Source organism: Streptomyces sp. NPDC036764, from assembly GCF_055609385.1.
On record NZ_JBVJPT010000011.1, the window covers coordinates 1 to 228,118 of the forward strand.

Annotated in this window: 194 protein-coding genes, 1 tRNA gene and 4 pseudogenes (1 of these 199 cut by a window edge); 111 read left to right on the top strand and 88 right to left on the bottom strand. The window is 71.2% G+C overall.

The window, feature by feature from the left end:
• The coding region (locus ACZ69Q_RS31475; RefSeq protein WP_471048281.1) for a PLP-dependent aminotransferase family protein at positions 1–585 on the top strand (585 nt) is incomplete at its 5' end.
• A gap of 67 nt (positions 586–652) precedes the next feature.
• Positions 653–2,035, top strand: a complete 1,383-nt coding sequence (locus ACZ69Q_RS31480) for an L-serine ammonia-lyase (RefSeq protein WP_471048284.1) — start codon at positions 653–655, stop codon at positions 2,033–2,035.
• Between the two features lie 87 nt (positions 2,036–2,122).
• On the opposite strand, the gene ACZ69Q_RS31485 is transcribed toward ACZ69Q_RS31480, so the two are convergent.
• From ACZ69Q_RS31485 to ACZ69Q_RS31515, 7 genes are all read right to left on the bottom strand, one after another.
• Positions 2,123–2,470: an antibiotic biosynthesis monooxygenase family protein gene (locus ACZ69Q_RS31485; protein ID WP_471048286.1), complete on the bottom strand. Its 348-nt coding sequence runs from the start codon at positions 2,468–2,470 to the stop codon at positions 2,123–2,125.
• Positions 2,471–2,587: 117 nt separating this feature from the next.
• A complete protein-coding gene (locus tag ACZ69Q_RS31490; RefSeq protein ID WP_471048967.1) occupies positions 2,588–2,731 on the bottom strand; it encodes a hypothetical protein in 144 nt (47 codons plus the stop codon).
• 249 nt (positions 2,732–2,980) lie between these two features.
• Entirely contained in the window at positions 2,981–3,985 is a 1,005-nt protein-coding gene (locus tag ACZ69Q_RS31495) for an esterase/lipase family protein (RefSeq protein WP_471048289.1), read from the bottom strand.
• A 185-nt stretch (positions 3,986–4,170) separates the two neighbouring features.
• Positions 4,171–6,732 carry a beta-galactosidase gene (locus ACZ69Q_RS31500; RefSeq protein ID WP_471048291.1) on the bottom strand — a complete coding sequence of 854 codons (2,562 nt, stop codon included), beginning with the start codon at positions 6,730–6,732 and terminating at the stop codon, positions 4,171–4,173.
• A complete protein-coding gene (locus tag ACZ69Q_RS31505) occupies positions 6,729–7,631 on the bottom strand; it encodes a carbohydrate ABC transporter permease (protein ID WP_471048292.1) in 903 nt (300 codons plus the stop codon). Before ACZ69Q_RS31505 ends, ACZ69Q_RS31500 begins: the two co-directional genes overlap by 4 nt.
• Positions 7,631–8,605, bottom strand: a complete 975-nt coding sequence (locus tag ACZ69Q_RS31510; RefSeq protein WP_471048295.1) for a carbohydrate ABC transporter permease — start codon at positions 8,603–8,605, stop codon at positions 7,631–7,633. The genes ACZ69Q_RS31505 and ACZ69Q_RS31510 overlap by 1 nt, the downstream gene beginning before the upstream one ends.
• Before the next feature lie 6 nt (positions 8,606–8,611).
• Positions 8,612–9,901, bottom strand: coding sequence for an ABC transporter substrate-binding protein (locus tag ACZ69Q_RS31515; protein WP_471048297.1), 1,290 nt, complete (start codon positions 9,899–9,901; stop codon positions 8,612–8,614).
• 288 nt (positions 9,902–10,189) lie between these two features.
• On the opposite strand from ACZ69Q_RS31515, the gene ACZ69Q_RS31520 reads away from it, so the two are divergent.
• On the top strand, positions 10,190–10,927 hold the full coding sequence (locus tag ACZ69Q_RS31520; RefSeq protein ID WP_471048299.1) for a DUF1775 domain-containing protein: 738 nt from the start codon (positions 10,190–10,192) through the stop codon (positions 10,925–10,927).
• A 147-nt stretch (positions 10,928–11,074) separates the two neighbouring features.
• Here the strand turns inward: ACZ69Q_RS31520 and gdhA are convergent, their stop codons facing one another.
• Complete coding sequence (gdhA, locus tag ACZ69Q_RS31525; RefSeq protein ID WP_471048302.1) at positions 11,075–12,439, bottom strand: NADP-specific glutamate dehydrogenase; 1,365 nt, start codon at positions 12,437–12,439, stop codon at positions 11,075–11,077.
• A gap of 315 nt (positions 12,440–12,754) precedes the next feature.
• Between gdhA and ACZ69Q_RS31530 the strand changes: the two genes are divergently transcribed.
• From ACZ69Q_RS31530 to ACZ69Q_RS31540, 3 genes are all read left to right on the top strand, one after another.
• Positions 12,755–15,601 (top strand): carbohydrate-binding protein, encoded by a 2,847-nt coding sequence (locus tag ACZ69Q_RS31530; protein WP_471048304.1) that lies wholly within the window; start codon positions 12,755–12,757, stop codon positions 15,599–15,601.
• 14 nt (positions 15,602–15,615) lie between these two features.
• Complete coding sequence (locus ACZ69Q_RS31535; protein WP_471048928.1) at positions 15,616–17,001, top strand: ThuA domain-containing protein; 1,386 nt, start codon at positions 15,616–15,618, stop codon at positions 16,999–17,001.
• A 154-nt stretch (positions 17,002–17,155) separates the two neighbouring features.
• Positions 17,156–18,580, top strand: a complete 1,425-nt coding sequence (locus tag ACZ69Q_RS31540; protein ID WP_471048306.1) for a hypothetical protein — start codon at positions 17,156–17,158, stop codon at positions 18,578–18,580.
• Positions 18,581–18,599: 19 nt separating this feature from the next.
• Here the strand turns inward: ACZ69Q_RS31540 and ACZ69Q_RS31545 are convergent, their stop codons facing one another.
• From ACZ69Q_RS31545 to ACZ69Q_RS31555, 3 genes are read right to left on the bottom strand one after another with little or no spacing between them, the layout of a single operon-like run.
• The gene (locus tag ACZ69Q_RS31545) at positions 18,600–19,451 is read right to left on the bottom strand and encodes a PaaX family transcriptional regulator (protein ID WP_471048309.1); all 852 of its coding nucleotides are present in this window, start codon (positions 19,449–19,451) and stop codon (positions 18,600–18,602) included.
• Between the two features lie 52 nt (positions 19,452–19,503).
• Positions 19,504–20,883, bottom strand: a complete 1,380-nt coding sequence (locus ACZ69Q_RS31550; protein WP_471048311.1) for an alpha/beta hydrolase family protein — start codon at positions 20,881–20,883, stop codon at positions 19,504–19,506.
• The gene (locus tag ACZ69Q_RS31555; RefSeq protein WP_471048313.1) at positions 20,880–22,241 is read right to left on the bottom strand and encodes an MFS transporter; all 1,362 of its coding nucleotides are present in this window, start codon (positions 22,239–22,241) and stop codon (positions 20,880–20,882) included. The genes ACZ69Q_RS31550 and ACZ69Q_RS31555 overlap by 4 nt, the downstream gene beginning before the upstream one ends.
• Before the next feature lie 135 nt (positions 22,242–22,376).
• On the opposite strand from ACZ69Q_RS31555, the gene ACZ69Q_RS31560 reads away from it, so the two are divergent.
• Positions 22,377–22,784, top strand: coding sequence for an Lrp/AsnC family transcriptional regulator (locus tag ACZ69Q_RS31560; protein WP_471048930.1), 408 nt, complete (start codon positions 22,377–22,379; stop codon positions 22,782–22,784).
• A 139-nt stretch (positions 22,785–22,923) separates the two neighbouring features.
• Here ACZ69Q_RS31560 and ACZ69Q_RS31565 read toward each other — a convergent pair whose 3' ends face one another.
• Positions 22,924–23,793 carry a LysR family transcriptional regulator gene (locus tag ACZ69Q_RS31565; protein ID WP_471048316.1) on the bottom strand — a complete coding sequence of 290 codons (870 nt, stop codon included), beginning with the start codon at positions 23,791–23,793 and terminating at the stop codon, positions 22,924–22,926.
• A gap of 140 nt (positions 23,794–23,933) precedes the next feature.
• Here ACZ69Q_RS31565 and ACZ69Q_RS31570 point away from each other — a divergent pair, with 140 nt between their 5' ends.
• The gene (locus ACZ69Q_RS31570) at positions 23,934–25,175 is read left to right on the top strand and encodes an MFS transporter (RefSeq protein ID WP_471048317.1); all 1,242 of its coding nucleotides are present in this window, start codon (positions 23,934–23,936) and stop codon (positions 25,173–25,175) included.
• Positions 25,176–25,446: 271 nt separating this feature from the next.
• Positions 25,447–27,079 (top strand): annotated as a pseudogene (locus ACZ69Q_RS31575) (sigma-70 family RNA polymerase sigma factor).
• Positions 27,080–27,111: 32 nt separating this feature from the next.
• On the opposite strand, the gene ACZ69Q_RS31580 reads toward ACZ69Q_RS31575, so the two are convergent.
• The 7 genes from ACZ69Q_RS31580 to ACZ69Q_RS31610 all read right to left on the bottom strand — a co-directional run bounded on the left by ACZ69Q_RS31580 (position 27,112) and on the right by ACZ69Q_RS31610 (position 35,207).
• Positions 27,112–28,533, bottom strand: a complete 1,422-nt coding sequence (locus tag ACZ69Q_RS31580; protein ID WP_471048320.1) for an aminobutyraldehyde dehydrogenase — start codon at positions 28,531–28,533, stop codon at positions 27,112–27,114.
• Positions 28,526–29,845: a flavin monoamine oxidase family protein gene (locus ACZ69Q_RS31585; RefSeq protein WP_471048322.1), complete on the bottom strand. Its 1,320-nt coding sequence runs from the start codon at positions 29,843–29,845 to the stop codon at positions 28,526–28,528. Before ACZ69Q_RS31585 ends, ACZ69Q_RS31580 begins: the two co-directional genes overlap by 8 nt.
• Before the next feature lie 27 nt (positions 29,846–29,872).
• On the bottom strand, positions 29,873–30,943 hold the full coding sequence (locus ACZ69Q_RS31590) for an ABC transporter ATP-binding protein (protein WP_471048325.1): 1,071 nt from the start codon (positions 30,941–30,943) through the stop codon (positions 29,873–29,875).
• A gap of 5 nt (positions 30,944–30,948) precedes the next feature.
• Positions 30,949–31,827 (bottom strand): ABC transporter permease, encoded by an 879-nt coding sequence (locus ACZ69Q_RS31595; RefSeq protein ID WP_471048326.1) that lies wholly within the window; start codon positions 31,825–31,827, stop codon positions 30,949–30,951.
• A complete protein-coding gene (locus tag ACZ69Q_RS31600) occupies positions 31,824–32,711 on the bottom strand; it encodes an ABC transporter permease (protein ID WP_471048330.1) in 888 nt (295 codons plus the stop codon). Before ACZ69Q_RS31600 ends, ACZ69Q_RS31595 begins: the two co-directional genes overlap by 4 nt.
• A 3-nt stretch (positions 32,712–32,714) precedes the next feature.
• On the bottom strand, positions 32,715–33,839 hold the full coding sequence (locus ACZ69Q_RS31605; protein ID WP_471048333.1) for a polyamine ABC transporter substrate-binding protein: 1,125 nt from the start codon (positions 33,837–33,839) through the stop codon (positions 32,715–32,717).
• A 189-nt stretch (positions 33,840–34,028) separates the two neighbouring features.
• Entirely contained in the window at positions 34,029–35,207 is a 1,179-nt protein-coding gene (locus ACZ69Q_RS31610) for an aromatic ring-hydroxylating oxygenase subunit alpha (protein WP_471048336.1), read from the bottom strand.
• Positions 35,208–35,597: 390 nt separating this feature from the next.
• Here ACZ69Q_RS31610 and ACZ69Q_RS31615 point away from each other — a divergent pair, with 390 nt between their 5' ends.
• The 8 genes from ACZ69Q_RS31615 (at position 35,598) to ACZ69Q_RS31650 (ending at position 43,605) form a co-directional block, all read left to right on the top strand.
• Positions 35,598–36,023 (top strand): hypothetical protein, encoded by a 426-nt coding sequence (locus ACZ69Q_RS31615; RefSeq protein WP_471048340.1) that lies wholly within the window; start codon positions 35,598–35,600, stop codon positions 36,021–36,023.
• Entirely contained in the window at positions 36,020–37,267 is a 1,248-nt protein-coding gene (locus ACZ69Q_RS31620; RefSeq protein WP_471048344.1) for an NADH-ubiquinone oxidoreductase-F iron-sulfur binding region domain-containing protein, read from the top strand. Before ACZ69Q_RS31615 ends, ACZ69Q_RS31620 begins: the two co-directional genes overlap by 4 nt.
• Positions 37,268–37,343: 76 nt before the next feature.
• On the top strand, positions 37,344–37,535 hold the full coding sequence (locus ACZ69Q_RS31625; RefSeq protein WP_471048347.1) for a ferredoxin: 192 nt from the start codon (positions 37,344–37,346) through the stop codon (positions 37,533–37,535).
• Between the two features lies 1 nt (position 37,536).
• Positions 37,537–39,591 carry an acetate--CoA ligase family protein gene (locus ACZ69Q_RS31630; RefSeq protein ID WP_471048350.1) on the top strand — a complete coding sequence of 685 codons (2,055 nt, stop codon included), beginning with the start codon at positions 37,537–37,539 and terminating at the stop codon, positions 39,589–39,591.
• A 39-nt stretch (positions 39,592–39,630) separates the two neighbouring features.
• Positions 39,631–40,803 (top strand): acyl-CoA dehydrogenase family protein, encoded by a 1,173-nt coding sequence (locus ACZ69Q_RS31635; RefSeq protein ID WP_471048354.1) that lies wholly within the window; start codon positions 39,631–39,633, stop codon positions 40,801–40,803.
• A gap of 35 nt (positions 40,804–40,838) precedes the next feature.
• Complete coding sequence (locus ACZ69Q_RS31640; RefSeq protein WP_471048357.1) at positions 40,839–42,011, top strand: acyl-CoA dehydrogenase family protein; 1,173 nt, start codon at positions 40,839–40,841, stop codon at positions 42,009–42,011.
• 32 nt (positions 42,012–42,043) lie between these two features.
• Positions 42,044–42,946 carry a 3-hydroxybutyryl-CoA dehydrogenase gene (locus tag ACZ69Q_RS31645; RefSeq protein WP_471048362.1) on the top strand — a complete coding sequence of 301 codons (903 nt, stop codon included), beginning with the start codon at positions 42,044–42,046 and terminating at the stop codon, positions 42,944–42,946.
• 47 nt (positions 42,947–42,993) lie between these two features.
• Positions 42,994–43,605, top strand: a complete 612-nt coding sequence (locus tag ACZ69Q_RS31650; RefSeq protein WP_471048364.1) for a TetR/AcrR family transcriptional regulator — start codon at positions 42,994–42,996, stop codon at positions 43,603–43,605.
• A gap of 78 nt (positions 43,606–43,683) precedes the next feature.
• Here ACZ69Q_RS31650 and ACZ69Q_RS31655 read toward each other — a convergent pair whose 3' ends face one another.
• Together ACZ69Q_RS31655 and ACZ69Q_RS31660 are read right to left on the bottom strand one after the other, a co-directional pair.
• Complete coding sequence (locus tag ACZ69Q_RS31655; protein WP_471048367.1) at positions 43,684–46,131, bottom strand: SpoIIE family protein phosphatase; 2,448 nt, start codon at positions 46,129–46,131, stop codon at positions 43,684–43,686.
• A gap of 183 nt (positions 46,132–46,314) precedes the next feature.
• The gene (locus ACZ69Q_RS31660) at positions 46,315–48,390 is read right to left on the bottom strand and encodes a SpoIIE family protein phosphatase (protein WP_471048369.1); all 2,076 of its coding nucleotides are present in this window, start codon (positions 48,388–48,390) and stop codon (positions 46,315–46,317) included.
• Positions 48,391–48,584: 194 nt separating this feature from the next.
• On the opposite strand from ACZ69Q_RS31660, the gene ACZ69Q_RS31665 reads away from it, so the two are divergent.
• Positions 48,585–51,959, top strand: coding sequence for a pyruvate carboxylase (locus tag ACZ69Q_RS31665; RefSeq protein ID WP_471048370.1), 3,375 nt, complete (start codon positions 48,585–48,587; stop codon positions 51,957–51,959).
• A gap of 81 nt (positions 51,960–52,040) precedes the next feature.
• Here the strand turns inward: ACZ69Q_RS31665 and ACZ69Q_RS31670 are convergent, their stop codons facing one another.
• Positions 52,041–52,568 (bottom strand): hypothetical protein, encoded by a 528-nt coding sequence (locus ACZ69Q_RS31670; protein WP_471048374.1) that lies wholly within the window; start codon positions 52,566–52,568, stop codon positions 52,041–52,043.
• A gap of 316 nt (positions 52,569–52,884) precedes the next feature.
• Here ACZ69Q_RS31670 and ACZ69Q_RS31675 point away from each other — a divergent pair, with 316 nt between their 5' ends.
• Positions 52,885–53,676 (top strand): aminoglycoside adenylyltransferase domain-containing protein, encoded by a 792-nt coding sequence (locus ACZ69Q_RS31675; RefSeq protein ID WP_471048377.1) that lies wholly within the window; start codon positions 52,885–52,887, stop codon positions 53,674–53,676.
• Between the two features lie 21 nt (positions 53,677–53,697).
• Here the strand turns inward: ACZ69Q_RS31675 and ACZ69Q_RS31680 are convergent, their stop codons facing one another.
• The 4 genes from ACZ69Q_RS31680 to ACZ69Q_RS31695 all read right to left on the bottom strand — a co-directional run bounded on the left by ACZ69Q_RS31680 (position 53,698) and on the right by ACZ69Q_RS31695 (position 57,206).
• Positions 53,698–53,952, bottom strand: a complete 255-nt coding sequence (locus tag ACZ69Q_RS31680; RefSeq protein ID WP_471048382.1) for an EF-hand domain-containing protein — start codon at positions 53,950–53,952, stop codon at positions 53,698–53,700.
• Positions 53,953–54,024: 72 nt separating this feature from the next.
• On the bottom strand, positions 54,025–55,107 hold the full coding sequence (locus tag ACZ69Q_RS31685) for a FecCD family ABC transporter permease (RefSeq protein ID WP_471048386.1): 1,083 nt from the start codon (positions 55,105–55,107) through the stop codon (positions 54,025–54,027).
• Positions 55,104–56,108 carry a FecCD family ABC transporter permease gene (locus tag ACZ69Q_RS31690; protein WP_471048389.1) on the bottom strand — a complete coding sequence of 335 codons (1,005 nt, stop codon included), beginning with the start codon at positions 56,106–56,108 and terminating at the stop codon, positions 55,104–55,106. The genes ACZ69Q_RS31685 and ACZ69Q_RS31690 overlap by 4 nt, the downstream gene beginning before the upstream one ends.
• A 54-nt stretch (positions 56,109–56,162) precedes the next feature.
• The gene (locus ACZ69Q_RS31695) at positions 56,163–57,206 is read right to left on the bottom strand and encodes an ABC transporter substrate-binding protein (RefSeq protein WP_471048394.1); all 1,044 of its coding nucleotides are present in this window, start codon (positions 57,204–57,206) and stop codon (positions 56,163–56,165) included.
• A gap of 275 nt (positions 57,207–57,481) precedes the next feature.
• On the opposite strand from ACZ69Q_RS31695, the gene ACZ69Q_RS31700 reads away from it, so the two are divergent.
• Both ACZ69Q_RS31700 and ACZ69Q_RS31705 read left to right on the top strand, forming a co-directional pair.
• Positions 57,482–58,267 (top strand): cyclase family protein, encoded by a 786-nt coding sequence (locus ACZ69Q_RS31700; protein WP_471048397.1) that lies wholly within the window; start codon positions 57,482–57,484, stop codon positions 58,265–58,267.
• Positions 58,264–59,901 carry a thiamine pyrophosphate-binding protein gene (locus tag ACZ69Q_RS31705; protein ID WP_471048399.1) on the top strand — a complete coding sequence of 546 codons (1,638 nt, stop codon included), beginning with the start codon at positions 58,264–58,266 and terminating at the stop codon, positions 59,899–59,901. Before ACZ69Q_RS31700 ends, ACZ69Q_RS31705 begins: the two co-directional genes overlap by 4 nt.
• Positions 59,902–59,977: 76 nt before the next feature.
• Here ACZ69Q_RS31705 and ACZ69Q_RS31710 read toward each other — a convergent pair whose 3' ends face one another.
• The gene (locus tag ACZ69Q_RS31710; RefSeq protein WP_471048402.1) at positions 59,978–61,423 is read right to left on the bottom strand and encodes a glyceraldehyde-3-phosphate dehydrogenase; all 1,446 of its coding nucleotides are present in this window, start codon (positions 61,421–61,423) and stop codon (positions 59,978–59,980) included.
• A gap of 157 nt (positions 61,424–61,580) precedes the next feature.
• Here ACZ69Q_RS31710 and ACZ69Q_RS31715 point away from each other — a divergent pair, with 157 nt between their 5' ends.
• The 4 genes from ACZ69Q_RS31715 to ACZ69Q_RS31730 all read left to right on the top strand — a co-directional run bounded on the left by ACZ69Q_RS31715 (position 61,581) and on the right by ACZ69Q_RS31730 (position 67,743).
• Positions 61,581–62,540 (top strand): LysR family transcriptional regulator, encoded by a 960-nt coding sequence (locus tag ACZ69Q_RS31715; RefSeq protein WP_471048404.1) that lies wholly within the window; start codon positions 61,581–61,583, stop codon positions 62,538–62,540.
• A 150-nt stretch (positions 62,541–62,690) separates the two neighbouring features.
• Entirely contained in the window at positions 62,691–64,637 is a 1,947-nt protein-coding gene (locus ACZ69Q_RS31720) for a collagenase (RefSeq protein WP_471048407.1), read from the top strand.
• Between the two features lie 278 nt (positions 64,638–64,915).
• Entirely contained in the window at positions 64,916–67,258 is a 2,343-nt protein-coding gene (locus ACZ69Q_RS31725; protein WP_471048411.1) for a molybdopterin cofactor-binding domain-containing protein, read from the top strand.
• 8 nt (positions 67,259–67,266) lie between these two features.
• Entirely contained in the window at positions 67,267–67,743 is a 477-nt protein-coding gene (locus ACZ69Q_RS31730) for a (2Fe-2S)-binding protein (protein ID WP_147998151.1), read from the top strand.
• A 56-nt stretch (positions 67,744–67,799) separates the two neighbouring features.
• On the opposite strand, the gene ACZ69Q_RS31735 is transcribed toward ACZ69Q_RS31730, so the two are convergent.
• A complete protein-coding gene (locus tag ACZ69Q_RS31735) occupies positions 67,800–68,762 on the bottom strand; it encodes an esterase/lipase family protein (protein ID WP_471048417.1) in 963 nt (320 codons plus the stop codon).
• Positions 68,763–69,089: 327 nt separating this feature from the next.
• Between ACZ69Q_RS31735 and ACZ69Q_RS31740 the strand changes: the two genes are divergently transcribed.
• The gene (locus ACZ69Q_RS31740; protein WP_471048420.1) at positions 69,090–70,412 is read left to right on the top strand and encodes a PucR-like N-terminal domain-containing protein; all 1,323 of its coding nucleotides are present in this window, start codon (positions 69,090–69,092) and stop codon (positions 70,410–70,412) included.
• Here ACZ69Q_RS31740 and ACZ69Q_RS31745 read toward each other — a convergent pair.
• Positions 70,315–71,274 carry a LysR family transcriptional regulator gene (locus ACZ69Q_RS31745; protein WP_471048423.1) on the bottom strand — a complete coding sequence of 320 codons (960 nt, stop codon included), beginning with the start codon at positions 71,272–71,274 and terminating at the stop codon, positions 70,315–70,317. The two genes, ACZ69Q_RS31740 and ACZ69Q_RS31745, sit on opposite strands and share 98 nt — an antisense overlap.
• A 120-nt stretch (positions 71,275–71,394) precedes the next feature.
• On the opposite strand from ACZ69Q_RS31745, the gene ACZ69Q_RS31750 reads away from it, so the two are divergent.
• Complete coding sequence (locus ACZ69Q_RS31750) at positions 71,395–72,090, top strand: type 1 glutamine amidotransferase domain-containing protein (protein ID WP_471048427.1); 696 nt, start codon at positions 71,395–71,397, stop codon at positions 72,088–72,090.
• Between the two features lie 111 nt (positions 72,091–72,201).
• On the opposite strand, the gene ACZ69Q_RS31755 is transcribed toward ACZ69Q_RS31750, so the two are convergent.
• Positions 72,202–72,438, bottom strand: coding sequence for a hypothetical protein (locus tag ACZ69Q_RS31755; RefSeq protein WP_471048430.1), 237 nt, complete (start codon positions 72,436–72,438; stop codon positions 72,202–72,204).
• A gap of 164 nt (positions 72,439–72,602) precedes the next feature.
• Between ACZ69Q_RS31755 and ACZ69Q_RS31760 the strand changes: the two genes are divergently transcribed.
• Together ACZ69Q_RS31760 and ACZ69Q_RS31765 are read left to right on the top strand one after the other, a co-directional pair.
• Positions 72,603–74,117 (top strand): purine-cytosine permease family protein, encoded by a 1,515-nt coding sequence (locus ACZ69Q_RS31760; protein WP_471048433.1) that lies wholly within the window; start codon positions 72,603–72,605, stop codon positions 74,115–74,117.
• Positions 74,114–74,854, top strand: a complete 741-nt coding sequence (locus ACZ69Q_RS31765; protein WP_471048435.1) for a Type 1 glutamine amidotransferase-like domain-containing protein — start codon at positions 74,114–74,116, stop codon at positions 74,852–74,854. Before ACZ69Q_RS31760 ends, ACZ69Q_RS31765 begins: the two co-directional genes overlap by 4 nt.
• A gap of 18 nt (positions 74,855–74,872) precedes the next feature.
• Here the strand turns inward: ACZ69Q_RS31765 and ACZ69Q_RS31770 are convergent, their stop codons facing one another.
• Both ACZ69Q_RS31770 and ACZ69Q_RS31775 read right to left on the bottom strand, forming a co-directional pair.
• Positions 74,873–75,790: a peptidoglycan-binding domain-containing protein gene (locus ACZ69Q_RS31770; RefSeq protein WP_471048439.1), complete on the bottom strand. Its 918-nt coding sequence runs from the start codon at positions 75,788–75,790 to the stop codon at positions 74,873–74,875.
• Positions 75,791–75,942: 152 nt separating this feature from the next.
• Positions 75,943–77,283, bottom strand: coding sequence for a phosphoribosyltransferase family protein (locus ACZ69Q_RS31775; RefSeq protein ID WP_471048442.1), 1,341 nt, complete (start codon positions 77,281–77,283; stop codon positions 75,943–75,945).
• A 183-nt stretch (positions 77,284–77,466) separates the two neighbouring features.
• On the opposite strand from ACZ69Q_RS31775, the gene ACZ69Q_RS31780 reads away from it, so the two are divergent.
• The 3 genes from ACZ69Q_RS31780 (at position 77,467) to pqqB (ending at position 80,367) form a co-directional block, all read left to right on the top strand.
• A complete protein-coding gene (locus ACZ69Q_RS31780) occupies positions 77,467–78,708 on the top strand; it encodes an acyl-CoA dehydrogenase family protein (RefSeq protein ID WP_471048446.1) in 1,242 nt (413 codons plus the stop codon).
• A gap of 155 nt (positions 78,709–78,863) precedes the next feature.
• Positions 78,864–79,265 carry an SseB family protein gene (locus ACZ69Q_RS31785; RefSeq protein ID WP_471048449.1) on the top strand — a complete coding sequence of 134 codons (402 nt, stop codon included), beginning with the start codon at positions 78,864–78,866 and terminating at the stop codon, positions 79,263–79,265.
• 250 nt (positions 79,266–79,515) lie between these two features.
• Positions 79,516–80,367, top strand: coding sequence for a pyrroloquinoline quinone biosynthesis protein PqqB (pqqB, locus tag ACZ69Q_RS31790; RefSeq protein WP_471048454.1), 852 nt, complete (start codon positions 79,516–79,518; stop codon positions 80,365–80,367).
• A gap of 94 nt (positions 80,368–80,461) precedes the next feature.
• Here the strand turns inward: pqqB and ACZ69Q_RS31795 are convergent, their stop codons facing one another.
• From ACZ69Q_RS31795 to ACZ69Q_RS31820, 6 genes are all read right to left on the bottom strand, one after another.
• The gene (locus tag ACZ69Q_RS31795; RefSeq protein WP_471048456.1) at positions 80,462–80,851 is read right to left on the bottom strand and encodes a MarR family winged helix-turn-helix transcriptional regulator; all 390 of its coding nucleotides are present in this window, start codon (positions 80,849–80,851) and stop codon (positions 80,462–80,464) included.
• An 85-nt stretch (positions 80,852–80,936) separates the two neighbouring features.
• On the bottom strand, positions 80,937–81,287 hold the full coding sequence (locus ACZ69Q_RS31800) for a VOC family protein (protein WP_471048458.1): 351 nt from the start codon (positions 81,285–81,287) through the stop codon (positions 80,937–80,939).
• Positions 81,288–81,424: 137 nt separating this feature from the next.
• Positions 81,425–82,456, bottom strand: a complete 1,032-nt coding sequence (locus ACZ69Q_RS31805; RefSeq protein WP_471048461.1) for a LacI family DNA-binding transcriptional regulator — start codon at positions 82,454–82,456, stop codon at positions 81,425–81,427.
• Positions 82,453–83,361, bottom strand: coding sequence for a carbohydrate ABC transporter permease (locus ACZ69Q_RS31810; RefSeq protein WP_471048464.1), 909 nt, complete (start codon positions 83,359–83,361; stop codon positions 82,453–82,455). The genes ACZ69Q_RS31805 and ACZ69Q_RS31810 overlap by 4 nt, the downstream gene beginning before the upstream one ends.
• Positions 83,358–84,281 (bottom strand): carbohydrate ABC transporter permease, encoded by a 924-nt coding sequence (locus tag ACZ69Q_RS31815; protein ID WP_471048467.1) that lies wholly within the window; start codon positions 84,279–84,281, stop codon positions 83,358–83,360. The genes ACZ69Q_RS31810 and ACZ69Q_RS31815 overlap by 4 nt, the downstream gene beginning before the upstream one ends.
• Positions 84,278–85,603: an ABC transporter substrate-binding protein gene (locus ACZ69Q_RS31820; protein WP_471048470.1), complete on the bottom strand. Its 1,326-nt coding sequence runs from the start codon at positions 85,601–85,603 to the stop codon at positions 84,278–84,280. The genes ACZ69Q_RS31815 and ACZ69Q_RS31820 overlap by 4 nt, the downstream gene beginning before the upstream one ends.
• 184 nt (positions 85,604–85,787) lie before the next feature.
• Here ACZ69Q_RS31820 and ACZ69Q_RS31825 point away from each other — a divergent pair, with 184 nt between their 5' ends.
• The 3 genes from ACZ69Q_RS31825 to ACZ69Q_RS31835 all read left to right on the top strand — a co-directional run bounded on the left by ACZ69Q_RS31825 (position 85,788) and on the right by ACZ69Q_RS31835 (position 89,977).
• Positions 85,788–87,809, top strand: coding sequence for a beta-galactosidase (locus ACZ69Q_RS31825; protein WP_471048472.1), 2,022 nt, complete (start codon positions 85,788–85,790; stop codon positions 87,807–87,809).
• Between the two features lie 129 nt (positions 87,810–87,938).
• Positions 87,939–89,507, top strand: a complete 1,569-nt coding sequence (locus tag ACZ69Q_RS31830; protein ID WP_471048475.1) for a glycoside hydrolase family 53 protein — start codon at positions 87,939–87,941, stop codon at positions 89,505–89,507.
• A 182-nt stretch (positions 89,508–89,689) separates the two neighbouring features.
• Positions 89,690–89,977 (top strand): ArsR family transcriptional regulator, encoded by a 288-nt coding sequence (locus ACZ69Q_RS31835; protein WP_471048478.1) that lies wholly within the window; start codon positions 89,690–89,692, stop codon positions 89,975–89,977.
• Positions 89,978–90,113: 136 nt separating this feature from the next.
• Here the strand turns inward: ACZ69Q_RS31835 and ACZ69Q_RS31840 are convergent, their stop codons facing one another.
• On the bottom strand, positions 90,114–90,572 hold the full coding sequence (locus ACZ69Q_RS31840; protein WP_471048480.1) for an SRPBCC family protein: 459 nt from the start codon (positions 90,570–90,572) through the stop codon (positions 90,114–90,116).
• A 273-nt stretch (positions 90,573–90,845) separates the two neighbouring features.
• Between ACZ69Q_RS31840 and crcB (ACZ69Q_RS31845) the strand changes: the two genes are divergently transcribed.
• The 11 genes from crcB (ACZ69Q_RS31845) to ACZ69Q_RS31895 all read left to right on the top strand — a co-directional run bounded on the left by crcB (ACZ69Q_RS31845) (position 90,846) and on the right by ACZ69Q_RS31895 (position 101,829).
• Positions 90,846–91,307, top strand: a complete 462-nt coding sequence (gene crcB / locus ACZ69Q_RS31845; RefSeq protein ID WP_471048482.1) for a fluoride efflux transporter CrcB — start codon at positions 90,846–90,848, stop codon at positions 91,305–91,307.
• Complete coding sequence (locus ACZ69Q_RS31850; RefSeq protein WP_471048485.1) at positions 91,304–91,684, top strand: DUF190 domain-containing protein; 381 nt, start codon at positions 91,304–91,306, stop codon at positions 91,682–91,684. The genes crcB (ACZ69Q_RS31845) and ACZ69Q_RS31850 overlap by 4 nt, the downstream gene beginning before the upstream one ends.
• Positions 91,681–92,055, top strand: a complete 375-nt coding sequence (gene crcB / locus ACZ69Q_RS31855) for a fluoride efflux transporter CrcB (RefSeq protein ID WP_471048487.1) — start codon at positions 91,681–91,683, stop codon at positions 92,053–92,055. Before ACZ69Q_RS31850 ends, crcB (ACZ69Q_RS31855) begins: the two co-directional genes overlap by 4 nt.
• 93 nt (positions 92,056–92,148) lie before the next feature.
• A complete protein-coding gene (locus ACZ69Q_RS31860) occupies positions 92,149–92,985 on the top strand; it encodes an undecaprenyl-diphosphate phosphatase (RefSeq protein ID WP_471048489.1) in 837 nt (278 codons plus the stop codon).
• A 161-nt stretch (positions 92,986–93,146) separates the two neighbouring features.
• Complete coding sequence (locus ACZ69Q_RS31865; RefSeq protein ID WP_471048933.1) at positions 93,147–93,824, top strand: FadR/GntR family transcriptional regulator; 678 nt, start codon at positions 93,147–93,149, stop codon at positions 93,822–93,824.
• Positions 93,821–95,260 carry an amino acid permease gene (locus tag ACZ69Q_RS31870; protein WP_471048492.1) on the top strand — a complete coding sequence of 480 codons (1,440 nt, stop codon included), beginning with the start codon at positions 93,821–93,823 and terminating at the stop codon, positions 95,258–95,260. The genes ACZ69Q_RS31865 and ACZ69Q_RS31870 overlap by 4 nt, the downstream gene beginning before the upstream one ends.
• A 58-nt stretch (positions 95,261–95,318) precedes the next feature.
• Positions 95,319–96,335 carry an asparaginase gene (locus tag ACZ69Q_RS31875; protein WP_471048494.1) on the top strand — a complete coding sequence of 339 codons (1,017 nt, stop codon included), beginning with the start codon at positions 95,319–95,321 and terminating at the stop codon, positions 96,333–96,335.
• 118 nt (positions 96,336–96,453) lie between these two features.
• A complete protein-coding gene (gene aspA / locus ACZ69Q_RS31880) occupies positions 96,454–97,863 on the top strand; it encodes an aspartate ammonia-lyase (RefSeq protein WP_471048497.1) in 1,410 nt (469 codons plus the stop codon).
• Positions 97,864–97,914: 51 nt separating this feature from the next.
• A complete protein-coding gene (locus tag ACZ69Q_RS31885) occupies positions 97,915–98,856 on the top strand; it encodes a glutaminase (RefSeq protein WP_471048499.1) in 942 nt (313 codons plus the stop codon).
• 226 nt (positions 98,857–99,082) lie between these two features.
• On the top strand, positions 99,083–100,477 hold the full coding sequence (gene mptB, locus ACZ69Q_RS31890) for a polyprenol phosphomannose-dependent alpha 1,6 mannosyltransferase MptB (protein ID WP_471048501.1): 1,395 nt from the start codon (positions 99,083–99,085) through the stop codon (positions 100,475–100,477).
• Positions 100,474–101,829, top strand: coding sequence for a glycosyltransferase 87 family protein (locus ACZ69Q_RS31895; RefSeq protein ID WP_471048505.1), 1,356 nt, complete (start codon positions 100,474–100,476; stop codon positions 101,827–101,829). Before mptB ends, ACZ69Q_RS31895 begins: the two co-directional genes overlap by 4 nt.
• 38 nt (positions 101,830–101,867) lie before the next feature.
• Here ACZ69Q_RS31895 and ACZ69Q_RS31900 read toward each other — a convergent pair.
• From ACZ69Q_RS31900 to ACZ69Q_RS31915, 4 genes and pseudogenes are all read right to left on the bottom strand, one after another.
• A pseudogene (locus ACZ69Q_RS31900) lies at positions 101,868–102,752 on the bottom strand (D-alanyl-D-alanine carboxypeptidase family protein); the annotation flags it as partial.
• A gap of 90 nt (positions 102,753–102,842) precedes the next feature.
• Positions 102,843–103,979: a transcription termination factor Rho gene (rho, locus tag ACZ69Q_RS31905; protein ID WP_471048508.1), complete on the bottom strand. Its 1,137-nt coding sequence runs from the start codon at positions 103,977–103,979 to the stop codon at positions 102,843–102,845.
• Positions 103,980–104,224: 245 nt separating this feature from the next.
• Complete coding sequence (locus ACZ69Q_RS31910; RefSeq protein ID WP_471048511.1) at positions 104,225–105,052, bottom strand: class I SAM-dependent methyltransferase; 828 nt, start codon at positions 105,050–105,052, stop codon at positions 104,225–104,227.
• A 95-nt stretch (positions 105,053–105,147) separates the two neighbouring features.
• Positions 105,148–105,546 carry a nuclear transport factor 2 family protein gene (locus ACZ69Q_RS31915; RefSeq protein WP_471048514.1) on the bottom strand — a complete coding sequence of 133 codons (399 nt, stop codon included), beginning with the start codon at positions 105,544–105,546 and terminating at the stop codon, positions 105,148–105,150.
• Positions 105,547–105,616: 70 nt separating this feature from the next.
• Between ACZ69Q_RS31915 and ACZ69Q_RS31920 the strand changes: the two genes are divergently transcribed.
• Positions 105,617–106,174 (top strand): PadR family transcriptional regulator, encoded by a 558-nt coding sequence (locus tag ACZ69Q_RS31920; protein ID WP_471048515.1) that lies wholly within the window; start codon positions 105,617–105,619, stop codon positions 106,172–106,174.
• Between the two features lie 5 nt (positions 106,175–106,179).
• Positions 106,180–106,911: a class I SAM-dependent methyltransferase gene (locus ACZ69Q_RS31925; protein WP_471048516.1), complete on the top strand. Its 732-nt coding sequence runs from the start codon at positions 106,180–106,182 to the stop codon at positions 106,909–106,911.
• 32 nt (positions 106,912–106,943) lie between these two features.
• Here the strand turns inward: ACZ69Q_RS31925 and ACZ69Q_RS31930 are convergent, their stop codons facing one another.
• The 4 genes from ACZ69Q_RS31930 to ACZ69Q_RS31945 form a co-directional block, all read right to left on the bottom strand.
• Positions 106,944–107,687: a GntR family transcriptional regulator gene (locus tag ACZ69Q_RS31930; RefSeq protein ID WP_471048519.1), complete on the bottom strand. Its 744-nt coding sequence runs from the start codon at positions 107,685–107,687 to the stop codon at positions 106,944–106,946.
• Positions 107,688–107,817: 130 nt separating this feature from the next.
• Positions 107,818–108,984 carry a serine hydrolase domain-containing protein gene (locus tag ACZ69Q_RS31935; protein ID WP_471048522.1) on the bottom strand — a complete coding sequence of 389 codons (1,167 nt, stop codon included), beginning with the start codon at positions 108,982–108,984 and terminating at the stop codon, positions 107,818–107,820.
• 109 nt (positions 108,985–109,093) lie between these two features.
• The gene (locus ACZ69Q_RS31940; protein ID WP_471048524.1) at positions 109,094–109,498 is read right to left on the bottom strand and encodes a nuclear transport factor 2 family protein; all 405 of its coding nucleotides are present in this window, start codon (positions 109,496–109,498) and stop codon (positions 109,094–109,096) included.
• Positions 109,499–109,507: 9 nt separating this feature from the next.
• Positions 109,508–110,476, bottom strand: coding sequence for an acetylxylan esterase (locus ACZ69Q_RS31945; RefSeq protein ID WP_471048527.1), 969 nt, complete (start codon positions 110,474–110,476; stop codon positions 109,508–109,510).
• A 103-nt stretch (positions 110,477–110,579) separates the two neighbouring features.
• On the opposite strand from ACZ69Q_RS31945, the gene ACZ69Q_RS31950 reads away from it, so the two are divergent.
• On the top strand, positions 110,580–111,959 hold the full coding sequence (locus tag ACZ69Q_RS31950; protein ID WP_471048529.1) for an 8-oxoguanine deaminase: 1,380 nt from the start codon (positions 110,580–110,582) through the stop codon (positions 111,957–111,959).
• Positions 111,960–112,131: 172 nt separating this feature from the next.
• Here the strand turns inward: ACZ69Q_RS31950 and ACZ69Q_RS31955 are convergent, their stop codons facing one another.
• The 3 genes from ACZ69Q_RS31955 to ACZ69Q_RS31965 form a co-directional block, all read right to left on the bottom strand.
• Positions 112,132–112,716: an Rv1733c family protein gene (locus ACZ69Q_RS31955; protein WP_471048532.1), complete on the bottom strand. Its 585-nt coding sequence runs from the start codon at positions 112,714–112,716 to the stop codon at positions 112,132–112,134.
• Positions 112,717–112,796: 80 nt separating this feature from the next.
• Positions 112,797–113,561, bottom strand: coding sequence for a ferredoxin reductase (locus ACZ69Q_RS31960; RefSeq protein WP_471048535.1), 765 nt, complete (start codon positions 113,559–113,561; stop codon positions 112,797–112,799).
• Positions 113,554–114,159 (bottom strand): sulfite oxidase-like oxidoreductase, encoded by a 606-nt coding sequence (locus tag ACZ69Q_RS31965; RefSeq protein ID WP_471048537.1) that lies wholly within the window; start codon positions 114,157–114,159, stop codon positions 113,554–113,556. Before ACZ69Q_RS31965 ends, ACZ69Q_RS31960 begins: the two co-directional genes overlap by 8 nt.
• Before the next feature lie 303 nt (positions 114,160–114,462).
• Here ACZ69Q_RS31965 and ACZ69Q_RS31970 point away from each other — a divergent pair, with 303 nt between their 5' ends.
• The 3 genes from ACZ69Q_RS31970 (at position 114,463) to ACZ69Q_RS31980 (ending at position 118,329) form a co-directional block, all read left to right on the top strand.
• On the top strand, positions 114,463–115,287 hold the full coding sequence (locus ACZ69Q_RS31970) for a putative protein N(5)-glutamine methyltransferase (RefSeq protein ID WP_471048538.1): 825 nt from the start codon (positions 114,463–114,465) through the stop codon (positions 115,285–115,287).
• Positions 115,288–115,664: 377 nt separating this feature from the next.
• A complete protein-coding gene (locus ACZ69Q_RS31975; RefSeq protein ID WP_471048540.1) occupies positions 115,665–117,056 on the top strand; it encodes a family 2B encapsulin nanocompartment shell protein in 1,392 nt (463 codons plus the stop codon).
• Positions 117,043–118,329: a SufS family cysteine desulfurase gene (locus ACZ69Q_RS31980; RefSeq protein ID WP_471048543.1), complete on the top strand. Its 1,287-nt coding sequence runs from the start codon at positions 117,043–117,045 to the stop codon at positions 118,327–118,329. The genes ACZ69Q_RS31975 and ACZ69Q_RS31980 overlap by 14 nt, the downstream gene beginning before the upstream one ends.
• Positions 118,330–118,446: 117 nt before the next feature.
• Here ACZ69Q_RS31980 and ACZ69Q_RS31985 read toward each other — a convergent pair whose 3' ends face one another.
• Entirely contained in the window at positions 118,447–120,525 is a 2,079-nt protein-coding gene (locus ACZ69Q_RS31985; RefSeq protein ID WP_471048546.1) for a SpoIIE family protein phosphatase, read from the bottom strand.
• 268 nt (positions 120,526–120,793) lie between these two features.
• Between ACZ69Q_RS31985 and ACZ69Q_RS31990 the strand changes: the two genes are divergently transcribed.
• The gene (locus ACZ69Q_RS31990) at positions 120,794–121,666 is read left to right on the top strand and encodes a hypothetical protein (protein ID WP_471048549.1); all 873 of its coding nucleotides are present in this window, start codon (positions 120,794–120,796) and stop codon (positions 121,664–121,666) included.
• A gap of 276 nt (positions 121,667–121,942) precedes the next feature.
• Positions 121,943–122,323, top strand: a complete 381-nt coding sequence (locus ACZ69Q_RS31995; protein ID WP_471048551.1) for a hypothetical protein — start codon at positions 121,943–121,945, stop codon at positions 122,321–122,323.
• A 25-nt stretch (positions 122,324–122,348) separates the two neighbouring features.
• Here the strand turns inward: ACZ69Q_RS31995 and ACZ69Q_RS32000 are convergent, their stop codons facing one another.
• A complete protein-coding gene (locus tag ACZ69Q_RS32000; protein WP_471048554.1) occupies positions 122,349–123,509 on the bottom strand; it encodes a M20 family metallopeptidase in 1,161 nt (386 codons plus the stop codon).
• Between the two features lie 290 nt (positions 123,510–123,799).
• On the opposite strand from ACZ69Q_RS32000, the gene ACZ69Q_RS32005 reads away from it, so the two are divergent.
• Together ACZ69Q_RS32005 and ACZ69Q_RS32010 are read left to right on the top strand one after the other, a co-directional pair.
• Positions 123,800–125,815, top strand: a complete 2,016-nt coding sequence (locus ACZ69Q_RS32005; RefSeq protein ID WP_471048555.1) for an oxidoreductase — start codon at positions 123,800–123,802, stop codon at positions 125,813–125,815.
• A 52-nt stretch (positions 125,816–125,867) separates the two neighbouring features.
• Positions 125,868–126,419: a PadR family transcriptional regulator gene (locus ACZ69Q_RS32010; RefSeq protein ID WP_471048557.1), complete on the top strand. Its 552-nt coding sequence runs from the start codon at positions 125,868–125,870 to the stop codon at positions 126,417–126,419.
• Positions 126,420–126,460: 41 nt separating this feature from the next.
• Here ACZ69Q_RS32010 and ACZ69Q_RS32015 read toward each other — a convergent pair whose 3' ends face one another.
• Entirely contained in the window at positions 126,461–127,000 is a 540-nt protein-coding gene (locus ACZ69Q_RS32015; RefSeq protein WP_471048560.1) for a hypothetical protein, read from the bottom strand.
• 236 nt (positions 127,001–127,236) lie between these two features.
• Positions 127,237–128,220 (bottom strand): fibronectin type III domain-containing protein, encoded by a 984-nt coding sequence (locus ACZ69Q_RS32020; protein ID WP_471048562.1) that lies wholly within the window; start codon positions 128,218–128,220, stop codon positions 127,237–127,239.
• Positions 128,221–128,665: 445 nt separating this feature from the next.
• On the opposite strand from ACZ69Q_RS32020, the gene ACZ69Q_RS32025 reads away from it, so the two are divergent.
• A complete protein-coding gene (locus ACZ69Q_RS32025; protein ID WP_471048565.1) occupies positions 128,666–129,361 on the top strand; it encodes a glycoside hydrolase family 75 protein in 696 nt (231 codons plus the stop codon).
• A 103-nt stretch (positions 129,362–129,464) separates the two neighbouring features.
• Here the strand turns inward: ACZ69Q_RS32025 and ACZ69Q_RS32030 are convergent, their stop codons facing one another.
• On the bottom strand, positions 129,465–130,226 hold the full coding sequence (locus ACZ69Q_RS32030; RefSeq protein ID WP_471048568.1) for an SDR family NAD(P)-dependent oxidoreductase: 762 nt from the start codon (positions 130,224–130,226) through the stop codon (positions 129,465–129,467).
• 147 nt (positions 130,227–130,373) lie between these two features.
• Between ACZ69Q_RS32030 and ACZ69Q_RS32035 the strand changes: the two genes are divergently transcribed.
• Complete coding sequence (locus tag ACZ69Q_RS32035) at positions 130,374–131,036, top strand: TetR/AcrR family transcriptional regulator (RefSeq protein ID WP_471048571.1); 663 nt, start codon at positions 130,374–130,376, stop codon at positions 131,034–131,036.
• A 140-nt stretch (positions 131,037–131,176) separates the two neighbouring features.
• Here the strand turns inward: ACZ69Q_RS32035 and ACZ69Q_RS32040 are convergent, their stop codons facing one another.
• From ACZ69Q_RS32040 to ACZ69Q_RS32055, 4 genes are all read right to left on the bottom strand, one after another.
• Positions 131,177–131,596: a PTS-dependent dihydroxyacetone kinase phosphotransferase subunit DhaM gene (locus tag ACZ69Q_RS32040; protein ID WP_471048573.1), complete on the bottom strand. Its 420-nt coding sequence runs from the start codon at positions 131,594–131,596 to the stop codon at positions 131,177–131,179.
• Positions 131,589–132,188, bottom strand: coding sequence for a dihydroxyacetone kinase subunit DhaL (dhaL, locus tag ACZ69Q_RS32045; RefSeq protein ID WP_471048576.1), 600 nt, complete (start codon positions 132,186–132,188; stop codon positions 131,589–131,591). The genes ACZ69Q_RS32040 and dhaL overlap by 8 nt, the downstream gene beginning before the upstream one ends.
• Before the next feature lie 61 nt (positions 132,189–132,249).
• Positions 132,250–133,242, bottom strand: coding sequence for a dihydroxyacetone kinase subunit DhaK (gene dhaK / locus ACZ69Q_RS32050; protein WP_471048579.1), 993 nt, complete (start codon positions 133,240–133,242; stop codon positions 132,250–132,252).
• A 398-nt stretch (positions 133,243–133,640) separates the two neighbouring features.
• Positions 133,641–134,534 carry an EamA family transporter gene (locus ACZ69Q_RS32055; RefSeq protein ID WP_471048582.1) on the bottom strand — a complete coding sequence of 298 codons (894 nt, stop codon included), beginning with the start codon at positions 134,532–134,534 and terminating at the stop codon, positions 133,641–133,643.
• A 68-nt stretch (positions 134,535–134,602) separates the two neighbouring features.
• On the opposite strand from ACZ69Q_RS32055, the gene ACZ69Q_RS32060 reads away from it, so the two are divergent.
• From ACZ69Q_RS32060 to ACZ69Q_RS32075, 4 genes are all read left to right on the top strand, one after another.
• The gene (locus ACZ69Q_RS32060) at positions 134,603–135,457 is read left to right on the top strand and encodes a LysR family transcriptional regulator (RefSeq protein WP_471048585.1); all 855 of its coding nucleotides are present in this window, start codon (positions 134,603–134,605) and stop codon (positions 135,455–135,457) included.
• Between the two features lie 365 nt (positions 135,458–135,822).
• On the top strand, positions 135,823–136,617 hold the full coding sequence (locus ACZ69Q_RS32065) for an HAD family hydrolase (protein ID WP_471048588.1): 795 nt from the start codon (positions 135,823–135,825) through the stop codon (positions 136,615–136,617).
• A 50-nt stretch (positions 136,618–136,667) separates the two neighbouring features.
• Positions 136,668–139,037: a glycoside hydrolase family 65 protein gene (locus tag ACZ69Q_RS32070; protein WP_471048936.1), complete on the top strand. Its 2,370-nt coding sequence runs from the start codon at positions 136,668–136,670 to the stop codon at positions 139,035–139,037.
• 445 nt (positions 139,038–139,482) lie between these two features.
• A complete protein-coding gene (locus tag ACZ69Q_RS32075) occupies positions 139,483–140,367 on the top strand; it encodes a universal stress protein (RefSeq protein ID WP_471048591.1) in 885 nt (294 codons plus the stop codon).
• A 17-nt stretch (positions 140,368–140,384) separates the two neighbouring features.
• On the opposite strand, the gene ppk2 is transcribed toward ACZ69Q_RS32075, so the two are convergent.
• On the bottom strand, positions 140,385–141,188 hold the full coding sequence (ppk2, locus tag ACZ69Q_RS32080; RefSeq protein ID WP_471048593.1) for a polyphosphate kinase 2: 804 nt from the start codon (positions 141,186–141,188) through the stop codon (positions 140,385–140,387).
• A 136-nt stretch (positions 141,189–141,324) separates the two neighbouring features.
• Between ppk2 and ACZ69Q_RS32085 the strand changes: the two genes are divergently transcribed.
• The 6 genes from ACZ69Q_RS32085 (at position 141,325) to ACZ69Q_RS32110 (ending at position 148,142) form a co-directional block, all read left to right on the top strand.
• Positions 141,325–141,666 (top strand): hypothetical protein, encoded by a 342-nt coding sequence (locus ACZ69Q_RS32085; protein ID WP_471048595.1) that lies wholly within the window; start codon positions 141,325–141,327, stop codon positions 141,664–141,666.
• Positions 141,667–141,723: 57 nt separating this feature from the next.
• On the top strand, positions 141,724–142,095 hold the full coding sequence (locus tag ACZ69Q_RS32090; protein ID WP_471048596.1) for a four-helix bundle copper-binding protein: 372 nt from the start codon (positions 141,724–141,726) through the stop codon (positions 142,093–142,095).
• Positions 142,096–142,167: 72 nt separating this feature from the next.
• Positions 142,168–143,346 (top strand): acyl-CoA dehydrogenase family protein, encoded by a 1,179-nt coding sequence (locus tag ACZ69Q_RS32095; RefSeq protein ID WP_471048598.1) that lies wholly within the window; start codon positions 142,168–142,170, stop codon positions 143,344–143,346.
• Positions 143,347–143,355: 9 nt separating this feature from the next.
• Positions 143,356–144,198 (top strand): oxygenase MpaB family protein, encoded by an 843-nt coding sequence (locus ACZ69Q_RS32100; protein WP_471048600.1) that lies wholly within the window; start codon positions 143,356–143,358, stop codon positions 144,196–144,198.
• A gap of 62 nt (positions 144,199–144,260) precedes the next feature.
• Positions 144,261–146,501, top strand: coding sequence for a serine/threonine-protein kinase (locus tag ACZ69Q_RS32105; RefSeq protein ID WP_471048603.1), 2,241 nt, complete (start codon positions 144,261–144,263; stop codon positions 146,499–146,501).
• 54 nt (positions 146,502–146,555) lie between these two features.
• Positions 146,556–148,142 carry a phytoene desaturase family protein gene (locus ACZ69Q_RS32110; RefSeq protein ID WP_471048604.1) on the top strand — a complete coding sequence of 529 codons (1,587 nt, stop codon included), beginning with the start codon at positions 146,556–146,558 and terminating at the stop codon, positions 148,140–148,142.
• A 65-nt stretch (positions 148,143–148,207) separates the two neighbouring features.
• On the opposite strand, the gene ACZ69Q_RS32115 is transcribed toward ACZ69Q_RS32110, so the two are convergent.
• Positions 148,208–149,020, bottom strand: a complete 813-nt coding sequence (locus ACZ69Q_RS32115) for an SDR family NAD(P)-dependent oxidoreductase (RefSeq protein WP_471048940.1) — start codon at positions 149,018–149,020, stop codon at positions 148,208–148,210.
• A 117-nt stretch (positions 149,021–149,137) separates the two neighbouring features.
• Between ACZ69Q_RS32115 and ACZ69Q_RS32120 the strand changes: the two genes are divergently transcribed.
• Positions 149,138–149,989 (top strand): helix-turn-helix transcriptional regulator, encoded by an 852-nt coding sequence (locus ACZ69Q_RS32120; protein ID WP_471048607.1) that lies wholly within the window; start codon positions 149,138–149,140, stop codon positions 149,987–149,989.
• A gap of 4 nt (positions 149,990–149,993) precedes the next feature.
• Here the strand turns inward: ACZ69Q_RS32120 and ACZ69Q_RS32125 are convergent, their stop codons facing one another.
• On the bottom strand, positions 149,994–151,766 hold the full coding sequence (locus tag ACZ69Q_RS32125) for a serine hydrolase domain-containing protein (RefSeq protein ID WP_471048609.1): 1,773 nt from the start codon (positions 151,764–151,766) through the stop codon (positions 149,994–149,996).
• Positions 151,767–151,935: 169 nt separating this feature from the next.
• On the opposite strand from ACZ69Q_RS32125, the gene ACZ69Q_RS32130 reads away from it, so the two are divergent.
• Positions 151,936–153,045, top strand: a complete 1,110-nt coding sequence (locus ACZ69Q_RS32130; RefSeq protein ID WP_471048612.1) for an NAD(P)H-dependent flavin oxidoreductase — start codon at positions 151,936–151,938, stop codon at positions 153,043–153,045.
• Positions 153,042–154,619: an acyl-CoA synthetase gene (locus tag ACZ69Q_RS32135; RefSeq protein WP_471048614.1), complete on the top strand. Its 1,578-nt coding sequence runs from the start codon at positions 153,042–153,044 to the stop codon at positions 154,617–154,619. The genes ACZ69Q_RS32130 and ACZ69Q_RS32135 overlap by 4 nt, the downstream gene beginning before the upstream one ends.
• 24 nt (positions 154,620–154,643) lie before the next feature.
• On the opposite strand, the pseudogene ACZ69Q_RS32140 reads toward ACZ69Q_RS32135, so the two are convergent.
• From ACZ69Q_RS32140 to ACZ69Q_RS32155, 4 genes and pseudogenes are all read right to left on the bottom strand, one after another.
• Positions 154,644–157,552: pseudogene (locus tag ACZ69Q_RS32140) on the bottom strand (ATP-binding protein).
• A 205-nt stretch (positions 157,553–157,757) separates the two neighbouring features.
• Positions 157,758–158,765, bottom strand: a complete 1,008-nt coding sequence (locus ACZ69Q_RS32145; protein ID WP_471048616.1) for a (-)-alpha-amorphene synthase — start codon at positions 158,763–158,765, stop codon at positions 157,758–157,760.
• Positions 158,749–160,260 carry a cytochrome P450 gene (locus ACZ69Q_RS32150; protein ID WP_471048620.1) on the bottom strand — a complete coding sequence of 504 codons (1,512 nt, stop codon included), beginning with the start codon at positions 160,258–160,260 and terminating at the stop codon, positions 158,749–158,751. Before ACZ69Q_RS32150 ends, ACZ69Q_RS32145 begins: the two co-directional genes overlap by 17 nt.
• Positions 160,261–160,456: 196 nt before the next feature.
• Positions 160,457–162,871 (bottom strand): penicillin acylase family protein, encoded by a 2,415-nt coding sequence (locus ACZ69Q_RS32155; protein ID WP_471048622.1) that lies wholly within the window; start codon positions 162,869–162,871, stop codon positions 160,457–160,459.
• 112 nt (positions 162,872–162,983) lie between these two features.
• Here ACZ69Q_RS32155 and ACZ69Q_RS32160 point away from each other — a divergent pair, with 112 nt between their 5' ends.
• Positions 162,984–164,483 (top strand): acyl-CoA synthetase, encoded by a 1,500-nt coding sequence (locus tag ACZ69Q_RS32160; RefSeq protein WP_471048624.1) that lies wholly within the window; start codon positions 162,984–162,986, stop codon positions 164,481–164,483.
• On the opposite strand, the gene paaK is transcribed toward ACZ69Q_RS32160, so the two are convergent.
• Positions 164,480–165,775, bottom strand: coding sequence for a phenylacetate--CoA ligase PaaK (paaK, locus tag ACZ69Q_RS32165; protein WP_471048627.1), 1,296 nt, complete (start codon positions 165,773–165,775; stop codon positions 164,480–164,482). The genes ACZ69Q_RS32160 and paaK overlap by 4 nt on opposite strands.
• Positions 165,776–165,971: 196 nt before the next feature.
• On the opposite strand from paaK, the gene ACZ69Q_RS32170 reads away from it, so the two are divergent.
• The 3 genes from ACZ69Q_RS32170 to ACZ69Q_RS32180 all read left to right on the top strand — a co-directional run bounded on the left by ACZ69Q_RS32170 (position 165,972) and on the right by ACZ69Q_RS32180 (position 168,712).
• Positions 165,972–166,826: an alpha/beta fold hydrolase gene (locus tag ACZ69Q_RS32170; protein WP_471048629.1), complete on the top strand. Its 855-nt coding sequence runs from the start codon at positions 165,972–165,974 to the stop codon at positions 166,824–166,826.
• Between the two features lie 80 nt (positions 166,827–166,906).
• Positions 166,907–167,392, top strand: a complete 486-nt coding sequence (locus tag ACZ69Q_RS32175) for a cation:proton antiporter regulatory subunit (protein WP_471048631.1) — start codon at positions 166,907–166,909, stop codon at positions 167,390–167,392.
• A 6-nt stretch (positions 167,393–167,398) separates the two neighbouring features.
• Complete coding sequence (locus tag ACZ69Q_RS32180) at positions 167,399–168,712, top strand: cation:proton antiporter (protein WP_471048634.1); 1,314 nt, start codon at positions 167,399–167,401, stop codon at positions 168,710–168,712.
• A 127-nt stretch (positions 168,713–168,839) separates the two neighbouring features.
• On the opposite strand, the gene ACZ69Q_RS32185 is transcribed toward ACZ69Q_RS32180, so the two are convergent.
• The 5 genes from ACZ69Q_RS32185 to ACZ69Q_RS32205 all read right to left on the bottom strand — a co-directional run bounded on the left by ACZ69Q_RS32185 (position 168,840) and on the right by ACZ69Q_RS32205 (position 174,155).
• The gene (locus ACZ69Q_RS32185; RefSeq protein ID WP_471048637.1) at positions 168,840–169,154 is read right to left on the bottom strand and encodes a hypothetical protein; all 315 of its coding nucleotides are present in this window, start codon (positions 169,152–169,154) and stop codon (positions 168,840–168,842) included.
• Positions 169,151–169,507, bottom strand: coding sequence for an ArsR/SmtB family transcription factor (locus ACZ69Q_RS32190; protein ID WP_471048639.1), 357 nt, complete (start codon positions 169,505–169,507; stop codon positions 169,151–169,153). Before ACZ69Q_RS32190 ends, ACZ69Q_RS32185 begins: the two co-directional genes overlap by 4 nt.
• Positions 169,508–169,726: 219 nt before the next feature.
• On the bottom strand, positions 169,727–170,185 hold the full coding sequence (locus ACZ69Q_RS32195) for a hypothetical protein (RefSeq protein ID WP_471048641.1): 459 nt from the start codon (positions 170,183–170,185) through the stop codon (positions 169,727–169,729).
• 152 nt (positions 170,186–170,337) lie between these two features.
• Positions 170,338–172,410, bottom strand: a complete 2,073-nt coding sequence (locus ACZ69Q_RS32200; RefSeq protein WP_471048644.1) for an alkaline phosphatase family protein — start codon at positions 172,408–172,410, stop codon at positions 170,338–170,340.
• A gap of 116 nt (positions 172,411–172,526) precedes the next feature.
• On the bottom strand, positions 172,527–174,155 hold the full coding sequence (locus ACZ69Q_RS32205) for an acyl-CoA synthetase (protein ID WP_471048646.1): 1,629 nt from the start codon (positions 174,153–174,155) through the stop codon (positions 172,527–172,529).
• A gap of 166 nt (positions 174,156–174,321) precedes the next feature.
• Between ACZ69Q_RS32205 and ACZ69Q_RS32210 the strand changes: the two genes are divergently transcribed.
• The 7 genes from ACZ69Q_RS32210 (at position 174,322) to ACZ69Q_RS32240 (ending at position 181,978) form a co-directional block, all read left to right on the top strand.
• Positions 174,322–175,122, top strand: coding sequence for a crotonase/enoyl-CoA hydratase family protein (locus ACZ69Q_RS32210; protein ID WP_471048649.1), 801 nt, complete (start codon positions 174,322–174,324; stop codon positions 175,120–175,122).
• 13 nt (positions 175,123–175,135) lie between these two features.
• A complete protein-coding gene (locus ACZ69Q_RS32215; protein WP_471048652.1) occupies positions 175,136–176,095 on the top strand; it encodes a Zn-ribbon domain-containing OB-fold protein in 960 nt (319 codons plus the stop codon).
• Complete coding sequence (locus ACZ69Q_RS32220; protein WP_471048654.1) at positions 176,092–177,141, top strand: thiolase domain-containing protein; 1,050 nt, start codon at positions 176,092–176,094, stop codon at positions 177,139–177,141. Before ACZ69Q_RS32215 ends, ACZ69Q_RS32220 begins: the two co-directional genes overlap by 4 nt.
• Positions 177,138–178,304 (top strand): thiolase domain-containing protein, encoded by a 1,167-nt coding sequence (locus tag ACZ69Q_RS32225; RefSeq protein WP_471048657.1) that lies wholly within the window; start codon positions 177,138–177,140, stop codon positions 178,302–178,304. Before ACZ69Q_RS32220 ends, ACZ69Q_RS32225 begins: the two co-directional genes overlap by 4 nt.
• A 120-nt stretch (positions 178,305–178,424) precedes the next feature.
• A complete protein-coding gene (locus ACZ69Q_RS32230) occupies positions 178,425–178,670 on the top strand; it encodes a DUF397 domain-containing protein (protein ID WP_471048659.1) in 246 nt (81 codons plus the stop codon).
• A gap of 338 nt (positions 178,671–179,008) precedes the next feature.
• Positions 179,009–179,506, top strand: coding sequence for a hypothetical protein (locus ACZ69Q_RS32235; RefSeq protein ID WP_471048661.1), 498 nt, complete (start codon positions 179,009–179,011; stop codon positions 179,504–179,506).
• 237 nt (positions 179,507–179,743) lie between these two features.
• Positions 179,744–181,978 carry a glycoside hydrolase family 95 protein gene (locus tag ACZ69Q_RS32240; protein WP_471048942.1) on the top strand — a complete coding sequence of 745 codons (2,235 nt, stop codon included), beginning with the start codon at positions 179,744–179,746 and terminating at the stop codon, positions 181,976–181,978.
• A gap of 55 nt (positions 181,979–182,033) precedes the next feature.
• Here ACZ69Q_RS32240 and ACZ69Q_RS32245 read toward each other — a convergent pair whose 3' ends face one another.
• Together ACZ69Q_RS32245 and ACZ69Q_RS32250 are read right to left on the bottom strand one after the other, a co-directional pair.
• Positions 182,034–183,953 carry an N-acetylmuramoyl-L-alanine amidase gene (locus tag ACZ69Q_RS32245; RefSeq protein ID WP_471048662.1) on the bottom strand — a complete coding sequence of 640 codons (1,920 nt, stop codon included), beginning with the start codon at positions 183,951–183,953 and terminating at the stop codon, positions 182,034–182,036.
• A gap of 291 nt (positions 183,954–184,244) precedes the next feature.
• Complete coding sequence (locus ACZ69Q_RS32250) at positions 184,245–185,387, bottom strand: aminoglycoside phosphotransferase family protein (RefSeq protein WP_471048665.1); 1,143 nt, start codon at positions 185,385–185,387, stop codon at positions 184,245–184,247.
• Positions 185,388–185,631: 244 nt separating this feature from the next.
• Between ACZ69Q_RS32250 and ACZ69Q_RS32255 the strand changes: the two genes are divergently transcribed.
• A complete protein-coding gene (locus ACZ69Q_RS32255; protein ID WP_471048668.1) occupies positions 185,632–187,125 on the top strand; it encodes a DNA-binding protein NsdB in 1,494 nt (497 codons plus the stop codon).
• Between the two features lie 79 nt (positions 187,126–187,204).
• Here ACZ69Q_RS32255 and ACZ69Q_RS32260 read toward each other — a convergent pair whose 3' ends face one another.
• Positions 187,205–188,596, bottom strand: coding sequence for a PP2C family protein-serine/threonine phosphatase (locus ACZ69Q_RS32260; RefSeq protein ID WP_471048671.1), 1,392 nt, complete (start codon positions 188,594–188,596; stop codon positions 187,205–187,207).
• 429 nt (positions 188,597–189,025) lie between these two features.
• Between ACZ69Q_RS32260 and ACZ69Q_RS32265 the strand changes: the two genes are divergently transcribed.
• A complete protein-coding gene (locus ACZ69Q_RS32265; RefSeq protein ID WP_471048674.1) occupies positions 189,026–189,439 on the top strand; it encodes an SsgA family sporulation/cell division regulator in 414 nt (137 codons plus the stop codon).
• A gap of 66 nt (positions 189,440–189,505) precedes the next feature.
• Here the strand turns inward: ACZ69Q_RS32265 and ACZ69Q_RS32270 are convergent, their stop codons facing one another.
• Positions 189,506–190,603, bottom strand: coding sequence for a baeRF3 domain-containing protein (locus ACZ69Q_RS32270; protein WP_471048676.1), 1,098 nt, complete (start codon positions 190,601–190,603; stop codon positions 189,506–189,508).
• 65 nt (positions 190,604–190,668) lie between these two features.
• Positions 190,669–192,252 carry an alpha/beta hydrolase gene (locus tag ACZ69Q_RS32275; protein ID WP_471048944.1) on the bottom strand — a complete coding sequence of 528 codons (1,584 nt, stop codon included), beginning with the start codon at positions 192,250–192,252 and terminating at the stop codon, positions 190,669–190,671.
• A 270-nt stretch (positions 192,253–192,522) separates the two neighbouring features.
• Here ACZ69Q_RS32275 and ACZ69Q_RS32280 point away from each other — a divergent pair, with 270 nt between their 5' ends.
• Both ACZ69Q_RS32280 and ACZ69Q_RS32285 read left to right on the top strand, forming a co-directional pair.
• Positions 192,523–193,170, top strand: coding sequence for a chaplin (locus tag ACZ69Q_RS32280; RefSeq protein WP_471048679.1), 648 nt, complete (start codon positions 192,523–192,525; stop codon positions 193,168–193,170).
• 248 nt (positions 193,171–193,418) lie between these two features.
• Complete coding sequence (locus ACZ69Q_RS32285; RefSeq protein ID WP_471048681.1) at positions 193,419–194,273, top strand: GNAT family N-acetyltransferase; 855 nt, start codon at positions 193,419–193,421, stop codon at positions 194,271–194,273.
• A 53-nt stretch (positions 194,274–194,326) separates the two neighbouring features.
• Here the strand turns inward: ACZ69Q_RS32285 and ACZ69Q_RS32290 are convergent, their stop codons facing one another.
• Positions 194,327–194,812 (bottom strand): nucleoside deaminase, encoded by a 486-nt coding sequence (locus ACZ69Q_RS32290; RefSeq protein WP_471048684.1) that lies wholly within the window; start codon positions 194,810–194,812, stop codon positions 194,327–194,329.
• A gap of 140 nt (positions 194,813–194,952) precedes the next feature.
• Here ACZ69Q_RS32290 and ACZ69Q_RS32295 point away from each other — a divergent pair, with 140 nt between their 5' ends.
• A complete protein-coding gene (locus ACZ69Q_RS32295) occupies positions 194,953–195,729 on the top strand; it encodes a GNAT family N-acetyltransferase (protein ID WP_471048685.1) in 777 nt (258 codons plus the stop codon).
• A gap of 172 nt (positions 195,730–195,901) precedes the next feature.
• Here the strand turns inward: ACZ69Q_RS32295 and ACZ69Q_RS32300 are convergent, their stop codons facing one another.
• Entirely contained in the window at positions 195,902–196,609 is a 708-nt protein-coding gene (locus ACZ69Q_RS32300) for a TetR/AcrR family transcriptional regulator (RefSeq protein ID WP_471048687.1), read from the bottom strand.
• Positions 196,610–196,733: 124 nt separating this feature from the next.
• Here ACZ69Q_RS32300 and ACZ69Q_RS32305 point away from each other — a divergent pair, with 124 nt between their 5' ends.
• Positions 196,734–197,699 carry an NAD-dependent epimerase/dehydratase family protein gene (locus ACZ69Q_RS32305; RefSeq protein ID WP_471048689.1) on the top strand — a complete coding sequence of 322 codons (966 nt, stop codon included), beginning with the start codon at positions 196,734–196,736 and terminating at the stop codon, positions 197,697–197,699.
• 57 nt (positions 197,700–197,756) lie between these two features.
• A complete protein-coding gene (locus ACZ69Q_RS32310) occupies positions 197,757–198,701 on the top strand; it encodes an NAD-dependent epimerase/dehydratase family protein (RefSeq protein WP_471048691.1) in 945 nt (314 codons plus the stop codon).
• A gap of 115 nt (positions 198,702–198,816) precedes the next feature.
• Here ACZ69Q_RS32310 and ACZ69Q_RS32315 read toward each other — a convergent pair whose 3' ends face one another.
• Together ACZ69Q_RS32315 and ACZ69Q_RS32320 are read right to left on the bottom strand one after the other, a co-directional pair.
• Positions 198,817–199,080, bottom strand: a complete 264-nt coding sequence (locus ACZ69Q_RS32315; protein ID WP_471048692.1) for a GlsB/YeaQ/YmgE family stress response membrane protein — start codon at positions 199,078–199,080, stop codon at positions 198,817–198,819.
• A gap of 70 nt (positions 199,081–199,150) precedes the next feature.
• The gene (locus ACZ69Q_RS32320) at positions 199,151–199,726 is read right to left on the bottom strand and encodes a nucleoside/nucleotide kinase family protein (RefSeq protein ID WP_471048694.1); all 576 of its coding nucleotides are present in this window, start codon (positions 199,724–199,726) and stop codon (positions 199,151–199,153) included.
• A gap of 79 nt (positions 199,727–199,805) precedes the next feature.
• Here ACZ69Q_RS32320 and ACZ69Q_RS32325 point away from each other — a divergent pair, with 79 nt between their 5' ends.
• Entirely contained in the window at positions 199,806–200,546 is a 741-nt protein-coding gene (locus ACZ69Q_RS32325) for a phosphotransferase family protein (RefSeq protein WP_471048696.1), read from the top strand.
• A gap of 24 nt (positions 200,547–200,570) precedes the next feature.
• Here ACZ69Q_RS32325 and ACZ69Q_RS32330 read toward each other — a convergent pair whose 3' ends face one another.
• Positions 200,571–201,164 (bottom strand): hypothetical protein, encoded by a 594-nt coding sequence (locus ACZ69Q_RS32330; protein ID WP_471048699.1) that lies wholly within the window; start codon positions 201,162–201,164, stop codon positions 200,571–200,573.
• A gap of 196 nt (positions 201,165–201,360) precedes the next feature.
• On the opposite strand from ACZ69Q_RS32330, the gene ACZ69Q_RS32335 reads away from it, so the two are divergent.
• Positions 201,361–202,128 (top strand): ArsR/SmtB family transcription factor, encoded by a 768-nt coding sequence (locus ACZ69Q_RS32335; protein WP_471048947.1) that lies wholly within the window; start codon positions 201,361–201,363, stop codon positions 202,126–202,128.
• Positions 202,129–202,209: 81 nt separating this feature from the next.
• On the opposite strand, the gene ACZ69Q_RS32340 is transcribed toward ACZ69Q_RS32335, so the two are convergent.
• From ACZ69Q_RS32340 to ACZ69Q_RS32350, 3 genes are all read right to left on the bottom strand, one after another.
• Positions 202,210–202,650 (bottom strand): SPW repeat protein, encoded by a 441-nt coding sequence (locus tag ACZ69Q_RS32340; RefSeq protein WP_471048701.1) that lies wholly within the window; start codon positions 202,648–202,650, stop codon positions 202,210–202,212.
• A 163-nt stretch (positions 202,651–202,813) separates the two neighbouring features.
• Positions 202,814–204,184, bottom strand: a complete 1,371-nt coding sequence (locus ACZ69Q_RS32345) for a cryptochrome/photolyase family protein (RefSeq protein WP_471048704.1) — start codon at positions 204,182–204,184, stop codon at positions 202,814–202,816.
• 91 nt (positions 204,185–204,275) lie between these two features.
• Positions 204,276–205,802 carry an SDR family oxidoreductase gene (locus tag ACZ69Q_RS32350; protein ID WP_471048706.1) on the bottom strand — a complete coding sequence of 509 codons (1,527 nt, stop codon included), beginning with the start codon at positions 205,800–205,802 and terminating at the stop codon, positions 204,276–204,278.
• A 198-nt stretch (positions 205,803–206,000) separates the two neighbouring features.
• Here ACZ69Q_RS32350 and ACZ69Q_RS32355 point away from each other — a divergent pair, with 198 nt between their 5' ends.
• Positions 206,001–206,168 carry a hypothetical protein gene (locus ACZ69Q_RS32355; RefSeq protein WP_471048708.1) on the top strand — a complete coding sequence of 56 codons (168 nt, stop codon included), beginning with the start codon at positions 206,001–206,003 and terminating at the stop codon, positions 206,166–206,168.
• Between the two features lie 16 nt (positions 206,169–206,184).
• On the opposite strand, the gene ACZ69Q_RS32360 is transcribed toward ACZ69Q_RS32355, so the two are convergent.
• Complete coding sequence (locus tag ACZ69Q_RS32360; protein WP_471048710.1) at positions 206,185–207,225, bottom strand: acyl-CoA dehydrogenase family protein; 1,041 nt, start codon at positions 207,223–207,225, stop codon at positions 206,185–206,187.
• Between the two features lie 99 nt (positions 207,226–207,324).
• Here ACZ69Q_RS32360 and ACZ69Q_RS32365 point away from each other — a divergent pair, with 99 nt between their 5' ends.
• The 10 genes from ACZ69Q_RS32365 (at position 207,325) to ACZ69Q_RS32410 (ending at position 217,869) form a co-directional block, all read left to right on the top strand.
• A complete protein-coding gene (locus tag ACZ69Q_RS32365; protein ID WP_471048712.1) occupies positions 207,325–207,711 on the top strand; it encodes a YciI family protein in 387 nt (128 codons plus the stop codon).
• The gene (locus ACZ69Q_RS32370; RefSeq protein WP_471048714.1) at positions 207,711–208,904 is read left to right on the top strand and encodes an RNA polymerase sigma factor; all 1,194 of its coding nucleotides are present in this window, start codon (positions 207,711–207,713) and stop codon (positions 208,902–208,904) included. Before ACZ69Q_RS32365 ends, ACZ69Q_RS32370 begins: the two co-directional genes overlap by 1 nt.
• Before the next feature lie 131 nt (positions 208,905–209,035).
• A complete protein-coding gene (locus ACZ69Q_RS32375; protein WP_093744712.1) occupies positions 209,036–209,806 on the top strand; it encodes a GntR family transcriptional regulator in 771 nt (256 codons plus the stop codon).
• Between the two features lie 87 nt (positions 209,807–209,893).
• The gene (locus ACZ69Q_RS32380) at positions 209,894–210,121 is read left to right on the top strand and encodes a 4Fe-4S dicluster domain-containing protein (protein ID WP_381630816.1); all 228 of its coding nucleotides are present in this window, start codon (positions 209,894–209,896) and stop codon (positions 210,119–210,121) included.
• 13 nt (positions 210,122–210,134) lie between these two features.
• Positions 210,135–211,508: an ABC transporter substrate-binding protein gene (locus ACZ69Q_RS32385; RefSeq protein WP_471048718.1), complete on the top strand. Its 1,374-nt coding sequence runs from the start codon at positions 210,135–210,137 to the stop codon at positions 211,506–211,508.
• Complete coding sequence (locus tag ACZ69Q_RS32390; RefSeq protein WP_471048720.1) at positions 211,505–212,347, top strand: ABC transporter permease; 843 nt, start codon at positions 211,505–211,507, stop codon at positions 212,345–212,347. Before ACZ69Q_RS32385 ends, ACZ69Q_RS32390 begins: the two co-directional genes overlap by 4 nt.
• Entirely contained in the window at positions 212,344–213,138 is a 795-nt protein-coding gene (locus ACZ69Q_RS32395; protein WP_471048723.1) for an ABC transporter ATP-binding protein, read from the top strand. Before ACZ69Q_RS32390 ends, ACZ69Q_RS32395 begins: the two co-directional genes overlap by 4 nt.
• Before the next feature lie 73 nt (positions 213,139–213,211).
• The gene (locus ACZ69Q_RS32400) at positions 213,212–215,971 is read left to right on the top strand and encodes a fumarate reductase/succinate dehydrogenase flavoprotein subunit (RefSeq protein WP_471048726.1); all 2,760 of its coding nucleotides are present in this window, start codon (positions 213,212–213,214) and stop codon (positions 215,969–215,971) included.
• A 244-nt stretch (positions 215,972–216,215) separates the two neighbouring features.
• Positions 216,216–216,926: a chitinase gene (locus tag ACZ69Q_RS32405; RefSeq protein ID WP_471048729.1), complete on the top strand. Its 711-nt coding sequence runs from the start codon at positions 216,216–216,218 to the stop codon at positions 216,924–216,926.
• 37 nt (positions 216,927–216,963) lie between these two features.
• On the top strand, positions 216,964–217,869 hold the full coding sequence (locus tag ACZ69Q_RS32410) for an aldo/keto reductase (protein WP_471048732.1): 906 nt from the start codon (positions 216,964–216,966) through the stop codon (positions 217,867–217,869).
• 19 nt (positions 217,870–217,888) lie between these two features.
• Here ACZ69Q_RS32410 and sph read toward each other — a convergent pair.
• Positions 217,889–218,728: pseudogene (sph, locus tag ACZ69Q_RS32415) on the bottom strand (sphingomyelin phosphodiesterase); the annotation flags it as partial.
• Positions 218,729–218,763: 35 nt separating this feature from the next.
• Here sph and ACZ69Q_RS32420 point away from each other — a divergent pair.
• The 3 genes from ACZ69Q_RS32420 to ACZ69Q_RS32430 all read left to right on the top strand — a co-directional run bounded on the left by ACZ69Q_RS32420 (position 218,764) and on the right by ACZ69Q_RS32430 (position 222,776).
• The gene (locus ACZ69Q_RS32420; RefSeq protein WP_471048735.1) at positions 218,764–220,383 is read left to right on the top strand and encodes a recombinase family protein; all 1,620 of its coding nucleotides are present in this window, start codon (positions 218,764–218,766) and stop codon (positions 220,381–220,383) included.
• 1,899 nt (positions 220,384–222,282) lie between these two features.
• Positions 222,283–222,355 (top strand) — tRNA-Pro (locus ACZ69Q_RS32425).
• A 94-nt stretch (positions 222,356–222,449) separates the two neighbouring features.
• The gene (locus ACZ69Q_RS32430; RefSeq protein ID WP_471048738.1) at positions 222,450–222,776 is read left to right on the top strand and encodes a hypothetical protein; all 327 of its coding nucleotides are present in this window, start codon (positions 222,450–222,452) and stop codon (positions 222,774–222,776) included.
• Between the two features lie 578 nt (positions 222,777–223,354).
• Here ACZ69Q_RS32430 and ACZ69Q_RS32435 read toward each other — a convergent pair.
• Positions 223,355–223,795, bottom strand: a complete 441-nt coding sequence (locus ACZ69Q_RS32435) for a DUF4352 domain-containing protein (RefSeq protein WP_471048741.1) — start codon at positions 223,793–223,795, stop codon at positions 223,355–223,357.
• 273 nt (positions 223,796–224,068) lie between these two features.
• Between ACZ69Q_RS32435 and ACZ69Q_RS32440 the strand changes: the two genes are divergently transcribed.
• The 6 genes from ACZ69Q_RS32440 to ACZ69Q_RS32465 all read left to right on the top strand — a co-directional run.
• Complete coding sequence (locus tag ACZ69Q_RS32440) at positions 224,069–224,374, top strand: HNH endonuclease (protein WP_471048743.1); 306 nt, start codon at positions 224,069–224,071, stop codon at positions 224,372–224,374.
• Positions 224,375–224,377: 3 nt separating this feature from the next.
• The gene (locus ACZ69Q_RS32445) at positions 224,378–224,632 is read left to right on the top strand and encodes a hypothetical protein (protein WP_471048746.1); all 255 of its coding nucleotides are present in this window, start codon (positions 224,378–224,380) and stop codon (positions 224,630–224,632) included.
• A 273-nt stretch (positions 224,633–224,905) separates the two neighbouring features.
• Entirely contained in the window at positions 224,906–225,511 is a 606-nt protein-coding gene (locus ACZ69Q_RS32450) for a bifunctional DNA primase/polymerase (protein ID WP_471048748.1), read from the top strand.
• 466 nt (positions 225,512–225,977) lie between these two features.
• On the top strand, positions 225,978–226,427 hold the full coding sequence (locus ACZ69Q_RS32455) for a phage terminase small subunit (protein ID WP_471048750.1): 450 nt from the start codon (positions 225,978–225,980) through the stop codon (positions 226,425–226,427).
• A gap of 361 nt (positions 226,428–226,788) precedes the next feature.
• Positions 226,789–227,718, top strand: coding sequence for a phage portal protein (locus tag ACZ69Q_RS32460; RefSeq protein WP_471048751.1), 930 nt, complete (start codon positions 226,789–226,791; stop codon positions 227,716–227,718).
• Between the two features lie 40 nt (positions 227,719–227,758).
• Positions 227,759–228,118 carry the 5' portion of a hypothetical protein gene (locus tag ACZ69Q_RS32465; protein WP_471048752.1) on the top strand. 243 nt of this gene lie beyond the right edge of the window, so 360 of the gene's 603 nt are visible here — the first part of the coding sequence; it begins with the start codon at positions 227,759–227,761; the stop codon falls past the right edge of the window.

The window sequence follows — 228,118 nt, forward strand, 5'->3', positions numbered from 1 at the left end:
ACCACCCACAAGACCCTGGGCGGCCCGCGCGGCGGCATCATCCTGGCCCGCAGCAAGGAGTTCGCCAAGAAGCTGAACTCCTCGGTCTTCCCCGGTTTCCAGGGCGGCCCGCTGGAGCACGTGATCGCAGCCAAGGCGGTCTCGTTCAAGGTCGCGGCGTCCGAGGAGTTCAAGGAGCGCCAGCGCCGCACCATCGAGGGCGCCCGCATCCTGGCCGAGCGGCTGACCGCGCCGGACGCGCGGGAGGCCGGGGTGAACGTGCTGTCCGGGGGCACGGACGTGCATCTGATCCTGGTCGACCTGCGCGCCTCCGAGCTGGACGGGCAGCAGGCCGAGGACCGCCTCCACGAGGTCGGCATCACGGTCAACCGCAACGCCGTCCCGGACGACCCGCGCCCGCCGATGGTCACCTCCGGGCTGCGTATCGGCACCCCGGCCCTGGCCACGCGCGGCTTCACGGCCGAGGACTTCACCGAGGTCGCCGACGTGATCGCCGATTCGCTGAAGCCGGTCTACGACGTCGACGCGCTCAAGGCCCGGGTCAAGGCACTCGCCGACAAGCACCCGCTCTACCCCGGCCTGTGACGGACCACCTCCCGCAGGGGCGTGCCGTCACCGCTCGGCACGCCCCGCCCTTCCCACGGAGTACGGCGTGGCAATCAGCGTCTTCGACCTGTTCTCGATCGGCATCGGCCCCTCCAGTTCGCACACCGTGGGCCCGATGCGGGCCGCCGGGATGTTCGTCACCCGGCTGAAGCAGGACGGCATGCTCGCTCGGACCACCGCCGTACGGGCCGAGTTGTTCGGCTCCCTCGGCGCCACCGGCCATGGCCATGGCACCCCCAAGGCGGTCCTGCTCGGCCTGGAGGGCAACGAGCCGCACACCGTCGACGTCGCCCGTGCCGACCTCGATGTCGAGCGGATCCGGGCCACCGGGCGCATCCGCCTGCTCGGCGCCGAGATCGGCCCGGCCCACGAGATCGACTTCGACGTCTCGACCCAACTCGTCCTGCACCGCAGGCGTTCGTTGCCGTACCACGCCAACGGCATGGTCCTGTTCGCGTACGACGCCGACGGTGTGCCCCTGTCGGAGAGGACCTACTACTCCGTCGGCGGCGGCTTCGTGGTCGACGAGGACGCGGTCGGGGCGGACCGCGTCAAGCTCGACGAGACGGTGCTGCCCCACCCGTTCCGCACCGGCGACGAACTGCTGCGGCTCTCCCGGGAGTCCGGCCTGTCGATCTCCGCGCTGATGCTGGAGAACGAACGGGCCTGGCGCACCGAGAAGGAGATCCGCGAAGGCCTGTTGGAGATCTGGCGGGTCATGGAGGCTTGTGTGGCACGGGGTCTGGGCCGCGAGGGCATTCTCCCGGGCGGCCTGAAGGTCCGTCGGCGTGCGGCCGCGGCGGCACGGGCCCTGCGTAGTGAGGGCGATGTGACGGGCCGCGCGATGGAGTGGGTGACCCTCTACGCGATGGCCGTGAACGAGGAGAACGCCGCCGGCGGCCGCGTGGTCACCGCCCCCACGAACGGCGCGGCGGGCATCATCCCGGCGGTCCTGCGCTACTACATCAACTTCGTGCCGGGCGCCGACGAGGACGGAGTCGTCCGCTTCCTGCTCGCCGCGGGCGCGATCGGCATGCTCTTCAAGGAGAACGCCTCCATCTCCGGCGCCGAGGTCGGCTGCCAGGGCGAGGTCGGCGCCGCCTGCTCGATGGCGGCCGGCGGGCTCGCCGAAGTCCTGGGCGGCAGCCCCGCACAGGTCGAGAACGCCGCGGAGATCGGCATGGAACACAACCTCGGCCTCACCTGCGACCCGGTCGGCGGCCTCGTCCAGATCCCCTGCATCGAACGCAACGGCATGGCCGCGGTGAAGGCCGTCACCGCCGCCCGCATGGCCATGCGCGGCGACGGCCGGCACCACGTCTCCCTCGACAAGGTCATCAAGACCATGAAGGAGACAGGAGCCGACATGAAGGTCAAGTACAAGGAGACGGCGCGGGGCGGGTTGGCGGTCAACGTCATCGAGTGCTGAGGGGCGGGCACGTCGAGCGACGGACGGCCGACGCTCCGGGCGCCGAGCGGAGCGACGTCCACGTACAGGGCCGGACTCCGGACACGCCTACAGATCCGCCGGGCGGGTAAACCCGTATGCGCGCTCGACCTTGGCCACGTGGAGCGCGAACGAGGCATACCAGTGCTCGCGTCCGTGCTCACGGGCCAGGGCGTGCTCCGCGTGATCCCGCCAAGCGGCGATCGAGTCCTCGTCCCTCCAGTACGACACCGTGATCCCCAGGCCGTCCGCACCGCGAGCGGAATCGACACCGAGGAATCCCGGCTGGTCGGCAGCCAGTTTCATCATCCGCTCGTCTCTCTCCGCATAGCCGTTGTCGCCGGCGGTCCGCACGGCGGTGAACACCGCGGCGTAGTAGGGCGGGGCGGGCAGCGACGCGGGCGCGGGATCGGTCAAGGTGGTCCTCCTACGGACGGCACCGGCAGCATCGCCTCGAACGATCCCGCGCCCCCGCCTGAACCCACAACCCTGCCATCCGGTCACCGCCCCCTGACGGGTTCCAGGGGCCGGGCGTCAGTCGGTGAATCCGTCGCGCACGTTGTCGAAGACCGGGCGGTACTCGTCCCACTTGGCCTCCGGGGCCGACAGGTAGATGTCGTACTCCCGGCCGCCCGGGGAGCGACCCGCCGACCGAGGACCTCGTCCTCGGCCAGCCACACCGTGCCCATGCCGCCGCTGCCGACGTGCTCGACGAGTCGATATCGCCCGGCGACCAGCCGTCCCTCGTCCGCCACAGCCCCGTCCTCCGCCTGCTCTGCCCCCTTCGTGACACTTCGCCCTGCACAGTAGCCGACCTTTCTGGGAGAGACGGAGGCCCCTCCGGGTGTGCGTTACTGCACGTCAGGGGCTTAGTGTCATAGTTTGGTGCATGGCTCACGTATATCGCGTACGGTGCGGCGCCCCGAGTCAGCCTCCGAGCACGGGCAGGGCGAGACCGCAGCGCACGGGCTTCGCGCGAGCGGGGTCGAGGGCGTTGCTCACGAGTTGCGCGGCGTTGGAGTCGTACGCGAGTGACAGATGGTCGGAGCGGTCCTTCTGGCAGATCTCCTGGATCAGGACGTTCCGCACCCTCGCGCCGGGCCCCGCGGTCAGGAAGCTGTTGTGGTACGGGGTGGCGAACTCGTCGTACCGGGTCGCGATGACGGTGTAGTGGACGCCGGGCTGGGTGTCCCCGTCCTTGTCGAGCGTCCTGTTCATCTCGGAGCCGACCATCTGGTCCGACCAGGCCTGGCCCACGACGGCGGACACGGCCGGGTTGAGACCGAGCCGGGTCGTGAGGGTGCCGATGCCGGACACGTTCCCGCCGTGGTTGGACGGAGCCAGGGCGACGAGGTGGCGCACCTTGTTCCGCTTCGGATGCTCGGGGTTCGTGCCGCCCTCGAAACGCAGATACCAACGGGGCGTCGGACCGCCGCCCTGGGAGTGCCCGACGATGTCGACCTGGCGGGCACCGGTGGCCTTCAGGACGCGGTCGACATAGCGCGCGACCTGCCGGGCCGAATCCCGGATGGGGCCGGTGGCCTGGAACGGACTGCCGGGAGGCCCGCCGTAGTTGGGGGCGAAGACGCAGTAGCCCTCCCGCTTCAGCCAGGGCGACAGCATGCTCCAGTTGATGAAGGCGTTCGCCGCGGACCCGTGCAGCAGTACGACCGGACGCGGGTGCTTGCGTGTGGGACGGCAACCCCAGTCGTCGGCGCCGGCCGGAGGCGCCTCGGGATGGAGGAGGCCCCCGGCCACCGCCGCGGTGATGTCGAGAATCCGGCCCACCGGACCGGGCGGCGCCGGGGTGTCGGATGCCGCCGCCTCGCCCTGCGCACCGACGGTCAGCGACAGGGCGAGGCCCGCGCAGACCGCGGCCCATCTGGCGCGCCGCCGGTTCGACCGGCTCCGGGAAACCATCCGATGCGACATCGGGCCACTCCTCGTCTCGTAGCCGGCCGAGCGCCGACGCGAAGATGATCGAGGAGTGGATCCACCCGGTGCTCAACAGCCGCTCGCGGCACCTCATATGGAGCAGGCCGCTTTCATCCGTCCAGCCCACGGAAATATCGAGCGGATTTCGCACGCGCGCCGAGTGCCGGGCCGGCCCTCTCTGCTCAGCCGGCCGGTGCCCCCAGCCGCACCGCACGGATCTCCGGAGCGCCCCGCCCCTCGATACCCCGCGCGAGCAGGGTCAGGCCCGGCCAGCCCGGAGGCACCCAGAGCGCGTCGGGATCCCCGCCCGAGAATTCGGGCCGGTCGCCGATCCAGACGCGGCCCACGCACTCCCCGCCGGCCCACCCGGTCACCCGTACCTGTGTGGCCTCCAGCCGGACCAGGTAACCGTCCGGGGAGGGCGGAAGGTCGACGTCGAGCCACGCCTCCTCGCCCGGTTCCAGCGCCAGCGGGAGCCGTACCTCCTCCGTACGCCCGGACCGCGCGGCGAACGCCGTCAGCAGCTCGTCGTTCTGCGCCGCGCACGACCAGTCCCGTACGGCCTCCAGCGCGAGCAGTTCGGCGCGCAGACCGGGGCCGCTGGGGTGGTGCGGAAGCGTGACCGAGACCTGGTGGGCGCCCGCGGGCAGCAGTACCCAGGGGTTCTCGGTGTGGACGGTCTCCGGTTCGCCGCCGTCCACGCGCACCCGCAACGGTTCGACGACACCGCGCAGATGCAGCGCCGACGGGGTGGGGGAGTGGAGCCCGCGGGTGTAGGTGACCGGCTCCGCGACGCGCGTGCTGCTCCAGTTGCCGAGCACCCGGGTGGGCGCGGGGTTCCCGGCCCAGTGCCCGTGCACGGTCCACAGCGCCGACACGTCCGTCGTCCCCAGCACCTTCCACAGGGTCCCGAGGCCGCGCAGGGCGCCCATGCGCAGTGCGGGCAGTCGGGCGTCGTCGAAGTTGGCGTGGCCCCAGATCTCCACCACGGCCTCGATCGCGACGCTGCCCGTCACGTCACCGACGTCGATGCGCCGGGCCGCCCCGAACCCGGCTATCGGCGGGTGCGTCCGCCCCGCGACGGACAGGTCGACGATGTCCGCCGCACCGGTGAGCAGCAGCTCGCCCACGCCGGTCAGATCCGTGGTGGTGCGGTAGGCGCCCCGCCCCCGGTACACCCCGAGCGACTCCAGCGTCGGCGGCAGGGTGTGCAGCCCGGCCGGCTCCTCGGGCGGCGCGTCGCACCGCCGCCGCACCTCGCGCACCGCGGTCGGCGCGGACTCGGCGGGCCGGCGCGGGGCGTCGGTCACCGGCACCGTGCCGTCGGCGTCGACCGATCGGAGCCGCGCGGCCTGCGCGGACGGAAGGACGACGAGCGTCACGCCCGCCACGGTCCTGCGTTTGGACACCGGGATCTCGGTGCGCGTCCCGTCCAGCAGGACGGTGACCGGGACGTCGGAGGAGAACACCAGCACCCCGTCCGCCGCCGAGACGAGATCCGCCGAGGCGAGCGTCAGGGTCGCGTCGATGCCCCACGGCCGCAGCGGTACGTCGACCGCCATCAAGGGGCACGATCCCGGCGCGACCGCGACGGGCACGCCCCTGACGACCGCCGTGCCGGGGTCCGCCCCGAGATGCGGTACGGCCACCAGCCGGCCGCCCTCGGGAAAGTCGAGCGCGGCGGAAACCGAGCTCGTCGGGAAGTCGCACGTCGGTTGCTCATCCGCCAACCCCGGTTCGGCCAGGGCCAGTTGGGCACCCCAGGTGTCGACGACCCGTGCGAGCACCTGCGCCTCGGCATACTCCGGCCGCTCCGTACCGGTCGACGTGACGTAACCGCCGAAGTCGTAGCCGTGGCTCATGAAGTTGCCGGGCCGCCCCCAGTTGCCGGTGGACGGGGTGTAGCCGAAGTTCCAGCCGGACGACTGGAGATACGGCGCGATCAGCTTGGCGCCGCTCGCCAGGAGCCGCCGCAGCGTGCGGTGGCGCCTGTTCGTCTCGGTGATCAGCAGCGGCACCCCGCGCTCCGCGACCAGGCCGGAGTAGCGGCGTACCTCGGCCTCGATGTCGGGGGAGTCGTCGTCCGGGTAGAAGTTGCAGGCCGGTACGACCCCGTCCACGTCCCCGGTGGCGCCCGCGAGGTCGCCCTGGCCGGAGCAGGCGATCAACGGGACGGTGATGCCGTGCCCGAGCGCCGACTCCCGCAGGGCGCTCACATAGCCCGTCCGGTCCGCGCAGTCGAAGAAGTCGAGCTCGTTCTCCAACTGCACCATGACGACCGGGCCGTTCGCCGGGTACTGCCGCTCGGCCAGCAGAGGCAGCACCTGGTCGAACCAGGCGCCGACCCGCTCCAGATACCGGGGCTCGTTCTGACGGACCCTCAACTCCGGGTCGAGGCCCAGCCAGGCGGGAAGCGCGCCGCCGTCCCATTCGGAGCAGATGTACGGGCCCGGCCGTGCGATGACATACAGGCCCGCCTCCTGCGCGAGGTCCAGGAAGGCCGCCACGTCCCGCCTGCCCTCGAAGGAGAAGCGGCCGGGCGCCAACTCGTGGAAGTTCCACGGCAGATAGACGTCGACGCAGGTGTACCCCGACGCCCGTACCTGCCGCAGGCGGTCGCGCCACTGCTCCCGGGGCAGCCGGAAGTAGAACAGCGAGGCACACAACAGGGTGCGCGGGCGGCCGTCGATCCACACGCCCCGGCCGTCGAGGCGGACGGCTTCGATGGTCTCCGTACGGTTCACTTCACTCCCGCGCTTCCGCCGCTGATGTCCATTTCATAGAGGTACTTCTGGCCGAGGTAGTAGACGACGATCATCGGCACCGCGAGCAGGATCGAACCGACCATGACCAGGTTCCAGGGCGGCGCCTGCATCGCCTGCGAGGTGCTGGTGATGTACTGCACGCCCAGAGCCAGCGGCATCTTCGACTCGTCGTTCAGATAGATCAGGGGACCCATGAAGTCGCCCCAGGTGTGGGTGAGCGTGAAGATGCCGATGGCGATCAGCACCGGCCTGAGCATCGGGAACATGATCCGCCGGTAGATGCCGAAGAAGCCCAGGCCGTCCACCATCGCCGCCTCGTCGAGCTGGCTGGGCAGCCGGGAGACGAACTGGCGGACCAGGAAGATGTTGAAGGCGTTGGAGAAGAAGTTCGGCACGATCAGCGGCAGGAAGGTGTTCACCCAGCCCAGGTCCCGGAACAGGATGAACTGGGGGATCATCGTGATCTGCGTCGGGATCATCATCGTCGCGAGCACGACGAGGAACATCGTGCTCTTGCCCGGAGCCCGCAGCCGGGCGAACGCGTAGCCGACGAGGCCGCTGGAGAGCACCTGCCCGGCGACCGAGAACAGCGAGATGATCACCGAGTTGATCAGGAAGGTGCCCATCGGCAGCTCGGTGGAAAACACCCGGGAGAAGTTCTCCCAGTGGAACTCGCGCGGGATGATCGTGAACGTGTTGGCGTTCACGGTGGCGTCGCTGGACAGCGCGATCGACCCGACGAACACCAGCGGCGTCGACAGGATCGCCGCCACGATGATCAGCGTTCCGTAGGTGAACGGGGTCGCGCGGAACGCCCGTACGGCAGAGGTCTCCCGCCGCTTTCGGCGCTCGCGCACCGGTGTCGCCAGGGTGGCCATCACTTCACCTCGGTTTCGTAGAACACCCAGCGCCGGGTGGTGCGGAAGGCGATCACCGTGAACACGAGGATCACGGCGAACAGCAGCCATGAGATCGCCGACGCGTACCCCATGTGGTAGAAGCCGAAGGCCTGGTCGAACAGGAGCGGCACCATCGTCTGGGCCGAGTCGTACGCTCCGCGGTTGCTCTTCGGGGTCAGGATGTACACCTGCGCGAACACCTGGAACGCGTTGATCAGCCCCATGATCAGGTTGAAGAAGATGATCGGCGTCAGATGCGGCAGCGTGATGCTCCAGAACTGCCGTACCGAGCCGGCCCCGTCGACCTCGGCGGCCTCGTACAGCTCGCGCGGGATGCCCTTCATCGCGGCGAGCAGCAGCACCGTCGCCGCGCCCGCACCCCACGCCGACATCAGGATCAGTGCGGGCTTCACCCAGGGGCCGTCGATCAGCCACGCCGGGCCCGAGACGCCGAAGACGCCGAGGAAGTCGTTGACCGGGCCGGACGGCGCGAGCACCATCTTGAAGATCATCGCCGTGGCGACCAGCGGGACCAGCGTCGGCAGATAGATCAGGGTGCGGAACAGCTTGCGGGCCCGCACCTGCTTGTTGAGCAGGTTCGCCAGCCACAGACCGAGCACCAGACCGAGCGGGACCGAGATCGCGGCGTAGTAGAAGGTGTTCGACAGTGCCTTCCAGAACGCGGGATCGTCGGTCAGGAGCGTGACGTAGTTCTGGAAGCCGACCCACTTGGGCGGGGTGAAGGAGTCCCAGTCGGTGAGCGAGTAGTAGATGGAAGCGATCATCGGGCCGAGCAGGAAGACCAGGAAGCCGATCACCCACGGCGAGACGAACAGATAGAAGGAGAGCGCCTCACGGCGTCGCCGCTTGGAAAGCTTCGGCCTCTTCGCAGACGCGGCCTTCTTCGCGACCGTCGGTGCGGTCGGCGGGGTCGGGGCCGTCGTGGTCGCCATCGCCCGTCATCCCGCGGACTTGATGAGGGACTCCAGGTTCTTCTGGAGCGCGGTGAGCACCTTCTTGGCGCTGCGCTCCTTGCCGAGCCAGAAGTCGGCGAGCCCGCTCTCGATGGCCGCCTGCATCTCGTTCCACTCGGGTATGAACGGCGCCCGGAAGACGAACTCGCTCGACTCGGCGAACACACCCATGTCCACCTGGGTCTTCATCCACGAGGGCTTGAGGAACGCGTCGCTCTTCTGCACCTCCAGGTTGGCCGGTACGTCCTCGCCGGAGGAGATGATCACCTGCTGCGCCTCGGGCGAGGTGAGGAAGTCGATCGCCTTGAACGCGTTGTCGGCCTGCTTGGAGCTGCGCGAGACGGCCAGGCCGCTGCCGAACGCCGACACCGCCTGCTTCTTTCCCCGCCACAGCGGCGCGATGTCCCAGGCGAACTTCGTCTCCGTCAGGCCCGCGATCGCCCAGAACCCGGTGGCGTTGACGGCGACCTTCTGGTTGGCGAACGCCTGGTCGCCGCCGATGTCGGCGCCCATGTCGGCGTAGTCCTTCGCGCTGGGCACGACCTTGTGCTTGAAGACCAGGTCGCCGGCCCACTGGAGGGCCTCGATCGCCTCGTCGCTGTCCACCGCCGGCCTGCCGCTGTCGTCGATGATGGCGCCGCCGTTCTGGTACACGAAGCTCCACCACTGCGGCCACCAGCCGGCGCCGCCGTATCCCCACTGCTTGCCCGGGACGGTGAGCTCCTTGAACGCGTCCAGCGCGTCGTCCCAGGTCCACTCGGCGCTGGGCGCCTTGATGCCCTTCTGCTCGAACAGCTCCTTGTTGTAGTAGACGATCATCGCGCCGGAGCGGTCCGGGATCGCGTAGAGCTCGTCCTCGTAGGTGTAGATGGAGCCGACCGAGCCGAACCGCTGCCCGGCGTCGAGCCCGGCCTTCTTCGCGAGGTCGTCCAGGGGCAGCAACTGGTTCTTGCTGGAGTACGTGTTGACGCTCTCGGCGACCTGCATGATGTCCGGCCCGTTGCCGCCGGCGATCATCGTCTGGACCTTCTGCGGGTACGAGTCGCTAGGGATGAGCTGGAGCTTGACCTTCAGCTCCGGGTACTTCTTCACCAGCAGGTCGATGCGGGCCTGGTACGCCTTGCGGTCGGCGTCACCGCCCCACACCGTCATCACGAGCGGGCCGGCGGCGGAACCGCTGCTGGAGGAACCGCATGCGGTGAGGGTCACGACACCGGCCGCGATCCCGAGACCGAGGAAACCGCGGCGGGACACCTGAAGCCTGTCAACTGGCATGGCACTACCCCTCGTTGAACTGCGCGAACGTGCAGGGATCAGTTCTCGGCAACCCGGGCCCGGCTTCGAGTGACGGTTAAAATAACCCTCGTTAAATCGAGCTACAAGCCCTTGTTTCGTATCGGTTTCAACCTGCACGACTCGCGCACGCCCCAAGAGCCGGGCCCGCAGGGAGATTTCCTGGGCGAAGCCGGGAACTCACCGGGGTCCGCGACCGACTTCTGTGGAGAAGCGGCTCTGCCCGCGCTCGTCCGCAGTCACCATGTCGTCGGTACAAGGGAGTCGTACGTGTCCCGCTCCACTCTGATCCGCAGTCTGCGCCGCACCGGCGTGCTCACCTCGGTCGCCCTCGCGCTGGCCGTCGCCACCGCCGGGCCGGCTGCGGCCCACACGGAAGTGGAGGCCGAGGGCGCGCGTGCCCTCGACCAGAACGTCGAGCTGACCTTCGCCGCCGAGTCGGAGTCGGGCTCGGCCGGGATCAGCAAGCTGGAGGTGATCCTGCCGGACGGGATCGTCCCGCAGGACATCACCTACGAAAAGGGCCCCAAGGGCTGGAAGCTGGCCCCCACCGGCCGGGGTTACACGGTGTCCGGGCCGAAGCTGGCCGTCGGCGAGAACCTCGAGTACGTGGTGACCGTAAGGCAGTTGCCGGACGCGAAGGAGGTCCTCTTCAAGACCCTCCAGACCTACAGCGACGGCAAGGTCGACCGCTGGATCGAGCTGGAGGAGGAGACCGAGGGGGACGGCCACGGTCACCCCGCGCCCCGGCTCGCGCTGAAGGCGGCGGCGCCCGGCGCCAAGCCGGTGAGCCCCACCCCAACTCAGGAACCGACGACCGCGGCCCCGTCGTCGGCCGCGGCTTCGGACAAGCCCGCCGCCCAGGGCTCGTCGGCGAAGCCGGCGGCGGACGACGCGAAGGACGACGACGGCATGTCCGTCGCCGTGCCCGTGGGCATCGCCGCGGCTCTCGTGCTGCTCGGCGGCGGCGCGTGGTGGCTGCGCAGGCGCCGGGGCGGGGCCGCCTGACGACGCCGCCGGTCCGGGCGTGTCGTTGACGGGCGATCAGCGACAAGCCCGGCATCCGGGGACGGCGGACGTCAGTGCGCGATCGTCTCCACGCACACCGGCTCGCCGCTGCCCGGTGCGACCACGCCCCGCTCCTCCTGCGCCACCTCAGATCACCCCCAGGTCGAGCATGGTGTCCGCCACCTTCACGAACCCCGCGATGTTGGCGCCGACGACGTAGTTGCCCGGCGCCCCGTACTCCTCGGCCGTCTCGCGGCAGGTGGTGTGGATGCCGGCCATGATGGCCGCGAGCCGTCGGTCGGTGTCCTCGAACGTCCACGCGTCGCGGCTCGCGTTCTGCCGCATCTCCAGCGCCGAGGTGGCGACCCCTCCGGCGTTGGCCGCCTTGCCGGGGCCGAAGGCGACGCCCGCCTCCTGGAGCAGCCGTACCGCCTTCGGGGTGGTGGGCATGTTGGCGCCCTCGGCCACGGCCGTCACCCCCGCGGCCAGCAGGGTCCGTGCCGCGTTCTCGTCCAGTTCGTTCTGGGTGGCGCACGGCAGCGCGACCGAGCACGGTACGTCCCAGACGGAACCGCCCTCGACGTACCGGGCCCGGCTCATCGTCCGGGCGTACTCCTTGATCCGGCCGCGCCGCACCTCCTTGATCTCCTTGACCAGTTCGACCTCGATGCCGGCCTCGTCGACCACATAGCCGGCGGAGTCCGACAGCGCGACGACCTTCGCGCCGAGCTGGTGCGCCTTCTGGGCGGCGTACATGGCGACGTTGCCCGACCCGGATATGACGATCCGCCGGCCGTCGAGGTCCTGACCGCGTTCGGCGAGCATCTCGGAGACGAAATAGACGGTGCCGTATCCGGTGGCCTCGGTCCGTACGTGGGAGCCGCCCCAGTTCAGGCCCTTGCCGGTGAGAACTCCGGACTCGTACCGGTTGGTGATGCGCTTGTACTGGCCGAAGAGGAAGCCGATCTCGCGGGCCCCGACGCCGATGTCGCCCGCCGGGACGTCCGTGTGCTCGCCGAGATGGCGGTGGAGCTCGGTCATGAACGACTGGCAGAACCGCATGATCTCGCCGTCCGAGCGGCCCTTGGGGTCGAAGTCGGCGCCTCCCTTGCCGCCGCCGATCGGCAGACCGGTCAGCGCGTTCTTGAAGATCTGCTCGAAACCGAGGAACTTGACGATGCCGAGGTTCACGGACGGATGGAAACGCAGCCCGCCCTTGTACGGCCCGAGCGCGGAGTTGAACTCCACGCGAAAGCCCCGGTTGACCCTGACCTTGCCGCCGTCGTCGACCCACGGCACGCGGAACAGCAACTGCCGCTCCGGCTCGCACAGCCGCTCCAGGATGTGGTGCCCTGCGTACCCGGGGTGGCGGGCGAGCACGGGCTCCAGGGACTCCAGCACCTCGCGCGCGGCCTGGTGGAACTCGGACTGTGCGGGGTCCCTGGCCTGGACGGCTGCGTAGACCTCGGCGGTCAGGCGCAGGTCAGCGGGCGGGGTGTACAGGACGGTCATGGACGTACCTCCGTTGTACGGCGTGGCACGGGGAGGTACGGAAGATCGCGGGGCGGGTACTCAGCGGACCGCCGTCCTGGGACGGCAGCCTCTGATTTTGGCAGGCTCTTGACAAACTTGGCGGTGCCCCACAGCATGCAAGAGATCTGCGGAAGCCTGCAATTCACTTTGTTCAAGGCGTAATTTTTCCGCACTGCGCATCGAAGGCCACAGGGCTCGGCGGTTCCTTCGCCGTGCCCCGCACGGATACACCCGGCAAGCGCGGCCGGCGCGCGCCTTGCCTGACACCCGCATCGTCAGGAAGGACAACCCCCCATGCTTTCGCGCCCTCGCGCGGGGCTGAGAACGCTCACCGCGCTCGCGCTCCTCCTGTCCGCCGCCGTCACCGCGGCCCCCGCGGCCGGCCCGGCCTCCGCCGCCCCGGCGGACCTTCCCCCCGCCGACTATCAACAGGTCCAACTGGCCACCGGCACTGCCGAGTTGGGCGAGCCGATGTCCCTGGCCGTACTGCCCGACCGCTCGGTCCTGCACACCGCCCGCGACGGCACGATCCGCCTCACCGACGCCGTCGGCAACACCAAACAGGCCGGCAAACTCGACGTCTACACACACGACGAAGAGGGCCTCCAGGGCATCGCCGTCGACCCCGCCTTCACCGCCAACCGGTACGTCTACGTCTACTACTCCCCGAAGCTGAACACCCCGGCCGGCGACGCGCCCGTCACCGGCAGCGCCGCCGACTTCGAGCGCTGGAAAGGGCACCTCAACCTGTCGCGGTTCACGCTGCGCAGCGACGGCACCCTGGACCCGGCGAGCGAGAAGGTCGTCCTGGAGGTGCCCAACGACCGCGGCCAGTGCTGCCACGTGGGCGGCGACATGGACTTCGACGCGGCCGGGAACCTGTATCTGACCACCGGTGACGACACCAACCCGTTCGACTCCTCCGGCTACGCGCCGATCGACGAACGCACCGACCGCAACCCGCAGTTCGACGCCCAGCGCAGCTCCGGCAACACCAACGACCTGCGCGGCAAGGTCCTGCGGATCAAGCCGACCGCGGCCGGCGGGTACACCGTCCCCTCGGGCAACCTCTTCGCACCGGGCACAGCGGGCACCCGGCCCGAGATCTACGCGATGGGCTTCCGCAACCCGTTCCGGATGTCCGTGGACCGCCCCACCGGCACGGTCTATCTCGGCGACTACGGCCCCGACGCCGGTGGCACCGACGCGAACCGCGGACCGGGCGGCCAGGTCGAGTTCGACCGCATCACCGCGCCCGGCAACTACGGCTGGCCGTACTGCACCGGCACCAACACCACGAGTGAGACGTACAACGAGTTCACCTTCCCCAGCGGCCCCTCCGGAGCGAAGTACGACTGCGCCGGCGGCCCCGCCAACAACTCCTTCCGCAACACCGGGCAGGCCAAGCTGCCGCCCGCGAAGCCGAGTTGGATCAAGTACGGCCTCGACGGCTCACCGCCCGAGTTCGGCGGCGGCTCGGAGTCGCCGATGGGCGGCGAGGTCTACCGCTACGATCCCGACTCGACGTCCACGGTGAAGTTCCCGCAGTCCCTCGACGGCCGCTACTTCGCCGCCGAGTACGGACGCCGCTGGATCAAGGCCGTCGAGGTCAGGAGCGACGGCTCCTACGGCACGATCGAGGCCGTCCCCTGGAGCGGCACCCAGGTGATGGACACCGACTTCGGACCCGACGGCGCGCTGTACGTCCTTGACTACGGCACCGGCAGCAACAACCAGGCCCTGTACCGCATCGAGTACATCGCGGGCAGCAACCGCAACCCCGTCGCCCGGGCGTCCGCCGACCGCACCTCCGGAGCTCTGCCGCTCACCGTGCGGTTCTCCTCCCAGGGCAGCTCCGACCCCGAGGGCGGGGCACTGACCTACTCCTGGAACTTCGGCGACGGCACCACGTCGACCGAGGCCAACCCCAGCCACACGTACACCACGGCCGGCACTTACCGGCCCACCCTCACGGTCCGCGACCCGCAGGGCCTGACCGGCACCGCGAGCCTGGTGGTCACCGCGGGCAACACCGCGCCGACGGTGACCCTGCAACAGCCCCCGGACGGGCAGCCGTTCGCCTTCGGCGACACCGTGCCGTTCAGGGTGCAGGTCAGCGACCCCGAGGACGGCACCGTCGACTGCTCCCAGGTGAAGGTCACCTATCTCCTCGGCCATGACAGCCACACCCACGCCATCACCTCCACCAACGGCTGCGAGGGCAACCTCACCGTGCCCGCCGACGGCGAACACGACAGCGCCGCCAACCTCTACGGAGTCTTCGACGCCGAGTACACCGACGCCGGCGGCCTGACCACGCACTCCGTGCGCACCCTGCAACCACGGCACCGGCAGGGCGAGCACTTCGGCGCCCAGTCCGGCATCCAGATCGCGAACCACGCCACCGCCGAGGGCGGCAGAACGGTCGGCTTCACGGACGACGGCGACTGGATCTCGTTCAAGCCCTATGTCCTCGCGGGCGCCACGAAACTCACCGCCCGGGTGGCATCCGGCGGAGCGGGCGGCACCCTCCAGGTGCGTGCCGGTTCCGCCACGGGCACGCTGCTCGGTACCGCGACCGTGCCGGTGACCGGCGGCTGGGACACCTTCACCGATGTCACCGCGGGCCTCTCCGGCGCGCCCGCCGGCACCACCGAGCTGTTCCTGGTGTTCCGCGGCCCGACCGGGCAGGGCAACCTCTTCGACCTCGACGCCTTCACCCTCGGCTCCGGCTCGGCCACGACCACGCCGTGGGAGGCGGAGTCGTACAGCTCCGCCTCGGGCGTCCAGTCCGCGGCGCACGGCTCCGCGAGCGGCGGGCTGACGCTGGGCTACATCGACAATGGCGACTGGGCGGGCTACGCCTCCGTCTCCACCGCGGGCGCGACCTCCGTGTCCGCCCGCGTCTCCTCCGCAGGGGCCGGCGGCACGCTCCAGTTCCGCTCCGGCTCGCAGACCGGGCCGCTGCTCGGCTCGGTGACCGTGCCGGTGACCGGAAGCTGGGACACCTTCACCACCGTCAGCACCACGCTCAACGGCGCCGGAACGGGCCCGCTCTTCCTCACTTTCACCGGCGGCACCGGAAGCCTCTTCGACGTCGACACCTTCACGCTCGCCTCCTCGGCACGAAAGGGGCGATGACCATGACCACCCTGATGCGGCGACTGCGCCGCGGCACGACGGCCCTGGCCCTGGCCGTGCTCGGCGCCCTGCTCACCCCGGCCGGGACGGCGCACGCGGCCTCCTTCGAGGTCCTCGTCTTCTCCAAGACGGCTGGGTTCCGGCACGACGCGATCCCGGCCGGCATCGACGCCCTGCGCACCCTCGGCGCACAGAACGACTTCTCCGTCACCGCCACCGAGGACGCCGGCGCCTTCACGGCCGCGGGCCTCGCCGGTTACGAGGCCGTTGTGTTCCTCAACACCACGGGCGACGTCCTCAACGCCGCCCAGCAGAGCGCCCTTCAGTCCTACGTCGACTCCGGCGGCGGCTACCTGGGCGTGCACGCCGCCGCCGACACCGAGTACGACTGGCCGTACTACGGGCAGTTGGTCGGCGCGTGGTTCCAGAGCCATCCCGCGATCCAGCAGGCCACGATCCGCACCGAGGACCGCACCCACCCGGCCACCACCCACCTCGGCGCGACCTGGACCCGCACCGACGAGTGGTACAACTACCGCGCCAACCCCCGTCCCCGCGTCCACGTCCTCCAGACCCTGGACGAAAGCACCTACAGCGGCGGCTCGATGGGCGCCGACCACCCCATCACCTGGTGCCACGGCCAAGGGCAGGGCCGCTCCTTCTACACCGGGCTGGGCCACACCGTCGAGTCCTACGCCGACCCGGCCTTCCGCTCCCTGCTGCTCGGCGGCGTGCGCTACGCGGCCGGGCAGGCGGCGGCCAATTGCTCCGCCCCGGCCGGCACCGGCCAGGTCGAGGCCGAGGCGTACACCTCCGGCTCCGGCGTGCAGGTCGCCGCGCACGCCCCGGCCAGCGGCGGACAGACCCTGGGCTACATCGACAACGGTGACTGGGCGGGCTACGCCTCCGTCTCCACCTCGGGAGCCAGGACGTTCACGGCGAAGGTGTCCTCGGCGGGAACGGGCGGCACCATCGAGATCCGCTCCGGCTCGGCCACCGGCACCCTGCTCGGCACCGTGGCGGGGCCGGTGACCGGCGGCTGGGAGACGTTCACGACCGTCACGACGTCCCTGACCGGCTCCGCCTCCGGGCCGCTGTTCCTGAGGTTCACCGGCGGCGGGGGAGCCCTGTTCGACATCGACACCTTCAGCCTCGGCTCCGCACCCACGGCCGACGCCCTGTCCGACGACGTGCACCTCTTCTACTACCCCTGGTACGGCAGCACGGCCGTCAACGGTGGCTGGCGGCACTGGCAGCAGGCCGGCCGCACCCCACCCGCCGGCCACGGCTACCGGACCTACGACGGCGCCTACGGGCAGACGGGGGAGGCGGCTCGGACGGCGTACCTGGACCGCACCGCGTACTGGGTGAACCGATTCCAGGAGGCATCGAGAGACTGAGACCCGGCGTCACCAGCTATCCCCGAGGAGGTGCCCGGCCGGAGCCGTCCGGCCGGGCACCTGCTCTCCCCGGATTGCGAGGCGGGCGCGGATACGGCCGACACCGGTGCGTGCCCGCGCACGGCAACCGCGCCCGCGGGGAATGATGACCCTCATGTCGAGCATCGTCGTACTGGGCGCCGCGCTCGGTGGCCTTCAGACAGCCCTGCTGCTGGCCGCGGACGGGCATCGGGTGACCGTGCTGGAGCGCGACGCGCATCCGGCGCCGCCGGATCCGGACGAGGCGTGGTCGCGCTGGCACCGCCCCGGCATCCCGCAGCTCCGCCTCACCCATCTCCCGCTGGCCGGCTGGCTCAGATCGGCCGAAGCGCATCTGCCGGGCCTGGTCGAGCGGATGACGGCGGCCGGGGCCGTCCGGTTGAACGTTCTGGCCCCCGAACCCGGGCTGCGCGGTGACGTGCGGCCCGCGGACGCGCGCTTCGACACGCTGGCCGCACGCAGAAGTCTGCTCGAACACGTCGCCACGCGCGCCGCTGAGGCGGTGGGCGTGCGCATCGTACGGGGCGTCGTCTGCCGGGGGTTGCGCGCCGGCGACCCGGACGACGGGGGCGCCCGCGGCCGGCGCGTACCGCACGTCACAGGAGTGGAGACCAGCACCGGCACCTTGCCGGCCGACCTGGTCGTCGACTGCACCGGCCGCCGCTCGGCGCTTGCCACCTGGCTGCGGGACATCGGCGTGCCGGGTCCGGTGGAGGAGGCGGGCAGGCGTGGCTTCACGTACTACTGCCGCTACTTCCGGTCGGCCGACGGCGCCGTCCCGGCCAGTACGTTCCCGCTGATCGCCGAGCACGGATCCCTCGGCCTCCTGCGCATCCCGGCCGACCACGGCACCTACTCGCTCGGCCTCATCAGCCGCAGCGACGACCACGAACTGCGCCGACTGCTGCGCCACGAAGGCCCGTGGTGCGCCGCCGTGCGCCTCTTCCCGGGCGCGGACGTCTGGCTCGGCGGCCGGCCCATCACCGACGGCGTACAGATCATGGCCGGTCTGACGGACCGCAAGCGGACCCTGTACGACGACGAACGCCCCCGGGTCACCGGGGTGGTCGCCGTCGGCGACGCGTGGGCGCTCACCGTGCCGACCATCGGACGGGGACTGGCGATGAGTCTGGAGCACAGCTTGACGTTGCGTGACGTCCTGCGGCAGACGGGCACCACCGAACGCCTCGATCCGGTCGCCGAGTTCGGCCGGGCCACGCGGGAAGGACTCGGCGGCGTATACCTGCGAAGCACGTCCTACACCCGGCACCGCCTGGCCGAGATGGACGCGCACGCGGCCGGTCGCCGCTACCGGCACCCCGACTGGGACCGGGCGAGGGCGCTGGCGCTGCTGACACAACGCGAGCCGGACGCGCTGCGCGCGGAGCGGGCCGCCGCCCACCTCCTGCCCGGCGCCGCAGCCGAACTGCGCGCTCCCGCCCTGGTCGAGGCGGTGGACCGGCTCATGCCCGAGCTCGAGCACCGCATGCCACCGGGCCCCACACGGACCCACCTGCTCGAAGCCGTCGCCGCCGGGTGAACCGGCCCCTCGCCCCCGCTCAGCGCAGCGGGGTGGTCTCCAGCAGCTCGCGTGCCCGCTCCCGTGCGGGCCGGGCGGTGTGGTCGGCGACGCGCCGGAACGTCTCCTGCGCGGGGCCGGCCGGCCACTGAGGGGGCAGGTGCCGGGCCGGCAGCCTGGGGTCCGTGCGGATCGTCCAGAGCCACTCGCTGACCAGTCGCAGCCGGGTGCCGATCGGGTCGTCGCCGGCTCCGGCGTCGAGATGGGCGGTCCAGCGCTTGTCGAAGAGGACGTAACGGGCGGCGATCCTCTCCAGGTCCCAGGTGTCGCGGATCATCAGCTCGATGTCGGTGGCCCCGTCCGCCTGCGCGTGGAAGATCTTGACGTGGGCGGCCAGGCCGAGGTCTTCGACGACGTCGGAGACATCGATGTTCCCGGGCGCGATCCACAGCCCGCTGTACAGCGCGCCGAATCCGGACCAGGTGAGCCGGGAACGCAGGTCGTGGCGCTGGCGCTTCCAGGAGTCCGGCAGGGAGAAGCCGAGCAGGGTCCAGGAGCCGTCCCAGTCGTCGTTGACCGCGCCCTGCTGCCAGATGCGGGTACGGCCGTCCTCCAAGACGCGCGTCGCCTGCGGGGTCAGCCCGAAGAACATCTTGCGGCCCTCGCGCCGCCGTTGCAGCAGGCCCCGGTTGACCATCCGGGTCAGGGTGGAGCGCACGGCCTGCTCGCCGACGCCGACCCGGCCGAGCACGTCGATGATGCTGCCGGAGTAGACGCCCACGTCGCCCTCCTCCAGGACGTGGTTGCCGAAGAAGGCGAGCATGAGCGACTGCGGGCGCGGCTGCGGGCCCTCCGAGATGTCCTGACCGTCCAGGATGTCGTCGTCCTCCACGCTGGCAAGGGTACGGCCGCCCGCCGAGGGCGCGACGGGCGGCCGTACGGCTTCATCGGCCGTCGTCCGGGTGGGCGAGGTCGTACGGGCGCAGGTACGGGGTGGGCCGGTACGGCACATAGCGGGTGGGTGTGGTCGGGTCGGCCTGCGTGGCACGGGAGTTGAGGGAGGCCGCGTCGGTGCCCTCCCACCTGCCCCGGGTGAGGCGGTCCTCCAGGGCGTGCAGGGCGGCGAGCTGCTCGGCGGGGCTGAAGGTGCAGTGGCCGGCGTTGTCGGTGTACGCCTGCCGCAGTCGGGACGTCGAGCCGGCCGCGGTGACGGCCCGCTTCAGGGCGCTCTCCGTCTGCACGGGGACGAGGGCGTCGCCGACGGTGTGGACGGACAGCTCCGGCTTGGCCAGCTCGCCCGTGAAGGAGCTCGTGCGGGACATCCAGGCGACGGCCTTCGGATCGGCGCCGATGCGCGGGGCGCGGTTCAGGGTGGCGAGGTCGGCCCTGAGGGACAGCCCGGCTTTCTCGTACAGCTCGGCGACCTCCTTGCGCACGGAGGACGCGCCGAGGAGCTTCGCGTAGTCGACGCCGGTGTTCCAGGACATGTTGCCGCCCGCGCGGGCCTCGGACTCCTGGCGCCAGTTGAAGGCGGCGATCTTCACCAGGCCCTTGACGGCCTCGTACTGGTTGGCCTGCTGGGTGTCCCAGTCGGTCGCTGCGGGCCGGGTCTGCGTCGGCTGGTTCCACACGGGGATGTTGTGCAGGGCGGCGGCCAGGGCGATGCGGGCCCGCCCCTTCGCCGTCGTCTGCGCCGAGTCGACCACGGCCGTAAGGGCATCGGCCGCGGTGTCGGCGGCCGACTGGCTGCCGATGTTCACCAGCGGCACGTCGGAGTCCGGTGCGAGGAGCGTCTTGAGGGCGAAGACGGGGTCGAGGGTGTTGTTCCAGTTGGCGACGCCGCCGTGGACCAGGCCGCACAGCGAGAGCGAGCCGTCGATGCGCTCCGGGTGGCGTTCGGCGATGGCGGTGGTGACCAGACCGCCGTACGACCGCCCCCAGGCGATGGTGCGGGAGGCCGCGCCGAAGCGTTCGGTGAAGGCGGTGAGGGTGGCGAGCTGGTCCGGAACCGCGTCCGTCACCGCCCAGCCGGTGGTGGCGTAGGAGGAGCCTACGAGGGCGTAGCCCCGCTTCAGGAGCAGGGCCTTCGTGGCGTCGTCCGGGGCGTCCTGGGCGGGGTTGGCCGGGCCGGGGGTGTAGCCGTGGCTGAACAGCAGGACGGTGCCGTTCCACTGGGCGGGGACGTCCATCAGGTACGTGGCGCCCGAGGGGAGCCGGCCGTCCACGTGGGTCGTCTCTCCGGTGGCGGCGGCCGCCGAGGTGGGCAGGGCGGTGACGGCGAGCAGGAGGGCCGCCGCGAAGGTGGTGCGGGTGCCGGTCGTCATGCGGTGATCTCCTCCGAGCGGGAGGCGGTGGGGAGTTCGGGGGCGGCGCCGGACAGGGACGTACGGTTGGTCTCGCGCACGAACCAGACGGTCACCGCGGTGATGAGGGAGCCGCCGCACACCAGCAGCGCCACGGGGGTGCCGTCGCCGCTGCCGGCGACCAGGCTGCCGGCGATCATGGGGGAGAAGCCGGCGCCGATGAGGGTGGCGCCCTGGTAGCCGAGGGAGGCGCCGGTGTAGCGCACCCGCGTGCCGAACATCTCGGTGAGCAGGGCGCCCAGCGGGCCGTACATCGTGGACTGGGCGATGCCGTGGCCGATGACGACGGCGAGGATCAGCGCGCCCGGCGACTCGGAGTCGATCAGCGCGAGGACGGGGAATGCGGTGGCCGCCGAGAGGACGGCTCCGGCGAGGACGACCGGGCGGCGGCCCACGCGGTCGGAGAGCGCGGAGGCGCAGGGCAGTACGACCAGGGCGACGGCGGCGGAGACCGTAAGCGCGGTGAGTACCTGCGGGCGGGCGTAGCCGATGCCGGTGGCGTACGCGATGAGGTAACTGGTCAGCAGGGACTGGGCGGTGAAGGCGCCGATGCCGACGCAGCAGGCCAGCAGCAGGGGGCGGGGACGCCGCAGGACGTCGAGGATCGGCAGCCGGGCCTCGGTACTGTCCTTCTTCACCTTGGCGAACAGCGGGCTCTCGACCACCTTCAGCCGGACGAACAGGCCCACGCCCAGAAGCACCACGCTCAGCAGGAACGGCACGCGCCAGCCCCAGGCCGTGAACTGGTCCCTGGGCATGGCGACCACGAAGGTGACGACGAGCGAGGACAGCAGGGAGCCGAGCGGTGCTCCCATCTGCGTGAAGCTGGACCACAGTCCGCGGCGCCGCTCTCCGGCGTGCTCGACGACCATCAGGGTGGCGCCGCCCCACTCACCGCCGATGGCGATGCCCTGGAGGACGCGCAGGGCGATCAGCAGGACCGGCGCCCAGATGCCGATCGTGTCGTACGTCGGCAGCAGGCCGATGAGGAAACTGGCGCCGCCCATCAGGCCCATGGTGAGCAGCAGCATCGACTTGCGGCCGAGCCGGTCGCCGAAGTGCCCGAAGACGATGCCGCCGAGCGGGCGGGCGACATAGCCGGCGGCGAAGGTGCCGAACGCGGCGATGGTGCCGACGGCGGGATCGGCGCCGGGGAAGAACAGCTCGCCGAAGACCAGCGCGGCGACGGTGCCGTAGACGAGGAAGTCGTAGAACTCCACGGCCGTACCGAGCAACCCGGACAGCGCGACTCTGCGGAGCTGTCGGGTTCGCTCGGGGTGCGTGGACGGCGACGGTGATGCGATGGGGGACGAAGGCATCGCGGTCTCCCTTGACCGGGGGAAGGACACCGCGAAACTAGGCGCTCTCATGACCGTCGTCAATAAAATGCACAACATTGACAGGGGCGGGACAGGCGGCGCGCCGCTCGCCCGGTCCTCCGCCGCTCACACGAGCTGGAGCGCGACGGACGGCTTACCAACGTGGAGCTGGCCCAGCGGGTCGGGCTGACCACCGGGCCGAGTCTGCGCCGGGTGCAGCGGCTGGAGGCCGACGGTGCCATCCGGGGCTACCGCGCCGTGATCGACCCGGCGTCGGTGGCCCACTCCTTCGAGGTCCTGATCGACCTCTCCCTCGAAGCGCAGGACGCTCAGACCGTCGAGCTCTTCGAGGAGACCCTGGCGCAGGCCGAGGAAGTACTGGAGCTGCGAAGGATGGTCGGCAGCCCCGACTACTTCGTGCGGGTGGCCGTCGCCGACCTGCCCGCGTACGAGGCGTTCCTCAGTCGGCGGGTCATGACGATCCCCCGGATCAAGAACGTCACCTCGCACTTCACGATGAAGACCGTCAAGCCGGCGCCGTAGGAGAGCGGGACCGGCTGGGCCGTGACGGGGGTGTCAGGCGATCCCGCGCTGATCGAAAACGGTTCCGTGCAGGGGAGTTCGGGATCCGGGGGGCAACAGGGCAGTCACCGGTGGGGGGCCGAGGGCGCGCCGGCGCCGGTCACCGCTGTCCGAAGTGGCGCAGGAGCGCGGTCACCGCGGGGTGCGGTTCTCCGCTTGGGTGGACGACGCGGACCGTCCAGGTGGGTGCGTGTGCCGCGAAGGGCCGCACCGGGAGTTCGGGGAACCGGGCGGCGAGCGACGGCGGCATCACGCACACGCCGAGGCCGTGCCGGACCAGGTCGGCCGCGGCCAGGAGGTCGTTCACCTCGAAGGTGACGGTGCGGTCGACGGACGCCTCGCGAAAGGCCCGGTCGACGGCGTGCCGCACCGCCCAACCCGGGGAGAAGTCAACCAGCGGCAGACCGGCGGCCTCGGCCAGGGTCACCGGACCCGCGGGCGGTCGTACGTCCTTCGTAGGCGCGGTCACCAGGACCATCTCCTCCCGCGACAGCAGCCGGCTCTCCAGACCGCGCGGCAACGGCGTGTCGAGGGCGGCCACCGCAAGATCGACCCTGCCCTCGCGCAGCGCCCGCGGGAGGTCCTCGGCCGGCGCCTGCCGCAGCCGTACCACCACACCCGGATGCTCCCGGTGGAACGCCGCCAGAGCGGTGGGCAGGCCGGCGTGCAGACCCTGCATCACGCCGATGGTGATCTCCCCGTGCAGCTCGCCCTGCGCGAGATCGACCGCGGTCCTGGCCTCCTCGGCGGCCCGCAGGGTGGCCCGGGCCGCCGGCACGAACGCCTGCCCCGCGGGGGTCAGCGACACCCGGTGCGTGGTGCGGTGGAACAGTGCCGTGCCCAGCTCCCGCTCCAGGGCACGGACGGTGCCGGAGACCGCGGACTGCACGACGTGCAGTCGGCGGGCCGCGGCGCTGAATCCGCCCTCCTCGGCCACCGCGACGACGACTTCCATCTGACGCAGATCCATGGCCCGCCCTCGCCCCTCTCGCGCCGGCTATCTCATCCGCAGATAACCATCATCTTGGATCATCTCCATCGAATGGGAAACAGCGAATCGACGCGGGTGTTGGCAACGACATGTCCACCTCTATGGATCGGAGCGCTCCGATGTCACTGACCACGACCCTTGAACCGCGTGCGGTCGCGACCGGGGCCCGCCGCTACGGTGCCGGGTTCTGGACGGTCGCCGCGGTGTTCGTGACGGCCATGGCGTTCTCCACCGTGCCCACCCCGCTCTACCCGCTGTACCAGGCCCACGACGGGTTCTCCACGTTCACGGTCACCGTCGTGTTCGCCGTGTACGCCGTCGGTGTGCTGACCAGCCTGCTGCTCGCCGGGCACGTCTCGGACTGGCTGGGCCGGAAGAAGGTCATGATCGCGGCGCTGGCGCTGGAACTGACGGCCGCCGCGCTGTTCCTCTCGGAGCCGTCCCTGGCGGTGCTGATAGTCGCCCGGCTGGTCACCGGCCTCGGCGTCGGCATGCTGACGGCCACCGCCACCGCGTATCTGCACGAACTCCACAGTGCCCACCGGCCCGATGCCTCCACGCGGCGGTTCGAGATCGTGTCGACCGTCGCCAACATCGGCGGCCTGGGCCTGGGCCCGATCGTCGCGGGAGTGCTCGCCCAGTACCTGACGGCGCCGCTCCTGCTGCCGTACGCCGTCTTCGTCGTCCTGCTGCTGGCCGGGACGGCAGCCGTCGCACTGACACCCGAGACCGTTCGCCGGCCCGAGGTACGGCCCGCCTACCGCCCCCAGCGGGTCGGGGCCGGCCGCGGGCATCTCGCGGCCGGGGCGGCCGGGTTCACGTCGATGGCCGTGTTCGGGCTGTTCACCTCGGTGGTACCCGGCTTCGTCGGCGGCACCCTGCACCACCCGTCGCGCGCGCTGGCCGGACTGGTCGTGTTCGCCGTGTTCGGCACCGCCGCGGTGGCTCAGACGGCGACCTGGCGGCTCGGCGCCCGCACACGCCGGTACGTCGGACTGCTCGCCCAGGCCGTCGGCATGGCCGTACTCGCGATCGGTGTGCGCCTCGCCAGCCTGCCCGTGTTTCTGCTCGCCGGGGTCGTCGCCGGTGCCGGTGCCGGGGTGCTGTTCAAGTCCGCCGTCGGCCACGTGGCCGGCGCGGCGGCCCCGGCCCAGCGCGGCGAGGCCCTCGCCGGACTGTTCTTCGTCTCCTACCTCGGTCTTGCCCTGCTGCCCGTCGGCCTCGGCGTCGCCAGCCGGTCGATGAGCCTGACCGACGCGACGACATGGTTCACGGTCGTCGTCCTCGCGCTGCTCGCCGCCGTCGCCGTGGGGACCCGCCACGACAGTGCGCGCGGTGCCCGTCAGACGTCGGTCTCGTGAGCGTCGGTGCTTCGGCCGGCAGGTCCGCAAGGTGGCCATCGGGCGGCAGTTCGAGGGGCGTACAGGGGCATTCGGTTCATTCCTCCACGTTCCGATGTGCCAAGTCCCCGCCGATGTGACGTTCTCCATTGCGCGGTCGCATCAGCCTCGTGAGGCTCACGGGGAACACGCGTCCGAAGAGCCGTGCGAAGAACTGTTATCCGCGGTTCACCGAGCGATCTCCCAGGTATCGGACAGCATCGTTCGGCGTCGAGGACAGGAAAGTTTTCTGATGAGTACAGAGCCCACGAGGGACCTCGCGGCACTGGTGACGGCCGCCCGCAGTGGCGACCCGGAGGCTCAGGACGCCCTGGTCAGCGCATACCTCCCGCTGGTCTACAACGTCGTGGGGAGGGCTCTGAACGGCTCGGTCGACGTCGACGACGTGGTGCAGGAGACCATGCTGCGCGCCCTCGACGCGCTCGGCGGGCTGCGCACTCCGGAGAGCTTCCGCTCCTGGCTCGTGGCGATCGCGATGAACCAGGTCCGGGCGCACTGGCACGACCGGCAGGCAGCTCCGGGCGGCGTGGAGGAGGCCGAGGACCTGGCGGATCCGGGCGGCGACTTCGTGGATCTGACCATGGTGCGGCTCCAGTTGTCCGGTCAGCGGCAGGAGACGGCACGCGCCACCCGCTGGCTGGAGCCCGACGACCGTGGCCTGCTGTCGCTGTGGTGGCTGGAGTGCGCCGGTGAGCTGACCCGGACCGAGGTGGCGGCGGCGCTGGAGCTGTCGCCGCAGCACACGGCGGTGCGGGTGCAGCGGATGAAGGCGCAACTGGAGGCGGCCCGGGTGGTCGTGCGGGCGCTGGACTCGCGTCCGCGATGCGAGGAGTTGCACGGTCTGCTGGCGTCCTGGGACGGCCGGCCATCGGCGCTGTGGCGCAAGCGAATAGCCCGGCATGCCCGGGGTTGTGTGCGTTGTGCCGGTCTGTGGAGCGGGTTGATGCCCGCCGAAGGGCTCCTGGCCGGCCTCGCGTTGGTCGCCGCGACACCCGCACTGCTGGACCGAGTGCTGTCCGCCTCCGGCGGCATGGCCCCGGTCGGCTCGGCCTCGGCCTCGGTCGCGAACGCGTCCGGCGGCCACGCCGGAGCGGGCCATCGAGCGGCGCGCGGCGGCCGGCAGGTCTCCCGCGGCGAAGCCCGCCGCCGTCGGCGCAACCGGCGCCGGGCCGTCGGAGGTGCCGTCGTCGCGGTCTGTGTGGCGGGCGGCGGGTTCTGGTACTTCGACTCGGAACCCGGCACCGAGGCCGGGGAACCGACGGCCGCGCGGACCGCCGGCGCCCCCGTCCCGGAACTCTCGGAGTCCGGTCCCGTGGAGACCTCGGCGCCGGCGTCCAAGTCCCCGTCGCCGTCCGCCTCGCCGTCCAAGAAGGCAAGCCCCTCCAAAACGCCCAAACCGACCAAGAAGGCCACGCCGACTCCCCGCCCGACCCCGCAGCCGACGCGGACGGCGTCCAAAACGCCCCAGGCGCAGTCGGCCCCGACGGACACCGTCGGGCAGGTCGTCGCGCTGGTGAACAAGGAGCGGGCGAACGCCGGCTGCGGTCCGCTCGCGGAGGACTCCCTGCTGAACAAGTCCGCGCAGGGCCACTCCGACGACATGGCCGCCCGCGGCTTCTTCGACCACACCAACCCGGACGGCGCCGACCCCGGCCAGCGCATCACCGCGGCCGGCTACCGCTGGTCCACCTACGGCGAGAACATCGATGGGCCAGCAGACCCCGGCCGCCGTCATGGAGTCCTGGATGAACAGCCCCGGCCACCGGGCCAACATCCTCAACTGCTCGTTCAAGGACATCGGCGTCGGCATCCACAACGGCCCCGGCGGCCCCTGGTGGACGCAGAACTTCGGCGCCAAGCTGTAGGACGGCCCGCCCGTCGGGCCGCCGGGCGCCCGTCACAGCATGACGTGCTTGACCTGGGTGTAGTCGAGCAGGCCGGCGAGGGAGAGGTCGCTGCCGTAGCCGGAGTGGCGTACGCCGCCGTGCGGCATCTCCGACACCGTCGTGCCGTGGGTGTTGACCCAGACGATGCCGGTGCGCAGCGCACGGGTCGCGTTCATGGCGCGGTCGTGGTCGCGGGTCCACACGCTCGCGGCGAGCCCCTGGGGAACGCCGTTGGCCAGGCGGACGGCCTCGGCCTCGTCGGCGAACGGCTGGACGGTGACGACCGGGCCGAACACCTCGCCCTGCACGATCTCGTCCTCCTGCCGCACCCCGGCGACCACCGTGGCGGCGTGGAAGTAGCCGGGCCGGTCCAGTGACGCGCCGCCGGTGACGACCTCGGCGTGGGCCGGCAGCCGCTCCAACAGGCCGCGTACAACGGCGAGTTGGGCGGCGTTCGCAAGCGGACCGAAGTCGGCGTACTCGTCGTCCGGGGCGCCGGGCAGCCGCCGGGCGGCGCGGTCGGCGAAGCGGTCCAGGAAGGTGTCGTGGACGCGACGGTCGACCAGGATCCTGGTCGCGGCCGTACAGTCCTGGCCCGCGTTGTAGAAGGCCAGCGACGACAACTGCTCGACCGCGTCGTCGAGATCGGCGTCCGCATGGATCAACACCGGTGCGTTGCCCCCGAGTTCGAGGTGCAGCCGCTTGAGATCGGCGGCTGCCGCGGCGGCGATCTCCTGCCCCGCGCGGATACTTCCGGTGACGGCCACCAGCCGGACGTGCGGGTGAGCGACCAGAGCACGCCCCGTGTCACGGTCCCCGCAGACCACGTTCAGCACACCGGGCGGCAGGTGCTCCGCGGCCAGCCGCGCCAGCAGCACGGCCGACGACGGCGTCGTGTCGGACGGTTTCAGGACGACCGTATTGCCGGCGGCGAGCGCGGGGGCGATCTTCCATACGGCCATCATCAGCGGGTAGTTCCACGGCGTGATCTGGGCACAGACCCCGACCGGCTCACGCCGCAGCACGGAGGTGCGGCCCGGCGTGTACTCGGCGGCGGCCGCTCCCGGCAGGTTGCGGGCAGCCCCGGCGAAGTAGCGCAACACGTCCACGATCGCGGGGAGTTCGTCGCCCAGGAACAAGGCCCGTGGCTTGCCCGTGTCGGCCACCTCGGCGTCCGCGACCGCGGCGGCCTCCCGCTCCAGGGCGTCGGCGATCCGCAGCAGTGCCGCCTGCCGCTGCCCCGGAGTCGTCAGCGACCAGCCGTGAAAGGCCCCTTCGGCCGCCCGGCAGGCCGCGTGCACGTCCTCGGGGCCGGACAGCGGGGCCGTACCGTGGGGGAGTCCGGTGGCCGGGTCGATCAACGGCAGGGTGGCGCCGGACGCGGCCGGCACCTCCTTGCCGTCGATGTGGTTGAGACGGTCGGTGTCAGCCACGGCGCAGCGCCTCCTCGGCAGCGGCGCGGCCGGTGCGGACGGCGCCCTCCATGTATCCGGCGACCCACTGGTCGGAGCCGCAGACGTAGAACGGCGGTTCATGGGTGCCGTGCAGCGGGCCGACGGCCATGACCTCGCCCGGCGGCCACTGGGTGACATAGCCCTGCGTCCACCTGTCGGTGCCCCACAGCCGCAGATGGCAGGCGGTCGGCCGCAGTGCCTCCTCGCCGAGCATGCCGGCCATCTCGGCGAGCAGCTCGGGGGTGCGCAGGTGGGGCGGGGTGCCGAGCAGGACGCCGTACCGCTCGGGCGGGACCAGCGCCGACAGGACGCCCTCGTTCTGCGGCCACGTGCTGCCCAGCACTCCCTCCGCCTCGGACAGGCCGTTCAGACCGGCGTCCCGCCAGAAGGGACGGTCGTAGACGGCGGCGAACTTCGCGGCCGTGGCGTGGCGTTGCCGGTGCAGGGAGGCGAGCCGCTCCTCGCTCACCCCGCTCACGGCGACATCCCGCAGCGGGCCGACGGGCAGAGCGCTCACCACGGCCCCGGCGGTGAGGACCTCACCGGAGGCCAGGCGCACGGCGCAGCGCCCAGGGCGGACGTCCAGCGCGGCGACCGGCGAGCCGAGCCGGATGCGCGGGCCCAGCACGCGGCCCAGGACCTCGGCGAGCGTCGCCGAGCCCTCCGCGAGCCGCAGCCCCTCCCAGTCCTCGTAGTCGTAGTCGCCCGTGCCCGAACCGGGGACCGCTGCGGCCTTGCGCAGCGCGGCCAGCAGGGAGATCCGCTCGTAGGAGCCGCCCGCCAGGGCGAGTTGGCCGATGTCCCACAGGCGCACCACCGCCGCGGTGGCCTCCCGGGAGCGCAGCCAGTCGGCCACGGACAGCCGGTCCAGGGCGGTCGCGTCCGGGTGCGACCACGGGTCGTCGGGGTCGACGGTGGCGGCGAGGGCGGTGAACTCGGCACTCAGACGCTTGTGCAGGGCCGGGTCACCGGGGCCGAACCAGTGCGGTGGATCGCCGGCCGAGAGCCCTTCCGGGGTGGCACGCGTGATGCGGCCGGGTTCGTCGACGTAGCCGGGGATCAGTTCGAGGCCGAGTTCCTTGGCGAGTTGGAGATAGGCGGTGTGCCCGTGGCCGACCACCTCACCGCCCAGTTGGACGGTACGGCCGTCGGGTGTACGGGTCTGCTCGACCCGGCCGCCGACGCGGTCCCGGGCCTCCAGGACGAGCACGTCGGTGCCGGCGGCGGCCAGGTCCCGGGCGGCGGCGAGCCCCGCGAGACCGGCGCCGAGCACGATCACGTCGTGATGCATGGTTTCGCTTTCCTCAGTCGGGGGCGCTCAGGCCAGGACCAGGCAGTGCTCGGGCCGCCAGCCGAACTCCACCGTCTCGCCACCGCTCCAGCGGTCCTCCATACGGGCCCGGGCCGTGTTCTGCTCCAGCACCGACAGCGTGACGCCCGGGGCGAGTTCGATCAGATAGGTCGTGGTCGGGCCGCTGTAGACGGTCTCGCGGATCACGCCGCTCAGCATCGACATGCCCGGTTCGAAGTCCGACAGCCAGATCTTCTCGGGGCGCACCGACACACTCACGGCGGCGCCGTCCGCGATGCCGGAACGGGCGCCGACGGCAAGCGCGGGACCCTTCTCCAGGGTCACCTCACCGTCCCGGTAGGTGCCGGTCATCAGGTTGGAGGTGCCCATGAACGAGGCCACGAAGCTGGTGGCGGGGTGCTCGTAGATGTCCTCGGGGGTGCCGCACTGCTCGATGCGCCCGTCGTTCATCACGGCGATCCGGTCGGACATGGTCAGCGCCTCGTCCTGGTCGTGGGTGACGAAGACGAAGGTGATGCCGACCTCGCGCTGGATCTGCTTCAGCTCGACCTGCATCTGCCGGCGCAGCTTCAGGTCGAGGGCGGCGAGCGGCTCGTCGAGAAGCAGTACCGCGGGCCGGTTGACCAGCGCGCGAGCGAGGGCGACGCGCTGGCGCTGGCCGCCGGACAGGGTGCGGGGCCTGCGCTCGGCGAGGCCGGCGAGCTGGACGAGCTCCAGCATCTCGCCGACTCGCTGCCGTATCTCGGACTTGGCGACGCCCTTGCGCTTGAGGCCGAAGCCGACGTTGTCGGCGACGCTCAGATGGTCGAACAGGGCGTAGCTCTGGAAGACGGTGTTGACGTTGCGCCTGTTCGGCGGCAGGTCGGTCACGTCCTCGCCGGCCAGCAGCACCGCACCCTCGCTGGGGTCGCTGAACCCGCCGATCATGCGCAGGGTCGTGGTCTTGCCGCAGCCGGATGGGCCCAGCAGGGAGAAGAAGTTGCCGGCCTCGATGTCGAGGTCCAGACGGTGGACGGCGTAGGAGTCCGCGTACTGCTTGGAGACACCGTCGAGCCGGACGGCGGGGGTCGCGTCCATGGGGATCACTCTCCGGAGAGGATGTCGAGGCCGCCGCGGCGGCCGAAGAGGCGCGGGATGAACAGGGCGAGGGCGATCAGGGCGATGGATCCGGCGAGCATGAGCGTGCCGACCGCGTTGATGGTGGGCTGCACCCCGAAGCGGATCGCCGAGTAGATCCGCACCGACAGGGGCTGCGGGTCGACGCCGGTGGTGAAGTAGGCGAGCACGAAGTCGTCGAAGACCAGCGCGAAGATCAGTACGGCACTCGCCAGCACGGCGGGAAGGAGCGCCGGCAGGGTCACCAGCCGCACCGCCTGCCAGCGGGTGGCGCCCAGATCCATCGCGGCCTCCTCCACCTCCGGGTTCAGCGCGGCGACCCGGGAGCGCAGGATGACGGTGACGTAGGAGATGGAGAAGGTGATCTCGGCGAGCATCACCGTGCCGGTGGACAGGGGTACGCCCAGGCCCTTGAACAGAAGCATCGACGCCACGCCCGTGACGATCTCCGGCGTGATCAGCGGCACCAGCATGATCAGCCCGGCCAGTGAGCCGAGCCGGGTGCGACAGCGGACCAGACCGACGGCGAGCGCCACTCCGAGGAGCACCGAGCCGGCCATCGCCACCAGGGAGATGCGCAGGCTGGTGCCGAGGGAGGCGATGAGCACGTCGTCGTGGACGAAGGCGCGGTACCAGCGCAGGCTGAAACCGTCGAACACGGTCAGGGACTTCTGGGAGTTGAAGGAGAACAGCGCCACGACCGCGATGGGCAGGTAGAGCAGTGCGAAGAACAGTCCGGTGATGGCGATCAGGACGCGGGGCCTGCGGTGGGTGCGGCTGCGCTTGCGCGTACGGGCGGACTCGCGGGCCGGAGCGGTGGCGGAGGGGGTGCTGACCAGGGTCATCGCAGTGCCTCCGCCTCGTCCTTGCGGGTGCGCCGCAGATAGCCGAGCATCCCGATCAGCAGGACCAGCATCAGCAGCATGGTGAGCGCCGAGCCGAGCGGCCAGTTCTGGCCCTGGAAGAACTTGTCCTGGATGAGGTTGCCGATCATGATCTGGTCCGGGCCTCCCATGAGCTGTGCGCTGACGAAGTCGCCCATCGCGGGCAGGAAGACCAGGACGAGTCCGGCCGCCGCGCCCTGCCTCGTCGCGGGCAGGGTGACGAAGAAGAAGGTGCGGACCGGGCCGCCGTACAGGTCGCGGCCGGCCTCGATGAGGGAGACGTCGAGGCGTTCCAGCGCCGCGTACAGTGGGATGATCATGAAGACGACGAAGCCGTAGACCAGTCCCGCGACCACGCCGAAGCCGCTGTTGAGGATCTTCGTGCCGTCGTCGGCGAGGCCCATCCCGCGCAGAGCGCGCAGCACCGGTCCGTCGTCGGAGAGGACCACCGACCAGCCGTACATCCGCACCAGGTAGTTGGCGAAGAACGGCACCACGATCGCGGCGATCAGCGCGTGCTTGTACCGGCCGCCGTACAGGGCGATCGTGTACGCCACCGGATAGGCGATCAGCAGACAGATCACGCAGGTCAGCAGGGCGTAGCCGAGGGAGCGGGCCAGGACCTCGGTGTAGGCGGGGTCGGTGAGGGCGCGCACGCCGGCCAGGTCGAAGCCGAAGCGCGGGTTGCCGAGCTCGTCGGTGGTGCCGACCGCGAGGACCGCGACGAGGACCAGCGAGGCGATCAGGAAACCGGTCATCCACAGGGTGCCCGGCAGCATGAACCAGACCCACATCCGGTTGCCGGAGGTGTCCCGGCGGGGGCGGGAGGGGCGGAGCAGTGCCATGTCTCAGCCCGCCTTCACATGGGTCCAGGCGGCGTCGCGGGCTTCCTCCGCCGCGCGGCCGCCGTTGCGGAAGAACACGTCGGCCCTCAGGTCGTCCTGGGTGACCAGGCACTCGGGGAAGGGCTCGACCAGGTCGGCGTAGATCTTCTCGGTGCCCGCGACCGGCATCGGGTAGCCGATGTACTCGATGTTCTTCTTCACGTTCTCCGGCCGCAGCATGTAGTCGATGAACAGCATCGCCGTGCCGGGGTGCGGGGCGTTCCAGGGGATGGCATAGCAGTCGGAGTTGATCGGCGTGCCCTCCTTGGGCGCCTGGAACCCGAACACGGACGGGTCGTCGGCCGTGTTGAGCATGGCGGCCATGTCACCGCTCCACGCCTGCTGGATCAGCGCGTTGCCGTTGAGGAGGTTGTTGTAGCTGTCGCTGGAGAAGCCGCGCAGCCGTGGCCGCAGGGTGCCCAGCAGGGAGGTGATGCGGTCGAGGTCGCCGGTGTCGCCGGTGCTGACGTCCAGGCCGAGCGCGAGGGCACCCATGCCGAGGACCTCGTCGCGGTCGTCCAGCAGGAAGACCTTGCCCCTCGCCCGGTCGCTCCACAGATCCCGCCAGGAGTCGTTGAGCTCGCCGATCTTGTCGCGCCGCCAGCCGATGCCGGTCTTGTACGCGGTGAAGGGGACGGTGTGCGCGGAACCGGGGTCGTACCACGGGTCGGCGAAGTAGTCGTATGCCCCGAATATGGCCTGGGAGTGGGCGAGCCCGGAGTGGTCGATACGGCGCAGCCGGCCTCCCCGGGCCAGCCGCTGCGCCCACTTGGCCGTGGGAAAGATGATGTCGTAGCGATTGCCCGCGTTGAGCTTGGCGACCATGCCTTCCATCGAGTCGAAGTTCGACTGGATGACCTTGACGCCGTACTCCTTCTCGAAGCCCTTGAACACGGACGGGTCGACGAAGTCGGCCCAGTTGAAGTAGACGAGATCGCCGTCGACGCGCGCCTCGACCGGGGCGAGCTGGTCGGCGTCGGGTTTCTTGGCGGGCATGAACCCGCAGCCGCCGGCCGCGGCGGCCAGCAGACCGCCGGCGCCCGCCCGCAGCACGGCGCGTCGGGTCGGCGGTGGTACCTCGGGGGACATGGAACGTCCTCTCCGTCGAGGAACGGCACAACTCCAGGGCGGGACCGGCTGGTCGGCTCACTTCGGGCCCTGATTCCGTAGTGAATGACCGGTCTGGGGAGGGTGCGTGCGCGGCTCAGAGGGCGCGGGATAAGGCCGTGGCCGACGGCAGGCGCACGGCGGAGCGCATGTGCGGGGTGTGCGGGGGCGTCATCGTGCGTCCCCCTCCAGGTCCCTGCGGACCCGGCGGGCGAACCAGCCGACCGCGGCCTCGCGCTGCGACAGCGGCCCCGGCTCGAATCCGGGTGTCCGCATCCCGGCCTGCACGCGCTCCACCAGCTCGGCGTCCTCGTCGTTGGTCTCCCAGCCGATGTGGATGTTCAGCCGCCTGGCCAGCCGCGTGCGCATGCCCTCGCCGACCTTGGTGTAGAAGGCGCCGGGGATCGCCGCCCGGTCCTGGGCAGTGGGCAGGGCGGTCCACGCGAGCACGTGGTCAGGGTAGAAGTCGATGAGAGTGTTCGGGTAGATCACGGCGTACCGCCATACCCGCCGGTCCTCCTCGACCAGCCCCGGCATCGGCGTCGCGAGGCGCTGGTAGAGCCGCTCGGTCCAGTTCGACGAGGGCTTGTCGCGCAGCGGCGACTCGAACAGGACGTAGCTTTCCTGTACGTCCACCGTGTACGCGGCGTAGTCGAGCAGTCGCATCAGCGCCGGATGGGCCACCGGGACGTGGTAGCCCTCCAGATAGTTGTCGACGATCACCTTCCAGTTGGCGTTCTGCTCCTCGCCGCCCTTCAGGTCGTGGATACGGTGCTTGCCGACCGGCACGAGGCCGGGCCCGGCGTAGCGTCCGACGGCCTCGGCGAGCCCGGCGCAGCTCTCGGCGAGGGGGGTCGCCTCCATGTCCAGGTTGACGAAGACGAAGCCGAGGAAGGACTCCACGTTGACCGGGTGCAGCCCGAGCCTCGGCTTGTCCAGGCAGGGGATGCGGCGGGCCTCGGGGGCGCCGACCAGGCGGCCGTCCAGCTTGTAGGTCCAGCCGTGGTATGGGCAGCGGATCGCCTTGCCCGACGGCTCGGGGTCGGTGACCAGACGGGTGCCGCGGTGCCGGCACACATTGAGGTGGGCGGCGAGGCCGCCGTCCTCGGTGCGCACGACCAGCACCTCCCGGCCGGCGGCGGTGGCGGTCAGCCGCGCGCCCGGGCCGGGGAGATCGGACTCGTGGCAGACGAGCTGCCAGGACCTGGCGAAGATGCGGTCGGTCTCGGCCTGCGCGATGGCCGGATCCGTGTAGTAGCGGGCCGGCAGGGCCTCCCCGGGATGTTCGGGTGGCGGCTGCGGCCGGGCAGGTGAAACGGTCTCTGCTGCCCGGGTCGTCGAGGGGTTCATGGGGTCCTCCTCCGCGCCGCTGCGGCGGCGATGGGCGGTGAGGGATGGGCCGGGACCAGGGGCAGGTACGGCTTCCGGACCTGCCGAGATCCGGCTGACTGATTGGTTAGTCAGAGTGGGACCGGAGCGGTGGCAAGTCAAGACTTGTGGGCTGACTAATTAGTTAGTTAGTCTCGTGGCAGGCGGATGGCCCTGGCCCGCAGACGGATGCCCGGACGCCCTCCGCAAGCCCGCGGGCCACAGGCCCGCGCCACGTCGGGGGTCCGGATCCGGACACCCCACAGCTCCCCGCCTCTCGCGTCACGGCAGCGGAGTATCCCCAGCCCACGTCATGGCCGCGCCACCCCGGTCCCCGGAGCACCCGGAGCCGGAGCGAACCCGGAGGCACGCATGAGCGCTCACCGCAGTCTCGTCTGGCTCGGCCTCACGCCGGAGCCCGAACAGGAGCTGCCCGCAGCGGTGGCCGCCCTGCGGTCCCCGGTCGCCGGCCACCCGCCGTCGGCCCTCGTCGCCGCCGAGCGCCACCGCGTCGAGCGGCTGGTGCTGCGCGGCACACAGCGCGGCTGGCTGCGCTATCTGCGCGAGGTCACCGACCTGGTCGTCCAGGCGGCGGGATCCCGGATCACCGACCCGAATGCGGCGCTGCTCGCCGGCGAGGTCGTCCTCGACCACCACCGCATGCTGATCGGCCTGCCCGGAGCGGGCTACGACCGCACCGCACTCCAGCGGCGCGAGCTGGAACGGGCGCTGGCGCGGCTGAGGGCACGCCCCGAACTCGTACTCGTCGCCACATGTGAGCCCTGGAGCACCATATGACCGGCGTGTTCTCCCTACTCCCCGAAGGACGGGCCGGCCTGCTGGTCCCGCCGCCCGATGCCGGACCGGCCGGCGGCGAGGACATCGACGGGTACCTCTCCGTGGGCGGCTACGCGCCGCTCGTCGCGCCCGACCGGCTGCTCGACCGGATCGCCGCCGCGGGGCTGCGCGGCCGGGGCGGGGCCGGTTTCCCCGCCGCCGTCAAACTCCGTGCCGTCCGCGACACACCGGGGCCGCGCGTCGTCGTCGCGAACGGGGAGGAGGGCGAGCCGGGTTCCGTGAAGGACCGCTGGCTGCTGCGGCACCGTCCGCACGTCGTCCTCGACGGTCTGCGGCTGGCCGCGGCCATGACCGGTGCCGAGCGCGGCTTCGTGTACCTCTCGGACACCGCCGCCGAGCGGGCCGTGCGCGGGGCGCTCGCCGAGAGTGCCCCCGAGCTGCGCATCGACGTCGTACGGACGGAGCACACCTATGTCGCGGGGGAGGAGAGCGCCGTCGTACGACGCATCGACGGCGGTCCGGCGCTTCCCACGGCCAAACCCCCGCGCCCGTTCGAGAGCGGTGTCGGCGGTGCGCCCACGCTGGTCGCCAACGTCGAGACGCTGGCCCGTGTCGCCTTGATGTACTCGCGCCCCGACGAGGCGGACGCCGTCGCGGCGAGCCATCTGGTGACCCTCTCCGGTGGCGTCGACGGTGCCGCGCTCGTGGAGGTGCCCGCCGGTACGCATCTCAAGGTCCTCGGCGATGTGTGCGGGCACGGCAGGGCCGGGGCGGTCCTGCTGGGCGGAATGTTCGGCGGGCTGTACGGCGAGGGCTGGTCCGACCTCCGGCTCGACCACGACAGCCTGAAAGCGGCCGGCGGATCCCTCGGCTGCGGTGCGCTGCACTTCGCGCACCCGCAGGACTGCCCGGTCGCCGTGGCCGTCGAGGCCGCCGCCTACCTCGGGGCGCAGAGCGCCCGGCAGTGCGGGGTGTGCGTCTCCGGCACCGGGGCGATGGCCAAGGCCCTCCAGGCCGTCGCCCGCGGGCAGGCGAGCTACGACACGGTCAGCAAGCTCCAGCGCTGGTCGCAGCAACTGCCCGGCCGTGGGGCCTGCGGACTGCTCGACGCCGCCGCCCGCGTCGTCGCCACCCTCCTCGCCCACTTCCCCGACCTGGTCGACGGCCACGGCCGCTCCGCCTGCCCCGCCTGCGCGGGCACGGCACCCGAGGACGGGCGCCGCTTCACCGTGCCGGTGCCCTGAGCCAGATCCGGATCTCGCCGGGCACCTGCCCACCCCCAGACCTCACCGCGCCGAGCCGCGCCGAAAGGACCGCACCGTGAAACTGCTGCTGGACTCCACCCGCTGCCAGGGCTACGGCCTCTGCCAGGAACCCGCACCCGAGCTGATCGACCTCGACGACTTCGGTTACGCGCTGATACGCACGACCGAAGTGCCGCCGGGTGGTCGGGACGCCGCCGAGGCCGCCGTCGCCGCCTGCCCCAACTCCGCGCTGCGGCTGGTGAAGTGACATGGGACGTGACCTGTCGGCCCTCTTCGACCCCGTATCCGTCGCCGTCGTCGGAGCCAGCGACGACCCGGCCAAGTACGGCCACGCCATCGCCGCCCAGGCCATCCGCGCGGGCGGCCGCCGGCCCGTCCACCTGGTCAACCGGCGTGGCGGCACGGTCCTCGGCCGCACTGCCGCGCCCAGCCTGAGCGCGCTCGGCGAACCCGTCGACCTGGCCGTGGTCTCCGTGCCCGCCGCCGGGTTCGAGGACGCCGTCGAGGAGGCCCTGCGGTGCGGGGCCCGGGCGATCGTCGCGATCACCGCCGGATTCGCCGAGACCGGCGACGCGGGACGCGCCAGACAGGAGGCCGTCGCCGAACGGGTGCGGGCCGCCGGAGCGGTGATGGTGGGGCCCAACTGCCTCGGCCTGGCCGACAACACCACCGACCTGTTCCTCGCGTCCGACACCTTCACACCCGGCGGTGTCGCCCTGCTGAGTCAGAGCGGCAACCTCGCCCTCGAACTCCAGCTCCGCTTCCGTCCGCACGGCCTCGGCTTCTCCCGCTTCGTCTCGCTCGGCAACCAGGCCGACGTCACCCTCGTCGACCTGCTCGCCGACTGCGCCCGGCACGAGGGCACCCGGGCCATCGCGGTGTACGCCGAGGACTTCGGCGACGGACGTGCCTTCGCCGAGGTGGCCGCCGACGCCGGGAAACCGGTGGTGCTGCTCACCGCCGGGCGCGGGGACGCCTCCGCGCGCAGCGCCCAGTCGCACACCGGGGCGCTGACCACCTCGGCCGACGTCGTGGCAGCCGCCTGCCGGGACGCCGGGGTGGAACTGGTCGCCACCCCGCGCGAACTCACCGTCGTCCTCGCCGCGTTGCACGGCGGACGCCGGGCCGCAGACCGCCGGGTCGCCGTGCTCACCGACGGCGGCGGGCACGGCGTCATCGCCGCCGACGCCGTCGAGGCCGCCGGGCTGACCGTGCCCGAACTGCGGGAGCCGACGCGGGAGCGACTGCGTGAGGCGCTGTGGGAACAGTCGGCCGTCGCCAACCCCGTGGACCTCGCGGGGATGGGCGAGCAGGACCCCGGCTCGTACGCGGAGACCGTCGCGGCGCTGCTGGCGGCCGAGGAGGCCGACGCCGTGCTGATGACCGGCTACTTCGGCGGGTACGCGGCGGCCGAGGGCGGACTCGGGGGAGGCGGCAAGGCGCTCGCGGACGGGGAACAGGCCGCCGCACGTCTCATCGCGGCCCGCCACCGCGCCACCGCCAAACCCCTGGTCGTGCAGTCGATGTACCCCGACTCACCCACCTGCCGGACGCTCGCGGCCGCCGGCGTGCCGGTCTTCGGCGCCACCGAGGACGCCGCCCGCGCACTCGCCGCCACCGCATCCGGCGCACCCCGCACCGGCGTGACCCCCCTGCCCAGCCCCGCGACCCCGCTCGGTGAGAGCGGCTATCTGGAGACCCGCAGGGCCCTCGAAGCGGCCGGACTCGCCTTCCCCGCCGCCCGTGAGATCCACGACGAGGCCGAACTGCTCGCCGTGACCGAGGAGTTCACGGGCCCGTACGTCCTCAAGGCCCTCCATCTGCTCCACAAGTCCGACGCCGGGGGAGTGGCCCTGCGTCTGGCCGGTCCCGACGAACTGCTCGCCGCCTTCCGGAAGATGCACGCCAGGCTGGGCGCCCCCTCCTACTCGGTGGAGGCGATGGCGGACCTCACCGACGGCATCGAGCTGATCGTCGGCGTCAACCGCGACCCCCGCTTCGGCCCGGTCGCCATGGTGGGCCTGGGCGGAGTACTCGCGGAGGCACTGCACGACATCGCCTTCACCCTCGCCCCCGTCCCCGCCGACCGCGCCCTGCACCTGCTGCGCGGGCTGCGCACCGCCGCCCTGCTCGACGGGGTGCGCGGCCGGCCGCCCGTCGACGTCGACGCGGCCGCGCGGGCCGTCGAGACGATCACCGCGTTCGCCGCAGCCCACCCCGAGATCGCCGAGATCGAGGTCAACCCCCTTCTCGTACGGCCCGACGGGGTCCTGGCCCTCGACTCCCGCGCCGTACTCGCCTGACCGAGCCGCACCCGCCCGACCGACCGGAAGAGGTCCCCCATGGACATGCGCTACACCCCCGAGCAGGCCGACCTGAAGCGTCGCGCCGCCGAGTACGCCCGACTGCTGATGCGGTACGAGGACCAGTCCGAGCAGGCCGGCGGACCCCTGCCGCAGGAGCTCGTCACCGAACTGACCCGCGCCGCGATGGACGCCGGGGTCTACGCCATCAACATGCCCGCGGAGTGGGGCGGGGCGGGCCTGAGCCTGCTCGACCAGGTCATCGTCGAGGAGGAGTTCGGCAAGGTCACCAACTGCCTGTGGGACATCCCCTGGCGGCCCGCCAACGTCCTCGCCCACGGCGACGAGCGGCAGCGCGAGAAGTACCTGCTGCCGGTGATCCGCGCCGAGCGGTTCGACGCGTTCGCCGTCACCGAGCCGGGGGCCGGTTCCGACCCTTCCTCCGGCACCTCCACGGCCACCCGTACCGACGGCGGCTGGCTGCTCAACGGCGAGAAGTGGTTCGTCACCTGCGGCGACATCGCCGACTTCCTGCTGGTGCAGGCGGACGCCGGTCCCGAGAAGCTGCCCACCCTGTTCTTCGTCGACAACGCCGCGCCCGGCGTGCAGATGACCCGGCTGCCGCACTTCATGCACTCCGCGGTCAACGGGCACCCCGAGTTCACCTTCGCCGACGTCTTCGTCGCCGACGAGGACGTGCTCGGCGGTGTCGGCAACGGCTACGAGCTGACCAAGGAATGGTTCACCGACGAACGCCTGATGATCGCCGCCCGCACCGTCGGCGCCGCCGAGCGGGCACTCCAGCTCGCCCGGGACTGGGCCGTGGAGCGCGAGCAGTTCGGGGCGCCCATCGCGTCGTACCAGCTCATCCAGGGGATGCTCGCCGACTGCGCCGTCGACGTCGCCGTCAACCGGGCCTACACCCACCAGGTCGCATGGGAGGCCGACCAGCCCGGTACCGACCGCAAGACCCTGCACGCCAAGGCCTCCACCGCCAAGCTCGCCGCCAGTGAGGCCGCCGGCCGGGTCGCCGACCGGTGCCTGCAGATCTTCGGCGGCCGCGGCTACGACCGCACCTACCCCGTCGAGCGCATGTACCGCGAGCTGCGCGTCGACCGGATCTGGGAGGGCACCTCCGAGATCCAGCGGCTGATCATCGCCAACGAACTCATCAAGCGCGGCACCCGCGCCCTGGCCCTGCCCACCCACTGAACCCGTCTCCCCGACACCGGACAGCGAGGACTTCCATGGACTTCCGTCTCACCCCGCGCCAGGCTCAGCTCAAGGCCGAGGCCCGCGCCCTCACCGACTTCATCGCCGGCTACGAGAACCAGTGCGAGGAGAACAACGGCCTGCCCGCCGACGCGCACGCCAAGATCCGTGACGCCGTGCTGGACGCCGGACTCCAGGCCGTCAACATGCCCGCCGAGTGGGGCGGCGCCGGCCTCACCATCGCCGAACAGGTCACTGTGCAGGAGGAGTTGGGGCGGCTCACCGGCGCCCTGTGGGACATGGTGTGGCGCCCCGCGAACGCGCTGCGGTTCTGCACCCCGGAGCAGCGTGAGCGCTTCCTCGTCCCGGTGATCAAGGGCGAGCGGCGCGACTGCTACGCCGTCACCGAGCCCGGCGCCGGCTCCGACCCGCAGAACCTCGCCACCACCGCCACCAGGAACGACGGGGGTTGGGTGCTCAACGGCGAGAAGTGGTTCGTCACCGTCGGCGACCACGCCGACTTCATGATCGTGCTCGCCGCGGCCGGCCCGGAGCGCGCGCCCACCCTCTTCCTCGTCGACAAGGACACCCCCGGCATCGAGATGACGCGCGTCCCGCGCTTCATGCACACCTTCGTGTACGAGCACCCCGAGTTCACCTTCACCGATGTGCAGGTGGGCGAGGACGCCGTGCTCGGTTGCATCGGCGAGGGCTACGACATCACCCGCTCCTGGTTCACCGAGGAGCGCCTGATGATCGCCGCCCGCACCACCGGCGCCGCCGAGCGGGCGCTGGAACTGTCCCGGGACTGGGCCGTGGAGCGGGAGCAGTTCGGGGCGCCGATCTCCTCGTACCAGCTCATCCAGGGGATGCTCGCCGACTGCGCCGTCGACATCGCCGTCAACCGGGCCTACACCCACCAGGTCGCCTGGGAGATCGACCACTCCTCGGCCGAGGACCGCAAGACCCTCCACGCCAAGGCGGCCATCGCCAAGCTCGCGGCGAGCGAGGCGTCCGGCCGGGTGGTCGACCGGTGCCTGCAGATCCACGGCGGCCGGGGCTACGACCGCGCGTACGCCGTCGAACGGCTCTACCGCGAGCTGCGTGTGGACCGGATCTGGGAGGGCACCTCCGAGATCCAGCGGCTGATCATCGCGGGCGAGCTCATCAAGCGCGGGTCGGGGGTCCTGGACCTGCCGGTCGCATGACGCGTGCCGCAACGGACGAGAGAGGGAGACCGATGACCGACATCAAGCGCGTGGGGGTGGTGGGCTGCGGTCTGATGGGCGCGGGCATCGCCGAGGTGTGCGCACGGGCCGACGTGCCGGTCACGGTCGTGGAGCGCGACGCGGAGGCCGCCCGCGCGGGCCGCCTGCGCGTCCTGCGCTCGCTCGACCGGGCCGCCGCGAACGGCAGGATCGACGCCGGGCGACGGGACACCGCCGCGGCCCTGATCACCGTCGTCGACGAGATCGAGGCCCTGCACGAACACGACCTGGTGATCGAGGCGGTCGCCGAGGACGAGGCCCTCAAGGCCGACGTGTTCACCCGCCTCGACTCCGTGGTCACCGACGACCGCACCATCCTCGCGACCAACACCTCATCCATCCCGGTCATCAGGCTGGCCGCCGCGACGACCCGCCCCGACCGCGTGGTCGGCGTGCACTTCTTCAACCCGGTGCCGGTCCTGCGGCTCGTCGAACTCGTGCCGTCGCTGCTCACCTCGCCCGCCACCGCGGCACGGGCCGAAGAGTTCGTGACCGGCACGCTCGGCAAGGAGGTGGTCCGGACCCGGGACAAGGCCGGGTTCGTCGTCAACGCGCTGCTCGTGCCCTATCTCCTGGCCGCCATCCGCATGGTGGAGTCGGGCAGCGCGACCGTCGAGGACGTCGACCGCGGCATGGTCCTGGGCTGCGCGCACCCGCTCGGCCCGCTGGCCCTGACGGACCTCATCGGCCTCGACACCACCCGGGCCATCGCCGAGTCCCTGTACGCCGAGTTCCGCGAGCCCCAGTACTCGCCGCCGCCGCTGCTGTCGCGGATGGTGGAGGCCGGTCTGCTGGGGCGCAAGTCCGGGCGGGGCTTCCATGTGTACGACGGACAGCCGGAGCGTGCGGCACCGGTACCGGCGGGGCGCCCGTGAGGGAAGATGGTCATGGCGAACGACGACCGGACGAGGGGAGCCGCACCGTGGCCACCAAGGTGCGCACGGCAGACACACGCGAGCGCATCCTGACCGCGGCGTGCGAGGTCATCGCCGACATCGGCTTCGAGAAGATCCGCATGCGCATGGTCGCCGAGCGGGCCGGTGTGTCGACGGCGTTGCTGCACTACCACTTCGACACCCGCGAGAAGCTGTTCACCGAGGCGATGACGCACTCCTTCGCCAGCACCGCCCTCGACGTCGATCGCGACGCGGGGACGGCGCCGGCGGCGGTCATCCTGGCCCGCATCGTGCGCAACCTGCTGCCCACCGATCCCGAACTCCACCAGGACTGGCGGCTGTGGCAGGAACTGTGGGTGCGGGCGCTGCGCGACGAGACCACCCGGGTCTTCGCCGTCGACCTGTACGCCCAGTTGCACGGCTGGGTGGCAGACGCGATACGGCGCGGCATCGCGTCCGGCGAGTTCACACCGGCCGACGTCGACGACCTCAGCACCCTCGTGCTGTCCCTGAGCGACGGCTACGGCATCCGGCTGATGCTGCGCGACCCGACGGTCACCCTCGATTCGGCGCTCGCCTCCATCTGGCGCCATGTGTCCACCGAGCTCGGCCTGCCGGCCGCCGTGCCGACGGAGTGACGTCACCCGTCGGCACCGGAGCGACCTGCCGGCTCCCGGGCCGTCACCAGCGCGCCCGCCCGCACGGCGCGTGAGGCGTCAGCCACCCGGGTCGTCCTGCCCCGTCGACAGCGGCTGCTCGGTCCAGATGGTCTTGCTGTTGCGGCCGTAGCGGGTGCCCCAGCGCTCCGAGAGCTGGGCCACCAGGAACAGGCCGCGTCCGCCCTCGTCGGTGCTGCGGGCCTGGCGCAGATGGGGCGAGGTGCTGCTGGAGTCGGAGACCTCGCAGATGAGATGGCCGTCCCGGATCAGCCGCAGCACCACCGGGCCACCGGCGTACCGGTAGGCGTTCGTGACCAGCTCGCTCACGATCAGCTCGGTGGTGAAGGCCAGCTCCTCCAGACCCCACTCCGTCAACCGGTCGGTCACCAGAGCCCTGGCCCGGCCGGCCGCGGTGGGCTCGGCCGGCAGCTCCCAGGTGGCCACGTCCTCGGTCGCCAGCACCCGGGTGCGGCCCAGCAGCAACGTGACGTCGTCGGCGGGCCGGTCCGGCAGCATTGCGTCCTCCACCGCCTTGCAGGTGTGCTCCAGCGACCGCGCCGGACCGGTCAGTGTCTCGTGCAGCAGCGTCAGTCCCTGGTCGATGTCGCGGTCGCCGGCCAGCAGCAGGCCGTCGCTGTACAGGGCGATCAGGCTGCCCTCCGCCAGTTCGAGCTCGGCCGTCTCGTACGGCAGCCCGCCGAGGCCGAGCGGCAGTCCGGCGGGGACGTCGAGGGGACGCAACCGGCCGTCCGGCCCCAGCACGGTGGGCGGAGGATGGCCGGCGCGGGCCACCGCGCAGTGCCGGGAGACCGGGTCGTAGATCGCGTACACGCAGGTCGCGCCGATGATCTGAGGGGTGTTGTCCTCGCTCTGCCGCTGTTCGGTCGCCAACTGGTCCACCAGGTCGTCGAGCCGGGCGAGGACCTCGTCCGGGGCCAGGTCGAGGTGCGCGAGGGTCCGCACGGCGGCGCGCAGCCGGCCCATGGTCGCCGAGGCGTGCATGCCGTGGCCGACCACGTCGCCGACGACCAGCGCGACACGCAGCCCCGACAGCGGGATGACGTCGAACCAGTCGCCGCCGACTCCGGTGGAGGCCCGCGTGGGCAGATAGCGGTGGGCCGTCTCCAGCGCCGGGTGCTCGGGCACCTCGCCCGGCAGCAGGCTGCGCTGGAGGGCCTCGGCGGCGTTGTGCTGCTGGGTGTAACGGCGGGCGTTGTCGATGCAGACCGCGGCCCGGGCGGCGAACTCCACCGCCAGCGTCAGATCGTCCTCCTCGAACGGTTCCGGCTGCTTGGAGCGCCACAGACAGACCAGCCCGAGGACCACGCCGCGCGCGGCCAGCGGCACCACCATCAGGGAGTGCACCCCCATCTCGAGCGCCCGCGCGGCCCGTTCCGGCTCTGCGTCGAACCATCCGGAGGTGCTCTCCAGCACGGGCAGCAGCACCGGACGCCGCTCGGCCAGGCACTTCGTCGGCGCGGTCCGCTCGGGGAAGAAGAACAGATGGCCCTCCGGATACATCACCGTCGTCGCCTCGGGCCGGATGCCGCGGGCCGCCATCCTGCGCAGCGGGCCCAAGGCGTCCGGGTCCGGCTCCTCGCCCCGGGGCACGGGCTCCAGCAGATCCACCGAGACGGCGTCGGCGAGCCCGGGAACCGCCACCTGAGCCAGCTCACGCGCGGTCGTGGCCACATCCAGGGTCCTGCCGATCCTGGCGCCGGCCTCGTTGAGCAGCGCGAGCCGCTGCCGGGCCCGGTGGCGCTCGGTGACGTCCTCGACGATCTCGGTGACGCCCAGCACCCGCCCGGACGGGTCCTGCATCCGGAAGGCGGAGATGGAGATCACCAGCTCCCGGTGCGGGTCGTGCAGCAGCCGGGCGTTCTGCTCGGCGAAGATCACCGGCCGGCCCGTCTCCAGGACCGACCGGAGCTTGGCCTCCGCCCGGTCCGCGTCGGGGCCGAACAGGAACTCGGCGGCGCGCCGCCCGCGGTAGGCCCTGGGCGGCAGTCCGCCGAACCGTGCGATCGCCCGGTTCACCCGCAGCACGCGCAGGTCCGGGCCGAGCACCACGACACCCACCGGCGACCGGCGGAACAGGCCGTCCAGCACCGACCGGTCGATCTCCCACTGGGCGATGTCCTCGGCGAGCGAGCCGACCAGGAGCCACTCGTCGGCGGAGTCCAGCCGACGCACCCGCCGGGCCCTGAACCCCACGTGCACACGGTGGCCCGCGCGGTGGCGCACCGGCAGCAGACCGAACCAGCCGTGCTCGCGCAGACACGCCCGGGTCGCCTCGGCGATCACGTCCTCGTCCCCGTCGGCGACCAGGACCTCGTCCGCATGCCGGCCCAGTACCTCGTCGGCCTCATGCCCGAGGAACGCGGTGGCCTGATCGCTCCAGGCGACGATCCGCCCGCGGTCGTCCAGCACCGCCGACGCGGATCGGTGGACCGAGAAAGGGTCCTCCGGGCTCTCACTGAGCGACGTCGGGGATGTGTCGTGCATCGCCCACCCATCTCGCGCCGTTCCCGGGGCCCGCGGCGTGGAGCCCCGGCCGGTCCTGCGGCAGCGCATGCTCGGATTCGTAGCGGCTCACCCCCAGTATCGGCCGTGCGCGGGCACCACGCGCTTCGTCGGCCCGGCCGGGGCGGCCCCGCGAAACGCGCCCTCGACCCTCCGCGTCCCGGCTCATCGGGGCAGCGCCCGGGCGAGCAGCACCGCCACGTCGTCGTCCGCCACCTCGGGCATGACATGGGCCAGGAGGCCGTCGCAGACCTGGTCCAGCGGATGCTCCGGATGGCGCAGCTCCCGTGCCAGGCGGCGCATGCCCTCGTCGAGGTCCGTGCCACGGGTCTCGATCAGACCGTCGGTGTAGATCACCAGGAGGCTGCGCGGCGCGAGGACCATCTCCTGCACCTCGCCGCCCTGCCCGCCCACGCCAAGCGGAGGGCCCGCGGGTCCGTCCAGGAAGACGACCGTCCCGCTAGCGTCGGCGACCACGGGCGGCGGGTGGCCCGCCCTGGCGATCACACAGCTCCCGTCGGCCGGATCGTGCACGGCGTACAGGCAGGTGGCCATCTCGTTGTCGCCCAGGTCCGCCACGGTGGCGTCCAGGGAGCGCAGCACCTGGTCGGGCTCCGTGTCCCGGCGTGCCAGGGTCCGTACGGCGGTGCGTAGCTGGCCCATGACCGCCGCCGCGTGGATGCCGTGCCCCATCACGTCCCCGATCACCAGCGCGGTCCGGCCGCCCGACAGGGCGATCGCGTCGAACCAGTCACCGCCCACCTCGTGCTCGCCGGCGGGCAGATAGCGGGCCGTCAGCTCCAGTCCGCCGACGGTGGGCAGGGACGGGTTCATCAGGCTGCGCTGGAGGGTGAGCGCCGCGTCCCGCTCCCGGCTGTACATGCGCGCGTTGTCGATGTTCAGCGCCGCGCGGGCGACCAGCTCGTCGATCAGCAGGGTGTCCTGGTCGTCGAACGGCTCGCGGTCCCGGGTCCGGGTCACCACCACCGCGCCGAGCACGGTGCCCCGCGCCACCAGCGGCACCAGACGCGCCGAGCCCACCCGGGCGCGCAGGTACTCGCGCAGCCGGTCGGCGCCGGGGGAGGGGATCAGCGGACCGATGTCGGACAGGTACAGGTTCATCGGCCGCCCCTCGCTGATGATCCGCTCGTACACCGAGCCGGGCGGGACCTGGAGCGTCCTGCCGACGGCGAGGTGGTCGGACGGCGCGGCCGGATCCGTGAACGCCGCAGCGGCCCGCCGGACCACGCCGTGCGCCGACGCGGCGGTCTCGTCCGGGGCCACCGCCTCCTCCAGAAGCTGGACGTCGGCGGAGTCCGCGAGCCGGGGCACCAGGACGCGGACCACCTCCTGCGCCGTCTGCCTCAGATCCAGCGTGGAACCCATCTGCGCGCCCGCCTCCGCCAGCAGCGCGAGGCGGCTCCGCGCCCGCTCCGCCTCCAGGTGGGCCCGCTGCTCCTGCGTGACGTCGATCAGCGAGGCGATCACCCCCACCCGCTGCCCGGCACCCGCGAGCAAAGGGGCGTAGGAGCAGGACCACGTCCGCTGCCGCTCCGGGTCCGCAGGCGTGCTGGTGTGCCGGAAGTCCACGACCGCCTCACCCCGGTCGAGGACCCGCCGCATCACCGACTCCAGCCCCTCGGTGCCGGGGGCGATCTCCGTCACGCTCTTGCCGATGTGCTCGGCCACGGGGACGCCGTCCATCCGGGCCAGCGCCTCGTTGACCCGCAGGAACCGCAGGTCGGGGCCGAGCATGGCCAGGCCGATCGGGGACTGCGTGAACAGTCCCTCCAGCGCCGCCAGCGCATCACGCATCCGCTCCACCGCCGACGTCTCCGCGGCGATCGCCAGCACACCCGTACGCCCCTGCGCATCCGCCATCGGGCAGTGCCACATCTCCATGTCGACGAGGGAGCCGTCGCGATGCCGGACCGGCAGCCGCGCGACGACGGCAGCGCCCGTCCGCACCGCCCGGCCCAGTCGGTCCGCCAGCTCGTGGTTCTCCTCGGGCACCAGTACACGCTTGGCGTCCTGGCCCACCATCTGCTCCGGCGTATGACCGAGCAGGTCCTGCGCGGCGAGCGACCACTGCACCAGGCGCCCGTCGCCGTCGATCACCCAGAGGGCGAGCGGGAGCAGATCCTCGAACACGCCGGCATGTCCCACCGCGGACGTCAGCCGCGCCGGAAACTCGTCGATCGCGTCGTGTGGACGCTTGTCGCGGTGTATCGCGCCGACCATGAGGGCACCTCGCTCACACCACCCTCGATCACACAGAAGGCTCACAGACAGCGTAGGCCCGTCCGGTCACCGGGGTACCCGTGGTGACGGTGACCGGGTGTCCGCCGACTGGCGAGTGGCCCGGCTCACATGGCGTTATGGGGGAGCCGCCGACACCATGGGTGTCCGTCTCCGGCAGGCTGAAGGGATCAAGAATGTTCCGCAAGGTGCTGGTCGCCAACCGCGGTGAGATCGCGATTCGCGCTTTCCGCGCAGGCTATGAGCTGGGCGCGCGCACCGTCGCCGTCTTCCCGCACGAGGACCGCAACTCCCTGCACCGGCTGAAGGCCGACGAGGCGTACGAGATCGGCCAGCCGGGACACCCGGTGCGGGCCTACCTCTCGGTGGAGGAGATCGTCCGAGCGGCACGCCGGGCCGGAGCGGACGCCGTCTATCCCGGCTACGGATTCCTGTCCGAGAACCCCGACCTGGCCCGGGCCTGCGAAGAAGCGGGCATCACGTTCGTCGGACCGAGCGCGGACATCCTGGAGCTGACCGGCAACAAGGCCCGCGCGGTGGCCGCCGCACGCGAGGCCGGCGTGCCGGTGCTCGGATCGTCGGCGCCGTCCAACGACGTGGACGAACTCGTCGCCGCCGCCGAGACCATCGGCTTCCCCGTGTTCGTCAAGGCCGTCGCGGGCGGCGGCGGTCGCGGTATGCGGCGCGTCGAGGAGCCCGCGCTGCTGCGCGAGTCCATCGAGGCGGCGTCCCGCGAGGCGGCGTCCGCGTTCGGCGACCCCACCGTCTTCCTGGAGAAGGCCGTAGTCGAGCCCCGCCACATCGAGGTGCAGATCCTCGCCGACGGGCAGGGCAACGTCATCCACCTCTTCGAGCGGGACTGTTCGGTGCAGCGCCGCCACCAGAAGGTGATCGAGCTGGCGCCCGCGCCGAACCTCGACCCGGAACTGCGCGACCGTATCTGCGCCGACGCCGTGCGCTTCGCCCGGCAGATCGGCTACCGCAACGCCGGCACCGTGGAGTTCCTGCTCGACCGCGAGGGCAACCACGTCTTCATCGAGATGAACCCGCGCATCCAGGTCGAGCACACGGTGACCGAGGAGGTCACCGACGTCGACCTGGTGCAGTCGCAGCTCCGCATCGCCGCCGGCCAGACCCTGGCCGACCTCGGCCTCGCCCAGGAGACCATCACCCTGCGCGGTGCCGCGCTCCAGTGCCGTATCACCACCGAGGACCCGGCCAACGGCTTCCGCCCGGACACCGGCCGGATCAGCGCCTACCGCTCGCCGGGCGGCTCGGGCATCCGGCTCGACGGCGGAACCACCCACGCCGGCACGGAGATCAGCGCGCACTTCGACTCGATGCTGGTCAAACTCACCTGCCGGGGCCGGGACTTCTCCGCCGCGGTGGGCCGCGCCCGGCGTGCCGTGGCCGAGTTCCGCATCCGTGGCGTCGCCACCAACATCCCCTTCCTGCAAGCGGTCCTCGACGACCCCGACTTCCAGGCAGGCCGGGTCACCACCTCGTTCATCGAGCAGCGCCCGCATCTGCTGACCGCCCGCCACTCCGCCGACCGCGGCACGAAGCTGCTCACCTACCTGGCCGACGTCACCGTCAACAAGCCGCACGGCGAACGGCCCGATCTGCTCGACCCGTTGACCAAGGTGCCCGCGCTGCCCGCCGGCGAGCCACCCGCCGGGACCCGGCAGAAGCTCGCCGAACTCGGCCCGGAGGGCTTCGCGAGCTGGCTGCGCGCCTCACCGACCATCGGCGTCACCGACACCACGTTCCGCGACGCCCACCAGTCGCTGCTCGCCACCCGGGTGCGCACCAAGGACATGCTCGCCGTCGCCCCCGTCGTGGCGCGCACCCTGCCCCAGTTGCTGTCCCTGGAGTGCTGGGGCGGCGCGACCTACGACGTCGCGCTGCGCTTCCTCGCCGAGGACCCGTGGGAGCGTCTCGCGGCCCTGCGGGAGGCCGCGCCGAACATCTGCCTCCAGATGCTGCTGCGCGGCCGCAACACCGTCGGCTACACGCCGTATCCCACCGAGGTGACCGACGCCTTCGTGCAGGAGGCGGCGGCCACCGGCATCGACATCTTCCGCATCTTCGACGCCCTCAACGACGTCTCCCAGATGCGGCCCGCGATCGAGGCGGTACGGGAGACCGGCACCGCCGTCGCGGAGGTCGCCCTGTGCTACACCTCCGACCTGTCCGACCCGGCGGAGCGCCTGTACACCCTGGACTACTACCTGCGCCTGGCCGAGCAGATCGTGGACGCCGGCGCCCACGTCATCGCCGTCAAGGACATGGCGGGCCTGCTGCGGGCACCGGCCGCGGCGAAGCTGGTGTCGGCGCTGCGCCGGGAGTTCGACCTGCCGGTCCATGTGCACACCCACGACACCGCCGGCGGTCAGCTCGCCACCTACCTGGCCGCGATCCAGGCCGGCGCGGACGCGGTGGACGGGGCGGTGGCGTCCATGGCGGGCACCACCTCGCAGCCGTCGCTGTCGGCGATCGTGGCCGCGACCGACCACTCCGAGCGGCCCACCGGCCTCGACCTCCAGGCCGTCGGCGACCTGGAGCCGTACTGGGAGAGCGTCCGCAAGGTCTACGCCCCCTTCGAGGCGGGTCTGGCCTCGCCGACCGGCCGTGTCTACCACCACGAGATCCCCGGGGGGCAGCTCTCCAACCTGCGCACCCAGGCGGTCGCGCTCGGCCTCGGCGACCGGTTCGAGGAGATCGAGGCGATGTACGCCGCCGCCGACCGGATGCTCGGCCGGCTGGTGAAGGTCACGCCGTCGTCGAAGGTGGTCGGCGACCTGGCGCTGCACCTAGTGGGCGCCGGCGTGTCCCCGCAGGACTTCGAGGCCGAGCCGGACCGGTTCGACATCCCCGACTCCGTCATCGGCTTCCTGCGCGGCGAGCTCGGCACGCCGCCCGGCGGCTGGCCCGAGCCGTTCCGCAGCAAGGCGCTGAAGGGCCGGGCCGAGGCCAAGCCGGTGCAGGAACTGGGCACCGACGACCGCGAGGGGCTGGCGAAGGACCGGCGCGGAACCCTCAACCGGCTGCTGTTCCCCGCTCCGACGCGTGAGTTCGAGACGCACCGCGACACCTTCGGCGACACCAGCGTGCTGGACAGCAAGGACTTCTTCTACGGGCTGCGCCCGGGCAAGGAGTACGCCGTCGACCTCGAACGCGGGGTGCGGCTGCTGATCGAGCTGCAGGCCGTCGGCGACGCGGACGAGCGCGGCATGCGCACCGTGATGTCCACCCTGAACGGGCAGTTGCGGCCGATCCAGGTCCGTGACCGGGCCGCGGCCTCGGACGTCCCCGTGACGGAGAAGGCGGACCGGGCCAACCCCGGGCATGTGGCGGCGCCGTTCGCGGGCGTGGTGACCCTGACGGTCGCCGAGGGCGACGAGGTGGCGGCCGGTGCCACGGTGGCCACCATCGAGGCGATGAAGATGGAGGCCTCGATCACCGCCGCGAAGGCCGGGACGGTGGCCAGGCTCGCCATCAACCGCATCCAGCAGGTCGAGGGCGGCGATCTCCTGGTCGAGCTCGCCTGAGCCGGGAGCCGTCTCGCCCCGCGCAGGGGAGGCATCTGCGCGGGGCGTGGGCGGGCCCGGCCGGGCCCGCCAGGTCGGACGTCAGGCGCAGAGCACCCGGGTCTCCGGCGTGAAGACCGGGCCGCCGCTGGTGTTCGTCCGGTCGCTGAACTCGGCGTAGTAGTACGAGTAGAAGCCGATGTTGCCGTTGCAGCCGGAGTCCGCGGCGACCTGGAGGGTGAGCGTCACGGTGCGGCTCTGCCCGGGCGGGATGGTGGCGCCGTAGTTCGTGCCGAGGTTGTTGGGGCCTGTTCCGGCGCACGGGGTGCTGCCGGCGGCCGTGGCGAGCGTGCAGCCCGTGAAGCTGTACTTCAGGTCGGGGCGCTGCGTGGTGAGCCAGGTGGGCTCGATCGTCTGGTAGATGAACAGGACGTCGTACGTCTTGTTGTTCGTGATCGTCATGGAGAGCTGCACCGTGCCGCCGGGCGTCGTGGTGGCGGCGTCGGTGGTGAACGTCAGGGCGGCGGGTGCGGGGTCCGCGGCGCTCGCGCTGGGCGCCAGTCCGAAGACGGCGAGCAGGAGACCGAGGACGGCGGCGAGACCCATGCGTCTCGTACGTGTTGATCGCATGGCCCGGGAGGCTAGGCAGCGGGCGCCCGGGCCGTCTGCCCCGGCCTCGCCGCACCGGCGACGGAACGGCCGAATGTGTTCCTGGTGTGATGATGCTGTGGCGAGCCTGTGAAGCCTGGCTCAGTTCGCGTTTGCCCACCGCACGGGGCGCGGCGGGGTGCTCCGCAGCGGCGGCGGAGCGCCGGTCGCGCGCCGGGCGTCGTAGGCCGACATTGGCCTGATACCGGATACCGCCGGGACATCGGTGCGTCACCTGGTCCGGATGTTCTCGGGCATTCGTCGATTTCCGGCCGCTACCGGTACGGACACTGACCGTATGACCCGGACTCCCGCGCAACCGCACTCCGTCCCCGCCGAACTCCGCCCCTACCTCCGCGAGGTCGTCCACCGCGCGCAGGCCGTGTGCGGACCTCACCTGGTGGGCGTCGTCGCGGTCGGCTCCGTCGCGCTCGGCGACTACCGGCACGGGCGCAGCGACATTGACGTGACGGTCGTCGTGGACGCGCCCCTCCCCGGGCGGACCCTGTCCGACCTCGCCACCGCACTCACCCACCCCGCGCTGCCCTGCCCGGCGACGGGACTTGAGCTCGTGGTCTACGACGAGGACTTCGCCGGCCGCCCGTCCGGCGAGGGCGGCTATCTGCTGGACCTCAACACCGGGCCGCTGCTGCCGAGCCGGATCAGCCTCGACCCGGCCGAGTCCCCGGCGTTCTGGTACGTCATCGACCGCTCCGTCGCCCACCGGTCCGGGCTGTCCCTGTACGGCCGCCCACCGGGAGACGTGATCGCCGAACCCGACCGCGCCGACCTGCTCGCCGCCCTGCGCGCCTCGGTCCGCGAGCACAGCACCGCCGAGGGACATCTCGCGGACAACCGGGTCCTCAACGGCTGCCGCTCGGTACGGTTCTGCCGCACGGGCCGCTGGCAGGCCAAGCGCCGGGCCGCGCAGGCGGTGGCCGCCTCCGAGGAACGCTTCCGCCCGCTCATCGCCGCCGCGCTGCGCAGCTACGAGCGCCCCCGCACCGCCGCGGCCGCACTGCCCGCCACCGGCGTACAGACCTTCCTGGCCTGGGTCGCCGAACGCGTCGACGAGGCGGCGGGCGACTGACCGTGCTCGCCGGGCTGCGGCTCAGCTCCAGCCGAAACGGCGGTCCACCACCGCCGCGAACTCCTCCAGGGTCAGCACCTCGTCCCCGTTCTGGTCGGCGGCGTCGAACAGCGCGGAGGAGGCGTCCTCGTCGCCCAGACCCCAGATCGGCAGATCTCCCGACGCGGCCAGCGACGGTCCCTTCGTCCGCAGGGCGATGATCACCTCCGCGCGGGTGAGGGTCCCGTTGTGGTCGAGGTCGAGCGCCTCGAACAGCTTGCGGGCCTTGTCACTCATCGTGTCACCTTCGTTCCTGTCGGCAGGCCGACCTGCCACCCCGTTACCAGACAAGAACGCCATTGCGCCCCTTCAGGTTCCCTGCCGGCCACGACGAGTGCGAGCGATCAGCCACATCAGATACGGCGCCCCGACCGCGGCCGTGAGCACGCCCACGGGCAGCTCGACCGGCGAGAACAGACGGCGGGCCAGCAGGTCCGCGACGACCACGATCGTGGCGCCGGTCAGAGCGGACGACAGCAGCGGGATCTGGGCTGTACGGGTCAGCCGGTGGGCGATCTGCGGGGCGAGCAGCGCCACGAAGTCGACCGGGCCGGCGGCGCCGGTCGCCACGGACGCCAGCACCACGCCGAGCGCGGTCAGCCCCAGCCGAACCGGACCGAGCCGCACGCCCAGCGCGGTCGCCGTGCTGTCGTCGAGGGACACCATGCGCTGGGCGTACGCGGCCCACACCAGCACCGGAACCAGCACCGCGAGAACCAGGGCGAGCGGCGCGGCCTGGTCGTAGCCCCGGCCGTTGAGCGACCCGGTCAGCCACACCTTGGCCTGCTGGGCCACCAGATAGTCGCCCTTGGTGAGGAAGAGCCGGGTCAGCGAACCGAGTGCGATCGACACACCGATCCCGACGAGTACGAAGCGCGTGGCGTGCAGACCGCCCCGCCAGGCGAAGGCGTAGACGAGCGCTGCCGCCGCGAGCCCGCCCACGACCGAGACGTACGGCAGGACGGTGTACGAGGTGAGCCCGAACGTCATCGCGGTCACCGTCGCCGCACCCGCGCCGTGCGTGACGCCGATGACGTCAGGACTGGCGAGGGAATTGCGCGCGACGGTCTGCACGAGCGCGCCCGAGACACCGAACGCGGCACCGACCAGCAGCCCCGTCACCAGCCGGGGCAGCCGCAGGGTGCCGACGACCAGTTCGTCCGGGCTCGGCTGCCCGAGCAGCACTTGCACGACCTCCGCCGGGGAGACGAACGACTCGCCGACGCACAGGGACACGACGGCCGTCACCGCGAGCACGGCCGCCAGCAGGACCGTGACGGCACACGCCCGGCGGTGCAGCAGGAAGCTGCCGTCGCCGACGCGGACGACGGTGTACCCGGCCGGGCGCGGTCGCCGGACGGCGGGACGGGTCCGCTCCAGGGGCTGTGTCATGCCGGCACCGTCGCCTTCCTCCGTACCAGCGCGACCAGGAACGGCACGCCGAGCAACGCGGTCATCACCGCCACCGGCACTTCCGAGGGCGCGAAGACGACCCGGCCGAGCACGTCCGACACCAGGATCACCGTGGGACCGAGCAGCGCCGACAGCGCCAGCACCCAGCGGTGGTCGGCGCCCACCAGCGCCCGCGCGATGTGCGGCACGGCCAGCCCGACGAACGCGATCGGACCGGCCGTCGCGACCGCGACCCCGGTCAGCACGGTCGCGGCGAGCGCGCCGACGGCCCGTACCAGCGCGACCCGGTGACCCAGCCCCCGGGCCACGTCGTCGCCGAGCGCCAGGGCGTCCAGACCCCGTGCCACGACGGCCACCAGCAGCAGCCCCGCGACCAGGAACGGCCAGGTCCGCGCGACGACTTCGCCGTCCCGGCCGCCGATCGAGCCGACGTCCCAGAAGCGGAACTCGTCGAGGGCACGGGCGTCGGTCGTGACGATGGCGGAGACGACGGAGGCGATGAACGCGTTCATCGCGGCCCCGGCCAGCGCCAGCTTGACCGGTGAGGCGCCACCACGTCCGCTGCCCGCCACCGCGTACGCGGCCACCGCGGCGAGCCCCGCGCCGGCGAACGCGAACCAGACGTAACCGCTCGGAGTGTGCACCCCGAGGAACGCGATGGCGCAGACCACGCCCAGCGCGGCGCCCTGGCTGACACCGAGGACGCCGGGCTCGGCGATCGGATTGCGGGTGATGCCCTGCATGACCACCCCGGCGAGCGCGAGGGCCAGGCCGACCATCACGCCGATGACCGTGCGGGGGACCCGAAGCGCCCGCACGACCTGGGCGTTGTCGCCGGTGCCGCCGCGCAGCAGGGCGTCGAACACCTCGGCCGGGGCGATCTGCCGGCTGCCGAGGGCGAGGCTGAGCAGGATGGCGAGGAACAGCAGGAGCATGCCCGCGACCGTCCAGGCGATACGGCGCCGGGTGGCACGGGACATGCGGTTCCTCTTGCTGTTTCTCGGGTGGCGCGGCGAACAGGTGCGCGGGTGCGCCTACTTGGTGAGGTACTTCTCCAGGTCCGCGAGGACCTCGTCGGCCGCGGTGACGCCCAGGCCCAGGTACCAGGTCTCGTCCGGGACGTCGTAGGCGTGCCCGTCCTTGACCGCCCTGAGGTTCTTCCACAGCGGGTTGCCCTGCGCCCGGGACTTGTCGGTGGCCTTCGCGTCGCCGTACACACCGGTGAAGATGTAGTCGGCGTCGGCCTGGTCGATGTTCTCGGCGCTGACCTCGGCGGCCAGGTCCTCGATGTCCTGGTTCTTCGGGCGCGGGATGCCGGCGTCCTTGAGGATGGTGCCGATGAACGAGGCGTTCGCGTAGAGCCGGATCACCCCGTCGGGCAGGTACCGCACCATCGACACGGTCGGCTTCTTCGCACCGAGCTTCGTGTCGAGCTCCTTGACCTTCGCGTCGTACGCGGTCAGCTTCGCCTTCGCCTCGGCCGTCTTGTCCAGGGCCGCGGCGTTGAGGAGGTAGTTCTCCTTCCAGGTGAAGCCGGGGCGGATGGAGAAGACGGTGGGCGCGATCTTCGACAGTTCGTCGTACTTGTCCGCGGCACGTAGCTGGCTGCCGAGGATCAGGTCCGGCTTGAGACCGGCGATCGCCTCCAGGTTGAGGTTGTTGATCGTGCCGACGTTCGCCGGGTTGCCGGCGTCCTTCTTCAGGTAGGAGGGCAGCTCGGGGGAGCCCTCGGTCGGGGCGAGGCCGACCGGCTTGATGCCGAGCGAGACGACGTTATCGAGCTCGCCGACGTCCAGGACCACGACCCGCTTCGGCTGGGACTTGAGGACCGTCTCGCCCATGGCGTGCTCGATGGTGCGCGGCCACTGGCCCGGCTTGGCGTCGGTACCCATCTCGGCGGTCTTCTGCGCGGCCGACGCGAAGTCCTTGCCGCCCTTGGCCACGTCCTTCTTGTCGCCTGCGGCGGCCGCGGAACCCGTGTTGTCCGAGCCGTCGCCGGAGCTGCCGCAGGCCGCGAGGGACAGGGCCGCGGCTACGGCGAGAGCGATGGCGGCGGGGCCGCGACGACGGTGAAGCATGACAGGGCTCCCTCTTGGCACACATGGGTCAGCCGTTAGGCCAGCCTCACCTTATCTGGATCTTTCCTGGGTTCTGCGCGGAGTCTGTGTGGTTCCTGTCACGGGCATGGAGTGCCGTTGATCGTGGAGCTGCCGGAGTTTCGGATGACGATCCCGCCCTGGAAGCCGCCGGGCCACTTGCCGGTGACCCGGTCGAGGTTGGCGGCAATTCGGGGGCGGCAGGGGGCCGTACTGAGATGCTGTCGGTGCGAACACCGTCCGTTCGAGGAGGCGCCATGCCCGAGCCGTCCGTCCTTGCCGCGCTGGTGTCCGGACTGCGCGGTGGATCGATCGAAGTCGTCGATCTGACGTCACCCTTGTCGTCGTCGACTCCGGTGATCCAACTGCCGCCCCAGTTCGGCCAGACCGCCGTGTTCGAGCTGGAGGAGATCAGCCGGTACGACGACCGTGGCCCCGCCTGGTACTGGAACAACTTCCGCAGTGGCGAACACACCGGCACCCACTTCGACGCCCCGAACCACTGGGTCACCGGGCAGGACCTCGCCGACGTCGCCTCGGTGCCGGCGCGCAACCTGATCGCGCCCGCGGCCGTGCTGGACTTCACCGCCGAGGCCGCCCAGGACCCCGACTTCCTGGTCGAGATCGACCACGTGAAGGCATGGGAAGCCGAGAACGGCCCCTTGCCGGGCGGCGGTTGGCTGCTGCTGCGCACCGGCTGGGACGCCCGCTCGCACTCCCAGGAGGCGTTCCTCAACGCCGACGAGAACGGCCCGCACACCCCGGGCCTGTCGCCGGCCTGCGCCCGCTGGGTCGCCGAGGAGTCGCCGGTCCTCGGCCTGGGCGTCGAGACGGTGGGCACGGACGCCGGCGCCGCGCACTCCTTCGACCCGGCCTTTCCCTGCCACTCCTATCTCATGGGCAGCGACAAGTACGGCCTGACGCAGTTGCGGAACCTGGCCGCGCTGCCGCGGACCGGCGCCGTCGTCATCGCGGGGCCGCTGCCGATCGTCACCGGCTCCGGTGCTCCGGCGCGTGTGCTCGCCCTGGTGGAGCGCCGATGAAGGTCGCGGAAGCGGTCGGCCGGGCGCTGTGCGCGTTGGCGGTCGACCAGGTCTTCGGGGTGGTCGGGTCGGGCAACTTCCATGTCACCAACGCGATGATCGCGGCGGGCGCGCGGTTCGTCGCCGCACGCCACGAGGGCGGCGCGGCGACCATGGCCGACGCCTACGCCCGGACCAGCGGCGAGGTCGCGGTGGTCAGCGTCCATCAGGGCCCCGGCCTGACGAACGCGATGACCGGCATCGCGGAGGCGGCGAAGAGCCGTACGCCGCTGATCGTGCTGGCGGCCGAGGTGACCGAGCCCCGGTCAAACTTCTACGTCGACCAAGAGGCGCTGGCCCGTGCGGTGGGGGCGGTCGCGGTCCGGGTGACGTCGGCCGAGGAGGCCGTCGAGCAGACGTGCGCGGCGGTCCGGCTGGCGGTACGGGAGCGGCGTACCGTCCTGCTCAACCTCCCTCTTCCGGTGCAGGCGTCGGAGGTCCCCGAGGGCGCTCTGGGCCAGGCGGTGCGGCCAATGCGGGACGCCGTGGAGCCGGAGGCGGCCGAGGTGACGGCCCTCGCCGAGGTGCTGGGGCGGTCCCGGCGTCCGGTCTTCGTGGCCGGACGGGGAGCGCGGGAACCCGGCGCCCGGGAAGCCCTGGCGGCGCTCGCCGAACGGCATGGCGCGCTGCTCGCGACCTCGGCCGTGGCCCGCGGGCTCTTCCACGGCGACCCGTGGTCCCTGGACGTCTCCGGAGGCTTCGCCTCACCCCTGGCCGTCGAACTGATCCAGGGCGCGGACCTGATCGTCGGCTGGGGCTGCGCGCTGAACATGTGGACGATGCGGCACGGCCATCTCATCGGCGCCGACGCCTCCGTCGTCCAGGTCGACGACGACCCGTCGGCGCTCGGCGCGCACCGGCCGGTCCACCTCGGTGTCACCGGCGACGTCCGCCTCACCGCGCGCCGGGTGTCCGAGAAGGGCGGCGAACCGCGGGAGGGCTACCGGACCGCGGAGACCGCGGCGGCCCTCGCGGCGCGGCTGCGCTGGCACGACGTGCCGTACGAGGACACGAGCACGCGTGAGCGGATCGACCCGAGGACGCTCGGCATCGCGCTAGACGAGATCCTGCCCGCCGAGCGCGTGGTCGGCGTGGACTCCGGCAACTTCATGGGCTATCCGACGATGTATCTGTCGGTGCCGGACGAGAAGGGCTTCTGCTTCACGCAGGCCTTCCAGTCGATCGGGCTGGGGCTGGCGACCGCCATCGGGGCCGCGCTGGCCCGGCCGGACCGGCTGCCCGTGGCCGCGCTCGGGGACGGCGGCGCGTTGATGAGCGCCGTCGAACTGGACACCGTCCGCCGGCTCGGGCTGCCCATGGTGGTCATCGTGTACGACGACGAGGCCTACGGCGCCGAAGTGCACCACTTCGGGCCCGACGGGCACCCGCTCGACACCGTGCGCTTCCCGCCGACGGACATCGCGGCCGTGGGGCGGGGTTACGGCTTCGAGGCGGTGACCGTGCGGACGCGGGCCGACCTCAAGGCGGTGGCGGACTGGGTCGCCGGGCCGCGCGCGGCGCCGCTGCTGATCGACGCCAAGGTGGTCGCCGACCATGGGGCGTGGTGGCTGGAGGAGGCGTTCCGGGGCCACTGAGCGGATGAGAACGCGGCGACCGCCCGGCGCGCGCTCGTGCGGCACCGGGCGGTCGGGCGCTGACGGTCGGGCGGGATCAGACCGCCGGGGCCGGGTAGGTCGGGTACTCCACCCCGGAGACGTGCTGGACGACGCGGATGACCTGGCAGGAGTAGCCGAACTCGTTGTCGTACCAGAGGTAGAGGATGGCGTTGTCGCCCTCCACCTTCAGCGCGCCGGCGTCCACGATCGAGGCATGGCGGGAGCCGATGAAGTCGCTGGAGACCGCGTCGGGCGCCGTGATGAAGTCGATCTGGCGGCGCAGCGGCGAGGTCAGCGACACGTCACGCAGGTAGTCGAGGACCTCCTCGCGGCTCGTCTCGCGCCCGAGCTGCAGGTTGAGGATCGCGATCGAGACGTCCGGGACCGGGACGCGGATCGAGCTGCCGGTGATCCGGGCCTTGAAGTCGGGCATCGCCTTGGCGACGGCCGAGGCGGCGCCGGTCTCGGTGATGACCATGTTCAGCGGCGCGCTGCGGCCACGGCGCTCGGACTTGTGGTAATTGTCCAGCAGGTTCTGGTCGTTGGTGAAGGAGTGGACGGTCTCCACATGACCGCGCTGCACACCGAACTCGTCGTCCATCGCCTTCAGCGGCGGGACTATGGCGTTGGTGGTGCAGGAGGCGCAGGACAGGATCTGCTCGTCCGGCTTGATCGTGTCGTGGTTGACGCCGTGCACGATGTTGGGGACGTCGCCCTTGCCCGGCGCGGTCAGCACGACCTTGTCGATGCCGGGGCGCAGGTGCGTGGACAGGCCCTCGCGGTCGCGCCACTTGCCGGTGTTGTCGATCAGGATGGCGTTCTTGATGCCGTACGCGGTGTAGTCGACCTCGGAGGGGTCGTTCGCGTAGATCACCTTGATCTCGTTGCCGTTGGCGATGATCGTGCTGTTCGCCTCGTCGACCGTGATCGTGCCCTGGAACTGGCCGTGGATGGAGTCACGGCGCAGCAGCGAGGCGCGCTTGACGATGTCCTGGTCGCCGCCGCCGCGCACGACGATGGCCCGCAGCCGCAGACCGTTGCCCGAGCCGGACTTCTCGATCAGCAGGCGGGCCACGAGGCGGCCGATGCGGCCGAAGCCGTACAGGACGACGTCGCGTCCCTCGCCGCGCTCGATCTTGTTGGCGCCGGTGGCACCCGCGACGGCCTCGGCGGTGAACGCCTCCACCGTCAGACCGCGGTCGTCGGCCTTGTACGTCGCGGCCAGCATGCCGATGTCGATCTGCGACGGGCCGAGGTCCAGCTCGGTGAGGGCCTTCAGGAACGGCAGCGTCTCGGTGACCGAGAGCTCCTCACCGGCGATCTGCCGGGCGAACCGGTGGGTCTTCAGAATGCTGACCACCGACTTGTTCACCAAGGAGCGGCTGTGGAGGAGGACGGTCACGTCCCGCTCCCGGTGCAGCTTCCCAATGATCGGGATCATCGACTCCGCGATTTCCTCGCGGTTCTTCCAGTTGGTGAACGAGTCGTCGTTGACAGTCACGGGCCTATCTTTCGAGCTAGGTGGCGCTCATATGCTAACCGCAGGTTCCGACGAGTGTTCAAAGGGGGGTCTGTGCGCAGCGAGAGTGTGTGCTATTGCTGTTATTCGCCCCTTTTGTTCGGGCGGGCTCTGTCGACAACGGAGGAGGAGTGAGCGGGTGGAGCTGGAGCTACGGCATCTGCGTGTGCTGTGTGCCATCGCCGATGCGGGAAGCGTCGGCCGGGCCGCGGCCGAGCTCGGTTACTCGCAGCCCGCGATGAGCACCCAACTCCGGCGCATCGAGCGGTACTTCGGCGAGTCGATCTTCGAACGCGGCTCGACGGGCGTGCGGTTGACCCCGTACGGCTTCGAGGTCGTCGCCCAGGCGCGCGACGTCCTCGCCCGCGCCGACGCGATCGGGCGCCGTCCGTCCGCCGCCACCGCGTCCGAAGGCCGGCCCCTGCGGGTGGCCGCGACCAATTCCCCGATGCTGGCCGGCATGGTGTCGGGCCTGCGCACCCGCCTGCCGGACGTCTCACTCGCGCTGAGCAGCGTCTACGCGTCGTCACGGATCGTCGAGCTGCTTGAGGACGGCGTGGTGGACGCGGCCATCGCCGCCGACTACCCCGGCCGGGAGCTGGAGCACTCCGACGCGGTGGCCCACCGCGGCATCGTCACCGAGCCGACGTTCGTGGCCCTGCCGTCCCGGCACCCGCTCGCCCAGCGCACCCAGGTCGCGCTCGCCGACCTCGCCGAGGAGGCCTGGTTCCTGACGCCCGACGACGGGGCCGGATGGCCGGGCGTCTTCTACACGGCCTGCACGGCGGCCGGGTTCACACCCGCGGCCGTGCACGAATTCCTCGGCGACCAGCAGCAGTTGCAGGGGATGATCGCCGACGGGCTCGGCGTCGCCGTCGTGCAGCCGACGATGCGGCCGATCCCGCACGTGGTCGTGAAGCCGCTCGCCGGGACGCCGCTGTGGTGCCGGTACGTGCTGGCCTGGCGGCGGGCGACCGTCGCCGAGGAGCTGGCCGACGCCCTGTTCCAGTCCGCCGCCGAGGCGCACCGCCAACTCATCGCGCAGTCACCGCACTTGAGGACCTGGGCCGCGCGCATGTGGAGCGTGCCCGGGGCCTAGCCGCAACTCACTGTCGGCGTCGGGGCGTTATGACTCCTCCACGCCATGTGCTATGTCACACACCATTGTTGAGTCGGCGCGGCGCTGAGACATTGCCTCACGCGCCTCAGCACCCCACTCAGAGGCGCATCCGTCCGTGGAGGAATCCAGATGCGCTACCGCTTCGCGCTGCCCAGACGCATGACCACGGCCCTCGCCGTCTGCGTCACCGTCTGCGGCTTACTGTCGACGCCGGCACTCGCGACACCCGCGTCCCGCGCCGACGCCACCCCGGCCGCATCCCGGGGCACGGCACCGCCGCCACCGACCGGCCCCACCGTCGACACCGCCGCCCGTCCCGCCGTGCAGGACCGGCCGCTGAACCGCACCCACCTGCCGCCCCTGACTCCGTCGCGCGTCCCGACCCGTCCGAGTGCGGAGCCGGGCCTTCGGGCGGCCCCGTGCACTCCCGGCGACTTCGGCGGCAGGACCGGCGCTGCCCTCGTCGCGTTCGTGAAGGCCTCGGCCACGGACTGCGTCAACACCCTGTTCGGGATCACCGGCAACGACGCGCGTGCCGTCTTCCGCGAGGCCCAGATGGTCACGATCGCCGAGGCGTTCACCCGCGCGGCACGGGCCTACAACGGCGACAACTCCTCCGGCGTGTGGCAACTCGTCCTGTTCCTGCGGGCCGGCTACTTCGTGCAGTTCAACCACCCGGACGACGTCGGCCCGTACGGCGCGGTCCTGACCCGCAACACCACCCGCGGCCTTGACGCCTTCTTCGCCCGCCCGCACTCCGGGGACGTCACCGACGCCAACGGCGACGTGCTGGGCGAGGTCGTCATCCTCACCGACAGCGCCGACCAGCAGGCCCGCTATCTGAGGGTCTACCAGCGGATACTCAAGGCCTACGACAGCTCCTACGACGCCGTCTTCAGCATGCTTGCGGCCGTGAACTCCGTGTACACCCCGCTCTGGCGCGGCAACTGGAACGCGGAGTACGTCAGGGCGGTCACCGCGGACCCGTCCGTCGTGCGCACCCTCCACGACTTCGCCCTCGGCCACCTCGACCTGCTGGGCTCCGACCGCGCGTACCTCACCTCCAACGCCGGTATGAACGTGGCCCGTTACGTCGAGCACCCGGCCCTGCGGACCACGGTGCGCCCGCAGGCCAAGCACCTGCTGGACACGACCCGCATCACCGGCCCCACCGCCGGTCTGTGGGTGGCCGTGGCGACCCAGGCCGACTCCTACGACCGCGCCAACTGCTCCTACTACGGCGTCTGCGACCTGACCGGCCAGTTGATGCGCGCCGCCCTGCCGATCACCCACGGCTGCGACGCCGCCCGCAGCATCCGGGCCCAGTCGCTCACCGCCGCGGACCTCGACGCGGCGTGCGCGAGCGTGCTGCGCCAGGACGCGTACGTCCACGACCTCGTCCGGGACGACGGGCCCATCCCGGGCCAGTACCTGTCGACCCTCGACCTCTTCGTCTTCGCCAGCCGTGAGGACTACCGGACGTACGCCGGGGCGATCTTCGGCATCAGCACCGACAACGGCGGCATGACCCTGATCGGCGACCCGGCCGACCCCGCGAACGAGCCGTACGCGGTCATGTACCAGAAGAGCCAGGACACCGGGCACGCCGCCCGGATCTGGAACCTCAACCACGAGTACACGCACTACCTCGACGCCCGCCACAACATGAAGGGCGACTTCGCCGAGCAGACGTCGGTGCCGGACGTGTGGTGGATCGAGGGGGTGGCCGAGTACGTCTCCTACGGCTACCGCGGCATCACCTACGACCAGGCGGTCACCGAGGCGGGCAGGCACACCTACCGCCTGAGCACGCTGTTCCAGAACACGTACACCAACAGCGACGTGACCCGCACCTACCCGTGGGGCTACCTCGCCGTCCGCTACATGTTCGAGAAGCACCCGGACGACATCCACCGCATGCTCGCCCGCTTCCGGGTCGGCGACTACGCCGGCGGCCACGCCGTCTACGCCACCGACATCGGCACCCGCTACGACGCCGACTTCGACCAGTGGCTGACGCGGTGCGCCGCCGGCGGTTGCGCCGGCCGAGGGGTGTCCCAAGGGTCCGCACGCTGATCAGCGCCCCCGGGTGCGGATCGACGTGAGGTCCCGTCCCGGCCTGCGCCCGCGCGAACGGGCGTGGGCCGGGACATTCCGCAAAGGGCGCTTTGTGAACAGAGGCCGCGACCCGACCCGGTTCGTCCCGCCTCGCCCGGCCAGGGGCTTCACAGGTGAGGCGGGTTGTGGGCGTTGCGTGTCGAAGCGCCGCCGGGATCTTCCGGAACGCGTGCGGGCCGTGCACAGTCAGGAGCCGCCGAGCACGGCCGCACGCCACGTCGCCGGGAGGTCACCCGATGGGAACCCATCACCGCTCCGAGCGGCCGGACCCCGTGTCCGGCGCCGCCCCCGACGCCGTCAGCCGACGCCGCTTCCTCGGCTATGTGGTCGCCGCGTCGACGCTGACCGTGGCCGCACCGCTCGGCGAGGCGGTCCTCGCGCCCACCGAGGCCGCGGCGGCGGTCCCCTCGCTGCCCGGACCGGCCGAGATCTACGACCTCAACGACATGCTCACCCACGCCGCACTGCCGACGGCGAACCTGATCACCATCCGGCTCGACAGCGACGGCACGGCCTCCTTCGCCCTGCCCAGGGCCGAGGTCGGCCAGGGCATCACCACCTCCAGCGCCATGCTGGTCGCCGAGGAACTGGACCTGCCGCTGGAGAAGATCCACGTCACCCTCGCCGACGCGCGGCCCGAGCTGCTCTTCAACCAGATCACCGGCGGCTCGAACACCACGATCTCCACCTACACCCCGATCCGCGTCGCAGCCGCCGTGGCCCGCGGCCGCCTGCTGAAGGCCGCCGCGCTCGAACTGGGGGAGGCCGTCGGCATCCTGAGGGCGAAGGCGGGGGTCATCACCTCCACGGTGACCGGGAAGAGCCTCGGCTACGGCGAACTCGCCGAGAAGGCCGCCTCGATGACCACCGACCAGGTCGCCGTCACCCTCAAGGAGCCCGCCGACTTCAAGGTGATCGGCACCGCACGGCGGCGCGTCGACGCGCTGGCGGCGGTCACCGGCCGCAAGAAGTTCGCCATGGACGTGCAGGTGCCGGACGCGCTGCCGACGATGGTGTGCCGGCCGCCGACGATCAACGGCACCGTCCGCTCGGTGCGCAACCTGGACGCGGTGCGGGCCATGCCCGGCATCAGCGACGTCGTCCGCGTCCCGACCGGCGTCGCCGTACGCGGCCGTACCTTCGGGCAGTGCATCGACGCGGTCCGCGCGCTCCAGGTCGACTGGGGCCCCGGAACCGCCGAGGACGCCTCCGACGACAGCATCCGCGACAAGCTGCGCAAGGCCGAACTCCCGCTTCCGGGGCTGGACTTGCTGACCAAGTCGGTCGACGCCCGGTTCACCTTCCACTTCGCCAGCAACAGCGCCCTGGAGACCAACTGCGCCGTCGCAGACGTACGTGAGGACTCGGCCGAGATCTGGGCGAGCCTGAAGGCGCCGATCGTCGCCCAGGAGGAGATCGCGCTCAAGCTCGGACTCCCGGTGAGCGCGGTCAAGGTCCATGTGACGGAGGGCGGCGGCTCCTTCGGCCGCAAGCTGTTCCACGACGCCGCAGGCGAGGCCGCCGAGGTCTCGCGGGCCATGGGCAAGCCGGTCAAGCTGATGTGGCACCGCACCGACGACTTCCGTCAGGGCCGCACGCACCCCATGTCCACCTCACGGGTGCGCGCCACCTACGCGCTCGGCCAGGTGCTCACCTACGACCAGCGCCACACCTCCGTGGCCACCGACTTCGGCCACGGCGTCGGCGAGATCATCACCGCCGAGGCCAGCCGCCTGCCCGTCGGCGACCTCACCTTCTCCGAGACGATCTTCACCCTCACCCAGCAGACGCCCTACCACTTCGGCGTCGTCACCCAGCTCCTCAGCGAGACCGACAAGGGCTTCAACACCGGCTCCATGCGCAACATCTACTCGCCCAACGTGCGCTGCGCCCAGGAGCTGGTGGTGGACGAGCTGGCCAGGCGCATGGGCAAGGACCCCTACCGGTTCCGCCGCTCCTTCCTCAAGGACGAGCGGGCACGGGCCGTCCTCGACAGGGTCGCCGAGGCGGGGGAGTGGGGCCGTGCCATGCCGGCCGGGACGGCGCAGGGCATCGCGCTCCACCCCGAGTACCACGCGTACGTCGCGGTCCTCGCCGAGATCGACTGCCGCCCGCAGACCACCGGACGCGAGATCCCCGACGCGTACACGGGCCCGCGCGTGACGAAGGTCGTGTGCGCCGTGGACGTGGGTCTGGCGGTGAATCCGCGCGGCCTCGACGCCCAGATGATGGGCGGCATCATGGACGGCATCGCGATCACGCTCAGCTCCGGACTGCACCTCGACAACGGGCACTTCCTGGAGGGCAGTTGGGACAACTACTTCTACACCCGCCAGTGGAACACCCCGCCGGAACTGGAGATCATCGTGATGCCGCCGACCACCGACACCCCGGGCGGTGCGGGGGAGTTGGCCGTCGCGGGCGCGATGGCGGCCGTGGCCTGCGCCTACGGACGCGCGACGGGCACGATGCCGACGACCTTCCCCCTCAACCACGACGAACCGCTCGGCTTCGAGCCGCTGCCCACCACCCCGCCGATCCCCGCGTCCCCCACCGACGGCCTGAGCCGCGCCTTCTAGGAGCTCCCGTGCCCGAACACACCTTCATCCTCAACGGCGAGTCCGTCACCGTGGACATCGAGGACGACGTACGGCTGCTGTGGGTGCTGCGGGACGTCCTCGGCGTCACCGGACCGAAGTACGGCTGCGGGCTCGGCGTCTGCCAGGCCTGCACCAGCCACATCAACGGCAAGGCGTTCAACCCCTGTTCGGTCCCCGTGAAGGATCTGCGCCCCACCGACGAGGTCACCACCATCGAGGGCCTGCCCGCCACGGTCGGCAGCGAACTGCACCCGATGCAGGAGGCCTGGCTGGAGTACGACGTCGCCCAGTGCGGCTACTGCCAGCCCGGCCAGATCATGACCGCCGTCGCCAAGGTCCGCCAGGCCCGCCAGGAGGGCCGCGAGATCAGCGAGGCCGACCTCGACGAGATCCGCAACGTCTGCCGCTGCGGGACGTACCACCGCATCCGGGAGGCGATCGTGGCGGGCGCGAAGAAGTACTGAACGCGCCCCATGGCCGTGCGGAGCGCTCCGCACGGCCATGGGAAACGCGCGTCGCCTCAGCAGGTCGGGCGCTGGGCGTGGGCGGGGTCGAGCGCGTTCAGGACGAGGCGTCCGGCCAGGTCGCTGTAGCTGATGCCGATGTGGTCGGTGAACTCGGCGGGGCATACGTCCTGGAGCTTGACGTCGGTGACGTTGGGGGCCGCGTCGAGATAGGCCGAGGTGTAGGGGGTGACGACCTCGTCGTACCGGGTGGTGATCACTGTGTAGGTGACGCCCGGGTCGGTCTCGCTGCCGGCGTTCAGGTCCTTGAGGAAGTCCGAGCCGATGAGCTGCTGGCTGCACGCCATGCAGCCCGCTCCGAGAACCGCGTTGCCGCCGGGGATCACCAGGGCGAGCAGGCCCAGGCCCGAGAACGTGGTGCCGTGGTTGGACGGGGTGAGGGCGACGAGCTTGTCGACCTTCGCCGCGCCCCCCAGGTTCTTGATGTAGTAACGCGGCATCATGCCGCCCTGCGAGTGCCCGACGAGGTCGACCTTCGCGGCGCCGGTCGCGGCCAGGACCCGGTCGACGAAGTCCGCGAGCTGCCGGGCGGAGGCGGCCATGTCCTCGGTGCCCAGCAGCGGGCCCGAACTGCCGCCGTGGTTGAGGGCGAAGACGCAGTACCCGGCCTCCTTCAGCCGCGGTGCCAGCGCCGCCCAGTTGTCGTAGCGGTTCTCCATGGTGCCGTGCACGAGGACGACGGGACGCGGATGCGCGGCACCGGGGCGGCAGGCGAAGTCGTTGGCGCCGGAGGGCACGGCCGTCGGGTGGGCGAGGGAGTACGCGAACGCCGACGCGAAGTCGTCCTGGGGCGGACCGGCCGGATCGGACGCCGCGACCGGCACGGCGTCGCCCGGGTCCGGTGTCGCCTGGGACCGGTCGACGCCGACCACGCCGATACAGACGGCCGCCGTGAGCCCGGCCAGGGACGTGGTCAGCAGGCGACGGCGTGGGGTGTGTCGCAGTCTGCGGGTGCGCATGTGGGGCTCCTCTGACTGGTCGTGGGGAGCGCCGGCGGATCCGTGCGGCCTGGCCGCAAGGGGATCGGTCAGGACGATGTGAAGCCTTGTCACAAGAGCGAGACACGGAAGCTACTGGCGCGTAACGTCGGATCAACACTCGCGTTGCCCGCGGGAGCCGACCAGGAGAGTCGAGGAGGGAGACGAGAAAGATGTCATGGGCGTGACACCTTTCCCGGGCTGTGCCTCACCAGGCGCAGCTTCCGGGCGTGCCACCGCCGGCCACGCATGGCGGGCGTGCCGCGCGCCCGCCACCGCGCACCCGCCGCCCGAGACGGAGCCACCGCGATGACGGCACAGGCCGAGACGTTCACGCGTCAGCCGTGGCACGAGCTGCCCCCGGTGCTCGCCGCGCTGATCCGCTCCCGGACCGAGCACATCGTCGCCGACATGACCCGGGCGATCCGCGACGAGGTCCCCGCCTACCGCCGCCCGCTCGACTCCGCCGTCGGCCGCGATCTGACCGAGTCGATCCGCCGGGCCGTGCTCCAGTTCGCGGAGCTGATCGAGCACCCCGACAGTGCCCAGGACCACCACCTCGACCACTTCCGCCACCTCGGGCGCATCGAGTTCCTGAACGGCCGGACGACGGACGCCCTCCAGGCCGCCTTCCGGGTCGGCGCACGCGTGGGCAGCCGGCGCTACGCCGAGTTCGTGCAGGAGGCATCGCTGCCGCCCGGCACCGTCCTGACCCTGCACGAAGCCGTGCTGATCCACATCAACGCGCTGTCCAACGAGTCGGTGAAAGGTTTCCTCGCCGCGCAACTGCGCTCGGAGGGCGAGGTGAAGCGGGCCCGCCGAGCCCTGGTGGAAAAGCTGCTGGAGCCGCCGCGAGGTGAGGAGCGCGCACCGCTGGGGCCGCTGGCCGAGCGGGCCCGCTGGGCGCTGCCAGGTGCCGTCGCGTCCGTGATCGTACGATCGGCGGGGCGCTTCCCGGTGCCGGGCGCGGACGGTGAAGTGCTCTCCCTCAGCCGGGGCAGCGACCTCGTCCTGATCGTGCCCGAACCGGAGACGAGCGGACTGATCGACCGGGTGCGCGACGCCGCCCGGGGCCGGGTCGCCGTCGTGGGCCCGACGGTTCCCCCGCACGAGACATGGCTGTCCCTCCAGTGCGCCCGCCTCGCCATCGACCGGCGTGCGCAAGCCCCGACCGGGCCGGGCGGCGCCGGGGCATTCCTGCGCGTCGACGACGAGCTGGCGGAGCTGCACCTGCTGCGGGGCGCCCCCATCGGGCAGTTGATCGGCCGCCGGGTGCTCGGCGTCTTCGCGGACCTGCCCCGGGGACGGGCCGCCCGGCTCGCCGAGACCCTCGACGCCCTGCTGATGTCCTGGGGCCGTACCGCTCCCGAGGTCGCCCAGGCGCTGGGCATCCATCCGCAGACGGCCCGCAAACGCCTGCGTCAGCTCGAGGAGTTGTTCGGCGACCGGCTCGGCGACCCGCGCTTCCGGTTCGAGGCCTGCTGGCGCTGCGCACCCACGCGCTGCGGGCCGACACCGGGTGAGCCGCGGGGCGTCACCAGTCGCGGGCGATCTCCAGCAGGTGGTCGCGGACCCGGTCGACATGAGGGTTTCCGGAAGAGCCCGGGCGCTGGACGAGGAAGGCGGTGTTGATGGGCGGATCGTCCGGGTCGTGCAGCAGGACCAGCTCGCCCGAGGCCAGTTCGGCCGAGCACAGGTAGCGGGGGAGCACACTGAACCCCGTGCCGCCCGTCACCGCGGCCCTGACCGCGTTGAGGTCCGGCATGGTGACCGCCGGGTGGCGCACCAGACGCCTGCCGAACACATGACGCCAGTAGCGGCGCACGATCGGCACGTCCTCGGCGTACGCGACGAGCGGCACGCCGTGCAGCGCGGCGGGCCCTTCGGCCGCGATCCGCGCCGGAGCGCCGATGCGCTCCGCCCAGACCGGAGCCGCGACCAGCACGAACTCCTCGTCCGCGAGCGGCACCGAGGCCAGGGCCCGACCGCGCGGCCGGTAGGTCGACAGCACCAGGTCGTAGCGGCCCGCCCGCAGCTCCTCCAGGAGGGGTTCGGTCAGGCCCGCGGTGATGCGCAGACGTACGCCCCGGTCGACCAGCGGCGCGAGGGACGGCATCACACGGTGGGTCAGCAGCTCGGCCGGACCGGCGAGATGCACGGGTTCCGCCGGGTGGACGTCGGCCGAGCCGCCCGGTCCCGTTACCGTGGCGAGGGCGTCCAGCGGCTCCACGATCCGGGAGGCGAGTTCGTCGGCGTAGGGACCGGGGGACACGCCGCGCGCCAGACGCTGGAACAGCTCCCGGTCGAGCTGCCGCTCCAGGGTGCGGATCTGCGTGGTGACCGTCGGCTGGGACAGGCCCAGCAGGCGGGCGGCGGCGGTGAAGGAGCCGGTGCGGTACACGGCGAGAAACGTGCGCAGAAGGTTCAGGTCCACCGGCGCCGTGCCCCCGAGCCGGCCCCCGCCCTCCTCCTCATTGGAATCCCTATGTCTCATATGGATGAGCCTATTGGATTCCAATGGCTGATCTTGCGTACCGTCGGGACATCGACGTCCTGACGCTCCGTGCGCACGGCGTCCGGGCCTCCAATGAACCCCTCGCGAAAGAGCCCCCTCATGTCGAAGATCCTGTTCGTGATGACCGGCGCCGACCACTGGACGCTGGCCGACGGCACCAAGCACCCCACCGGCTTCTGGGCCGAGGAGGCCGCCGCGCCCTACGAGGCGTTCAAGGCCGCAGGTCACGAGATCGTCGTGGCCACACCGGGTGGTGTCGTACCGCCCGTCGACAAGGGCAGCCTCGCGGCCGAGGCCAACGGCGGGCAGGAGAACGCCGACCGGATCGCCGCCGTGCTCGACGCGATGACCGAGCTGCGGGAGCCGGTCCGACTGGAGGACGTGCACCTCGACGACTACGCCGCCGTCTTCTACCCCGGCGGCCACGGCCCGATGGAGGACCTCGCGGTCGACGCCGACTCCGGCCGGCTGCTGACCCTCGCCCTGAACTCCGGCAAGCCGCTCGGCGTCGTCTGCCACGGCCCGGCCGCACTGCTCGCCGCCACCGGCGCCGACGGCACCAACACCTTCGCCGGCTACCGGGTGGCCGCGTTCACCAACTCCGAGGAGACCCAGGCGGGTCTGGCCGACAGGGCCAAGTGGCTGCTCCAGGACCGGCTCACCGAGGCCGGCGTGCAGGTCCAGGCGGGCGACTCGTGGGTGCCGAACGTGGTCGTCGACCGCAACCTGATCACCGGTCAGAACCCCGCCTCGTCCGCCCCGCTCGCCGTGGAACTGCTGAAGCGACTGGGCTGAGGCACCGGAACCGGCCGCTGCGGCGGGCCGTCGTGGAGCGGACACGGCGAGGACGCCTCGTGTGCGCAACGCATACGAGGCGTCCTCGACGGTGAGGCCCGAAGCCGCTCCCTACTGGAGGAACGAGCCCTCGGCGTCACCGAAGTCCTGGCCCTGCTCCGAGTCCTGGTCTCCTTCAGCGCCGAAGCCCGCGCCACCCTGGTCGTCGAACGAGGGCCCCTGCCAGCCCTGGGTCCCCTGGCTGCCGACGCTGCTCTGGTCGTCGACGTCGGCGTGGGCGGCGGTGGCGCCGCCGAAGACGGCCAGAGCGCCGAGGGCGGTGGCGGCAAGTGCAGTGCGAATACGCATTCGTACTCCTGTGAGTGGGGTGCTGATGTCATATGAAGATCACCCTCTGACGGCAACCGGTACACCATGAGCCACTCGGACGAGTGACTCCGGCATGGCAACCAGCGCGACGGACACCTGGAGACGGTGTTCCGCGGTGGGACGAGCGGTGCGACGATGCCGGAATGATCACACCCCCGGACCCCCTCGACGGCAGCTCCCCGAGCCGAAGGCTCCAGGTGGAGACCCACGGCCTCGACGTGATCGCCGACGCCGAACGCAAGGGAACGCCCCGCACCCTGTTCTGGCCCTGGTTCGGGGCCAACGTGTCCATCCTCGGTCTGAGTTACGGTGCCTTCGCGCTCGGCTTCGGCATCTCCTTCTGGCAGGCGCTGGTCGCGGGAGCCGTCGGCATCGTCTTCTCCTTCCTGCTGTGCGGGTTCGTCGCCGTGGCGGGAAAGCGCGGCTCCGCGCCCACGATGGTGCTCGGCCGCGCCGCGTACGGCGTGCGCGGCAACCGTCTGCCGTCGGTGATCTCCTGGGTCCTCACCGTCGGCTGGGAGACCGTTCTGTGTGCCCTGGCGACCATGGCCACCGCGACCGTGTTCGGCCGGCTCGGCTGGGGCGGCGGGACCGAGACGAAAGTGGTGGCCCTCGTCCTGGTCGGGGCGCTGACCGTGGTCGTCGGCGTCATGGGCTTCGACCTGATCATGCGGCTCCAGACAGTGATCACGGTGGTCACCGGCGTGCTCACGATCATCTACGTCGGCCTGGTCGCCGACCACATCCACTGGTCCGCCGTCAGCGCCGTACCGGCGGGCTCCGCCCAGGAGTTCATCGGCGCGCTGGTCTTCATGATGACCGGCTTCGGCCTCGGCTGGGTCAACGCGGCCGCCGACTACTCCCGCTATCTGCCGCGCACCTCGTCGAGCCGGGGTGTGATCGGCTGGACCACCTTCGGTGCGTCCCTGGCCCCGCTGCTCCTCCTCGTCTTCGGCCTCCTGCTGGCCGGCTCCTCCGCCGACCTCGCCACGGCCGTCGCCGCGGACCCGATCGGCGCGCTGACGACGATCCTGCCGACCTGGTTCCTGATCCCGTTCGCGGTCGTCGCCGTCCTCGGCCTGGTCGGCGGCGCGGTCCTCGACATCTACTCGTCCGGCCTGGCCCTGCTCTCGGCGGGCCTGCGCGTACCGCGCTACGTGGCCGCCCTCTTCGACGGCGTCCTGATGATCGTCGGTTCGGTCTACATCGTGTTCGTCGCCGACGACTTCCTCGGCCCGTTCATGGGCTTCCTCACCACGCTCGGCGTCCCCATCGCCGCCTGGTGCGGCATCATGCTCGCCGACCTGGCCCTGCGCCGCCGCGACTACGCCGAGCCCGACCTGTACCGTCCGACCGGCCGCTACGGCGACGTGGCACTCACCCCACTGCTCCTGACGCTCACGGGCACCGCCCTCGGCTGGGGCCTGGTCACCAACTCGACGGCGAACTGGCTGGACTGGCAGGGATACCTGCTGCACCCGCTGGGCCTCGGCGGCAGGTCCGGCGCCTGGGCCTACGCCAACCTCGGCGTTCTCGCGGCCCTCGCACTCGGCTTCCTGGGCACACTGGCGCTGCGCCGCGGGCGTGTCCGCGCACAGGAGACGCTCGCACCGAGCCCGGCGACGGACGAAGGGACACCCCCTGTGAGGACGACGTGAGCCCCCAGCCCCGGGTGGCCCTCCTCGGCGGAGGCTTCTCCACCGACGAGGACGGCCTGCTGGACGACTGGCTCCTGGGACACGCGCGTACGCCCAGCCCCAAGGTGTGCTTCCTGCCCACCGCCAGCGGCGACGCCCCCGGGTACACCGAGAACTTCCTCACCGCATTCCGCGACCGCCCGCACTGCGACCCCTCCGTCCTGCACCTGTTCGACAGGAAGCTCGACCATGACGCCCTGCGCACCTTCGTGCTCGCCCAGGACGTCGTCTATGTGGGTGGCGGCAACACGGCCAACCTCCTCGCGGTGTGGCGCGTGCACGGCGTGGACCAACTGCTGCGGGAGGCCTACGACCACGGAACCCTGCTGTGCGGCATCAGCGCGGGCGCCAACTGCTGGGCGCAGGGCTCGCACACCGACTCCTTCGGCCCGCTCACCCACCTGCCGGACGGCCTGGGGCTGCTGCCGGGTTCGGTGTGCCCGCACTACGACAGCGAACCCGGGCGCCGCCGCTCCTACCGGTCGGCCGTGGCGACGGGTGCCCTGCCCGCCGGATGGGCCCTCGATGACGGCACCGGCGCGCTCTTCACGGACGGACGGCTGACGGAGACCGTGGCCCGGGTGCCCGGCGTGTCCGTGTACCGGGTGGTCGGCGACGGGGCCGGTCAAGCCGACGAACGGGCGCTGCCGTGTCGGGTCCTGTCCCGTGGCCTGGGAGGCGCCGGTCGGCGGCACTGACGGCCCACGGCTCGGACCTCACGGCTCGGAGGTTTCCGACTCCAACATCGTCCGGGTCGTGCTGCCGTAGGCGCCCGACTCGTCGCTGAGGATGACGCGGGTGAGCTGGTAGGTGCGGACGGCGTTTTCGACCTCGCGATCGAAGTCGCCGTCCGCCTCTGCGGAGTAGAGGCCGATCTGGCGCAGGCGCAACTGGAGTTCGACGACCTCCGGGCCCCGGTCGCCGCGGCGCAGGACCGGGGGCCGTCCCTGCGCGTCGCTCGGTTCGGGAACCGCGCTGGTGGTGACGCCCGCGCTGGACGGGGCCTTGGAGGGAGTCGAGGAAGAGGCGCTCGGAGCCGGGGAGTCGTCGCTCGGGGGCGTGCCGGGAGAAGGCGTCGAGCTGCGGGACGGTGATGCGGAGGGTACGGCGGCGGACTGTCCTTCCGGGGACGTGCCGTCCTCGGTGGTTCCGTCCGGGACGGGCGCGCGGACGTCGTCGGAGACGGCACGGTCGCGCGAAGGGCTTTCGTAGGTGAACAGCCCGCCCGCGAACGCGCCCGTCAGCAGGACGGCCAGGGTGACGCCCGCTCCGGTGATGAGAAGGGTGCGGGGTCTCCGCCGGGGCGCAGCGTGCGTGTCCGTGTCCGGGAGCGCAGCCTCGTCAGGCGACTCCCGCGCGGAGGGCGGGGGAGTGGGGGCGGCCCCCGTACCCGCCAAGTCGCTTGATGCCTGGGGGAGTTCGGCCCCGCCGCCGCAGTCCGTACCCGTGCCGTCGCCGAGTTCCACGAACGGTCGTATCCGCACCGGATCGAAGTCCTCCGCGGCCGCCCGCTCCGCCGCACGCGCGTCGCGCCGGGCGTCGGAGACACGGCGACCGCAGGAGCAGTCGGGGGTTCCGTCGGACGCTCGGGGCGTGCCGCACTCCGGGCAGACGGGATCGTTCGGTTCGCTCACGTAAGGGACCCTCTCCAGACAGGATCCAGAGTTTAGGCATAAGTTCAACACTCAATCTCCATGACCCCGGAGGATGGCGGAACCAGCGCTTCCGGGCCGTCCGAAACCAGTCGCAACCAGCCACGACCAGCCGCACGTCCCGAGTCGGTGTCTCAGGCCGATCGGCGCGGTGGCGTGCCCGCGGTGGGCCGGCCCAGGTGGGTGGTGAACCAGTCGCGGGCCAGTTCGGCGACGGTGGTGAGGGTGCCGGGTTCCTCGAAGAGATGGGCGGCGCCCGGTACGACGGCGATCCGGTGCTCGCAGTGCATCTTGTCGGCGGCCAGGCGGTTGAGGCTGAGCACCTGAGTGTCCCGGCTGCCGACGATCAGCAGTGTCGGCGCCCGCAGTCGGGCCAGCGCCGCCGGAGTGGCCAGGTCGGGGCGGCCGCCGCGGGAGACGACCGAGCGAACGTCGGAAGCGGACAGCGCGGCCGCCTCCAGCGCGGCCGCGGCACCGGTGCTCGCCCCGAAGTAGGCGACGGGCAGGCCGGTTTCCTCCCGCAGCCACACCGACGCGGCATGCAGCCGCCGGGCGAGCAGCAGGATGTCGAAGACGTTGTGCCGGTCCTGCGCCTCGCCGTCGGTCAGCAGATCGAGCAGCAGCGTGGCCAGCCCCGCGCGGTTGAGAGCGGCGGCCACGTACTGGTTGCGCGGGCTGTGCCTGCTGCTGCCGCTGCCATGGGCGAAGGCGACTGCCGCCGCGGCCCCGTCCGGCACGACCAGCCGCGCACCCACCCGGGCGCCGGCGGCCGGGATCAGCACCTCGCGGTCCGACGGAGACGAGGCCACCGGGCCGGCCGCGGTGGGGGAGGTGGACCCGGGTCGGGCGGCCTTCGCGAGCAGGGATGTGACCTCGGCGTCCGGGACCTGGCCGAAGTGCCGGTACCAGGCACCCACGGAGCCGAGGATCCGGTGCGTCTGCGGGCAGACGACCTCGTCCGCCACCTGCCGCAGCCGGGCCACACTGTGCGTCGGCCCCACCGGCACCGCGAGCACCACCCGGGCCGCCCCCTGACCTCGTACGACCCGGCAGGCGGCCTCGGCCGTGGCCCCGGTGGCGAGCCCGTCGTCCACCACGAGCGCGGTACGCCCGGCCACGGGCAACGGCGTCCGCCCCTGCCGATAGCCGCGCACCCGACGCTCCAGCTCGGCCCGCTCGGCCGCCTCCACGGCCTCCAGCTCGGCGGAGGCCAGCCCGGCCTCGCTGATCACATCCCGGTTGAGGACGCGGACCCCGTGTTCGCCGATGGCCCCGAACCCCCACTCCGGCTGCGCGGGCACGCCCAGCTTCCGCACCACCAGGACATCCAGCGGGGCGTCGATCCGCCGGGCCACCTCCGCCGCCACGGGCACTCCACCGCGCGGCAGGCCCAGCACGACCACATCCCGGCCGCGCAGCTCCTGGAGCTCCTCGGCCAGCAGCCGCCCGGCCGCACTGCGGTCGTCGTAACGCATACGTGCCTCCCGTGCCCACCAGGACGGGAGCTGTCCCTTCCCTTCAGGCTACGACTGTTCGCGGGAGGCTTCGGCACTTGGCGATTTCCGGTCGGTACCCCGAGGCGGTTGCCGTGTTCAATCACTCGTATCGCGTCACGCACCACGGCATGAGACGGACGGCCCCACACGTCAGGAGGCATCGTGATCGCCGCTCCCGAGCCCGGACCGACCGAACGCGACATCGTCGAACGTGCCGTGAACCTGCGGCCCGTCCTGCTCGAACGCCAGCCGGAGACGGAACGGCTCACGCACTACCCCAAGGACACCCACGACGACTTCCTGCGGGCCGGCTTCTACCGGATCCTCCAGCCGCGCAGATACGGCGGCCTCGAGTTCGGCCTGCCCACCTTCTACCGGGTGGTCACCGAGATCGCCCGCGGCTGCCCCTCCACCGGCTGGGCCCTGTCGCTCACCGCCGCCCACGTCCTGCAGGTCGCGACCCTCTTCGAGGAGCGGGCGCAGGACGAGATATTCGGCGCCGACGGCGACTTCCGAGCCGCGTCCACGGTCGCGCCCATCGGCATCGCCCGGCCCGACGGCGACGACCACGTCGTCCTCGACGGCACCTGGCCGTACTCCTCGGGCGCCCCCTACTCCACCCACTACGTCGGCCAGACCCTGCGCGCCCCCGACCGGCCCGGCGGCCCGCCCGGACCACCGGTCCTGTTCGTCGCCCCGCGCGCCGTGTGGACGGTGCTCGACGACTGGCACGGCGTCCTCGGCCTGCGCGGCAGCGGCTCCAACAGCATCCACATGGAACAGGCCCGCATCCCCGCCCACCTCACCTGCGAGGCGAGCCTGCTCGACCTGCCCGTCGAGGGCGGCAGCGTCGGCTCCGCGCTGCACGGGAACCCGATGTACGCGGGGCGGGCGCCCAGCTTCTTCCACGGCGAGCTGGCCGCCATCATGATCGGCACCGCGTACGCCGCCGCCGACGAGTACGCCCGAGTGATCGCCGAGCGCCCCCTCACCCTCGAACCCGACCGCACCCGCGGGGAACTCCACGACTACCAGCGGCACCTGGGTGAGGCCCTCGGTGTGATCCACACGGCCGAGGCGGCGCTCCAGCGCACCGCCGAGGAGTGGATGGAGACCTGCCACCGCAACGCCACCGGCGGCGCCCCCTTCACCACCGCCGACGACAACCGCCTCGCGCTGATCTTCCTGAACGCCGGCCGCATGACCTGGGACGTCCTCCAGGGCACCCTCTTCCGCACGGCCGGCTCCCGGCACGCCCGAGACGGCGAGCGGATGCAGCGCTACTTCCGCGACGCGGCGACGTACCTGACCCACGTGGGCCCCAGCATGGCCGAACCGCTCACCCGCCGGGTCGGCTGCGATCGCCTCGGGCTCCCGTCCGGCCACATCCCGCTGATCCCCTGACCTGCGGACATCAAATGCCCTGACCTCTGGACAACCATAGGAATGCTCCAGTCCGGATCGGGTACGCGAGCAGGGCCGCGCCGGGACCGAGCACCCCGCGATCACGCCCGGGCGGACCGCAGGACCGCACTACCGCCGCCGACAGGGGATCTGCCATGGACACACCCGCGAACGACTACACCGCCACACCGGCCCGGCGGGCGCTGGACGCGCTGGCCGACAACACCGAGGACAGGGCGGCGCTGGACACGCTCGCGAGCAGCGACGTCCTCGTCCCCGTGCCCGACGACGTGGGCGAGGAGGACGCCACCGACCCCGCGGCCGTGGCGCTGCCGGTCATCGAGCGGCCCGGCGGGGAGCCGGTCGTCCCCGTCTTCACCTCCGAGCCCGCGATGGCCGAGCTGCTGCCCTACATCTCGCGCTACCGCCTGGTGCCGCTGGGCGCGCTGGCCTCCCAGTGGCCGGCCGAGGACCTGGCCCTGACCATCGACGCCGGCTCCGCACACCCGCTGACGCTGACGTCGGAGGGCGTACGGACCCTGCTGGCGCGACCGTAACGCGACAGAGCGACCCGCGAAGGGGATGAGCGGCCACAGGGAGGCCGCTCATCCCCTTCGCGCGCAATGCGTGCCGTCCGGCAGGATCTCCCCCGGGCAGCGGTGGCCTTGCGGGCCGCTGCGGTCATGGACCGCCTCGCGGACAATGGGGAAAGGTCGGCCGGAACTGCCCCCTGCCACAGGGTGGTTCAACCGTAGGGAGAGGGAAGATCCCACCGGGAGGGCCGACGCGAAAGGGTGGGGGGTCGTCTTGAGAGTCGTCCTGCTCGGCACCGCCGCCGGAGGCGGTTTCCCACGCTGGAACTGCGCCTGCATGCGGTGCGACGCCGCCCGCGACGGCAAGCTGCCCACGCGCGGGCCGGAGTGCGCGGCCGTCACCGGCAACTCCCGCGACTGGTGGCTGCTGAACGCCTCGCCCGACATCCGTGCCCAGCTCACCGCCGCCTCCGCCCTGTGGCCCGGCCCCCGGCACACCCCCGTGCGGGGCGTCCTCCTGACCGACGCCGAGGCCGATCATGTGGCGGGCCTGGCCGTCCTGCGTGACGCCGGGGGACTGAAGACCTACGCCGCCCCACCGGTACTGGCCGCCCTGGCCCCGGCACGGGCGGGCCTGGACCGCCATGCCCCGTGGGAGTGGGCGGACAGCCTCACCGAGGGCGGGTTCGTACTGGCCGGAGGGCTGGTCGTCACGGCGCATCCCGTCCCGGGAAAGGCACCGGCGTACGTGCCGGGCCGTTCCTCGGACCGCCGCTGGGTGACCGTCTACCGCATCGAGGACCTGGCCACCGGGCGCGTCCTCGTCTACGCACCCCGCGTGAGCGCCTGGTCCCCGCTGCTGGACGACCTGGTCGCGACGGCGGACGGCGTCGTCCTCGACGGCACGCACTTCGCGGCCGACGAACCGGCCGGGGCGGTGCGGCACCTGCCCGTCTCCGGGCCGGCCGGCAGCCTCACCGCCCTGGCCCGACACCCGCACGCCCGCCGCATCTACACCCACCTCGCCGACACCAACCCCCTCCTCGACCCCGCCTCGACGGCCCGCGCACAGGTGTCGCAGGCGGGCGTGGAAGTCCTCCCGGACGGGACGGAGTTCGCGCTGTAGACGCCCCTGACGACATCGCCCTCAGGGGCGCGAGGAACTGCGCGACGAGCCACGACGGCGTCGCAGTCGAACGACGACCCGCCGCGGCACGCAGTCAGCCGTTCAGCATGCGCGCCAGCGCACCCCGCTGCAACGGCAGGACCTCGGCGTGCAGGTCACGGCCCTTGCGGGTCAGAGTGACGTACACGCCGCGCCGGTCCTCCACACAGACGGAACGCTCCAGCAGGCCGTCCTTCTCCAGCCGGCCGATGAGCCGGGACAGCGCGCTCTGGCTGAGATGAACCCGTCCGACCAGGTTCTGCACCCGGCACTGCTCGCCTTCCGCGGGCGTCGCCGTCGCGAGGATGTCGAGCACCTCGAAGTCGCTCGCGCCCAGTCCGTGCGGATGCAGCACGCGGTCGATCTCGCACATCGTGCGCGCGTGCACGGACAGGATGTCCCGCCACCGTTCCTCGAGCCCCGCATCGGCCGTCTTCACTGCCATACCGGCACGGTAACACCGATTCGGCCACTGGTTGCCCGTGCAACTAGTGCGCGCGCAACAGAAGCGCCGCCGACGGGGCGCGGGCTCAGCCGGTCGGGTCCTGGAGCAGCCCGACGAGGTTGCCGTCCGCGTCCTTCACGGAGGCGATCAGCCGGCCGCCGCCGACGTCGTGGACGTCCTGGAGCGGCTCGGCGCCCGCCTCCAGCAGGGCCGCGTGGGACGCCCTGATGTCGGCCACATGCCAGTAGGGGACCGGGCCGGTCATGCCCTTGGAGTGCCCGTTGGGGTCCAGGCCGACGTCCTGCCCGGCGTCCTTGAAGCCGACGTAGTACGGCTCGTCCGCATACGGCTCCGTACCCAGCAGGGCGCTGAACAGGGCCTTCGCCCGGGCGAGGTCCTTGACGGGGTAGATGATCGTGCTGACTCCGGCGGTCATGACGTCCTCCTCGGTGAAGCGGGGCCGGCGTGTCTCGCCGGTGGTTTCACGCTAGGACGGGGGACCGGCTGGCGGCTTCTCGAATCCTGACCGATCGCCGTGCTCCGCTCGCGAGCCGCGGGCGCGCCTGCCTGGCGTCACGTCGAGTGCCGCTTCACCAGCTCCGTCGGCAGGATCACCGCCGCCGGGTCCTCGCCGCCGATCTGCGCGAGCAGCAGCCGCACCATCTCGGCGCTGATGCGGTCGTAGGGCTGGCGGATCGTCGTGAGGGCGGGGGTGGCCTCCGTCGCCGCGGCGGAGTCGTCGAAGCCGCCCACGGACACGTCCTCCGGCACCCGCCGGCCCGCCCGGCGCAGCGCCGCCAGAGCCCCTTGCGCCATCAGGTCGGAGGCCACGAACAGGGCGTCCATGTCCGGGGCCTGCGCCAGCAGCCGCTCGGTGCCCGCCTCGCCACTGGCCCGGCTGTAGTCGCCGGAGGTGATGAGCCGCTCGTCGATCTCGACGCCCGCCTCCGTCAGCAACTCCTTGTAGCCGGCGAGGCGGTCGACACCGCCCGGGGTGTCCAGCGGACCGCTCACCACGCCGATCCGGCGGCGGCCCAGCGACAGCAGATGGCGCACCATGTCGCGGGCACCGTCGCGGTCGTCCGCCGCCACATAACTCACCTTGGAGCCGGGCCCCATGGGCTTCCCGCACTGCACGAGGGGCACGCCCGCCTCGCGCAGCTCCTCGGCGACCCGGTCACCGGAGTGGCTGGAGACCAGCAGCACCCCGTCGACATGACCGGCGGTGATGTACCGCGTGATGCGCCGCCGCTCGTCCTTCGTGCCCGCCAGCATCAGCAGCAGCGGGATGTCGTGCGCGGCGAGCGCCTGGGTGCAACCGCTCAGCAGGACGTTGAAATTGGGGTCCTCGAAGAACCTCTCCTGCGGCTCGGTGAGCAGGAAGCCGACCGAGTCCGAGCGCCCCGTGATCAGCGAGCGGGCATGCCGGTTGACGACGTAACCCGTCTTGCGGATCGCCGCGTTGACCGCCTCCTGGGCGGTGGGGCTGACGTAGTGCCCGCCGTTGAGCACCCGCGAGACCGTGCCCCGTGAGACTCCGGCCTCGCGCGCCACGTCGTGGATCGTCGGCGGTCTGCGTCGGCCCCCCGTGTTGCTCATGGTCATGACTTTACGGCCCCGGAGAGCAGATCCAGGCTCCAGAAGCGCTGGATGACCAGGAAGAGCGCCACCAGCGGCAGCACCGCGAGGAACGCGCCGGTGATCACCAGCGTGTACAGCGCCGGGGTGTTGGCGCCCTGTTCGAGCAGCGTGTACAGGCCCAGCGTGATCGGGAACCTCTCGTCGTCGCTGAGCATGATGTACGGCAGCAGGAAGTTGTTCCAGATCGCCACGAACTGGAACAGGAACACCGTCACCATGCCGGGCACCATCATCGGCAGCGCGACCCGCGTGAAGATCCGCCACTCGCTCGCCCCGTCCATCCGCCCGGCCTCGACCACGTCGGCCGGCACGGCGGCGGCCGCGTAGATCCGCGAGAGGTAGACGCCGTACGGCGACAGGATCTGCGGCAGCAGCACGGACAGGTACGAGTCCGTGAGATCGGCGTTCGCCAGAAGCAGGTACTGCGGGATGGCGAGGATCACCGGCGGCATCAGCACACCCGCCAGCAGCACGTTGAACAGTGCCTCGCGGCCCCGGAAGCGGTAGATCGCCAGGGCGTAGCCACTGAGCGCCGAGACCACCGTCGACAGCAGGGCACCGAGACCGGCATACAGGGCGGAGTTGCCCATCCACTGCCAGTACACCCCGTCGCGGTAGGCGCTCAGATCCGCGAAGTTGTCGGCGAAACCGGTGCCCGGCAGGAAGGTGAACGTGGAGAACAGCTCGCTGCCGGACTTGGTCGCCGCGATCACCACCCAGGCGACGGGCAGCAGGCAGTAGACCGCGCCGAGCAGCAGCGTGACCGTCGGGATCAGTGCGATCCGGCGGCGCAGTGGCGGGCGGCCCCGGACCGCGCCGGGCGCGGCGTCCGCGGCCGTGTCGGCCTTGCCGACGACGAGGGAGCTCATCGGGATGCCTCCTGCTTGTTCCGACGGTTCGCGGCCCGCAGGAAGCCGAACGACAGCAGCAGCGTGGCCAGGGCGATGATCGTGGCCTGGGCGGCCGCCGCGTGGATGTCGCCCTTGCCGAAGGCGTCCTGGTACACCTTCATCAGCGGACTCCAGGTCGTGGACACGGAGTTGGTGAGCGGCTTCAGGGTGGTCGGCTCGTTGAACACCTGGAGGGTGGCGATGATCGAGAAGAAGAAGGTCAGCACCAGCGAGGGCGCCACCATCGGGATCTTGATCCGCAGCGCGATCTGCAGCGGCGTGGCGCCGTCCAGCCTGGCCGCCTCGTACACCTCGGCCGGGATGGCCTGGAGCGAGGTGTAGATGACGATCATGTTGAAGCCGGTGCCGCCCCACACCGCGATGTTCGACAGGGCGAGATACAGCGGGCCGCCGTCGAGCAGGTCGGGCTGCGGCAGGCCCAGCCTGTCCAGTACGAAGTAGAAGGGGCTGACGTCCGGCAGGTACAGAAAGCCCCACAGCAGTGCCGCAACGACGCCGGGGACGGCGTACGGCAGGAAGACCGCGAGCCGGGTGAACGGCGCGAGCCGCACCTTCTCGGAGTCCAGCATCAGCGCGAACAGCAGGGCGAGGCCCAGCATCACCGGCACCACGATGCAGCCGTAGCCGAGCACGCGCAGCGCGCCGGCGACCAGCTCGTCGTCGGTCAGGGCGTCGGTGTAGTTCTCCAGACCGGCCCAGACCTCTTTGCGGGCGCCCGCCCCGAGGCCGAGCCCGGAGACCTTCACCTTCCGGAAGCTGAGCCAGACCGCGTAGCCGATGGGCAGCGCGAAGAAGAGTGCGAAGAGGATCGCCGCGGGGAGGAGGAAGGCGTACGGGGCCCCCTTCACCCCGTACGCCTTCCGGCTTGTGCTGGTCACTCGGAGACCTCGAAGCCCTGCTTCTTCAGGTCGGCGACGGTGTCGTCCTGCATGGTGCTCAGGGCGGCGCCGAAGTCCGACTTGTCCTTGGCGGCCTTGCCGAAGGCGTCCTTGAAGGTCGTGTAGGCGACGTTCACGTTCGGCCCCCAGGCGGACGGGGCGGTGGTCTTCGCGATCTCGGCGGCCTCGGTGTAGAAGTCCGACTGGTTCGAGAAGTAGTCCGGCGGGGTGGCGAACGCGCCGCTGGTCTGGGCGTTCGTGGCGGCCGGGTAGATGCCGCTCTCCTTGGCCAGCGCCTGGAGGGCGTCGCCGTCGGTGTTCAGCCAGGCGGCGAACCTCGCGGCGGCCGCCTTGTGCCGGGAGTCGGTGGTGACGGCGGTGGAGGAGCCGCCCCAGCTCCCGGTGACGTCGTCGGACTGCGACCACTGGGGGAGCGGGGCCATGGCCCACTTGCCCTTGGTGTCGGGCGCGGCCGTGGTCAGGGTGCCCGGCGCCCACACCGCGGAGACCCAGGCGATCTGCTTGCCGGTGTTGAGGGCCTTGTTCCAGGACGGGGTGTACATCGGCTGGTTGTCGATGGCGCCCTCCTTGACGAGGCCGCCCCAGAAGTCGGCGACCTTCTGGGTGGCGGCGTCGTCGATGCCGACCTGCCACTTGTCGCCGGAGGTCGTCCACCACTTGGCGCCGGCCTGCTGGGCGAGACCCGCGAAGAGGCCGGAGTCATTGGCGGAGAAGGTGGTCAGGTCCGTGTCCGGGGCCTTCTTCTTCAGCGCGCGGGCCGTCTCGGCGAACTGTTCCCAGGTGGTCGGGACGGTCAGGCCGTACTTCTTGAACAGGTCCTCGCGGTAGTAGAACATCATCGGCCCGATGTCCTGCGGGACCGCGTACACCGCATCGGTGCCCAGCGTGGTCTGCTGCCAGACGCCCTCGGCGAACTTGCCCTCCGTGTCGCCGACTTCGCCGGCTATGTCCGCGACCACGTCATTGCTGACCAGCGTCGGCAGCGCCTGGTACTCGGCCTGGACCAGGTCCGGGGCCTTGCCGGCCTTGTGCGCGGTGAGGATCTTGGTGACCAGCGTGTCGCCGGACGCCTGCTTCTTCACCGTGACGGTGATCTGATCCTTCTTGCCCGGGCCCTTGTTCCACAGGTCGACGACCTTGTCCATGCCGGGTGTCCAGGTCCAGTACGTCAGTGAGGCGGGACCGGACTCGGCCTGGCCGTCCTCGGAGCCGCAGGCGGTGAGCGCGGTGGCGCCGAGGGCGACGGCGACACAGGTGGCTGCACCTCTGGACAAGAGCCGACGGCGCTGTGAGATGGGCATGGATCTCTCCCCTGACCTGGGGCCCCCGCCCGCTGCGAGGACCTGCCATGCTTCTGTGAGCGTTCACAGTAGAGAAACATCCCGGACACTTGTCAATGGTTGTTGCTGTGCGGTTATGTTGGGCTCGCGCCCTCGACAGCGTGTGTGCACGTTCCCAAATGATCGATAAATCGGGAGAGATTCCATGCCGGAGACCAACCCCAGGGGCCTCACCGGGCTCGCCTTCGGTGGGGACTACAACCCCGAGCAGTGGCCGGAGAGCGTCTGGCAGGAGGACGTCCGGCTGATGCGGGAGGCCGGGGTCACGATGGTGAGCGTCGGGATCTTCTCCTGGGCCCTGCTGGAGCCCTCACCGGGTGTGTACGACTTCGGCTGGCTGGACCGCGTGCTCGGCCTGCTGCACGAGCACGGCATCCGCGTCGACCTGGGCACCCCCACCGTCTGCCCGCCGGTCTGGTTCTACCGCGCCCACCCCGAGGCCCTGCCCGTCACACCGGACGGCGTACGCCTGGAGTTCGGCTCGCGCGCCGCCATCTGCCACAGCAACGCCGACTACCGCACGGCCGCCGCGACCATCACCACCAAGCTCGCCGAACGCTACGGCGACCACCCGGCGCTGGCGATGTGGCACGTGCACAACGAGTACGGCGTCCCCGTCTCGGCCTGCTACTGCGACTCCTGCGCCGCGCACTTCCGCCGCTGGCTTCAGTCGACGTACGAGACGGCCGACGCGCTCAACGAGGCCTGGGGCACCGCCTTCTGGGGCCAGCGCTACACCGACTTCGGGCAGATCAACCCGCCGCGGCGCACACCGACGGCCGTCAACCCGGCCCAGGCACTCGACTACAAGCGGTTCGCCGACGCCACCATGCGCGAGAACTTCCGTATGGAGCGGGACATCCTGCACCGCCTCTCACCCGGCGTACCGGTCACCACCAACTTCATGACCGCCCTCAGCCAGTGCGACTCCGTCGACTACTGGGCCTGGGGCCGCGAGGTCGACATCGTCACCAACGACCACTACCTGATCACCGACGGCCGCCGCACCCACGTCAACCTGGCCATGGCCGCCGACCTGACGCGCTCGGTGGCCGGGGGAGCGCCCTGGATCCTCCTGGAGCACTCCACCTCCGGCGTCAACTGGCAGCCCCGCAACCCCGCCAAGGCCCCCGGCCAGATGGCCCGCAACTCCCTCGCTCATGTCGCGCGCGGCTCCGAGGGCGCCCTGTTCTTCCAGTGGCGGCAGTCCCGGCGCGGCGCCGAGAAGTTCCACTCGGCGATGCTCCCGCACGCCGGCACCGACACCCGGGTGTGGCGCGAGGCCGTCGAACTCGGCGCCGCCCTCGACTCGTTGAGCACCGTCCGCGGCACCCGCACGCAGGCCGACGTGGCGATGCTGTGGGACTGGCACTCCTGGTGGGCGCAGAACCTCGACTGGCGCCCCAGCCAGGACCACGACCCGCGCGAGCGCGCCGACGCCTTCTACGAGGTGCTCTACGACCGCCACCTCACGGTCGACTTCGCCCACCCGGAAGGTGACTTGTCGAGGTATCCCCTTGTCGTCGTACCGGCCCTGTACCTGATGACCGAGGAGGCCGGGAACAACCTCAAGCGCTACGTCGAGGCAGGCGGCACGCTCGTCGTGTCGTACTTCTCCGGCATCGTCGACGAGCACGACGCCGTGCACGAGGGCCCCTGCCCCGGACCGCTGCGGGACGTCCTCGGCCTGACGGTCGAGGAGTTCTCGCCCCTGCTCCAGGACCAGCTCGTCCGCATCACCGGCCCCGACGGCTCCGAGCTCAGCGGCGACGTGTGGACGGAGTTCGTCGTCCCGCGCGGCGCCGAGACCGTCTGGACCTACGCCGACGGCCTGACCGCCGGCCACCCGGCCGTCACCCGGCACCGCCTCGGCGAGGGCACCGCCTGGTACGTCTCCACCCGCCTGGGCGCCGACGGCCTGGACGCGCTGCTCGGCTGGGCGATCGAGGACGCGCAGGTCGCACCGCGTGTCGACCTTCCCCGTGACGTCGAGGTCGTGCGCCGCGCCGGCGAGTCGGGCAGCTACCTGTTCGCCGTCAACCACACCGCGTCGGACGCCAAAGTGCCGCTGGAGGCGCCCGGCACCGAGCTGCTGACCGGCGAACGTGCCGCGGGCCGCCTGGAGGTCCCCGCGGGAGCCGTCCGGGTCGTACGACTCGACGGCTGAGCCGACGCCGACTCCCCTCCGCCCGCGTGTGCCACGAGCCGCGGGCGGAGGGGCTCCTCGCCGTAGCGCTTCACCACCGCGGCGGCGAGGAACTCCCCATCCCATACGTCGAAGGGACGACGGACGAAGATGTTCCATCCCAGACGCACCCTCCGAGCCCTGCTGATACCGCTCGCCGCCGGACTCGCCCTGACCGCTCTGCCCGCGCAGACCGCCTCGGCGGCGAGCACGCTCACCAACGGCGGCTTCGAGACGGACGGCACCGGCACCGCGACCCCGGCCGGCTGGTCCACCTACTCGGCGGCCGGCCAGAACTCCGCCTCTTTCACCGAGGCTGGTGGCCACGGCGGGAGTTACCGCCTGACGCACTGGTCCTCGTCGGCGTACAAGGTGGAGACCTACCAGTACCTGTCCGGGCTGACCAACGGGAACTACAAGCTCACCGCCTGGGTCCGCTCCGGCGGTGGCCAGAACTCTGCGTACATTGCGCTGAAGAACTGCGGCGGCGCCGAGCAGCGCACCGACCTGCCGGTCTCCGCGAGCGGCTGGATCCGCATCGTCGTGCCGGTGAGCGTGACCGGCAACCAGTGCACGATCAGCATCAACAGCGACGCGAACGCGGGCAACTGGATCAACGTCGACGACCTGACCTTCGCCTCCGGCACCGGCGGCACATCGATCCACGGCGCCGACATCTCCTCTCTCGCCAAGAGCGAGGCCAAGGGCGGCACCTACAAAACCGCCTCCGGCACCACCGGCGACGCGGTCACCCTCCTCAAGAACGCCGGCATGAACTACGCGCGCCTGAAGGTCTGGGTCGACCCGGCCGACGGCTACAACGACAAGGCACGCGTCCTCGCCACCGCCAAGCGCGTCAAGGCCGCCGGCATGAAGCTGCTGGTCGACTTCCACTACTCGGACACCTGGGCCGACCCGGGCGCCCAGAGCAAGCCGGCCGCCTGGTCCGGGCACTCCTACAGCCAGTTGAAGACCGACGTGTACAACCACACCTACGACGTCCTCAACGCGCTGAAGGCGCAGGGCACCACCGCCGACCTGGTCCAGGTGGGCAACGAGATCAACGGCGGCATGCTGTGGTCCGAGGGCTCCACCGACAACTGGGCGCAGCTCGCCGGCCTGCTCAACTCCGGCTACGACGCGGTCAAGGCGGTCAGCTCGTCCACCACGGTCGCGCTGCACCTCGCCAAGGGCGGCGACCTGTCCGGCACCCGCTGGTGGTTCGACAACGCGGTCGCGGGCGGCGTGAAGTTCGACGCCGTCGGCCTGTCGTACTACGGCTACTGGCACGGCACGCTCTACGACTTCCAGACCACCCTGGACGACACGGCCTCCCGCTACGGCAAGCCGGTCTTCGTCGCGGAGACGGCCTACCCGTTCCGGCTGGACAGCGAGGACGCGCACGAGAACATCATCGACACCACCGCTGAACTGGTCGCCGGCTACCCCGCCACCGTGGCCGGGCAGAGCAGGTGGATGAACGACGTGGCGAGCATCGTGGAGGCCGTCCCGGGCGGCCGCGGTCTCGGCGTCTTCTACTGGGAGGCGACCTGGACCGCCGTCACCGGCAACGGCTGGGACCCGGCGGACGCCTCCTCCGGCAACGGCTGGGAGAACCAGGCCCTGTTCGGCTACGACGACAGGGCGCTGACGTCGACGACGTGGTTCAGCCACCGTTGAACGAGTGACGAAAGTGCCCGGTCGCGCCCGCGCGGCCGGGCACCCGCACGTCCGTCGCGAACGGCCCCGCGGTGTACGGCCGTTCGGTACCGGACAAGGCTCGCAGAGTCGCGGACACGGCGGCGGCCGCTGAGGGACAGTGGGAGCACGTGCCACGAGGCGGCCCGACGGAGGGAGACGAGATGCTGAGGACTCCCGCCGGCCGGCTGCGCCTGGAGATCCTGGAGTGGCTCAAGGACCCGGCCGCCCACTTCCCTGACGGGTGCCGCACAGACCCGGCCGAGGACGGCGTCACCGCGGACGCCGTCGCCGCGAAGCTCGGTGTGCCACCCGAAGTCGCCGAGACCCACCTCGGCCTCCTCGCGGACATCGGCCTGCTGCGCAGGAAGCAGATCCGACAGCAGGTGCACTATCGCCGCGACGAGATGCGTATCGCGGAGGTGGCCCGCATGTTCGAGAAGGGTTGGTAGGGCGCTCGCCCCGTAAGCGGCGCCGCCGGAGTCGACTGCGGTTCGGCGACACCCCAAGGGGCGCGGGGCTGTGTCAATGTGCGGCTCCGCCGCGTGGGCGCGACCAGCCACAACAGACCCGCAGTCGAACGACGGCCTACCCCGGCCCTCCCAGTGGAGCGCCATGCTCGCGCACCGCGATCCGCGCCAGCTTCGTCAGCATCATGCCGTTGCGGATCGCGACGACGTAGTCGACGGGCAGGCCGTGCATCCGGGTGCCAGGACCCCGCAGCGGATGCCAGTCGATGACGAAGAGGGTGTGCTCGCCCCAGGGGATCAGCTTCATGGCGATGCGGGCCGCGCCGAAGGGCTCCGCCTTCGCCTCCAGCTCCAGCCGGCGCCGCGGTTCGCTGATGCGGACGACGACGGTGTCGTCGAGGGTCAGGCGACCCATCCCGACCCGGACACGCAGCCGGGCGCCCACGTCCGGCCAGTCGGGGTCCACGGCGAGAACCTCCTGGGTGCCCGTGACCCACTCCCCGTAGCGGCTGCCGTTGGACAACAGGCTCCAGACCTCCGACGGCGAGCTCAGGATCAGACGGCGATTGCGCGCCACGCCGACCACGCTCCCTCTCCTCGGCCGCTCAGCGGGCTCTTCGACAGTAGCCGCGCCGCACCCGACGAGCATGCCGAGCCATGGGCGCCCGACCTCGAATCGACCCGTCCCCGCGCCCGGAGTTACCCTGTTGACCGGCCGCGAGTCCCCCTCGCGGCGCGGCGGTGGGGCCCGCCGTACCCGAACCGCGGCAGCGCTGCCGCCAACGGTCCCTACTTGCAACCGCGAGGTCCGCATGCCCGGGCCGCCCAGGCGAGTAGGAGACGTACGACCATGACAGCCCCGGACACCGACAGCCTGCGCGCACCCGCAGGCACCGCACGGCAGCCGGCCTGGCGGAATCAGGCACCGATCGTCGCGGTGGTCGCCCTCGGCGGCGCCATCGGCGCCACGGCACGCTATGCCGCCTCCCTGTGGTGGCCGGCCCAGCCGGGCGGTTTCCCCTGGGCCACGTTCTGGACCAATGTCGTCGGCTGCGCCGTGATCGGCGTGTTCATGGTGGTCATCACCGACGTATGGGCCGCCCACCGCCTCGTCCGTCCTTTCTTCGGCACCGGCGTCCTCGGCGGCTTCACCACCTTCTCGACGTACGCAGTCGACATCCAGAAGCTGGTGGACGACGGCCGTCCGCGCACCGGGCTGACCTACCTCGCCGCCACCCTGATCGCGGCACTCACGGCGGTCTGGCTCGCCTCGGCGGGCACCCGTCGCGTCCTGAAGTGGAGGCAGCCATGACCAGGCTGACCGGCAGGGCCCTGCGCCTGACAGCGTTCGTCGGCGAGCACGACACCTGGCACCACAAGCCGCTCTACTCCGAGATCGTGCACCGGGCCCACGCGGCCGGACTCGCGGGCGCCAGCGTCTTCCGCGGCATCGAGGGCTTCGGCGCGTCCTCGCTGATCCACACCTCACGGCTGCTGTCCCTGAGCGAGGACCTGCCGGTCGCGATCGTGATCGTGGACACCGAGGAGCGGGTGCGCGCCTTCCTGCCGCAGCTCGACGAGCTCGTCACCGAAGGGCTCGTCACCCTCGACGACTGCGAGGTCATCCGGTACATCGGCCGCCACGACATCTCGGGCGAATCGGACAGGAAAGGTAAGAAGTCGCCGTGAACTGGCTTCTCGTCGTCGCGGGTGCCCTGGTCGGCGCGCCGCTGCGCTACCTCACCGACCGTGCCGTGCAGTCGCGGCACGACTCCGTGTTCCCCTGGGGCACCTTCCTCGTCAACGCCTCCGGCTGTCTGATCCTCGGCCTGCTCACCGGCGCGGCGGCCTCGGGCGCCGCGAACTCCCACCTCCAGCTCCTGCTCGGCACCGGGCTGTGCGGCGCCCTGACCACCTACTCGACCTTCTCCTACGAGACCCTGCGGCTCACCGAGACGGGCGCCGGGCTCTACGCCGTCGCCAATGTCGTGGGGAGCGTGACCGTGGGCCTCGGCGCGGCATTCCTCGGCGTGTCGGTGGCCGAGGCGGTGTGGTCGTAGGGCGCTGCCGCGGTGTCGATGGCGCCCGAGCCATACCCGCACCTGGTAGGACAGTGCGCACTGCTGTCCCGCCGACCCCCGGAACTGGATCACATGAGCGCCATCAGCGTCGGTCAGGCCATCGTCCTCGGAGCCGTCGAGGGGGTGACCGAGTTCCTGCCCGTCTCCTCGACCGGCCATCTGAAGATCGTCGAGGGACTCATGGGCATTCCGGTCGAGGACGACTCGGTCGTGGGGTTCTCGGCCGTCATCCAGGTCGGCGCGATCGCCGCCGTGCTCGTGTACTTCTTCAAGGACATCGTGCGGATCGTCTCCGCGTGGCTGCGCGGGCTGCGGGACAAGGAGGAGCGGTACCACCACGACTACCAGTTCGCCTGGTGGGTGATCTTCGCGACGATCCCGATCGTCGCCGTGGGCCTGGCCGCCAAGCCGCTCATCCAAGGGCCGCTCGCCTCGCTGTGGGTGGTCGCGGGCTCGCTGATCGTGGGCAGCGCTGTGATGTGGGCGGCGGACCAGATGGGACGGCACAAGCGCGGGGAGGACGACACCTCCTTCAAGGACGCCATGCTCGTCGGCAGCTCCCAGATCCTCGCCCTGCTCTTCCCGGGCTTCTCGCGCTCCGGCGCCACCATGTCCACGGCGCTGATGCTCGACCTCGACCGGGTCGCCGCCACCCGCCTGTCCTTCTTCCTCGGCATCCCGGCCCTGACCGGCGCGGGCATCTACGAGCTGAAGGACGCCCTCGGCGCCGGCACGGGAGCGCTGCCGCTCGCCGTCGGCACCCTCGTCTCCTTCGTCGTCGCCTATGCCTCCATCGCCTGGCTGCTGAAGTTCGTCGCCAAGCACTCCTTCAACGCCTTCGTGATCTACCGGATCGCCGTCGGGCTGCTGCTGTTCGGGCTGCTCGGCGCGGGTGTCATCAATAGCTGACCGGCTCCGGGTGCGGCGCCGGCAGCGGACTTCCGGCGTCACATCCGGTGAATCTCTTCTTAAGGGTCTCTTGACACCACCCTTCGCTCACCCGGAATATCTCTCCCGTGAACCTGTCAGACAGCCGGACAGCCAGTCAGCCTCCCCGTCGCGTGAGCGCCATGGAGGCGGTGCTGGCGCACCTGCGCGACGCCATCGAGCGCGGCGAGTACGCCGTCGGCGACAAGCTGCCCTCCGAGGCGGAGCTCTGCCGCACCCTGGAGATCAGCAGGCCCGTCCTGCGCGAGGCCCTGCGGGCCCTGCAGACCATGGGCCTGACCGTCTCCAAGACCGGCAAGGGCACCTTCGTCGTCGCCAACACCGTCGAGGACCCCACCTTCGGCGACTACTCGGCGAGCGACCTGCTGGAGGTGCGCCGCCACGTCGAGATCCCGGTTGCCGGGTACGCGGCACTGCGCCGCACCCCGGAGAACCTCGACCACCTGGCTCATCTGCTCGACCGCATGGAGCGGGAGACGGACACCACCGCATGGGTGGCGATGGACAGCCTCTTCCACCTGGCCGTGGCCGAGGCCGCCCAGAACCCGGTCTTCCGCCGGGTCATCGAGGAGATCCGTGACGCACTGGCGCGTCAGTCGGCCTTCCTCAACGAGCTGGGCGGTCGCCGCGAGCAGTCCAACCGGGAGCACCGGGCGATCGTCGAGGCGCTGATCGACGGTTCCGAACTCGACGCGACCGACGCCATGGCACACCACCTGGATCGCGTCGAGACGACCCTCACCGACATCGTGCGCCCCCCGCGCACGGACAGCACCACGGAAGGCGGACCCGAGGCGTGAGCGAGCAGCACCTCAAAGAAGAGACGCGCCCCTCGTCCGGTCATGTAGACGCCGGAGACCACGGCTACAGCAAGTCGCTGAAGGCCCGGCACGTCAACATGATCGCCATCGGCGGTGCCATCGGCACCGGCCTGTTCCTCGGCGCCGGCGGCCGACTCGCCGATGCCGGCCCGTCCCTGTTCATCGCCTACGCGGTCTGCGGCGTCTTCGCCTTCCTCGTCGTCCGCGCCCTCGGCGAACTCGTCCTGTACCGGCCCTCCTCCGGCGCCTTCGTGTCGTACGCCCGCGAGTTCATGGGCGAGAAGGGCGCGTACACGGCCGGCTGGATGTACTTCCTGAACTGGGCGACCACCGGCATCGCCGACATCACCGCGGTCGCCACCTACACCCACTACTGGGGCATGTTCTCCGACATCCCGCAGTGGGTGATCGCGCTCATAGCGCTCGCGGTCGTCCTGACCGTGAACCTGATCTCGGTGAGGTTCTTCGGCGAACTGGAGTTCTGGTTCGCGATCATCAAGGTCGGCGCGCTCGTCGTCTTCATGCTCATCGGCATCTTCCTGCTGGTCACCCAGCAGCCCGTGGACGGCCACACCCCCGGCCCGTCCCTGATCACCGACAACGGCGGCGTCTTCCCCAACGGCCTGCTGCCGATGCTGCTGATCGTCCAGGGCGTCGTGTTCGCCTACGCCTCCGTCGAGCTGGTCGGCGTCGCCGCCGGTGAGACCGAGAACCCCGAGAAGATCATGCCGAAGGCGATCAACTCGATCATGTGGCGCGTCGGCCTGTTCTACGTCGGCTCCGTCATCCTGCTGTCGATGCTGCTGCCCTGGTCCTCGTACAAGGCGGGCGAGAGCCCCTTCGTCACCGTGCTGTCCAACATCGGCATCCCGGCGGCCGGCGGCATCATGAACCTCGTCGTGCTCACCGCGGCGATGTCCTCGCTCAACTCCGGCCTGTACTCCACCGGCCGCATCCTGCGCTCCATGGCGATGTCCGGCTCCGCCCCGAAGTTCACCTCGGTGATGAGCCGCAGCCAGGTCCCCTACGGCGGCATCCTGCTGACCAGCGGCATCTGTGTCCTCGGCGTCGGCCTCAACTTCGTCGTCCCCGCCGACGCGTTCGAGATCGTGCTGAACTTCGCGGCCATCGGCATCCTCGCCACCTGGGGCATGATCATGGTCTGTCACCTGCTCTTCTGGCAGAAGACCCAGAAGGGCGAGCTGACCCGCCCCGGCTACCGACTGCCGGGCTCCCCCTGGACCGAACTCGTGACGCTGGCCTTCCTCGCCTCCGTCCTGGTCCTCATGTACGCCGACGGAGGCGCCGGCCGCACCACCGTGCTGTGCCTGCCGCTGATCGTCGCGGCGCTGGTCGCGGGCTGGTACGCCATCCGCAGCCGGGCCGGGCGCACCACCACCAAGGCCGACGCGTGAGACCCGTGTCGGTCGACGACCCCTCATCGACCCACGACAACCAGGCAGTCAGACTGTGATGTACAGCAGCTCCATAGCGGACGCACCCCTTGTCCGCGAACCTCTCCACGCGCCCGTCGCCCACCTCATACGCGGCGGAATGATCGAAGGCATCCACTACGGCTCCGTCGTCGTCCTCGGCGCCGACGGCGACGTCCGGTTCCAGCTCGGTGACATCGAGGCCGCCTTCTACCCGCGCTCGGCGCTCAAGCCGGTCCAGGCCGTCGCCATGGCCCGGGCCGGGCTCCCGCTCGACGGTGAGCTGCTCTCGCTCACCGCGGCGAGCCACTCCGGCGAGGAACGCCACCTCGCCGGAACCCGGCGCATCCTCGAACTCGCCGGGCTCACCGAGGACCACCTGCGCAACGTCCCGGACATGCCGTTCGACCCGGTCGTGCGGGACACCTGGGTACGGGAGGGCCGCGCGCCCTCCCGGCTCGCCCAGAACTGCTCCGGCAAGCACGCGGCCATGCTGTACACCTGCGTGCTCAACGGCTGGTCCCTGGACGACTACCTCGACCCCGGGCACCCGCTCCAGCAGGCCGTCGCCGAGATCCTCGAGGACCTCACCGGGCAGCGCATCGCCCGGGTCACCGTCGACGGGTGCGGCGCGCCGCTGTTCTCCGTCTCGCTGAACGGCCTTGCCCGCGCGGCCGCACGTATCACCACGGCGGCGCCGGGCACGCCGGAGGCGCGGGTCGCCGACGCGATGCGTGAGCATGCCGAGATGGCCTCCGGCTCCGGGCGGGACGTCGCGGCGTTGATGCGGGCCGTGCCGGGGCTGTTGGCGAAGGACGGCTTCGAGGGCGTGCAGGTCGCTGCGCTGCCGGATGGTCGGGCCGTCGCCGTGAAGATTGCCGACGGGGCGAATCGGGCGCGGATTCCGGTTGCTGCGGCGGCGCTTGCGTTCGCCGGGGTCGATCCTGAGTTGCTCACCGAGTTTCAGGGTGAGGCGCTCCTTGGGGGCGGCCGGGAGGTCGGGTGTGTGCGGCCCGTTCGTTCGCTGGAGCCGGTTGTGGTTTCGGCCTGCGCCTGAGGATGTGCCGGTCATCTCGAATGGCGGCCGCGGGCCGGTCGTGGCTTGTCGCGCAGTTCCCCGCGCCCCTTTCAGGGGCGCTGTCCCTCACCTTCTCTGAAAGAAGAACCGTTTCTCCATGAACGCCGTCACCCGCAGTGAGCATGATCTGCTCGGCGACCGTGATGTTCCCGCCGACGCCTACTGGGGTGTTCACACCCTGCGTGCCACCGAGAACTTCGCCATCACGGGCACTCCCATCTCCGCCTACCCGCACCTGATCGACGCCCTCGCCGCCGTCAAGGAGGCCGCCGCCCTCGCCAACGAGGAGCTCGGGCTGCTGGAGCCGAAGAAGGCCGCCGCGATCGTCGCCGCCTGCCGGGAGATCCGCGGCGGCGAGCTGCACGACCAGTTCGTCGTCGACGTCATCCAGGGCGGCGCCGGCACCTCGACCAACATGAACGCCAACGAGGTCGTCGCCAACCGGGCGCTGGAGCTGCTGGGCCACGAGAAGGGCCAGTACGAATACCTGCACCCCAACGAGGACGTCAACCTCGGGCAGTCGACCAACGACGTCTACCCGACCGCCGTCAAGGTCGCCACGGTGTTCGCGGTGCGCGGGCTGCTCAAGGCGATGGCCGTGCTCCAGGACGCGTTCGCCCGCAAGGCCGTCGAGTTCCGCGACGTGCTGAAGATGGGCCGTACGCAGTTGCAGGACGCGGTGCCGATGACGCTCGGGCAGGAGTTCTCCGCCTACGCCGTCATGCTCGACGAGGACCGCTCCCGGCTCGCCGAGGCGGTCGAGCTGATCCACGAGATCAACCTGGGCGCCACCGCCATCGGTACGGGGCTGAACGCCCCCGCCGGATACGCCGAGTCCGCCCGCCGCCACCTCTCCGAGATCACCGGACTGCCGCTGGTCACCGCCGCCAACCTGGTCGAAGCCACCCAGGACTGCGGCGCGTTCGTGCAGATGTCCGGCGTCCTCAAGCGGATCGCCGTGAAGCTCTCCAAGAGCTGCAACGACCTGCGCCTGCTGTCCTCCGGGCCGCGCGCGGGCCTCGGCGAGATCAACCTGCCGCCGGTGCAGGCCGGTTCGTCGATCATGCCCGGCAAGGTCAACCCGGTGATCCCCGAGGTCGTCAACCAGGTCGCCTTCGAGGTGATCGGCAACGACGTGGCCATCACCATGGCCGCCGAGGCCGGACAGCTCCAGCTCAACGCCTTCGAGCCGGTCATCCTGCACTCCCTGTCCGAGAGCATCACGCACCTGCGCAACGCGTGTGTGACCCTCGCCGAGCGCTGCGTGGCCGGCATCACCGCCAACACCGACGTGCTGCGCCGGACCGTGGAGAACTCCATCGGCCTGGTCACCGCCCTGAACCCGCACATCGGGTACACGGCCGCCACCGACATCGCCAAGGAGGCCCTCGTCAGCGGCCGGGGCGTGGCCGAACTCGTCCTGGAGAAGGGCCTGTTGCCGGCCGAGACCCTGGCCGACCTGCTGCGCCCGGAGGTCGTCGCGGGCACCGGGCAGGCGCTGGCCTGACCAGCGGCGATCCCCACCTCGGATGCGCGAAGGGACCGGCCGGGAGGCACAATGGTGATCATGGCAGCGTCGACGTCGTCACTGACCTTCCAGCCGATCCTGGAGCGCATCGCGGAGGAGATCGAGCGGACCCCCGGCCGCGGCCGGCCCGCCGACTACATCCCGGCGCTCGCGGCCTGCGACCCCCGCCGCTTCGGCATGGCCGTCGCCGAACTCGACGGCACGGTGTACGGCGTGGGGGACTGGCGTGAGCCGTTCTCCACGCAGTCCATCACCAAGGTGTTCACCCTCGCGCTCGACCTGGCCCGCGAGGGCGACGAACTCTGGGAACACGTGGGCCGCGAGCCCTCCGGCAACCCCTTCAACTCCCTGATCCAGCTCGAGTACGAGAACGGCATCCCGCGCAACCCGTTCATCAACGCCGGCGCCCTCGTCGTCACCGACCGCCTCCAGACCCGTACCGGAGACGCGGCCGGCGAACTCCTCGCCTTCCTGCGCGCCGAGAGCGGCAACCCGGCCCTGGACTTCGACCAGGACGTCGCCGCCTCCGAGGCGGCGAACGGCGACCGGAACGCCGCGCTCGGCCACTTCATGGCGTCCTACGGCAACATCGACAACCCCGTGCCGGCCCTGCTCGACCAGTACTTCCGCCAGTGCTCCGTCAAGGCGTCCTGCGCCGACCTCGCCCTGGCCACGTCGTTCCTGGCCCGCCACGGCATCCGCGCCGACGGCTCCCGCCTGCTCACCCTCAGCCAGGCCAAGCAGATCAACGCGGTCATGCTGACGTGCGGCACCTACGACGCGGCGGGCGACTTCGCGTACCGCGTGGGCCTGCCCGGCAAGAGCGGCGTCGGAGGCGGCATCATCGCGGTCGTACCGGGCCGTTGCACCCTGTGCGTGTGGAGCCCCGGCCTGGATGAGCGGGGCAATTCGGTGGCGGGAGTGGCGGCCCTGGACAGATTCACGACGCTGACGGGTCTGTCGGTTTTCTGACGGGACACTTCGGTGCGGGCCGCGGTCACGCCGCCCAGGGGAGCGGGGAACTGCGCGACCAGCCCCCACCATCCCGAAGCCTGCACACCACCACACCCGGCAGACGAACAGCAGCCCACAACCCCCTCGCATTCGATCACCGGCCGGTCATGCTCCGGCTTCCCCCCAGAGGGCTTCGCGTCGCCTCAACGCCACCCCGCGTTGACACGCTGACCGAGTGTTGGCCATGGCTTTCCCCATCGATCTCCGCCGCTGCCAGATACTCGGTCTGGCCGGTACCGCCATACTCGCCCTGGGCGGTGAGACGGCCGGTGCCCTGCCGGTCCGGGAACTCCTGGCCCCCAGTTCGGCACACGCCGCCCTCGGCCTGGTCGGCGTGTACTTCGGCGTCGTCCTGCTGATAGCGGCATGGCTGCTCCTGGGCCGGCTCGTACGCAGCGCCGATCCGCCGACCCCGCGCGCCCTGCTGCTGGTGCTGGCCGCCTGGGCCACCCCGCTGCTGATCGCACCACCGCTGTTCAGCCGGGACGTGTACAGCTATCTGGCCCAAGGGGCCATGGTCGACGCGCACATCGACGTGTACGCGTACGGCCCCTCCCACCTCGGCGGCCCCCTCGCCGACGAAGTCGCCCCGCTGTGGCGGCATACCGCGGCGCCTTACGGCCCGGTGTTCATGGGCGTCGCCTCCGTGCTGTCCGGTGCGACCCGCGGCGCAGTGCCCGCCGGACTGTTCGGTATGCGGCTGATAGCGCTGCTCGGCGTTGCGCTGATGGCGGCCGCCCTGCCGCGCCTGGCCCGGCACAGCGGAGCCGACCCGGCGGCGGCCCTGTGGCTGGGCGCCCTCAACCCGCTGGTGCTGCTGCACCTGGTGGCGGGCGCCCACAACGACGCCATCATGCTGGGCCTGCTCGGCGCCGGTCTGGTCGCGGCTCTCGGCCGCTGGCCCATCCTGGGCGCCGTCCTCGTCACACTGGCCGCGCTGGTCAAGGCGCCCGCCGCGCTCGGCCTCGTCGCGGTCGTACTGCTCCAGATGCGCTCCGGACACCATCCGGCCAAGGCCGTCCTCAGCACGTGCGCCGCGTCCGCCGCCACCACGGTCGCCGTCACGGCCGTGGCGGGCACGGGATACGGCTGGATCGGCGCCCTGGACACCCCGGTCTCCACCCAGAACTGGGCCCTGACCAGCCTGCTCGGCCGGGCCACCGCCTCGCTGCTGGAGAAGACCGGCAGCGATCTGGCGCCGCTGGCCGTGCCCGTGTGGCACACCTTCGGACTCGTCCTCACCGGCGTGCTGGTGCTGCTCATATGGTGGCGCTGGCGTCCGCGCCCGGTGTACGCACTCGGCCTGAGCCTCGCGGCCGTGGCCGCGTTCGGACCGGCGATCCGCCCCTGGTACGCGCTGTGGGGCCTGTTCCTCATAGCAGCCGCCGCACCCAGCACCTCGGTCCGCCACCGCGTGGCCGCCCTGACGGGCGTGCTCGCACTGGCGGTGCTGCCGAGCGGCGGCCCCGCCGACGCCGGTCAACTCGTGCTGGCGGTCTCCGGCGGAGCGCTCGCCGTGGTCGTTCTGTGGCAGGCGCATCTGGCAGCACAGGCCCCGGCGTTGGGACGTACGGCATGAGGCTTCCGCGCACCGACCGCGGCCGGCTGGCTTTGGTCCTCGTACTCGCCGCCGCCGTCGTCGTCTTCACCGCCACCGTGCCGTTGCTGCGCGACTGGTTCGACCTGCGCGTCTACTACGGCACCGTCGACGGCTGGATGCACCACGACGGCCGTATCTACGACTACCGGGTGCCCGGCACGACGTACGGCTTCACCTACCCGCCGTTCGCCGCGGTCGTCATGCTGCCCATGGCGCTGATGGACCTGCACGTCGCCATCGCGGTGGCGCTGCTGCTCAACCTGGTGGCGCTGGCCTTCGTGCTGCGTGTGCTGGCCGGGCGGGCCTGGCGGCGCTACGGCTGGTACGGAGTCGCGCTGGCCCTGTGCGGGCTGGCCCTGTTCGAACCGCTGCGGGACACCTTCAGCTTCGGGCAGGTGAACATCCTGCTGCTGGCCCTCGTGCTGCTCGACTGCTGGTTGCTGGCGACCGGGCGGGAGCGCTGGGCGGGTGTGGGCATCGGCCTGGCGGCAGCGATCAAGCTGACGCCGGCCGCGTTCATCGGGCTGCTGCTGGTGGCCCGCCGCTGGCGAGCGGCCGCCGTGGCGACGGCCGTGGCCGCCGCGGCGACGGCGCTGGCGGCGTGGGTGGCGCCGGGCGCCTCCCGCTTCTACTGGACGCACGCGATGTGGGACACCACCCGGGTGGGCCGCCTGGACTATGTCTCCAACCAGTCGCTGCAAGGCATTCTGGCCCGGCTGGAGGTGTCGAGCCGGGAAGTCTGGGCGGTCGTGGTTCTGGTCGTGCTGGGCGTGTGGGTGGCGCGCACCCGCCGGGCGGTCGCGGCGGGGGACTGGACGGCGGCGTTCGCCCTCACCGGGCTGACCGCCTGTCTGGTCAGCCCGATCACCTGGGTCCACCACCTGGTGTGGCTGCTGCCGTCCTTCGCCGTCCTCGTCCGCGCCGGCCACCGGCGGGTGGCCGCCGCCCTGTACGCGATGCTGTGCACCAGCGTGGTGTGGCTGTGGTTCGACGACGCGTCCGGCGTCGACGGCTTCCTCGGCAGCAACACCTACGCCTGGATCACCCTGGGCCTGCTGTTCTGGCTGCCGGTCGGTCAGCCCGGCTCCGACCGCTCGACCCTGCCGCGTGTCACGAGCGACACGGCGCCTGCACCCATCCCGGCGGCACCGGCGATCGCGCAGGCCTCCGCCCAGCCCGGCGGCTCGCCCTCGGGCGTCACCGCCGCCACGACGGGCACCGTGCTCGGCCCCGGCCTCGGTCTGGCCAGCAAGCCGTCGAGCGACCCCACAGGCTCGACCCGCCCGGCTGCGCCGAACCCCCAGTCGAGCAGCTCGCCGGCCTCCTCGTAGACGGCGTGCCCACCGCCCGCCCGGGGGTTCAGCACCGTCACGACGAGGGTGCGACCGCCGCGGCGGGCGGCGGCCACGAGGGTGTTGCCCGCCTCGCTGGTGTAGCCGTTCTTGATGCCGATCAGCCCCGGGTAGGGGTCCACACCGTCCGCGCCGGTCAGCAGCCGGTTGGTGTTGCGGATCGGGTACGCCAGACCGCCCCCGGCCGGGAAGCTCGCCACGGCCGTGCCGCAATACCGCGCGAACTCCGCGTTGCGCAGCCCCGCGCGGCCGAACACCGCCAGGTCGTACGCCGAGGACACCTGGCCGGGCGTGTCGTACCCGTCGGGTGACACCACCCGTGTGTCGAGGGCGCCCAGCGCACGCGCCTTGACCTGCATCCGGGCGGCCGTTGTGCGCCAGCCGCCGTTCAGCGTGGCCAGCACCCGCACGGCGTCGTTGCCGGAGCTGAGGAACACCCCGCGCCACAGATCGGCGATCCGGTAGGTACGTCCCTCGGCGACCCCGACCAGGCTGGAGCCGGGCCCGATCCCGGCCAACTCCTCCCGGCGCACGGTGTGCGGGACGCCGGCGGGCAGGGTCGGCAGCAGGGTGAGGGCGAACAGCGTCTTGAGGGTGCTGGCGGGCGGCAGCCTGCGGTGCGCCTCGTACGCGGCCAGCACCTCGCCGGTGTCGGCGTCCGCCACCAGCCATGACAGCGCGGAGACGCGCGGCAGCCGGGGCGCCCCGGCGAGCGGATGCACCTGGGTGCCGGAGCGGTACAGCAGCGCGGGTCGTGGGAGCGCCGCGGCCCTGGGTCCGCCGGGCGGATCGGGGTCGGGCCCGTCATGGGCGACCGCGGAGGCAGGCGCGAGCGCCAGCAGTCCGGCCGCGCAGAGCGCGAAGCCGGACACGAGAGCCCGGGTGGAAAATCCGATCTTCATATCGCCAACGTAGGAACGGAGCCGCCCCGGACCGCGCTGCCCGGGCCGTTCGGCACGCGCGGGCACCCGGACGGGCGATGCCCCGGCGCGTCACTCGCCGGGCAGCGTCGGCTGGATGCGCCGCAGGAACGTGGCGTTGTCGGGTGTCTCGCGCAGGCGCTCCAGAAGCGTCTCCAGGTTGGTCTGCCCGTCCCGGGTCTGGAGCGCCCGGCGCAGGCCGCGTACGACGGTCAACTCGGCCGGGGGCAGCAGGAGTTCCTCGCGACGGGTGCCGGAGGGGTTGATGTCGACGGCGGGGAAGACACGCCGGGAGGCCAGGTCCCGGTTCAGTCGCAGCTCCATGTTGCCGGTGCCCTTCAGCTCCTCGAAGTAGAAGTCGTCGGCACGGGAGCCGGTCTCCACCAGGGCCGTGGCGAGGATGGTGAGCGAGCCGCCCTCCTCGGCGAGGCGGGCGGCGCCGAAGAACCGCTTCGGTCCGTGCAGCGCGGCCGCGTCGACGCCGCCGCTGAGGGTGCGGCCACCGGAGGCGGCCGAGTTGTTGTGCGCCCGGCACAGCCGGGTCAGGGAGTCCAGCAGGATGACGACGTCCTCGCCGGCCTCGACGAGCCGCTTGGCCCGCTCGATGACGAGCTCGGCCAGCGCGATGTGCTGCTTGGGCGCCTGGTCGAAGGTGGAGGCGTACACCTCGCCCCGCACCGAACGCCGCATGTCGGTGACCTCCTCGGGGCGCTCGTCGAGGAGCACCACCATCAGCCGGCACTCGGGGTGGTTGCCGGCGACGGCGGCCGCGATCTGCTGGAGGAGGACCGTCTTGCCGGTCTTGGGCGGGGCGACGATGAGTCCGCGCTGGCCCTTGCCCACGGGGGCGATCAGGTCGGCGACCCGGCCGGTCAGGCCGGACGCCGGGTGCTCCAGGCGGATCCGCTCACGCGGGTGAAGCGGCGTCAGCTCGCCGAAGTGGCGGCGGTTCTTCTGGGGGCTGCGGCCGTTGACGCGGCCGACGTCGGTGAGGGTGCGCCCCTCACCGCGTACGCCGTCGACCAGGTCGCCCTTGCGCAGGCCGTACCGGCGGATCAGCGCGGGGGAGACCAGGAGGTCGGTCGGGGTGGGCAGCAGGTGCTCGGCGCGCAGGTGTCCCTTGCCGTTCGCGTCGATGTCGAGCACGCCGGTGACGGCACGGACCGGGGGCTGCTGCCGTACGGGTGGGTTTTCAAGAGTGGTGGTCATGATGGTGTGTCCTTTCACGGACGGAAGGCATGAGACATGCGGAAGGAAGGGAGGTGCCGCGGACTTCGGGAAGGCGGTCGATGCGCCTTCGGGCGGCGGGAAACAGCACCTCGGACATGGCGCGAGACCTGGTCACGAGATGGTGAGAAGAAAGCCGGTATGCGGACCGGCGAACTGAGGTGAAACCGGCACCGGCGCCCTGGACCGGGCGTACACAGGTGCTAACGGGACGGTACCACGGCGGTTCAGCGCGTGGCGAGAAGTCCGTAGAGCAAGGGGATGCGCGGCTCTGGAAGCCGCCACCAGCCGGACGGCGTGCGCTCCATCTGCGGCCAGCGCTGCCAGGGCAGCTCGTCGCTCTCGGTGAGGCGCCGGATGGTGAGTCCTGCCTGCGTCAACGCGCCGAGAACCTCTCCTATTCCGTGCATCCACTCGAAGCTGTCGGTGGCGCCCGCCACGGCGGGGCCGTCCGTGTAGGTGTGTGTGGCGTCGCGGTGCACGGCCCCGTCGCCGCTCAGGTAGTCGTGGCGCAGCAGCAGCTCCGGTCCCTCGCCCGGACCCGGCTTGGGGCCGAGGGAGTTGAGCAGCGGATGGAACTCGACGATGTACAACCGCCCGCCGGGACGCAGGAGTCGGGCCACCACTGCCGCCCAGCGGTCCAGGTCGGGCAGATAGCACAGCGCGCCCTTGCCGGTGTAGACGACGTCGAACTGCCGCCCGTCCAGCGCCGCCACGGCGTCGTACACATTCGCCTGCACGTACGCGATGTCCAGCCCCGCCTTCCGGGCGATGCCGTCCGCGGCGGCCACCGACGCCGCGGAGAAGTCCAGGCCGACGGCCCGTGCCCCGCGCTGCGCGAAGGCGATGGTCTCGGTGCCCAGATGGCACTGGAGGTGCAGGACGTCACGGCCGGCCAGCTCACCGAGGTCGTCCCACTCGAAGGAGGCGAACCAGCGGGCGGGATCGAGGTCCTGGTCGAGGCCGTAGAACCGGCTGGCGACGTGGACGGGAGTGCGGGCGTCCCAGTTCGCCTGGTTGGCCGACATCATCCGCGCGTGCTCGTCGGTGGTCATGGGGACATCCAACCGCGACCGGCCCGCGCGGTGGCGGAGATTCCGCCACCGTGGGGGCCAGGTGTCGATCCGGCCGACCACTCCTGGAGTGTCCCCTAGAGGGACCGCGCCTGCGCCTCCTTCTCGATCCGGTCGAACTGCGCGCCCATGGCCTCCGCCAGCGCGTGCGCGCCCGACAGCGGACGGACCATGACCATGAAGTCCTCGATGAGGCCCTCCTCGTTCACCCGGAGGAAGTCGCAGCCGGTGATCTCCCGCTCGCCCACCCGTGCGGTGAAGACCAGTGCGTGATCACGGCCGCCCTGGTCGTTGATCTCCCGCACGTAGCGGAAGTCCTCGAAGACCTGCACGACACCGCGCAGGATCGCCGCGGTGATCGCCTTGCCGGCGTACGGCTTGAAAACGACCGGGCTGGTGAAGACGACGTCCTCCGCCAGCAGGGCCTCCATGGCATCGGCGTCGCCCGCCTCCACGGCCTCGCGGAACGCTCGCATCGGGTCACCTCATAGTCAATTTGTTGAGTAGGTGCGGATGAGAATAGTCACCTGCTGTTACGGTGTCCACATGTCGCTCAAGTACGCCGTCCTGGCCGCCCTTCTGGAGGGCGAGGCCTCGGGCTATGAGCTGTCGAAGGTCTTCGACATCTCGTTCGCCAACTTCTGGCCCGCGACCCCCCAGCAGCTCTACCGGGAGCTGGAACGCCTCGCGCAGGACGGCCTCGTCGAGGCCCGTTTCGTGCAGCAGGAACGACGGCCCAACAAGCGGATGTTCACGCTCACCGCGGCCGGGCGGGAGGACCTGCGGGCCTTCGCGGCCGAGCCGCCCCGGCGGCCCACCGCCATCCGCGACGAGCTCCTGATCAAGCTCCAGGCGATGGCCGACCCCGAGACCGCCCGCGCCCTGATCGAGGAGCGCATGACGTGGGCGCGCGGCAAACTCGGCCGCTACGAGCGCGTCCGGGCGCGCATGCTCGACGGCCGGAGCGAGGAGGAGTACCTGCGGGAGTCCGACCGGGTCGGGCCGTATCTGACGCTGCTGGCCGGGATCTCCTTCGAGGAGCAGATCCTGAGCTGGTGCGAGCGGGTCCTCGTCGTCCTGAAGCAGCGCGTGGCGCAGGGGTGACGCGGATGTTCAGCCCCGAAGGCCCATCCCTGCGCGAACTCACCGTCCAGGCCCTGTCGTCCGTCGAGCGCGGATACGACCTGCTCGCCCCGAAGTTCGACCACACACCGTTCCGTACGCCGGACTCGGTGCTCGACGCCGTCGCGTCGGCGCTCGCGGGGACCGGCCCGTACGACGACGGTCTCGACCTGTGCTGCGGGACGGGCGCCGGTGTGGAGGTGCTGGCCGAGGTGTGCCGGCGCAGCGTGACCGGCGTCGATTTCAGCGCAGGCATGCTCGAGGTGGCCCGGCGACAGGCACGGATCGCGCAACCGCGTATCGGCTGGGTCCGTGCGGACGCCCGTGCCCTGCCGTTCGCCCCCGCCTTCGACCTCGTGGTGAGCTTCGGGGCGTTCGGGCACTTCCTGCCCCGCGAGCTGCCGGGGCTGTTCGCCCAGGCCCACTCCGTACTGCGGCCCGGCGGCCGCTTCGTCTTCCCCGTCGTGGCCCCGCCCCGTCCCGTGTCGGTCGCCTACTGGATGCTGCTGGGCTTCGACGCGGTGATGCGAGTGCGCAACGCCGTGTGGCGGCCGCCGTTCGTCATGTACTACCGGGCCTTCCGGCTCGGGGAGGTGCGCGCCGAGCTGGCCCGTGCCGGGTTCGAGGTGGAGCTGCAGGCCTTGCCCGAGTTCGGGCGGCGCAGGGACGGGAGTCCGCGGGTGCGGATGGTCGTGGCGCGACGGCCGGAATCAGACTGACGAAGTCGTGGTGAGTCACCGGTCGTTCGCGCTCAGCCCGCCGCCGGCAGTGTGAACTCGTAGACCAGGGCGTCCTGTTGGGCGTCCACGACGAGGTCCGTGATCTCCAGGGGGCGGGCGTACTGGTCGTGGACCCACCGGGTGACGCGCACCGCGGACGTTCCCGGGAGCCGGGTGATGGCGTCCCGGTGGTGCAGTGAGAGGCCCGCCCTGCGCATCCAGTCGTAGGCGCGGCACAGTTGGGCCGAACCGGAGGCGTCGGCGCGGTCGCGGTAGCGGGCCAGTTCCGCCACCTCGGCCAGCGCCACCGCGGAGAAGGACGTCAGGGCCGTACGCTGCCCGCGTCCGTCGGCCCCCGCGGACTCGTAGCGGTGCACCAGGGTCGGGCGGTGCGGGGCGAGCCCGAGGGCCTCGGCGTGCTCCGGCGAGGGCGTCTCCCAGGTGACGGTGGCGCGGTCGGCGGTGCCCGGGCCCGTGGTCCGGGCGCCGACCGGGAAGGTGAGCGAGGCGGCCGTCTCGACCGGCAGGCCCGGCAGCGTGGCATGGCTGCCCCGCCGGTCGGTGGCGACCAGACCGCTGCGGCGCAGCACCTCAAGCGACTGCCGGACGGTCTCCCTGCTGACCCCGAAATGGTCCGCCAACTGCCGTTCCCCCGGCAGCCGTTCACCTGGCGGGATCGTCCCGTCGCGCAGCTCGCCGAGGAGCTGGGTGGCGATCCGCCGGTACAGCGGCTGGTCTTCGGTGAGCGGGCGGTCGTGCGGGGTGGTGCGGGCCATGCCGCGCCTCCTGTTGGTGACGTGTTGTAGCCGTGCGGGCTCCTTGCGTCACCAGATCTAAGCAGTGGTCTAAACCAGCGGGGAAGGGCGGCCCCTCACTTCGGCTGAAACGGCACGCGCCGACGGGCCGTCACAGGGCGCTGTACAGGGCGTCGATCAGCGCCATCTTCCGCGGGTCGTCCGCGATATGAGGCCCCATCCGGTTCATCGTGTAGCCCAGTGACACCCCGGCCTCCGGGTCCGACAGACCGCACGAGCCGCCGAAGCCGTCGTGTCCGAAAGCCCTCGGGTTGGGTCCGTACGAGCCGTTCGGGCCGCTCAACCACAGGCCGAGGCCGACCTCCGTGTCGTTCGCGAACCCGGCGCCGAGCACGAGATCGCGACAGCTTCCCTGCCCCTCGCGCACCCGCTCGGCCGCCTCCGGGGACAGGACGCGATGGCCGTCGAAGGTCCCGCGCCCCGCGAAGATCCCGTACAGCGCCGCTACGGCCCGCGCGGTGCCGTGCCCGTTCGCGGCGGGGATCTCGGCGGCCCGCCACTCGGGCGAGTTGGCCTGAGCCGCTCCCAGGACCGGGTTGGTCAGCGCGGCCAGCGCGGCGGGCGCCAACTGGCTGAAGATCGCCGCCTGTTCACTCGTCCTCGCGACCGGTGGCTGCACCAGCTCGGCCACCCGCCCGGACTCCTTGTCCGGCAGCCCGATCGCGAAGTCGATGCCGAGCGGCCCGGTCACCTCCTGCTCCAGGAAGGCCCCCAGCGGCAGCCCCGACACCCGCCGCACGACCTCCCCGACCAGGAAGCCGTACGTGAACGCGTGGTATCCGGACCGGGTCCCCGGCGTCCACCAGGGCTCCATCGCCGCGAGCCGCTGGGTCGTCAGCCCCCAGTCGCAGAGCTGCTCGAAGGAGTGCGGCTCCCGCAGCCCGGACAGACCTGCGCGATGCGACAGCAGATGCCGGACGAGGATCTGCTCCTTGCCGGCGGCGGCGAACTCCGGCCAGTAGGTGGCCACCGGCGCGTCCAGGTCGAGCAGGCCCCGGTCGGCCAGGATGTGGGCGCACAGCGCTGTCGGCCCCTTGGACGTCGACCACACGTTGACCAGCGTGTCGTGCTCCCAGGGGCGGCTGCGCTCCGCGTCGGCCCACCCGCCCCACAGGTCCACCACCGTCCGGCCGTCGACGGTGACGGCGACCGCCGCGCCCAGTTCCTCGCGCTCGCGGAAGTTCGCCTCGAACGCCGCCCGCACCGCCGCGAACCGCGGATCGCACTGTCCCTGCACCTGTGCCTCGTGCTCCGTCATCGGCCCACCCCTTGTCGTCCGCCGGGACCCCGGGCCGCGACGCCGCGACCCGGGCTCCCCGAACGTACCGACTGGTCGGACTGGGAGGAAGGTGCTCGCACAGCCGAAGTCACCCGAAGAAAAGTGCGCCCTCCGGCTCCCGGTGCCCCTCGGTCGCGTGCCAGTAGTCGCGGGTCTCGACGGCCAGCCCCGCGGCGTCGAAACGCGCGAAGACACAGCCGGCCAAGGTGGCCGGCGCACCCTCCTCCTCGGTGAGGACCCTGAACTCGGCCACGGCCACACCGTCAGCCCCGACGACCGGGACGGAGAAGCGCACGTCGCTCACCCGCTCGGCCGCGAACGACCAGCGCAGATACGCGGCCAGCTCGGCACGTCCCCGATGCGGCTCGCGGAACGGCATCGAGCGGTGGACGCAGTCCTCGGCGTACAGCTCCAGCAGCGCGTCCACATCGTGCTCGGCCCAGGCCCGCCGCCAGACGCGCACGAACCGCTCCGCGGCTTCACGAGTCTCCATGCGGGGTCCTCAGGCGTGCGACCGCAGCCAGTCCAGCTTGGCCGCCTCGTGGAACGGGCCGCCGCCCTCGTGGTCGTTGAACTCGTACACCTCGATGGCCTTCTCGTCGTGGGCCCAGGCGTTGAAGGCCGCGAAGACGGTGGAGGGCGGGCAGGTCTGGTCCTCCAGGGCCGCCGAGAAGAACGCGGGCGCCCGGCCGCGCGCCGCGAAATGGACGCCGTCGAAGTACGACAGGGTGCGCAGGACTTCCTCGCCACGGCCCCGGTGCGTCTTCAGGTAGAGGCCGATCTCGCGGTACGGGTGGCGGTCCGTGGTGGTCGCCGCGCGCGGGAAGTCGCACAGGAACGGCACGTCCGGCGCGACCGCCGCCAGGTCCGGGACCAGGCCGCCGACCGCGATCGCGATGCCGCCGCCCTGGCTCGCGCCGAGCGAGATCGTGCGGGCGGCGTCGGTGAGTGGATGGGAGCGGGCGGCTTCGACGGCACGCACCGCGTCCGTGAACACCCGGCGGTAGTAGTAGTTCTCGGGCGCGTCGATGCCCCGCGTCATGAATCCGGGATACGCGGGCGCGGCACCCACCGGGTCCGGGGTCCCGCCGCCACCGCCCCACGCACTGCCCTGACCGCGTGTGTCCATCATGAAGTGCGCCCGGCCCGTGGAGGCCCACAGCAGGTTCTCGTGCGGCAGACCGCGCCCGCCGCCGTAACCGATGAACTCCACGACCAGCGGCAACGGCTCGCTCGCCCCGGCCGGCAGCCGCAGCCAGCCCTTCACCGGATGACCGCCGAACCCGGCGAACGTCACGTCGTAGACCTGTACGGTGCTCAGCCCCGTGTCGGCCGGCTCGAAGCGGGCGTCCAGGTCATGCTCGCGCGCCTCCTGGAGCGTCTTGGACCAGAACGCGTCGAAGTCCTCGGGCTCGACGGACTCGCTGCGGTACTCGCGCAGTTCGTCGAGCGGAAGGTCGAACAGGGCCATGCCGGACCGCCTTTGCAAAGAGTGACTGCGGGTGATCACAGCGTACGTGGGTGATCGGAGGACTTGCCAGATCTTTTCCGTGCCGCGTGCCTACGATGGCGCCATGACGTCTGCCGTCGATCCTGCGGTCGAGCTCGCGGAGCTGCTGGTCAGAGATGCTGAACTGCTCGTTGTGGACGCAGGGCGGGAGATCCCGGGCGGCTGGTTGGCCGTCACCGATGGTCGGGTGACCGGGGTCGGCCCGGCCGGGAGCGAACCCGAGGCCCGCGCGACCGTCTCGGCGGCCGGAAGGCTCGTCACCCCGGGCCTGATCAACACGCACCATCACATCTACCAGAACCTCACCCGCTCCTACGCGCCCGCCGTGAACGGCTCGCTGTTCGACTGGCTCACCACCCTCTACCCGCTCTGGGCGCGTCTCGACGAGGAGGCCGTGTACGTCTCGGCCTACGTCGGTATGGCCGAACTCCTCATGGGCGGCTGCACCACGTCCTCCGACCACCTCTACGTCCATCCCCGCCCGTACCTCGTCGACGCTGAGATCCGCGCCGCCCGCGACATCGGCTTCCGCTTCCACGCCACCCGCGGCTCGATGACCCGCTCCGTCGAGGACGGAGGGCTGCCGCCGCGGAGCGTCACACAGACGCAGGACGAGGTTCTCGCCGACAGCGAGCGGCTGATCAGGGCGTACCACGACCCCGCGCCGGGCGCGCTGGTCCGCGTCGCGCTCGCGCCGTGCTCACCCTTCTCGGTCACCAGGTCGCTGATGACCGCGACCGCCGAACTCGCCGAGCGGCACGACGTACGGCTGCACACCCACCTCGCCGAGGACCACGACGAGGACACGTACTGCCTTCAGACGTACGGCTGCCGTCCCGTGGAGTACTTCGAGGAGACGGGGTGGATGAGCGACCGGAGCTGGGTCGCCCACTGCATCTATCCGAACGACGCCGAGCTGAGCCGCCTGGCGGCGGCAGGCGTAGGCGTGGCGCACTGCCCCAGCTCCAACATGCTCATCGGCGGCGGTACCGCACGCGTCAAGGAGATGCGCGAACTGGGCCTGCCCGTCGGCATCGGCTGCGACGGTTCCGCCTCGACGGACCACGCCTCCCTCTGGATGGAGACCCGCGCCGCGCTGCTGCTGGGCCGCTACCGCGGTGGCCCCGGCGCGATGACCGCCCGCGACGCCCTCGACATCGCCACCCGCGGCTCCGCGCGCTGCCTCGGCCGGGACGACGAACTCGGCCATCTGCGGCCCGGCGCCTGCGCCGACCTGGTCGTCTGGGACCTGCACGAGGTCGCCCTGGCCGGCGCGCTGAGCGACCCGGTGGAGGCGTGGCTGCGGTGCGGGCCGGCCCGGGCCTGGACGACGGTGGTCGGTGGCCGGATCCTGGTCGATCGGGGCGAACCCCGGCTGCCGGGGCTGGTGGAGGCGTTGCGGGTGCATGGCGGGGTGGCGCGGTGGATGCAAGGGGCCGGGTAGCGGGGGAGGGGCTGCGGGGCGGATTCGGGGATCTGCTGGGTGCGCGCGGTGTCGCGTGGAGGGCGGTCCACCGGGATGCCGTCGAAGAAGGTGCGGGTCAGGGGCAGGCGGCGGGGAGGTGCGGGGGCGTGCCGACCGGACGCCGCAAGTCACCTGGGGTAAGCGCGACGGCTCACGCCCGGCGGCCCGTCCACTCCGGCTCCGTGCGGGCCCATTCCTCGTCCCATTCGGCAAGGCGGCGACGCATGGCGGCATGCCGTACGGCGGTGTGGCCGAAGAGGATCGCAGCGACCGCGCCGCCCGTCGCGCAGGCGCCGATGGTGATGGTGTTCTGCCAGATCGCCGTGACTCCCGGGGGCGGAGTCACGCTGCGGCCCCGGGAGTCCAGCCAGACGTCGACCGTCTCACCCGTCCGTGTCCCCGCCGGGACCCGTGCCGTGGCCGTACGCGGTCCCTGTTCCGGATCCGTCCAGCGCACCGTGGCCCTGACGGTCGGCTGACGTCCCCCCTGTGCGAGAGGAGCACGGTCCGAGGCTCTTGCGACGACCTCGGCCAGGACATGACGTCGGTCGGCCTGCCGCTCGCGGGCCAAGGCCCGGGCGTCGTCATGCGCCCACCGGGCGGCCGCCACCCCGACCAGGGGTGCGACGACCAGCAGCAGGACGGTCACGGCCACCAGCGTCCACGCTTCCACGACATCCGACCGGCGCCGCAACGGACTCGACCGCAGGCGCCAGCCATGCATCCGGCTTCGCATGCCGTCCAGGTACCCCACATACCGGACGACGTTCCCGACGAATCCGGACGCACCCAAGGCCGCCCCGCCGGGGCGCTTGATCAGCCGAAGCGTTCGATACGGATGCGGTCCACGGGCTGTCCCGCCGCCACGAGCAGCCGCGAAGCATGTTCGGCGAACCCATTGGAGCCGCACACATAGGCCTCCCACCCACCCGGAGGCTGCTCGGCCAGGAGTGGCGCCACATGTGCGGCGGCCATACGTCCTACCGCCACGCCCTCCGGCGCGCTCCGCGTGAACACCGGCGTCGTCTCCGCGCCGTACTCCCGTGCGTAGACGAGCTCCTCGGGGCTGCGCGCCGACACGAGCAGCCGCAGCGGCACATCCAGCCCCCGCGCCCGGTGGTGCCGCACCATCGACATCAGTGGTACGACGCCGGACCCGGCGCCGACCAGCAGCGCCGGCCGGTCCCCGGGCCAGGCGAAGAAGCCGCTGAGCGGACCGCGCACCTCGACCGTGTCACCGGGCTCGGCCACGGTGTGGAACCAGCCGGAGACCTCGCCGCCGTCCACATGGTCCAAGGTGAGCTCGATGTGCCCGGAGCCGTCGGGCGCGGACGCGATCGAATAGTGGCGCTGGGCCACATAGCCGTCCTCGGCGGTCAGCCGCAGCATCAGGTGCTGCCCGGGCAGATGGCCCGCCCAGTCGGGCACCGCGAGCCGGAAGGTCGCGGCGTGCGGGGTCTCACGGCGGATCTCGGTGATCGTCGCCTTCTGCCACAGCGTGGCGGCCTGCTCGCTGACGGCGATCCGGCCCGGCACGGCGAACCGGGTCGTCGGCGTGTACGTGTCCGCAGTCTCAGTCACCGGAGTACCGCTGCTCCTCCCAGGGGTTACCCCGGGCGTGGTAGCCGTTCTGCTCCCAGAACCCCGGCTCGTCGTGGTCGAGGACGCGCAGACCCGCGATCCACTTGGCGCTCTTCCAGAAGTACAGGTGTGGCACCAGCAGTCGCGCCGGACCACCGTGCTCCGGGGTGAGCGGCCGCCCGTCGTACTCCCAGGCGATCCAGGCCCGCCCACCGGTCAGATCGGCCAGCGGAAGGTTGGTGGTGTAGCCGGTGTGCGAATAGGCGACGACATGGGTGGCCGACACATGGGGCCGGACCACATTGAGGAAGGCGTCCAGTGTCACGCCCGCGAACCGCACGCCGAACTTCGACCAGCTCGTCACACAGTGGATGTCGCCCTCGTACGCCGACGCCGGCAGCGCGTGCGCCTCTTCCCAGCTCCAGGTGCGCGGCTCCTCGACCAGCCCGTCGATGCGGAACGACCACTCGGCCGGCGTCAGGTCGGGCGTGACCTCGGCGGACAGGACGGGCCAGTCGTCGCCCGCGTCGTACTGGCCGGGCGGCAGTGCTTCGTTGCGGACGCGTGGGCGCCCGGTGAAGCCTCGGGTGACGTTCATGCGGGAGGTGCCTCCAGGCCGGCGTGGGCGACGGCCCGCGGGTCGAGCGTGATCGGTACGTGCTTCGTACAACCGTACGCGTTCCGGCGGGGTCGCCCCACGGAGGGCCGGGAAGGGCCCGCGGCCGTGATCGTTGGGGTAGTGTTGCCGCCGGCCGGGGCAGTCCCGGCCCTGCCGAGACCCGGGAGGTGAGACCCATTACCGCTGTGTCAGGTCGGGTGCTCTCTCCTCGTATCGGCGCGGACCACCGCCAGTAGGCGGCCGCGAGAGCACCCTTCGGCTTCCGAAAGGCTCTCGGCTTCCATGCCCCCTCTGTCTCCCCCCTCGCCCGCTTCCCCCTCACCGCTCCCGCACGACACGGTCGTGGCAGCGCTTCGAGCCGCCGGCTGTGTCTTCGCCGAGGACGAGGCCCGGCTGATCCTGGCCGCCGCGCGCACCCCGGACGAGCTGGCCGCCATGGTGGACCGCCGCGTCACGGGCCTGCCCCTCGAACTCGTCGTCGGCTGGGCCGAGTTCCGCGGCCTGCGCATAGCCGTCGAACCCGGTGTCTTCGTGCCCCGCCGCCGTACCGAGTTCCTGGTCGAGCAGGCCCTCGCCGCCGCACCCGACGCCCGCGTCGTCGTGGACCTGTGCTGCGGCTCGGGGGCGGTCGGCGCGGCCCTGGCGGCTGCCCTCGGCTCACCCGGCCCGGTCGAGCTGCACGCCGCCGACATCGACCCGGCGGCCGTGCGCTGCGCCCGCCGCAATGTGGCCCCCTACGACGGGCAGGTGCACACGGGCGACCTGTTCGAGGCGCTCCCCGACAGCCTGCGCGGACGTGTCGGCATCCTCGCCGCGAACGTGCCGTACGTACCGACCGACGAAGTCGGTCTTCTGCCCGCGGAGGCCCGCGACCACGAGCCGCGCGTCGCCCTCGACGGCGGCCCGGACGGCCTGGACGTGCTGCGACGGGTGGTTGCCGGGGCGCACCAGTGGCTGGCACCCGGCGGCTGTCTGCTGATCGAGACGAGCGAACGTCAGGCGCCGAAGGCCCTGGAGGCCTTCACCGGCAGTGGGCTGTCGGCGCGTCTGGTCGTCTCCGAGGAGCTGTACACGAACGTCGTGATCGGCCGCAGCCGAGCCCACTGAACGGCCGGGTGCGGCCGAGTCACCAGTACTTTCCGATTCACCCAACCGGGCCCCGAAAAGGGGCCGCATAAGCGCTGCTTTGGGAAGTCGAAAGCAGTCATACGGGGCCAAATCAAGACCTCTGTACGGCGATTGACCGGTCGTCGGGCCGTTGGTCCTCGCCGCGCCCCGGAACACTGTCCGCGGCTCCGCCACTGGTGACGCCATGGGGCCGAGCGGTCGGACCAGGCGCGCTCGCTCCGCTCCGGGTCGCAGGTTTTCGGCCCGGGGCGCGCGAGCGGCGCCCCGCTCACCTTGTGAGGGGCAGTTGGTGCCTGCACGATCGGCGTCGCTCGAAGGAGAGTCCACACCGGAGCGATCGACCAGAGGAGACCCCTGTGACGACCGACCGCATCAGCCTCCACCCCGAGGCCGCCCGGCAGCTCGCGACCACGACGAAGACGACACCGCAGATGCGGGGCATCACCCCGCGCTATCTGCTGCGCGCCCTTCCCTGGGTCGACGTGGAGTCGGGTGTCTACCGCGTCAACCGGCGCCGCACCTACGTCCTGGGCGACGACCGCATCAGCACCCACACCGACGACGAAGGCTCGCGTGTCGTTCCCGGCGACTTACGCGAGATCCCGTACCTCCGCGACACCGACGACGCGCAGCTCGGGCAACTGGCCGACGTCTTCACCGAGATGAGCTTCGAAGCCGGGCAGGTGCTCGTCCAGGAGGGCGATCCCGCCCAGCATCTGTGGGTGATCGTCCGGGGCCGCGCCGAGAAGCGGACCGCCGGGCGGTACGGCGACGAAGCGCTGATCCAGGTCATCGGCGACGGGCAGTACTTCGACCTGGATGCGTGGACCAAGGGCGATCCCATGCCGTACGCCGTGAAGGCCGTCACGCCCGGCGTCGCGTTGCGCGCCGAGCGTGCGGCGCTCGCCGGGCTGATGGAACGCGACGACGCGCTGCGCGGGGCTGTGGACTCGTACGCGGCGGGCGACATGCCCACACCCGGTGCCGAGGCGCCCATCGACCTCAGTGGCGGCCATGTGGGGGAGGTCGACCTGCCGAGCACCTACGTGGACTACGAGGACGCCCCGCGTGAATACCACATGACGCTCGCGCAGACGCGGATGATGGTGCACTCCCGCGTCGCCGACCTCTACAACGGGCCGATGGACCAGACGCGGACGCAGGCCAACCTGACCATCCAGGCCCTGCGCGAGCGCCAGGAGAACCTGATGCTCAACCACCCCGAGTTCGGGCTCCTGCACAACGTGCCGGCCGGCCAGCGCGTGCAGGCGCGCACCGGTGCGCCCACCCCCGACGATCTGGACGAGCTGCTCGCGAAGGTGTGGAAGCAGCCCGCGTACTTCCTCGCACACCCCAGGGCGATCGCCGCGTTCGGGCGCGAATGTACGCGGCGGGGCGTGCCCCCGGTGACGGACGGCCGGTTCGGCAGCCCCCTGCTGACCTGGCGCGGTGTGCCGCTGCTGCCCTCCGACAAGGTGCCCTGCCCGAACGGCTTTGGCGACGCCGCGTCGACCACCGAGATCCTGCTGATGCGCACCGGCGAGGCCGAGCAGGGCGTGGTGGGGCTGCGCCCCGGGGCGGTGCAGGACGAGGTCGAACCCGGCCTGTCCATGCGGAACATGGGCATGGACCAGAAGGGAATCACGTCGTACCTGATGACGGCGTACTTCAACACCGCGGTACTGGTGGACGACGCCATCGCCGTACTCCAGAACGTCGAGGTGTCCAAGTACCATGACTACTCCTGACGTCACCGGGTGGCCGGCCCCCTCGGCCGGCACCCTCTCCCCCTCGCGCCAACCCGGCGGTTTCAGCGCCGAGTTCGTACGACGGGACTTCCCGATCCTGCACCGGCCCGTCAACGGCCACCCCCTCGTCTGGCTCGACAACGCGGCCACGACCCAGAAGCCGCGCCAGGTCATCGAGGCGCTCGCCGCCTACTACGGCGCCGCCAACTCCAACATCCACCGCGGTGCCCACACCATGGCGCGGGAGGCCACGGAGGCGTACGAGGAGGGCAGGGCTGCCGTCGCCGACTTCCTCGGCGCTGCGAGCCCGGACAGCGTCGTCTTCCTGCGCGGCACCACGGAGGCCGTCAACCTCGTCGCCCAGAGCTGGGGCCGCGCCAATCTCGGACCCGGGGACGACATCCTGGTGCCGGTCCTGGAGCACCACTCGGACATCGTGCCCTGGCAGATGATCGCCAAGGAGACCCGGGCCCGGCTCGTGCCGGTTCCGCTCACGCCCGAGGGGGAGATCGACCAGGACGCGTACGCCGATCTGCTGTCCTCCCGTACCCGACTCGTGGCCATCAGTCACGCCTCGAACGTCCTCGGCACCGTCCCGCCGGTGAAGGAGATGACGGCACTCGCCCACCGCCACAACGCCAAGGTGCTGGTGGACGGTGCGCAGGCAGTCGCTCATTTCCCCGTCGACGTGACTGACCTGGACGCGGACTTCTACGCGTTCTCGGGCCACAAGCTGTTCGCGCCGACCGGCATCGGCGCCCTGTACGCGAAGCCGGAACTCCTCGCAGGGATGGCGCCGTGGCAGGGCGGCGGGAACATGATCGAATCCGTGGCCTTCGGCGAGACGACCTTCGCGCCCGCCCCGCACAGGATGGAGGCCGGCACCGGTCACATCGGCGGAGTCGTCGGACTGCTCGCCGCCCTGAACTGGCTGACGTCCCTCGACCGCGAGGCCGTCGCGGTCTACGAGCGGGACCTCATGGCGTACGCGCACGCCGCGCTCGCCACGGTTCCCGGGCTTGAGCTCATCGGTTCGGCGCCCGACCGGATCGCGGTGCTCACCTTCACGCTCGCGGAGCTGGACCCGGCCACCGTCGCGGACTGGCTCGACCGCGACGGGATCGCCATCCGTGCCGGTCACCACTGTGCCCAACCGGCTCTCGCCCACTACGGGTTGGAGTCGGCGGCCCGCGCCTCACTCGCGCTCTACAACACCTACGAGGAGGTGGACCAGCTCGTCGCCTCGCTGCACAGACTGCAAGAGGCCCTCTGACGACGGAAGCCGGAACTGATCCGGGTTCGGGGCCGTGCGACCGGAGTCGGCCGCACGGCCCCGGACCCGACGCGGCAGGCCGGCGTCCGGGGCCGGCGAGCGGGACATTCGGTCCGCTCAACTCGGCGGCAGCACACGCGCGATGAGCAACGCCACGTCGTCGGAGTTGTCGGGCTGGTGCAGGGTCCGCAGAAGGAGGTCGCAGCACTCCTCCAGCGGGCGGTCGGGGTCGTCGAGGAGCTCCAGAAGCGCGTCGAGGCGCTCGTCGAGCGGATGCTGACGGGTCTCGACGAGTCCGTCGGTGTAGAAGACCAACTGGTCGCCGGGTTCGAGGTCCACCGGCGTCGTCGAGAAGGCGACGCCGCCGACGCCCAGTGGCGCCCCCGTGGGCAGGTCGAGGAACTCCGGTGCATGGCCCCGACGAACGCGTGCGGGCGGCAGATGGCCGGCGTTGGCGATCCGGACCTCCCGCAGTTCCGGGTCGTGTACGGCGTAGACGCAGGTGGCTATGGAGTGGTCGAGGCCCTGGGTGATCTTGTCGAGGTGCTCCAGGAGCCGTGTCGGTTCGAGGTCCAGGGAGGCCAGCGTGTTCGTCGCGGTGCGCAGCCGGCCCATGGTCGTGGCGGCGTCGATGCCGCTGCCCATCACATCGCCGACGACGAGCGCCGTCTTGCCGCCCTCCAGCGGGATCACGTCGAACCAGTCCCCGCCGACCTCGGCGCCGGCGCCGGCCGGCTGGTAGCGGGAGGCCACCTCCAGACCGCCCGTCACGGCGGGGTGGCTGGGCAGCAGGCTGCGCTGGAGGGTCAGGGCGGTGTCACGGGCGTTCTGGTACCAGCGGGCGTTGTCGATCTGCACCGCCGCGCGCGCGGCCAGTTCCCGGGCGAGCAGCAGATCGTCGTCGCTGAACGGCAGCGGGTTGCTGGTGCGCTTGAGGTCGAGGGCGCCGAGTACCTCGCCGCGCGCGATCAGCGGCACCGCCAGATAGGAGTGCACGCCCGCGCGGCCGAGCTGCACGGCGGCCTCGGGGGAGCGGGCGATGCGCGGCAGGTCCTTCTCCTCGACGTGGGCGACCAGCACCGGGCTCGCGGTGCGCACGCACTCGGTGACGAGGCGGTCCGGGCCGTAGCGGGCGACCTCCCCCGGTGGATCGGCGGCTTCGAGAGCCTCCGTGGGGTGGCCGGCCTGGACGGCAAGGGCGCGGATCACCGCCGACTCGGCGGGACCGAGGCTGCTGCGCCGGCCATCCACCACCGCTTCCAGGAGGTCGACGGCCGCGATGTCGGCGAGCTCCGGCACGGCGACCTCGGCCAGCTCGCGCGCCGTGCGGTCGAGCTCCAGGGTGGTGCCGATGCGCGCGGAGGCGTCGGCGATGAGATCCAGGCGGCGGCGTGCCGTCTCGGCCTCGACGGCGGCCTGGTGCTGCTCGGTGATGTCCACGGCCATCCCGGCCACGCCGAGCACCGTGCCCGCAGTGTCTTCCAGGCGGTACAGCGAGACGGACCAGAAGTGCTCCCGGTCCGGGTCGGCGGGCGTGCGGCCCACGATGCGCTGGTTGACCAGCGGCTCACCGGTCCCCAGGACCATGCGCAGGGCCGTCTCGATGCCGTCGGCGTCGACCCCGGGCAGCAGCTCGCGCGGCGTATGGCCGATGTGGTCCTCGGCCGGGATGCCGTTCAGCCGGGCCAGCGCCGCGTTGACCGAGACGTAGCGCAGCTCGGTGTCGAGGACGGCCAGGCCGATCGGGGCCTGCGCGATGGTGCGCGTGGACAGGGCGACATCCCGCTCCAGCTTGCGGACCGTCGTCTGGTCGGCGCACAGGCCCAGCGCGTAGATGTCCCCCTGGTCGTCCAGCAGCCGCATGTTGCGGAACTCCACCAGGCGCGTGCCGCCGTCCTTGCGTCGGATCGGAAACGCGCCGGCCCACCCCTCGCCGGTCTCCATGACGTCGGCGAACAGCTTGACGACCAGGTCCAGGTGCTGTTCGTGGACCATGATCCGGGCGGCGTACTCACCCAGCGCCTCCTGCGCCGAATAGCCGAACAGCTCCTCGGCCTGGGGGCTCCACAGCACGATGCGCCCCTCGACGTCCAGCACCACCGAGGCCATGCCGAGCACGTCGAGCAGCCCGCTCGGACCCACCGGCCCGCGCACCGGCTCGTCGCCCTCGGCGACGGGAGGTTCGGCTGGAGACATCCCACGCACCGCCTTCGCCCATTGTCGCGGCACGCCGTTCCCCCGTGCCGACTCCCCTTGTTCTACCGCGTTCAACCGTCTCCGGGCCCCCTCGGTCGCTCACCTCCACCATCCCTCAACACGGAGGCGGACGTCCCCCGAAGCCGGCACCGGCACACGCGACTGTGGCCGATCAGACAGACGGCGTTTCTTTATTGGTCTGTACATGACCACATCGCGCCGCCAGACTGTCCGCCGACACGCCCCCACCCCCTGAGGAGTCGTCCCCATGGCCCTGCGTGCCCGGCAACGTTGTCATGCGGTTCTCACCGGCCTCGTCGCCTTCGCCTCCGTAGCCGTGCTGTCCTCGGCGGTGCCCGCGCAGGCCGCCGACACCTGGACGGAAGTGGGCTCCGACCGCGCCGACCCGCTGACCGAGAGCCAGGGGCTCACCTCCGTCGAGGTCCCGGCGAACAGCGCCAACCGCTACACCGGCATCGGCACCATCCCCGTCTCGGTCTCCAGTCGCGGCTGGAACCATGTCGGCGACCCCGACGCCTCCTACAACGGCTACTACATCGAGCCGTACCAGGCGGACTCGGGCACCGCGAAGATGTTCCGGGTGCAGGCGCCGAACGGGACCTGGTCGGAATACGTGCACACCCTTGGCTCCGGGGAGGCGCTGAACAACTCCTTCGCCGCCATCGCGCCCGGCGGCCAGTGGATAGTCTCGGGCGAGTGGGGCACCATGACCCGCCTGCTGGTCCACCCCACCCCCGGCGTCAACCCGAGCACCTCGCCCTCGGCGAACCTCCCCTGGGCCTCCAGCATCCGGCTCGACCACGCCGTACGCGACGTACAGGGCTGCGACTTCCTCGGCGCCACGACGCTGCTGTGCTCCTCCGACGACCCGGCCGGCACCCTGTTCGGCATGACCAAGCCGCTGCTCCAGATCGACCTCTCCGCCGAGCCGGGCGGCTCCGACGTGACCGGCCATGTCACGGCCCTGCGCCAGCTCCCGCTGCGCAGCTCCTGCTCGGGCAGTTTCGAGACGGAGGGCATCGACTACGACCGCCGTACCGGCACCCTGCGGGTGATCGTCATCTCGCCGGGGTTCTGCGTGCTGACCGACAGCAAGACGTACAAGTTCACGCGCGGCTGAGGCGGGCGCGGCGGCCGCGCCGCCGGGAGCGGGCTCCGGCGGTCCGGACGGACGGGCTCCGGCGATCCGGACGGACGGACTCCGGCGGTCCGGACGGACGGGCTCCGACGATCCGGACGGACGGGCTCCGGCGGTCCGGACGGACGGGCTCCGACGATCCGGACCGGTGGGCTCCGCCGGTAGTGCTCCGGCGTGGGTGGTGCTTTTCTTGGGTTGGGGTCCGGTTCCGCGGGCTACCCGTGGCACCGCGACGCGGCCACGAGAGGAGCGATCACGATGGAACGTGAACGACTGCACGAGGAGCCCGTCTCCGTCGAGATCAGCGGATACAGCAAGGAAGACGCCCGGATCGTGTTCGACGCGCTGTGCACGTGCTTCGAGTCCGACCGGGGCCCCGAGGACGTGCCGCAGCAGCTCCACGAGACGCGCCCGATGGTGTGGCTCGGCACGTTCGAGGTGACGGACGCGCAGGAGTGCCCGGCGCCGGCCCGGCTCTCGGCCTCCGTCGAGGCCGACGCGCAGGGGGGCTACTGGGCCATCGAACGGCTCCGTACGACGCTGGACTCCCTGTTCACGGTGCACGACCTGGCCTCCGCCTCGGGCGACCAGGAGCGGGAGCTGCACGTGGTGCTGGAGAGCCGCCCCGGCTCCTCCTGACCGAGTCCGGCAAGGGCGAGCTCGGTCAGGACGGGCCCAGCAGGCCGAGCACGGCGTGCCGGTAGACGGCGTGGACGGCGGGCAGGTCCTCGAGACAGGCCCGCTCGTCCACGCCGTGCAGCCCCGCGTACCGCACCCCGAAACCCGCCGTGGCCGGGATGCCCTCGCCCGCGAGCAGGTTGCCGATGTTCGACGGACCCGCCGTCTTGGGTCGTACCGTCAGTCCTTCCCGCGCCCCGGCGTCCAGGAGTGCCGCCGCGGGCTGCTCTCCCTCGGCCAGTCGGTACGGCGGCCAGGACGCCACCGGCGTGATCACGGTCGGGCGCGGGGCGGGCACCCGCACGTCCAGCTCGCCCACCGCCTCGCGGACCAGGCGTTCGGCGGCGCGGGCGTCGAAGCCGGGCGTCGTGCGGATGTCGACGCCGAGCTCGCACAGGTCGGGCACCACCGAGAAGCCCTGGCCGCCGTGGCAGAACGTCACCGTCAGCTTCGGCGGCAGCGGGAATCCGCCTTCCACGCCCGGTAGCCCGGCTTCCTCCAGGAGCCGCACCAGACGCGCCGCGCGGGAGACGGCACCCGGCGCCGTGCCGCGTGAGCCCGAGTGGCCCGAGGCGGCGTGCACCGCGATCGTGGCGCGCCACAGGCCGCGCCCGCCCACCACGACCTCGTCGAGTCCCGGGTAGCCGATCATCACCCCGGCCGGACGGATCGCCTGCGGGTCGGCGAGGTAGGCGCGGGCGCCGCCGAAGCCGCCCGTGTGCTCGTCCACGTCGAGCAGCACCGCGAGCCCGCCGCGCAGGTCCGCGGCCCGGCCGTGCAGCTCCGCCGCGATGGCGCAGAACATCGCGGCGGCGAGCTTGGAGTCCGCGGCGCCCCTGCCGCGCAGCCAGCCGTCGACGACGTCGCCGCAGTCCGGCGGGAACGACCAGGCACCCTCGTCCCCGTAGGGCGCGGTGTCGACGCAGGCGTCCAGCGTCCACCAGGGGCCGGGCAGGCCGCCCGTGACCTCGATCAGCAGGCCGACGACGCCGCCTTCGTCGTCGTGCAGGCGGCGATACGGCAGCTCACGCCCGGCGAGCCAGTCCTCCAGGGCGTCGAGGACAGGGCCGTAGTCGTCGATGCCGGCGCGACTGGGGCAGCGGATGAGCCGCTGGGCGAGAGCGATGACGTCGGCGTGTGCGGTCATGGGGCCACTGTGCCCGAAGGCGGATGCGGGGGTGGGCCGTGGAGGTGTGGCGGCTGCGGGTGAGTGGGGGCTGGTCGCGCAGTTCCCCGCGCCCCTGAAGGTGTGTCCGCTGCACGCCCTCAAGGGGCGCGGGGAACTGCGCGAGCAACCACCCACAACCCGCAGCCGCCCACTCGGTAGAGGCGTCAGTGGCCGGTGTCACCCCGCCCCGGTTGTGCAACTAGTTGCATAAAGGCTTCCCGGTCCTCTACAACTACGTCAGGCACGACACCGCGCACGGAGGGGCCCCGATGAGCCGTTACCCGCACCTGCTGAGCCCGCTGGACCTGGGCTTCACCACGCTGCCCAACCGCGTCCTCATGGGCTCCATGCACGTCGGCCTGGAGGAGGCCGAGCGCGGCTTCGAGCGCATGGCCGCCTTCTACGCGGAACGGGCGCGCGGGGGAGTGGGCCTGATCGTCACCGGCGGCATCGCCCCCAACGACGAGGGCCGGCCCTACGAGGGCGGCGCCAAGCTCACCACCGACGCGGAGGCCGAGCAGCACAAGGTCATCACCGAGGCCGTGCACCGCGAGGGCGGCCGGATCGCCATGCAGATCCTGCACTTCGGCCGCTACGCCTACCACCAGGACCTCGTCGCCCCGAGCCCGCTCCAGGCGCCGATCAGCCCCTTCCCGCCGCGCGAGCTCACCGACGCCGACGTCGAGCGGACCATCGACGACTACGCCCGCGCCGCCCGCCTCGCCCGGCAGGCAGGCTACGACGGCGTGGAGATCATGGGCTCCGAGGGCTACCTCATCAACGAGTTCATCGCCACCCAGACCAACCACCGCACCGACCGCTGGGGCGGCTCGTACGAGAACCGCATGCGCTTCCCGGTCGAGATCGTGCGCCGGGTGCGTGAGGCCGTCGGCGAGGACTTCATCATCGTCTACCGGCTGTCCATGCTGGACCTCGTCCCGGGCGGCTCCACGCTGGACGAGGTGATCACGCTGGCGAAGGCCGTCGAGGCCGCCGGCGCGACGATCATCAACACCGGCATCGGCTGGCACGAGGCGCGCATCCCGACCATCGCCACGTCCGTGCCCCGCGGCGCCTACACCTGGGTCACCAAGCGGCTGATGGGCGAGGTGTCGGTCCCGCTCGTCACCACCAACCGCATCAACACCCCCGAGCTGGCCGAGGAGTTGCTGGCCGACGGCTGCGCGGACATGGTGTCGATGGCCCGGCCGATGCTCGCCGACGCCGACTTCGTCGCCAAGGCCGCGGCCGGCCGTCCCGAGGCCATCAACACCTGCATCGGCTGCAACCAGGCCTGCCTCGACCACACCTTCAGCGGCAAGATCACGTCCTGCCTGGTCAACCCGCGCGCCTGCCACGAGACCGAGCTGACGCTCTCCCCGACCCGGCGGCGCAAGCGCGTCGCGGTCGTGGGTGCCGGGCCCGCCGGGATGGCCTGCGCCGTCAGCGCCGCCGAACGCGGCCACGACGTCACGCTGTTCGACGCCGCCGGCGAGATCGGCGGCCAGCTCAACGTCGCCCGCAAGGTCCCCGGCAAGCAGGAGTTCGACGAGACGCTGCGCTACTTCCGCCACCAGCTCGACTGGCAGGGCGTCGACGTACGGCTCAACACCTGGGTGTCGGCCGGTGACCTCGCCGCCTACGACGAGGTCGTCGTCGCCACCGGCGTCACCCCGCGCACCCCGGACATCCCCGGCATCGACCACCCCAGCGTGGTGGGTTACCTGGACGTCCTGCGCGACGGCGCCCCCGTCGGCCGGCGCGTGGCCGTCCTCGGCGCGGGCGGCATCGGCTTCGACGTCGCCGAGTTCCTCACCGACGGCGGCGACAAGGCGAGCGAGGACCCCGCCACGTACTTCCGGCACTGGGGCGTCGACATGGACTACACGGGACCCGGCGGCCTCGCCGCCCCGGAGCGCCCCGCGCCGCCGCGCACCGTGTACCTGCTCCAGCGCAAGACCACCAAGGTCGGCGCGGGCCTCGGCAAGACCACCGGCTGGATCCACCGCACCGAGCTCAAGCACCGGGGCGTCACCATGGTCCCGGGCGTGCGCTACGACCGTATCGACGACGCCGGACTGCATGTCACCGCCGGGGAGGAGAGCACGGTCCTGCCGGTCGACACCGTGGTGCTGTGCACCGGCCAGGAGCCGCGTCGTGACCTGTACGAGGCGCTGGTCGCCGCCGGGCACAGCGCGCACCTCATCGGCGGCGCCGACGTGGCCGCCGAGCTGGACGCCAAGCGGGCCATCAAGCAGGGCACCGAGCTGGCGGCGAGCCTGTAGGGCGAACGAGCGCGGTCGCGGGCCGGCAGCCGCACGTCCCTAGGATGACTCCATGTCCCTCCCGTACGCGATCCTCACAGCCCTGCTCGAAAAGCCGTCGTCGGGGCTGGAGCTGACCCGCCGGTTCGACAAGTCGATCGGGTACTTCTGGTCGGCGACGCACCAGCAGATCTATCGCGAGCTGGGAAAACTGGAGGCCGAGGGGTTCATCCGGACCCTGCCGTCGCAGCAGCCGGCCCGTGGGCAGAAGAAGAGCTACGAAGTCCTGCCCGCGGGCCGTGCCGAACTGGCCCGCTGGACCGCCGCCTCCCAGGACCCACGGCCGCACCGCGACACGCTGCTGCTTCGCATGCGTGCCGCGGCCGTCGTCGGGACCGAGGGCATCGAAGCGGATCTGCGCCGCCATCTCGCCCTGCACCAGCGGCAGTTGGCCGAGTACGAGGAGATCGAGAGGCGCGACTTCACGCCCGACAAGGACAGTTCGCAGGACCGGCTGCGACACCTGGTGCTGCGTGCGGGCCTGGACCTTGAGACCTTCTGGATCCAGTGGCTCACGCGCGCCCTGGACGAGTTCGCCGAACTGCCGGGGCACGAGACGGCCTGAGCCGAGGGGTCCGGCGCCCGGCCGGGCTCTCGCTCGCGGAGTCAGAGGCGGTACGGCTTCGACGACTTGCGGCGCAGGTACCAGGCCGCGACCGCGACGCCCGTGCCCACCAGGACCCCGCCGCCCACCAGCGTCAGCGCGCCGTAGTCCTGGCTGCCGCCGCCCACGCCGCCCATCACACCGCGTGACGGCGAGGCCGTGGCCGAGATCGTGGGCCTGACGCTGGGCGAGACGATGACCGACTGGGTGCCCGCCGTCGTGCCGTCCGAGCAGATGACGATGACGGTGTAGGTGCCGGGACCCACGTTCGACCAAGCCGCCGACTGAAGCGCGCTGGTCCCCGACAGGGAGACCTGGCGGCCTTGCGAGAAGTTCGCCTGGCGGCTGTTGAGGAGCGAGGCGGTGCCCCAGCTTCCGTTGACGTTCGTGCATGAACTGGTGGTGACGGAGACCGTGGATCCCGTGGTGCTCACGGAGATCCCCGAGACCGCGTCGACCGGGCCGGCGGCCATGAAGAGGGAAAGTGCGGAGGCGGCTGCCACGGTAAGGCCCGAGCGGAGGAAGAGCGATGAGTTGCGCATGGGAAAGCCCTCCGGCGGCACGGTCGGCGGTACGTCGGTTGCGCCGCCGAGGGTCGGGAACGCCCGTGCTGCCTCAGGAGAAGCCAACGCGCCCTGGGGCCCCGCCGCATGCGGGCGTCCACCGGACAGGTGACGCGCTGCTGCATCCGGGGGACTCCGGGGGACGCCGGCCGGGTCTGCGCCGCGTGCCGGTCGTCGGCCTCAGCTCCGAGCTCCGGTCGTCACGATCGTCACCCTCAGCTCCGAGCTCCGGTCGTCACCCTCAGCTCCGTCGAGAAGCCGCCCCAGGTGCCGTCCGGCAACCTCCCCCGCAGCCGCACCCGATGGCTCACGCCGCGCTCCGGGCCCAGGTAGAAGCTGTACGTGGCGCGCTCGCGCGGTGCGCTCCCGCCGTACACGAGCGAGGTCGCCGCACGGCCGTCGAGCTGGATCTGATATTCCGTGACGACGCCGTCGGTGCGCGGCGGCACCCATCTCAGGTCGAGGTAGTAGGCCCCGTCGGAGTGATGGGTCGTCGTGGCCTCGAACCCGGTCGGGGCGGTGCCGCGCCCGTCGTCGGTGCCCGGCGTGGTGATGCGAACGGCCGCCGTGGCCGGCGAGAGGTTGTCGGCGGCGTCGCGTGCCCGGACCGTGAAGGCGTAGCGGGTGCCCGGCCTCAGCCCGGTGACGACGGTCGCCGTCTGGTTGCCGCCCACACTGTGGATCTTCGCCTCACCCTGATAGATGTCGTACGACACCACGTCCCGGTCATCCGTGGCCGGTGACCAGGAGAGCTGAACCGCCCGACTGCCGACCGCGCGCCCACCGGCCTTCCCCGGACGGGTCGGGGCCGACCGGTCGGCGGCCACGGCCCTGGGGGTCGTCGCGCGGACCGGCTTGCTCGGCGGCCCGAGACGCCCGTCCGTGTCACGGGCCCGCACGGTGAACGCGTAACCGGTGGACGGCTTGAGCATGGTGACATCCACCATGTGCTCGGAACCGGGCACTTCCTTGACCTTCGTAGTGCCCCGATACACCTCGTAGACCTTGATGCCGCGCTCCGCGGCGACCGCGTTCCACATGACGTGCACGCTGGTCGCGCTGCCCGCGGCGGCCGTGACGCCCGTGGGCGCCCCGGGCAGCCGGCCGCCGCCCTCCCCGTCGGCCCCGCCCCAGGCGCAGGAGGAGAGCAGCGCGAGCGCCGCGCAGAAGGCGGATACGAGAACGAGAACGCGTCGCACGACTCTGCCTCCCGGGGGCGGCCTCGCGGCAATGGTCCGGACCAATATGGCGCGGCTGACGCGACCACATCAAGAGGGCGTTCGTCGGTGACCCCGTAACCGTGCGTGTTCCACAGGTCGTTGGTGACCCGCCCGGAGGGTTACGTATGCTGAAGCTCCTCGCGGCTGAACTCTCCATGAGGGATGGGGAGTTCATGCCGTCCCCGGCGCGGGCCGCTGTCGTCGCTGATCCGGTGCCGGACGCGGGTGGCCGGGGGGTCGGGGCCCATCGCGGGCCTGGGCCCCCGGCCCCTGGCGGAGAGGTGGGGAATCGCCGTCGTGTCGCCGGGGTGTGCGCCGTACGGACCCCTGCGGTGGCAGCATGACCGGAACGCCACCACATTGGGCTGGGTGTTCGGCAGTGTCCGACGTATGTGCAAGTGTCCCCGGCGAGAGGTCCCGTATCGTGCGATTCCAGTCGCTGACGCTGGCCGCGGCAGGGGCCGCACTGCTCGCCCCCACAACAATGCCCCCCGATCCGCCCGACCCCCACGGTGGGCCCGAAGCGCACATCGATGCCGCCGTGAGTGCCACTGAACTGCTGGCCAAGGTGCGTGACTGTGCCGCCGTCTCCCAGGGCCGCTATCGCGCCGACAGCGGCACGCCCGCGACGATCCCGGTGTGCGGGCTGGGAGATGCCGTGTTCTGGAAGGCCGACATGGACATCGACTGCGACGGGCAGTCCACCGGTCACTGCAACAGCGCCACCGACCCGTACTTCTCCGATGCCACCGCCTTCCAGCAGTCCGACGGCCGCTACCTGAGCGCCGAACACCTGCCGTACATCGTCGTGCCCACGCCCGGCGACATCTGGGACTACCGCGCCCATGGCATCCGCGGCGGCTCGGTCGCGGCCGTCGTGTACGGCGACCGGGTGCAGTACGCGATCGTCGGCGACGTCGGCCCGCGCGACATCATCGGCGAGGCCTCGTACGCCACCGCCAAGGCCCTGGGCATCCCGCCCGACCCCCGACGCGGCGGCACGGCCTCCGGCGTCACCTACATCGTCTTCAAGGACTCGCGGGTGACGCCGATCGAGGACGCCGCGGCGGCCGTTGCGGCGGGGGAGCGGCTGGCGAGGAAGTTCGTCGGCGGGGGGTGAGGCGCCGACGCCGCGCGGGCTCGGTGAGCGGGCTCTCACACGGCGGGTGAGGGTGCCCGCGAGCGTAGGGTGAGGGCGTTCGTGCGTGGTCGGTGAGGTGGTGTCAGACCGCCGACCAGCCGTCGTCCACCGGCAGGATCGCGCCGTTGATGTTGCTCGCCGCGTCCGATGCCAGGAACACGATCGCGGCGGCCTGCTCCTGCGGCTGCGCCAGCCGGCCGAGGTTGACGAAGTGCGGGCCGAGCGCCGCCGGTCCGTGCGCGTCCTGCGCCGCGTCCACCACGATGCCCGTCTGAGTGCCGCCGGGTGCTATCGCGTTCGCGCGGATGCCCTGCTTGCGGTACATCACCGCAAGGGACTTCGTCAGCCCCACCACGCCGTGCTTCGACGCCGTGTACGCCGCGCCGGCCGCGCTGCCGCGCAGGCCGGCCTCGGACGCCGTGTTCACGACGACTCCTCGGCCGCCCCGGAGCATGTGCGGCAGTACCGCGCGGGTGAGCAGGAACGGGGCGGTGAGGTTGACCCGGATGACCCGCTCCCACTCGGCGTCGCTGACGTCCGCCAGCGCCGACATGCGGTCCATGATCCCGGCGTTGTTGACCAGCACGTCCACCCCGCCGAAGCGTTCGACGGCGGTCTCGACGACCCGGTCGACGACGTCCTGCTCGCTCAGGTCGCCGGCCACCGCGACCGCGCTGCCCCCGGCCTGCTCGATCTCCTTGACGACCTCCTCGGCGCCCTCGGCGTTGAGGTCCGCCGCCACCACCCGCGCGCCCTCCTCGGCGAAGGCCAGCGCTGCCGCGCGCCCGATGCCCGAGCCCGCTCCGGTGACGATCACGCTGCGCCCGTCCAGTCCACCGTTCATGAGGTTCTCCCGTCCATGGGTCCGAAGGGCGGTGTCCAACGCGCCCAGCGCCACACCCTACGACTTAATGTCTCTGAGTGACATAAAGTCTCCGTGTCGGTCGGGGAGAATTCCCGGAGAGCGATCAACGCCGGCCGGAGGGACACCATGACCGCAGCCCGTGGGCACACGAGCCGCTCGACGAGCCGACCCACGGGACGGCCGCCCCTGACCGAGGAGCGCAAGGCCGAGATCCGGCTGGAGATCGCGCGGGCCGCGGTGGACCTGTTCGTCACACAGGGCGTGGCGGCGACGACGGGCGAGCAGATCGGAGCGGCGGTCGGCGTCTCGGCGCGGACGGTGTGGCGCTACTTCCCCAGCAAGGAGAGCTGCGTGAGTCCGCTGTTCTCAGCCGGGATCGACATGATCGCCGACTGTCTGCGGCGCTGGCGCCCGGAGCAGCCGCTGCCGGAGCTCTTCGACCGGGAACTCGCGGACGAGAGGCACGTGCTGGCCGGCCCCGACCGCGCAACCGTCGGCGCGCTGGTACGGCTCACCCGTACCGAGCCCGGCCTGCGCGCGATCTGGCTCCAGACCTACGACGAGGCCGAACCGGCCTTCGCCCGCGCCCTCGCCGAACGCGCCGGTCTGCCCGCCGACGACCTGCGTCCGACGATCCAGGCGGCGATCTTCAATGCCGCCCTGCGCGCGGCGGTCGAGCATTACGCGTGGCACACCGCCGACACCGACCCCGACCGCGAGACGGCGGAGGCCGAACTGGCGGCAACTCTGCGATCGGCGCTGGGTGTTGCGGCGGAGGGTGTGGTGTAGGGGAGGTGCCTCGGGCGGCACCGGCCGATGACCGCCCCGGCCGAGGGGCCCCGGGCGCCGCCGGCCACTGACCGACCCGCCCGAGGGACCCGGACGGCGCCCGCCGATGACCGCCCCGCCCCGTCCTCGCGCGGCCTGCCTCACACCTTCCGGTACGTGTACGCCTCCGCGGCCGCCGCCTCCACGGTCGCCAGGTCGGCTCCGGTGGACGCCGTGACGACCGCGGCCACCGCGCCCTCGACGAACGGGGCGTCCACCAGGCGGGTGTTGTCAGGGAGTTCGTCGCCCTCGGCGAGCAGCGCCTTCACCGTGAGGACCGCACTGCCCAGGTCGGTGAGGACCGCGACCCCGGCACCGCGGTCCACGGAGGCCGCCGCCGCGGCGATCAGTTCGGCGCTGGTGCCGAACTCACCGCCCTCGGTGCCGCCGGCCGGGGCGAGTGGCACCGTCGTGGCACCGCCCGCGAGTGCTCGGGCCAGCTCGGCCACCGAGGCGGCCACCTGCGCGCTGTGCGAGACCAGCACGATGCCCACCAGCTTCTCGCCCTTGTCGTCACTCACCGGCGGCCTCCACGAGACTCGCGATCAGCAGTGCCGAGGACGTGGCACCGGGATCCTGGTGGCCGATGCTGCGCTCCCCGAGATAACTCGCCCGCCCCTTGCGGGCCTGCAACGGCGTCGTCGCCTGGGCGCCCTCATCGGCGGCGGCCCGCGCCGCGTTGAAGCCGTCGCCGAGCGCGTCCACGGCAGGCACCAGAGCGTCGATCATGGTCTTGTCGCCCGGCGCCGCGCCACCGAGCGTCATGACCGCGTCCACCCCCACCCGCAGCGCCTCGGCGAACTGGTCCTCACTGACCTCGCCGGCGTCCCCGAGCGCCTTGCCGGTTCGGCGCAGCAGCGTGCCGTACAGCGGCCCGGATGCCCCACCGACCGTCGAGATGAGCTGCCGGCCGGCGAGCGTCAGAACCGCGCCGGGCGTCTGGGGGTCCTCCTTCTCCACCGCAGCGGTGACGGCGGTGAAACCGCGCTGGAGGTTGCTGCCGTGGTCGGCGTCCCCGATGGGCGAGTCGAGAGCGGTGAGCCGTTCCGCCTCACGGTCGACGGAGGCGGCGGTGGCCGTCATCCAACGGCGGAAGAATGCGGCGTCGAGCACTGGATCTCCTTGCGTGACAGGTGTGTTGAGGCAGTTCAGTGCCGGATCGTCCGACTCCGGATCACATTCCCCATCGGAGCCCGGGTGTCTTCACCGGCGCGTCCCACAGCCGCAGCAGCTCCTCGTCGACCTGGCACAGCGTGACCGAGGCGCCGGCCATGTCGAGCGAGGTGACGTAGTTGCCGACCAGGGTACGGGCGACGGCGACACCGCGCTCGGCCAGCACCCGCTGGACCTCGGCGTTGAAGCCGTACAGCTCCAACAGCGGTGTTGCGCCCATGCCGTTGACGAGGACGAGGACGGGGTTGCGCGGGGGCATGTCCTCCAGGATGGCGCCCACCGCGAAGTCGGCGATCTCGCGCGACGTCATCATCGCCCGCCGCTCCCGGCCGGGTTCGCCGTGGATGCCGATGCCCAACTCCAGCTCGCCGGGCGGCAGATCGAAGGTGGGGCTGCCCTTGGCGGGCGTCGTGCAGGCGCTGAGGGCGACTCCGAAGCTGCGGGAGTTCTCGTTGACCTGGCGGCCGATCGCCTCCACGCGCTCCAGCGGCTGCCCCTCGTCCGCCGCGGCGCCGGCGATCTTCTCCACGAACAGCGTCGCGCCCGTGCCGCGCCGCCCGGCCGTGTAGAGGCTGTCGGTCACTGCCACGTCGTCGTTGACGAGCACCTTCGCGACCTGGATGCCCTCGTCCTCGGCGAGCTCGGCGGCCATGTCGAAGTTGAGGACGTCACCCGTGTAGTTCTTGACGATGAACAGCACGCCGGCCCCGCTGTCCACGGCGGCCGCGGCCCGCGCCATCTGGTCGGGCACCGGCGATGTGAACACCTCGCCCGGACACGCCGCCGACAGCATCCCCGCACCCACGAAGCCACCGTGCAGCGGCTCGTGCCCCGACCCGCCGCCGGAGATGAGCGCGACCTTGCCCTCCACGGGGGCGTCCCGCCGAACGATCACCCGGTTGTCCACATCGACGACCAGCTCGGGATGAGCGGCGGCCATCCCGCGCAGCGCGTCGGCGACCACGGTCTCCGCGACGTTGATCAGCATCTTCATGGCGTGCCTCCTGGTGATATGAACGGCGAGCCCGTCCGACCTGCGTCTGCCGAGGTCGCAGCGGGTGGAGCCGGTTGTCGAGCTGGGCGGTCCCGAGCGGTCGGGGAGGGTTCCGGCGGGAGGATGCCGGATCGATGGCCGCCGTGGCGGTGGGACGTCGGGTGTCTGTGGTCGTGGATGTCGTCGCCGGAGCCCTGTTGTCCGAAGTATCGCGCTTACGGCTACGAAGGTCACGTGCACGGCCGCGCGGTTGCGGCATGCGGGAAGGGTCCGCCGTGGGCGGCCACGGGTCCGGGGCGGCGCCTGCCCTCGCTCCTGGGGCCGTGCACCACAGCACGCTGATCAGCATGCCCGTGATCCGGCGCGGCCTCTGCGGCCGACCGCGCCGCGGAGCACTCTCAACTCCGCGACGTCACGATGCTCAGCGAGTTGGCGGCGACGATGGCGCCGATGCCCGCCCATTCCGGTCCGCCCAGGCCCTGACCGAGGCCGACCCGGCCGACGACGGCCGCGAGGACCGGATTGACGCTCATGAACAGGCCGAACGCCCGCGGCGGCACGTGCCGCAGGGTGAAGAGGTCCGCGAGATACGGCACGGCCGAGGACAGGACCCCGGCGGTGATCGCGCAGGCGATGGCGCCGGCCGTGGGCGGATGCCGGACGGCCACGGCGATGCCGATCGGAAGGAACATCACGGCCGAGATGCCGGCCGCGGCCGCCGCGCCCTGCGCTCCGGGGACACGTCGGCCGACCGTGCGGTTGAGCAGGATGTACGAGGCCCAGCAGGCGGCCGCCAGCAGGCCCAGGGCCATGCCGAGGTAGTCGGTCGAGGGCTGCGGGCGCATCAGAGTGACGACACCGGCCGCGGCGATCACCGCGCAGCACACGTCCACGCGGCGGCGCGAGGACGCCAGCGCGATGGTGAGCGGGCCGAGAAACTCCAGCGTCACCGCCAGGCCCAGACCGACGCGCTCGATGGCCGAGTACAGGGAGAGATTCATGGTGCCGAACACCACGGCCAGCAGCAGCACCGGCCACCACTGACCCCACGTGAAGGAACGCAGCCGCGGCCTGCTGACGGCGATCAGGGCGAAGGCGGCGACGTACTGGCGAACGGCGACGACGCCGACAGGGCCGAGCACGGGGAAGGCGAGGGAGCCGATGGCGGCGCCGGTCTGGTTGGACAGACCACTGCCGACCATCGTGGCCACGCCGGCCAGACGTCCCCCGTCCGGTTCGGAGGCGGCCGGCGGTGTCGCGCGGGTAGGCGCGGGTGCGGGGCGGGTGCGCATACGCCGATCGTGCGGTCGCTCCATCTTTGCGCAAAATGCGTTCGCTGCGAGATCTATACGCTTGAGTCATGGATGTGGAGCTGAGGCAGTTGCGCTGTCTCGTCGCGATCGTCGACGAGGGCACCTTCACCGACGCCGCGATCGCCCTGGGGGTCTCTCAGGCCGCCGTCTCCCGCTCGCTGGCCTCCCTCGAACGTGCCCTGGGCGTCCGGCTGCTGCGGCGCACCTCCCGCGAGGTGACCCCGACCGGGACCGGACTGCGCGTCCTGGCGCACGCCCGCCGGGTGCTCGGCGAGGTGGACGACCTGGTCCGGGAGGCGACCTCCGGGCACGCCCGGCTGCGGATGGGCTACGCCTGGGCGGCGCTCGGCCGGCACACCCCGGCCTTCCAGCGCCGTTGGGCCGCCGCCCACCCCGCAACCGGCCTTCAGCTCGTACGTGCCAACTCGCCCACCGCCGGACTTGCGGAGGGCGCCTGCGACCTGTCGGTCGTGCGCAGGGCGGTGGACGACCGGCGGTTCGACTCCGCCATCGTGGGGCTGGAGCGGCGGCTGTGCGCGGTGGCCGCCGACGACCCGCTGGCCCGGCGCCGCTCGGTCCGCCTGGCCGACCTCAGCGGGCGCACGCTCCTCGTCGACCGCCGTACCGGCACCACGACCACCGACCTGTGGCCGTCCGACGCGCGTCCGGCGATCGAGGAGACGCAGGACGTCGACGACTGGCTCACGGTGATCTCCACCGGCCGCTGCATCAGCATGACCGCCGAAGCGACCGCCCACCAGTACCCGCGCCCCGGCGTCGTCTACCGGCCGGTCCGGGACGCCGAACCCATTGCCGTACGCCTCGCCTGGTGGCGCGACGACCCGCATCCCGCCGCGCAGGCGGCGATCGAGTTGCTGACGGCCCTGTACCGGGGCGACTGACACGAAGACAGGGGGGCGGGAAGGGCCCTATCCACTTCTCGCGGATCCTGATTGCGCGGTGCGCGGCCGTCAACCGCTTCCCCGCGCCGCTCTGGGTCCTTCCCGTCGCCTCCAGCACACCATGCCGGCGCCGGGTACGCCAGGCCCGTTCGCAGCTTCAGGCGTCGCGGGGGTGACAACACGGGCATCGCGGGTACCCATGAGCGGATCCCGCCGGGCGCGGGTGAACCGTCGAGTGGAGGTGGGGAGGCCGTGCGCCTCGCGTTCCATGGTGCCGACCCGGCCGGACATCCCCCGGATGCCGCAGCCGCGCGACGGCGCCCCGTGCGCCGCCCGCGCCCCGTCCCGCCCCAGCGGTCGTGACCATGCGGCGGCCCTCCGGCCCCGGCGGATCCGGGGTCGACCCCGACCGCTCGGCGACCCCGCTCGCGCCCGCCCTGCGCGATGTGCGCGCCGTCGTCTTCGACACCGACGGGGTGATCACCGACTCCGCGAAGGTGCACGCCGCCGCTTGGAAGGTCGCCTTCGACGACTACCTGCGCGCCCATCCGCCCGAGGACCCCGACCGGCGCCACCCCTTCGACGTACGCGACGACTATCTGCGCCACGTGGACGGCAGGTCCCGCCTCGACGGAGCCGCCGCCTTCCTCGCCGCACGCGGCATCGAGACGTCGGACGAGACGGTGCGGACCGTCGCCGAGGCCAAGGAGCGCCTCTTCACCGCGCGGCTGCGCGAACAGGGCGTCGACGCCTACCCGGGCACCGTACGGCTGGTGAAGGCACTGCGTGCGGCAGGAGTGCCCCGCGCCGCCGCCTCCGCCTCCCGGCACGCCGGCGAGCTGCTGAGCCGGGCCGGTGTGCTCGATCTGTTCGACGCCCTGGTGGACGGCGGGGAGGCGGCCCGGCTGGGACTCGCGGGCAAGCCGCAGCCCGACCTGTTTCTGGAGGCGGTGCGCCGGCTCGGCGTGGCCGCCGACCGGGCCGCCGTCGTCGAGGACGCCCTGGCAGGCGTGGAGGCCGGCCGGCGCGGCGGATTCGCCCTGGTGATCGGCGTGGACCGGGCGGCCGGTGCCGACACAGGGGCGCGGCTGGCGCGGCACGGCGCCGACATCGTCGTGCGCGACCTCGGAGAACTCTGTGCGGGAGGGGAGCCGAAGTGACGGAGCCGGGCAGGGAGGCCGGGGAGATGGGCCTCGGCACGGAAGCCGAAGTGGACGGCTGGAGCTGGGAGTACGCCGGCTACACACCCGCCGACGAGCGCCTCCGCGAGTCGCTGTGCACGCTCGGCAACGGCTACTTCGCCACCCGGGGCGCGCTTCCCGAGTGCGCCGCCGACAAGGTCCACTACCCGGGGACCTATGTGGCCGGCATCTACAACCGGCTCACCTCGGATGTCTCGGGCCGCCAGGTGGAGAACGAGGACATGGTCAACGTCCCGAACTGGCTGCCCCTGCGCTTCCGCATCCCCGAGGGGCCTTGGATCGACCCCGACACCGCGCGTGTCCTCGAACACCGACAGATGCTGCACCTGGCCGAAGGGCTGCTGGAGCGTCGCACACGCTACGACCTCGGCGACGACCGTGTGTTGACCGTACGTCAGCAGCGCCTCGTACATATGGCCGACCCCCATGTGGCCGCCCTCCGTACCGAGTTCACGGCCGAGGGGTTCTCCGGCCGGCTGGAGGTGGAGGCCGCCCTGGACGGCGGGGTGACCAACTCCGGCGTGGCCCGCTACCGGGACCTCGACGGCCGCCATCTGACCCACATCCACACCGGCACCTCCGCCCCGGACACGGTCTGGCTGCGCTGCCGCACCCGCACCTCCGACGTCCGGATCGGCCTCGCGGCCCGCCTCACCGCCGACGAACCGGCCCTGGTCCGGCATGAACTGCCGTACGTCATCCAGCAGTTGACGCTCGAACTGGATCCCGGCCGCACCGTCACCGTCGACAAGACCGTAGCCCTGCACACCTCCCGCGACCCGGCGATCAGCGACCCGCTGCACGCCGCCGTCGACCGGGTGGGCCGGTCCCCGGGCTTCGACGTGCTCGCAAAGACACATCGCGCCGCCTGGGACCAGCTCTGGCGCCGTGCCGAACTCGACGTACCCGGCGAGTCTGGCCGCATCCTGCGGCTGCACCTCTTCCACGTCCTTCAGACCCTCTCCCCGCACACCGCCGACCTCGACGTCGGCGTGCCCGCCCGGGGACTGCACGGCGAGGCGTACCGCGGCCATGTCTTCTGGGACGAGCTGTTCGTGCTGCCCTACCTCAACCTGCACTTCCCGGAGGTCTCCCGCGCGCTGCTCCGCTACCGCCACCGTCGCCTGGAACAAGCCCGCACCACCGCCGCGGCAGCCGGCCGTAAGGGTGCGATGTACCCCTGGCAGAGCGGCAGCGACGGGCGTGAGGAGACCCAGCAGCTCCATCTGAACCCGCGCTCGGGACGCTGGCTGCCCGACCACTCCCACCTCCAGCACCATGTCGGCTCGGCGATCGCCTACAACGTGTGGCAGTACTGCGAGGCGAGCGGCGACATGGAGTTCCGGCACACCAAGGGTGCCGAAATGCTGTTGCAGATCGCCCGCTTCTGGGCGGACAAGGCCGTCCACGACGACACCCTGGGCCGCTACCGCATCAAGGGCGTCGTCGGCCCCGACGAGTACCACGAGGCCTACCCCGACGCCGACGGCCCCGGCCTCGACGACAACGCCTACACCAACGTCACGGCGACCTGGGTGCTCGCCCGCACCCTGGAACTGCTGGACACCCTGCCCGAGCCCCGCCGGCGCGAACTCGCCGAACGCACCGGTCTGAGCGCCGGCGAACTCGAACTGTGGGAGGACGTGTCGCACACGCTGCACGTCCCCTTCCACGACGACGTCATCAGCCAGTTCGAGGGCTACGGCGAGCTGTCCGAGCTCGACTGGCACGGCTACCGCGGCCGGTACGGCGACATCCGGCGGCTGGACCGGATCCTGGAGGCGGAGGGCGACACCGTCAACCGCTACAAGGCCTCCAAACAGGCCGACGTACTGATGCTCGGCTACCTCTTCGCGCCGTCCGAACTGGGGGGCCTGTTCCACCGGTTGGGCCTCCGGCTGGATGAGGACATGTGGCGGCGCACCGTCGACTACTACATGCACCGCACGAGCCACGGCTCCACGCTCAGCGGCCTCGTCCACGGCTGGGTGCTGGCCCGGTGCCGGCGCAGCGAGGCGTGGCAGTTCGTGCAGGAGGCGCTCCAGGGCGACATCGCCGACGTCCAGGGCGGCACCACCGGCGAGGGCATCCACCTGGGTGCCATGGCCGGCACCCTCGACCTCGTGCAGCGCGGCCTGACCGGCCTGGAGACCCGGGGTGGCGCGCTGTGGGTCGACCCCGTGCCGATGCCCGAGCTGTCCACCTACGGGTTCGCCCTGCGCTACCAGCACAACTGGGGCGTACGGCTGCGCCTGGAGCGCGGACTGCTGGAGATCGAGGTCCCGTCCTCCGACCCCTCACCGATCGACGTACGCCTCCCGGACCGCGAGGTGTCCCTCCAGCCGGGGGAGAAGGGGCGGCTGGTGCTGCCGGACTGAGGGGGTGGGGCGGCGCGAGCGGGCCGGCCGGGGGCCGGGCGGGCCGAGTGGTCCAGGTGTGCCGCGTGGTCCGGGTGCGCCGGGCCGGGCCGGTGCGGGCGGCCTCGGCCGGTCCCGTCCGGGCGGTACGGCCCGGGTCGGTCGGTCCGGGCCGGTGCGTAATGCGGTCGGTGGAGGGAGGCTGGGAGGACAGCGGTCGCCGGGCCGGCACGGCGACCGCGACCAGAATTGGACGGCCCGGCAGACTGCGACCAGAATCGACCGGCCCGGCAGCCGAGAACAGAATCGGTCGACCGGGCAGCCGCGACCAGAATCGGCCGGCTCCGTGCGGAGCGGCCGTACGGCGCCTGTGGATCCCGGCGCGGAGCGATCGTGCGGCGTCCGCCGCCCCCGGCCCGCAGCGGCCGTCCGGTGCCCGCGGATCCGGCCCGGAAAGGGGAACGCGATGATCGGCCCGGTTGTCGTAGGGGTGGACGGCTCGCCGTCGAGCATGGCGGCCGTGGAGGTCGCGGCATTCGAGGCCGGGCTGCGGGGCGTAGGGCTGCGGCTGGTGCACGCCTTCGGCCGGCCCGCAGCGCACATCCCGCCCGGCGGACGGCCCTGGGAACCCAGCAGCGCCGCCGGACTGCGCGAGCTGATCGACGGCACGCTCACCAAGGCGGAGCAGCGGGCACATGAGACGGGACCCGGCCTCGAGATCTCCCGCGAGGTCGTCGTCGGGGAACCGATCACGGTGCTGGAGATCGAGTCGCGCACCGCGTCCCTGGCCGTAGTCGGCAGCCGCGGCCTGAGCCGGTTCGGTGCGCTGATGCTCGGTTCCACCGCCGGACACATGGCCGCCTACGCCGCCTGCCCCGTGCTGGTGGTGCGCCGCAGGCCCAACCCGGCCGGACCCGTCCTCCTGGCCGTCGACGGCTCGCCCGCCGCGCGCGGGGCGGTCGAGTTCGCCTTCTCCCACGCCTCCCTGCACGGCGTGCGGCTGGAGGCGCTGCACGCCTGGAGCGTACGGAACGAGCGTGCCTACGGTGCTCCCGCAGACCCGCCCTTCGTGACGTACGACGAGGACCGGCTGCGCGACGAGGAGGAGCGGGTGCTCGCCGAGGCGCTGGGCGGGCTGCGCGACCGGTATCCCGATGTCGCGGTGGTCCGCAGGCTGGTGCGCGGACGGGTGCGGCACTCGCTCATCGAGGCCAGCGCGGACGCCGGGATCGTGGTGGTCGGGGCGCGCGGGCGGGGCGGCTTCGCGGGGCTGCTCCTGGGCTCGGTCAGCCAGGCGGTGCTCCACCACGCCGAGTGCCCGGTCGCCGTGGTGCGGACCGAGGAGACCTGAGGCTCAGCGGGTGAGCATCACAGGCTCGCCGCGTGGTCGGGGACGTAGTTCTGCAGCTCGCGCGGCGGTCGGCGGTAGCCGGTCGACTCCGGCCGTTCGGGCAGCTCCAGGACCGGCGGGGGCACGTCCTGGTACGGCACGGAGCCCAACAGATGGGCGATCATGTTCAGGCGCGCCCGGCGCTTGTCGTCGCTCTCGACCACGTACCAGGGCGCCTCGATGACGTCGGTGTGCACCAGCATCTCGTCCTTGGCCCGCGAGTAGTCCTCCCAGTGGGTGATGGACTGGAGGTCCATCGGGGACAGTTTCCAGCGGCGCAGGGGGTCCTCGAGGCGGCGCCGGAAGCGCTCCTGCTGCTCCTCGTCGCTGACCGAGAACCAGTACTTGCGCAGCAGGATCCCGTCCTCCACCAGCATTCGCTCGAAGAGGGGGCACTGACGCAGGAAGAGCTGGTACTCCTCCCTGGTGCAGAACCCCATGACGTGCTCGACGCCCGCCCGGTTGTACCAACTGCGGTCGAACAGCACGATCTCCCCGGCGGCCGGCAGGTGCTCGACGTACCGCTGGAAGTACCACTGGCTGCGCTCGCGCTCGGTCGGCTTGGGCAGGGCCGCGATCCGGGCGACGCGTGGGTTGAGGTGTTCCGTGGCGCGCTTGATGGTGCCGCCCTTGCCCGCCGCGTCCCGCCCCTCGAAGATCACGACCAACCGGGCACCCGCCGCGCGGACCCACTCCTGAAGCTTCACCAACTCGGTCTGCAGGCGGAGCAGTTCCTTCTCGTACTGCTTGCGGGGCAGCTTCTCCACTTTGTCGCCGCTCATGCCGCCTCCCGCGCCGCGCTCGAACATCCGAACTGCATCGAACAGCACCGTACTGACCGTTGATGCGTGGCGCACCCCGGACGCCTGATCACGACCCCGCATGGGCGGAGGACCGGCGGCCGGGCAGGATGGGTCCATGGACGGTGCCGATCCACACATCCACGTCGACCGACGTGTGTCCCAGTACGACGCCCGTGTGCGCAACCTGCTGGCCGGCACGTTCGGCCTGGTCGGTGACCTGCCGGAGACGGCCACCACCGGCTGTGGGCTGCGGGTGCCGTACGTGATGACCTCCGCACGGCCGGAGAGTGTCACCTGCCTGACCTGCCGCGAGCACGGCCACGACCAGCACGTCCGCCTCGCCGAGCAGATCGAGCGGCTGGGCGCGATGCCGGGCGCCGCCCTCACGGGTGCGCAGGCGGGCCGGGTGGCGGAGCACCATCGCGACCTTGCGCGGAGATTCGCGCAGGGCGGCTGAGGCGAAGGCCCTGCAGAACCGGGGTTTGGCCCCACCCCCTCCGGCTACCCGACCCGGGTGACGACGACATCCCAGCAACAGCTCGTCCAGTTCCTGGAGGACCGCTTCACCTGTGCCCAGGCCTGTACCGACTGCGCGCGGGCCTGTGCCCTGCGCGCGAGTCTGGTGGATCCGGACGGGACCGGGGAGATGGAAGTCCTGCGGCGCAAGGGCATCATGTGCGCGGAGGTCTGCGACGTGACCTGCCAGGTGCTGTCCGAGCAGAACCTCCTCGACGAGGCCGCGATCCGCGCCCAACTGGAGTGGTGCCGTTCGGTGTGCGTCGAGTGCGCGCACGCTTTCGACGCGTTTCCCGGCGGTGAGGAGACGGCCGAGGAGTGCCGCAGGTGCGCGCGGGCTTGTACCGAGTTCATGGGGACCCTCGCCTGACCGTTCCCAATTTCTGGAACACGTTCTACGGTGTGCGCCGTCAGGACCGCCCTTGGGGAGCCTGGAGGCGCCGTGCACCTGGAATACACGCCCGAGCAGCAGCGGCTGCGCAGCGAACTGCGCGACTACTTCGCCGAACTGGTGCCGGACCTCGCACAGACCCGCTTCACCGACCCGGCAGCGCAGAAACGCCACTACCGCCGCACGATCCGCCGGCTCGGCGGGGACGGCTGGCTCGGCGTGGGCTGGCCCAAGGAGTACGGCGGACGCGGCCTGACCACCATCGAACAGTTCATCTTCTTCGACGAGGCAGCCCAGGCAGGCGTACCGCTGCCCCTGATGGCGCTCAACACCGTCGGTCCGACGATCATGCAGTACGGCACGGACGAGCAGAAGTCGTACTTCCTGCCGAAGATCCTCGCCGGCGAGATCGACTTCGCGATCGGCTACAGCGAGCCCGAGGCGGGCACCGACCTGGCGTCCCTGAAGACGCGCGCGGTACGCGACGGCGACGAATACGTCGTCAACGGCCAGAAGATCTGGACCACCAACGGCGACACGGCCGACTGGGTCTGGCTGGCGACCCGAACCGACCCGGACGCCCCGCCCCACAAGGGCATCACCATGCTCCTCGTCCCCACCACCGACCCCGGCTACTCCTGCACCCTCATCAACACCCTCGCCTCGCACGACACCACCGCCAGCTACTACGAGAACATCCGCGTCCCCGTCTCCCGCCGCGTCGGAGCCGAGAACCAGGGCTGGCGCCTGATCACCAACCAGCTCAACCACGAGCGCGTCACCCTCGCCGCGCACGGCACCATGGCCATCCGCGCCCTGCACGACGTCCAGCGCTGGGCGATGGAGACCAAACTCGCCGACGGCCGCCGGGTGGTCGACCTGCCCTGGGTGCGGCGCCGCCTCGCCCAGACCCACGCGAAGCTCGACGCCCTCAAGCTCCTCAACTGGCAGATGGTGAGCGCAGTCCAGGAGGGCACGCTCACCCCGCAGGACGCCTCCGCCGTCAAGGTCTACGGCTCCGAGGCGCGCCGCGACGCCTACGCCTGGCTGATGGAGATCGTCGCCGCACCGGGGGCGCTCAAGGAGGGCTCGGCGGGCGCGGTGCTGCACGGTGAGCTGGAGCGCGGCTACCGCTCGGCCGTGATCTTCACCTTCGGCGGCGGCAACAACGAGATCCAGCGGGAGATCATCTCGTGGATCGGTCTGGGGATGCCGCGGGTCCGGCGTTAGCCTGCGGGCATGGGCGATCCCGGGCTGTTCACCCCGAACTCGGTGACCTGGCAGATGCACGGCGACCCCATGATGTGGGTCGCCGGAATCCGCGCGCTGTATCTCCAGGCCCTGCACCCGCGCGCGGTACGCGGCGTCACGCAGAACTCCGACTTCCGAAACGACGCCTGGGGCCGGCTGCTGCGCACCGCCGACTTCGTCGGGACGATCACGTACGGCACCACCGAGGCCGCCGAGAAGGCCGGCGCCCGCGTGCGGAAGATCCACAGCATGCTGGGCGCCACCGACCCGGACACGGGGGAGCGCTACGGCGTCGACGAGCCCGAACTGCTGCTGTGGGTGCACTGCGCCGAGATCGACTCCTACCTCCAGGTCGGGCGCCGCTCCGGCTTCCGCCTCACCGACGCGGAGGCCGACCGGTACATATCCGAACAGCGGGCCGGCGCACGCCTGGTGGGCCTCGACCCCGACGCCGTACCGGCGAACCGGGCCCAGATGGCGGCGTACTTCGAGAAGGTGCGCCCCGAGCTGGCGTGCGGACCCGAGGCGCGCACGGTGGACGACTTCCTGCTCCGCCCGCCGACGCACCCCCTGCTCGTCCCGGCGCGCGAGGTGCTGTGGCGGCGCGTGGCGCAACTGGCATACGCCGCCCTGCCGCCGTACGCCCACGAGCTGTACGGCAGACCCGCCCCGGAACCCGCCACCGTCACCCGTCAGTTGCGCGCCACGGGCACCCTGCTGCGCTGTATTCCCGCACGTCTGCGCTGGCAACTCCCGCCCAAACACATTGTCCGGGCCATGGCACGGCTCGGTCCCGGCTCCCGCCCGGCACCGTACAAACTCGGACGATAGCTCGCCATACTGGACGAGCCGGGGGAGGGCGGGCGGAACATCACGGGGGGCGAGCGCGGTAGATGGGGGACAGCAGGCTGATCCAGGGCCGGTACCGGCTGCTCGATCCGATCGGGCGCGGGGGTATGGGCGAGGTGTGGCGTGCGCGCGACGAGTCGCTGGGCCGGCATGTCGCCGTGAAGTGCCTCAAGCCGCTCGGACCCCACCACGACCAGTCCTTCACCCGTGTGCTGCGGGAGCGGTTTCGCCGCGAGGCCCGGGTGGCCGCCGCCCTCCAGCACCGCGGCGTCACCGTCGTCCACGACTTCGGCGAGTCCGACGGCATACTGTTCCTGGTGATGGAGCTGCTTCAGGGCCGCAACCTCAGCCAGCTCCTGGAGGACAACAGGCAACATCCGCTGCCCGTCCCGGACGTCGTCGAGATCGCCGACCAGGTCGCCGCCGCCCTCGCCTACACCCACCAGCAGGGCATCGTGCACCGCGATCTGAAGCCGGCGAACATCATGCGGCTCGCCGACGGCACAGTGAAGATCTGCGACTTCGGCATAGCGCGCCTCGCCCACGACATCGGCTTCACCTCCCGGCTGACCGGCACCGGCATCGCCATGGGCACCCCGCACTACATGTCGCCGGAACAGATCGGCGGCGAGGAGGTGGACCAGCGCAGCGACTTGTACTCGCTGGGGTGCGTGCTGTACGAGATCGCCACCGGTGTGCCGCCGTTCGACCTCGACGACCCGTGGGCGATCCTCGTCGGCCACCGTGACACCCCGCCCCGGCCGCCGCGCAGCCACCGCGCCGAGCTGCCCGAGTACTTCGAGAAGGTCATCCTCGACCTGCTGGCCAAACGCCCCGAGGAACGCCCGCACGACGGGCGGGAGCTGGGCCGCCGGATCGGTCTGGGCCGTACGACACCCGCGTACGTGCCGACCGTGGTCACCCCGCAGCCCGCCCTCAGGCCCCCGGAGCCCGCGGCCCGCGAGCCCCGGCTGCCGTCCTGGACCCGCGGCATGACCACCGGCCACAAGGCCACCGGCGCCGGACTGCGCACCACACCCCCGGACGCCGGAGCCGGACTCACCGGCGAGTGGATCCCGCGGCCCACCTCCGGCAGGCCCGCGGAGACCGCCGTACCCGAGGCGCAGCCCGCCCCGTCCACCGCGACGCTGACCGCGCTCGCCGGGCGGCACAACGCCGGGCTCAGCCTCGGCCGGCTGGGCCGCTGGGCCGAGGCGGGCGAGGTGCACCGGGCCGTCGCCGCCGAGCGCGAACACCTCCTCGGCCCCGACCATCCCGACACCCTCGCCAGCCGCTACGAGGTCGCCTTCACCCTCAGCCGCACCGGCCGCGCCGCCGACGCCCTGCGCGAGTACAAGCACGTCGCCCGCGCCCGCAGCCTCGCCCTCGGCCCGGACCACCCCGAGACACTCGCCGCCCGGCAGGAAATGGCGTACGTGCTGGGCCAGTTGGGCCGCCACTTCGACGCGCACCAGGTCTACACGTCGGTGCTGGCGGCCCGTGAGCGGACCATGGGCGCCGATCACCCCGACACCCTGCGCTGCCGCCACAACCTCGCCTTCAGCCTCAGCAGACTCGGCCGCCTCGAGGACTCGTACCGTATGGCCGACGAGGTCGCCGCCGCGCGCGCCCGCATGCTCGGCGCGCACCACCCCGACACCCTGGTCACCCGCTACGAGGTCGCCTACGCGCTCGGCCAGTTGGGGCGCTGGGCGGAGGCCCTCCAGACCTACCGGGAGGTCGCCGAGGCCCGCGCCCAGGCCCTCGGCCCCGACCACCCCGACACCCTCGCCGCCCGCTACGAGGTCGGCATCAGCCTCGGCCGCCTCGGGCGCAGCGCGGAGGCGCTCCGGCTCTACCGCGACCTCGTCGACGACCGCACCCGCGTGCACGGCCCCGCCCACCCCGAGACCCTGCGTGCCCGCCACGGTCTCGGCGTCAACCTCGGCCGGCTCGGGCACTGGGAGGAGGCCCTCGCCGAGTCCCGTGACGTGTGCGCGATCCGGGAACGGGTGCTGGGCCCCGACCACCCGGACACCCTGGTCAGCCGTCGCGAGGTCGCCGTGGGCCTGGGCTGGCTGGGCCGCTGGCCGGACGCGCTCACCGAGTACCGCAGGGTGGCCGCCGCCCGTGAACGCGTCCTGGGCGCCGACCACCCCGACACCCTCGCCAGCCGCAACGACGAGGCCCACTGCCTCGAACAGCTCGGACGGGGCGCGGAGGCGGTCGAGCTGTACCGGAGGGTGGCGGTGCTGCGGCAGCAGCGGGCGACGGGAGGTGCGTGACTCCCGTGCGTCCCCCCTCTGGCCGACCTAGATCATCGCGTGTTACGAAGAACCATGCCTGCACACGAGGGAACCCCAGCGCACGGTCCGTACGACGTCGTCATCGTCGGCGGAGGCCACAACGGCCTGGTCGCCGCCGCCTACCTGGCCCGGGCCGGCCGGTCCGTGCTGGTGCTGGAGCGGCTTGACCACACCGGCGGCGCCGCCGTGTCCACGCGGCCGTTCGCCGGGGTCGACGCACGGCTCTCCCGCTACTCGTACCTGGTCAGCCTGCTGCCCGACAAGATCGTGCGTGACCTCGGCCTGACCTTCCGGGTGAGCAAGCGCGACGTCTCCTCGTACACCCCCGTGGAACGGGCCGGCCGCCCGACGGGACTGCTGGTGGGCGGCGGCGAGGACCGCACCCGGGAGGCGTTCGCCCGCCTCACCGGCGGCGAGCGCGAGTACGAGGCCTGGCAGCGCTTCTACGGCATGACCGGTGAGGTCGCCCGGCGGGTGTTCCCGACGCTCACCGAGCCCCTGCCCAGCCGCGAGGAACTGCGCCGCCGGGTGGACGACGAGGACGCCTGGCGGATCCTTTTCGAAGAGCCCATCGGCGCCGCGATCGAGGAGCGGTTCACGGACGACCTGGTGCGGGGCGTGGTCCTCACGGACGCCCTGATCGGCACCTTCGCCGACGCCCACGACGCGTCGCTGAAGCAGAACCGTTGCTTCCTCTACCACGTGATCGGCGGCGGCACCGGAGACTGGGACGTGCCCGTCGGCGGCATGGGCGCCCTCACCGACGCCCTGGCCACGGCGGCGCGCGAGGCGGGTGCCGTCATCGTCACCGGACACGAGGCGGTACGGATCGACACGGACGGCCGCAACGCGGAGGTCACCTACCGCACGGAGGACGGCGAAGGGGTCACCGCTGCCCGCCACGTCCTGGTGAACGCCTCCCCGCAGGCACTGGCCTCCCTCACCGGCGACACGCCCCCCACCCCCGCCGAGGGCGCCCAGCTCAAGGTGAACATGCTGCTCAAGCGCCTGCCCCGGTTGCGCGACAGCTCAGTCGACCCCCGCGAGGCGTTCGCCGGCACCTTCCACATCGCCGAGGGCTACGACGAGCTGGCCGCCGCCCACGCCCAGGCCGCCGCCGGGGAACTGCCCGCCGCGCCGCCGTCCGAGATCTACTGCCACTCGCTCACGGACCCCACGATCCTCGGCCCCGACCTCGTAGAACAGGGCTACCAGACCCTCACCCTGTTCGGCCTGCACACACCGGCCCGGCTCTTCGCACGCGACAACGACGCCGTACGCGAGGAACTGCTGAAGTCGACGCTGGCTCAGCTCGACGCCCACCTCGCCGAACCGATCGCCGACTGTCTGGCGACGGACGAGGAGGGGCGCCCGTGCATCGAGGCGAAGACCCCGCTGGACCTGGACCACGACCTGCGGCTGCCCGGCGGGAACATCTTCCACCGGGACCTCACCTGGCCGTACGCCCAGGACGGCACCGGCCGCTGGGGCGTGGAGACCCGCCACGCGAACGTCCTGCTGTGCGGGGCGGGCGCCGTGCGCGGGGGAGGGGTGAGCGGGGTGCCGGGCCACAACGCGGCCATGGCGGTGCTGGAGAGCGGCGACGCGGAGCTTCGGTAACCGCGACAACGCCGCAGATGCGCGTGCAGGCGCCGGCGCCGCCGGCCTGAGCTGACGGACGGGCCCTAGGCGCGGGTACCGCCGTCGACCTGGAGGATCACGCCGGTGACGTAGGAGGCACGGTCGCTCAGGAGCCACGCGGCGGCCTGGGCGATCTCCTCCGGGTCGGCGGCCCGGCCCAGCGGGTTCTGCGAGGTGATCCGGTCGATGATGCCGGGGGAGTGCGTCTCCCACTGGTCGACCATGTCGGTGAGGGTGAGCCCGGGGGCGATGGCGTTGACGCGGATCCCCTCGCGGCCGTATGTCACGGCGGCCGATCCGGTCAGGCTGTTGACGGCTCGCTTCATCGCGCCGTACACAGGCAGCTCGGGATTGGCGGCGAGGCTGCCGACGCTGGAGTTGTTGACGATCGCGCCGCGTCCGGCGGTGGCACGGATGGCGGCGATCTCGGCCTTCATGGCCAGCCACGGTCCCCTCAGGTTGACGGCCGCGACCCGGTCGAACTCGGCGTCCGGCAACTGGTCCATCGGGCCGGGCGGCTGGATCGTCGCACCGTTGTTGAAGGCGACGTCCAGCCTTCCGTACAGCTCCACCGCCCGGTCGACGGCGGCCCGGACGCTGTCGGAGTCGGCCAGGTCGCACAGCACGTGGTCCGCGGTGCCGCCGGCCGCCCGGATCTCCTCGGTGACCGCCTTGAGCTGCGCCTCGGTGCGGGCCGCGAGCAGCACTCGGGCCCCCTCACGGGCGAACAGCCGAGCGGCGGCGGCGCCGATGCCCCGGCCGGCGCCGGTGACGAACGCGACCTTGCCGGCGAGCAGGCCGGTCGATGTGGCGGGTGTGTCGTTCATGCCGGTCGGTGTGGCGGGTGTGTTGTCCATGCCGGTCGAGGTGTCAGGTGTGTTGTCCATGTCGTCGAGCCTGCGACCGGCCGTGGGGCGCAACCAGGCACCGGCGGTACCTGGCTGGGCACCCGGGCCCGCGCGCACACTGGAGATGTGGACCGAAGAGAACTGGCGGATTTCCTGCGCAGCCGCCGCGAGCGCATCGCCCCCGCCGACGTGGGGCTGCCGGCCGGCGCGCGCAGGCGTACGCCGGGTCTGCGCCGCGAGGAGGTGGCGCAGCTTGCGTTCATCTCGACCGAGTACTACACCCGGCTCGAACAGGCCCGCGCCCCGCATCCCTCCCGCGAGGTGCTGGCCCAGCTCGCCCGTGCCCTGCGCCTGTCCGACGCCGAGCGGGCCCACCTGCACCACCTCGCCGGGGCCCCGCCCGGACCGCCGACGGGGCCGACGCGCGAGGTCCGCCAGAGCATCGTCGACCTGCTGCACCGGCTGCCGAACGCCGCGGCGACCGTGATCTCGGCGACGTTCGAGGTCATCGCCTGGAACGACCTCGCGGCCGCCCTGATGGAAGACTTCTCCGCCTTGCCCCGCAGCGACCGCAACCTGGTCCGGCGCGCCTTCCTCGGCCCGCACCGGGACGGACGCAGGCTCTACGGCGTCTCGGACGTGACCGAATTCGCCCGGAACTCGGCCCAGCAACTCCGCGCCGCCGCGGCCCGCTACCCGCACGACCCGGAACTGAACGGGCTGATCGGCGAACTCCTCGACGGCAGCGAGGAGTTCGCCCGGCTGTGGGCGGCCCACGACGTGGCGCCCTCTCCCACCCTCGTCAAGACCTTCGACCACCCCGTCGTCGGCCCCGTCACCGTCAACTGCGACGTCCTCGACATCGCCGACCGCGACCAGCGGGTCGTCATCTACACCGCCACCCCCGGGACGCCGTCCGAGGAGGCGCTGCGCCTGCTGTCCGTCCTCGGCGCGCAGCGCCTCGACGTTCCGGGCTGAACGCTCAGTTCGCCGACGCGGTCCAGCCGCTCGCGCTGATCCGCGCCGCGTCGGCCGGCCGGGCGTCGTCGAACAGGACCGTGTCCGCCGCCTCGACGCGCAGGCCGTCGACATACGCGCCACGGCCCACGTACAGCCGGTCGGTGGCATACCGCCAGCGGATCCCAAGCTGCCGGTGTACGGGGAGTTCCGCCGTGAGCCGGTGCCACACACGGCCGGACCAGCCGGTGACCGTGCCGGCCGGACGGGTCTGCGGCCGCTCGCCGTGGCGGCGTGTGGTGAAGGGCAGCGGCTGCCAGGTGGCTCCGCCGTCCGTCGTCGCCTCCAGCGTGACCACGTCGGCCTGGGGTTCGGTGTCCCACCACAGGGCGCAGCACAGCCGGGCCGCGCCGGACGATGTGTCGAGAACGGGGAGCGCGAGGGTCGCGGTCGTGGCCGCCGCCATTCCCGAGAACCATGCCGTACGGCCGTGTTGCGGGCGAACCGCCACCGCGCGCGCCATGTTGTTCGCGGCCGCGACCCGGGGAGCCGAACCGGAGCGCCAACTGCGCACCGGGTGGACCGAGTTGCCGAGGACGACGAGGAAGGAGTCGGTCGTCGGGTCGAGCACCAGCGAGGTACCGGTGAAACCGGTGTGCCCCGCGGTGCGCGGGGTGGCCATCGCGCCCATGTACCAGTGCTGGTAGAGCTCGAAGCCGAGACCGTGCTCGTCGCCGGGGAAGGCGGTGTTGAAGTCGGTGAACATCAGCTCCACCGACTCCGGCTCCAGGATGCGGGAGCGGCCGTAGGCGCCGCCGTTGAGCAGTGTCCGGCCGAGGATCGCGAGGTCCCACGCGTTCGAGAACACGCCCGCGTGGCCCGCGACGCCGCCGAGGCTGAAGGCGTTCTCGTCGTGCACCTCGCCCCATACGAGCCCACGGTCCAGACCGGACCAGGGCAGGCGGGCGTCCTCGGTGGCCGCGATCGACGGTCTCCAGGCTGCGGGCGGGTTGTAGCGGGTGCGGCGCATGCCGAGCGGGCCGGTGATGTCGTCGCGCAGGAGGGCGTCGAGCGCACGGCCGGTGATCTTCTCCAGGACCAACTGGAGGGAGATCAGGTTCAGATCCGAGTAGAGGTACTTGGTACCCGGCGGGTTCAGCGGCGCCTCGTTCCAGATGAGCTGGAGCTTCTCCTCGTACGTCGGCGCGTTGTACAGCGGGATCCAGGCGCGGAACCCCGAGGTGTGGGTGAGGAGCTGACGGATCGTGATGTCCTGCTTGCCGGCGCGGCCGAAGTCGGGAAGGTAGGAGGCGACGGCGGCCTCCAGCCCGAGGGCGCCGCGTTCGATCTGCTGCACGGCGAGGAGCGAGGTGAACAGCTTGGAGACGGAGGCCAGGTCGAAGACGGTGTCCTCGGCCATCGGGAGCTGCCGGTCGGCCGGGAACTCGACGCCGGTGTCGGTCTTCTCGTCGTACGCCTGATAGCGCACCGCCATCCCGATGGGCTCGTGCAGGGCCACGGTGCCGCCCCGGCCTGCGAGCAGCACGGCGCCCGCGTACCAGGGATGTTTGGGGGAGGGACCCAGGAAAGCCTCGGCGTCGGTGACGAGCCGGCGCAGGTGCTCGGGGAGGAGGCCGGCGCGCTCCGCAGATCCGTGGCGCAAGGTGCGGCCGTGGCCCGAGGAGGCGGCGGCCGCCGCGGGCCCGGCGGGGAAGGGGGCGATGGCCAGTGCGCCGCCCAGAGCCACAGCCGTCCTGCCCAGTTGACGCCGGGTCAGTCTGTTGCCGCCGTCGGTCATCGAGGTTCCTCCCGCCGCTGCGCCTGAAAGTATCTTTCCGGGATCACCCTGCCTGGTGAAACTTTCGTGTCAGGCGAGGTCCGTGTCAACGGTGCGTTCACCGTAAGAGATCTGACGGTGTATCAGAAAAGGCCTTCCGTCGTCCGGAGGACTGCGGCATCCTGCGCCCATGCAGACGGAGCTGAGCAAGAAACTGGGAGTCGAGCACGCCATCTTCGGCTTCACGCCGTTCCCCGCCGTCGCCGCGGCCATCAGCCGGGCCGGCGGCTTCGGAGTGCTCGGCGCGGTCCGCTACACAGCCCCGGACGACCTCAAACGCGACCTCGACTGGGTCGAGGCCCATGTCGACGGCCGGCCCTACGGCCTGGACGTCGTCATGCCGGCGAAGAAGGTGGAGGGCGTCACCGAGGCCGACGTCGAGGCGATGATCCCGGACGGGCACCGGCAGTTCATCAGGGACACCCTCGCCAAGTACGGCGTGCCCGAACTGGCGGAGGGAGAGGCCTCCGGCTGGCGCATCACCGGCTGGATGGAGCAGGTCGCCCGCAACCAGCTCGACGTCGCCTTCGACTACCCGATCAAGCTGCTCGCCAACGCCCTCGGCTCACCGCCCGCGGACGTCGTGGCGCGCGCCCACGACCGGGGCGTGCTCGTCGCCGCGCTCGCGGGCAGCGCCCGGCACGCCCGCAAGCACCAGGAGGCGGGCATCGACATCGTCGTCGCCCAGGGCTACGAGGCGGGCGGTCACACCGGCGAGATCGCCTCCATGGTGCTCACCCCGGAGGTCGTCGAGGCGGTCGACCCGCTGCCGGTCCTCGCTGCCGGGGGCATCGGCAGCGGGCAACAGGTGGCTGCCGCTTTCAGCCTCGGCGCCCAAGGTGTGTGGCTTGGCTCCATGTGGCTGACCACCACAGAAGCGGACCTGCACTCGACCGCCCTGACCGCCAAGCTGCTCGCGGCCGGCTCCGGCGACACGGTCCGCTCCCGTGCCCTGACCGGGAAGCCCGCACGCCAGTTGCGCACCGAGTGGACCGACGCCTGGGACGACCCGAACGGGCCCGGCACCCTCCCCATGCCCCTCCAGGGACTGCTCGTGGCCGAGGCCGTCTCCCGCATCCAGAAATACGAGGTCGAGCCCCTGCTCGGCACACCCGTCGGACAGATCGTGGGCCGGATGAACAGCGAACGCAGCGTCCAGGCCGTCTTCGACGATCTCACCCGCGGCTTCGAGCAGGCCGTCGACCGCATCAACCGCATCGCCGGAAGGAGCGGCCAGTGACCAGCACCCCCGCGGCACACGCCGTCAGCACCCCGCCCGTCGGCTTCTGGGCCCAGGCCACCGCCGAACCCGACCGTATCGTCCTCGTCGCCCCCGACGGGGAGCAGTGGAGCGCCGGACGCCTGCACGCCGCCACCAACCGTCTCGTCCACGGCCTGCGGGCGGCCGGCCTGCGACGCGGCGACGCCTTCGCGGTCGTCCTCCCCAATGGCGTGGAGTTCTTCACCGCGTACCTGGCCGCCTCCCAGGCCGGCTTCTACCTGGTCCCGATCAACCACCACTTCGTGGGTCCCGAGATCGCGTGGATCGTCGCCGACTCCGGCGCCAAGGTGCTCATCACCCATGAGCGCTTCGCCGGACCGGTCCGCCGGGCCGCCGACGAGGCCCAGCTCCCGGCCACCCACCGGTACGCGGTCGGCGAGGTCGAAGGTTTCCGGCCCTACGCCGAACTCCTGGACGGTCAGCCGGAGTCGGCGCCCGAGGACCGCACGCTCGGCTGGGTCATGAACTACACCTCCGGCACCACCGGCCGCCCCCGGGGCATCCGCCGCCCGCTGCCCGGCAAACCGCCCGAGGAGGCGTACCTGGGCGGCTTCCTCGGCATCTTCGGCATCAAGCCGTTCGACGACAACGTGCACCTCGTGTGCTCGCCGCTCTACCACACCGCCGTGCTCCAGTTCGCGGGCGCGTCCCTCCACATAGGGCACCGTCTGGTGCTGATGGACAAGTGGACACCCGAGGAGATGCTGCGTGTCATCGACGCACACAAGTGCACGCACACCCATATGGTCCCGACCCAGTTCCACCGCCTGCTGGCGCTGCCCGAAGGCACACGTTCCCGCTACGACGTCACCTCCATGCGGCACGCCATCCACGGCGCCGCCCCCTGCCCCGACCATGTGAAGCGGGCGATGCTCGACTGGTGGGGCCCGTGTGTGGAGGAGTACTACGCGGCGAGTGAGGGCGGTGGCGCCTTCGCGACAGCCGAGGACTGGCTGAAGAAGCCCGGCACGGTGGGCAAGGCCTGGCCGATCAGCGAACTCGCGATCTTCGACGACGACGGCGACCGGCTCGCGCCCGGCGAACTCGGCACCGTCTACCTCAAGATGAACACCGGCGGCTTCGCCTACCACAAGGACGAGACCAAGACGAAGAAGAACCGCATCGGCGACTTCTTCACGGTCGGTGACCTCGGCTATCTCGACGAGGACGGCTATCTCTTCCTCCGCGACCGCAAGATCGACATGATCATCTCCGGCGGGGTCAACATCTACCCGGCCGAGATCGAGTCCGTCCTGCTGGCCCACCCGGCCGTCGCCGACGCCGCCGCCTTCGGCATCCCGCACGACGACTGGGGCGAGGAGGTCAAGGCCGTCGTCGAACCGGCGCCGGGCCACGAGCCGGGCCCCGCGCTCGCCGCCACCATCCTCGACCACTGTGCCGGCCAACTCGCCGGCTACAAGCGGCCCAAGAGCGTCGACTTCATCACCGAGATGCCACGCGACCCCAACGGCAAGCTCTACAAGCGGAAGCTGCGGGATCCGTACTGGGAGGGACGAACCCGGCCGGTGTGACCGGGGCGGCAGGGCGTTCGCGGGTCACGTCCGAGGGCGCGGGAAGGTCTCCAGCGCCCGGGCGAGGCCCGCCGCGTCGGTGCCGATCTTGCGATAGACGCAGGACAGCAGTTGCCGTACGCCCTGCTCGGTGAGGCGCAGTTCCTTCGCGATCACCGCCTCCGGATGACCCTGGACCGTCAGTTCGGCCGTCTGCCGTTCCTGAGCGGTGAGGGTGTCCGTCTGCGCGTAGCGCAGCGGCAGCGGTCGCAGCCCGGCCGCCGAGAGCTCCTGCCTGGCGCTGGCGGCAAGCGCCTCGGCACCACAGTGAACGGCGCCTTCCAGCCCCTGGTAGAGCCGATGGGCCGCCTCCTTTACCTGTCCGTTGCGGGACAGCGCGGCGCCATGCCCTACGAGCGCACGCGCCAGCTCGTACGACGCGGGTGAGCGCTCCAGGTGTTCGACGGCCTCGGCGTGCAGATCGAGCGCGGCCGGACCACCGGTCACCTCGGCCTCGGTGTGGAGCGCCTGGCCGATCGCGGAAGCCGCACCGAAGTCCCGCGCCCGCTTGACGGCGTCCTGGGCGTGGCGGACCGCCCGGTCGGGGGCGGTGCGGGCGAGAGCGGAGGCCAGGTCCAGTTGCCACGGGCACCAGGCCGGGTTGCGCCAGTTCCGTGCCTCCAGCCAGTCCCCGACGGCGGACAACAGCCGAGCCGCCTCGGCGTATCGCTCCTCGGCCAGGAGCAGTTCGGCGTACACCGTGCGGGGATCGGGGAAGATGACGGCGTTCGGGACCACATCGCCGTAGTGATGGGCGTCGGCGAGCCGGCGTGCGTCGACGGTCCGCCCACGGGCCAGCAGGATCTGGATGAGGATGCCGATGGCGAACCACTGGGCGGGTACCGCGCCTTCGACGCGCTCGGCGGTGCGCAGCCCGGCCCGAACGAGCTCCTCCGCCTCGGAGAGGCAGCCGCGACGGTAGCGGATGTAGCCGGAGAGGGTCTGCCCCTGCGCCAGGTGGGAGCCGCTCCAGCCCTTGTGCTCGCATTCGGCCATGCCCTTGGCGAACAGTTCTTCGGCCCGCCACGGCTGGTCGCAGTACATGAACAGCAGGGCCACCGCGACGGGCACCTCGAAGCCGCGGTTCTCATCGGTCCAGCTCATCCCTCCGTGAAGCGCCTCCTCGGCATGCCCGAGGGCGGTTCGCCGCGGTTCACCGCGCACCAGGGCGTCCCACGCCCGCAGGCCCAGGATGTAGCGCTCCTCCAGGCCGCGGCCGGTCAACTTGTCGGCCAGCCGTGCCAGCCGGCGCGAGCGGGCGGACGAGTCGGGCTCGTCGGCACGGAACGCGCTCCATACGAAGTGATCGGCCTGCATACGCAGTTTGATACGCGGATTGGGGCCCGCCGTGCCTCGTCGGCGGCCACGGCCGCGGCCTCGGTCAGCCGGTCGGTGTTGGCCAGCGCCTGGGCCAGCCGGTAGACGATGGAGGCGCGGAGTTCGGGGTCCATTCCGGGCTCTGTCAGCGCCTCCTGGAGGTAGCTGACCGTCGCTGTGGGCTCGATCAGGAAGGTCGAGCCGGCGAGTTCGTGAAGGAGCGTGGCGCGGTCCTCCGCCGGGGGCGGTTCCTGCAGGGCTCGGGTCAGCACGCGACGAGCGGCCTCCGGGGCCCCGGCGCGGAGATACTCACGCGCGGCGGCGCGCAGGACGGAGACCGCTTCGGGCCGACCGTCGCAGGGCACTTCCAGCAGGTGCCGGGCGGCGGCCGTGGGGCCGAACCCTGCCGCCTGGGCGGCGTCGGCGGCCGCGTTGTGCATGCCGACCCGCAGGCTCGAGGGGATGTCGCGGTAGATCGTCGTGGCGATCGACGGGTGGACGAACTCCAGGCTGCGCCCGGGCCCGTCGCCGTCCGCGAGGATGCGGCAGGCGCGCAGCTTCTGGATTGCCTCGGCGGCTTCCTCACTGCCGAGCACCGCGATGCCGGCGGCGAGTTCGGCGGAGAAGGAGCGGCCCAGTACGGCGGCGGCCCACGCGAAGCGGACGGTGCTCGGGCCGAGCCGGTGGAGCCGCTCGATCAGTCCGGGGCCCTTGACCGCCGCGGCGAGGTCCTCGATCACGGGCAGTTCGTCCTGGGTGCCCTTCACCTGCCGTTCGCGGAGCCTGATGGCCAGTTCGACGGTCTCGAACGGGCTGCCGCCGGTGATCGTCCAGCACTCGCCGCAGAACACGTCCTCGGCTTCCTCACCCACTTCGTTCCTGACGATTCGCGCCACACCGTCCTTGCCGAGCGGAGACAGCGCGTGAGGGCGCTCCTCGTGGCGCTCGACGAGCGTGCGGAAGGAGGTCGCGTCGGGCGGGAGGTCGTCGGGACGGAAGGCGACGACCATCAAGAGCGGGAGGTCCGCGACCCGGGGCGCGAAGGAGGCGAGCCAGCCGAGGGATTCGGCATCGGCCCAGTGCAGGTCGTCCAGGAGCAGAACGAGAGGCGCGTTCATCACCGTGAGGCGCGTCATCACCCAGTCGAGGCCGTCGCGCACTCCCGTCGGGTCCGGCATCTGAGTGGTGTCCGTCGCCTCGAGGCCGAGCGCGGCGCCGACGATGCCGTACCAACTGCCCAGGAAGGCCCGGCGTTCCGTTTCGCTCATCGCGGCCAGGGCGGGCTGCATGACCTGGCGGACGACGCGGAACGCCAGGCCCTGCTCCTTCTCGCCGCCCGTGCCCGAGACCACCGTGATTCCGTGTGCGGCGGCGCGGGCGCGCGTCGCCGCGATGAGCGTGGTCTTGCCCAGCCCGGCCGCGCCCGTGAAGGCGAGCAACCCGCCGCGCGGTGCCCGGGGCACGCCGTCGACGGTGTCACGGAGGGCTGACAACGCGCAGTCGATTGCCTGGAGTTCCCGGTCGCGTTCCAGTAGAGGCCGGTGTTCGGTGGTGGGTTGCCGCAGCCCATGGGTCATGTGGTCCACCGCTTCCTGTCGTTGCTCCCCGCGGGACGGGGGCGAGCGTACGCCCTCATGGACGCCCCTTGGACGGGTTGGAACAGGAGGTCGACAGGGAAGGATGAACTTTCCCGCAGCAAGCGTTCAAGTCTCGGTTTTTTGGGTAATATGCCCTGCTCGCGCTGGGTGCCGGCCCGCTGCGGGCGACCGGGCGGGCTGAGGCTCAGGGCACGACGGATACCGCCATCGTGTCCGCGTACCGTGGCACGGTGCGGGACCAGAAGTAGCATCCGGGGATCCAGCCGCCCATGCCCTCCACATAGCCGACGCCGCTCGGGCTCAACTCCGGCCTGATCTCACCGTAGAGCTGCTCGAACTCGCTGATCGTGCTGTTGATGCGCCGGATGGCCAGCGTGACGGCCTCCGGCAGGGAGCACTGGTGTGCGCGCTGGTAGTCCAGGGCCAGATTGATCATGCCGCCGGCCCGCTGCTCCTTCACGGCGGAGAAAAGGTCGGCGATCCACACCGCCGCGTCGACCGACAGGCGCCCCAGGCGCCGCACGACCGGATGCCGGAGCTCCTCCGGGGTCAGTTCGTACGGCTGCTCGGCCTCGCACAGCGGGTGGAACGGCTCGATGCCCGCGATGAGGGAACGTATGGACCGGCACAGCCCGCCCCCCAGACGGACCGAGTGGGTCTGGGCCACCGCTTCGTACAGCAGACCGTGCACGTACTCACGACTGTTCCAGGCCCATCGTGCGGCCTGAGCGGGTGTGCACCGCTCCTGGACCTGCCGGTGGAGATCGGCCAGGGCGGCCCCGAGCGCGGTTTCGGGCGGCTGGCCGTCCCGCAGGATCCTGACGCTCTCGGACAGCATGGGCAGCAGTCGGCCGGGCCCCTGCAGGCCGACCTCTTCCGCCCGGTCGTCGAAGACGAACTGGTAGGCAATTTGGTTGGCCATGATCTGCAGGAGGCCGGAATCCACGGTCGGGCTGTTGTAGGCAGCGAGTTCGGCGGGGCGGGTATAGGAGATCATGGTCGCTACTGCCGGATCATCGGTAAGCCCCCATGTACTCAGCCAACTCTCGACGCCCGCCGCTGCTTCAGCAGCGTGGGGATTGCTCTGGAACGGGAAGGGCATGTACAGGTTCGCGTCGATCAGTTCCCGCAGATTGAGGGCGGGAATTCCGCGCGGCGCGGCGACCGCGATTTCCTCATGCGTCGTGGACACCGTCGCCACCTGCCGTTCGGGGGTCGTGGACGACGGGGGTCACCGTTGCCCGGGGTGCGAGGGAGGGCGCCCGAGGCGGTATGCCCACCGGGCGTTGTGCTCGCGGTTCGCAGACCATCACCAGATCCCTCGGCCCCAAGGACGCCGAGGGGCGCAGCCGTTCGACATGTCCGGGAAGATGGCGCAGTCGCCAGCGGCGGGCGATGAACGAGACGGCCACCGTGGCTTCCGTCATGGCGAACGTCTCGCCGATGCAGTTCCGGACGCCCGCGGCGAACGGAATCATCGCTCCGGGCGGGACCGCGACGGCCTGCTCCGGCCGCCAGCGGTCGGGGAGGAAGCGGTCGGGGTCGGGGAACGAGGCGGGGTCGTGGTGCAGGAGATACGGGCTGTACAGGACGGTCGCGCCCCGCGGGAGCCGGTGCCCGGCGAGATCCGTCTCCTTGGTGGTGACCCGGGTGAAGAGCCAGCCCGGCGGGCGGTGGCGAAGGGTCTCGGTGAGGACGCGCTGTGTGTGGACGAGTTGCGGCAACTCGTCGCGGCCGGGCGGCCGCCCTTCGGCGAGCACGGCGTCGACCTCGCAGTGCAGGCGGCGTTCCTCCTCGGGATGCCGGGCCAGGAGATCGAAGGCGGAGGCGAGACACAGGGCGGTGGTCTCGGCCCCGGCGAATATCAGCGTGAGCACCTGGCTGCGGACTTCCTCTTCGGTGATCGCCGCCGCTTCGCCGTCGCTCCGCGCGGCCGACAGCAGGATCTCCAGTAGGTCGTCCCGGCCGCTTGGGGGAGTGCCTCGCCGGCGCTCGGCGATGGCCGCGTCGACGATCGCGCGCAGACGGGCGGAAGCGTGCCGGAAACGCCGGTTCCCGGGCGTGGGAACCCGGAATGGGGCCTCGACGGGCACCACCGTCCGCAGGAACAGGCCGCGGACGATCGTGACGAGGCAACTGTGCACCTCGGCGGCCGTCGCGGCGTCCAGCGAATCGGAGAACAGGACGCGGCCGATCACCCGTGCCGACAGCGTCAGCATGGCCGCGCTGACGTCGACCTCCTGCCCCGCCCGCCAATCGCGGCACACCGACTCCACTTCCTCGCCCATGAGTTCCGTCTGGTCAGCGACGCGGGCCTTGCGGAAGCCGGGTTGAAGAAGCCTGCGTTGCCGCCGATGGGCCTGATGGCGGCAGGTGCCGATGCCGTCACCCAAGAGCGTCCGCAGCCTGTCGTAGAGCGGGCCCCCCTTGTCGAAGGTGCGCGCGTCCATGAGTACCTGGTGGACCAGCTCCGGGTGGCACACCACCCAGGCGCGCAGGGGGCCCAGGCGCACTTCGACCAGATCCCCATGCGCGGGTAAGGAATTCAGAAAGTCCAGCGGTCGCCGAAACAAAGCGATACCGTGGGCGATGGTGGGGAATATGCCCGGCGCAACCCCCACCTTCCAGGCGCGTCCTGATTCAGGCACGACATGACTCATTGCAAACCCCTGTCTCAATCGCCACATGGAACTCGGTGAATGTTTCACCGAGTTGGCGCTTGAGTCATGTCCTGCCCAGTTCAACCAGCCGTCGCTTTCACGAATCCTTTCTGCACAGGGGCGCACGGGAGCACAGAGAAGCAAAGAAGCAATTCGGCTGGGTCGCCCTTGTGGGGCCGAAAAGTGGGTCCCGCCCGTGGGAAGGGGCGGGACCACATCCCTGTTACCTGTGCTCGCCTACCGACACCACCCTCAACACGGGCGACGCCAGGATGTCCTTCTCGCAGAACCGCGCGGTCACCCACTTCTCACCGGAGAACAACCGGGTCTGGTCGCTGAAGTGGGGCGAGTCGGGGTTCGAGGACTGCGAGTACGTCAGCAGCGTGCGGGCCACCGGGCAGCGGCTGCCGTCCCAGCCCACCGCCTGGATGTGACTGGAGCCGGTCGTCACCTCCGTGTATCCCCGTGCCTGATCCCACACCGGCTCGATCTTGTTCCACACGCCCATCCCCTCCGTACCGCCGTGCACAGGGATGCGCTGACCGTTCCGTACGACGAACTGGTGCTCGCCGAGGCGGGAGTCGAGCGCGATGCCCGCCGCCCGGAGCTCGGCGACCGCGTCCGCGAGGGCTGTGGCGAAGCCGGGGGCACCGGTGTTGAGCGTGTTCGGGGTGCGCACCGGGTCCGCCGCCGAGAACGGCACCTTCCACCGCTGAGCGGCAGGCACCTTCGCGGACAGCTTCCGCCAGAACCGGTCGAAGAGCAGGGCGCCCCGGCTGCCGGTGTCCATCGTGCGGTCCCAGCCCGCGAGCGCCGTACAGGCCCCGGAGACGTCAACGGCCTTGCCGTCGCTCCCCGTTGCCGCGCCACCCGGCAGCGCCGCGCACGCCTTCGCGGTGTCGGCCACGGCCAGATCCGCCGCGGGCACCCGGTTCCCGAACTGCTGGCGCTCCAGGTCCCGGACGGTCAGGCCGCCCCGCTTCGCCATCGCCGCCACGTCCTCGATCGCACCGCGGGTGCGCAGGGAACGCTGGGTGCCGATGTTGCCGAAGATCCGCTCGTAGCCGGTGAGCGGCCGGTCGGCGTTGGCGAGCCACGCGCTGTCGTTGGAGTTCTCCGCGTACGGGGCGTCCTTCAACGTCGGCATGCGCGTCGGCCCGAACGTCCCGCGCTGCACGGCGTCCGGATCGCTGCCGAGCGCGCAGTCACCGCGTGAGCCGTCGAGGACCGCCAGGCCCGCCGCCGGGTAGGTGACCTTGCCCAGGCCGGTGGAACACCGCGACGCCAGGTCGTCGGTGATCCGCGGCAGCACCTGCGACTGGGTGTACAGGGAGTGCCCAGAGGAGTCCGCGGCGATCGTGTTCACCCACGGCAGGCCCTGGTGCCGGGCGAGCGACCCGAGCACATCGGCAGTGCCGCGCGCCTTGCCGAAGCCCAGCGAGGTGTCGCCGAACCGCATGTTGGCCGCGTTGGGGTCGTTGAACGCGTACGCCGTGGTCGTCGTCCAGGGCAGCGGGAGCTCGCCCTCGTCCGAGGCGACGACGGGGCCGTACCGGGTCCACCACTGGGTGCGGGTCACGGGTGCCGAGCCCTTGACCGCGACCGTGACGTTCCGCTTCTTCATCCGCTCCGGCCTGCCGTCCACGAGGTACACGGTCGGGTCCGCCGGATCGAGTGTCAGTTGGTGCAGACTGAACGGCACACCGGTCGACACGGTGTGGCTCCACGCCACACGGGAGTTGTAACCGATGGCGATGGTCGGTGAGCCGAGCAGGGCCGCGCCGGCGACGTCGAGTTCGCCGGGAATCGTCTGCTGCGCCTGCCAGAAGCGGCGCCCGCCGTGCCACGGGTAGTGCGGGTTGCCCAGCAGCAGACCGCGGCCGTTGGCCGTGGTGTCACCCCGGAACGCGACCGCGTTGGACCCCATGCCCGCGTCCGCGGTCCGCTCCCGCATGGCCCGGATCAAGGCCTCGGCGTCCGGGGCGGCCTCGCTGCTCCGGGCGGCGGATGCGGTGGGCGGCCGGGCGGTGGTGATGTCGTCCACGGCGCCGCCCTGACCGCCGAGCACGGCGATGGCGTAGGCACGGGCGGCCACGTCCAGCTCGGTGATCGGCCGCACCCATGTGGCGCCCCTACATGTGGGGTCGGTGATCCTCCTCTGCTCGAGCCATGTGTTGTACCCGGCCGCGAAGCCGCGCATCAGGTCCTTGACCTGACGGCTGGGTCCGCGCGGGGCTGGTTCGGCGAGCAGCTTCTCCACTGTGCCGGTCTGGCGTACGCCGCGGAAGTACAGGTCACTGGAGAGGTTGCTGGTCGCCGAGGAGAGCGCGGAGTCGGCCGCCGCGTCCGGTCCGAAGAAGCGTGAGCGCTCGCCGCGCACGGTCACGAACCCGTCCGCGAGCGTGCACACCTGGTCTGCGGCCTGTGCCCAACCGGTGCCGAAGCCGAGCGACTTGTAGTCCTTGCCGACGATATGCGGAATGCCGTACTCGGTGTAGCGGATCACGGCGGACATACGGCCGTGCGAGGGATGTTCCTGACGACCGTGCCGTTCGGCCGCCGCGGCCGGCAAGGTGGCCGAGGCCATGAGCAGGGCGGCTGCCCCGGCGGCCAGTCGTCTCACGCGGGTGGTGCGCATCTGTGCCTCCCAACGTCATTGAGGGAAGGAGCGGTTGAGCATACCCACTGGTCTGTCCAACGTGCCCCCGGGTGCTTGACCTGCCCGGGTGACGGACCGAGGATCATGAGTCATGACGCAGGGACAGGGCAGCACGGTTGACGGGGTGCTGCGGCGCAGCGCGCGGCGCACCCCGGCACGGATCGCGGTGGAGTACGCCGACCGCACATGGACCTATGAGGAACTCGACGAGGCGGTCTCCCGCGCAGCGAGCGTCCTGCTCGGCCAAGCACTCGCTCCCGGCGACCGGGTCGGCGCCTACGGCCACAACTCGGACGCCTACCTGATCGCGTTCCTCGCCTGCGCCCGCGCGGGTCTCGTCCACGTCCCGGTCAACCAGAACCTGACCGGCGACGACCTCGCGTACATCGTCGGCCAGTCCGGCAGCTCCCTGGTCCTCGCCGACCCCGCCCTCGCCGGCCGCCTGCCGAGGGGCGTCCGTACGCTGCCCCTGCGCGACGCCGACGACTCGCTGCTGGCACGCCTCGCGACGGCGCCCGCGTACGACGGCCCCGAGCCGCGCGCCGAGGACCTCGTCCAGCTCCTCTACACGTCCGGTACGACCGCCCTCCCCAAGGGCGCGATGATGACGCACCGCGCCCTGGTCCACGAGTACCTGAGCGCCATCACCGGCCTCGACCTAAGTGCGGGCGACCGCCCCGTGCACTCCCTGCCGCTCTACCACTCGGCGCAGATGCATGTGTTCCTGCTGCCGTACCTCGCGGTCGGCGCCACGAACATCATCCTCGACGCGCCCGACGGCGACCGGCTCTTCGACCTGATCGAAGACGGCCGTGTGGACAGCCTGTTCGCCCCGCCCACCGTGTGGATCGGCCTGGCCAACCGCCCCGACTTCGCCGAGCGCGACCTCGGCGGCCTGCGCAAGGCGTACTACGGCGCGTCGATCATGCCGGTGCCCGTCCTGGAACGTCTGCGCGAACGGCTCCCGAAGCTCGGTTTCTACAACTGCTTCGGCCAGAGCGAGATCGGGCCCCTCGCCACCGTCCTGGCTCCTGACGAGCACAAGGGACGCATGGACTCCTGCGGACGGCCCGTGCTGTTCGTGGACGCGCGCGTGGTCGACGAGGACGGCAAGGACGTCCCCGACGGCACGCCCGGCGAGATCGTCTACCGCTCGCCGCAGCTCTGCGAGGGCTACTGGGACAAGCCCGAGGAGACCGCCGAGGCCTTCCGCGACGGCTGGTTCCGCTCCGGCGACCTCGCGGTGCGGGACGCGCACGGCTACTTCACAATCGTCGACCGGGTGAAGGACGTCATCAACTCCGGTGGCGTACTGGTCGCTTCACGGCAGGTCGAGGACGCGCTGTACACGCACGAGGGCGTCGCCGAGGTCGCCGTGATCGGCCTGCCCGACGAGCGCTGGATCGAGGCCGTCACGGCGGTCGTCGTGCCGCGCGGTGAGGTGAGCGAGGCCGCACTGATCGAACACTCGCGCGAGAAGCTCGCCCACTTCAAGGCGCCGAAGCGGGTGGTGTTCGTGGCCGAGCTGCCGCGCAACGCGAGCGGCAAGATCCTCAAGCGGGAGCTGCGGGACCGGTTCGCGGACGGCTAACGGGGGCGGAGATCCACGATCCGCCGGATCTTGCCCACCGACCGCTCCAGCGACTCCGGTTCGACGATCTCCACGGTCACGGACACCCCGATGCCGTCCTTCACCGCGGCCGCGATGGACCGCGCGGCGGCGTCCCGGGTCTCGGGCGACGAGTCGTGGCGGGCCTCCGCCCGTACGGTGAGGGCGTCGAGCCGGCCCTCCCGGGTGAGGCGGAGCTGGAAGTGGGGTGCCACGCCCGGCGTGCGGAGCACGATCTCCTCGACCTGCGTGGGGAAGAGATTGACGCCCCGCAGGATGACCATGTCGTCGCTGCGCCCGGTGATCTTCTCCATCCGCCGGAACACCCGGGCGGTCCCCGGCAACAGCCGCGTCAGGTCCCGTGTCCGGTACCGGATGATCGGCATGGCCTCCTTGTTGAGCGAGGTGAACACCAGCTCGCCCTCCTCGCCGTCGGGCAGCACCTCACCGGTGATCGGGTCGACGATCTCGGGGAAGAAGTGGTCCTCCCACACATGGAGCCCGTCCTTGGTCTCCACACACTCCTGCGCCACCCCGGGACCGATCACCTCGGACAGCCCGTATATGTCGACGGCGTCGATCGCGAACCGCTCCTCGATCTCGCGGCGCATCTGCTCGGTCCACGGTTCGGCGCCGAAGATGCCCACGCGCAGGGACGTACCGCGCGGATCGACGCCCTGCCGCTCGAACTCGTCGAGCAGGGTGAGCATGTACGACGGCGTCACCATGATGATCTCGGGCCGCAGGTCCTGGATGAGCTGAACCTGGCGGGCCGTCATGCCGCCGGAGGCCGGGATGACCGTACATCCCAGCCGTTCGGCCCCATAGTGTGCGCCGAGACCACCGGTGAACAACCCATAGCCGTACGCCACATGCACCTTGTCCCCGGGACGTCCGCCCGCCGCCCTGATGGAGCGGGCCACCATGTCGGCCCACAGGGAAAGGTCGCCATCGGTGTAGCCGACGACCGTGGGGCGGCCGGTGGTGCCACTGGAGGCATGGATGCGGCGAATACGGTCCTGGGGCACGGCGAACATCCCGTACGGGTAGTTCTCGCGCAGGTCGCCCTTGACGGTGAACGGGAAGCGGGCCAGATCGGCGAGCGAGCGGCAGTCCTCGGGCCGGATGCCGGCCTTGTCGAAGGACTCCCGGTAGAAGGGCACGTTGTCGTAGGCGTGCCGCAGCGACCTCTGCAACCGCTCCAACTGCAACGCGCGCAGCGCCTCCGGGTCGAGTCGTTCCCCCGAGTCCAGCAGGTCCGTCACGTCCGCCATGAGGAGCTCTCCCTCGCCAACCGCATCAATCCGGGCGACCGATCATTCGGTCTATGTGCTCTGGATCAGTAATTCAGGCGACGAATGATCAGGCAAGGGGGCGGGCCACGATTTCTGCGCCCATGACCTGCGGGGCACCCGCGGGCCTGTGGAACCTCATTGCGCCGCCCGGCCGCGGCCTTGCAAGATCGACGGTATGCCGACTTTCCACGCCTCCGACGGGACCGAGATCGCCTACCACCTGCGAGGCGAGGGTGAACCGCTCGTCGTCCTTCCCGGCGGGCCCATGCGTGCCTCCTCCTACCTGGGCGACCTGGGTGGACTCGCCGTACACCGGCAGCTCGTGCTGCTCGACCTGCGCGGCACCGGGGACTCCGTGGTGCCGGCGGATCCGGCCACATATCGCTGCGACCGCCTGGTGGACGACGTGGAGATGTTGCGCGACCACATGGGGCTGGCACACATGGATGTGCTGGGGCACTCGGCGGGCGGAAGCCTGGCCATGCTGTATGCCGCCAGGTATCCGGCGCGGGTGGCGAAGCTCGCGCTCGTCACCACGATCCCCTGGGCGCTGGGAATGCCGGCCACGGCGGAGGAGCGGCTGGTGGCTGCCCGGTCGCGGGCGGATGAGTCGTGGTTCTCGGGGGCATTCCCAGCATTTGAGGCATGGCTGGCCGGATCGGCTGGCTTCGACCCCGTGATCGCACCCTTCTTCTACGGGCGGTGGGACGAAACAGCGCAGGAACACGACGCGCGCGCCGACGACGAGTTCAACGACGAGGCTGCCGGCATCTACGGCTCCGACGGTGCCTACGACCCGCCTACGACCCGCATCGAACTCTCGCGGTTCACCGCCCCGGTGCTCGTGCTCGCCGGTGAACTCGACGGCGGCCCCTGCCCCGGGCTCGCCCGTCGCGCCGCTGAGGTCTTCCCGAACGGCGAGTTCGCCGTGCAGCCCGGTGCCGGGCACTATCCGTGGCTCGATGACGCGGATTGGTTCGTTCGGCGGGTCGTCGCGTTCCTGGGCGGGAGCGGCCGAAGGACGGGCTGAGTTCGGCTTTGGTGGACCATGGTCGTTAAAGTTTCGTCAAAAGACTGCTGGAAAAGACGCCTGACTGAGGGAGGACCGCTATGGGTGCTCCGCGCCTGAGCAGTACGCCATTGCCCGGCATCGGAGTCCGCTATGACCTCACCACACGCGAACAGCGCCGATTGTCCGTGGTCGCCCACCGGGACGGGTCACGGACGCTGAGCGCGTACAGAAAGGATGATCCGGACGCGTGCGCGCTGTCGGTGCGGCTCAGTTCCGTCGAAGCGACCACGCTGATCGACGCGTTGATGCCCGCGCACCACAGCCCCAGCCTGCTGTCCACCACGGAACTGGGTCTCGTCGCCGAGCGCGTCGAGCTGTCCGCCACCTCGCACTGGAACGGACGGCTGCTCGGCGAGACCCGCATGCGCACCGACACGGGCGTGTCCATCGTGGCCGTGCTGCGCCGCGCCGAGGCGATCCCTTCGCCGACGCCGGACTTCCGGTTGGCGGGTGGTGACACGCTGATTGTGATCGGGACTCGTGAGGGTGTGGATTCGGCCGCCGAGATACTCGGGCGGGAGTGAGCCGCGATGCACTCCTCCGCGGTCTTCCTCATCGAGTTCGGCGCGATCATCCTCGGCCTGGGCCTGCTCGGCCGGTTCGCCGGGCGGTTCCAGTTCTCGCCGATACCCCTCTACCTGCTGGCCGGGCTCGCCTTCGGCGAGGGCGGGCTGCTTCCGCTGGGCACCAGCGAGGAGTTCGTCGCCATCGGTGCCGAGATCGGGGTGGTCCTGCTGCTGCTGATGCTCGGCCTCGAGTACACGGCCAGCGACCTCGTCTCCAACCTCAAGACCCAGTACCCGGCCGGACTCGTCGACGCCGCGCTCAACGCGCTGCCCGGCGCCGTCATGGCACTGCTGCTCGGCTGGGGCCCGGTCGCCGCGGTCGTCCTGGCCGGCGTCACCTGGATCTCGTCCTCCGGCGTCATCGCGAAGGTCCTCGGCGACCTCGGACGGCTCGGCAATCGCGAGACACCGGTCATCCTGAGCATCCTCGTCCTCGAGGACCTCTCCATGGCCGTCTACCTGCCGATCGTGACCGCCCTGCTCGCCGGCGCCGGTCTCGCGGCGGGAAGCGCCACCCTCGCCATCGCACTCGGCGTCGCCGGACTCGTCCTGCTGCTCGCGGTGCGCTACGGCCGCCACGTCTCACGCTTCGTCTCCAGCGACGATCCCGAGAAACTGCTGCTCGTCGTGCTGGGTCTCACCCTGGTCGTGGCCGGACTCGCCCAGCAGCTCCAGGTGTCGGCGGCCGTCGGCGCGTTCCTCGTCGGCATCGCGCTGTCGGGCGAGGTGGCGGAAGGCGCGCACAACCTTCTGGCGCCACTGCGGGATCTGTTCGCCGCGGTGTTCTTCGTCTTCTTCGGGCTGCACACGGACCCCGCGAGCATCCCGCCGGTGCTGCTGCCCGCGCTCGCGCTGGCCGTCGTCACCGCGTTCACGAAGATCGCCACCGGATACTGGGCCGCCAAGCGCGCCGGAGTCTCGGTCAAGGGCCGCTGGCGGGCGGGCGGAACCCTGGTGGCCCGGGGCGAGTTCTCCATCGTCATCGCGGGCCTCGCCGTCACCGCCGGCATCGAGCCGTCGCTGGGCCCGCTGGCCACCGCGTATGTGCTCCTCCTGGTCATCGTGGGCCCGCTCACCGCCCGCTACACCGAACCGCTGGCGACGCGCGTCACGCGGTGGCGCACGGGCAGGTCCGCGGCAGCGGTCCCGGCTGTCTCCGAGGGCGGCGAAGTCCCCGCCGAGCCGGCGACGGGCGCAGACACGGGCGCGGGCGCGGGTGCGTCTGCGGGCCCGGCGTACGACGCGGTCGACGGGACGGACGTGCTCGACAGGTCCTGAGCGAGTCGGCCCAAGTCGACGGCGGGTCTGGGCGAGTCCGTCCACGTCGGCAGTGAAGCCGAGCGGGTCCGCCTGGCTTCCCCGCCACGGCCGGGAGTCGCCGTACTCCCGGCGGTGCGGTCGCCCGCTACTCGACCTCGCGCATCATCTTCTCCATCGAGCCGACCGAGAGCCTGGTCCGGGTGAGCTCGTCGAGGGTCTGCCGCTGTTCGTCGGCCGTGCGGCGCTGCAACACCACCGTGTCCTCCAGAAGCTGCGCGTACTTGGTCGCCAGCTCCTTGTACTGCTCCTCGCGGGCGGCCGGCATCCGGGCCCGCCAGGTGGCGGCACCCTGCCAGACGATCACGATGAGCAGGCTGAACAACCCGGCCGCGCCCACGGCGCCGACCAGGACGCCCAGTTCGTCGGCTCCGGCGGCCAGCGTCACCACTTCCTCGTTCACTTCGCTTCCTCTTTCGCGGTCCGGTCAGCGTCGGTCGCGGTGATCGTCGTGGCCGCCCGGGCTATGACGTGGGGTGTCAACTCGTAGAAGAAGGGTGTGACGTCGAAGTACTTCATCGCCTTGCCGTCCTCCGAGAGCTCGAGCGTGCCGACGACCAGTCCGGCGGCCTCCAGGCGCTGAAGATGCATGTGCAGCAGCGGGCGGCCCATGCCGATCTCACGAGCCAGCGCGCTGACGTAGTTACGGCTCTCCACGAGCGCCGCGACGATCCGCATGCGGTGCGGATTGCCGAGCGCGGAGAGCACCCTCAGCAACTCGTCGGCCGTCGGTGCCGGAGGCGGGACCTCGGGCATCGCGGCCCCTTTCCGTCGTACCTGTCAGAAAACGCTGACAGTCGCTCCGAGGACCTGTCAAAGATTCCTGACACATGTCAGGGCTGAATCAGGGGGAGGTCCGGGAGAGGCCCGGGAAAAGTCAGGGGGAGTTCGGGGGCGGACCGTGGACGTGGACAAGGGCGGCTCAGCCGCGGCAGTCGCACATCCCGACGACCGGTCCGTCACCACGAGCGGTGATCAGCGATGGCGTCGACGCCGGACCACCACATACCCGGCGGCCAGCGCCAGCGCGCCGACGGCCAGGCCGGCGCCGAGTACCAGCTCGAAGTCCGCGGGCCCGGTGGCACCGCCCAGCCCGCCCCGGACGCCCTGCGTGGGGCGCGGCGAGCTGGTGGGAAGCGGCGTGATCGTGGGAGGCGGTGTGATCGTGGGAAGCGGCGAGATTGCGGGAAGAGGTGATGCGATCGTGCTGCGGCGTGGCAGGACCTCGCAGGCGACGCCGTCGTCCGCGCCCTGGTCCTCGTCCAGACGGTTGGGGTCGCTTCGGTCGCGGTTGAACTCCGCCTGCGCGTCCTCCTGGAAGACGAAGTCGCGGCAGTCCAGGTCGCCCCGGGCGTAGGCCGGGTGGGACGCCGGGCCGACGGCGACGAGAACGGTGATCGCGGTCGTGCATATCGCGTGGGCGCGTCGCTTCACGGGCGTTGCCTCTCGGTCCTGCGGTCTCGACGACTGTCGATCGACAACCGTCAAAGCGACCGTAGGTACGCCGCCCGCGCACCGGCGCGTGGTGCTAGGCCGTTCGAGGCGCCCTCTCAGGGGCTCCTCGCACGGCCCAGCCGTCCGCTGCTCTAGTTCCCCCGGGGCCCGTACGCCGTCATGAAGCGGTCCCGGAAGCGGTCCATGCCCCAGGTGGGGGCGTTCTCGGCGGGCTTGAGGCCGTCCGTCCAGTTCCAGTCGGCGATCTTGTCGAGGACCTTCGGGTCGCGGGCGACGATCGTGACCGGAACGTCCTTGCTGGTGCTGCCGGCGGTGACGGTGGGGACGGGCTGGTGGTCGCCGAGGAAGACGAGGACCGTGTCGTCGGTGCCGTACCGTTCGACCCACTCGGTCAGGCTGTGCAGCGAGTACTCGATGGCGTGGCGGTACTCGGTGCGGACGCGCTCGGGGTCCTTCCAGACCTCCTTGGGGTCGGTGCCCTCCTTCTTGATCTGGTGGAAGACCGAGCCGTCGCCCAGCTCGTCCCAGTCGGTCATGCGGGCGATGGGGGACCAGGGGTTGTGGCTGGAGGCCAGGATGATCTCCGCCATGATCGGGTCGCGGTTCTTCTTGCCGTGCTCCAGGCGCTGGAACGCCTCCAGGCTGAACTGGTCGGGCACCGGCGTCCAACTGAAGTACGGGCCGTTGTAGCCCAGGTGCTCGGAGTCGTAGATGTGGTCGAGCGCGAAGAATTTGCCCTCCGGCCAGGCCCGCCGCACACCCGGCACGACACCGACCGTCCGCCACGCGCCGGTCTTCCTGAAGTAGCTGCCCAGCGTCGCCCTGTCGCTGGTGGTCAGGCTCCGGTACCGCTGCTGGTTCTTGATCCAGAGGCCGGACAGGAAGGTGGAGTGGGCCAGCCAGCTACCCGCCCCCGTCACCGGCGACTTCAGCCACGCGCTGCGCGACTGGAACCCGGCCGCCTTGAGCGAGTTCGTCCCTTCCTTCAGTACGGCGTCGATCTGCGGAGCCATCGCCGGGTCGTCGATCGCGACCCGGCCGTAGCTCTCGATGAACGTGAACAGCACGTCCTTGCCGCGCAGCCCCGTCAGCAACTGGTCCGGCGGCGTCTGCGCGAACGCGTCGACGGCGGCCTGCTTCTCGAAGACCCGCCCGTCCTTCAGGCCCGCCTGGACCTGCTCGATCCGGTTGTTGACGAAGTCGGCGTTGCCCTTGGTGGCCAGCGGCACCCCGCCGATCTGGATGCCCAGGGTCATGCAGGTGATCCATGCGGTGCCCAGGATCAGGGTCGTTCGCGTGGCGACGGCGCGATGGCCGACCATCAGGTTCGTCACCCGCACCATCGCGAGCGTCATCAGGACGAGCACCGCGACGACCAGGACGAGCACCGCGACCACCGCCAGCACCTGTCCGGTACGGCCGAAGGACTCCCGGACGAACTCCGCCGCGTCATCGAGCAGGATCCAGTCCAGGACCAGGTCGAAGGGGCGGGCCAGCACCGAGTAGAAGCCCATGTCGACGAACTTCAGGACGGTGAGCAGACCCAGCAGCGCACCCGCGACCACCGACATCAGCCGCCGTGACCGCGGCGGCACCGCCAGCAGCAGGCCCGCGAGCAGGATCCCTTCGGCGGGCAGACGGAAGAACGCCTCGGGGCCGAGCCGTTCCAGACGGTTCGGCACGAGGAGCGCGAAGAGCAGGAGCGCGGCGGCCAGGACGGTCGTGCCCACGGTCACGCCGCGTGCCGTACGGGGGTAGCGGCGCCGCCAGCCGAACCAGCCGGGGGGAGGCGAGCCGGAGGGCTCCGCGGGGCCGGTCGTCTCCTCGGTTCCGTCGATTTTGCCGGTTCCGTCAACCCTCTCGGCCCGCTCGGCCGCCTCAGCATCCTCACCTCGCTCGGCCCCTTCGGCCGCCTCGGCGCCTTCAGCCTCCTCGGCTACTTCTGCCGCTCCCGCTTCGCCGGCGTCGTCAGCCGAAGCGGCATCGTCAGCCGAAGCGGCGGCTTCAGGCGAAGCCGTTTCAGCAGGTGCTCCAGGTGCTCCAGGCTCGGCAGGATCAGCCGTTCCGGCCCCTTCGACCGGTTCCGCCCCTCCCGTTGCCCCCGCCGCCTCCCCGGCCACCCCCGTCCCGCCCGTGCCGTCATCAGAATCCGACCCGCCCTCAGCGGTGTTGAGCGGCTGACGGGAGCGAGTGAAGAGCGACACCCGGCGGTCCTTCCGTGCGGTCTTGCGATGGCATGACAAGCAGCGGTCGATGACCGAGCCTGCCACCATCAGTACGTCCGCACGTCACCTTAGGTTCAACCAGACCTGCCCGGGATTCACCTGTCCGCGGACACCGCCACCTCGCGCGCCCAGCGGTAGTCCGCCTTGCCGCTGGGCGAGCGGCGGATCGAGTCCGTGATCACGAGCTGGCGGGGGATCTTGTAACCCGCGAGGTGGGAGCGGCAGTGCGTCTGGATGTCCGCCAGGGACGGCTGGTCCGCCCCTGTGCGCAACTGCACCACCGCCGCCACGTGATGCCCCCACTTCGCGTCCGGCACGCCGGCCACCAGCGCGTCGTACACGTCGGGGTGTGACTTGAGCGCCTGCTCGACCTCCTCCGGGTACACCTTCTCGCCCCCGGTGTTGATGCACTGCGAGCCGCGTCCGAGCACGGTGACGACGCCGTCCTCGTCCACCGTGGCCATGTCGCCGAGCAGGACCCACCGCTGGCCGTCCTTCTGGAAGAAGGTCTCGGCGGTCTTGCCGGGGTCGTTGTAGTAGCCGAGCGGCACGTGGCCGCACTGGGCTACCCGGCCCACCTCGCCCGCGGCGACCGGCTCGTACGTGGCCGGATCGACCACCTGCGTACGGGAGTTGACCCGGATGCGGAAGCCGCGCTCCGGGCCCGAGTCCTCGGTCGCCGTACCGTTGAAGCCGGACTCCGAGGAGCCGAAGTTGTTCAGCAGCATCACGTTCGGGACAAGCTCCTGGAACTGCCGGCGCACCGTGTCCGACATGATCGCCCCGGACGACGACACGCTGAACATCGACGAGCAGTCCGTGCCCTTCATGGGCCCGTTCAGGGCGTCGACCAGCGGCCGCAGCATCGCGTCGCCGACCAGCGACACGCTCGTGACCTTCTCCTTCTCGATCGTCCGCAGGACCTCCTCCGGCGCGAACTTGCGGTGGATCACGATGCGCTGCCCGAAGTTGAAACCGATGAAGGCGGTCAGCGTGGACGTCCCGTGCATCAGCGGGGCGGTGGGGAAGAACGTGATGCCGTCGCCGCCGGCCGCCACGCGCTCGGCGAGTTCCTCCGGCTTCTGCACCGGCTCACCGGTCGGCGCGCCGCCGCCCAGACCCGAGAAGAACAGGTCCTCCTGGCGCCACATCACACCCTTGGGCATTCCGGTGGTGCCGCCGGTGTAGATGATGAACTGGTCGTCCCCCGACCGTGCCGGGAACCCCCGCTCGGGCGACGCGGCGGCCTCGGCGTCCGCGAAGGTCACGGCCGGCACGACCGGTGCCTCGACCGCACCCGGCGCCACGGTCCCCACCCGCACCAGGTGCCTCAGCCCGTCCACCCGCGGCAGCGCCGCCGCCACCCGCTCCGTGAACTCCGCCTCGAAGACCAGGGCCACCAGGTCGGCGTCCCGGTACAGGTACACCAACTCCTCTTCCACATAGCGGTAGTTGACGTTGACCGGGACGATCCGCGCCTTCAGGCAGCCCAGCACCGTCTGGAGGTACTCGACGCCGTTGTAGAGATGGAGCCCCAGATGCTCGCCGGGACGTATCCCGCTGTCGAGCAGATGGTGGGCGATCCGGTTGGCCGCCGCGTCCAGCTCGGCGTATGTCAGGCGGCGCTCCGCACCCGTGCCCGGATGATCCACGTACACGAGCGCCTCGCGGTCCGGGACCGCGTCGACGACCGACTCGAACAGGTCGGCAAGGTTGTACTCCACCGTTCCTCCTGCCCTCGCTCTCCACCGGCTGCCGGTCATCAGAGCAAAGGGCGGCACAACTGTGAAGGGTTCGCGCACAAGAAATCTGACTACCTGTCAGAAAACCCTTGAAGTGCCCCGGCGCCTCCTGCAACCTGTTCTCGTTCTTTCAGAGGGGAGATGGGCGATGGTTGGGACGGAACACCTCACCGTGCGGCGCGAAGGCGCCACACTGGTGCTCACGCTCAACAGGCCGGAAGCCAAGAACGCGCTCTCGTTGGCGATGCTCGTCGGCCTGTACGACGGCTGGCTGGAAGCCGACGCGGACGACACGATCCGGTCGGTCGTGTTCACGGGTGCGGGCGGCTCGTTCTGCGCGGGCATGGACCTCAAGGCCCTGGCCGGGCGTGGCATGGAGGGGGAGGGCCACCGCGACCGGCTCAAGGCGGACCCCGATCTGCACTGGAAGGCGATGCTGCGCCACCACCGCCCCCGCAAGCCGGTGATCGCCGCCGTCGAGGGGTACTGCGTCGCCGGCGGTACCGAGATGCTCCAGGGCACCGACATCCGCGTCGCGGGCGAGTCGGCCACCTTCGGGCTCTTCGAAGTCAAGCGCGGCCTGTTCCCGATCGGGGGCTCCACGGTCCGGCTGCAGCGGCAGATCCCACGCACCCACGCCCTGGAGATGCTGCTCACGGGGCGCCCGTACAGCGCCCGTGAGGCCGCCGACATCGGCCTGATCGGGCATGTCGTCCCCGACGGCACGGCACTGGACAAGGCCCTGGAGATCGCCGAACGGATCAACGCCTGCGGCCCGCTGGCCGTCGAGGCCGTCAAGGCGTCCGTGTACGACACCGCCGAGATGACCGAGACCGACGGCCTTGCCGCCGAACTCAAGCGCGGCTGGCCGGTTTTCGACACGGCCGACGCCAAGGAAGGCGCCCGTGCCTTCGCGGAGAAGCGGTCACCCGTCTACAAGCGCGCCTAACTAGGGAGCCACCGTGCCGGACGTTCTCAAAGCCCCCCTGGTCGTCGAGTTCCCCTTCACCCGCTCCGTCGGCCCCGTCCAGAGCGCTTTCCTCACCGGGCTGCGTGACCGCGTCGTGCTCGGGGTGCGCACCGGCGACGGACGCACGCTGGTCCCGCCCGTCGAGTACGACCCCGTCACCGCCGAGGAGATCCGGGACCTGGTCGAGGTCGCCCCGACGGGCACGGTCACCACCTGGGCCTGGAACCACGCCCCGCGCCGCGACCAGCCCCTCAGCACCCCCTTCGCCTGGATCCTGGTCCGCCTCGACGGCGCCGACACCGCCCTCCTGCACGCCCTCGACGCCCCCGGCCCCGACGCAGTGCACACCGGCATGCGCGTCCGCGTCCGCTGGGCCGAGGAACGCACCGGCGCCATCACCGACATCGCCTGCTTCGAGCCGTACGACGACAGCACCGAGGGCGCCCACGACACCGCTGAACCAGCCCCCCACACCGGCGAGTTCGCGGACCCGATCACCGGCATCGTCGCCCGGGCCAGGCTCGACTACACCTACTCACCGGGCCGCGCCCAGTCCGCCTACCTCAGCGCCCTGGCCGAACACCGCAACGTCGGCGAACGCTGCCCGTCCTGCCGCAAGGTGTACGTGCCGCCGAGGGGTGCGTGCCCCACATGTGGCCTCGCCACATCGGAACAGGTCGAGGTGGGTCCCCGCGGCACAGTCACCACGTTCTGCATCGTCAACATCAAGGCGAAGAACCTGGACATCGAAGTGCCGTACGTCTACGCCCACATCGCCCTCGACGGTGCCGGTCTCGCCCTGCACGCCCGGATCGGTGGCATCCCGTACGACCAGGTGCGCATGGGCCTGCGGGTCGAACCCGTGTGGACGGAGGACTCCCGCTTCCCCGATCACTACCGGCCCACGGGCGAGCCCGACGCGGACTACGACACCTACAGGGAGCTGCTGTGAACCGCGAGATCGCCGTCGTCGCCTTCGCGCAGACCGACCACCGGCGCACCAGCGAGGAGCTCTCCGAGGTGGAGATGCTCATGCCCGTCCTGCACGAGGTGCTGGCGCAGACCGGCCTGAAGACCGCCGACATCGGCTTCACCTGCTCCGGCTCCAGCGACTACCTCGCCGGCCGCGCCTTCTCCTTCACCCTCGCCCTCGACGGCGTCGGCGCGTGGCCGCCGATCTCCGAATCGCACGTCGAGATGGACGGCGCCTGGGCGCTGTACGAGGCGTGGACCAAGCTGCTGACCGGGGACGCCGACACCGCCCTCGTCTACTCCTACGGCAAGTCCTCACCGGGCCCGCTGCGCGACGTCCTCACCCGCCAGCTCGACCCGTACTACGTCGCCCCTCTCTGGCCCGACTCCGTGGCCCTGGCCGCCCTCCAGGCCCAGGCACTCATCGACGCCGGCGACACCGACGAACCCGCCCTCGCCGCGGTCGCCGCCCGCAGCCGGGCCGACGCCGCCGCCAACTCCCATGCCCAGCTCCGTGGTTCGGTGCCGCACGGGGACTACCTCGTACGGCCGCTGCGTACCGGCGACTGCCCGCCCATCGGCGACGGAGCCGCCGCGGTGATCCTCGCGGCGGGGGAGCGGGCCCGCGAGCTGTGCGAACGACCCGCCTGGATACGCGGCCTGGACCACCGCATCGAGGCCCACGGGCTGGGCGTGCGCGACCTCACCGACTCGCCCTCGACCCGACTGGCCGCCGAGAAGGCCGGAGCCTTCGAACGGCCTGTCGACACCGCCGAGTTGCACGCGCCCTTCACCGCGCAGGAGGTCGTCCTGCGCAAGGCGCTGAAGCTCGACGACGGCGTGCGCGTCAACCCGTCCGGCGGGGCACTCGCTGCCAACCCCGTCATGGCCGCCGGGCTCATCCGCATCGGCGAGGCCGCCGCCGGCATCCACCGGGGCGAGTCCGACCGGGCGCTCGCACACGCCACGTCCGGCCCCTGTCTGCAACAGAACCTGGTCGCCGTACTCGAAGGGGATCCGCGATGAGCAAGGAGCCCGTGGCCGTCATAGGCATCGGACAGACCAAGCACGTCGCCGCACGCCGGGACGTGTCGATCGCGGGGCTCGTCCGCGAGGCCGCCCGCAGCGCACTCCAGGACGCCGAGCTGAGCTGGGCGGACATCGACGCCGTCGTCATCGGCAAGGCGCCCGACTTCTTCGAGGGCGTGATGATGCCGGAGCTGTACCTCGCCGACGCGCTCGGCGCGGTCGGCAAACCCATGCTCCGGGTGCACACCGCCGGCTCGGTCGGCGGATCCACGGCACTCGTCGCCGCCAACCTGGTCGCGGCCCGCGTCCACGGCACCGTGCTGACGCTCGCCTTCGAAAAGCAGTCCGAGTCCAACGCCATGTGGGGACTGTCCCTGCCGATCCCCTTCCAGCAGCCGCTGCTCGCCGGGGCCGGCGGGTTCTTCGCCCCGCACGTGCGCGCGTACATGCGGCGCAGCGGCGCGCCCGACACGATCGGCTCGCTGGTGGCGTACAAGGACCGGCGCAACGCGCTGAAGAACCCGTACGCCCATCTGCACGAGCACGACATCACCCTGGAGAAGGTCCAGGCGTCGCCGATGCTGTGGGATCCCATCCGCTACTCGGAGACCTGCCCCTCCTCCGACGGGGCCTGCGCGATGGTCCTCACCGACCGGGCCGGAGCCGCCCGTGCGCCCCGGCCGCCCGCCTGGATGCTCGGCGGCGCGATGCGCAGCGAGCCCACCCTGTTCGCCGGCAAGGACGCCGTGTCGCCGCAGGCCGGCAAGGACTGCGCGGCCGACGTGTACCGGCAGGCGGGCATCGCCGACCCGCGCCGGGACATCGACGCCGTCGAGATGTACGTGCCGTTCTCCTGGTACGAGCCCATGTGGCTGGAGAACCTCGGTTTCGCCGCCGAGGGCGAGGGCTGGAAGCTCACCGAGGCCGGGGTGACCGAGCTGGACGGCGATCTGCCCGTCAACATGTCGGGCGGCGTCCTGTCGACCAATCCCATCGGGGCCTCCGGCATGATCCGCTTCGCTGAAGCGGCCCTCCAGGTGCGCGGCCAGGCCGGGGAACACCAGGTGGAAGGGGCCCGCAGGGCGCTCGGGCACGCCTATGGCGGCGGGTCGCAGTTCTTCTCGATGTGGCTCGTGGGCGCCGAGCCCCCGGACGCCTGAGCCGGCTCCCGGACGCCGGTGGGGACGCCTCCGCAAAGGTCCCCCTCACGTGGCCTGTTGGCACCCGGGGCCGATCGCTAGGCTGGCCCGCGGACGACGCGAATCGGGAGGAGCACGGACGTGGCCGAGAGCACCACCATCCAGCAGCAGCCGCTCACGGGCTGGGACAAGCCGGACCTGGACCTCAGCAGCGCCGACTGGCACTCCAGCAGCCGTGGCCTGGGGGATGTCCAGATCGCCTTTGTCGAGGGGTTCATCGCGATGCGCAACAGCGGCCGCCCCGAGAGCCCTTCCCTGATCTTCACACCCGCCGAGTGGGGCGCCTTCGTGTCGGGTGCACGCGAAGGCGAGTTCGACCTGACCTGAGGCAGGGGACGCCGCGAACGGCGCGGACGGACCGGTACGGAGATGAGCCGGCGGGCGGCGGGCCCGCGCGCCGGCCGGCCTCGGGCCGATCCGGGGGTGTTCCTGCCGTTTTCCGGACACGCGACCTTGAAAGCCCCTGCGGGGCCGACGCCTGAGCCAGGCAGGTCCCGGGATCAGGAAGGTCGTACCCCGGAGGCGAGGAACCCGGCGGTCCAGAGACAGGGCAGGGACCAACTCCCGCAGGAACAACCAGGGAGCCCCGGTCGATGAACCCGAGTGCACTGGCCGCACGGCTGCCCTCACGTCATGGAACCGGTCCGGCCACGTACCATGGCGACATGTCGTTCCTCCGCCGCCGCAGCGCCACGCCCGCCGGGCCCGACTTCGACGTACTGGCCATGGACCCGGGCGACTGGCCCGGAAACCTGGGTGCCGGGCTGCTGCCCGCCCCCGACGGAAGCTGCCAGGGCGTCTTCCTGCGCTACGACCTCTTCGGCGGCCGCGGCCCGGCGATGATCATCGGCAATCTGCCCGAGGGTTCCCCGGCCCGCGAGGTGGAGCAGGACGAGATCCCGTTCGAGGTCGCGCAGCTCCTGCTGGCCCTGGAGAACGACGAGGAGGTCACCGTCGTCGGCAGCGAGGACGTGCCGGTGATGCAGGGTGACAACCTCCTGATCGTGCGCCGCCTCAAGCTCTCCGAGAGCCGGATCTCCTGCGTGCAGTTCGACCGCAGCGACAATGTCCTGGTCACCATCGCGGCCTGGGACCGCCCCATCACGGACGACCTGTACGCCCTGCTCAAGCCGCTTCCCGCGGAGCTCTTCCAGCAGGGCTGAATCGTCTCCTCACCCTCCCCGGCCGCAACGGCCCCCGCTTGTCTTTGTCATGACCCTTGCCGCTGAGTCATCGGATCTCTAGCGTCAGGGGTCATGTCGTATGAGCCGCACGGGATCACCCGAAGAACCACCCTGAAGGCAGTGGCAGCGGTTGGAGGGGCCGGAGGGCTCGCTCTGGGATCGGGGGCCGGGGAGGCCGGCGCCGCCGATTCCTCCGATGTGTCGAGGGCGCCGTCCGTGCTCTGGTACGCCGCCCCGGCCGCCGACTGGGAGCGCGAGGCGTTACCCATAGGCAACGGTGCACTCGGTGCCATGGTGTTCGGCACCCTCGCCTCCGAACGCCTCCAGTTCAACGAGAAGACCCTGTGGACCGGCGGCCCCGGCTCCGCCCAGGGCTACGACCACGGCAACTGGCGCGAGCCCCGCTCCACCGCGATCACCGCCGTGCAGGACGACCTCGACACGCGGACCACCCTCGACCCCGAGTCCGTCGCCGACCGCCTCGGCCAGCCGCGGATCGGCTACGGCGCCCATCAGACCTTCGGTGACCTCCACCTGGACCTGCCGGACGCACCGACCACGCCCCCGCAGGACTACCGCCGTGAACTCGACCTCGACAACGCGGTCGCCTCCGTCGCCTACACCCACCAAGGCGTGCGCCACCAAAGGGACTTCTTCGCTTCACACCCCGACGGCGTGATCGTGGGACGGCTCAGCGCCGACCGGCCGGGCAGCGTCACCTTCACCCTGCGCCACACCTCGCCCCGCGCCGACTTCACCGCCACCGCCGCCCACGGGACCCTGACGGTGCGGGGCGCCCTCGCCGACAACGGGCTGCGCTTCGAGGCGCAGGTCCGGGTGCGGGCCGAGGGCGGCACCGTGACCTCCGGGGTCGACGGCACCCTCACCGTGACCGGGGCCGACAGCGCCTGGTTCGTGCTGGCCGCCGGCACGGACTACGCCGACACCTACCCCGACTACCGCGGCCCCGACCCGCACGCAGCCGTCAGCCGTGCCGTGCGGCGCGCGGGCAGGGACTACGAGAGCCTGCTCGACCGGCATGTCCGCGACCACCGGTCCCTCTTCGGCCGAGTCGGCCTCGACATCGGCCAGTCGCTCCCCGGCGACATGCCCACGGACCGACTGCTGTCCTCGTACACCGGCGGTGGGAGCGCGGCGGACCGTGCCCTGGAAGCCCTCTACTTCCAGTACGGCCGCTACCTGCTCATCGCCTCCTCACGCCCCGGATCCCTGCCCGCCAACCTCCAGGGCATCTGGAACAACAGCACCACACCCCCGTGGTCGGCCGACTACCACGTCAACATCAACCTCCAGATGAACTACTGGCCCGCCGAGGCCGCGAACCTCGCCGAGACGACGGCGCCCTACGACCGCTTCGTCGAAGCCCTGCTCGCACCCGGACGCCGTACCGCACAGGAGATGTTCGGCTCGCGCGGCTGGGTAGTGCACAACGAGACCAACCCGTACGGCTTCACCGGCGTGCACGACTGGGCGACCGCGTTCTGGTTCCCCGAGGCCGCCGCCTGGCTAACCCAGCAGCTCTACGAGCACTACAGATTCGGCGGCTCCACCGACTACCTGCGCACCACCGCCTACCCGGTGATGAAGGAGGCCACCGAGTTCTGGCTCGACAACCTGCGCACCGACCCGCGCGACGGAACCCTCGTCGTCACCCCCAGCTACTCGCCCGAGCACGGTGACTTCACGGCCGGCGCAGCCATGTCGCAGCAGATCGTCCACGACCTTTTCACCAGCACCCTCGAAGCCGCCCGCACCCTGGGCGACGCGCCCGGCTTCCGGCGCCGTGTCGAGGACGTGCTGAACCGGCTCGACCCCGGCCTGCGCGTCGGCTCCTGGGGTCAACTCCAGGAGTGGAAGGAGGACTTGGACGACCCCGCCGACACCCATCGGCATGTCTCGCACCTGTTCGCCCTCCACCCCGGCCGTCAGATCGAACCCGGCAGCGAGTGGGCGCGGGCCGCCGAGGTCTCCCTGACCGCACGCGGGGACGGCGGCACCGGCTGGTCCAAGGCCTGGAAGATCAACTTCTGGGCGCGGCTGCGCGACGGCGACCACGCCCACACGATGCTCAGCGAACAACTCAAGTCCTCGACCCTGCCCAACCTCTGGGACACCCACCCGCCGTTCCAGATCGACGGCAACTTCGGCGCCACCTCCGGCGTCGTGGAGATGCTGCTCCAGAGCCAGCACGACATCATCGAGGTGCTCCCCGCCCTGCCCGCCGCCTGGCCGACCGGCTCGGTGCACGGCCTGCGCGCCCGCGGCGGCGCCACCCTCGACATCGAGTGGACGGACGGCCGGGCGACCCGCATCGCCCTGACCGCGTCACGAACCCGCGAACTCACCGTCCGGAGCGACCTGTTCGAGGCCGGCCGGCACTCTTTCAGAGCGGTGGCCGGCCGGCGCTACACCTGGGAGCGGGAGGACTGATCCGTACTGCGGGCGGATCTGTACGCAGGGCGGATCCGGCCGCAGGCAGATCCCGCTAGGAACCCGAAGCCACGACGTTCACGTCCTCCGCCCGCACGAACGCCACCCGGTGACCGAACTGGATCTCGTAGTACAGGTCCTTGCCGACCACGACCCCGTGCGAGGCCTGGTCGAAGTCGACCGCGTAGAAGTACTCGCCCGGCACCTTGCCGCCCACCGCGTACCGCTGGCCGGCCGGCAAGGTGTACGGCAGCGGTGACACCGACTGCGCGGGCACGTCCGCCGGATAGGCGGAGGACTCGGGATAGGCACGCCCGTACACCGGGACGCTCGTCAGGCCGTCCTTCGGCGTCACCACCTCACCGGCGGCGTTCACCGCGGCCGGACTCTCCTTCGTGTTCTTGAACCACGCCTTCTGCCCCAGGTACCAGATCGCCGTCCAGTCGCCGTCCTGGCCGGCGACCGCGTACTGCTGCCCGGTCGAGACCCGCGAGGACAGGTCGTTGACGCCGGTGGTCGGATTCGAGCCCAGTCCGATGTCCTTGATCAGGGGGTACGTCTCACCGGGCCCGGAGTACAGCCGCACCGCGCTCGAACCGTGGTCCGCGCAGGGCTGACCGGCGGTGACGCAGCCCGTGTACTCGGGCCGGTTGGTCGCGTAGTCGGGGCGGATCGTCACCAGACCGCCGTTCGGCCCGGCGCTGGGCTCGATGGGACGGCCGAGCAGCTCGAAGTAGTGCCGCCAGTCCCAGTACGGGCCCGGGTCGGTGTGCATGCCCCTGACGTTCGACGCGGTCGGGCCGGGAACTGTGTCGTGGCCGAGGATGTGCTGCCGGTCCAGCGGGATGTCGTACTGCTTCGCGAGGTGGGCCACCAGGCGGGCCGAGGACCGGTACATCGCCTCCGTGTACCAGGCGTCCGGTCGCGCCAGGAACCCCTCGTGCTCCAGGCCGATCGACTTGGCGTTGACGTACCAGTTACCCGCGTGCCAGGCCACATCCTTTGCCTTTACATGCTGGGCGATATGGCCGTCCGTGGAGCGCAGCGTGTATTGCCACGACACATAGGTGGGGTCCTGCACCATGGTGAGGACACCCTCCCAGGCGCCCTCCGTGTCGTGGATGACGATGTAGTCGATGTCCTGCGACCCCGGACGATCACCCAGGTCGTGGTTGCCGTAGTCACCGTCCCCGAACTCCTCGTACGGCGCCGGCACCCATTCGCAGGACACCGTGGGCGGGCACTCGGTCTCCTCGGCCCTGAGCGTGCGCAGTCCCGCCCGCTGGAGCTGCCCGGTGTCGGGGGACAGGCCCGGTTGCGCGGCCAACGCCACTAGCTGGCCCGCGTCCGTCTCGCGCTCCTGGCCGGTGCGCAGCACGGCGTAGACGTCGTTGGCGTAGGCCGCCGCCGTCGCCGTGTCGTCGGCTCCGGAGAAGCGGGCCACCGCGCCGTACCAGAGGGCCGGATCCGAGCTCAGCGGTTCGCCGAGCTGTTTCTGCGCGGCGGCGAGCAGCGCGGCGCCGCCGGCCACGTTGGCGGCCGGGTCCGTGCGCAGCCGCTCCCGGCTCAGCCCGGTCAGCTCGGCCGCCTTGGGCAGCGTCCTGAGGCGGGCCGGGATCTCGGAGTTCTTCGGCGGCTGCGCCTGCGGGGCCAGAGCCTTGCGGGCGCCGTCGCCGCGTGCGTCCTCCGAGCCGTTCGCGTGGTGGGACGGGGACTCGGCGAGCGCGGTCAGGGTGTCGGTGAGGTGCATCGGGCCGTACCCGCCGGTCACACTGGGCGCTCCGGCGTGCGTGTCCCAACGGGACTGGAGGTAGGAGACGCCGAGCAGGACGCTCTGGGGCACGTGGTAGCGGGCGGCGGCGGAGGTGAAGGCCGACTGAAGGCCGTGCTCCGAACCGCGGGCATCGGACGGGGCCGCGCCGATCAGGGGGAACAGCAGTGTCGCGGCGGCCAAGGCGGTGACGGATCCACGCAATGCAGCCTCCTGGGACGGTCGGGCGCGATGAGCCGTGCGGGGCCGGGCGTGGGTCTGTGGTACCGGCTGTCCGACGATCCGTCAATCATGCCAAGAGCTGCGTGAATTCCCTTGTCAAGCGGGATTCCCGGGAGTTTCGTGCCGACGGCCTCCTGGCCTGCGGGGCGTCAGTGGCATACCCCAATGACCGGGCACGGGCACGCCAAGGGGCTGCGCAGATCTCCACGGGCCGGGCACACGAAAGCCCGCGGTACGCCTGTCTCCAGAGCGCACCGCGGACCACCGTCCCCGTCAGCGAGTGCCGACCGCCGCACGTACGGCCCGACGGGCCAACTGGCAGTCGTCGTGCAGCCGCCGTAGCAGCAGCCGCTGTTCCTCGCCGGACGGCGCAGCACCCGGGTGGGCCACTCCCGATGCCGCCGGGGTCGCGTCGTGCATCGAACGCTGCACGGCCGTCTCATACGTACGGATCTCGCGGGTCAGTACGAGCATCAGGTTCACCAGGAACGCGTCCCGGGAAGCCGGACCCGCCGACTGCGCGATCTGGCTGATCTGCCGCCGGGCCACCGGTGCGTCCCCGAGCACCGCCCACAGCGTCGCCAGGTCGTAGCCCGGCAGATACCAGCCCGCGTGCTCCCAGTCCACCAGCACTGGACCGGCCGGTGAGAGCAGGATGTTCGACAGCAGCGCGTCGCCGTGGGAGAACTGGCCCATGCCGTGCCGGCCCGCGGTCGCCGCGATGCCGTGCAGCAGCTTCTGGAGGTCACCCATGTCCCGGTCGGTGAGCAACCCCAGCTCGTGGAACCGGGAGATCCGGGCCGCGTAGTCAAGCGGCGCGTCGAAGGTGCCCGCCGGCGGCCGCCAGGCGTTGAGCCGGCAGATCGCGCCGAGTGCCGCCTTGATGTCCGCACGCGGCGGCACCTCTATCGGGTGCCGCTGAAGTGCCGCCACCCGGCCGGGCATCCGCTCGATCACGAGCGTGCAGTTGTCCGGATCCGCCGCGATCAGTCTCGGCACACGCACGGGGGGCCGGTGCCGGACGAACGAGCGGTATGCCGCTATTTCGTGCCGGATCCGCTCGGCCCAGGCCGGCGATTGGTCCAGTAAACACTTGGCGACGGCCGTGCTGCGCCCGGTCGTGCCGACCAGGAGGACGGACCGCCCGCTGCGGCGCAGCACCTGGACCGGCGCGAACTCCGGGCAGATCCGGTGCACCGACGCGATGGCCGTACGCAACTGGGCGCCCTGGGGGCCGGACAAGTCGAGTCTCCCGCTGAGCGGTTGGGTGCCGAGCCCCGCGGCGCGCAGCGGCCGGCCCGCGCCGAGCACGGGGGCGGCCGCCGGCCGCGCGGGGGCGAGGTAGGGGCCGCCACCCGCCGGGCGGGCACGCAGCGACCGGGGCGGGGCGGACACGGAGGACGATGCTGCGTACATGGGAGAAACAGATCCCTTCGTGTGCCTGCGACGACATTGCGCTACCCGGCCCGGCCCCTCGGGTGCACCCTGGGGAGTGCGGCCCGTTGTTCAAAAGGCGACCGGGTCGGGGTGGCGCGTTCCTACCTGACACCCGTTGCCCAGTGGCACACCATCTGGCGCACCCTGGCGAACCCTGGCGAATAGTCCCGAGGCAACTCTCACCGGGCTACTGTCAACTCAGCCGAGAACCTGGGGGCTTGACGTGAGCGGAGAACCCAACACCCGCCTGGCGGACCTGTTCGGCCTGGCCGGCTGGTCCAAGGGCGAGCTCGCGAGGCTGGTCAACCGGCAGGCGGCGGCCATGGGCCACCCGCAACTGGCGACCGACACCTCGCGGGTGCGGCGGTGGATCGACATGGGAGAGATCCCGCGCGATCCGGTGCCGCGGGTGCTGGCAGCTCTGTTCACCGAGCGTCTCGGCCGTGTCGTGACCATCGAGGACCTCGGTCTGGTCCGGCACGGGCGTACAGGGAAACGGCAGGACGCCGGGAATGTGGAGCATCCCGACGGTGTGCCGTGGGCGCCCGAACGGACCGCCGCGGTCCTCACCGAATTCACGGGAATGGACCTCATGCTCAACCGACGCGGCTTGGTGGGCGCGGGTGCCGCGCTCGCCGCGGGATCCGCACTCAGCAGCGCCATGCACGACTGGCTGCACTCCGACCCGGCTCTCAAGGCCGACGCCCCCCAGTTCGACGACCCCCTGCACGCCGACCCCGCCGGGTTCGACCGCTATGAGGCCGCCCCCATCGGGTCGCAGGAGATCGAGGAACTGGAGCGCTCGGTGGAGGTGTTCCGGGCCTGGGACGCGGCCCGCGGCGGCGGGTTGCAACGCAAGGCAGTCGTGGGCCAGCTCAACGAGGTGGGCGGCATGCTCGCCTACCGACACCCCGATCATCTCCAGCGGCGCCTGTGGGGCGTCGCCGCCAACCTAGCCGTCCTCGCGGGCTGGATGTCGCATGACGTCGGCCTGGAGCCCACGGCGCAGAAGTACTTCGTCATCGCCGCCCATGCGGCCCGGGAGGGCGGCGACCGGCCCCGCGCCGGGGAGGCGCTCTCCCGAGCGGCTCGCCAGATGGTGCACCTCGGCCGGCCCGACGACGCACTCGACCTCATGAAACTCGCCCAGTCCGGCTCCGGCGGCGAGGTGCTGCCGCGCACCAGGGCCATGTTCCACACCATCGAGGCCTGGGCGCAGGCGTCGATGGGCAAGGGCCAGGCCATGCGCCGCACCCTCGGACAGGCGGAGGACCTCTTCGTCTCCGACCGGAGCGACGTGCCGCCGCCGAGCTGGATGCAGACCTTCAAGGACGAGGATCTGTACGGCATGCAGGCCCTGGCCTACCGCACGCTGGCCGAGTACGAGCCGGGTGCGGCCGTGCACGCCCAGCACTTCGCGGAGAAGGCCCTGGCCCTGCGCGTCGACGGCCGGGAGCGTTCGAAGATCTTCGACCATCTGTCCATGGCGTCCGCCTGCTTCATCGCGGACGACCCCGAACAGGCCGACCGCTACGCACGGCTGGCCCTGATGTCGATGGGATCGAACTCCTCCGGCCGTACCTGGGACCGGCTGCGGCAGATGTACCGGCTCACCGCCGAGTACTCCAGCTACCCGAGGATCCACGAACTGCGGGAGGAGATCCGGTTGGCGTTGCCCAAGGCCAAGAGGACGGGCGGCGACAGCGCACGGGCATGACAGCGCACGGTCATAGGGGGACTGTGCTGCTGACCGCAACGCCAAGGCTCCGGGGCAGCACCCTTCGGAGCGTCACCTTCTAGTAGGTCACCCTGGCCACGAGCACGCAGGCGTCGTCCTCGCGCTCACTCTCACCGAACTCGTCGGCGATCAGCCGTACGCAGTCCTGTGCCGTGCCCGCCTCGCCGAGTCGGGGGGCCAGGTCGAGGAGGAGGTTCACGGAGTCCGCCGCGCTGTGCCCCGGTACCAGTCCGTCGGTGTGCAGCATCAGGAGGTCGCCCACTTCGAGCGTCTCCTCGGCCTGCGCGTAGACGGCACCGGAGGTGGCGCCCAGCAGGACGCCGTCCGGCGCGTTCAGCCTGCGCCCTGTCCCGTCGCGGAACAGCAACGGGGCGGGGTGTCCGGCTTGCGCCCAGGTCAGGGTGCGGGTGTCGGGGCGGTAGCGGCAGCAGACGGCGCTGCCGAGGGCGGGCTGGACGGTTGCGTCGAGTAACTGGTTGAGCCAGGACATCAGTTGGCCCGGCTGGGTGCCGGCCATCGCCATGCCGCGCACGGCGCCCAGCAGGGCCGCCATGCCGGAAGCCACGGCGACGCCATGGCCGGTGAGGTCGCCGACGCTCAACAACGTTTCGCCATCGGCCAGTTCGAGTGCGTCGTACCAGTCGCCGCCGATCATCGCGGCCGTCGAGGACCGAAGGCATCGAGCCGCGAGGTCCAGTGTCTCCGGGCCCTGGTGCGGGAGCCGCAGGGAGCCACGCCACGGCGGCAGCACGGCCTCCTGCAACTCGACCGCCAGCCGGTGCTCGGTGTGCGCCCGGTGGCGCTGGAGCGAGTCACGGGTCTCGCTCACGGCGCGTTGGTTTCGGCGCAGTTCGCTGACGTCCCGCAGCACGGCCCACATCGAGGAGGTGCTGCCGTCAGAGTCGAGCACGGGCTCGCCCATCATGTGCACGGTCCGGGCCTCGCCGTCCGGCCGTACGATCCGGAACTCCCCGTCGATGGGCTTGGCGTCGACCAGGCAGTCGGTGACCATCGCCGTGAGACTGCGCCGGTCCTCGTCGAGTACGACGGACGGCAGCTCGTCGAGGGTGAGCGGTGCGGTGGCGGGGTCGCGGCCCAGGATCTGGTAGAGATCGCCTGACCAACTGGCCTCGTCCGTAAGTAAGTTCCACTCCGCGCTGCCGACCCGGCTGAGCAGCGAGTCGGGCCGGGGTGGGGGCGGCGTGGCCGAGGGGGCCGGGCCGTCGCGCAGTTGCCCGAGGTGTTCGTCGAGGTCGTCGAGCTGGTGCAGCGCGAGGTCGTACAGCGCCCGTTGCCAGCGCTCCTGCGGGTCCGATGCCTCGCTCTGCGTGTCCCGCCGGATGGCGTCGACGTCGCCCTTGAGCCGCCGTGCCTGCGATATGAGCGCATCGACCGAGCCGCGACCTGGCGGCTGAGCGGCGGGGCGGTCCGCAGAGAGATGGGGTGGCATGACGCACTCCGATGCGGGGACGGTACGACCAAGGCTGACGGAGGGACCGTTACGACTGTGGCACAGCCCGCGACGCCCTGTAAGGGATTTGGCAACACCCGATTCGGTGGTGCGCCTGGCATATGCCAGAGTCTTCCCGGAGGGGCCGTGCGGTACGAACGGCGTACGTCACTCGAGGGTCCAAGTCGTAGGCGGCGTACGGGTTTTGATGGTCTGTCGAGACGATCGTACGGCCCTCACGCGAATGTTCGACGGTCGCGTGTTCTAGGGGTGGAGCGGGGGTCCCGGTGTGACGGTCGGCTCCCTGCGTCGGGAGTGACGCAGCTCACAAAATTGGCGTGCTCTTGGGTGTACTGCGAAGGGCCTCTGCGGAGTCGTAAAAGCACAGCGGCAAAACCGTCCGACCGCCGACCGCAGGGGAGACCGCCCATGGACATCGCCCTCGAGCAGCCCGCCCGCGCCCGCCTCATCACGGGCGAGGAGCGCGAGGTCCCCGTGCCCGCCACACTGCGGTACGCCTCCACGGACCCGCTCGCGGTGTACATCGACTTCCCGGGCGAGGTCTCCCTCGATGGCCAGGGCGCCACCTGGACCTTCGCGCGCGGTCTGCTGGAGGCGGGGCTGCGCGGCCCGGCGGGGGACGGGGACGTGCATGTCTGGCCGTGCGGCGAGGATCGGACGGTCGTCGAACTGCACTCGCCGTACGGCATGGCGCTGCTCCAGTTCGACACCGGCGCCCTGCAGCGCTTCCTGCTGCGGACCTACGCGGTGGTCGCGGCCGGCGAGGAGGATCTGGAGGCGGTCGTGGAGCGGGGTCTGAGCGCGCTCTTCGACGAGGTGTGAGGCGAGCGGCGAGGTGCGGTGCGAGGAGGCCGGCGAGTCGCGGCCGGCCTCCTCGGCGCGTCCGCGTCAGTAGCGCAGCACCCCGGCGATACCGCTGGTCTCGCTGAGCGTGCCGTCCGGTACGAAACGGACCTCGGCGCCGGTCTCCAGGCACTGCTCGACGATCTCGTCCACGATGTCCTCACGGGCGTCGAGATCGCCGCTCGCGGCCGGGATCAGATGGTCGCCGCCCTCGCCGCGCACGGTGACCCGGTAGTTCTCCTCGACGGCCAGCAGGCGTATGCGTCCCTCGCGGGCGCTGCGCCAGACCTCGTCGACGCCGGCCGCGAACGCCTTGCGGCCCTGGGCGGTTTCGAGCTCGCGCAGGACGGCACCGGCGCTCTTGCGGGCCTCGGCGGTGATCCGCGGGCGGATCGCCTGCCACACGGCATCGCGGGTAGCGTGCGCGAGCCCGCCGTGCGGGATGTGCACCGCGACCTTCATGGTGCCGCCGATCTCGTTCAGCAGGGACAGTGCCGCCTGTTCGCCGGTTACGTAGAGCGGCCGCGGATCGCGCCGCAGGATCGTGGTCATGGCCGAGTCGGCGTCCTTGAGGAAGTGGCGGGTGTCCTCGTCGCGGAACTTGCTCGGCGTGTCGCCGATCTGCTCCCTTCGTTCGGCGTCGAAGTTCTCGAAGCTCCGGGTCAGCGGGAAGCCGCCGAGGCGGGCCTCGGTGATGCGGTCGAGGCTGCCGTTCCACAGGGTGACGCGGTCGGCGGAGACCGAGAGCACCCAGTACGGGCGCTCGGCGGCCTGCGCGGAGACCAGGTTGCGGGTCAGGAAGGTGTCCGAGAGCACCACGCGCTCGGGCACCGTGCGGGCGAGCGACCACACCTGGTGCTCTCCCGGCGCGGCGAAGATCACCAGGCCGTCCTCGGCGTAGGTGAGATCGACCTCCGCGAGCGCCTGGTCGAGCTGTCGCTCGACGTCCGTACGTCGTTCGCGAGTGACGGAGGGATCGGCCTCGAGCTGTTTCTTGGCCTCGGCGACGGCATTGCGCAGCCGGACCTGGTCCTGGGCCCGATAGGGCTCTCGGCGATGCGTCGGCGTCAGCACGGACACGGCCGGATACGGGCGCGGGCGCCGCAGCTCGGTGAGGGTCGTGGGACTGAGTGCGTGCTCCATAACAGCACGATAGGACCGATTCACCGATCGGGCATTAGGGGCAATCCGATCACCCCGCCCGGCGTCTACCGCCTGTCCTCCTCCAGCCCGCAGGAACTGCCGTCGGCGGGCAGCGTGCCGTACAGCAGGAAGGCGTCGACCTTGGCGTGCACGCACTTGGACGAGGCGTAACCGGTGTGTCCGCCGCCCTTGTTGTCGAGGACCACGGCCGGCGAGCCCAGGCGCCTCGCGGTCTCCACGGTCCAGCGATACGGCGTCGCGGGGTCGCCGCGGGTGCCCACGAGGAGCATCTTCGCCGTGTCCAGGTCCTTCACGTCGTCGCGGATGAAGTCCGTGCCCTTCGGGCGGCCGTAACACATCAGCACCCCGCTGAGCCGGTACGGGCCGAAGACGGGCGACGCCCGGTAGTACTCGGCGCGCAGCCGGTCGAGGTTGTCGACGATCTGCCGGCCGGTGGGCCGGTCCGGGTCGTCCGCGCAGTTGATCGCCATCAGCGCCGCGGGCATGTTGTCGAGGGGGATCTCCTCCTCGTCCACCAGGCCGCCGTCGGGATCGTCGGTCTCCTCGCGCCGGACGGGCGCGGCTCCGCCGGCCGCGAACGTCTCGATGGCGTGCGTGTCGCCGTCCTCGACCAGCGCGGCCAGGGCCCGCTCCAGGGAGGGCCACAACTCCTCGCTGTAGAGCGCCTGTCCGAGGGCGCCGACCAGGTCCTGCCCGGTGAACGGCTCACCGAAGGCCGACGGCACCGGATCCGCGTCCATCGACTCGACGAGGCGCACGACCTGCTTGCGGGCCTCGCGCGCGTCCTGGCCGAACGGACAGGCGATGTCCTTCACGCACCAGTTGATGAACTCGTCCAGCGCCTTCTGCTGCCCCTGCGCCCCCGCCACGCCCTGCTCGGTCAGTGGCTCGGTCAGTGTGTCCACCCCGTCGAGCACCAGCCGGCCGACCTTGTCGGGGAACTGGGCGGCGTACACCGCACCCAGGCGCGTTCCGTACGAGAAACCCAGGTAGTTGAGCTTGTCGTCACCGAGCGCCGCGCGCATCACGTCCATGTCGCGCGAGGCGTTGACCGTGCCTATGTACGGCAGCACGGGGCCGGAGTGACGGGCACACGTGTCGGCCGCCTTCTTCAACTGGGTGAGGACCGCCTGCGGATCGCGGCTGAGATCGGTGCCGTCCTCCGGCATGTCGATCTCCTCCTCGCCGTCGCCGCAACTCACCGGGGAGGACCTGCCGACGCCGCGCGGATCGAAGGTCACGACGTCGTAGTTGTCGGTCAGCTCCATGAACTCCTTGCCGCCGGTGGCGAACTCGGGGATGCCGGGGCCGCCCGGCCCACCGAAGTTCAGCAGCACCGAGCCCCGCTTGTCGCCCGTGGCCCGATAGCGGGCGAGCGCCAGATCCAGCGTTCCCTTCCGGGGGTGGGCGTAGTCGAGCGGGACGGTGATCTTGCCGCACTGAAGATCCTTGGGCAGCCCTTCGCCCGGGCACTTCGACCAGGTGACCTTCTGCCCGTAGAAGCGGGCCAGGTCGGGATCGGAGTCGGCGGTGTTCGCGGACAGGCCCGTGACGGACAGGGCGAGACCGACCGCGCAGGTGACCGTGCAGCGTCGCAGCATGGGCCGCGTTGACAGCTTGGCCAGCATGGATGCCTCCAGGACGCCCGTCGCGGACCGGGAAACGGCGTCCTCGATCACGATAAGCGGGCTCCGGAAGGCACGCCTCCCGGGATGCGGGAGCGTCCGGGCAGTCGTACCCTGCGCCCCTTGCGTTCCTATCGGGCGTTTTTGCCACTAGTTCGACAAGCGTGACACTCGATGGGGTGAAAGGCCGATAAGCCATAACTCGAATGGTTCGCCTGCGTTTTATCCGATGCGGGCGAGTGCCCGTGACCAAGTCTGGAAGGCAGGGAACCTATGAGACGGGTTACCCGAAACGGTGTGATCGCCTTCGCCTCGGCCGGGGCGATGGCTGTGACGGTGCCGGCATACGCCGATTCCGCGGCGGACGGTGCCGCGACCGACTCCCCGGGGCTGCTCGCCGGCAACACCATCCAGGTCCCGCTGCACGTCCCGGTGAATGTGTGCGGGAACACCGTGAACGTGGTGGGGCTGCTCAATCCCGCCGTCGGCAACAAGTGCACGAACGACGACGGTGGGCACAAGACCAAGGCGCCGTCGCACGGCGGAGCCTCGGCCGAAGGAAGCGGAAAGGATTCGCCCGGTGTCGTGTCCGGGAATGTCGTGGAGCTGCCGGTCCACCTCCCCGTGAACGTCAGCGGCAACAGCGTGAACGTGGTCGGCGTCGGCAACGCCGCGGTGGACAACGAGTCGGTGAACACCTCCAGCCCGCCCCACACCACCCGGCCCGCGCCGAAGCCGTCCACGCCGCCCAGGGCACATCCGCCGCGGTCGGTGCCGCCCGCGCACGTGCCGCACGCGCCCGAGGCGACCCTCGCGTACACCGGAGCGGACCACACCGCCCCCGCCGTGGCGGGCGCCGTGGCCCTCGTCCTGGGCGGGGCCGTCCTGTACCGCCGCTTCCGCCCGAGGGCGGTGCACTGACCGGCGCTGCGACGCGGTACGGCAGGCCCCACCGGGCACGCGAACGGTGGGGCCTTTGTCGTACCGGAACAGGGGGTCCTTGTGCTCGGCGGACACTCGCGGCCGTACGAACAGTTGTCCGCCGGGTCCTCCGTGAGGTGCCGCAACGGCTTGATCATGCCGTGACTCACTCCCGGCCGATCCGCGAGGATGCTGCATGCGCGGATGATCACCGCGCGTACGCACCCCCCACGGAACGGAGCGCATCCATGGCCTCTCCGGCCCCCGAAGACCTCGTCATCACCCAGGCCGGCCTCGGCGACTGGCCGGTCGTCCGCGGCTGGGCGGTCGACGAGGGCTGGAATCCGGGAGTCTCGGACAGTGCGGCCTTCTTCGCCCAGGACCCCGAGGGCTTCTTCATCGGCCGGATCGACGGTGAGCCCGTCTCGGCGATCTCCGTCGTCAACTACGGCACCGACTACGCCTTCCTGGGCTGGTACCTGGTCCGCCCCGACGCCCGTGGCCTCGGCTACGGCCTCACCACCTGGAAGACGGCGCTGGCGCACGCCGAGAACCGCACGGTGGGCCTCGACGGGGTCGTCGCCCAGCAGGACAACTACCGCCGCTCGGGCTTCGAGCTCGCCCACCGCACCTTCCGGTACACCGGCACCGCACCCGCCCCTCGGAGCACGGCTGACGTGCGGGCGGTGCGGCCGCAGGACGTCGAGGACATCGCCGCGTACGACGGCACCTGCACGCCGGCCGACCGGCCCGCCTTCCTCGCGCACTGGCTCACCGGCCCCGGACACCACGCCGTCGTGCGCCGCTCCGGCGACCGTGTCACCGGCTACGGCGTGATCCGCCCCGGCCACGACTGTCCGCGTATCGGCCCGCTCTTCGCGGACACCCCCGAGGACGCACGGGCCGTCTTCGGCGCCCTGACCGCCGAGGCGGCCGGTGGCCAGGTCGCCATCGACGTGCCGGAGACCAACCCGGCCGGCGTCGCCCTCGCCGAGGAGGCCGGCTTCGCGCCCTCCTTCGAGACGGCCCGTATGTATACGGGTCCGGTACGGCCGTACGCGCAGGAGCGCGTCTTCGGCGTCACCACGCTGGAACTCGGCTAGCGGGCTCGCCGGCCGGGTCCGCCCCGAACACCGGCGCGGGGCAACGCCCGCCGTCAGGCCGTGCGCCGGTGGAAGCGGAAGTGCAGCGCGCGGATGTCCTCCGTCAGCTCGGGGACCGGGCCCTCCACGGTCACGCCCGGCGCGACCTCCTGGATCGACAGCGTCCGTACCGGTGGGGCGGGTACGTCCAACTCGGCGAGCCATGCGCCGAGTTGCTCCGAGGAGGCGACGTACACGATGCGTCCCAGGCCCACCCAAGCGTGCGCGGCCGCGCACATCGGGCAGTGCTCACCGGAGGTGTACACCGTGGCGGCCGCGCGCTCCTCGGGCGACATGTGGGTGGCGGACCAGCGGGCCAGTTCGAACTCGGGATGCCGGGTGCGATCGCCGGAGGCCACCCGGTTGTGGTCCTCGGCGAGCACCTTTCCGTCCGGCCCCGCCAGAACAGAACCGAACGGCTCGTCCCCGGCGTCGAGGGCCTCGGCCGCGAGCTCGACGCAGCGGCGCAGATGCGGCAGTTCGGTGTCCTTCACGACCATGGCTCTCGGCCCTCCAAGCGGCGCGACTTCTCCCTGCGCAACCCATGGTCGCCCACGCGGGGCCGGAAGGATGGCCGGGGCAGGGCCGCCCGAGCCGTAAAGGCCTTGCCGCGGCGGCGGCGCGGTGCTGGAGTGGCTCCATGGATCATGCCGCGGTGCTCGCCCTGTTCGACCGGGACATGCGTGAAGGCGCGCGGCCGGACGGCCCCGACGCGCGGGTCGAGCGGGTGGGCCGTGTCGTACGCCAGGTGTCGTCCGGGCACGGCTGGAACGGCGTCGTGTGGTCCGACCTGGACGCGGCGGGCGCCGATGCTGCCATCGCCGACCAGATCGCCCACTTCTCCGGGCTGGGCCGCGAGTTCGAGTGGAAACTCTACGGTCACGACCTCCCCGTGGACCTCGGGCAGCGGCTCAGAACGGCCGGCTTCGTGTCCCAGCCCGAGGAGACCCTGATGATCGGCGAGGTCGCGGACCTGAATCTGGACGCCGAGCCGCCGGAAGGCATCCGCGTCCTGCCGGTGACCGACCGGGCCGGTGTCGACCTCGTCGCCCGGGTCCACGAGGAGGCCTTCGGCACCGACGGCTCCCGGCTCCGGCACCAACTGCTCGCCCAGCTCACGGCCGACGCGGACACCGTGGTCGCCGTCGTCGCCCTGGCCGGTGACACGCCCGTGAGCGCGGCCCGGATGGAGCTGGTGCCGGGCACGCGGTTCGCCGGGCTGTGGGGCGGCGGGACCGTCGAGGGCTGGCGGGGCCGGGGCATCTACCGCGCGCTGGTCGCCCACCGGGCCCGTGCCGCCGTGGACCGCGGTTACCGGTATCTCCAGGTCGACGCCATGAGCACCAGCCGCCCCATCCTGGAGCGGCTCGGCTTCGAGCCGCTGACGACCACGACGCCGTATGTGTACACGCCGTAGATGAACCGGCTGGAGCCAGGCACGGATGCTCTGCTTCGCCGCGCGGTCGCGGGACGCCGTTCTGGCCGAGCGCGCGCTTGTTTCACCCGCTGCTGAGGCGCGCCCGGCCGCCCCTCCGGCGCTCCTCGGCAGCCGCTTGCCCGGGCCTCGGCCGAAGCCCTCGACCGGGTCCTCAGTCGAGCCCGAACGCGTCCGCAAGTGAGTCGATCTGGGCCGTGAGCAGGGTGCCTGGGTCGTGGCCCATACCCGTGAACTGGCCGGACACCTCAAGCCCGATCGAGCCGTGCATATGGGACCAGGCGAGCACCGACCCGGCCAGCGCGACGCCCTCCGACCTGGCCGCCACCTGCCCGCGCGCCCACTCGGCGACCGCCGCGTCCCGCTCCGCCCAGGCAGTCATCTGGTCCACGACCGGCCGCACCGCGGCCGACGGCTCGGCCCCGTCGAAGGCCGGCAGGAACGGTCCCAGCACCGCCCGGGCGCTGTCGACCGTGTCCGGGGGTGCGGTGTAGCCCGGCACCGGAGTGCCCTGGATGAGCAGATAGCGGTGGGGCTGCTCGACCGCCCAGCTCCGGCATGCCGCGGACAGGGACCGCAGCCGCGTTCGCGGTGAGGTACCGGACGCAAGGGTGCCGGCCGCCGACGTGACGGCGGTCGCCAGGTCGGCGTACGCGTCGCGGATGAGCTCCGTCAGCAGCGCGTCGCGGGAGTCGAAGTAGCGGTACAGGGCGGGACCCGACAGCCCCACTTCCTTGGCGATGCGGGTGAGGGCGACGCCCTCCGTGCCGCCCTCGGCCAGTTGCCGGAGCGCGATCACCTTGATCTCCGCGCGGGTCTGCTCGCGATATCGCGCTCTCGGGGTCTGCGCACTGCTGGTCACGGCGGTTCCTCCTGGGGTCGCTACACACCTTAACGAAAGCCTGGACGTCCCACTCTTGCTACGCATCATCGAAAGAGTTACAGTCTCTAACATAAGCGAGAGTGAGTAACTGAGAGAGGTCCTCATGAACACCACCGCCGCCACCGACCGCGCCCGCTCGCTGCACGCCGTACTCGGCTCCGGCCCCGCCGGAACCGCCCTGGCCCGGGAACTCGTCCGCCGAGGGCACGCCGTGCGCCTCGTCGACCGCAAGGGCGAAGGGCCCGCGATCGACGGCGTGGAGCGGTTCGCCGCCGACGTCAGCACGGCGGACGGGGCGGCGTCGGCCGTGGCCGGTGCCGTCGTCGTCTACCACGCCGTGAACGTCGGCTATCACCTCCAGGTCGAGGCCATGCCCCGCATTCAGGAGGCGATCCTGGGGGCGGTGCAGGACTCCGGCGCACGGCTGGTCGTCCTCGACACGCTGTACCCGTACGGCGAGACCGGGGGAGCGGTGATGACCGAGGACTCCCCGTGGAACGCGACCAGCCGGAAGGGCCGGATGCGGGCCGAGCTGGACGAGAAGTACCTCGCGGCGCACCGCGAGGGCCGCGCCCGGGTCGTCCTCGCCCGCTCCGCCGACTTCGTCGGACCCGGCGTGCTCAACTCCTCCCTCGGTGGAGCCGCCTTCCCCGGCGCGCTCACCGGAGGCGAGGTGCTGGCCCTCGGCGACATCGACCTGCCGCACAGCTACACCAACATCGAGGACGTGGCCGCCGGGCTCGCCACCCTCGGTGAACGCCCTGAGGGTGACGGGCGGGTCTGGCACCTGCCGACCGCCACCGCCGTCACCACCCGTGAGATCCACCGGATGATCGAGAAGCGGGTCGGGAAGCCGCTGAACGTCATGGTGCTCCCCGAGGCCCGGCCCTTCGGCCCGTTCGACGAGGAGTTCATGGCCGAGTACGCCGAGATGTTCTACCAGCACACCGAACCCCAGATCGTGGACTCCTCCGCCTTCGAGCAGGCCTTCGACGTCACGCCCACTCCGCTCGCGGAGACGGTCGACGTCACCGTGACCTGGTACGAGGGCCTGCTCGCGGGGCGGTGACGGGGCTCACTCCGGCCCGGATGTCACATCCGGGCCCGGCCCGTTCGTCGCAAGGTCATGACGACGAACCACAGTGACGACAAGAGCGCCGGCCGGGCGATTCTCCTGGCGGGCGCCGGCGGTGTCCTCGGCCGGCACATCACCCGCGCCCTGACCGGGGCGGGCCACCAGGTCACCGGCCTCGGCCGCGGCGCACGCAACGACATCAGGGCCGACCTGATGGACCGGGACGCCCTGCTGCGCGCCGTCGACGGTCGGCACTTCGACACCGTGATCCACGCGGCGACGGTGCTGAGCAAGCCGCCCATGCGTCACCGCGACATGCACGCCACCGACGCGCTGCGCACCGACGGAACCGCTCACCTCGTCGAGGCCGCAAGAGCCACCGGCGCCCGGCGTCTCGTGGCGGAGTCGATGGTCTTCGGATACGGCTACGGCGACCATGGCGACCAGGTGGTCACCGAGGACGCCCCATTCGGCCCGCGCGGCCGCTCCCCGGAGCTGGAACGGCACATCGAGGCGATGCGTGTGAAGGAACAACTCACCCTCGAAACGCAGGGATTGGAGGGCATCGCGCTGCGCTTCGGCCTCTTCTACGGCCCCGGCGGCACCGACGCCCTCCTGCCCAGGCTGCGCAAGCGGCAACTGCCCGTCCCCGCCGACCACGGCCGGGTCCTGCCCTGGATCGAGCTCACCGACGCCGCCCGAGCGGTGGTCGCCGCCGTCGAACGGGGGCGCCCCGGCCAGGCGTACAACATCGCCGACGGGACGCCGATGGGGTTCGGGAACCATGTGCGGTGCGTGGCCGAGGAGTTCGGGCTGCCGAAGCCGATGACCGTACCTCTGTGGCTGATGCGACCCATGTCGTACGCGCACGCGATGATGTCGACGACGCTGCGGGTGTCCACGGCGAAGGCCGAGCGGGAACTCGGCTGGACCCCCGTCCATCCGACGGCGCGCGAGGGCCTGGCCGCTTTGCGGGCCGCAGGGCGGGCGGCGTGAAGCGGGACGCCGCGGCAGTCGCCTGACGCGGGGTGCCGCGCGGCTCGGGTGACCCGGGCGCGGTGGAATCCCGTGTCGCCGGCGCGGCGCCCGCTCGTTCTCCTCGGGTACGGCGTCAGCGGTGTGCCTTCGCCCGGTCCAGTGCGGCGACGCCCAGCGCGGCGAGACCGATCTGTATGAGCCACTCGATCCAGTCGACACCGTCGGTGTCGGCCACGTCGAGGCCGGCCGCGAGCGCCGACCCGAGCAGCGCGGCCACGATGCCGACGAGGATCGTCCACAGAACACCGATGCGCTGACGACCCGGAATGACAAGTCGGCCGAGCACACCGATGACGATGCCGATCACGATGGCACTGATGATGCCCGAGATATCCATTTCGCCCCTCTTCCTCCTGTCCCCGCAGTGATGCGAGTTCCCCGTGGAGAGAGGGACAGTCCGTTCCGCTTCAGTCCGCGGTCCGGATCTGACTGGTCGACACCGCGGGCACGTCCGCGACCCACCCGGTCGCGGCCACCACCTCCGCGGCGATGTCGATCACCGCGCGGCCGTCGGTCACCACGCGCAGCACGTCCGCGGGCGCCTGCTCGTCCAGCAGTTGGGCCTTGCGACGGCTGCCGCGCACCTCGTGTTCCAGCTCGGAGCCCAGCTCACGCCCGGTCAGCCGCCGTTCGGCCGTCTCGTCGGTCGCGGTCAGCAGGACCCGCACGAGCCGTACGTCGCTCCCCATGGCGCGGCGGAACATGGGTGCGGCCATCTCGAGCACGCTCGCGGTGTTCGTGTAGACGAGACGCCGGTGTCCGAGCTCGGCGTAGTTCGCCCACACGGCGGCCAGATTCCGTGCCGTGATGCCGGCCCGGTGCGCGTCACCCGGCGGCGCCGGATGGACGGCACCCATGAAGTCGCCGTCGATCACCGCGTGCGCGACCCGCGCGGCGCGCAGCCTGGCCGAGACCTCCCAGCCGACCGTGGTCTTCCCGACCCCGGCCCGTCCCCCGATCAGCAGCACCTCGGCACGATCCATGTCGGCAGCGTGCCCGGGTGCGGGCATGCTTGGCGAGTGGTTTTGTGGGCTGATGATCGACTGATCGGCGGAGGCGCGAATGGTGGAGCGGGTGCTCGGCGGCGGAGCCGTCAACGAGGTCGTGCGGGTCGGGACCACGGTGCGGCGGTTGCCGCACGAACGGTCCGGCTATGTGCGGGAGTTGCTCGCGCTCTTCGAGTCTCGTGAGTGGGAAGGTGCCCCGCGCTACATCGGGACGGACGAGCAGGGTCGGGAGGTGTTCGGCTACCTGGAGGGAAGAGCGGCCGTCACTCCCGTGGAGCGCGCCGCAGCGTGCACGGACGCCGCGCTCGTGCGGGTGGCCCGACTCGTCCGCGCCGTCCACGACATGACGCACGGAACCGCGTCGGCCGGCGACCGGGACGTCGTGTGCCACAACGACCTCGCCCCGAAGAACACGGTCTACGCGGTCGAGGGCGCCCAATGGTGGCCGACCGCGCTCGTCGACTGGGACCTCGCCGCACCCGGTGAGCGCGTGCACGACCTCGCGCACCTGTGCTGGCAGTACCTGGATCTGGGGCCTGGCGTCACCGATGTGACCGAGGCGGCCCGGCGGATCGCCCTCGTCCGTGAGGCGTACGGGCCGTGCGACGGCGGCGACGAACTCGTGGACACGATCCTTTGGTGGCAGGACCGCTGTTGGCGGGGCATCGAGGCGGGCGCGGAGCGTGGTGAGCCGGCCATGGTGGGGCTGCGGGAAAGCGGAGCCGTGGTCGAGGTGCGCGACGCCTATGCGTGGACCGCCGAACACCGGCGTGAGCTGGAGGCGTTGCTGCCCTGACGCCGGGCAGGCCGACCGGGATCGTCAGGCTTCGTCGGCCCAGGACGCCAGCCTTCCGTCCGGGTGGAGGGCGACGTGCAGCCCGTTGTTATCGCCGTATGCGGCGCGGCCGTCGGCGACGAGCGTGTCGAGCCGCTTGCCGTCAGCAAAGACGTCGGCCTCGTAGTGGTCGGCCGCGAGCCGGTAGATCTTGGCCGTCGTCGACCCGTCCGCCAGCGTCGACGTACCGATCAGGACGCGCTCGGCAGCCGACGCGGGCTCGGTCCGCTCGACCCAGGACGAGACCCGGCCGTCGGGGCGGAGCGTGATGTGGAGCCCGTTGTGCTGGGCGTGGGTCGGCATGCCCTGGGTGTAGAGGGTTCCGTACTTCCCTTCCTTGGCCCAGATCTCCGCCTCGTAGCGGTGGTCGCCGGTCTTGTAGACCTTCGCCCGGCTGACCTTGTCCGCGAGCTTCACCGTCTTCACGTACACGCGCTTGGCCTTGGCGTGCCGGGCCGCCGACGGGACGTTCGCGGTGGCGTGCGAGGGGGCGGCGAAGGCGCCGGCGGCCGAGATGCCGAGCGCGGTGGTGACGCCGGCGGCGACGAGGGCGGTGCGGAGGGTGCGGGGAGCACGCATCAGGGAGTCGTTTCCTTCGGTGGGGTTCGTGGGTTCGTTCCGACGCAGTCGAAGCTACGGACCGCCCATCAAGGGATCCCATAGGTCATGTAACAGCTCTTCGGCGCATGTGACTCAAAACAGGCAAAGCGCTTCGATTGACATGCAGGTGATTGCCTGCATAACGTTGAGTGTGCGATCAGAGAGCGACCCCACGATGGACAAGGTCTTCAAGGCGCTGGCCGACGACACGCGCAGACGGCTCCTGGACCATCTGCACGAGGACAACGGGCAGACGCTGGGGGAGCTGTGCGCGCGCATCGACATGACACGTCAGTCGGTGACCCAGCACCTCGGCGTCCTGGAGGCCGCCAATCTGGTCAGCACGGTGTGGCGGGGGCGGGAGAAGCTGCACTACCTCAATCCGGTCCCGCTCCACGAGATCCAGGAGCGGTGGATCGACAAGTTCGAGAGCCCGCGCCTGCGCGTGCTCGGGGCCGTGAAACGACGAGCCGAGGAAGCCATGACCGACAAGCCCACATTCGTCTACGTCACCTACATCGCGAGCACGCCCGAGAAGGTCTGGGACGCCCTCACCGACGCCGACCTGACCGCCGCCTACTGGGGCCACAGCAATGTCTCGGACTGGCGGACCGGTTCCCGTTGGGAGCACGTCCGCACGGACGGCTCGGGCATCGCCGACGTGGTCGGCACCGTCGTGGAGAGCGAGCGTCCGACCCGGCTGGTCACCACCTGGGCGGCGCCGGACGAGGAGGGGCAGGACGACAAGTACTCCAGGGTCACCTTCGACATCCGGCAGCACGCCGACATCGTCCGGCTCACCGTGACCCACGAGGACCTCGCGGACGAGAGCGCGCGTGCCGACGTGTCGTCCGGCTGGCCGGCGGTGCTGTCCAACCTCAAGTCGCTGCTGGAGACCGGCCATGTCCTGCCTCAGGAGCCGTGGCTGATGCCGGCGCACTGAGCGGCGGCGCCGTGGCCTGGACGCGAGGAGGCCGGTCCGCGGGTGCGGACCGGCCTTCATGTCTGCCTCTCCCGAGTGTCACTACGGCCTGGGAGCGCTCCTCGACGCCGTACCGGCGCACATCAGCCCCAGGAGTACGGCCAGCGCGCCGATGATGATGTTGTTCACGACGACACCGGCGTCCGGGCTGTCCCCGACCACCCACGGCGCGATGACCATCCAGACGCCGATCGCGCAGAAGGCCCAGCTCAGGCCGTACATGCGTTCCGGAGCCCGGGTGAACCCGAGGCCCAGCAGGCCGATCGCGATCCCCACGATCAGGTTGTGGGTCACGAGTGCGGGCTGGCTCGTCGTGTAGTGGAGTATCCAGGGGGATACGGCGCAGTACAGACCGAGCAGGAACACCGGTCCGTCCAAGAGCGTCACATCACGACCGCCGAGCATGCGGGCGTAGCGCTCCCGCATCTCGGATACATCGGGGTGGCTGGATATGTCACCTCTGGTGGGCGAGACGTTGGCCATGACTCGTCTCCTTTGACTCGCAGGCCTGACCGCTGCTGATGCGGTGTGCGGTAAGCGCCGCCATCGCCCATTCTGCGCTTATTTTTTCCTTATGTGTAGAGGTGGGAGGCCTGGGAGACAGGTGCCAAGCGTCCTGGTGAGCCGGGTCGGCGGCCGACAGTCCTCAGCGTCCGCGGGCCCGCTTGAAGCGGGCCAGTGCGTCGGGCAGGTCGATGATCGGGGCCGGGTACTCCAGCGCGGCACGTTCGCCCGGCGGCAGCCGCCACGGTTCGTGCACCGCGCGCCCCTCGACCCCCGCCAACTCCGGTACCCAGCGCCGGACATAGCCGCCCTCGGGGTCGTAGCGCCTGGCCTGGGCGACCGGGTTGAGTACGCGGTTGGGCCTGGTGTCGGTGCCGGTCCCGGCGACCCACTGCCAGTTGAGCTGGTTGTTGGCGACGTCGCCGTCGACCAGCAGGTCCAGGAAGTGCCGTGCGCCGACCCGCCAGTCGACGTACAGGGTCTTGGCGAGGAAGCTCGCCGTCAGCAGGCGTCCGCGGTTGTGCATCCAGCCCTCGTGCCGAAGCTGGCGCATCGCGGCGTCGACGACCGGGTAGCCGGTGCGGCCCTCCTTCCACGCCGCGATGTCGTCCCGCGCCTCCCGCTCGGAGCGCCAACGGTCGTGCCGGGTGCGGTAGTCGGCGGTGCCCGCGTCCGGCCGCGCGGCGAGGACCTGCCGGTGGAAGTCGCGCCAGGCGAGCTGCCGTACGAAGGCCTCGGCGCCCGGACCGCCGGCCCGTCGCGCGCGGTGGACCAGCTCGACGGGGGAGAGGGTGCCGAAGTGCAGATGCGGGGAGAGACGGGAGGTGGCGTCGCCGGCGAGGTCGTCGTGGCGCTCCTCGTAGGAGGACACCCGGCCGCGCAGCCAGGCCGTGAGCATGGTGCGGCCCTCCCGCTCGCCTCCCGTGGCGAGCCCCTCCGACAGGCCCGAGAGTTCGTCACGGGAGGGCAGCGGCCCGGAGCGGACACCGTCCGGGACCCTTACCGAGCGCGGTGCGGCGAGCGCGTCCCGCAGCGGTTCGCCGGACCAGCGGCGGAAGTACGGCGTGAAGACGGCGAAGTGGTCGGAGCCGGCCGGGGTCACCGCGCCGGGCGCGACGGCGCTGGTCACGGTGTCGTGGACGTGCAGCCCTACCCCCTGCGCCTGAAGGGCGCGCCGTAGCCGTTCCTCGCGCCGCTGGGCGTGGGCGCTGACGTCGGACGCCATGTGCACCTCGTCGGCGTCCGCCTCGGCGACCACTTCACAGACCTGGTCGACGAGGTCGCCCTCACGCACGATCAGCCGGCCGCCCCGCTCCCGCAGCCCGGCGTCGAGGTCGCGCAGACAGTCGGCGAGGAAGGCCAGCCGGTTGGGTACGGCGAACCCGGCGCCGTCCACCGCCCGGTCCCGCACGAACAACGGGACCGTCCGCTCGGTGCCGCCGAGGGCCGCGCACAGCGGCGGGTGGTCGTGCAGGCGCAGATCGGAGGTGAACAGGACGACCGAGATGCTCATGCCGTGATCTCCGTGCAGTCGGGGAGGCGATCCGCGTCCCCGGCGGTGCGTTCCATGCGTTCGGTGCGTTCCATGCGGGCGAGCGGGAAGGTCAGGGAAGGTGGGCGCGGTTCGGTGCGGGGACGGGCGTACTCGCCGCGGCCCGGGCGATGTTGCGGGCCATGCCGCCGAACACGGCCGCGTGGAAGGGGGACACGCTCCACCAGTAGGCCTGGCCGAGCAGACCGTGCGGATGGAACAGGGCACGCTGCCGGTACCGGGTGCGGCCTTCCTCGTCGGTGAGGACGCGCATCTCCAGCCAGGCCAGTCCCGGCAGCCGCATCTCGGCGCGCAGCCGCAGCAGTCGGCCCGGCTCGATCGCCTCGACCCGCCAGAAGTCCAGCGAGTCGCCGACCCGCAGCCGGGACGCGTCGCGGCGCCCCCGGCGCAGTCCCACCCCGCCCACCAGCCGGTCGAGCCAACCGCGCACCGCCCACGCGAGCGGGAAGGAGTACCAGCCGTTCTCGCCGCCGATCCCCTCGATCACCCGCCACAGCGCCTCGGGCGAGGCGTCGACCCGACGCTCCCGGTGGTCGCTGTAGAGGCTGCCGCCCGCCCAGTCGGGGTCGGTCGGCAGGGGGTCGCTCGGTGCGCCGGGCACGGAGGCCGACGACCAGCGGGTCGTCACCCGTGCGTCCCGCACCCGCCGCAGGGCCAGCCGTACGGCCTCGTCGAAACCGATCGGATGCCCCGGCGGGTCGGGGACGTGACCGGCGATGTCGTGCTCGGCGCACACCACCTCGTGGCGCAGGGACTCGGTGAGCGGCCGTGCGATGGAGGAGGGGACCGGTGTCACCAGGCCGACCCAGAGGCTGGAGAGGCCGGGCGTGAGGACCGGCACGGCGAGGATGACCCGGCGCGGCAGCCCGGCGACCGCCGCGTAGCGGACCATCATCTCTCGGTACGTCAGCACGTCCGGCCCGCCGATGTCGAAGGTCCGGTTGACGTCCGCGGGCATACGGGCGCTGCCGACGAGGGCGCGCAGCACATCCCGGACGGCCACGGGCTGGATGCGGGTGTTCACCCAGGCCGGGGTGACCATCACGGGCAGACGTTCGGTCAGATAGCGCAGCATCTCGAAGGAGGCGGAGCCCGAGCCGATGATCACGGCCGCCCGCAGGACGGTCGTCGGCACCCCGGAGCCGAGCAGGATCCGGCCGACCTCGGCGCGCGAGCGCAGATGCGGCGAGAGCTCCTGCTCGGGCACGCCCGCGGGGGTCAGACCGCCGAGGTAGACGATCCGCCGGATGCCCGCGGCCCGTGCCTGGCCGGCGAAGGTCCGCGCGGCCCTGCGGTCGGTCTCCTCGAAGTCCTTCCCGGTGCCCAGGGCGTGCACCAGGTAGTACGCCACGTCGATGCCGTCGAGGGCCCGGCGCACGGACGCGGCGTCGGTGACATCGCCGCGCACCACCTCGGCCCTCTCGGCCCACGGATGATCGCGCAGCCGGTCGGGCGAGCGGGCAAGGCAGCGCACCCGGTACCCCGCGTCGAGCAGCTCGGGCACCAGGCGCCCGCCGATGTACCCCGTGGCGCCGGTCACCAGGCACCGCGGTCCCTCACACACCTCGTCCTGCGCCATCTGAAGTCGGTCCTCACGTGTCGGAGCTCCCTGGTGATCACTTCCCCGCCAGGGTGGGCTTCGGATGCGGCCGACCGGCTGTTCGACGCGGACAACACGAAGTGGTGAACATGCTCATGCAGATCGCGGGCAGGCGGAATGTAGGAGACAACTACTCGGCCCACTGGGCGAAGTCCGATTGTGGAGGTGTCTGCCGCTATGGGCGCGAAGGTGTTGGAGCGGTTTCCTGCGGGGGCTCCGCGCGGATCGTGGCCGGCGGAGGAGTACGCGGCCGAGTGCCGCGCCCACGGTGAGCCGGCCACCGTCGTGATGGACCTGAAGTCGGACGCCTTCCTCGTCGTGGTCCCCACGCGCGACGAGGACTGAGCAGGCGTTCGCACGCCTAGGAGGCGTGGGCCACGAGTGCCGCCAGATGGGCCTCGCGTGACTGCGCCGTCTGGCCCTGCACCAGCAGGAACAGGGCTTCCCGTGCCAGACGCTGCGCCGTGCCGGTGAGCGCCAGCGACCGGCCGCCGCCGGCCACCACCGCCGCGGTGGTGGCCGTACGCATCAGTTCGGCCGCTCGGATGCGCAGCGCCAGACGCTCCGCCAGGTGCTCGCCCGCGGCAGACCGGTCGGCCAACGCGTAGGCCGTGCCGCGGATCTGCTCCAGTCGGGTGCGCAGCGGCCCGGCGGTCTCCTCGTCCAGCAGGGCCAGCGCCGCCTCGGTGACCCCGAACACCGCCGGGGACGTCTCGACCGTCTTCGCGCGGTCCGTGGCGGCCCATTCCGCGTACGGCTTGCGCAGCGCCACGGCGTCCTCGGGCAGCCGCAGTCCGTCCAGCTCCAGCGACACCGTGCGGGACGCGGTGAGCGCCGCGAGCCGCATCGGCTCCGAGGCACGGAGTCCGGGCTGCTCCCGGGCCCCGGTGAACGCGAAGACCACCTCGCCGCCCTCCGTGGCACCCGCGAGCAGCATCACGTCGTTCAGACCCCAGCCGGTGTACCAGGGCACCCTCCCGTCGAACCGCCAGCCGTCGCTCTCACGGGTGACGCGCACCGGCATGCGCGGATACGAGCGCAGATGCGCGTACGCCACTCCCGACAGCAGCTCGCCCCGGGCCAGCGGACCCAGCAGCCGCTCCCGCACCGGCCATTCGCTCCCGGCCAGTGTCGCGACCGGCGTGTGGTGCTGCGTCTGCACGAACCAGGTCGAGCAGCACGCTCCGGCCAGGATCTCCGCCGTGCGCCGGGCCACCGCCGCGGGGGCCGCCCATCCGCCGTACGACTCCGGCGCGCCCACCCCGAGCAGTCCCGCCTGCCTGATCGCGTCGATGTGGCTCGCGGGCACGCCCTCCTGATCGACGCGTTCGGCCAGTGGGGCGAGCAGATCGTGCGCGAGACGGTGGGCGCGGCCGACGAGGGGGTGATCATTCGTGGTCATGGACGAAATTCTTCCGGCGCGGTCGTGCGAGGTGTCGAATCCGGGGTGTGTCGTTCGTGTAGGAGGTGAGAGAACGCGACGACGCCCGAGGAGGCCGTCATGAAGTACTACCTGCTCAATGTGATGCAGCCGGTGGGGGAGCGCCCGGCCCCGGAGGTCCTCGCCGAGATCGAGAAGAACCTCGACGCCCTCAACCGGGAGCTGCGCGAGGCGGGCGCCTGGGTGTTCGCGGGCGGACTGCACGGCCCGGAGTCCTCCACCGTGCTGCGGCCCCGCGACGGCGACGTCCTGATCACCGACGGCCCGTACGCCGAGGGCAAGGAGATGCTCGGCGGCATCAGCCTCATCAAGGCGCCCGACCTGGACGCGGCGCTGGAGTGGGGCCGCAGGATGGCCCTGGCGACGACCCTGCCGATCGAGGTGCGGCCGTTCATGGGCGAAGCAGAGGACCACGAAGCAGCCGGGGACCGCGAAGCCGGCGTCTGATGACGCTCCCCGACGTCGAGGCCGTCTTCCGCGCGGAGTACGGCCGCGCCGTCGCCGTCCTCGTCCGCTTCCTCGGCGACATCGACCTCGCCGAGGAAGCCGTGCAGGACGCGTTCACCACGGCCCTGCGGCGCTGGCCGGAGACCGGCGTGCCGCCGAGCCCGGCCGGCTGGATCATCACCACCGCCCGCAACCGTGCCATCGACCAACTGCGCCGCGAGGCCGGCCGCGGCGAACGCCACGCCCAGGCGGCCCTGTTGAACGCCCCCGACGCACCGCGCGAGGAGGGCCCCGTGCGCGACGAACGGCTCCGGCTCGTCTTCACCTGCTGCCACCCCGCCCTCGCCGTCCAGGCGCGGGTCGCACTGACCCTGCGCCTGCTCGGCGGACTCACCACCGCGCAGATCGCGCGGGCCTTCCTGGTGCCCGAGCCGACGATGGCCCAACGCCTGGTGCGGGCGAAGGCGAAGATCCGCAACGCCGGCATCCCCTACCGCGTGCCGCGCGACGCCGATCTGCCCGATCGGCTCACCGGAGTGCTGGCCGTCGTCTACCTGATCTTCAACCAGGGGTACGAGGGTGAAGCGGCCCTGTGCGCGGAGGCCGTACGGCTCGGCCGACTGCTCGCCGAACTCATGCCGGACGAGCCCGAGGTCACCGGGCTGCTCGCGCTGATGCTCCTCGTCGAGTCGCGCCGGCCCGCCCGGCAGGACGAGCACGGCGAGCTCGTGCCGCTGCCCGAACAGGACCGCGGACTGTGGGACCGGGACCTGATCGCCGAGGGACAGTCGCTCGTCCGCCGGTGCCTGCGCCGAGGCAGGCCGGGGCCGTACCAGCTCCAGGCCGCGATCCAGGCCGTACACAGCGACGCGCCGAGGGGACGGGACACGGACTGGGGACAGATCCGACAGCTCTACGACCACCTCATGGCCGTCGCCCCGAGCCCGGTCGTGGCCCTGAACCGGGCGGTCGCCGTCGCCGAGACCGAAGGCCCGTCCCGGGCTCTCGACCTCGTGGACACGCTGGACCTCGACGGCTACCACGTCTTCCACGCCGTCCGCGCCGAACTGCTGCGCCGCCTCGGCCGCGACACCGAAGCCGTACGGGCGTACGAGAGAGCCGTCGAGCTCTCCGAGAACCCGGCCGAGCGCGCGTACCTCGAACGCCGACGCCTGGAACTCGTCCGTACGTGATGCTGCCAGGGCGGTGGCGAAAGTGTCTCCACCGGTAGAGAAGGTGCAGGTCAGCGACCGGGTGAGGGGTGCTCAGGTGGCGCAATGATTCGGAAACACCACTGCGCCCGCACCGTCGGTATGGTCACCGCATGCCAGCAGAACGAACCCGCGAGCACACCGCGCCGCTCGCCGCCGCCCGTCGCCGACGGCTGCGTGCGGACCGGGCGCGGCAGCTCGCGGACCTGCTGCGGCACCTGGTCCTCACCGGAGGATTCCCCAGCGGCGCGCTGCCCCACGAGGACGTGCTCGCCGCCGACTACCAGGTGTCGCGCAACACCGTCCGGCACGCGCTGGACCTGCTGCGCGCCGAACAGCTCGTCGAGCGGCTGCCCGGCGTCGGCACCGTCGTCGTCGCCGAGAAGTACCCGCACGGCCTCGACCGGCTCATGGGACTCGCGGAAACCCTGCGGGAACACGGCCGGGTCACCAACGAGGTGCGCACCATGGGCCCCGTCGCCGCGCCCGCACCCGTGGCCGAGCGGCTGCGGCTGCCCACCGGCACCGACGTGCTCTACATCGAGCGGTTGCGCCGGCTGAACGGACTGCCGCTCTCCCTCGACCTCACCTATCTGCCCCTGGACATCGGCGGCGAGCTGCTCGGCGCCGACCTGGAGAACACCGACGTCTTCCGGTTGCTGGAGCAGATCACCGGGCAGCCCCTCGGGCACGCCGAGATCACCCTGGAGGCCGTCAACGCCGACGCGCACTCCGCCACCGTGCTCCAGGCGCCGCGCGGCACCGCCGTGCTGATGCTGGAGCGCCTCACCCACCTGTGCGACGGCAGGCCCGTGGACCTGGAGTTCATCCGGTTCCGCGGGGACCGGATCGCGATGAGCGGGCTGCTGCGCCGCACCGTGTGAACCGGCCGCGGCGCCGAACGGTCCGCCACCCCGCGCGACACGCGCGGAACTTCCCTCACCCCTAGCAGGACCTCACTGGAGACAGCCATGCCCTTGGTGCCCCAGCGGGCCGACGTGCCCGTGACCATCGACGAGTCGAAGTGCATCGACGGCTGCACGCTCTGCGTCGACATGTGTCCGCTGGACTCCCTGGCGATCAACCCCGACAGCGGCAAGGCGTACATGCACGTCGACGAGTGCTGGTACTGCGGCCCCTGTGCCGCCCGCTGCCCCACCGGGGCCGTCACGGTCAACATGCCCTACCTGCTTCGGTGAAAGGCGCACCTCGATGAATTCCCCGGCCCGCAAGAAACGTACGACGACCGCCGCGCTGCTCGCGGCCGCCCTCCTCGGCACCCTCGTCACCGGCTGCGGCGGCGACGCGTCCGCAGGCGACGCCACGCACGTCACCGTCACCATCGGCTACCAGTCCAAGACCATCAACACCGTCACCGCCGGCACCCTGCTGCGCTCCCTCGGCTACTTCGAACGCGAACTCGCCGCCCAGGGCAAGCGCGACGGCATCACCTACAAGGTCGAGTGGCAGGACTACGCCACGGGCGCGCCGATCACCGCGCAGATGACGGCCGGGAAGATCGACATCGGGTCCATGGGCGACTTCCCGCTGCTCATCAACGCCGCCCGCGGCAAGCAGCTCAACCGCCCCACCCGGCTCGTGTCGGTCACCGGCTACAACCTGCGCGGCGCCCTCAACACCGTGGTGACGGCGCCGCAGTCGAAGCTCGGCTCGCTCAAGGACCTGAAGGGCAAGGCCGTCTCCACGAGCGTCGGATCGGCGGCCGACGGAACCCTCGTGCGGGCGCTGCAGCAGGCCGGGCTGGACCCGAACGAGGACATCCGCAAGCTCAACCAGCAGCCGTCGGTGGGCGCTTCGGCGCTCCAGGCAGGCAGCGCCGACGCCCTCTCGCAGTTCGTGGCCTGGCCCGGGCTGCTCGCCTTCCAGGGCCGGGCGAAGGCCCTGTACGACGGCGCCGAGCTGAACCTGCCGACCTTCCATGGAGTGACGGTCCGTCAGGACTTCGCCGAGCAGCGGCCGAAGGTGCTCGACGCCTTCCTCGCCGCCCAGATCGAGGCCACGCGCTACCTGAACGAACACCCCGTGCAAGCCGCCGAGAAGGTCGCCGAGGCCACCGGCCTGCCGCCCGAGGTCGTCTACCTGTACAACGGCGGCGGCGGCATCGCCACCTTCGACCCGGCCGTCAAGCCGCAGCTCGTCGCCGCACTGAAGAAGGACGTCCCGGTGCTGCGCTCGGCGAAGCTCGTCGGCGACGTCGACGTGGACTCGTTCGTGGACGACGGCCCGCTGAGGCGCGTGTACGGCGGGGACTACGCCGAGCAACTCGCCGCCACCCCCGAGCCCTCCGGCAACGAGGTGTGGCTCAAGGGCAAGGACCGTACCCAGGGCTTCGATTCGGCCGCCGCACTGCTGAAGTTCGTCGCGGCGCACAAGGGCCAGGTACGTGCCGCGTACGTCCCGGACGCCACGACCGGCACCCGCTGGTACGCCGACAAGGCCGTCTGGGTTCGGGACGGCAAGGAGCTGAGCCCCTTCGTCACCACTTCCGCGGCGCGCGCCTACGTCCAGGCCCACCCCGGCGCCGTGACCGTGTCCTACGCCGCCGCGCTGGAGCAGGCGTCATGACCGCGCTGACCGCCCCGCCGGCGAAGCTGTCGTCGGAGCCGGCGCCCCTGCGGCGCACGCACCGATGGCGGCCCGTGGTACGCGTGCTGTCGCTGCTCGCGGCGCTCGGGCTGTGGCAGTTGCTCACCACGCTCGACGTCCAACTGTGGCTGCGGTTCGACCAGTTCCCGTCCGTCACCGACGTGGCCGGCAAGTTCGGGGAGCGGGTCGGCGACGGCGCGTACTGGCAGGACGTGACCGACAGCCTGCGCCGGATCGTCACCGGATTCCTGCTCGCTGCCGTGCTCGGCGTCGCGGCGGGCGTGGCGATCGGCCGCTCCCGCTGGGCCGCGGACCTGATCGGACCGGTCCTGGAGGTGCTGCGGCCCATCCCGGCGATCGCGCTGGTGCCGGTGGCGATCCTGCTCTTCCCGAGCAACGAGCAGGGCATCGTCTTCATCACCTGCGCCGCCGCCTTCTTCCCGGTGCTGGTCGCCACCCGGCACGCGGTGCGCGCGCTCGCCCCGGTGTGGGAGGAGGCCGTGCTCACCATGGGCGGCGGACGGTGGCGGGTGCTCGCCTCCGTGGTGCTGCCCGGCGCGCTGCCGGGGATCTTCGGCGGCCTGTCGGTCGGCATCGGCGTCTCGTGGATCTGTGTGATCTCCGCGGAGATGATCTCCGGCGAGTACGGGATCGGCTACCGCACCTGGCAGGACTACACGGTCATCGACTACCCGGGCGTCTTCACCGGCATCGTCAGCATCGGCCTGCTGGGCTGGCTGACGTCGACCCTGGTGGAGCTCCTGGGACGCAGGCTGACGCACTGGCTGCCGCGGCGTGAGGGGAGGGCCACGTCATGAGCACGGAAACGGACATCGCGACCACCGCGTCGCCGGTCGACCGGCCCGCCCCCGGGGCGCGGCTCGGCCTGGCCGGGGCGCAGCTCGGGCGACCGGGCGCCGTCGTACTGAACGGCCTGGACCTCGAAGCGGCCCCGGGCGAGATCCTGACCGTCGTCGGCCCGTCGGGGTGCGGCAAGTCGACCCTGCTGCGGACCCTGGCCGGGCTGCTTCCCGCGCTCGCCGGACAGGTCGTCCAGGACGGGCGGCCCGTCACCGGGCCCGGCGCCGACCGGGCGCTGGTCTTCCAGGAGGACGCCCTGCTGCCATGGCGCACGGCCAGCGCCAACGTCGAACTGCCCCTCGCCATCAGGGGACTGGGCCGCGCCGAACGCACCGCCAGGGCACGGGAGTGGCTGGACCGGGTCGGACTCGCCGGTCTGGAGCGGCAGTTGCCGCACCGGCTCTCCGGCGGGCAACGCCAGCGGGTACAGCTCGCCCGCGCGCTCGCCGGGCAGCCGCGCGCCGTGCTGATGGACGAGCCGTTCGGCGCGCTCGACGCCCAGACACGGGCCGGCATGCAGCAGTTGCTGGTGGAGGCCCTGCGCGGGACCGGTGCCACCGTCGTCTTCGTCACCCACGACGTGGACGAGGCGCTGTTCCTCGGCGACCGGGTGGCGCTGCTCGCCGACGGCGGCCTCACCGGCATCCGGCAGGTGCCACGACCCCGCGACCGCGCCGCCCACGACGACCCCGCGACCACGGCCCTGCGCCGCGAAGTCCTCGCCTCCCTCGGCACCCGCACGCCCTGACGACGGCCGGCCGTCGTGCTCCCGACCTGCGAGTCCCCCGGCCGTCCCGCACGCCCCGAAAGGCCCACTCGCCATGACCCCCGCCCCCCTGACACAGATCCCCGCGCTCGACTCGGCCGATGAGCTGAGCTGTGACGTCCTGGTGATCGGCGGCGGCACCGCCGGCACCATGGCCGCGCTGACCGCCGCCGGGCGCGGCGCGTCCGTGCTGCTGCTGGAGAAGGCCCACGTCAGGCACTCCGGAGCGCTGGCCATGGGCATGGACGGCGTCAACAACGCCGTCATCCCCGGTCGCGCCGAACCCGACGACTACGTCGCAGAGATCACCCGGGCCAACGACGGCATCGTGGACCAGTCGACGGTCCGTCAGACGGCCGTCCGCGGTTTCGAGATGGTCCGGCGGCTGGAGTCGTACGGGGTGAAGTTCGAGAAGGACGAGCACGGCGAGTACGCCGTCCGCCAGGTGCACCGCTCGGGCTCGTACGTGCTGCCCATGCCCGAGGGCAAGGACGTGAAGAAGGTCCTCTACCGGCAGTTGCGCAGGCGGGAGAACCGCGAGCGGATCCGCATCGAGAACCGGCTGATGCCGGTGCGCGTCCTGACCGCCGGCGGAAGGGCGGTCGGCGCCGCGGCCTTCAACACCCGCACCGGAGCCTTCGTGACCGTGCGCGCGGGCGCCGTGATCCTCGCGACCGGCGCCTGCGGCCGCCTCGGACTGCCCGCGAGCGGCTATCTCTACGGCACGTACGAGAACCCGACCAACGCGGGCGACGGCTACGCGATGGCCTACCACGCGGGCGCCGAACTCACCGGCATCGAGTGCTTCCAGATCAACCCGCTGATCAAGGACTACAACGGTCCGGCCTGCGCCTATGTCGCCAACCCGTTCGGCGGCTACCAGGTCAACCGGCACGGGCAGCGGTTCGTCGACTCCGACTACTGGTCCGGACAGATGATGGCGGAGTTCGCCGCCGAGGTCGCCTCCGACCGCGGCCCGGTCTACCTCAAGCTCAGTCATCTGCCGGAGGAGTCGGTCTCGGCCCTGGAGTCCATCCTCCACTCCACCGAGCGCCCCACCCGCGGTACCTTCCACGCCGGACGCGGACACGACTACCGCACCCACGACGTCGAGATGCACATCTCCGAGATCGGTCTGTGCGGCGGCCACTCCGCCTCCGGGGTACGGGTCGACGACCACGCCCGTACGACCGTGCCGCGCCTGTACGCGGCCGGCGACCTGGCCTGCGTACCGCACAACTACATGATCGGGGCGTTCGTCTTCGGCGACCTCGCGGGCGAGGACGCCGCTCAATACACCGCGTACGAGGGCGAGTTGCCGCGTGAGCAGCTCGCCGAGGCCCACGAGCTGATCTACCGGCCGCTGCGCAACCCCACCGGCCCTCCGCAGCCCCAGGTCGAGTACAAGCTGCGGCGCTTCGTCAACGACTACGTCGCCCCGCCCAAGAGCGGCGCCCGGCTCTCGCTGGCGCTGGAGCACTTCGAGCGGATGCGGGACGAGATCGCGGACATGGGGGCGAGCACGCCCCACGAGCTGATGCGCTGCGCCGAGGTGTCGTTCATCCGCGACTGCGCGGAGATGGCCGCCCGGTCCTCCCTCGCCCGCACCGAGTCCCGCTGGGGCCTCTACCACGAGCGTCTCGACCATCCGCTGCGCGACGACACGGACTGGCTGCACCACCTCGACCTGCGCAAGGGCCCGACCGGCGCCATGGAGTTCACCGCCCGCCCCGTCGCCCCCTACCTCGTCCCCGTACCCGAGTTCACCGCCACCGGCGGTGCGGCCCGGGAGCTGGGCGAGGTGCACCCCCTGCCCACGGCGACGGCGGGACGGGCGGAAGTGCCCCCGGCAGCGTCCGTAGCGGCTCCGGATGACGCCGCCCCGGCCACCGGTACGACGCGCGGCGCGTCGCAACCCTCCCGGGAACGGCTCCTCGAACTCGTCGCGCTCACCGAGGAGGAACCCGACCTCCAGGCCCTGGAGCCCTATCTGAAGGACCCGGACCCCGCCGTACGGCTCGGCGCCGTCACGGCACTGACCGAAACGGCCCCCGCGGGAGCGGGTCCCGCGCTGGCCCACGCCCTGCTGGACGGCGACGGGGGCGTACGGTCGGCGGCCGCCGCCTCGCTGCGAGAGCTGGCCGAAGTCCTGCCCGCCGAAGCGGAGTTGCGGGTGCCTCTGCTGTCCGCCCTGACGGCGGCCGACCCGACGGCACGCGCCACGGCCCTGGACGTGCTGCGCGCCCTGCGCCTCGGGGACGCGCCCTTGTTCGCCGGGCATCTGGCCGACCCGGACATCGAGGTGCGCCTTGCCGCCGTACGCGCGCTGGTCTCGGTGGACGCGGCCGACACCCTGGCGGAGGCGACCGGGGACGCCGCGCGTGAGGTACGGGTCGCCGTCGCACGCGGATTCGCCGCCCTGGCCCCGCATCTCGCACAGACGGACCAGAGCGCGCCGGCCGCCCTGCACCGCCTGATCCACGACCCCGACGTCCTGGTACGCGCCGCCGCACTGGAGTCCCTCGGCGTGCTCGGCTGCCCCGCAGAGCTCCTCGCCACTGTGACGGCGGCGCTCGGCGAACCGGCCTGGCAGGTTCGCGCGGGTGCCGCCAAGGCGCTCGGCGGGGCGGCACCGGAGCACGGTGTTCCGGCGCTCGCCGGCCTGTTGCGCGACACCGACGCGGATGTGCGCAAGGCCGCGGTGCTCGGCCTGCTGCGGCACTCCGCGCACGGCGAAGCCCGAGCGGCACTGGCCACGGCGGTCGATGACCCCGACGCCGATGTGCGCGCGTACGCGGGCCGGGCGGGGCGGTGATCCGGCGACTCGCGGTGATCCGATGACTCCTCGACTCCCGGAGCCGCAGGGCGGGTTGCTTGGTCTATACCTTGTCTGATCTACACCCTTGACTGGTACAGACCAAAGCGGTTGAGTGTGTCACCACACCCCCCACCACGGCCGCCCCCACGCCGTGACCGACACTGTCGGTGCGTGCGCACAAGGTGCTGATGTCCCCAGCCCTTGTCCGGGTGCGGCCGTGCTCCGCAAAGGAGTTGAACCTGTGAAGAGGCGCCGTATCGCCGCACTTGTCTCCTCACTGGCCCTGGGCAGCGCCGCACTGCTGCTCCAGCCGGCCCCGAGTGCGTCCGCCGCCGGCTTCGTGGTCAGCGAGGCCCAGTTCAACCAGATGTTCCCGAACCGGAATTCGTTCTACACGTACAGCGGCCTGGTCGCCGCCCTCAGCGCATACCCCGGCTTCGCGAACACCGGCAGCGACACCGTGAAAAAACAGGAAGCGGCCGCCTTCCTCGCCAACGTCAACCACGAGACCGGCGGCCTCGTCCACATCGTGGAGCAGAACACCGCCAACTACCCCCACTACTGCGACCGGAGCCAGCCCTACGGCTGCCCCGCGGGTCAGGCCGCCTACTACGGCCGCGGCCCGATCCAGCTCTCGTGGAACTTCAACTACAAGGCCGCCGGTGACGCGCTCGGCATCGACCTGCTCAACAACCCCTGGCGGGTACAGAACGAGTCGGCCGTCGCCTGGAAGACGGGCCTTTGGTACTGGAACACCCAGTCCGGTCCGGGGACGATGACCCCGCACAACGCCATGGTGAACCAGGCCGGCTTCGGCCAGACCATCCGCTCCATCAACGGCTCCCTGGAGTGCGACGGCAAGAACCCGGCCCAGGTGCAGAGCCGCGTCGATGCCTACAACCGGTTCACCTCGATCCTCGGCGTCTCGCCGGGCGGCAACCTCTACTGCTGACGCCCCGCGTGCCCGAGGCGTGTGCGAGACTCCGCCGATGACCTCGGAAACGATCACCGCGGACGCCGCGGGCACCTGGAAACTCGGCGACCTGTCCGTGAGCCGCGTCGGCTTCGGCGCGATGCGGCTCACCGGCAGCGCCGCCTTCCACCACGGGACGCCGAGCGACCGCGAGCGCTCGATCGCCGTACTGCGCAAGGCGATCGACCTCGGCGTCGACCACATCGACACGGCGGCCTTCTACTTCTCCGCCACCCGCTCCGCCAACGAGCTGATCAACACCGCGCTGGCGCCGTACCCCGATCACCTGGTCATCGCCACCAAGGTGGGCCCCTTCCGCGCCTACGACGGGGAGTGGGGCACCTCGGCCCGCCCCGACCAACTGCGCGGCCACGTCGAGGAGAACCTGCGCCAGCTCGGACGCGACCACCTGGACGTCGTCTATCTGCGCCGCATGCGGCAGGACTCCATCGCCGAGCACTTCGGCGCACTGGCCGAACTGCGGGAGGCGGGCCTCGTCCGGCACCTCGGCATCTCCGCCGTGGAACCGCGGCACCTCGCCGAGGCGCAGGCCATCGCGCCCGTGGTGAGCGTGCAGAACCGATACGCGCTCGACCGGCCCGACTCCGAGGCCGACGAACTGCTGCGCCTGTGCCGCGAGCAGGGCATCGCGTTCGTACCGTTCTACGCGGTGGCCGGAGACGCGGGGGAGCGGGGCGCGACCGCCGCCCACGACGAAGAGGTGCGCGCCGTGGCACGGGCGCACGGCGCGAGCCCCGCCCAGGTACGCATCGCCTGGACCCTGCACCGGGGCCCGCACGTCCTCGCCATCCCCGGCACCGGCAACCCCGGCCACCTGACCGAGAACGTGGCGGCGGGAGCCCTCCGCCTGACCGACGACGAGGCGGCCCGGCTCGACGCGGCGCGGGAACAAGCCGGTTGAGCCGGACCGCCCGGATCACTCAGCCCGTGTACCCGGTGACCGGGTAGTGGTCCGAGAGGTTCGTGTACCTGTAGTCGGTGCCCCAGCTCGACACCGTCCAGGGCGCGCTCTGCTCCTTGACGACCTCGTTCTTCCAGACCGCGGGACGGGCATGGCCCGCGCGGTGCAGGACGTAGTCCAGGTCCTCACGCGGGTCGTCGGGGTAGCGGTCGCGGGCTATGGAGTTGTCCTGCGTGTCGAACGAGTACGGGTGCCCGGTGCGCGCGTCGGCCCCGACCAGCCCGCCGTCGGCGAGCATCGAGGCGTACTCGGAGGTGCGTGAGTCGACGTTCAGGTCCCCGGCGAGCAGCACCTGCTCGTTCGCCGGGATGTTCTTCCCGTCCAGGAACGCGTCGATCGTCCTGAACTGCCGGCTGCGCATTTCGGCCGCCTCGCCCGCGTCGCAGCCCGGATCCGTCGACTGGGCGTGCGTGCCGACGACGTGCACCTTGGTGCCGTTCACGTTCAGCACGACGTACGCGAAGCCCTTGTTGGACCACCAGTCCGCACCGCACGCGTCCTTGTAGACCCACTGCTCCTTGCGCAGGATCGGCCACTTGCTGAGGATCGTGACCCCGCCGTCCTCCGGCGTGGTCGCCGAGTACGCGCCGCCGGTGGCGTCCCAGCCGCTCTTGCTGCGCCCGACCACCGGGGTCTGGTACGGGTAGCGGCCGGCGAGCGAGCTCTTCAGCGCGTCCGAGGAGGAGTTGTCGAACGCCTCCTGGAGAACGACGACGTCGTTGCCCTGGACGAACGGCGCCTTGGCGATCTCCGCGGCCCGGTGGTCCTGGCCCCAGTTGGGGTACAGGGTCTTGCTGAACGGTAAGATGGCTTAACCGTAGTCAAGGGGGCTGGATGAGTCAGGCTGAAGAGCGGCCGTTCGACGGGTGTGGGAAGTGCTTCGTCGGCGTACGCCGACTGTCACGCAAGTCGGATGCGACGTGGTCACCGGCACGTCAGCGGGACAATGTCCTGTCGGCCGTTGCCAGTGTAGGTGGCCACATCATCGGGTGGGCGGATGACTGGGAGGTCTCCGGCGCCACAAATCCGTTGGAGCGTCCGCAGCTTGGCCCGTGGCTCCGGGGCGAGAAGGGCCCGTACTCCGGGATCGCTGGCGCTGCCGTCGACCGGATCGGGCGAAGCCTCGTCGACTGCCTGAACACCGGATACAAGATGCGCGACGAGGGGAAGCTCCTCGTCACCTACGGCCACAGCGGGCCGTGGGACCTCAACGACCCGACGGACGAGAATCAGTTCATCGCGCAGGCGTGGGGCGCTCAGATGGAACTCCGCGCCACGGAGGGCCGCAACCGAGACGAGACCGTCAAGTCGCGCGAGCAGGGGCGCAAGCGCGGGAAGCATTCGTATGGATACCGGTACGTCCGCCTCCATCCGAAGGCGGGAATCGATCACGTCGCCCTGGACCACGGGGAAGACTTCCCCGAGGAGATCCGCGAGCGTGAGAATGCCCTCAAGAACATGCGGGACGTGGTAACGCGGATCCTGAATGACCAGACAGGCAAAATCACGGAGCACAGCGAAGCCGCGCGATTGACCCGTACCGGCGCCTATTCACCCGCAGATCATGAGCGCGTGATGAGCGGCCAAGAGCCGCGCGGAGGGCCGTGGGACGGCGCCGCACTGCGGAAGATGATTCTCTCTGAGGCGGCCCTCGGGTATCTCATGCACGAAGGTAAGCCCGTAGTCGACGACAAGGGAATGCCGAAGAAGGTTGCCCCGGCAATGTGGAACCGCGCAACGCATGAGGCCCTGAAAAAGAAGCTAGCGCGGAAGAAGCCGAGAGGGGAGCGGGCGCCGTCGGGGACTCACCTCCTTTCGTCCCTGGCGATTTGCGGAGTCTGCAAGTACCGCCAGTATCGGACGGGCAGCCCGGTCGCGATGACGTGCACCTCTCGACGGAAAGGTCTCACCGACTGCAAGCCGTCGCCCACGATCTACGTCGCATACCTGGAGGAGGGAGTCACTGGGTGGTTCCTGGAGACCTACGGCGACCACAAATTCATGGAGAAGGTGTTCGATCCCGGGAACGGTGTGGAGGAAGAGCTCGCGGAGAAGGTCGCCGCACGTAACCGGCTCCGTGACGACCGCAACGCGGGGCTCTACGACGACGAGGACGACGCGGAGTGGTATCGGGACCGGTACAGCGCGCTGTCGACTGACATCAAGCGACTCCGGGCAACGCCAGTACGGCCCGCGGGCATGGTCGAGCGGCCCACTGGGGAGACCGTCGCGTCGAAGTGGGCGGACTCCGTGGACGACGGGGAGCGCCGGCAGATGCTCCACGAGTTCGGGGTCACGGTCGAGGTCTTCCCCGAAGGCCACTCGCCCCGCTGGAGGCCGCTCGTCGGCGGCGAGGATCCTGACGCCGACATCGCTGCGTCCGTCGACGCCATGCGGGGCCGCTCCAAGGCGAAGGATCGGGTCCCGGCGGACGCTAAGGTCACGGCTATATAACGGTATCGAGAGCCTCGGGACCACCTCCACGGGGCCCTCGGCGCGTCACGACCGGCCTTGTTGGCGTCGGCCAGCCTCCAACTCATCCACCGGCTCCTGTGGATGACTCCATTGAGTGACGAACTTGGGCTCCTTCGCTACCCTTTGTGCACGTTGAGGTCCAGGCTGACGCCAAAACGCCAAACTAACCCCTGTTTTCAACTCTCTCTAAGACGCGTTAAGAAGAGATGGAAATAGGGGGTTAGTTTGACACTCTGGCCACCGGTCCGACCGCGGGATGACGCGGAGGCCGACGAGCCGCGTCACACGTCCCCCATAACAAATGTGTAGGGGGAGGACGTGGCGAGCGCCGGCGAGTGGCGCGGCGCCCCCGTGTCCCCCTGGCCGACGTCGCTCCTGACGCTCCCCGCTCTCTCCTCCGGGTCGCAGCGCGGTTGCAGCGACGTCGGCCCTTGACGTCACATGATCCGCCCGTTCCCCCATAACTACGGTACGAGGGCACACGGTGCCCACCGACCGGAGCGAGGGAGCATGGAGACACCAGACGAGCTAGGCCCGACGTGCAGGGACCCGGAGTGCCGGGAGGCGCCGGAAGTCGCCGGCTGGTGTCCGGGACATGCGATTGCGCGGTACAAGCGCGAGACACGAGCGGGCAAGAGCGACGACGAGTGACTTCCCACCGGGCGAACCCGGTGCACGAGGATGTCAGCACGGGGTATCCCGGACCGCTGACGTCCGTGGATGGAGTGGCGAGCGTCTGCCCGTTCGATTCGGGCGTCCGTCTGGCGACGGTGTGGGGTTCGATTCCCCTTGACCATGGTGGCGAAAAGGTAGGGCCGCGTGCCCGATGATCCGCGCAGGTCGGTTCGACTCCGGCCCCATTCACGACGCACGCCAGGACTCCGGCCGGAGTGACCAGCGTGCTTAACCCGGGACGTCGAGACGTGCTAGCCACACGCCGGCGCCTCATGGTCCTCTCGCGAACCAAAGGCGGAGCATCTAGTGGTGAGGCGGCCCGTCAGAGTCATTGTCAGGGGGGTGTTGCTGTGCCTTGGCGTGGTGTGGTGGAGTGAACTGCGCGTTGTGTTTCGCGGCAGCCCTCTTGGCGCCCGTTTTGCTAACAAACTCGCCACTGATGACGGTGTTATCTTCCTCGCAAAACGCTTCAAATGTGCGCCGCGGAAGGGTTCCTGCTGAGTGTTGCTGCTCGCTAGGTTTCGTCATCGAGGATCAGCCCTTGCCGATATGTATGGTCGAGATGCACTGAAGTAGTCCCATCCCCATCGCCCCTTGTTTTAGCTACAGTGTGCGACAGTCGGGGTTGACTCGCCACTGGGCGGGACGGTGAGGGTGCGACTGACCTGTGAAAACGGTCACTGGCTCAACCCCCGGGACAAGGGAGCGAGCCTGTTACTCCTCCAAAGCATCTGCGGTGCTCAACGGAACCCGACTCGGCGACAGAGCTGCGTAGACGCTCCTGCTGACTCTCGAAGACCGTTCCCAAGGCTTCAGTTGGGAACCTGATGGGGACAGCAGGACAAAGAAGGCCCGCGAAGGATCGTGAAAGATCACTCCCCTGCCTTCCCTCATCAGGCTTCTGACCTGCAAAAAAACTTACGATCATGCTCGTAAAGCGGAAGTCGCGCGTTCGAGTCGCGCCGGGGGCTCAGAAACCAGGTGTGCGCGGCCCTTCAGAAGAAGAGCCGCGCACTGTGACGGGTCAGTCCCGCACCGCGAGGATGATCGCGAGCACGATGACCAGGGCAAAAGCAACAGCTTCCACCGTCCAACCTCCTGCCCGGGTTGACGGGTCCCGGACGTAGTCTGGGCCGCTCCGCTATGGGCTGGAGGTCGCGTCAAGAGCAGTATTCACCAACTGGCGCTGCTTTACGCGCCGTTCGGGACGTAGTTCAGAGGTCAGAGCACCCGCTTTGGGAGCGGGGAGTCGGGGGTTCGAATCCTCCCGTCCCGACTCATCCGGCGACCGGAGCGTCCGGTCACAGGGCTCCGCCGGAGGCAGGAACGAACGGCGAGCCTGCCGGACTTCACCACCATCCGGAGGCCACATGCCACGCGCAGCAATCTCAGTGACTCAGGCGGACCGCGCCGGCGTCACGCTCACCCCGACGACTGGCGACCCGGTGAACAACCACTACGTCGACAACGACGGGCGGACGGGCATCATCGTGAAGAACACGGGCAGCACCGTTGCCCGCACGGTGACGTTCCGTCTGACGCGCACTGTCGACGGCTTCAACGTCACGCCGCGGACTGAGTCCCTGGCCGCAGGCGAAGAGCAGCTCTTCGGCCCGTTCGCTGCGAGCGAGTACGGCAGTCGACTCCTCGTCGACGTCGACAACACGGAGTTGAAGCTCACGCCGATCAGGATCTGAACGGGTGGGGACGGTGCAGCTCCCGCCGTTCCCGCCATGTCAGCGTGCCCACAGCCACGTGACGAAACCTGTCAACGCACTAGCCATGGTGGCCAGAAACCGGACGGGAAGACGGTCGGCAGTGACGCGGAAACTTCCAATGCGTACTTCGAGGTAGGGCGCTCCCTCGTCTGCGATCTCTGCTGGCGTACGCGGCATGCCCCGCCTCCTGCGGTGATGTTGACGGTGGGTACCTATTGGGGCGATGCGTGCGGCTGGCCAGGCGACGCGAAGTGCCGAAAGTATGGCACGAACAGGCCCCTGACCAGCAAGGGAACAACATGATTGATCTGAGCTTTTCGCGAGGCTCGGTGCGGAGCGGGATCCTGGAAGCGGCAGTTGTCAGGCGAGTTGTCAGGCGAGTCAGGACGCACTCTAGTGACGTTGGACTGCGCTTTAAGCGAGACCGGCTTGTCCGACATGCGGCGTACGGCCGACAGGTCGAGGCGGTGCGTAACGCGCGGGCGTCCGGTGCGTAGTAACGACGAACGTCAGCCCCGCCCCGGAGGACGACTCCCGGGAGCGGGGCAGAGCTACGTTCAGGACTTCGGGAGCTCGACGACGAACGCGGGCTCCCCGCTGGGGTCTTCCGCGGAGTAGTAGCCGACCGTCCCGCCCTTGCGCCCGACGTCGAGGATGAGCTTCCCAGTCACGGACTGACCGGGCTTGTAGGTCGTGTCGACGTTCTGACCCTCACCGACGCCTTCGAGCGTCGTCGCATCCTGTGCGGCCGTCTGCTCGTCCTCCCACTGCATCGAGCCGTACGTCATGATCTCGGCCGGAGACTTGCCCACGTTCTTCAGCGTGAGCGTCAGCTCGACGTACTGACCGTTCTCCGGCTCGTTCGACGTGTCGACCTCTGCCAGCGTCACGTATTTCGCGCTGACGACGGTGACGGACATCTGAGTCGTCACCTTGTAGTTCTCGCCGTACTCGTCGGTTTCCCCGAGCCCGAACTTTGCCGTCTCGCCGACGCCCACCGTGGGCGCAGGGCGGACGAGGACGCGACTTCCGTCGGCTCCTCCGTCACCTCGTCGACGACGGCTTCCTTCACGTCGGCCGACTTCTTCGGAGCGGCCTCATCGGAGCCCCCTGACGAACACCCCGCCAACAGAACGGGCGGACACAAGAACTGCCGGCACGCAGGCACGGCGAATGTAGGCGCGCATAGCGCATCCCCCCATGACTCAGTGGCCTCCCCTGGCCACATGGAGCAGCAAGCGTAAGGCACATGTGCCGTACACGGAGGCGTAATGGCGTGGCAAGGAAGTACACGCAGAGCCCGCCTTCCGAGGGATTGGACGCGCACCCGACGTCGCATCCTGCGACGTGACAACCACAGTTGTCAGGCCCGGTTCTCCGATGGCCGCCTGTGTGGAGCACCCGCTAATCAGGTGGACCACATAGTGCCCGGTGACAACCACAGTGACGCCAACCTCCAAGCCCTGTGCGAGTGGTGCCACACGCACAAGAGCAGCAGTGAGGGTGGCAGAGCAGCAGCACGCACACGCGTGCGTACAGGGAGACCAAAGCAGGCGCACCCAGCACTGGAGGACTAGCCCATGAGCGGTGCCCATGTGGTGCTGGAGGAGGCAGACGACACAGGCGCTGATGGCGTCGTGGTAACGCGCGTGAGCGTGAACGGAGTTGACATCGGTCGTCTCGCAAAGGCGCCGAAGATCAGCGTCGGTCACGACGGAACGACGTGCACGACGATCACGCTGACCTTGATCCCGAGTCGCCTGGAGATCCGCGGTGAGCTCGCGGACGGTGATCGTCGAGAGCCTCGCGCCGGCTTCGCAGCGAAGATCGACTAGCGAGCGACGGCCCGTGACCAGGGGGTGACCCCCTCCGGGAGGGTCTCCGAACCGTAAAGGTGCTGGGCCCCTCCGTCTGTACGGGTCTGGGGATCCAAAACGTAACGGCTAGGCCCCCTGGCCGGTAGGCCGGGCAGACGGCCGCACAGGGCTTCCTGGGGGCATCTGAGCGCCGACCTAGGCCGTAAGCGTTACTCGCCGCCTGTCCTGACGGATTCGAACTTCGCAGGTCAGAGGCTTGTAAGTGTTACACGCCGCACCTACAATGGAGTCATGATGAGGACCGAGCGACTGTGCGCGAACTGCGGAGGCGACATGCCTCTTGCTGCTCGTGCCGACGCCCGGACGTGCTCCACCCGGTGTCGCGTCGCCGCGCACCGCGCAACGAAGAAGCGTGTCATCCCGATGGAGCTGACGACCCGCGACAGGTGGGTCCGTCGAGCCGGCGACAAGCGTCCGCTGACGACGACCGGCAGGGCCGCGTCAAGCACTGACGCACGCACGTGGAGCACCTACAGGAACGCCGCGGAGTCCGTGGCGGGCGTTGGACTTGGCTTCGTCCTCTCCGACGTCGACGACGTGGTCTGTATCGACCTGGACCACTGCTTGAACCCACTCACCGGGCGACTCGCCCCGTGGGCCGCAGCCATCATCCGCGACGCGGGCGCCACCTACGTAGAGGTGTCCCCGTCCGGCGATGGCTTGCACATCTGGGGCCGTGCGGATGTCCGGCAGGGACGCCGCATCCGACGCCCCGACGGAACGGCCGTGGAGATCTACGGGACCGGCCGGTACATCGCAATGACGGGGCGCCGCCACGGCTCTTCCCCGTCACTGCTCGGCGACCTGTCCGGGCTCGTCGACTGCCTTCTTCGGTGACCGCGGGGTTGCGGTACGGAATTTGTGGAGCTCGTCGCGTACTTCGCGGACTGCCCTAAGTGCTGTGATGGTCTTCTTCGAGATGGACGGCACCTTGTCCAGTGCTCGACCAATCAGGGCGCCGGCGAGCGTGAGCGATACGAGTGCTGCCGCACCCCACTGAACCGCGTCCATGGGACCTGCCTTCGACGATCAGGGTCGGAGAGGCTCCGTGCCTGGCCTGCTGACTGCATACGTACGGGAGTAGAGGGCGCCACGTTGAACCACCCTCAATTTCGGGGTGGTTGACGCGTCAGATGCGAGCAAAGCCCCAGGTCACGAGGTGCACGTCCCGTGCTGGTTCTGCACATGCATAACGGTACAACTCGCACCCATTGGTCGGGAGTTGCACCAAAGTTGTTTGTAAGCAGGAACCAACTTTTCGTGGTTGGCAGCCAACTACATTCGAGATTGGAGGGGGGTACTCATGGCCGGACGTGGCCCCGCCCCGAAGGACCCAACGAAGCGCCGTCGGCGCAACGCCACCGATCCCGAGACGGTCATCGTCAACGACGGCGAACTCCGTGGTCCGGAGCTCCCGGAGGGCGTTCTCCCGGGCGACGAGGAGTGGCACGAGATGACCGTTCGGTGGTGGCACACCTGGCGCATCTCGCCGATGGCTGCGACGTTCCTTGAGACCGACTGGGCGTTCCTCCTGGACGCAGCCCTGATGCATCACACGGCGTGGACGAAGGGAAAGTGGGAGTTCCTCTCCGAAGTGCGCATGCGCTCCGCGAAGTTCGGCGCCACGCCCGAAGACAGGGCCAGGCTGAAGCTGAAGGTCGACGACCCGACGGCTCCCGCGCGCCCCTCGACGACGCAGCGCCCCGACAACGTCTCTGACATCAACTCGCGGCGTGCCCGCCTGACTGGTTAGGAGACCGGATGCCGCGTGCTGTTGTGCGCGCCCCCGGTCATGACCGCAACCGCTCCCTAGGGTGGCTCGCGGTCGCATGGATGGAACACTTTGTCGTCCACGGTCCCGGTGACGTCCAGGGCGAGCCCGTACGCCACGGCGACGAATACACGGGCTTTGTGGTCGACTGCTACGCCGTCGACGATGACGCCGGCCGACTCCTCTACGACTCCGCGTTCTTCTCCCGCCCGAAGGGTTGTGACAAGAGCGGACTCGGTGCCCGTATCGGCCTCTTCGAAGCCTTCGGTCCCGCGCGCTTCGCCGGCTGGGCGGAGGGCGGAGACGCGCGACGCTCTGGACGCCCGACAAGATCTACGACTTCATGACGAGGTCGCAGGCACCCGTGTTCTCCGGCAACGCAGCGTCGCTCCGCGGCTGGGACGCCTTCGCCCTCCCGAGCTCCACTGACGGCGAGCGCACGAACGACCTGAAGGCCGTTCCGCTTATCCCCTTCATCAACCGCCGCAACCGCCGGTTGAGCGGCTTCGCGGAGCACGAAGACGTGCTGACGATCCAAAACCGGATCACTCTGAGCCTGATCAACCTGCTCGCCGCTATGAAGTACGGCGCCTTCAGACAGCGTTGGGCCGCAGGCTTGGAGGTGGGTGAAGACCCGCTGACCGGCAAGCCGATTCAGCCCTTCCAACTCGACATCCGGCGTCTCTGGACGACGGACGACCCGGAGGTCAAGTTCGGCGAGTTCGCCGCGACTGACCTCAAGCCGTACGTCGCGGCCGTACAGGCTGCCGTGCAGGATCTCGCGGCTATCAGCCGCACGCCTCCGCACTACCTGATCGGCGCCGTCGTGAACGTCTCCGGCGACGCCCTCAAGGCTGCGGAGACGGGTCTCGTGTCGAAGGCCAGAGACCGTCAGAGAAACTTCGGCGAGTCGTGGGAAGCGGTCATGAGGCTCGCTTTCCGCATTCTGGGCGACGAGCAGCGTGCGACGGCCTACACCGCGGAGACGATCTGGCGTGACCCGGAGTCGCGTTCCGTAGCGGAGCTCGCTGATGCTGCCGTGAAGAAGTCGACGGCCGGCGTCCCGTGGCGTCAGCGCATGGAGGATATGCAGTACACGCCGACGCAGATTGCGCGCATGGAGATCGATCGCGCTGCGGATGCGATCAACGCGCAGGCTGCCGTGGACGCTGCCGCTCCTCAGCCCACGTCCCTCGACGACGCCCGTGCCGCTCGCGACCAGCGCACCGTGATCACGAGGGATGACGATGGCGCAGACGCTAACGCGGTTTGACCGTCAGTACGGTGCGGCCGTCCGAAGCGTCTGGGCTACCGTGCTCGGGCGTCTCGGCCGCTCATGGACCGACCTCCGGTCCTGGCACGATGCCGACGTCGAGCCATTCCAGCGCACGACGCTCCCGATCTTCCTGGCCGGCGAGCGGCAGATAGCGACGCTCACGGCGTCCTACCTGGAGCAGCTCTACCGCGACACGGGCTCGCGCCCACGACGCGTGAAGCTGAACCTCGACGCCGTGACGGGCAAGTCCCTGCGCGGCGTAGCTCCCGTGGACGTCTACGAGCGACCGTTCAAGGAAGTCTGGACGGCACTCTCCGACGGCGCTTCCCTGGACGCTGCCGTCGCCCGCGGAGCCCACCGCCTGGAGACGATCGCGAAGACCGACCTCCAGCTAGCC

Excerpts from the sequence above, each read along its gene's own strand:
- ACZ69Q_RS31700 (WP_471048397.1), top strand. The coding sequence starts at position 57,482 with ATGCCCGAGCCGTCCGTCCTTGCCGCGCTGGTGTCCGGACTGCGCGGT.
- dhaK (WP_471048579.1), bottom strand. The coding sequence starts at position 133,242 with ATGAAGATGCTGATCAACGTCGCGGAGACCGTGGTCGCCGACGCGCTG.
- ACZ69Q_RS32345 (WP_471048704.1), bottom strand. The coding sequence starts at position 204,184 with ATGAGCATCTCGGTCGTCCTGTTCACCTCCGATCTGCGCCTGCACGAC.
- ACZ69Q_RS32000 (WP_471048554.1), bottom strand. The coding sequence starts at position 123,509 with ATGACCGCACACGCCGACGTCATCGCTCTCGCCCAGCGGCTCATCCGC.
- ACZ69Q_RS31820 (WP_471048470.1), bottom strand. The coding sequence starts at position 85,603 with ATGCCCATCTCACAGCGCCGTCGGCTCTTGTCCAGAGGTGCAGCCACC.
- ACZ69Q_RS32400 (WP_471048726.1), top strand. The coding sequence starts at position 213,212 with ATGACCCCCGCCCCCCTGACACAGATCCCCGCGCTCGACTCGGCCGAT.
- ACZ69Q_RS32275 (WP_471048944.1), bottom strand. The coding sequence starts at position 192,252 with ATGCTGGCCAAGCTGTCAACGCGGCCCATGCTGCGACGCTGCACGGTC.
- ACZ69Q_RS32225 (WP_471048657.1), top strand. The coding sequence starts at position 177,138 with ATGAGCAAGGAGCCCGTGGCCGTCATAGGCATCGGACAGACCAAGCAC.
- ACZ69Q_RS31510 (WP_471048295.1), bottom strand. The coding sequence starts at position 8,605 with ATGGCGACCACGACGGCCCCGACCCCGCCGACCGCACCGACGGTCGCG.
- ACZ69Q_RS31865 (WP_471048933.1), top strand. The coding sequence starts at position 93,147 with ATGGAGGCGGTGCTGGCGCACCTGCGCGACGCCATCGAGCGCGGCGAG.
- ACZ69Q_RS32270 (WP_471048676.1), bottom strand. The coding sequence starts at position 190,603 with ATGGAGCACGCACTCAGTCCCACGACCCTCACCGAGCTGCGGCGCCCG.
- ACZ69Q_RS31740 (WP_471048420.1), top strand. The coding sequence starts at position 69,090 with ATGACGGCACAGGCCGAGACGTTCACGCGTCAGCCGTGGCACGAGCTG.
- ACZ69Q_RS32060 (WP_471048585.1), top strand. The coding sequence starts at position 134,603 with ATGGATGTGGAGCTGAGGCAGTTGCGCTGTCTCGTCGCGATCGTCGAC.
- ACZ69Q_RS32305 (WP_471048689.1), top strand. The coding sequence starts at position 196,734 with ATGAACACCACCGCCGCCACCGACCGCGCCCGCTCGCTGCACGCCGTA.
- ACZ69Q_RS32450 (WP_471048748.1), top strand. The coding sequence starts at position 224,906 with ATGATGAGGACCGAGCGACTGTGCGCGAACTGCGGAGGCGACATGCCT.
- gdhA (WP_471048302.1), bottom strand. The coding sequence starts at position 12,439 with ATGACCGTCCTGTACACCCCGCCCGCTGACCTGCGCCTGACCGCCGAG.
- ACZ69Q_RS32390 (WP_471048720.1), top strand. The coding sequence starts at position 211,505 with ATGACCGCGCTGACCGCCCCGCCGGCGAAGCTGTCGTCGGAGCCGGCG.
- ACZ69Q_RS32360 (WP_471048710.1), bottom strand. The coding sequence starts at position 207,225 with ATGACCACGAATGATCACCCCCTCGTCGGCCGCGCCCACCGTCTCGCG.
- ACZ69Q_RS31530 (WP_471048304.1), top strand. The coding sequence starts at position 12,755 with ATGCTTTCGCGCCCTCGCGCGGGGCTGAGAACGCTCACCGCGCTCGCG.
- ACZ69Q_RS32065 (WP_471048588.1), top strand. The coding sequence starts at position 135,823 with ATGCGGCGGCCCTCCGGCCCCGGCGGATCCGGGGTCGACCCCGACCGC.
- ACZ69Q_RS31570 (WP_471048317.1), top strand. The coding sequence starts at position 23,934 with ATGTCACTGACCACGACCCTTGAACCGCGTGCGGTCGCGACCGGGGCC.
- ACZ69Q_RS32180 (WP_471048634.1), top strand. The coding sequence starts at position 167,399 with ATGCACTCCTCCGCGGTCTTCCTCATCGAGTTCGGCGCGATCATCCTC.
- ACZ69Q_RS31750 (WP_471048427.1), top strand. The coding sequence starts at position 71,395 with ATGTCGAAGATCCTGTTCGTGATGACCGGCGCCGACCACTGGACGCTG.
- ACZ69Q_RS32015 (WP_471048560.1), bottom strand. The coding sequence starts at position 127,000 with ATGCGCAACTCATCGCTCTTCCTCCGCTCGGGCCTTACCGTGGCAGCC.
- ACZ69Q_RS32155 (WP_471048622.1), bottom strand. The coding sequence starts at position 162,871 with ATGCGCACCACCCGCGTGAGACGACTGGCCGCCGGGGCAGCCGCCCTG.
- ACZ69Q_RS31915 (WP_471048514.1), bottom strand. The coding sequence starts at position 105,546 with ATGCGAGCGTTCCGCGAGGCCGTGGAGGCGGGCGACGCCGATGCCATG.
- ACZ69Q_RS31935 (WP_471048522.1), bottom strand. The coding sequence starts at position 108,984 with ATGACGGAGCACGAGGCACAGGTGCAGGGACAGTGCGATCCGCGGTTC.
- ACZ69Q_RS31775 (WP_471048442.1), bottom strand. The coding sequence starts at position 77,283 with ATGCGTTACGACGACCGCAGTGCGGCCGGGCGGCTGCTGGCCGAGGAG.
- ACZ69Q_RS32460 (WP_471048751.1), top strand. The coding sequence starts at position 226,789 with ATGACGAGGTCGCAGGCACCCGTGTTCTCCGGCAACGCAGCGTCGCTC.
- ACZ69Q_RS32410 (WP_471048732.1), top strand. The coding sequence starts at position 216,964 with ATGACCTCGGAAACGATCACCGCGGACGCCGCGGGCACCTGGAAACTC.
- ACZ69Q_RS31925 (WP_471048516.1), top strand. The coding sequence starts at position 106,180 with ATGTTCAGCCCCGAAGGCCCATCCCTGCGCGAACTCACCGTCCAGGCC.
- ACZ69Q_RS31895 (WP_471048505.1), top strand. The coding sequence starts at position 100,474 with ATGAGGCTTCCGCGCACCGACCGCGGCCGGCTGGCTTTGGTCCTCGTA.
- ACZ69Q_RS32280 (WP_471048679.1), top strand. The coding sequence starts at position 192,523 with ATGAGACGGGTTACCCGAAACGGTGTGATCGCCTTCGCCTCGGCCGGG.
- ACZ69Q_RS32285 (WP_471048681.1), top strand. The coding sequence starts at position 193,419 with ATGGCCTCTCCGGCCCCCGAAGACCTCGTCATCACCCAGGCCGGCCTC.
- ACZ69Q_RS31630 (WP_471048350.1), top strand. The coding sequence starts at position 37,537 with ATGGGACGTGACCTGTCGGCCCTCTTCGACCCCGTATCCGTCGCCGTC.
- ACZ69Q_RS31495 (WP_471048289.1), bottom strand. The coding sequence starts at position 3,985 with ATGTCGCATCGGATGGTTTCCCGGAGCCGGTCGAACCGGCGGCGCGCC.
- ACZ69Q_RS31605 (WP_471048333.1), bottom strand. The coding sequence starts at position 33,839 with ATGTCCCCCGAGGTACCACCGCCGACCCGACGCGCCGTGCTGCGGGCG.
- ACZ69Q_RS31835 (WP_471048478.1), top strand. The coding sequence starts at position 89,690 with ATGCTGAGGACTCCCGCCGGCCGGCTGCGCCTGGAGATCCTGGAGTGG.
- ACZ69Q_RS31555 (WP_471048313.1), bottom strand. The coding sequence starts at position 22,241 with ATGCCTTCGTCCCCCATCGCATCACCGTCGCCGTCCACGCACCCCGAG.
- ACZ69Q_RS32130 (WP_471048612.1), top strand. The coding sequence starts at position 151,936 with ATGCAGACGGAGCTGAGCAAGAAACTGGGAGTCGAGCACGCCATCTTC.
- ACZ69Q_RS32310 (WP_471048691.1), top strand. The coding sequence starts at position 197,757 with ATGACGACGAACCACAGTGACGACAAGAGCGCCGGCCGGGCGATTCTC.
- ACZ69Q_RS31725 (WP_471048411.1), top strand. The coding sequence starts at position 64,916 with ATGGGAACCCATCACCGCTCCGAGCGGCCGGACCCCGTGTCCGGCGCC.
- ACZ69Q_RS32395 (WP_471048723.1), top strand. The coding sequence starts at position 212,344 with ATGAGCACGGAAACGGACATCGCGACCACCGCGTCGCCGGTCGACCGG.
- ACZ69Q_RS32335 (WP_471048947.1), top strand. The coding sequence starts at position 201,361 with ATGGACAAGGTCTTCAAGGCGCTGGCCGACGACACGCGCAGACGGCTC.
- ACZ69Q_RS32420 (WP_471048735.1), top strand. The coding sequence starts at position 218,764 with ATGAGTCAGGCTGAAGAGCGGCCGTTCGACGGGTGTGGGAAGTGCTTC.
- ACZ69Q_RS32105 (WP_471048603.1), top strand. The coding sequence starts at position 144,261 with ATGGGGGACAGCAGGCTGATCCAGGGCCGGTACCGGCTGCTCGATCCG.
- ACZ69Q_RS32160 (WP_471048624.1), top strand. The coding sequence starts at position 162,984 with ATGACGCAGGGACAGGGCAGCACGGTTGACGGGGTGCTGCGGCGCAGC.
- ACZ69Q_RS32010 (WP_471048557.1), top strand. The coding sequence starts at position 125,868 with ATGTCCCTCCCGTACGCGATCCTCACAGCCCTGCTCGAAAAGCCGTCG.
- ACZ69Q_RS31860 (WP_471048489.1), top strand. The coding sequence starts at position 92,149 with ATGAGCGCCATCAGCGTCGGTCAGGCCATCGTCCTCGGAGCCGTCGAG.
- ACZ69Q_RS31735 (WP_471048417.1), bottom strand. The coding sequence starts at position 68,762 with ATGCGCACCCGCAGACTGCGACACACCCCACGCCGTCGCCTGCTGACC.
- rho (WP_471048508.1), bottom strand. The coding sequence starts at position 103,979 with ATGACCACCACTCTTGAAAACCCACCCGTACGGCAGCAGCCCCCGGTC.
- ACZ69Q_RS32190 (WP_471048639.1), bottom strand. The coding sequence starts at position 169,507 with ATGCCCGAGGTCCCGCCTCCGGCACCGACGGCCGACGAGTTGCTGAGG.
- ACZ69Q_RS32100 (WP_471048600.1), top strand. The coding sequence starts at position 143,356 with ATGGGCGATCCCGGGCTGTTCACCCCGAACTCGGTGACCTGGCAGATG.
- ACZ69Q_RS32440 (WP_471048743.1), top strand. The coding sequence starts at position 224,069 with ATGGCGTGGCAAGGAAGTACACGCAGAGCCCGCCTTCCGAGGGATTGG.
- ACZ69Q_RS31535 (WP_471048928.1), top strand. The coding sequence starts at position 15,616 with ATGCGGCGACTGCGCCGCGGCACGACGGCCCTGGCCCTGGCCGTGCTC.
- ACZ69Q_RS32320 (WP_471048694.1), bottom strand. The coding sequence starts at position 199,726 with ATGGATCGTGCCGAGGTGCTGCTGATCGGGGGACGGGCCGGGGTCGGG.
- ACZ69Q_RS32250 (WP_471048665.1), bottom strand. The coding sequence starts at position 185,387 with ATGTACGCAGCATCGTCCTCCGTGTCCGCCCCGCCCCGGTCGCTGCGT.
- ACZ69Q_RS31755 (WP_471048430.1), bottom strand. The coding sequence starts at position 72,438 with ATGCGTATTCGCACTGCACTTGCCGCCACCGCCCTCGGCGCTCTGGCC.
- ACZ69Q_RS32115 (WP_471048940.1), bottom strand. The coding sequence starts at position 149,020 with ATGGACAACACACCCGCCACACCGACCGGCATGAACGACACACCCGCC.
- ACZ69Q_RS31930 (WP_471048519.1), bottom strand. The coding sequence starts at position 107,687 with ATGGCCCGCACCACCCCGCACGACCGCCCGCTCACCGAAGACCAGCCG.
- ACZ69Q_RS31875 (WP_471048494.1), top strand. The coding sequence starts at position 95,319 with ATGTACAGCAGCTCCATAGCGGACGCACCCCTTGTCCGCGAACCTCTC.
- ACZ69Q_RS31705 (WP_471048399.1), top strand. The coding sequence starts at position 58,264 with ATGAAGGTCGCGGAAGCGGTCGGCCGGGCGCTGTGCGCGTTGGCGGTC.
- ACZ69Q_RS32110 (WP_471048604.1), top strand. The coding sequence starts at position 146,556 with ATGCCTGCACACGAGGGAACCCCAGCGCACGGTCCGTACGACGTCGTC.
- ACZ69Q_RS31660 (WP_471048369.1), bottom strand. The coding sequence starts at position 48,390 with ATGGTCGGCGCGATACACCGCGACAAGCGTCCACACGACGCGATCGAC.
- ACZ69Q_RS32170 (WP_471048629.1), top strand. The coding sequence starts at position 165,972 with ATGCCGACTTTCCACGCCTCCGACGGGACCGAGATCGCCTACCACCTG.
- ACZ69Q_RS31830 (WP_471048475.1), top strand. The coding sequence starts at position 87,939 with ATGTTCCATCCCAGACGCACCCTCCGAGCCCTGCTGATACCGCTCGCC.
- ACZ69Q_RS31550 (WP_471048311.1), bottom strand. The coding sequence starts at position 20,883 with ATGACGACCGGCACCCGCACCACCTTCGCGGCGGCCCTCCTGCTCGCC.
- ACZ69Q_RS31620 (WP_471048344.1), top strand. The coding sequence starts at position 36,020 with ATGACCGGCGTGTTCTCCCTACTCCCCGAAGGACGGGCCGGCCTGCTG.
- ACZ69Q_RS32030 (WP_471048568.1), bottom strand. The coding sequence starts at position 130,226 with ATGAACGGTGGACTGGACGGGCGCAGCGTGATCGTCACCGGAGCGGGC.
- ACZ69Q_RS31720 (WP_471048407.1), top strand. The coding sequence starts at position 62,691 with ATGCGCTACCGCTTCGCGCTGCCCAGACGCATGACCACGGCCCTCGCC.
- ACZ69Q_RS32210 (WP_471048649.1), top strand. The coding sequence starts at position 174,322 with ATGGTTGGGACGGAACACCTCACCGTGCGGCGCGAAGGCGCCACACTG.
- ACZ69Q_RS32340 (WP_471048701.1), bottom strand. The coding sequence starts at position 202,650 with ATGGCCAACGTCTCGCCCACCAGAGGTGACATATCCAGCCACCCCGAT.
- ACZ69Q_RS32125 (WP_471048609.1), bottom strand. The coding sequence starts at position 151,766 with ATGACCGACGGCGGCAACAGACTGACCCGGCGTCAACTGGGCAGGACG.
- ACZ69Q_RS32355 (WP_471048708.1), top strand. The coding sequence starts at position 206,001 with ATGGGCGCGAAGGTGTTGGAGCGGTTTCCTGCGGGGGCTCCGCGCGGA.
- ACZ69Q_RS31655 (WP_471048367.1), bottom strand. The coding sequence starts at position 46,131 with ATGCACGACACATCCCCGACGTCGCTCAGTGAGAGCCCGGAGGACCCT.
- ACZ69Q_RS32385 (WP_471048718.1), top strand. The coding sequence starts at position 210,135 with ATGAATTCCCCGGCCCGCAAGAAACGTACGACGACCGCCGCGCTGCTC.
- ACZ69Q_RS31980 (WP_471048543.1), top strand. The coding sequence starts at position 117,043 with ATGACTACTCCTGACGTCACCGGGTGGCCGGCCCCCTCGGCCGGCACC.
- paaK (WP_471048627.1), bottom strand. The coding sequence starts at position 165,775 with ATGGCGGACGTGACGGACCTGCTGGACTCGGGGGAACGACTCGACCCG.
- ACZ69Q_RS32290 (WP_471048684.1), bottom strand. The coding sequence starts at position 194,812 with ATGGTCGTGAAGGACACCGAACTGCCGCATCTGCGCCGCTGCGTCGAG.
- ACZ69Q_RS31505 (WP_471048292.1), bottom strand. The coding sequence starts at position 7,631 with ATGGCCACCCTGGCGACACCGGTGCGCGAGCGCCGAAAGCGGCGGGAG.
- ACZ69Q_RS31645 (WP_471048362.1), top strand. The coding sequence starts at position 42,044 with ATGACCGACATCAAGCGCGTGGGGGTGGTGGGCTGCGGTCTGATGGGC.
- ACZ69Q_RS31595 (WP_471048326.1), bottom strand. The coding sequence starts at position 31,827 with ATGACCCTGGTCAGCACCCCCTCCGCCACCGCTCCGGCCCGCGAGTCC.
- ACZ69Q_RS32235 (WP_471048661.1), top strand. The coding sequence starts at position 179,009 with ATGTCGTTCCTCCGCCGCCGCAGCGCCACGCCCGCCGGGCCCGACTTC.
- ACZ69Q_RS31910 (WP_471048511.1), bottom strand. The coding sequence starts at position 105,052 with ATGACCACCGACGAGCACGCGCGGATGATGTCGGCCAACCAGGCGAAC.
- ACZ69Q_RS31670 (WP_471048374.1), bottom strand. The coding sequence starts at position 52,568 with ATGCGATCAACACGTACGAGACGCATGGGTCTCGCCGCCGTCCTCGGT.
- ACZ69Q_RS31995 (WP_471048551.1), top strand. The coding sequence starts at position 121,943 with ATGGAACGTGAACGACTGCACGAGGAGCCCGTCTCCGTCGAGATCAGC.
- ACZ69Q_RS32380 (WP_381630816.1), top strand. The coding sequence starts at position 209,894 with ATGCCCTTGGTGCCCCAGCGGGCCGACGTGCCCGTGACCATCGACGAG.
- ACZ69Q_RS31805 (WP_471048461.1), bottom strand. The coding sequence starts at position 82,456 with ATGACCATGAGCAACACGGGGGGCCGACGCAGACCGCCGACGATCCAC.
- ACZ69Q_RS31640 (WP_471048357.1), top strand. The coding sequence starts at position 40,839 with ATGGACTTCCGTCTCACCCCGCGCCAGGCTCAGCTCAAGGCCGAGGCC.
- ACZ69Q_RS32370 (WP_471048714.1), top strand. The coding sequence starts at position 207,711 with ATGACGCTCCCCGACGTCGAGGCCGTCTTCCGCGCGGAGTACGGCCGC.
- ACZ69Q_RS32295 (WP_471048685.1), top strand. The coding sequence starts at position 194,953 with ATGGATCATGCCGCGGTGCTCGCCCTGTTCGACCGGGACATGCGTGAA.
- ACZ69Q_RS32005 (WP_471048555.1), top strand. The coding sequence starts at position 123,800 with ATGAGCCGTTACCCGCACCTGCTGAGCCCGCTGGACCTGGGCTTCACC.
- ACZ69Q_RS31515 (WP_471048297.1), bottom strand. The coding sequence starts at position 9,901 with ATGCCAGTTGACAGGCTTCAGGTGTCCCGCCGCGGTTTCCTCGGTCTC.
- ACZ69Q_RS31585 (WP_471048322.1), bottom strand. The coding sequence starts at position 29,845 with ATGCATCACGACGTGATCGTGCTCGGCGCCGGTCTCGCGGGGCTCGCC.
- ACZ69Q_RS32055 (WP_471048582.1), bottom strand. The coding sequence starts at position 134,534 with ATGCGCACCCGCCCCGCACCCGCGCCTACCCGCGCGACACCGCCGGCC.
- ACZ69Q_RS31680 (WP_471048382.1), bottom strand. The coding sequence starts at position 53,952 with ATGAGTGACAAGGCCCGCAAGCTGTTCGAGGCGCTCGACCTCGACCAC.
- ACZ69Q_RS31990 (WP_471048549.1), top strand. The coding sequence starts at position 120,794 with ATGGCCCTGCGTGCCCGGCAACGTTGTCATGCGGTTCTCACCGGCCTC.
- ACZ69Q_RS31745 (WP_471048423.1), bottom strand. The coding sequence starts at position 71,274 with ATGAGACATAGGGATTCCAATGAGGAGGAGGGCGGGGGCCGGCTCGGG.
- ACZ69Q_RS31850 (WP_471048485.1), top strand. The coding sequence starts at position 91,304 with ATGACCAGGCTGACCGGCAGGGCCCTGCGCCTGACAGCGTTCGTCGGC.
- ACZ69Q_RS31955 (WP_471048532.1), bottom strand. The coding sequence starts at position 112,716 with ATGCGAAGCCGGATGCATGGCTGGCGCCTGCGGTCGAGTCCGTTGCGG.
- ACZ69Q_RS32085 (WP_471048595.1), top strand. The coding sequence starts at position 141,325 with ATGGACGGTGCCGATCCACACATCCACGTCGACCGACGTGTGTCCCAG.
- ACZ69Q_RS32325 (WP_471048696.1), top strand. The coding sequence starts at position 199,806 with ATGGTGGAGCGGGTGCTCGGCGGCGGAGCCGTCAACGAGGTCGTGCGG.
- ACZ69Q_RS32035 (WP_471048571.1), top strand. The coding sequence starts at position 130,374 with ATGACCGCAGCCCGTGGGCACACGAGCCGCTCGACGAGCCGACCCACG.
- ACZ69Q_RS31760 (WP_471048433.1), top strand. The coding sequence starts at position 72,603 with ATGATCACACCCCCGGACCCCCTCGACGGCAGCTCCCCGAGCCGAAGG.
- ACZ69Q_RS32365 (WP_471048712.1), top strand. The coding sequence starts at position 207,325 with ATGAAGTACTACCTGCTCAATGTGATGCAGCCGGTGGGGGAGCGCCCG.
- ACZ69Q_RS31985 (WP_471048546.1), bottom strand. The coding sequence starts at position 120,525 with ATGTCTCCAGCCGAACCTCCCGTCGCCGAGGGCGACGAGCCGGTGCGC.
- ACZ69Q_RS32430 (WP_471048738.1), top strand. The coding sequence starts at position 222,450 with ATGCCACGCGCAGCAATCTCAGTGACTCAGGCGGACCGCGCCGGCGTC.
- ACZ69Q_RS31675 (WP_471048377.1), top strand. The coding sequence starts at position 52,885 with ATGACCCGGACTCCCGCGCAACCGCACTCCGTCCCCGCCGAACTCCGC.
- ACZ69Q_RS31600 (WP_471048330.1), bottom strand. The coding sequence starts at position 32,711 with ATGGCACTGCTCCGCCCCTCCCGCCCCCGCCGGGACACCTCCGGCAAC.
- ACZ69Q_RS31940 (WP_471048524.1), bottom strand. The coding sequence starts at position 109,498 with ATGGAGACTCGTGAAGCCGCGGAGCGGTTCGTGCGCGTCTGGCGGCGG.
- ACZ69Q_RS31920 (WP_471048515.1), top strand. The coding sequence starts at position 105,617 with ATGTCGCTCAAGTACGCCGTCCTGGCCGCCCTTCTGGAGGGCGAGGCC.
- ACZ69Q_RS31635 (WP_471048354.1), top strand. The coding sequence starts at position 39,631 with ATGGACATGCGCTACACCCCCGAGCAGGCCGACCTGAAGCGTCGCGCC.
- ACZ69Q_RS32265 (WP_471048674.1), top strand. The coding sequence starts at position 189,026 with ATGGACATCGCCCTCGAGCAGCCCGCCCGCGCCCGCCTCATCACGGGC.
- mptB (WP_471048501.1), top strand. The coding sequence starts at position 99,083 with ATGGCTTTCCCCATCGATCTCCGCCGCTGCCAGATACTCGGTCTGGCC.
- ACZ69Q_RS31945 (WP_471048527.1), bottom strand. The coding sequence starts at position 110,476 with ATGGCCCTGTTCGACCTTCCGCTCGACGAACTGCGCGAGTACCGCAGC.
- ACZ69Q_RS32075 (WP_471048591.1), top strand. The coding sequence starts at position 139,483 with ATGATCGGCCCGGTTGTCGTAGGGGTGGACGGCTCGCCGTCGAGCATG.
- ppk2 (WP_471048593.1), bottom strand. The coding sequence starts at position 141,188 with ATGAGCGGCGACAAAGTGGAGAAGCTGCCCCGCAAGCAGTACGAGAAG.
- ACZ69Q_RS31565 (WP_471048316.1), bottom strand. The coding sequence starts at position 23,793 with ATGGATCTGCGTCAGATGGAAGTCGTCGTCGCGGTGGCCGAGGAGGGC.
- ACZ69Q_RS32150 (WP_471048620.1), bottom strand. The coding sequence starts at position 160,260 with ATGTGGCGATTGAGACAGGGGTTTGCAATGAGTCATGTCGTGCCTGAA.
- ACZ69Q_RS31800 (WP_471048458.1), bottom strand. The coding sequence starts at position 81,287 with ATGACCGCCGGAGTCAGCACGATCATCTACCCCGTCAAGGACCTCGCC.
- ACZ69Q_RS32455 (WP_471048750.1), top strand. The coding sequence starts at position 225,978 with ATGGCCGGACGTGGCCCCGCCCCGAAGGACCCAACGAAGCGCCGTCGG.
- ACZ69Q_RS31950 (WP_471048529.1), top strand. The coding sequence starts at position 110,580 with ATGACGTCTGCCGTCGATCCTGCGGTCGAGCTCGCGGAGCTGCTGGTC.
- ACZ69Q_RS31965 (WP_471048537.1), bottom strand. The coding sequence starts at position 114,159 with ATGAACGTCACCCGAGGCTTCACCGGGCGCCCACGCGTCCGCAACGAA.
- ACZ69Q_RS32315 (WP_471048692.1), bottom strand. The coding sequence starts at position 199,080 with ATGGATATCTCGGGCATCATCAGTGCCATCGTGATCGGCATCGTCATC.
- ACZ69Q_RS31590 (WP_471048325.1), bottom strand. The coding sequence starts at position 30,943 with ATGGACGCGACCCCCGCCGTCCGGCTCGACGGTGTCTCCAAGCAGTAC.
- ACZ69Q_RS31785 (WP_471048449.1), top strand. The coding sequence starts at position 78,864 with ATGGACACACCCGCGAACGACTACACCGCCACACCGGCCCGGCGGGCG.
- ACZ69Q_RS31695 (WP_471048394.1), bottom strand. The coding sequence starts at position 57,206 with ATGCTTCACCGTCGTCGCGGCCCCGCCGCCATCGCTCTCGCCGTAGCC.
- ACZ69Q_RS31885 (WP_471048499.1), top strand. The coding sequence starts at position 97,915 with ATGGTGATCATGGCAGCGTCGACGTCGTCACTGACCTTCCAGCCGATC.
- ACZ69Q_RS31615 (WP_471048340.1), top strand. The coding sequence starts at position 35,598 with ATGAGCGCTCACCGCAGTCTCGTCTGGCTCGGCCTCACGCCGGAGCCC.
- ACZ69Q_RS32175 (WP_471048631.1), top strand. The coding sequence starts at position 166,907 with ATGGGTGCTCCGCGCCTGAGCAGTACGCCATTGCCCGGCATCGGAGTC.
- ACZ69Q_RS31610 (WP_471048336.1), bottom strand. The coding sequence starts at position 35,207 with ATGAACCCCTCGACGACCCGGGCAGCAGAGACCGTTTCACCTGCCCGG.
- ACZ69Q_RS32375 (WP_093744712.1), top strand. The coding sequence starts at position 209,036 with ATGCCAGCAGAACGAACCCGCGAGCACACCGCGCCGCTCGCCGCCGCC.
- ACZ69Q_RS32330 (WP_471048699.1), bottom strand. The coding sequence starts at position 201,164 with ATGCGTGCTCCCCGCACCCTCCGCACCGCCCTCGTCGCCGCCGGCGTC.
- ACZ69Q_RS32260 (WP_471048671.1), bottom strand. The coding sequence starts at position 188,596 with ATGCCACCCCATCTCTCTGCGGACCGCCCCGCCGCTCAGCCGCCAGGT.
- ACZ69Q_RS32350 (WP_471048706.1), bottom strand. The coding sequence starts at position 205,802 with ATGGCGCAGGACGAGGTGTGTGAGGGACCGCGGTGCCTGGTGACCGGC.
- ACZ69Q_RS32445 (WP_471048746.1), top strand. The coding sequence starts at position 224,378 with ATGAGCGGTGCCCATGTGGTGCTGGAGGAGGCAGACGACACAGGCGCT.
- ACZ69Q_RS31970 (WP_471048538.1), top strand. The coding sequence starts at position 114,463 with ATGCCCCCTCTGTCTCCCCCCTCGCCCGCTTCCCCCTCACCGCTCCCG.
- ACZ69Q_RS31685 (WP_471048386.1), bottom strand. The coding sequence starts at position 55,107 with ATGACACAGCCCCTGGAGCGGACCCGTCCCGCCGTCCGGCGACCGCGC.
- ACZ69Q_RS31690 (WP_471048389.1), bottom strand. The coding sequence starts at position 56,108 with ATGTCCCGTGCCACCCGGCGCCGTATCGCCTGGACGGTCGCGGGCATG.
- aspA (WP_471048497.1), top strand. The coding sequence starts at position 96,454 with ATGAACGCCGTCACCCGCAGTGAGCATGATCTGCTCGGCGACCGTGAT.
- ACZ69Q_RS31825 (WP_471048472.1), top strand. The coding sequence starts at position 85,788 with ATGCCGGAGACCAACCCCAGGGGCCTCACCGGGCTCGCCTTCGGTGGG.
- ACZ69Q_RS31540 (WP_471048306.1), top strand. The coding sequence starts at position 17,156 with ATGTCGAGCATCGTCGTACTGGGCGCCGCGCTCGGTGGCCTTCAGACA.
- ACZ69Q_RS31810 (WP_471048464.1), bottom strand. The coding sequence starts at position 83,361 with ATGAGCTCCCTCGTCGTCGGCAAGGCCGACACGGCCGCGGACGCCGCG.
- ACZ69Q_RS31665 (WP_471048370.1), top strand. The coding sequence starts at position 48,585 with ATGTTCCGCAAGGTGCTGGTCGCCAACCGCGGTGAGATCGCGATTCGC.
- crcB (WP_471048482.1), top strand. The coding sequence starts at position 90,846 with ATGACAGCCCCGGACACCGACAGCCTGCGCGCACCCGCAGGCACCGCA.
- ACZ69Q_RS31795 (WP_471048456.1), bottom strand. The coding sequence starts at position 80,851 with ATGGCAGTGAAGACGGCCGATGCGGGGCTCGAGGAACGGTGGCGGGAC.